The organism is Streptomyces sp. NPDC006208 (genome assembly GCF_040613775.1).
Taxonomy (GTDB): domain Bacteria; phylum Actinomycetota; class Actinomycetes; order Streptomycetales; family Streptomycetaceae; genus Streptomyces.
In genome coordinates, this window is record NZ_JBEXSW010000010.1 from 1 (window position 1) to 200,934 (window position 200,934).

Annotated in this window: 175 protein-coding genes, 1 tRNA gene and 4 pseudogenes; 92 read left to right on the forward strand and 88 right to left on the reverse strand. The window is 70.5% G+C overall.

The features are described from left to right. Positions 1–118 precede the first annotated feature (118 nt). Together ABZ208_RS09980 and ABZ208_RS09985 are read right to left on the reverse strand one after the other, a co-directional pair. On the reverse strand, positions 119–1,165 hold the full coding sequence (locus tag ABZ208_RS09980; protein ID WP_356909024.1) for a helix-turn-helix transcriptional regulator: 1,047 nt from the start codon (positions 1,163–1,165) through the stop codon (positions 119–121). A gap of 1 nt (position 1,166) precedes the next feature. Beyond that, positions 1,167–2,036: a DUF4097 family beta strand repeat-containing protein gene (locus ABZ208_RS09985; RefSeq protein ID WP_356909025.1), complete on the reverse strand. Its 870-nt coding sequence runs from the start codon at positions 2,034–2,036 to the stop codon at positions 1,167–1,169. Positions 2,037–2,215: 179 nt separating this feature from the next. Between ABZ208_RS09985 and ABZ208_RS09990 the strand changes: the two genes are divergently transcribed. Further along, positions 2,216–3,013, forward strand: coding sequence for a hypothetical protein (locus ABZ208_RS09990; protein ID WP_356909026.1), 798 nt, complete (start codon positions 2,216–2,218; stop codon positions 3,011–3,013). Between the two features lie 221 nt (positions 3,014–3,234). Here ABZ208_RS09990 and ABZ208_RS09995 read toward each other — a convergent pair whose 3' ends face one another. The 12 genes from ABZ208_RS09995 to ABZ208_RS10050 form a co-directional block, all read right to left on the reverse strand. After that, complete coding sequence (locus tag ABZ208_RS09995; RefSeq protein WP_003961784.1) at positions 3,235–3,417, reverse strand: DUF6104 family protein; 183 nt, start codon at positions 3,415–3,417, stop codon at positions 3,235–3,237. A 127-nt stretch (positions 3,418–3,544) separates the two neighbouring features. Continuing rightward, positions 3,545–7,354, reverse strand: a complete 3,810-nt coding sequence (locus tag ABZ208_RS10000; RefSeq protein WP_356909027.1) for a multifunctional oxoglutarate decarboxylase/oxoglutarate dehydrogenase thiamine pyrophosphate-binding subunit/dihydrolipoyllysine-residue succinyltransferase subunit — start codon at positions 7,352–7,354, stop codon at positions 3,545–3,547. Positions 7,355–7,662: 308 nt separating this feature from the next. Then, the gene (locus ABZ208_RS10005) at positions 7,663–8,766 is read right to left on the reverse strand and encodes an ATP-binding protein (protein ID WP_328396550.1); all 1,104 of its coding nucleotides are present in this window, start codon (positions 8,764–8,766) and stop codon (positions 7,663–7,665) included. Further along, positions 8,763–9,500, reverse strand: coding sequence for a response regulator transcription factor (locus ABZ208_RS10010; RefSeq protein WP_328396548.1), 738 nt, complete (start codon positions 9,498–9,500; stop codon positions 8,763–8,765). Before ABZ208_RS10010 ends, ABZ208_RS10005 begins: the two co-directional genes overlap by 4 nt. A 113-nt stretch (positions 9,501–9,613) precedes the next feature. Next, positions 9,614–10,312: a spermidine synthase gene (locus ABZ208_RS10015; protein WP_356909028.1), complete on the reverse strand. Its 699-nt coding sequence runs from the start codon at positions 10,310–10,312 to the stop codon at positions 9,614–9,616. Between the two features lie 198 nt (positions 10,313–10,510). After that, on the reverse strand, positions 10,511–11,134 hold the full coding sequence (locus ABZ208_RS10020) for a hypothetical protein (RefSeq protein WP_356909029.1): 624 nt from the start codon (positions 11,132–11,134) through the stop codon (positions 10,511–10,513). Continuing rightward, positions 11,131–12,522, reverse strand: coding sequence for a hypothetical protein (locus tag ABZ208_RS10025; protein ID WP_356909030.1), 1,392 nt, complete (start codon positions 12,520–12,522; stop codon positions 11,131–11,133). The genes ABZ208_RS10020 and ABZ208_RS10025 overlap by 4 nt, the downstream gene beginning before the upstream one ends. Further along, positions 12,519–13,325 (reverse strand): ABC transporter ATP-binding protein, encoded by an 807-nt coding sequence (locus ABZ208_RS10030; protein WP_356909031.1) that lies wholly within the window; start codon positions 13,323–13,325, stop codon positions 12,519–12,521. Before ABZ208_RS10030 ends, ABZ208_RS10025 begins: the two co-directional genes overlap by 4 nt. Further along, complete coding sequence (locus tag ABZ208_RS10035) at positions 13,322–14,494, reverse strand: zf-HC2 domain-containing protein (RefSeq protein ID WP_356909032.1); 1,173 nt, start codon at positions 14,492–14,494, stop codon at positions 13,322–13,324. Before ABZ208_RS10035 ends, ABZ208_RS10030 begins: the two co-directional genes overlap by 4 nt. Continuing rightward, the gene (locus tag ABZ208_RS10040; RefSeq protein WP_356909033.1) at positions 14,491–15,075 is read right to left on the reverse strand and encodes an RNA polymerase sigma factor; all 585 of its coding nucleotides are present in this window, start codon (positions 15,073–15,075) and stop codon (positions 14,491–14,493) included. The genes ABZ208_RS10035 and ABZ208_RS10040 overlap by 4 nt, the downstream gene beginning before the upstream one ends. Positions 15,076–15,143: 68 nt before the next feature. Further along, positions 15,144–15,791 carry a GNAT family N-acetyltransferase gene (locus ABZ208_RS10045; protein ID WP_356909034.1) on the reverse strand — a complete coding sequence of 216 codons (648 nt, stop codon included), beginning with the start codon at positions 15,789–15,791 and terminating at the stop codon, positions 15,144–15,146. 39 nt (positions 15,792–15,830) lie between these two features. Next, complete coding sequence (locus tag ABZ208_RS10050) at positions 15,831–16,187, reverse strand: hypothetical protein (protein ID WP_356909035.1); 357 nt, start codon at positions 16,185–16,187, stop codon at positions 15,831–15,833. Between the two features lie 91 nt (positions 16,188–16,278). On the opposite strand from ABZ208_RS10050, the gene ABZ208_RS10055 reads away from it, so the two are divergent. The 3 genes from ABZ208_RS10055 to ABZ208_RS10065 all read left to right on the forward strand — a co-directional run bounded on the left by ABZ208_RS10055 (position 16,279) and on the right by ABZ208_RS10065 (position 20,218). Further along, positions 16,279–16,662, forward strand: a complete 384-nt coding sequence (locus ABZ208_RS10055) for a VOC family protein (RefSeq protein ID WP_356909036.1) — start codon at positions 16,279–16,281, stop codon at positions 16,660–16,662. 275 nt (positions 16,663–16,937) lie between these two features. Beyond that, positions 16,938–19,343 (forward strand): endopeptidase La, encoded by a 2,406-nt coding sequence (gene lon, locus ABZ208_RS10060; protein ID WP_356909037.1) that lies wholly within the window; start codon positions 16,938–16,940, stop codon positions 19,341–19,343. Positions 19,344–19,420: 77 nt separating this feature from the next. Further along, positions 19,421–20,218, forward strand: coding sequence for a pentapeptide repeat-containing protein (locus tag ABZ208_RS10065; RefSeq protein ID WP_356909038.1), 798 nt, complete (start codon positions 19,421–19,423; stop codon positions 20,216–20,218). Positions 20,219–20,263: 45 nt separating this feature from the next. On the opposite strand, the gene ABZ208_RS10070 is transcribed toward ABZ208_RS10065, so the two are convergent. Then, positions 20,264–21,088: a lysozyme gene (locus ABZ208_RS10070; protein WP_356909039.1), complete on the reverse strand. Its 825-nt coding sequence runs from the start codon at positions 21,086–21,088 to the stop codon at positions 20,264–20,266. Positions 21,089–21,326: 238 nt separating this feature from the next. Between ABZ208_RS10070 and ABZ208_RS10075 the strand changes: the two genes are divergently transcribed. Further along, on the forward strand, positions 21,327–21,809 hold the full coding sequence (locus ABZ208_RS10075) for a MarR family transcriptional regulator (RefSeq protein WP_356909040.1): 483 nt from the start codon (positions 21,327–21,329) through the stop codon (positions 21,807–21,809). A gap of 30 nt (positions 21,810–21,839) precedes the next feature. Here the strand turns inward: ABZ208_RS10075 and ABZ208_RS10080 are convergent, their stop codons facing one another. After that, positions 21,840–22,628 carry a hypothetical protein gene (locus ABZ208_RS10080; protein WP_356909041.1) on the reverse strand — a complete coding sequence of 263 codons (789 nt, stop codon included), beginning with the start codon at positions 22,626–22,628 and terminating at the stop codon, positions 21,840–21,842. A gap of 365 nt (positions 22,629–22,993) precedes the next feature. Between ABZ208_RS10080 and ABZ208_RS10085 the strand changes: the two genes are divergently transcribed. From ABZ208_RS10085 to ABZ208_RS10105, 5 genes are read left to right on the forward strand one after another with little or no spacing between them, the layout of a single operon-like run. Continuing rightward, on the forward strand, positions 22,994–26,050 hold the full coding sequence (locus ABZ208_RS10085; RefSeq protein ID WP_356909042.1) for a nitrate- and nitrite sensing domain-containing protein: 3,057 nt from the start codon (positions 22,994–22,996) through the stop codon (positions 26,048–26,050). Then, positions 26,047–26,529 (forward strand): roadblock/LC7 domain-containing protein, encoded by a 483-nt coding sequence (locus tag ABZ208_RS10090; protein WP_356909043.1) that lies wholly within the window; start codon positions 26,047–26,049, stop codon positions 26,527–26,529. Before ABZ208_RS10085 ends, ABZ208_RS10090 begins: the two co-directional genes overlap by 4 nt. After that, the gene (locus tag ABZ208_RS10095) at positions 26,526–26,936 is read left to right on the forward strand and encodes a DUF742 domain-containing protein (RefSeq protein ID WP_356909044.1); all 411 of its coding nucleotides are present in this window, start codon (positions 26,526–26,528) and stop codon (positions 26,934–26,936) included. Before ABZ208_RS10090 ends, ABZ208_RS10095 begins: the two co-directional genes overlap by 4 nt. Positions 26,937–26,955: 19 nt before the next feature. Further along, on the forward strand, positions 26,956–27,579 hold the full coding sequence (locus ABZ208_RS10100; RefSeq protein ID WP_328405561.1) for an ATP/GTP-binding protein: 624 nt from the start codon (positions 26,956–26,958) through the stop codon (positions 27,577–27,579). Between the two features lie 24 nt (positions 27,580–27,603). Next, entirely contained in the window at positions 27,604–28,848 is a 1,245-nt protein-coding gene (locus ABZ208_RS10105) for a styrene monooxygenase/indole monooxygenase family protein (RefSeq protein ID WP_356909045.1), read from the forward strand. Between the two features lie 37 nt (positions 28,849–28,885). On the opposite strand, the gene ABZ208_RS10110 is transcribed toward ABZ208_RS10105, so the two are convergent. The 5 genes from ABZ208_RS10110 to ABZ208_RS10130 all read right to left on the reverse strand — a co-directional run bounded on the left by ABZ208_RS10110 (position 28,886) and on the right by ABZ208_RS10130 (position 35,262). Then, positions 28,886–30,235: a C40 family peptidase gene (locus ABZ208_RS10110; protein WP_356909046.1), complete on the reverse strand. Its 1,350-nt coding sequence runs from the start codon at positions 30,233–30,235 to the stop codon at positions 28,886–28,888. Between the two features lie 122 nt (positions 30,236–30,357). After that, positions 30,358–33,102 (reverse strand): PQQ-binding-like beta-propeller repeat protein, encoded by a 2,745-nt coding sequence (locus ABZ208_RS10115; protein ID WP_356909047.1) that lies wholly within the window; start codon positions 33,100–33,102, stop codon positions 30,358–30,360. 74 nt (positions 33,103–33,176) lie between these two features. Further along, entirely contained in the window at positions 33,177–33,458 is a 282-nt protein-coding gene (locus ABZ208_RS10120; RefSeq protein WP_356909048.1) for a hypothetical protein, read from the reverse strand. A gap of 33 nt (positions 33,459–33,491) precedes the next feature. Continuing rightward, entirely contained in the window at positions 33,492–34,220 is a 729-nt protein-coding gene (locus tag ABZ208_RS10125; RefSeq protein WP_356909049.1) for a TetR/AcrR family transcriptional regulator, read from the reverse strand. 106 nt (positions 34,221–34,326) lie between these two features. Next, positions 34,327–35,262, reverse strand: a complete 936-nt coding sequence (locus ABZ208_RS10130; RefSeq protein WP_356909050.1) for a diiron oxygenase — start codon at positions 35,260–35,262, stop codon at positions 34,327–34,329. Positions 35,263–35,427: 165 nt separating this feature from the next. Between ABZ208_RS10130 and ABZ208_RS10135 the strand changes: the two genes are divergently transcribed. Both ABZ208_RS10135 and ABZ208_RS10140 read left to right on the forward strand, forming a co-directional pair. After that, positions 35,428–36,540 carry a ferritin-like domain-containing protein gene (locus ABZ208_RS10135; RefSeq protein ID WP_356909051.1) on the forward strand — a complete coding sequence of 371 codons (1,113 nt, stop codon included), beginning with the start codon at positions 35,428–35,430 and terminating at the stop codon, positions 36,538–36,540. Between the two features lie 50 nt (positions 36,541–36,590). Next, positions 36,591–37,499, forward strand: a complete 909-nt coding sequence (locus ABZ208_RS10140) for an ADP-ribosylglycohydrolase family protein (RefSeq protein ID WP_356909052.1) — start codon at positions 36,591–36,593, stop codon at positions 37,497–37,499. Between the two features lie 155 nt (positions 37,500–37,654). On the opposite strand, the gene ABZ208_RS10145 is transcribed toward ABZ208_RS10140, so the two are convergent. The 9 genes from ABZ208_RS10145 to ABZ208_RS10185 all read right to left on the reverse strand — a co-directional run bounded on the left by ABZ208_RS10145 (position 37,655) and on the right by ABZ208_RS10185 (position 47,636). Then, on the reverse strand, positions 37,655–38,101 hold the full coding sequence (locus ABZ208_RS10145; RefSeq protein ID WP_356909053.1) for a DUF3291 domain-containing protein: 447 nt from the start codon (positions 38,099–38,101) through the stop codon (positions 37,655–37,657). Further along, a complete protein-coding gene (locus ABZ208_RS10150; protein ID WP_356909054.1) occupies positions 38,098–39,153 on the reverse strand; it encodes an amidase in 1,056 nt (351 codons plus the stop codon). The genes ABZ208_RS10145 and ABZ208_RS10150 overlap by 4 nt, the downstream gene beginning before the upstream one ends. A gap of 118 nt (positions 39,154–39,271) precedes the next feature. Then, the gene (locus ABZ208_RS10155) at positions 39,272–39,610 is read right to left on the reverse strand and encodes a YciI family protein (protein ID WP_356909055.1); all 339 of its coding nucleotides are present in this window, start codon (positions 39,608–39,610) and stop codon (positions 39,272–39,274) included. A 101-nt stretch (positions 39,611–39,711) separates the two neighbouring features. Next, positions 39,712–41,178, reverse strand: a complete 1,467-nt coding sequence (locus tag ABZ208_RS10160; protein WP_356909056.1) for a penicillin-binding transpeptidase domain-containing protein — start codon at positions 41,176–41,178, stop codon at positions 39,712–39,714. After that, entirely contained in the window at positions 41,175–42,557 is a 1,383-nt protein-coding gene (locus ABZ208_RS10165; protein WP_356909057.1) for an FtsW/RodA/SpoVE family cell cycle protein, read from the reverse strand. The genes ABZ208_RS10160 and ABZ208_RS10165 overlap by 4 nt, the downstream gene beginning before the upstream one ends. A gap of 15 nt (positions 42,558–42,572) precedes the next feature. After that, positions 42,573–43,895, reverse strand: coding sequence for a HAMP domain-containing sensor histidine kinase (locus ABZ208_RS10170; protein WP_356909058.1), 1,323 nt, complete (start codon positions 43,893–43,895; stop codon positions 42,573–42,575). Next, positions 43,892–44,677 (reverse strand): hypothetical protein, encoded by a 786-nt coding sequence (locus ABZ208_RS10175; protein ID WP_356909167.1) that lies wholly within the window; start codon positions 44,675–44,677, stop codon positions 43,892–43,894. The genes ABZ208_RS10170 and ABZ208_RS10175 overlap by 4 nt, the downstream gene beginning before the upstream one ends. A 128-nt stretch (positions 44,678–44,805) precedes the next feature. Further along, entirely contained in the window at positions 44,806–45,099 is a 294-nt protein-coding gene (locus tag ABZ208_RS10180; RefSeq protein ID WP_356909059.1) for a zinc-ribbon domain-containing protein, read from the reverse strand. Continuing rightward, on the reverse strand, positions 45,096–47,636 hold the full coding sequence (locus tag ABZ208_RS10185) for a hypothetical protein (protein WP_356909060.1): 2,541 nt from the start codon (positions 47,634–47,636) through the stop codon (positions 45,096–45,098). The genes ABZ208_RS10180 and ABZ208_RS10185 overlap by 4 nt, the downstream gene beginning before the upstream one ends. A gap of 228 nt (positions 47,637–47,864) precedes the next feature. Here ABZ208_RS10185 and ABZ208_RS10190 point away from each other — a divergent pair. Next, positions 47,865–48,657, forward strand: a pseudogene (locus tag ABZ208_RS10190) (NERD domain-containing protein); the annotation flags it as partial. Between the two features lie 18 nt (positions 48,658–48,675). Here the strand turns inward: ABZ208_RS10190 and ABZ208_RS10195 are convergent. The 3 genes from ABZ208_RS10195 to ligD all read right to left on the reverse strand — a co-directional run bounded on the left by ABZ208_RS10195 (position 48,676) and on the right by ligD (position 51,042). After that, the gene (locus ABZ208_RS10195; protein ID WP_356909061.1) at positions 48,676–49,107 is read right to left on the reverse strand and encodes a DUF4440 domain-containing protein; all 432 of its coding nucleotides are present in this window, start codon (positions 49,105–49,107) and stop codon (positions 48,676–48,678) included. Between the two features lie 76 nt (positions 49,108–49,183). Continuing rightward, positions 49,184–50,170, reverse strand: coding sequence for an ATP-dependent DNA ligase (locus ABZ208_RS10200; protein ID WP_356909062.1), 987 nt, complete (start codon positions 50,168–50,170; stop codon positions 49,184–49,186). Next, complete coding sequence (gene ligD, locus ABZ208_RS10205) at positions 50,167–51,042, reverse strand: non-homologous end-joining DNA ligase (protein WP_356909063.1); 876 nt, start codon at positions 51,040–51,042, stop codon at positions 50,167–50,169. Before ligD ends, ABZ208_RS10200 begins: the two co-directional genes overlap by 4 nt. Before the next feature lie 41 nt (positions 51,043–51,083). Between ligD and ABZ208_RS10210 the strand changes: the two genes are divergently transcribed. Next, positions 51,084–52,127, forward strand: coding sequence for a Ku protein (locus tag ABZ208_RS10210; protein WP_356909064.1), 1,044 nt, complete (start codon positions 51,084–51,086; stop codon positions 52,125–52,127). A 284-nt stretch (positions 52,128–52,411) separates the two neighbouring features. Here ABZ208_RS10210 and ABZ208_RS10215 read toward each other — a convergent pair whose 3' ends face one another. After that, positions 52,412–53,020, reverse strand: a complete 609-nt coding sequence (locus tag ABZ208_RS10215; protein ID WP_356909065.1) for a TetR/AcrR family transcriptional regulator — start codon at positions 53,018–53,020, stop codon at positions 52,412–52,414. Between the two features lie 45 nt (positions 53,021–53,065). Here ABZ208_RS10215 and ABZ208_RS10220 point away from each other — a divergent pair, with 45 nt between their 5' ends. Further along, a complete protein-coding gene (locus tag ABZ208_RS10220) occupies positions 53,066–53,998 on the forward strand; it encodes a DUF2867 domain-containing protein (RefSeq protein WP_356909066.1) in 933 nt (310 codons plus the stop codon). Here ABZ208_RS10220 and ABZ208_RS10225 read toward each other — a convergent pair. Next, positions 53,934–54,506, reverse strand: coding sequence for a histidine phosphatase family protein (locus ABZ208_RS10225; RefSeq protein WP_356909067.1), 573 nt, complete (start codon positions 54,504–54,506; stop codon positions 53,934–53,936). The two genes, ABZ208_RS10220 and ABZ208_RS10225, sit on opposite strands and share 65 nt — an antisense overlap. Positions 54,507–54,817: 311 nt before the next feature. Between ABZ208_RS10225 and ABZ208_RS10230 the strand changes: the two genes are divergently transcribed. Beyond that, positions 54,818–55,045 (forward strand): CbtB-domain containing protein, encoded by a 228-nt coding sequence (locus ABZ208_RS10230; RefSeq protein WP_328396470.1) that lies wholly within the window; start codon positions 54,818–54,820, stop codon positions 55,043–55,045. Between the two features lie 13 nt (positions 55,046–55,058). Continuing rightward, on the forward strand, positions 55,059–55,862 hold the full coding sequence (locus ABZ208_RS10235; RefSeq protein ID WP_356909068.1) for a CbtA family protein: 804 nt from the start codon (positions 55,059–55,061) through the stop codon (positions 55,860–55,862). Between the two features lie 30 nt (positions 55,863–55,892). Here the strand turns inward: ABZ208_RS10235 and ABZ208_RS10240 are convergent, their stop codons facing one another. Next, on the reverse strand, positions 55,893–56,648 hold the full coding sequence (locus ABZ208_RS10240; RefSeq protein WP_356909070.1) for a DUF429 domain-containing protein: 756 nt from the start codon (positions 56,646–56,648) through the stop codon (positions 55,893–55,895). Between the two features lie 105 nt (positions 56,649–56,753). On the opposite strand from ABZ208_RS10240, the gene ABZ208_RS10245 reads away from it, so the two are divergent. Next, positions 56,754–57,173, forward strand: a complete 420-nt coding sequence (locus tag ABZ208_RS10245) for an SDR family oxidoreductase (protein WP_356909071.1) — start codon at positions 56,754–56,756, stop codon at positions 57,171–57,173. A gap of 283 nt (positions 57,174–57,456) precedes the next feature. Here ABZ208_RS10245 and ABZ208_RS10250 read toward each other — a convergent pair whose 3' ends face one another. The 3 genes from ABZ208_RS10250 to ABZ208_RS10260 are packed head-to-tail and all read right to left on the reverse strand — an operon-like array spanning position 57,457 to position 59,302. Then, a complete protein-coding gene (locus ABZ208_RS10250) occupies positions 57,457–58,344 on the reverse strand; it encodes an alpha/beta hydrolase (RefSeq protein ID WP_356909072.1) in 888 nt (295 codons plus the stop codon). After that, positions 58,344–59,138, reverse strand: a complete 795-nt coding sequence (locus ABZ208_RS10255; RefSeq protein ID WP_356909073.1) for a TetR/AcrR family transcriptional regulator — start codon at positions 59,136–59,138, stop codon at positions 58,344–58,346. Before ABZ208_RS10255 ends, ABZ208_RS10250 begins: the two co-directional genes overlap by 1 nt. Further along, the gene (locus ABZ208_RS10260) at positions 59,135–59,302 is read right to left on the reverse strand and encodes a hypothetical protein (RefSeq protein WP_356909074.1); all 168 of its coding nucleotides are present in this window, start codon (positions 59,300–59,302) and stop codon (positions 59,135–59,137) included. The genes ABZ208_RS10255 and ABZ208_RS10260 overlap by 4 nt, the downstream gene beginning before the upstream one ends. A gap of 497 nt (positions 59,303–59,799) precedes the next feature. Between ABZ208_RS10260 and ABZ208_RS10265 the strand changes: the two genes are divergently transcribed. Beyond that, positions 59,800–60,528 (forward strand): hypothetical protein, encoded by a 729-nt coding sequence (locus ABZ208_RS10265; protein ID WP_356909076.1) that lies wholly within the window; start codon positions 59,800–59,802, stop codon positions 60,526–60,528. A 401-nt stretch (positions 60,529–60,929) separates the two neighbouring features. Here the strand turns inward: ABZ208_RS10265 and ABZ208_RS10270 are convergent, their stop codons facing one another. The 3 genes and pseudogenes from ABZ208_RS10270 to ABZ208_RS10280 form a co-directional block, all read right to left on the reverse strand. Next, positions 60,930–61,574 (reverse strand): DNA alkylation repair protein, encoded by a 645-nt coding sequence (locus ABZ208_RS10270; RefSeq protein ID WP_356909168.1) that lies wholly within the window; start codon positions 61,572–61,574, stop codon positions 60,930–60,932. 290 nt (positions 61,575–61,864) lie between these two features. Continuing rightward, a pseudogene (locus ABZ208_RS10275) lies at positions 61,865–62,098 on the reverse strand (NUDIX hydrolase); the annotation flags it as partial. 103 nt (positions 62,099–62,201) lie between these two features. After that, entirely contained in the window at positions 62,202–62,852 is a 651-nt protein-coding gene (locus ABZ208_RS10280) for a hypothetical protein (protein WP_356909077.1), read from the reverse strand. A gap of 597 nt (positions 62,853–63,449) precedes the next feature. Between ABZ208_RS10280 and ABZ208_RS10285 the strand changes: the two genes are divergently transcribed. After that, positions 63,450–67,157, forward strand: a complete 3,708-nt coding sequence (locus tag ABZ208_RS10285; protein WP_356909078.1) for a S8 family serine peptidase — start codon at positions 63,450–63,452, stop codon at positions 67,155–67,157. A 137-nt stretch (positions 67,158–67,294) separates the two neighbouring features. Beyond that, positions 67,295–68,302, forward strand: coding sequence for a helix-turn-helix domain-containing protein (locus tag ABZ208_RS10290; protein WP_356909079.1), 1,008 nt, complete (start codon positions 67,295–67,297; stop codon positions 68,300–68,302). Between the two features lie 239 nt (positions 68,303–68,541). Here the strand turns inward: ABZ208_RS10290 and ABZ208_RS10295 are convergent, their stop codons facing one another. Continuing rightward, the gene (locus ABZ208_RS10295; protein ID WP_010981499.1) at positions 68,542–68,763 is read right to left on the reverse strand and encodes a helix-turn-helix transcriptional regulator; all 222 of its coding nucleotides are present in this window, start codon (positions 68,761–68,763) and stop codon (positions 68,542–68,544) included. Next, entirely contained in the window at positions 68,763–69,248 is a 486-nt protein-coding gene (locus tag ABZ208_RS10300; RefSeq protein WP_356909080.1) for a DUF2975 domain-containing protein, read from the reverse strand. Before ABZ208_RS10300 ends, ABZ208_RS10295 begins: the two co-directional genes overlap by 1 nt. Before the next feature lie 460 nt (positions 69,249–69,708). On the opposite strand from ABZ208_RS10300, the gene ABZ208_RS10305 reads away from it, so the two are divergent. Next, on the forward strand, positions 69,709–70,005 hold the full coding sequence (locus ABZ208_RS10305; protein ID WP_356909082.1) for a GYD domain-containing protein: 297 nt from the start codon (positions 69,709–69,711) through the stop codon (positions 70,003–70,005). A gap of 251 nt (positions 70,006–70,256) precedes the next feature. Here the strand turns inward: ABZ208_RS10305 and ABZ208_RS10310 are convergent. Next, a tRNA-Arg gene (locus tag ABZ208_RS10310) sits at positions 70,257–70,328 on the reverse strand. Between the two features lie 656 nt (positions 70,329–70,984). On the opposite strand from ABZ208_RS10310, the gene ABZ208_RS10315 reads away from it, so the two are divergent. From ABZ208_RS10315 to ABZ208_RS10440, 26 genes are all read left to right on the forward strand, one after another. Beyond that, a complete protein-coding gene (locus ABZ208_RS10315; protein WP_356909083.1) occupies positions 70,985–71,467 on the forward strand; it encodes a response regulator in 483 nt (160 codons plus the stop codon). 55 nt (positions 71,468–71,522) lie between these two features. Next, on the forward strand, positions 71,523–72,503 hold the full coding sequence (nrtL, locus tag ABZ208_RS10320) for an ArgS-related anticodon-binding protein NrtL (protein WP_356909084.1): 981 nt from the start codon (positions 71,523–71,525) through the stop codon (positions 72,501–72,503). A gap of 16 nt (positions 72,504–72,519) precedes the next feature. Then, a complete protein-coding gene (gene lysA / locus ABZ208_RS10325; RefSeq protein WP_356909085.1) occupies positions 72,520–73,911 on the forward strand; it encodes a diaminopimelate decarboxylase in 1,392 nt (463 codons plus the stop codon). A gap of 97 nt (positions 73,912–74,008) precedes the next feature. Next, positions 74,009–75,298, forward strand: a complete 1,290-nt coding sequence (locus ABZ208_RS10330; RefSeq protein ID WP_356909169.1) for a homoserine dehydrogenase — start codon at positions 74,009–74,011, stop codon at positions 75,296–75,298. A 7-nt stretch (positions 75,299–75,305) separates the two neighbouring features. Next, positions 75,306–76,376 carry a threonine synthase gene (thrC, locus tag ABZ208_RS10335; protein WP_356909086.1) on the forward strand — a complete coding sequence of 357 codons (1,071 nt, stop codon included), beginning with the start codon at positions 75,306–75,308 and terminating at the stop codon, positions 76,374–76,376. Between the two features lie 334 nt (positions 76,377–76,710). Beyond that, entirely contained in the window at positions 76,711–77,628 is a 918-nt protein-coding gene (thrB, locus tag ABZ208_RS10340) for a homoserine kinase (protein ID WP_356909087.1), read from the forward strand. Between the two features lie 414 nt (positions 77,629–78,042). After that, positions 78,043–80,085 (forward strand): transcription termination factor Rho, encoded by a 2,043-nt coding sequence (rho, locus tag ABZ208_RS10345; protein WP_356909088.1) that lies wholly within the window; start codon positions 78,043–78,045, stop codon positions 80,083–80,085. A gap of 157 nt (positions 80,086–80,242) precedes the next feature. Next, positions 80,243–81,988: a trypsin-like serine protease gene (locus tag ABZ208_RS10350; RefSeq protein ID WP_356909090.1), complete on the forward strand. Its 1,746-nt coding sequence runs from the start codon at positions 80,243–80,245 to the stop codon at positions 81,986–81,988. Positions 81,989–82,171: 183 nt separating this feature from the next. Further along, positions 82,172–83,308 carry an LCP family protein gene (locus ABZ208_RS10355; RefSeq protein ID WP_356909091.1) on the forward strand — a complete coding sequence of 379 codons (1,137 nt, stop codon included), beginning with the start codon at positions 82,172–82,174 and terminating at the stop codon, positions 83,306–83,308. A gap of 148 nt (positions 83,309–83,456) precedes the next feature. Beyond that, a complete protein-coding gene (gene rpmE, locus ABZ208_RS10360; RefSeq protein WP_328396381.1) occupies positions 83,457–83,681 on the forward strand; it encodes a 50S ribosomal protein L31 in 225 nt (74 codons plus the stop codon). 107 nt (positions 83,682–83,788) lie between these two features. Beyond that, complete coding sequence (prfA, locus tag ABZ208_RS10365) at positions 83,789–84,868, forward strand: peptide chain release factor 1 (protein ID WP_356909092.1); 1,080 nt, start codon at positions 83,789–83,791, stop codon at positions 84,866–84,868. A 38-nt stretch (positions 84,869–84,906) separates the two neighbouring features. Beyond that, positions 84,907–85,752 carry a peptide chain release factor N(5)-glutamine methyltransferase gene (prmC, locus tag ABZ208_RS10370; protein ID WP_356909093.1) on the forward strand — a complete coding sequence of 282 codons (846 nt, stop codon included), beginning with the start codon at positions 84,907–84,909 and terminating at the stop codon, positions 85,750–85,752. A 44-nt stretch (positions 85,753–85,796) separates the two neighbouring features. Further along, positions 85,797–86,444 carry an L-threonylcarbamoyladenylate synthase gene (locus tag ABZ208_RS10375; protein ID WP_328396375.1) on the forward strand — a complete coding sequence of 216 codons (648 nt, stop codon included), beginning with the start codon at positions 85,797–85,799 and terminating at the stop codon, positions 86,442–86,444. A 28-nt stretch (positions 86,445–86,472) separates the two neighbouring features. Continuing rightward, positions 86,473–87,123 carry a protein-tyrosine-phosphatase gene (locus ABZ208_RS10380; protein WP_356909094.1) on the forward strand — a complete coding sequence of 217 codons (651 nt, stop codon included), beginning with the start codon at positions 86,473–86,475 and terminating at the stop codon, positions 87,121–87,123. A gap of 128 nt (positions 87,124–87,251) precedes the next feature. After that, complete coding sequence (gene glyA, locus ABZ208_RS10385) at positions 87,252–88,526, forward strand: serine hydroxymethyltransferase (protein ID WP_356909095.1); 1,275 nt, start codon at positions 87,252–87,254, stop codon at positions 88,524–88,526. A 106-nt stretch (positions 88,527–88,632) separates the two neighbouring features. After that, the gene (locus ABZ208_RS10390) at positions 88,633–89,997 is read left to right on the forward strand and encodes an MraY family glycosyltransferase (RefSeq protein WP_356909096.1); all 1,365 of its coding nucleotides are present in this window, start codon (positions 88,633–88,635) and stop codon (positions 89,995–89,997) included. A gap of 262 nt (positions 89,998–90,259) precedes the next feature. Continuing rightward, complete coding sequence (locus ABZ208_RS10395; RefSeq protein WP_328396367.1) at positions 90,260–90,697, forward strand: hypothetical protein; 438 nt, start codon at positions 90,260–90,262, stop codon at positions 90,695–90,697. A 225-nt stretch (positions 90,698–90,922) separates the two neighbouring features. Beyond that, positions 90,923–91,735: a F0F1 ATP synthase subunit A gene (gene atpB, locus ABZ208_RS10400; RefSeq protein ID WP_328396365.1), complete on the forward strand. Its 813-nt coding sequence runs from the start codon at positions 90,923–90,925 to the stop codon at positions 91,733–91,735. 75 nt (positions 91,736–91,810) lie between these two features. Further along, positions 91,811–92,041 (forward strand): ATP synthase F0 subunit C, encoded by a 231-nt coding sequence (gene atpE, locus ABZ208_RS10405; RefSeq protein ID WP_356631845.1) that lies wholly within the window; start codon positions 91,811–91,813, stop codon positions 92,039–92,041. A gap of 38 nt (positions 92,042–92,079) precedes the next feature. Further along, complete coding sequence (locus ABZ208_RS10410; protein ID WP_328396361.1) at positions 92,080–92,634, forward strand: F0F1 ATP synthase subunit B; 555 nt, start codon at positions 92,080–92,082, stop codon at positions 92,632–92,634. Beyond that, positions 92,631–93,446: a F0F1 ATP synthase subunit delta gene (locus ABZ208_RS10415; protein WP_356909097.1), complete on the forward strand. Its 816-nt coding sequence runs from the start codon at positions 92,631–92,633 to the stop codon at positions 93,444–93,446. Before ABZ208_RS10410 ends, ABZ208_RS10415 begins: the two co-directional genes overlap by 4 nt. A gap of 128 nt (positions 93,447–93,574) precedes the next feature. Then, on the forward strand, positions 93,575–95,173 hold the full coding sequence (gene atpA / locus ABZ208_RS10420; RefSeq protein WP_356909098.1) for a F0F1 ATP synthase subunit alpha: 1,599 nt from the start codon (positions 93,575–93,577) through the stop codon (positions 95,171–95,173). A gap of 20 nt (positions 95,174–95,193) precedes the next feature. After that, positions 95,194–96,111: a F0F1 ATP synthase subunit gamma gene (locus ABZ208_RS10425; protein ID WP_328396355.1), complete on the forward strand. Its 918-nt coding sequence runs from the start codon at positions 95,194–95,196 to the stop codon at positions 96,109–96,111. After that, on the forward strand, positions 96,111–97,553 hold the full coding sequence (atpD, locus tag ABZ208_RS10430) for a F0F1 ATP synthase subunit beta (protein ID WP_328396353.1): 1,443 nt from the start codon (positions 96,111–96,113) through the stop codon (positions 97,551–97,553). The genes ABZ208_RS10425 and atpD overlap by 1 nt, the downstream gene beginning before the upstream one ends. Positions 97,554–97,743: 190 nt before the next feature. After that, positions 97,744–98,127, forward strand: a complete 384-nt coding sequence (locus ABZ208_RS10435) for a F0F1 ATP synthase subunit epsilon (protein WP_356909099.1) — start codon at positions 97,744–97,746, stop codon at positions 98,125–98,127. A gap of 126 nt (positions 98,128–98,253) precedes the next feature. Continuing rightward, positions 98,254–98,700: a DUF2550 domain-containing protein gene (locus tag ABZ208_RS10440; protein ID WP_328396349.1), complete on the forward strand. Its 447-nt coding sequence runs from the start codon at positions 98,254–98,256 to the stop codon at positions 98,698–98,700. Between the two features lie 123 nt (positions 98,701–98,823). Here the strand turns inward: ABZ208_RS10440 and ABZ208_RS10445 are convergent, their stop codons facing one another. The 4 genes from ABZ208_RS10445 to ABZ208_RS10460 all read right to left on the reverse strand — a co-directional run bounded on the left by ABZ208_RS10445 (position 98,824) and on the right by ABZ208_RS10460 (position 103,676). Next, complete coding sequence (locus ABZ208_RS10445; RefSeq protein ID WP_356909100.1) at positions 98,824–99,681, reverse strand: metallophosphoesterase; 858 nt, start codon at positions 99,679–99,681, stop codon at positions 98,824–98,826. Between the two features lie 84 nt (positions 99,682–99,765). Beyond that, positions 99,766–101,532, reverse strand: a complete 1,767-nt coding sequence (locus ABZ208_RS10450; protein WP_356909170.1) for a glycoside hydrolase family 18 chitinase — start codon at positions 101,530–101,532, stop codon at positions 99,766–99,768. Between the two features lie 243 nt (positions 101,533–101,775). Next, the gene (locus tag ABZ208_RS10455; RefSeq protein WP_356909101.1) at positions 101,776–102,474 is read right to left on the reverse strand and encodes a response regulator transcription factor; all 699 of its coding nucleotides are present in this window, start codon (positions 102,472–102,474) and stop codon (positions 101,776–101,778) included. Continuing rightward, positions 102,471–103,676, reverse strand: a complete 1,206-nt coding sequence (locus ABZ208_RS10460; protein WP_356909102.1) for a histidine kinase — start codon at positions 103,674–103,676, stop codon at positions 102,471–102,473. The genes ABZ208_RS10455 and ABZ208_RS10460 overlap by 4 nt, the downstream gene beginning before the upstream one ends. Before the next feature lie 151 nt (positions 103,677–103,827). Between ABZ208_RS10460 and ABZ208_RS10465 the strand changes: the two genes are divergently transcribed. After that, positions 103,828–104,421: a hypothetical protein gene (locus tag ABZ208_RS10465; RefSeq protein WP_328396341.1), complete on the forward strand. Its 594-nt coding sequence runs from the start codon at positions 103,828–103,830 to the stop codon at positions 104,419–104,421. On the opposite strand, the gene ABZ208_RS10470 is transcribed toward ABZ208_RS10465, so the two are convergent. Then, positions 104,418–104,990, reverse strand: coding sequence for a cob(I)yrinic acid a,c-diamide adenosyltransferase (locus ABZ208_RS10470; protein ID WP_356909103.1), 573 nt, complete (start codon positions 104,988–104,990; stop codon positions 104,418–104,420). The genes ABZ208_RS10465 and ABZ208_RS10470 overlap by 4 nt on opposite strands. Before the next feature lie 220 nt (positions 104,991–105,210). On the opposite strand from ABZ208_RS10470, the gene ABZ208_RS10475 reads away from it, so the two are divergent. The 3 genes from ABZ208_RS10475 to ABZ208_RS10485 all read left to right on the forward strand — a co-directional run bounded on the left by ABZ208_RS10475 (position 105,211) and on the right by ABZ208_RS10485 (position 109,193). After that, positions 105,211–106,059 carry a 3-hydroxyacyl-CoA dehydrogenase family protein gene (locus tag ABZ208_RS10475; protein ID WP_328396337.1) on the forward strand — a complete coding sequence of 283 codons (849 nt, stop codon included), beginning with the start codon at positions 105,211–105,213 and terminating at the stop codon, positions 106,057–106,059. Between the two features lie 126 nt (positions 106,060–106,185). Continuing rightward, entirely contained in the window at positions 106,186–106,509 is a 324-nt protein-coding gene (locus ABZ208_RS10480; protein WP_328396335.1) for an STAS domain-containing protein, read from the forward strand. Positions 106,510–106,763: 254 nt separating this feature from the next. Further along, complete coding sequence (locus ABZ208_RS10485; RefSeq protein WP_356909104.1) at positions 106,764–109,193, forward strand: ATP-binding protein; 2,430 nt, start codon at positions 106,764–106,766, stop codon at positions 109,191–109,193. A 307-nt stretch (positions 109,194–109,500) separates the two neighbouring features. On the opposite strand, the gene nucS is transcribed toward ABZ208_RS10485, so the two are convergent. Further along, positions 109,501–110,163 carry an endonuclease NucS gene (gene nucS / locus ABZ208_RS10490; protein ID WP_356909105.1) on the reverse strand — a complete coding sequence of 221 codons (663 nt, stop codon included), beginning with the start codon at positions 110,161–110,163 and terminating at the stop codon, positions 109,501–109,503. Positions 110,164–110,405: 242 nt separating this feature from the next. On the opposite strand from nucS, the gene ABZ208_RS10495 reads away from it, so the two are divergent. Beyond that, positions 110,406–110,798, forward strand: a complete 393-nt coding sequence (locus ABZ208_RS10495; RefSeq protein WP_177147611.1) for an SCO5389 family protein — start codon at positions 110,406–110,408, stop codon at positions 110,796–110,798. Positions 110,799–110,900: 102 nt separating this feature from the next. Here the strand turns inward: ABZ208_RS10495 and ABZ208_RS10500 are convergent, their stop codons facing one another. Continuing rightward, positions 110,901–111,932 carry an LLM class flavin-dependent oxidoreductase gene (locus ABZ208_RS10500; protein ID WP_356909106.1) on the reverse strand — a complete coding sequence of 344 codons (1,032 nt, stop codon included), beginning with the start codon at positions 111,930–111,932 and terminating at the stop codon, positions 110,901–110,903. 211 nt (positions 111,933–112,143) lie between these two features. Between ABZ208_RS10500 and ABZ208_RS10505 the strand changes: the two genes are divergently transcribed. Further along, positions 112,144–112,473 (forward strand): ATP/GTP-binding protein, encoded by a 330-nt coding sequence (locus ABZ208_RS10505; protein WP_356909107.1) that lies wholly within the window; start codon positions 112,144–112,146, stop codon positions 112,471–112,473. A gap of 3 nt (positions 112,474–112,476) precedes the next feature. On the opposite strand, the gene ABZ208_RS10510 is transcribed toward ABZ208_RS10505, so the two are convergent. The 3 genes from ABZ208_RS10510 to ABZ208_RS10520 all read right to left on the reverse strand — a co-directional run bounded on the left by ABZ208_RS10510 (position 112,477) and on the right by ABZ208_RS10520 (position 115,477). Further along, the gene (locus ABZ208_RS10510) at positions 112,477–113,310 is read right to left on the reverse strand and encodes an ABC transporter permease (RefSeq protein ID WP_356909108.1); all 834 of its coding nucleotides are present in this window, start codon (positions 113,308–113,310) and stop codon (positions 112,477–112,479) included. Further along, positions 113,307–114,461: an ABC transporter ATP-binding protein gene (locus tag ABZ208_RS10515; protein WP_356909109.1), complete on the reverse strand. Its 1,155-nt coding sequence runs from the start codon at positions 114,459–114,461 to the stop codon at positions 113,307–113,309. Before ABZ208_RS10515 ends, ABZ208_RS10510 begins: the two co-directional genes overlap by 4 nt. A gap of 149 nt (positions 114,462–114,610) precedes the next feature. After that, on the reverse strand, positions 114,611–115,477 hold the full coding sequence (locus ABZ208_RS10520; RefSeq protein WP_356909110.1) for a hypothetical protein: 867 nt from the start codon (positions 115,475–115,477) through the stop codon (positions 114,611–114,613). Between the two features lie 260 nt (positions 115,478–115,737). On the opposite strand from ABZ208_RS10520, the gene ABZ208_RS10525 reads away from it, so the two are divergent. After that, positions 115,738–116,670 carry a hypothetical protein gene (locus ABZ208_RS10525; RefSeq protein ID WP_356909111.1) on the forward strand — a complete coding sequence of 311 codons (933 nt, stop codon included), beginning with the start codon at positions 115,738–115,740 and terminating at the stop codon, positions 116,668–116,670. On the opposite strand, the gene ABZ208_RS10530 is transcribed toward ABZ208_RS10525, so the two are convergent. From ABZ208_RS10530 to mce, 5 genes are all read right to left on the reverse strand, one after another. Then, positions 116,651–117,430 carry an ABC transporter permease gene (locus tag ABZ208_RS10530; RefSeq protein ID WP_356909112.1) on the reverse strand — a complete coding sequence of 260 codons (780 nt, stop codon included), beginning with the start codon at positions 117,428–117,430 and terminating at the stop codon, positions 116,651–116,653. The genes ABZ208_RS10525 and ABZ208_RS10530 overlap by 20 nt on opposite strands. A gap of 3 nt (positions 117,431–117,433) precedes the next feature. Next, on the reverse strand, positions 117,434–118,390 hold the full coding sequence (locus ABZ208_RS10535; RefSeq protein WP_356909113.1) for an ATP-binding cassette domain-containing protein: 957 nt from the start codon (positions 118,388–118,390) through the stop codon (positions 117,434–117,436). Between the two features lie 144 nt (positions 118,391–118,534). Further along, entirely contained in the window at positions 118,535–119,473 is a 939-nt protein-coding gene (locus tag ABZ208_RS10540; protein WP_328396311.1) for a cellulose-binding protein, read from the reverse strand. A 114-nt stretch (positions 119,474–119,587) separates the two neighbouring features. Beyond that, a complete protein-coding gene (scy, locus tag ABZ208_RS10545) occupies positions 119,588–123,541 on the reverse strand; it encodes a polarized growth protein Scy (protein ID WP_356909114.1) in 3,954 nt (1,317 codons plus the stop codon). A 165-nt stretch (positions 123,542–123,706) separates the two neighbouring features. After that, positions 123,707–124,135, reverse strand: coding sequence for a methylmalonyl-CoA epimerase (gene mce / locus ABZ208_RS10550; protein WP_356909115.1), 429 nt, complete (start codon positions 124,133–124,135; stop codon positions 123,707–123,709). 146 nt (positions 124,136–124,281) lie between these two features. On the opposite strand from mce, the gene ABZ208_RS10555 reads away from it, so the two are divergent. From ABZ208_RS10555 to ABZ208_RS10570, 4 genes are all read left to right on the forward strand, one after another. Then, complete coding sequence (locus ABZ208_RS10555) at positions 124,282–125,484, forward strand: acetyl-CoA C-acetyltransferase (RefSeq protein ID WP_356909116.1); 1,203 nt, start codon at positions 124,282–124,284, stop codon at positions 125,482–125,484. 62 nt (positions 125,485–125,546) lie between these two features. Beyond that, on the forward strand, positions 125,547–126,503 hold the full coding sequence (gene meaB, locus ABZ208_RS10560) for a methylmalonyl Co-A mutase-associated GTPase MeaB (RefSeq protein ID WP_328396303.1): 957 nt from the start codon (positions 125,547–125,549) through the stop codon (positions 126,501–126,503). A 64-nt stretch (positions 126,504–126,567) separates the two neighbouring features. After that, positions 126,568–127,158 carry a TetR/AcrR family transcriptional regulator gene (locus ABZ208_RS10565; RefSeq protein WP_356909117.1) on the forward strand — a complete coding sequence of 197 codons (591 nt, stop codon included), beginning with the start codon at positions 126,568–126,570 and terminating at the stop codon, positions 127,156–127,158. Further along, a complete protein-coding gene (locus ABZ208_RS10570) occupies positions 127,155–128,696 on the forward strand; it encodes an MFS transporter (protein ID WP_356909118.1) in 1,542 nt (513 codons plus the stop codon). The genes ABZ208_RS10565 and ABZ208_RS10570 overlap by 4 nt, the downstream gene beginning before the upstream one ends. Here the strand turns inward: ABZ208_RS10570 and ABZ208_RS10575 are convergent. From ABZ208_RS10575 to ABZ208_RS10590, 4 genes are all read right to left on the reverse strand, one after another. Next, positions 128,614–129,090, reverse strand: coding sequence for a MarR family transcriptional regulator (locus tag ABZ208_RS10575; RefSeq protein WP_356909119.1), 477 nt, complete (start codon positions 129,088–129,090; stop codon positions 128,614–128,616). The two genes, ABZ208_RS10570 and ABZ208_RS10575, sit on opposite strands and share 83 nt — an antisense overlap. A gap of 120 nt (positions 129,091–129,210) precedes the next feature. Further along, positions 129,211–129,993 (reverse strand): AIM24 family protein, encoded by a 783-nt coding sequence (locus tag ABZ208_RS10580; protein ID WP_356909120.1) that lies wholly within the window; start codon positions 129,991–129,993, stop codon positions 129,211–129,213. Beyond that, on the reverse strand, positions 129,990–130,640 hold the full coding sequence (locus tag ABZ208_RS10585; RefSeq protein WP_356909121.1) for an AIM24 family protein: 651 nt from the start codon (positions 130,638–130,640) through the stop codon (positions 129,990–129,992). Before ABZ208_RS10585 ends, ABZ208_RS10580 begins: the two co-directional genes overlap by 4 nt. Beyond that, positions 130,640–131,272, reverse strand: a complete 633-nt coding sequence (locus ABZ208_RS10590) for an AIM24 family protein (RefSeq protein WP_356909171.1) — start codon at positions 131,270–131,272, stop codon at positions 130,640–130,642. The genes ABZ208_RS10585 and ABZ208_RS10590 overlap by 1 nt, the downstream gene beginning before the upstream one ends. Before the next feature lie 178 nt (positions 131,273–131,450). On the opposite strand from ABZ208_RS10590, the gene ABZ208_RS10595 reads away from it, so the two are divergent. Both ABZ208_RS10595 and ABZ208_RS10600 read left to right on the forward strand, forming a co-directional pair. Beyond that, complete coding sequence (locus ABZ208_RS10595) at positions 131,451–131,801, forward strand: DUF3817 domain-containing protein (RefSeq protein WP_356909122.1); 351 nt, start codon at positions 131,451–131,453, stop codon at positions 131,799–131,801. Continuing rightward, positions 131,798–132,091 carry an MTH1187 family thiamine-binding protein gene (locus ABZ208_RS10600; RefSeq protein WP_356909123.1) on the forward strand — a complete coding sequence of 98 codons (294 nt, stop codon included), beginning with the start codon at positions 131,798–131,800 and terminating at the stop codon, positions 132,089–132,091. The genes ABZ208_RS10595 and ABZ208_RS10600 overlap by 4 nt, the downstream gene beginning before the upstream one ends. 344 nt (positions 132,092–132,435) lie before the next feature. Here the strand turns inward: ABZ208_RS10600 and ABZ208_RS10605 are convergent. Next, positions 132,436–133,394, reverse strand: a pseudogene (locus tag ABZ208_RS10605) (DUF5937 family protein). Positions 133,395–133,408: 14 nt separating this feature from the next. Here ABZ208_RS10605 and ABZ208_RS10610 point away from each other — a divergent pair. The 4 genes and pseudogenes from ABZ208_RS10610 to ABZ208_RS10625 form a co-directional block, all read left to right on the forward strand. Continuing rightward, positions 133,409–134,290: pseudogene (locus ABZ208_RS10610) on the forward strand (MFS transporter); the annotation flags it as partial. A 10-nt stretch (positions 134,291–134,300) separates the two neighbouring features. After that, positions 134,301–134,810, forward strand: coding sequence for a MarR family transcriptional regulator (locus ABZ208_RS10615; RefSeq protein ID WP_328396287.1), 510 nt, complete (start codon positions 134,301–134,303; stop codon positions 134,808–134,810). Positions 134,811–134,873: 63 nt separating this feature from the next. Continuing rightward, positions 134,874–135,203 carry a DUF3817 domain-containing protein gene (locus ABZ208_RS10620; protein WP_356909124.1) on the forward strand — a complete coding sequence of 110 codons (330 nt, stop codon included), beginning with the start codon at positions 134,874–134,876 and terminating at the stop codon, positions 135,201–135,203. A 103-nt stretch (positions 135,204–135,306) separates the two neighbouring features. Further along, positions 135,307–137,007 carry a methylmalonyl-CoA mutase family protein gene (locus ABZ208_RS10625; protein WP_328396283.1) on the forward strand — a complete coding sequence of 567 codons (1,701 nt, stop codon included), beginning with the start codon at positions 135,307–135,309 and terminating at the stop codon, positions 137,005–137,007. Between the two features lie 85 nt (positions 137,008–137,092). Here the strand turns inward: ABZ208_RS10625 and ABZ208_RS10630 are convergent, their stop codons facing one another. Then, a complete protein-coding gene (locus ABZ208_RS10630) occupies positions 137,093–137,728 on the reverse strand; it encodes a TetR/AcrR family transcriptional regulator (protein WP_356909125.1) in 636 nt (211 codons plus the stop codon). A 258-nt stretch (positions 137,729–137,986) separates the two neighbouring features. Here ABZ208_RS10630 and ABZ208_RS10635 point away from each other — a divergent pair, with 258 nt between their 5' ends. From ABZ208_RS10635 to ABZ208_RS10655, 5 genes are all read left to right on the forward strand, one after another. Then, on the forward strand, positions 137,987–138,961 hold the full coding sequence (locus ABZ208_RS10635; RefSeq protein WP_356909126.1) for a tetratricopeptide repeat protein: 975 nt from the start codon (positions 137,987–137,989) through the stop codon (positions 138,959–138,961). Positions 138,962–139,588: 627 nt separating this feature from the next. Further along, entirely contained in the window at positions 139,589–140,233 is a 645-nt protein-coding gene (locus ABZ208_RS10640; protein ID WP_356909127.1) for a DUF6230 family protein, read from the forward strand. 103 nt (positions 140,234–140,336) lie between these two features. Beyond that, positions 140,337–140,882: a DUF6114 domain-containing protein gene (locus ABZ208_RS10645; protein WP_356909128.1), complete on the forward strand. Its 546-nt coding sequence runs from the start codon at positions 140,337–140,339 to the stop codon at positions 140,880–140,882. Next, positions 140,872–142,170 (forward strand): hypothetical protein, encoded by a 1,299-nt coding sequence (locus ABZ208_RS10650; RefSeq protein ID WP_356909129.1) that lies wholly within the window; start codon positions 140,872–140,874, stop codon positions 142,168–142,170. The genes ABZ208_RS10645 and ABZ208_RS10650 overlap by 11 nt, the downstream gene beginning before the upstream one ends. A 115-nt stretch (positions 142,171–142,285) precedes the next feature. Then, positions 142,286–142,792 (forward strand): hypothetical protein, encoded by a 507-nt coding sequence (locus ABZ208_RS10655; RefSeq protein WP_356909130.1) that lies wholly within the window; start codon positions 142,286–142,288, stop codon positions 142,790–142,792. A gap of 437 nt (positions 142,793–143,229) precedes the next feature. Here ABZ208_RS10655 and pyk read toward each other — a convergent pair whose 3' ends face one another. From pyk to pta, 3 genes are all read right to left on the reverse strand, one after another. Then, positions 143,230–144,660: a pyruvate kinase gene (gene pyk / locus ABZ208_RS10660; RefSeq protein WP_356909131.1), complete on the reverse strand. Its 1,431-nt coding sequence runs from the start codon at positions 144,658–144,660 to the stop codon at positions 143,230–143,232. 107 nt (positions 144,661–144,767) lie between these two features. Next, positions 144,768–145,994, reverse strand: coding sequence for an acetate kinase (locus ABZ208_RS10665; protein ID WP_356909132.1), 1,227 nt, complete (start codon positions 145,992–145,994; stop codon positions 144,768–144,770). After that, the gene (pta, locus tag ABZ208_RS10670) at positions 145,991–148,072 is read right to left on the reverse strand and encodes a phosphate acetyltransferase (protein ID WP_356909133.1); all 2,082 of its coding nucleotides are present in this window, start codon (positions 148,070–148,072) and stop codon (positions 145,991–145,993) included. Before pta ends, ABZ208_RS10665 begins: the two co-directional genes overlap by 4 nt. Positions 148,073–148,367: 295 nt before the next feature. On the opposite strand from pta, the gene ABZ208_RS10675 reads away from it, so the two are divergent. Together ABZ208_RS10675 and ABZ208_RS10680 are read left to right on the forward strand one after the other, a co-directional pair. Next, positions 148,368–149,393 (forward strand): ATP-dependent 6-phosphofructokinase, encoded by a 1,026-nt coding sequence (locus tag ABZ208_RS10675; protein ID WP_356909134.1) that lies wholly within the window; start codon positions 148,368–148,370, stop codon positions 149,391–149,393. A gap of 223 nt (positions 149,394–149,616) precedes the next feature. Continuing rightward, the gene (locus tag ABZ208_RS10680) at positions 149,617–150,633 is read left to right on the forward strand and encodes a helix-turn-helix domain-containing protein (RefSeq protein WP_356909135.1); all 1,017 of its coding nucleotides are present in this window, start codon (positions 149,617–149,619) and stop codon (positions 150,631–150,633) included. Positions 150,634–150,693: 60 nt separating this feature from the next. Here the strand turns inward: ABZ208_RS10680 and ABZ208_RS10685 are convergent, their stop codons facing one another. Beyond that, positions 150,694–151,305, reverse strand: a complete 612-nt coding sequence (locus tag ABZ208_RS10685; RefSeq protein WP_356909172.1) for a helix-turn-helix domain-containing protein — start codon at positions 151,303–151,305, stop codon at positions 150,694–150,696. Positions 151,306–151,498: 193 nt separating this feature from the next. Between ABZ208_RS10685 and ABZ208_RS10690 the strand changes: the two genes are divergently transcribed. Continuing rightward, positions 151,499–152,674, forward strand: a complete 1,176-nt coding sequence (locus ABZ208_RS10690) for a hypothetical protein (RefSeq protein WP_356909136.1) — start codon at positions 151,499–151,501, stop codon at positions 152,672–152,674. A gap of 110 nt (positions 152,675–152,784) precedes the next feature. On the opposite strand, the gene ABZ208_RS10695 is transcribed toward ABZ208_RS10690, so the two are convergent. Then, positions 152,785–153,078 carry a hypothetical protein gene (locus ABZ208_RS10695; RefSeq protein WP_356909137.1) on the reverse strand — a complete coding sequence of 98 codons (294 nt, stop codon included), beginning with the start codon at positions 153,076–153,078 and terminating at the stop codon, positions 152,785–152,787. 104 nt (positions 153,079–153,182) lie between these two features. Between ABZ208_RS10695 and ABZ208_RS10700 the strand changes: the two genes are divergently transcribed. Continuing rightward, on the forward strand, positions 153,183–153,749 hold the full coding sequence (locus ABZ208_RS10700; protein WP_356909138.1) for a hypothetical protein: 567 nt from the start codon (positions 153,183–153,185) through the stop codon (positions 153,747–153,749). Between the two features lie 24 nt (positions 153,750–153,773). On the opposite strand, the gene ABZ208_RS10705 is transcribed toward ABZ208_RS10700, so the two are convergent. Beyond that, positions 153,774–154,451: a response regulator gene (locus ABZ208_RS10705; protein WP_328396252.1), complete on the reverse strand. Its 678-nt coding sequence runs from the start codon at positions 154,449–154,451 to the stop codon at positions 153,774–153,776. A 43-nt stretch (positions 154,452–154,494) separates the two neighbouring features. Next, entirely contained in the window at positions 154,495–156,390 is a 1,896-nt protein-coding gene (locus ABZ208_RS10710; protein ID WP_356909139.1) for an ATP-binding protein, read from the reverse strand. Positions 156,391–156,494: 104 nt separating this feature from the next. Between ABZ208_RS10710 and ABZ208_RS10715 the strand changes: the two genes are divergently transcribed. Then, positions 156,495–157,883 carry a cation:dicarboxylase symporter family transporter gene (locus ABZ208_RS10715; protein WP_356909173.1) on the forward strand — a complete coding sequence of 463 codons (1,389 nt, stop codon included), beginning with the start codon at positions 156,495–156,497 and terminating at the stop codon, positions 157,881–157,883. A gap of 67 nt (positions 157,884–157,950) precedes the next feature. Here ABZ208_RS10715 and ABZ208_RS10720 read toward each other — a convergent pair whose 3' ends face one another. Then, positions 157,951–158,484: a PaaI family thioesterase gene (locus tag ABZ208_RS10720; protein WP_356909140.1), complete on the reverse strand. Its 534-nt coding sequence runs from the start codon at positions 158,482–158,484 to the stop codon at positions 157,951–157,953. A 213-nt stretch (positions 158,485–158,697) separates the two neighbouring features. Here ABZ208_RS10720 and ABZ208_RS10725 point away from each other — a divergent pair, with 213 nt between their 5' ends. Then, positions 158,698–159,018: a GYD domain-containing protein gene (locus ABZ208_RS10725; protein ID WP_356909141.1), complete on the forward strand. Its 321-nt coding sequence runs from the start codon at positions 158,698–158,700 to the stop codon at positions 159,016–159,018. Between the two features lie 217 nt (positions 159,019–159,235). On the opposite strand, the gene ABZ208_RS10730 is transcribed toward ABZ208_RS10725, so the two are convergent. Both ABZ208_RS10730 and ABZ208_RS10735 read right to left on the reverse strand, forming a co-directional pair. Then, positions 159,236–160,186, reverse strand: coding sequence for a DUF1996 domain-containing protein (locus ABZ208_RS10730; protein WP_356909142.1), 951 nt, complete (start codon positions 160,184–160,186; stop codon positions 159,236–159,238). Between the two features lie 12 nt (positions 160,187–160,198). Then, on the reverse strand, positions 160,199–161,611 hold the full coding sequence (locus ABZ208_RS10735) for a glycoside hydrolase family 16 protein (RefSeq protein ID WP_356909174.1): 1,413 nt from the start codon (positions 161,609–161,611) through the stop codon (positions 160,199–160,201). A 654-nt stretch (positions 161,612–162,265) separates the two neighbouring features. Between ABZ208_RS10735 and ABZ208_RS10740 the strand changes: the two genes are divergently transcribed. Genes ABZ208_RS10740 through ABZ208_RS10755 form a run of 4 tightly spaced genes read left to right on the forward strand, consistent with a single transcriptional unit; the run spans position 162,266 to position 163,589 of the window. After that, positions 162,266–162,658: a MerR family transcriptional regulator gene (locus ABZ208_RS10740; protein WP_356909143.1), complete on the forward strand. Its 393-nt coding sequence runs from the start codon at positions 162,266–162,268 to the stop codon at positions 162,656–162,658. Between the two features lie 3 nt (positions 162,659–162,661). After that, a complete protein-coding gene (trxA, locus tag ABZ208_RS10745) occupies positions 162,662–163,012 on the forward strand; it encodes a thioredoxin (RefSeq protein WP_356909144.1) in 351 nt (116 codons plus the stop codon). A gap of 41 nt (positions 163,013–163,053) precedes the next feature. After that, complete coding sequence (locus ABZ208_RS10750; RefSeq protein WP_356909145.1) at positions 163,054–163,401, forward strand: hypothetical protein; 348 nt, start codon at positions 163,054–163,056, stop codon at positions 163,399–163,401. After that, entirely contained in the window at positions 163,398–163,589 is a 192-nt protein-coding gene (locus ABZ208_RS10755; protein WP_356909146.1) for a hypothetical protein, read from the forward strand. The genes ABZ208_RS10750 and ABZ208_RS10755 overlap by 4 nt, the downstream gene beginning before the upstream one ends. Here the strand turns inward: ABZ208_RS10755 and ABZ208_RS10760 are convergent. Continuing rightward, a complete protein-coding gene (locus tag ABZ208_RS10760) occupies positions 163,553–164,992 on the reverse strand; it encodes a WGR domain-containing protein (protein ID WP_356909147.1) in 1,440 nt (479 codons plus the stop codon). The two genes, ABZ208_RS10755 and ABZ208_RS10760, sit on opposite strands and share 37 nt — an antisense overlap. 323 nt (positions 164,993–165,315) lie before the next feature. On the opposite strand from ABZ208_RS10760, the gene ABZ208_RS10765 reads away from it, so the two are divergent. Next, positions 165,316–167,526: a UvrD-helicase domain-containing protein gene (locus tag ABZ208_RS10765; protein ID WP_356909175.1), complete on the forward strand. Its 2,211-nt coding sequence runs from the start codon at positions 165,316–165,318 to the stop codon at positions 167,524–167,526. A 140-nt stretch (positions 167,527–167,666) separates the two neighbouring features. Here the strand turns inward: ABZ208_RS10765 and glgB are convergent, their stop codons facing one another. The 5 genes from glgB to ABZ208_RS10790 all read right to left on the reverse strand — a co-directional run bounded on the left by glgB (position 167,667) and on the right by ABZ208_RS10790 (position 176,414). Further along, positions 167,667–169,865 carry a 1,4-alpha-glucan branching enzyme gene (gene glgB, locus ABZ208_RS10770; RefSeq protein WP_356909176.1) on the reverse strand — a complete coding sequence of 733 codons (2,199 nt, stop codon included), beginning with the start codon at positions 169,863–169,865 and terminating at the stop codon, positions 167,667–167,669. 595 nt (positions 169,866–170,460) lie between these two features. Further along, positions 170,461–171,840 carry a maltokinase gene (locus ABZ208_RS10775; protein ID WP_356909148.1) on the reverse strand — a complete coding sequence of 460 codons (1,380 nt, stop codon included), beginning with the start codon at positions 171,838–171,840 and terminating at the stop codon, positions 170,461–170,463. A 155-nt stretch (positions 171,841–171,995) separates the two neighbouring features. Further along, positions 171,996–173,720, reverse strand: a complete 1,725-nt coding sequence (gene treS, locus ABZ208_RS10780) for a maltose alpha-D-glucosyltransferase (RefSeq protein ID WP_328396230.1) — start codon at positions 173,718–173,720, stop codon at positions 171,996–171,998. Next, positions 173,717–175,834, reverse strand: coding sequence for an alpha-1,4-glucan--maltose-1-phosphate maltosyltransferase (locus tag ABZ208_RS10785; protein ID WP_356909149.1), 2,118 nt, complete (start codon positions 175,832–175,834; stop codon positions 173,717–173,719). Before ABZ208_RS10785 ends, treS begins: the two co-directional genes overlap by 4 nt. Positions 175,835–176,156: 322 nt before the next feature. Further along, on the reverse strand, positions 176,157–176,414 hold the full coding sequence (locus ABZ208_RS10790; RefSeq protein ID WP_356909150.1) for a hypothetical protein: 258 nt from the start codon (positions 176,412–176,414) through the stop codon (positions 176,157–176,159). Positions 176,415–176,751: 337 nt separating this feature from the next. Here ABZ208_RS10790 and ABZ208_RS10795 point away from each other — a divergent pair, with 337 nt between their 5' ends. The 3 genes from ABZ208_RS10795 (at position 176,752) to ABZ208_RS10805 (ending at position 182,449) form a co-directional block, all read left to right on the forward strand. Further along, on the forward strand, positions 176,752–178,035 hold the full coding sequence (locus ABZ208_RS10795) for a flavin-dependent oxidoreductase (protein WP_356909151.1): 1,284 nt from the start codon (positions 176,752–176,754) through the stop codon (positions 178,033–178,035). A 303-nt stretch (positions 178,036–178,338) separates the two neighbouring features. Beyond that, positions 178,339–181,002, forward strand: coding sequence for a glycosyltransferase family 1 protein (locus ABZ208_RS10800; RefSeq protein WP_356909152.1), 2,664 nt, complete (start codon positions 178,339–178,341; stop codon positions 181,000–181,002). Positions 181,003–181,207: 205 nt separating this feature from the next. After that, positions 181,208–182,449 (forward strand): alginate lyase family protein, encoded by a 1,242-nt coding sequence (locus ABZ208_RS10805; protein ID WP_356909153.1) that lies wholly within the window; start codon positions 181,208–181,210, stop codon positions 182,447–182,449. 49 nt (positions 182,450–182,498) lie between these two features. Here the strand turns inward: ABZ208_RS10805 and ABZ208_RS10810 are convergent, their stop codons facing one another. The 5 genes from ABZ208_RS10810 to glgX all read right to left on the reverse strand — a co-directional run bounded on the left by ABZ208_RS10810 (position 182,499) and on the right by glgX (position 192,135). Continuing rightward, the gene (locus tag ABZ208_RS10810) at positions 182,499–183,233 is read right to left on the reverse strand and encodes a Clp protease N-terminal domain-containing protein (RefSeq protein ID WP_356909154.1); all 735 of its coding nucleotides are present in this window, start codon (positions 183,231–183,233) and stop codon (positions 182,499–182,501) included. Positions 183,234–183,398: 165 nt separating this feature from the next. Beyond that, positions 183,399–185,432 (reverse strand): M4 family metallopeptidase, encoded by a 2,034-nt coding sequence (locus tag ABZ208_RS10815; protein WP_356909155.1) that lies wholly within the window; start codon positions 185,430–185,432, stop codon positions 183,399–183,401. 510 nt (positions 185,433–185,942) lie between these two features. Next, complete coding sequence (locus ABZ208_RS10820; RefSeq protein ID WP_356909177.1) at positions 185,943–187,802, reverse strand: ABC transporter ATP-binding protein; 1,860 nt, start codon at positions 187,800–187,802, stop codon at positions 185,943–185,945. 14 nt (positions 187,803–187,816) lie between these two features. Further along, positions 187,817–189,727 (reverse strand): ABC transporter ATP-binding protein, encoded by a 1,911-nt coding sequence (locus ABZ208_RS10825; RefSeq protein ID WP_356909156.1) that lies wholly within the window; start codon positions 189,725–189,727, stop codon positions 187,817–187,819. Positions 189,728–189,852: 125 nt separating this feature from the next. After that, positions 189,853–192,135, reverse strand: coding sequence for a glycogen debranching protein GlgX (gene glgX, locus ABZ208_RS10830; protein WP_356909157.1), 2,283 nt, complete (start codon positions 192,133–192,135; stop codon positions 189,853–189,855). A gap of 200 nt (positions 192,136–192,335) precedes the next feature. On the opposite strand from glgX, the gene ABZ208_RS10835 reads away from it, so the two are divergent. From ABZ208_RS10835 to ABZ208_RS10855, 5 genes are all read left to right on the forward strand, one after another. Further along, entirely contained in the window at positions 192,336–193,562 is a 1,227-nt protein-coding gene (locus tag ABZ208_RS10835) for an Ig-like domain-containing protein (protein ID WP_356909158.1), read from the forward strand. A 211-nt stretch (positions 193,563–193,773) separates the two neighbouring features. After that, positions 193,774–195,018, forward strand: coding sequence for an Ig-like domain-containing protein (locus ABZ208_RS10840; protein WP_356909159.1), 1,245 nt, complete (start codon positions 193,774–193,776; stop codon positions 195,016–195,018). 75 nt (positions 195,019–195,093) lie between these two features. Then, positions 195,094–195,861: an enoyl-CoA hydratase-related protein gene (locus tag ABZ208_RS10845; protein ID WP_356909160.1), complete on the forward strand. Its 768-nt coding sequence runs from the start codon at positions 195,094–195,096 to the stop codon at positions 195,859–195,861. 267 nt (positions 195,862–196,128) lie between these two features. After that, complete coding sequence (locus ABZ208_RS10850; RefSeq protein WP_356909161.1) at positions 196,129–196,632, forward strand: ATP-binding protein; 504 nt, start codon at positions 196,129–196,131, stop codon at positions 196,630–196,632. Between the two features lie 410 nt (positions 196,633–197,042). Beyond that, positions 197,043–198,239: a hypothetical protein gene (locus tag ABZ208_RS10855; RefSeq protein WP_356909162.1), complete on the forward strand. Its 1,197-nt coding sequence runs from the start codon at positions 197,043–197,045 to the stop codon at positions 198,237–198,239. Between the two features lie 39 nt (positions 198,240–198,278). On the opposite strand, the gene ABZ208_RS10860 is transcribed toward ABZ208_RS10855, so the two are convergent. Then, complete coding sequence (locus tag ABZ208_RS10860) at positions 198,279–198,917, reverse strand: GNAT family N-acetyltransferase (protein ID WP_356909163.1); 639 nt, start codon at positions 198,915–198,917, stop codon at positions 198,279–198,281. A 105-nt stretch (positions 198,918–199,022) separates the two neighbouring features. Between ABZ208_RS10860 and ABZ208_RS10865 the strand changes: the two genes are divergently transcribed. The 3 genes from ABZ208_RS10865 to ABZ208_RS10875 all read left to right on the forward strand — a co-directional run bounded on the left by ABZ208_RS10865 (position 199,023) and on the right by ABZ208_RS10875 (position 200,867). Next, positions 199,023–199,238: an EF-hand domain-containing protein gene (locus tag ABZ208_RS10865; protein WP_356909164.1), complete on the forward strand. Its 216-nt coding sequence runs from the start codon at positions 199,023–199,025 to the stop codon at positions 199,236–199,238. A gap of 442 nt (positions 199,239–199,680) precedes the next feature. Further along, positions 199,681–200,223 carry an SseB family protein gene (locus ABZ208_RS10870; RefSeq protein ID WP_356909165.1) on the forward strand — a complete coding sequence of 181 codons (543 nt, stop codon included), beginning with the start codon at positions 199,681–199,683 and terminating at the stop codon, positions 200,221–200,223. Then, complete coding sequence (locus tag ABZ208_RS10875) at positions 200,220–200,867, forward strand: hypothetical protein (protein WP_356909166.1); 648 nt, start codon at positions 200,220–200,222, stop codon at positions 200,865–200,867. The genes ABZ208_RS10870 and ABZ208_RS10875 overlap by 4 nt, the downstream gene beginning before the upstream one ends. The last annotated feature ends 67 nt before the right edge of the window (positions 200,868–200,934 follow it).

Genomic DNA, 200,934 nt, shown 5'->3' on the forward strand with positions numbered 1-200,934 from the left:
TCTAAACCCCCCGCTCACCCTATTTCCCCCCCCTGCCGCTGTCCTGTGGGGGGGGCGGGGGGGGGGGGGGCTGCGCGCGCGCCGCGGGGACCGGACGGCCGTCCGGTCCCCGCGTCCGCTACTCCTTGGGGCTGCGCAGCAGGGCGACGATGTGGGCCGCCGCGGTCGACAGATGGCGGCGGGCCTCGCCCAGCTGCTGAGGCGTCACCCCGTGGTCACGGGCCGCGTCGCGCACGTCGTCGCGGAAGCGGTCCAGCAGCCGCTCGAGGTCGCGTGCCGGGTTGTCCGACGGCTCTTCCTCGGCCCACTCGGGCTCCGGCGGAGCCTCGGCACCGGCCGGTTCCACGACCACCACCGGCTCCGGCTTCGGGCCGGTCCCCGGCCTGGTGAACCGCCCGAACTCCTTGGAGATCTCGGCCAGCCCCTCCCGGAGCCCCGTCGGCCAGTCGCCCCGTGCGAAGTGGTCCTGCACCTTGTCCTGGACCTGCTTGGCGATGCGCTGCATCTGCTCCTGGGCCTGGTCCTGGGCCTCCTTGGCCTGGCGGCGCGCACGCTGGGCGTCCTCGCGGGCGCGGCGGGACTCGTCCTTGGCGCGCCGTGCCTGCTCTTTCCACTCCTGCTTGGCGCGGCGCAGCTCCTCCTTGGCGGCTCGCCAGGACTCCTTGTCGGTGAAGTCCCCGAAGTCCCCGATCGTGAAGTCCCCGACGCCGAAGTCTCCGAGGCCGGGCTCCCCTTCACTCGCGGAGTGCCCCTTGCCGTTGCCGCTGCCGGGGGCCCGGCGCGTCTGCGACGCCGCCGCGCGCATCTCGCTGCGCAGCTTGCCCGCCGCGCCGCGCACGTCGTCGCGGATCTCCGCGGCCAGTTCGGAGACCGACTCGCGGATCTCCAGCTCCAGGTCGGCCAGTTCGCCGCTGCGCCCGGCCAGTTCGGCGCGGCCCGCGTCGGTGATCGAGTAGACCTTGCGGCCGCCCTCGGTGGCATGGGTGACCAGGCCCTCGGCCTCCAGCTTGGCCAGCCGCGGGTAGACGGTGCCGGCGCTCGGCGCGTACAGGCCCTGGAAGCGCTCCTCCAGGAGACGGATCACCTCGTACCCGTGGCGCGGGGCCTCGTCGAGCAGCTTCAGCAGATAGAGCCGGAGCCGGCCATGGGCGAATACGGGGGGCATGTCAGAGCACCTTCCCGGTCGGGGCGTCGGCGGACACGTCCTCGTGGGGCTCTTCCTCCGCCGGTGGCCTGCGCAGCAGCGCGATGGAACCGGAGACGGTCGTCGCCTTGAGCGTGCCGGTGCCGGCGCCGAGCGTGCCGGTCATCTGCTTGGCTCCCCACTGGCCGCTCACCCGCAGATCGTCGAAGGCGGTGGAGACGGCTCCGCTCGCGGTGTTCGCCTCGACCAGGGCATCGGCCGGGTGCGGCAGCCGGATGGCCACCTCGCCGGAGACCGTGTTCAGCCGGATGTCCGTGGGCTCGCCCGCCGGGTCGATGTCGATGACCATGTCCCCGCTGACGGAGTCGGCGCGTACCGACGAGCCGGATCCGTCGATCACCGTCAGATCGCCGGAGACCGAGTTGTAGCGCAGCTTGCCGGTGACCGACTGGGCCTCCAGATTGCCGGAGACCGTGTCGGCGCGGACCGGACCCGAGATGCGGACGAGTGTGGTGTCCCCGCTGACGCCGCGGACCGTCGTGGCGCCCTTGATCCCGGAGACGACCGCCCCCGCGCCCACCGCGCCGACCTCGACGGCCGCCTGGGCGGGGACGGCGAGCGAGACCACCGCGCTGCGGTGCCAGCCCTTGCGGTCGAGCCACTTGAGGAAGCCCTTCCAGGGCAGGTCCTCGTAGGCGACGGTGAGGGTGGAGCCCTGCCTGGTCACGATCAGTGGGGGGCCCTGGATCTCGGAGACCTCGAGCCGGGCGGAACCTTCGTCGGTGCCCACCACGTTGACCGTTCCATTGACGATGCGCACATTGAGCACGGTGACCGGGTCGTCGAAGGCGAGCTTTGTCGGCTCAGCGACTTCCCACGTCGTCTCTGCCATGGTGCTGACCTCCCAGGCCGGCCGCGACGCAACATATCGCGTCTGTTGGCTAACACGATATATCGCGGTACTCGGATGTCAAGCTCGGCCGGGGGCGTCGACCGGGCGACCAGGGTTCCTCGCGTGGCCATTGGGGGGCATTGAGGGCTACAAGGGGCAAATTGCCCTAGCGTGGGGTCATGAACGCGACACCCGTAGGAGCGCTGCTGCTGTGCCGGGCCGATCCCGTGCTCGTACGCCCGCCGGCCCATCTGCTGCGCGGGCGGATGCTCCTCGCCCCGGCCGGCTCCCACTGGAGCGTGATCGTCCCGGAGGACAAGCCCTGGCTCGACGGAGGCGAACCGGTCGAGGCGGTGCTCGGCGGCTGGGCCCACGCACTCGCGGTGGGGGTGAACTGGCCCGTGCTCGCCCTGTGGTGGGACGGGGAGCGCGCCGGATTCACCCTTGCGTCCGGGTTCCGCCGGCCCGTCGGCTACATCTGGCTCGCCGACGGCACCCCCGTCGGCGAGGACGAAGCCATGCGGACGTTCGCCGCCCGCCTCGGGCTCGACCCCGTTGTGGACGTCCAGGCCCTGGAAGAGCTCACTCTCCCCGACCCGGAGTCGGACGCCCGCGCCCGGCTGGTCGGTCTGACCGCCGTCCTCACCCGCACCGGCCTCACCCTGCCCGTCGGCCTCACCCCCGGCGAACCGGCCGACCGGCTGCGCTCGGTCGCGCACGAGCACGAAGCGGAGACGGTCGAGTGGTCGGGCTGGCGCGATGCGGTACGGGCCGAACTCGACGTGGTCGAGGAAGGCCCGCTCGGCCCGTGGCTGCTGGGCCGCCGGGCCCGCGTACTCGGCGCCGCCCAGCTCGTGGTGGGCGTGCCGCTGACCGCCTGGGGCGTCGCCCGCCGCAGCGGGGGCTGGGCGGCGACGGGCGGGGTGCTGATCGCAGGCGGGCTGGTGAGGCTGGGCTACGAGCGTCTGCGGCGCTGAGCCTGTCGGCTGTTTCCTTCCGCCCTTGCCGGTACCCGGGGCGCAGCCCGGGACCCGTGGCGGGGGTGGAAGGAAGCGGGGATCGGGCTGACGCCCCCTACCCCCGGGCTGTCGGCTGCGCGCCGGGGAGTCCCGGCGTTCCCCTCGGGGCTGCTCGTCGGCATCGCGCCGCGAGGCCTGCCGGGCGTGCGCCGGGCACTGCCTCGCAAGGCCCCGTGCGGCTACTCGTCCTCGTCCTCGTCGTCGAGGCGGGCCAGCCATGTGGCGAGACGCTCGACGGGAACCTCGAAGTCCGGATTGAGGTCGACGAAGGTCCGCAGCTGCTCGGCCAGCCACTCGAAGGTGACCTCCTCCTCGCCGCGCCGCTTCTCCAGCTCCTCGATGCCGCGATCGGTGAAGTACAACGGGGTGCTCCTGCTTCTGGTGATGCGTGCCGGTGGGCTTCCCACCAGCCTAGGCGGCCGAAAGGCCCGGCCCCGCATCGCGTGGATGCGGGCCCGGGCCCCTCGGTGCGTAGGGACAGCCGTCCGGTCAGGCCTCGAAGACCTCGTTGACCAGCTGCTCCTGCTCCTGCTCGTGGCGCTTCTTCGAGCCCACCGCCGGGGACGAGCCGTGCGGACGCGAGATGCGGCGCAGGCGCTCGCCGTGCGGGATGTCCGCACCGACGGCCAGGTCCAGGTGGTCGATCAGGTTGAGCGCGATGAACGGCCAGGCACCCTGGTTCGCCGGCTCCTCCTGGGCCCACAGGTACTTCTCGGCGTTCGGGAACTTGGCGATCTCGGCCTGGAGCTCCGCACCCGGCAGCGGGTACAGGCGCTCGAGGCGGATGATCGCGGTGTCCGTCGTACCGCGCTTCTTACGCTCCGCGTCCAGGTCGTAGTAGAACTTGCCGGACACGAAGACGACCTTCTTGATCGCGGCCGGGTCGGCCACGCCTGCATCCACCGCGGTGTCGCTGATGACCGGGCGGAAGCCGCCGGTGGTGAACTCCTCCGTCTTCGACGCCGCGGCCTTCAGACGCAGCATCGACTTCGGCGTGAAGACGATGAGCGGCTTGTGGTGCGGGTTGTGCACCTGCCAGCGCAGCAGGTGGAAGTAGTTCGACGGCAGGGTCGGCATCGCGACCGTCATGTTGTTCTGCGCGCACAGCTGCAGGAAGCGCTCGGGGCGGGCGGACGAGTGGTCCGGGCCCTGGCCCTCGTAGCCGTGCGGCAGCAGCAGCGTGACGCCGGAGTGCTGGCCCCACTTCTGCTCGGCCGAGGAGATGAACTCGTCGACGACGGTCTGCGCGCCGTTGACGAAGTCACCGAACTGGGCCTCCCACATGACCAGCGCGTCCGGGCGGGCCAGCGAGTAGCCGTACTCGAAGCCCATCGCCGCGTACTCGCTGAGCAGCGAGTCGTAGACGTTGTAGCGGGCCTGGTCGTCCGTCAGGTAGAGCAGCGGGGTGTAGTCCTCGCCGGTCTCCTGGTCCACCAGCACCGCGTGGCGCTGGCCGAACGTGCCGCGACGGGTGTCCTGACCGGACAGCCGGACCGGGGTGCCCTCCATCAGCAGCGCGCCGATGGCGAGGGTCTCGCCCATGCCCCAGTCGATCGTGCCGTCCTCGACCGACGCCGCGCGGCGCTGCAGCTGCGGCATGAGCCGCGGGTGCACGGTGATGTGGTCGGGGATGTTGACCTGGGACTCGGCGATCCGCTTGACGACCTCCTGGGAGATCGCGGTGGTCACGGCCACCGGGAACTCGGCCTGGGAGTCCGGGACATGTGCCGGGGCCGGGAGGCTGGTGGCCTCGCGGACCTCCGCGAACACCTTCTCCAGCTGGCCCTGGAAGTCCTGGAGCGCCTGCTCCGCCTCTTCCAGCGTGATGTCGCCGCGACCGATCAGCGACTCGGTGTACAGCTTGCGCACCGAGCGCTTCTTGTCGATCAGGTTGTACATCTGCGGGTTGGTGAACTGCGGGTTGTCGCCCTCGTTGTGACCGCGGCGGCGGTAGCAGATGAGGTCGATCACGACGTCCTTGTTGAACGCCTGGCGGAACTCGAAGGCGAGCCGCGCGACGCGGACCACGGCCTCCGGGTCGTCGCCGTTCACATGGAAGATCGGCGCCTCGATCATGCGGGCCACATCGGTCGCGTACATGGACGAACGCGACGACTCCGGGGCGGCGGTGAAGCCGACCTGGTTGTTGATGACGATGTGGACCGTGCCGCCGGTGCGGTAGCCGCGCAGCTGCGACATGTTCAGCGTCTCGGCGACGACACCCTGGCCGGCGAAGGCCGCGTCACCGTGCAGGGCGACGGGAAGGACGGTGAAGTCCGTGCCGCCCTTGTTGATGACGTCCTGCTTGGCGCGGGCGACACCCTCGAGGACGGGGTCGACAGCCTCCAGGTGCGAGGGGTTGGCCACCAGCGAGACCTTGATCTGCTCGCCGTCGAGGCCCGTGAACGTGCCCTCGGCGCCCAGGTGGTACTTCACGTCGCCGGAGCCGTGCATCGACTTCGGGTCGAGGTTGCCCTCGAACTCGCGGAAGATCTGGGCGTACGACTTGCCCACGATGTTCGCGAGGACGTTCAGGCGGCCGCGGTGGGCCATGCCGATGACGACCTCGTCCAGGCGCGACTCGGCCGCGGAGTCGATGACCGCGTCGAGCAGCGGGATGACGGACTCGCCGCCCTCGAGCGAGAAGCGCTTCTGGCCGACGTACTTGGTCTGCAGGAAGGTCTCGAAGGCCTCGGCCGCGTTCAGCCGGCGCAGGATGCGCAGCTGCTCCTCGCGCTCCGGCTTGGTGTGCGCGCGCTCCACCCGGTCCTGCAGCCACTTGCGCTGCTTCGGGTCCTGGATGTGCATGAACTCGATGCCGGTGGTGCGGCAGTACGACTCACGCAGCACGCCGAGGATGTCGCGCAGCTTCATCATCGACTTGCCGGCGAAGCCGCCGACGGCGAACTCGCGCTCGAGGTCCCAGAGCGTGAGGCCGTGCTCGGTGATGTCCAGGTCGGGGTGCTTGCGCTGGCGGTACTCCAGCGGGTCGGTGTCGGCCATGACATGGCCGCGGACCCGGTAGGAGTGGATCAGCTCGAAGACGCGCGCGGCCTTGGTGACGTCGTCGTCGTGCGAGGCGTCGATGTCCTTGAGCCAGCGGACCGGCTCGTAGGGGATGCGCAGCGACTCGAAGATCTCGTCGTAGAAGTTCTCCTCGCCGAGGAGGTAGTTCGCGACGATCCGCAGGAACTCGCCGGACGCGGCGCCCTGGATGACCCGGTGGTCGTACGTCGAGGTCAGCGTCATGACCTTGGAGATGCCCAGCTTGTTCAGGGTGTCCTGGGAAGTGCCCTGGAACTCGGCGGGGTAGTCCATCGAGCCGACGCCCATGATGACCGACTGTCCGGGCATCAGACGCGGCACGGAGTGCACGGTGCCGAGGCCGCCGGGGTTGGTCAGCGAGACCGTGACGCCGGTGAAGTCGTCCATCGTCAGCTTGTTGTTGCGAGCGCGGCGGACGATGTCCTCGTAGGCCTGCCAGAACTCGAAGAAGTTCAGCGTCTCGGCCTTCTTGATGCCCGCGACGACCAGCTGGCGATCGCCGTTCGGCTTCACCAGGTCGATGGCCAGACCGAAGTTGACGTGGTCGGGCTTGACCAGGGTCGGCTTGCCGTCCTTCTCCGCGAACGACCAGTTCATCGACGGCATGGCCTTGATGGCCTGCACCATCGCGTACCCGATGAGGTGGGTGAAGGAGATCTTCCCGCCCCGGGCGCGCTTGAGGTGGTTGTTGATGACGATGCGGTTGTCGAAGAGCAGCTTCACCGGGACGGCGCGCACGGACGTGGCCGTGGGCAGCTCCAGGGAGGCGTTCATGTTCTTCGCGACCGCGGCGGCGGGGCCGCGCAGCACCACGAACTCGGGGCCGTCGGGCGCCTGGGTGGCGGGCGCGGCCTTGGCCTTGGCGGCCGGAGCCGCCGGGGCGGCCTTGGGAGCGGCGGCAGCGGGCTTGGGCGCGGCGGGGGGAGTCTGGGCCGGCGCGGGCTGAGCGGGCTGCGCGGGCGCCGGAGCGGCGGCAGCGGGCTGTGCCGGGGCGGCGGCGGTCGGGGCGGGGGTCACCGCAGCCCCCGCGGCTGCGGTACCGGTCGCGGGCTTGTCCGCCGTGCCGGAGGCACCCGGCTTGTAGTCGGCGAAGAAGTCCCACCAGGCACGGTCGACCGAATTCGGGTCCTGGAGGTACTGCTGGTAGATCTCGTCGACGAGCCACTCATTGGGACCGAACGCGGCGGCAGGGTTCTGACCCTGCCCGCCTTGGTCGGTCGAGGTGCTCGAGTTACTGGGGGACTGAGACGACACGGCGAGAACCGCCCTCTTCCGCTTCACAAGGTGATGGACAGCGGAAATAAAGGCTACGCCTCCCTGGCCGGGAGGTGCAGGCCGGGCGGGTCATCGTCGCGCAAGTCACACCGAAAGGCGGGTTTCGGGGCCGTGAATGGCGGGAAACAAGCGTGGTTCCGCTGCCGTCCGGGTACAACAGAAGGCGACTACAGCCCGGTGACCTGCAGCCTTTCCCATGTGCTGGGCATGAACATCCCAGTGCAAGCACGGGCTCCACCGAAGCCGCTGACGTGGGGCGAACAGCTGCTTCCGCTTCAAACCCTACGTCAACCTCGCGCCGACGGGATCCCCGGAAGAGTGACCTGGATGCGGCAGCCACGGGCGGATTCGGCCACCCCGATCCATCCCCCGTGCAGATCCACCGCCCAGCGCGCGATCGCCAGGCCCAGACCCGTGCCGCCGTCACTGCCCGGACCGTGCGGCGAGGCCACCTGACCCCGGTTGAAGCGCTCGAACACCTTGTGGCGCTCCTGCTCCGGGATGCCGGGGCCTTCGTCGAGCACTTCCAGGTCCAGCGACTCCGGAGACGGCCCGCGCCGGGCCCGTACCGTCACCCGGCCGTGCGGCGGCGAGTGCTTGACCGCGTTGTCGATGAGATTCGCCACCACCTGGTGCAGCCGCTCCGCGTCCGCGTGCGCGGTCAGCTCCGGCGGTGACACATCCAGATGCAGATGCACGTCGGTACGGGTGTGCCGCCCCGATCCCGATGTCAGCCCGGGCCGGGACGAGGCCAGATTGGCCTCCTTCAGCACCCCCGACAGATACGGCCACACCTCGAAGCGGCGGGCCCGCAGAGGCAGCACACCGTTGTCGAGCCGTGACAGGTCCAGTAGCGTCTCGACCAGCCGGCCCAGACGCTCGGTCTGTTTGAGCGCGGTGCGCATGGTCTCCGGATCGGCGGCCGAGACCCCGTCGACGACGTTCTCGAGCACGGCGCGCAGCGCGGCGATCGGCGTGCGCAGCTCGTGCGAGACATTGGCGACCAGTTCCTTGCGGTTCTGGTCCACGGCCTCCAGGTCGTCCGCCATGCGGTTGATGGTGGAGGCGAGGTCGCCGAGCTCGTCGCGGCGGTCGGCGCCGCGCACCCGGCGGGTGAAGTCGCCGTGCGATATCCCCTTGGCGACGGTGTTCATCTCGTCCAGCGGCGCGGTCAGGCCGTGGGCGACGAACTGGGTGATCAGCAGGGTCGCGATGATCGTGAAGACCGTGATGAAGCGCAGCTCGGTCTTGCTGTGGAACGCGAGCACCAGCAGGCCGGTGGTGATGAAGACCGAGACGACCACCAGCGTGCTGAGCTTGGTCTTGATCGAGATCGTGATGGAGGCGGTACTGAGCCGCTTCCGCGGTCCGCCTCCTGGCCGCCGTCTCATTGCGCCGGCGTCTCCAGCGCGTAGCCGACACCGTGGACGGTACGGATCCGCTCGGCGCCGATCTTGCGCCGCAGCGCCTTGATGTGGCTGTCGACCGTACGGGTGCCGGAGGCGTCCGCCCAGTCCCACACCTCGGCGAGCAGCTGCTCGCGGGAGAGCACCGCGCGCGGGGTGTTCGCCAGGCAGACCAGCAGATCGAACTCGGTGGGCGTCAGGTGCACGTCCTCGGTGCGTACGCGCACCCGGCGCTGGGCGTGGTCGATCTCCAGCTCGCCCAGCCTGAGGATCCCGCTGCGCGGCGTCACCGCGGCGAGCGCGGCGCGCTCCACCCGGCGCAGCAGCACATGGACGCGGGCGGCGAGCTCACGCATCGAGAACGGCTTGGTCATGTAGTCGTCCGCGCCGACGCCCAGACCGACCAGCATGTCCGTCTCGTCGTCACGGGCGGTGAGCATCAGCACCGGAACGGGGCGCTGGGCCTGGACGCGGCGGCAGACCTCGAGACCGTCGAAGCCGGGCAGCATCACATCGAGAACCATCAGATCGGGTTGCCAGGCCTCGGCCGCGTCGACGGCGGCGGGGCCGTCGAGCGCCGTCTGGACGAGGAAGCCCTCGGCCCGCAGGCGGGCGGCGATGGCATCGACGATCGTGGCGTCGTCCTCGACGACGAGCACCCGGCGCTGCGCTCCGGGGGTGGCCGCGACTCCGTTGTGCGTGGTGTGTGTCTGCTCCATCGCCCCGCCCTGTTCCGCGTTCTCGCGAGCTGCATGTGGATCCGGATCGAGGTCGATCCCGTGGTGATCCCGGTGTGTCGTCCAGCAGCGTAAGGGCACCGGAGGCGTCCCGGCTACGCAGGGCGAACCGCGAGGTGAACCACGTCCGGTACGCCTCGGGCAACCTGGATCTCTTCGGTCCTTACCCCGCTGAATCCGGCATTCCGCAACGCGTCCCCGAATGTGGGGGACGGCTGCGCGGACCAGACGGCGAGGATGCCGCCGGGCTCCAACACGCCCTGACAGGCGGCGAGTCCGGCGGGTGAGTAGAGGTTCTCGTTGTCGTCGGTGACGGTCCACTCGGGCCCGTTGTCGATGTCCAGACACAGGGCGTCGTAGCGGTCGGGGGTGGCTCGCAGATGGGACACGAGATCCGTGTGCAGGATCACGGTGCGAGGGTCGGCGAGCGCCTCGCCGGAGATCGCGGCGAGCGGGCCCGAACGGTGCCAGCCGATGATCGCCTCCTCGCGCTCGACGACGGTGATGCGGCCCCAGCCGTGGGCGGCCGCGGCACGGGCCAGGGAGAACCCGACGCCGAGCCCGCCGATCAGGACGGCGGGTGCGGTGCGGCCGGCGGCGAGCGCGTCGTGCGCCGCGTCGACGAGCAGCCGCTCCGAGCGGCCGTCGGAGGTGTCCATCAGAAAGCACCCGTTGGCGATGATCTCGTGAACCGCCTCCGCTCCCTCGCCGCGCCTCCTCAGTACGACTTCCCCGTAGGGGCCCTCGTGCCTCTCGAGCGTGACGGGCGGGGCGTGGACTGCGGGGAACGGCATGGTGGGAACCTCCGGGCGGCTGGCGGTGACGACACGGATCGTGACCATCCTGTCCGGCGGGCGGCCGACGGGACAAACCGATTCCCGGCACCCGACGTCTGTCGGCCGCCGGGACGTCGGTTTCCGGACATCGTCGGGTCGTGACCGCGTCCGCGGGCCCGGCCGCCCCCTCGCGTCGGCCGGGACCGCGGGCCGTGGTCAGCTCTCGCGGCGTGGCCCCCGCCAGGCGTACAGGGACGCCCCCGCGACGAACAGCGCCAGCGCGGCCGCCCAGGCCCCCGGCTGGGGACCGGGCTGCATCGGCCAGGCCCAGATCTGGGCGCCCCCGCCGTGGACGCGGCCCGCGCCCAGGTAGATCGCACTGATGTAGGCGAAGGCCGGCAGCCAGCTCAGCCGTGCGCCGATCACCACGGCCGCGGCGGCCGTGATGCCCATGGCGCCGAGTGCGTTGCGCGCCATGGCAGGGGCGCCGAACTCGGCCGTGTGCCCGAGCACCGCGAACGCCAGGACCGTCGCGGCGAGCGCCGTGAGGCCGAGCAGCTGGGCCAGCCGCCGGGGCCACCAGGCGCGTACGGCCGTGCGGTCCAGCTCGTCCGTGTACGTGTGCAGGCCGGTGCCGATCACGGCGGCGGACAGCAGCGGGGCCAGCGCCACGACCGGCACCCGGCGCGACGGCTCGAGATAGGCGTCCAGACCGTGCGCGCCCCACACCGCGAGCACCCCGATGGCGGCCAGCGAGGCCACGGCGAGCGGGACGGCGCGTGAACGGGCGAGGAGCAGGGGGCCGCTGAGCGACCGCTGGGGTGTGGAACGGGCGCTCACAGGGCGGGCACCTGCTTCGGGTCGCAGCTGTCGGCAGTGGCGAAATAGCGCGAGAGCCATGCGCGGCGTTCGTCCGTGTCCATGGCCGCGAGCCGGGCGCGGGCTGCCTGGTCGGCCCTGATACCGGCCTGCATCTTGTCGTCGCCGTTCCCCTGGGCCGACCGGAGGTTGTGGCGCTCGATCTCGGCGCGAGCCCGGCTGGGGCTGAGCCACTCGGTCACCGTGGAGTCGACCCGGCTCGCGCGCTCGTCCTCCACGCGCGCGTCGCACGGGTCCTTGCCTGCCAGCGAGTCGGCGGCCTCCGACGCGAACTGCTCGGGATCCGTCAGTCCGCCGCGGACCATGGACTGGCCCATCGGGGTCAGCATGGGCAGCTGGGCCTCGTCCTGCTTCGGTTCCCCGGCCCGGTCCTCGAACCGGACCGGCAGGTTCTCGACGCCTTCGAGACGATCGGTGAGGCCGGACAGAGCAGTTTTGACCTCCGGCAGCATCGCGGGGTACAGGGCATTCACACAGATCTGGGGTCGCACAGAGGTGTCGCACACCTGCTGCTGCGCCAGGGGGTGGTCGCGCCACATGCGGTCACCGGTCTGGGTGATCAGCACCGCCGCGACGGCCGCTGCGGTGAGCGGCACAAGCGCGGTGTACTTGCGGGAGGCCGCGTACGCGAGGACCGCGGCGGCCGCCAGACCGCCCACCCACACGGACTCGGCGAGCGGCTGCCACCACACGGGGACCACATCACCCATGGTGGGCGCGGACGCCGGGCTGAGGTGGCTGAGCCCGCCCGTGGCGTAGGTCGGCACGCCGAGCGCCAGGTATCCGCCTACGGCGAGCGTCGGCGCCGCGGGCCGCCAAGCCACCAGTCGTCCCACAACATGCCCGAGCAGGGTCATGGCCACGAGGAACGCCGCGTCTGCGAGGGCGGGGGAGAGCAGCGGGCGGCTCGCCGAGGCGTAGGCCCAGGTTGCGGCGGATGCGCCGACGGCCACGACCGCGTACGCCGCGGCGATCCATGCCGCCACCGGCAGCGATGCCGTCAGGAACTGGGCGAGCGGGCCGCGCGCGGCCGTCGCGCGCAGCTCGTCCGTGCGGCGGCGGCGTTCCCTGCCTCCGTGCCAGCAGCCCGCGGCCGCTGCCAAGGGGCCACCCAACAGGCTGCTCGTGACATGCAGCATGCCCTGGGTGTCGCCCCAACTTCCCTGCCACTGCGGCGCCTTGCCGGCCATCGTGATCGCCAGGGTCGCGGCGACGGCGAGGCCGGCCCAGGGTGCGAAGCCGCGCCTGAGCTCGCTGCGCAGGGGGTGCGTGGCGGTGCGCGTGCCGTAGGCCGGTCCTGTCGGCGGGGTCCCGTTCCGCGTCTGCGTCTCTGTCTCCAGGATGCTCAACGTGCTGCCCCCGCTCCGGCCGGCACGGACTGCCCGCCGCGGTGGGCCCGCAAGGCCGCGGTGTAGCCGCGTTCGATCGGGCTGCCGTCGCTCCCGTCGCTGTCGCCCGCGGAGTCCTTGCCGAGCGCGGTCAGCTCGGCCGTCGCCCCCCGGTAGGCCACCCGGCCCGACTCGAGCAGGGTCACGTGCGAGCACGCGGCCGCCACGTCCTCGACGAGGTGGGTGGAGACGATCACGGTGGAAGCGCTGCCCAGCTCCCGGAGCAGTGCTCTGAACTCGACCCTCTGCTCCGGATCGAGACCGGCCGTCGGCTCGTCGAGCAGCAGCAACTCCGGTTCGTTGACGATCGCCTGCGCGATGCCGACCCGGCGCACCATGCCGCCCGACAGCGTCCTGACCTTCGCGTCGATACGGTCGCCCAGCCCGACCCGCTCGACCGCCCTCTCCACCGCGGCCGGCACCGTCGAGGCGGGCATCTCCTTCAGCCATGCGACGTACGCGACGAACTCGCGGACCGTGAAGCCGGGGTAGTGGCCGAACTCCTGCGGGAGATAGCCGAGACGACGCCGTATCTCCGTGCGCTCCCGGTGCGCCGACACATCGCGGCCGAGGAGTTCCACCCGGCCGCCGGAGGGCGCGGCGACGGTGGCGAGAACCCGGATCAGGGAGGTCTTGCCCGCGCCGTTCGGGCCGAGCAGACCGTGGACCCCGGTGTCGAAGGAGAGGTCGAGGGCGTCCAGGGCGACGGTCCTGCGGTGCCGGACCGTCAGCCCGGTGACCTGCACGGTGCTGTGGGTGCTCACATCTTCTCCAGGTGGTCGAACGACGAACGGCGCAGCGCGAGCAGCCCCGCGCACAGCAGGGCCGCGGTGGCCCAGCCGCTCTGCACGGCGGTCCCGTCCACATAGACCGCGAGCCGTCCTGCGATGTTCTGTGGAAGCGAGGCCAGTACGGGCGCGGCGACGAACGCCAGCCAGCCGAAGGCCAGGGCGCCGGCGGCGACCTCGCAGCCGACACAGGAACCGAGCGCCAGCGCCGCGAGGGTCAGGGCCAGTCCGGGCAGCAGCCAGGCAGCGGCCCCGGGCCCGTCGGCCGTCGAGGGCAGCAGGGCGCCGGCCGCCGTCAGCAACGGGATGCTGACGGCGAGAACCGCGGCGGCCCGGGTCAGCAGCAGCCGCAGCCCGCCGGAGGGGGTGGATGCGGCGATCTCGTACAGCGGATCGGCGTGCCGCCCGTACGAGAGTCCGACTCCGGCGAGCGGTACGACGGGTGCGATCAGCAGCAGGGCAGGCTGTACGCCCCCGAGCCCCGCCACATACGCCAGCCCGAACGCCGCTGCGACCACCAGCCCGAGTGCGATGAGCCAGGCCCGGTGCAAGGACGGTCCTGCGGCCCAGACGGCCCGCGCGACCCACCCGAGCCGCCGGCCGCGCCCCGCGTCCGCGGGGCCGTGCGGGCTGCCGGCCCCCGCCGTGGGTCCGGCGAGCGGTCCGCCCGGCCGGACGGCCGCGGTGCGGGCCGCGAGTCCTCCCGCCGGGACCGGCTTCGGGGTGACACGGTCCGGGTCGCCGGCCTCACGGCCGGCGTCGCCGACCGCGCGGCCGGGCTTCTCGGCTTGTGCCGCGCCCCCTCCCGCGGAGTCGTGCAGATGCTCGCGCGGGCGGGTGCTCTCCGCCGGGCCGGCCACGCGCGTCCCGGGCCGTGCGGCGCCGAAGGACGACGGACGCAGGCCCCGCAGACGTGCCCGTGCCGACCGGCGCGAAGGCTGTGTCAGTGCCGCCGTGGCCAGGACCGAGGCGCGCACCTCCGCCAGGAGGTGCCCCGCCGCCCCGGTCCGGGCCGCCGTCGACACGCGGGTCGCGCACGGCGTGCAGGACTCCACATGCTTCTCCAGGGACCAGGCGTCCGGTTCGGACGCCGAGCCGGCGGCGTACTGCGCCGCCAGCTGTTCGCTCACATGCCAGTCGCTCACGCCGTGCCTCCCAGGGCATCCGTGCCGGGCGCCAGCTGTGCCAGCGCGGCGCGCAGCTCCCGGCGGGCCCGCAGCGCGCGGGTCTTGACCGTGCCCTCGGGGATGCCGAGCAGCCGTGCCGTCTCGCGGGTCGTCAGGCCGTCGATCACCGTCGCGCGCAGTACCTCGCGCAGCTCCGGCGAGATCCGGTCGAGGGCCGTGCCCACATCCCCGTACTCCAGCCCGGCCAGCACCCGTTCCTCGGCGGAGGGCATCGGCCCGGCCGGTGCGTGGACCACGCGGTCCGCCCTCGCCCCAGCCCGCTGCGCGTCGACCAGGCGGCGTGCGGCGATCACCCAGAGCCAGCCGCCTGCCTCGCCGCCGCGGTGCGTGCCGGCGGAGCGCCATACGGTCACAAAGGTGTCCTGGAGGACTTCCCGTACGGTCTCCGGGTCCGTGCAGCGGCGCGTCAGGCGGATGTGCAGCCAGCCGGCGTGCCGGTCGTAGAGCGCGCCGAGCGCTTCCGTGTCCCCGCGGGCGACGGCCCGCAGCAATGCCGCGTCGTCGTCCCGCTCTCCCCCCGAGGGGCGCATCAGTCTCACGCTTTCCCTATCGCTCGCGACGCGACGAGCGGTTCACGGCACCCTCGGGAAAATTCGGACGAGTTCGCTCACGCCCCCTGCGCGCGATGGAACAGGCTGACGAGCGGCGCTTCGACCCGCCACCCGAGGGACTCGTACAACGCCCGGCCGTCGGGCGTCCCGCCGAGGACGCCCACAGGGGCGCCCCGGTCGACCGCGGCGTTGTGGAGCGTACGCATCACCAGGCTGCCGAGTCCCCTGCGCCGGTGTGCGGCCGCCGTCTCCACCTGGTCGACGACGGCGGTCGGTCCGGTGAGCGCGATCTGGCCGCGGGCCGCGAACGAGCCGTCGGCGGCCACGACCAGCACCCGGGTGACGCCGCCGCGCTCCCAGGTCTTGAGGGTGTAGCCGTCCGGCACAGCGGCCGGTGTACGGCGCAGCTGAGCGGTCATCAGCCAGCCGGGCTCGTCGACCTGCCAGTCGGGGCCGACCCACTCGCAGACGGACGCGGGTTCGGCGAACACCTTCAGCCACACCGTCGGCGCGGCGAACTCGGCGGCGACCTTGCGGACCGTGGACTCGTCGTCGGAGGTCAGGACATGGCGGGTCGCGTGGGGGACCTGTCCGACATCGACGGTGAAACCCCAGGGCTGTGCCACCGGGTCGGCCGCACCGCGCGAGACGACCCAGCCGTCGACCCAGGCACGGATGGTCGCGGCGGTGCTCTCGAAGGACATCCGGAACTCCCCGTAATAGGCTCTTTGATATTGGGCCAATTACATACCGGGGGCGGTGCGGGCGGCGACGGCATGCTTCCGTGATCCGCGCCACATGGGCCGGCCGCGCGGGCCCCGGCGGTCCCGCGCGGCCGGTGGTAGGTGCGACGCGTCGATCCAACGGTCACACGGTTCGTCGGAGCGGCCGCCGCTCAGGTGGGCGTCGTGGACCCGGCCGAGGCTGCCGCCGCCCGGTTCCCGAACCCGCGTCCAGCTGCTTCCGTGGTCGTTCCGGACGTAGCAGTCGTACTCGACGGTCGTACCGGGAGCGATGTGCCCCACGACGGTGCAGGCGCCGTACGGGCCGGTATGTGCGGCCGCGCTGGTGGACCTGGCCTGGGCCGCCGGTGCGGCCATCGTGGCGCACGATCCTCCGGGTGGGAGCGATGGCGCGGGCCGCGAGGCAATTGGGTGGCAGGCGAGAAACCGCTCAGGCAGGCTCATCGTCATGGTCTCGGTGTTGCAGAACGTGGCGATCGACTGTGCGGATGCCTATGAGCTGGCCCGGTTCTGGAGCGGGGTGACTGGCCACCCGTTGCATCCGGAGGACAGGCCGGGGGACAGCGAGACCCAGGTGGTGCTGCCGGCGGGGCCGCTGCTGCACTTCAATCAGGTGCCTGAACCGAAGAGGGTCAAGAACAGGATCCACCTGTGCCTGCGTCCGGAGACCTCGCGTGAGGAGGAGGTCGAACGGCTGCTGGGTCTGGGCGCCACCTTGGTCATCGACCGCCGTAACCCCGACGGCTCGGGATGGGCCGTTCTCACGGACCCCGAAGGCAACGAGTTCTGCGTCCTGCGCAGTGAATCCGACCGGGGCGCGGTGCCGTCCTGATTCCGGGGGATCGGGGGGAGTGGTGACGAACCGCAGAGGACCTGTGTCCGGCCGAGCCTGATCGACTTCCCGGTAACGGCACCTGTCTCACAAGGTCACCTCGGACCTCGCAAGATCCCCCGCACGGTTGATCTGCAACTCGCAAGATCCACCGCCGAAGGGCAGTCGGCGGGTGATCGCTCACGGCGAACATTGACTGGGGAACATCCCGGGGCTCATGTGCATTGAGTCGGTACAGCTCAACTTGACTGCGCTTGACTGCCTAAGGGGAGATCATGGCTTCATCGACGTCCTCACCGCTCACCCTGCCCGTGCTGCCGCTCGACGACGAGGTCGTGCTGCCCGGAATGGTGGTTCCGCTCGACCTGTCCGATGCCGATGTACGGGCCGCGGTGGAGGCCGCCCAGGCCGCGGCCCGCTCCTCGGGCAACAAGCCGAAGGTGCTGCTCGTTCCCCGGATCGACGGCACGTACGCCGCGACCGGTGTGCTCGGCACGGTCGAACAGGTCGGCAGGCTCTCCGACGGCGACCCCGGCGCGCTGATCCGCGGTCGCAGCCGTGTCCGGATCGGGGCCGGTACGAGCGGGCCCGGCGCAGCACTGTGGATCGAGGGCACGGCCGTCGTGGAGGTGGAGCCCGATCCGGTGCCCGGCGCCGTCACCGAACTGATCAAGGAGTACAAGGCGCTCGCCACCGACTGGCTGAAGAAGCGCGGTGCCTGGCAGGTCGTCGACCGCGTCCAGCAGATCGACAGCATTGCCCAGCTCGCCGACAACGCCGGCTACTCGCCGTTCCTGACCACCGCTCAGAAGGTCGAGCTGCTGGAGACGGCCGACCCGGTGGCCCGCCTCAAGCTCGCCGCCGAGCAGCTGCGCGAGCATCTTGCCGAGCAGGACGTGGCCGAGTCCATCGCCAAGGACGTCCAGGAAGGCGTCGACAAGCAGCAGCGCGAGTTCCTGTTGCGCCGTCAGCTGGACGCCGTGCGCAAGGAGCTGCGCGAGCTGAGCGGCCAGGACGGCGAGGACGAGTCCGACGACTACCGCGCCCGGATCGAGGCCGCGGACCTGCCCGAGAAGGTGCGCGAGGCGGCTCTCAAAGAGGTCGAGAAGCTGGAGCGCGCCAGCGACCAGTCGCCCGAGGGCGGATGGATCCGCACCTGGCTCGACACCGTCCTGGAGCTGCCGTGGAACGAGCGCACCGAGGACGCGTACGACATCCGGGGCGCCAAGGCCACCCTGGACGCCGAGCACTTCGGCCTGCAGGACGTGAAGGAACGGATCACCGAGTACCTGGCGGTGCGCAAGCGGCGCGCCGACCGGGGGCTGGGCGTGGTCGGCGGGCGGCGCGGGGGCGCGGTTCTGGCGCTCGTCGGCCCGCCCGGTGTCGGCAAGACCTCGCTGGGCGAGTCGGTCGCGCACGCGATGGGCCGGAAGTTCGTCCGGGTCGCTCTCGGCGGTGTACGCGACGAGGCCGAGATCCGCGGCCACCGGCGCACGTACGTCGGTGCCCTGCCCGGCCGGATCGTCCGCGCCGTGAAGGAGGCCGGGTCGATGAACCCGGTCGTCCTGCTCGACGAGATCGACAAGGTCGGCTCCGACTTCCGCGGCGACCCGGCCGCGGCCCTCCTCGAGGTCCTCGACCCGGCGCAGAACCACACCTTCCGCGACCACTACCTGGAGGTCGAACTCGATCTGAGCGACGTCGTCTTCCTGGCCACCGCGAATGTTCTCGAGGCCATCCCGGAGGCGCTGCTCGACCGGATGGAGCTCGTCCGGCTCGACGGCTACACCGAGGACGAGAAGATCGTCATCGCCCGGGACCACCTGCTGCCGCGTCAGCTGGAGCGGGCGGGCCTGGAGCACGGCGAGGTGACCATCGACGAGTCCGCGCTGCGCAAGCTGGCGGGCGAGTACACCCGGGAGGCGGGCGTACGGAACCTGGAGCGTTCGGTGGCCCGGCTGCTGCGCAAGGTGGCGGCCGAGCACGAACTGGGCGACCGGGACCTGCCGGTCACCGTCGGTGCCGAGGAGCTGCGCGCGCTGATCGGACGGCCGCACCATGTGCCCGAGTCCGCCCAGGACCCGGCCGAGCGCCGCACCGCGGTGCCCGGTGTGGCCACCGGCCTCGCGGTGACCGGCGCGGGCGGCGACGTCCTGTTCGTGGAGGCGTCGCTGGCGGACCCGGAGACCGGCGCGGCGGGCCTGACCCTGACCGGTCAGCTCGGCGACGTCATGAAGGAGTCCGCACAGATCGCGCTGAGCTTCCTGCGCTCGCACGGCGCGGAGCTGGAGCTCCCGGTCGCCGATCTCAAGGACCGGGGCGTGCACATCCACTTCCCGGCGGGTGCCGTCCCCAAGGACGGCCCGAGCGCGGGCATCACGATGACGACGGCGCTCGCCTCGCTGCTGTCGGGCCGGCAGGTGCGCACGGACGTGGCGATGACCGGTGAGGTGTCGCTGACCGGCCGGGTGCTGCCGATCGGAGGCGTCAAGCAGAAGCTGCTGGCCGCGCACCGGGCGGGTATCACCACGGTGGTGATCCCCAAGCGGAACGAGGCGGACCTGGACGACGTCCCGGCCGAGATCCTCGAGAAGCTGGAGGTGCACCCGGTGACGGACGTCCGGCAGGTGCTGGAGCTCGCGCTCTCACCGGCGCAGGTCGAGGTCGCCCAGGCGGCCTGACCCCGCGGGCACGGGCCCGGCGGTGATCCACCGCCGGGCCCGACGGCTGTCCGCCGAAGGTCCCGCACAATGGACGGATGAACCAACTGCAGGGGGACTGCTCGGACTGCTTCGGCCTCTGCTGCGTGGCGCTGCCCTTCGCCGCCTCCGCCGACTTCGCCGTGAACAAGCCCGCCGGGCGGCCCTGCGGCAATCTGCGGACCGACTTCGCCTGCGGCATCCACGACCGGCTGCGCGCCAGCGGCTTCCAGGGCTGCACCGTCTACGACTGCTTCGGCGCCGGACAGCAGGTCTCGCAGGTCACCTTCGGCGGTACGAGCTGGCGCCAGGCGCCGGACAGCGCCGAGCAGATGTTCGCCGTCTTCCCCGTCGTACGGCAGTTGCACGAACTGCTCTGGTATCTGACCGAGGCGCTGCGCCTGCGCGCCGCGCGGGAGGTGCACCCCGAGCTGCGGCGGCAGCGGGAGAGTGTCGAGGAGCTCACCCGGCTCGCCCCCGACGCCCTGCTGAAGCTCGATGTCGCGGCGCACCGCCAGGACGTCAACGTCCTGTTGCTGCGCACCAGCGAACTCGTACGCGCCGCGGTACCCGGGAAGAAGAAGGACCGCAGGGGCGCGGACCTGATGGGCGCCAGGCTGCGGGGCGCCGATCTGCGGGGCGTCAGTCTGCGCGGGACGTATCTGATCGCCGCGGACCTCACGGGCGCCGATCTGCGGCTGGCCGACCTCATCGGGGCAGACCTCAGGGACGCCGATCTGGCCGGGGCGGATCTGACCGGGTGCATCTTCCTCACCCAGCCGCAGGTGAACGCGGCCCGCGGCGACGCGGCCACCCGTCTCCCGGACGGGCTGACCCGCCCCGCGCACTGGTCGTGACGACCGGCGTCGCGGGACGGGCCAGGGGGAAGCTGATGCCGGGGCTCAGCCGATGGCGAGCGCCAGGACGCGGCTGTACGAGCCGTTGAACTTGTCGTGGTCGCCGACGATCGGCCCGGACGAGGTGTACTGCCACATCGTGTGGTAGGCCCAGCCGGCCGGCAGGGTGCCGGGTGTCGCGCTGTACCTGGCGATCCACAGCGGGTTGGTGGTGCCGAAGCCGCCGTAGTTGCCGGTGCACTGCGTCCACCAGCTGGTCGCCGTGTAGATCACCGCCGCCCGGCCCGTACGCACCTTGTAGCGGTTCAGGAAGGCGCGGATCCAGGCGACCATCTGGGACGGGGACTTGCCGTAACAGGCGGGGCCGTACGGGTTCCACTCGATGTCCAGTACGCCCGGCAGGGTCCTGCCGTCCCTTGACCAGCCGCCGCCGTTGTTGACGAAATAGTCCGCCTGGGCGGCGCCGGTGGCGGTGTCGGGGGTCGCGAAGTGGTACGTGCCGCGGATCAGGCCCGTCTTGTACGAGCCGTTGTACTGCTGGGTGAAGTAGGTGTTCTGGTAGTACGTGCCTTCGGTCGCCTTGACGTAGGCCCACCTGACGCCGATGTTCCGTAGCGCCGGCCAGTCGACGTTGCCTTGATGGCTGGAGACGTCGACGCCTGCCGTCTGCGCCACGCGGGTGCCAGGGGGAGCGCCGGCCTGGCCGTCATGGGCGATGACGCCCATGCCCAGATAGGCAGTGCCGCGCTTTGCCTTGGCGGCCGCCGCGGGCGTGGCCGTGGCGGGGAGGGTGAGGAGGAGGGACAGGGCTGCGAGGAGAGTGCCGACTGTCGCGAGACGCGACCGGCCGGTCGTTCCGGATCTGTGCACTGGCCTAGCGTGCCTCCGAAGATCTCGGTGGGCGGGATCTGACGAAGTGTCGACATGTCGTGGCGGATGCCTATGGTGTGGACATGCCATTCAGGAGGGCGGGGCGCGCCGTGCACGGCGGGGAAGGGGGACGGGATGCTGCCGCCGGTCCGAGCCTGCGAAATACTGACCCGGTTGCGGCTGTGCCGGCCGCCGGAAGAAACGCATCGGAACCGGGAAGCGCGCAAGGGGTGCTGACGTGCACGAAGGCGGTACGGGGAGCGACACCGGCCTGACGGACGGGGCTGGTGTGGACCGCGAATTTCTCGCACTGGAACGGGAGTTGGCCGTCTTTCTGCGCCGGGCCAGAGCGTCGTCCGGCGAGATGGCGCGGGAGGTCCACCCCGAACTCGAACCCGCCGCGTACGGGCTGCTGGTCCGGCTCGAAGAGGGCGGACCGCAGCGCGCCACCGAGCTCGCCGCCTACTTCGGCGTCGGCAAGGCGACGATGAGCCGTCAGCTCCACGCCCTCGAGGACCTCGGCCTGGTGGCCCGCGAACCGGACCCGGCGGACGGCCGGGCATCCCTCGTACGGCTCACCGACGAAGGGGTGACCCGGTTCCGCCATGTGCGCGACGCACGCCGCGACCGCTACATGAGCAAGCTCGCCGGCTGGGACCCCCGCGAGGTCGCGGAACTGGCGAGGCTCCTGCACCAGCTGAACGCCCGCGCCGGAACCTGACACGGCGGCCGCGCCACTGCGGCCGGCCCGTCACAGCTCCGCGAACACCGCCGTCGCATCGTCATGGAGCTTCCAGCGGATCACCTCGGTGCGTTCCTGCGCCGAGACCTCCAGTGCGCGCACCCGGCCGATCAGCGCCTCCGCCCCCTCCGTGCGCAGCAGGGCCAGGCAGTCGGACCAGTCGCCCTGCGCGAACATGTCCACCCAGCGCGACGCACCGTCCGTCAGGGCGGCGAGCGAGCGCACGGCGGTGCGTGGCGTACGGCCGGTCACCGCCCGCGCCGCCACCCCCGGGTCCGCGGCCGCTGTGAAGAAGCCGCCCTCGCTGTTGCGCAGCGCATCGGCCGCAGCGTGCGTGCGCAGCGCCTCACGCGGCAGCCGGTCCAGCCGGTCGTCCAGGACCGCCCGTACCGTCCCGTCCGGTGACTCGATGAGCAGCGTCGAGTCGGAGAGCACGAGGTGCTCGACGTCGTCCGCCGGTCCGCCCCAGCGCGCCAGGACCACCGTCGCCTGAGGAGTGCGCACGTGAGAAAGGTCACACGTGGTGCGGTGGGTGTCCGCGGTGCGCCTGATTGCCGTGGCGAGAACGTCCTGAAGTGTCAGGTCGGGGCGCGAACCGGACAGTTCGACCAGAGTGCCGCCGAGCCGGGCGGTGAACCACGCCACCGAATGCACACAACCGTCGTCGCCCTTCGGAGGTGTCACCCCGTCCAGCGTCACCAGCGTTCCGCCCTGGCCGGAGGCGGGCGTGGCCACCGCCGCCCAGTCCTCGTTGGGCCGTTCGGGCCCGCCGGGCGATGTTGCCAGTCCGATACGCATGATCCCAGTCTGCACGAGCCGTCCGCAGACCCCTCACAGTTGGGCATTTACGCCTGTATCAGCAGGTCAGGAGGGTTTGCCGGTCGAAGCGTCCGCCTTCCGTGAGCTGCGGGCGCGCATCCTGTCAAAGGCAGGGCGGAAGGTCCAACCCATCGCTCACGAGGCGCTCTGCGGGCCGTACGGAAAAGTTGTTTGCCAACTACTGAGTGTTGTTCACTCGTTCGGGTGGCGGAGCGGCCGATGCGCGCCTCCCTCCCAAAAGCACTGCAATGGTCGGAAGCCGTGCCAGGGGTGGGCCTCTCGCGTGTGACCGGTCGTCATCTCTGCTTCATGGGTGGACGAGTCGAGCAAGATTGCGAGCACCGGTGCAGAAGAAGCGGCCTCGGGGCAAGGACGGCATTCGCACGGAGACCCCGGGCGGCGTTCGGACAACGGCCCCGGCCACTGTCGTGGACCCCAACCAGGGCCCGGCACAGGCGGCCCGGGCGGGCTCGGACGTACAGACCCCCGGCGGCCGTCCCGTACGCGTACGCAGCCGCCTCGTCGCGGGTGTCGCTGCCGTGAGCCTCGTCGTCGTGGCCGCCGGCACCCCCGGCATCCTCGCCACCTCGGCCGAGCTGACCGAGTCCCAGCGGCTGGTCACCCTCGCAGCGCTCGACCGCCAGGCCGTCACCCTCGCGCACTCCCTCTCCGACGAACGCGACGAGGTCACCGCGTACATCGCGGCCGGCCGTGCGGCGCAGCGGGGCGACAAGAAGGACCAGCGGCGGATCTCCGACAGCCTCAGCGCCCGCGTCGACCGGCAGATCGACGAGATCCGCACCGCCGTTCCCGAGGACCATGCCGAGCTGCGCCACCATCTCGCCGGCATCCCCTCCGTACGCCGCACCGCGCTCACCGGCAAGGGCACCGCGATGGAGGCCCACCGGGCCTACGGCGACGTCATCGCCGCGCTCCACGCGCTCGCCGAAGAGCTCGCCGAGAAGACCCCGCCGCGCGCCGCCGGAGCCACCCGCGCCCCCGCCGACCTCGGCCTCGCCGTCGAGCGGGCGTCCGCAACCCGTGGTCTGCTGCTGGCCGCGCTCTCCGTACCCAAGCCGGAGAGCGTCACGACCATCGACCCGATCACCGGGCTGCCCGTGGAGAGCGAGGGTGAGGACTCCGGGGCCGACGCCCGCACGCGGGGCGCCCTCACTGCCGCCGCCCAGCAGGCACGGGTTCGCGAACTGGCCGCTCTCGCCGACTTCGACCAGGCCGCCGACAAGACCGCCCGCGACAAGCTGGCCGCCACGGTCACCGGTCCCGAGGTCAGGACCGCCGAGGGCTATCTCGCCCGCCTCACCGACCAGCCCGAGCTCTCGGACAGCGAGCGCGACACCGACCCGGAGAAGCTGGTGGCCGCGCTCACCGCGCGCATCGAGCAGATGCGCGGGGCGGAGACCGCGCTCGCCGCGGACCGGGTCGAGCGGTTCGAGCAACTGCGCGACGACGATGTCACCGCGCTCGAACTGCGGATCGCGCTGCTCGGCGGACTGGTGATCGTCGCCATCGGCGTGTCCGCGGCCGTCGCCCGTACGCTCACCCGCCCCCTCGCCGTCCTGCGCATCGGTGCCGCGCGGGTCGCCGCAGCGCCCGAGGCCGAGGATCCGGTCCGCTTCACCGGCCGCAACGACGAGTTCGCGCAGGTCGTCCGCTCCCTCAACACCCTGCACGGCAAGCTCCGCGACCTCGGCGCGCGCGCCGAGCGGCTCGACAGCGACCGTGCCGACCTGGCAGGCGCGCGCGACGCGCTCGCCGCCGACGTCGGGGCCGCACGCGCCGAACTGCAGGAGCACACCGGAGAACTCACCGCCGAGCTGGAGCGGTTGCGCCACACGGTCCACCACACGTTCGTCAATCTCTCGCTGCGCACGCTCGGACTCGTCGAGCGTCAGCTCGGCATCATCGAGAAGCTCGAGGCGCGTGAGCAGGACCCGGAGCGTCTCGCCACGCTCTTCAAGCTGGACCACATGGCCACCGTCATGCGCAGGCACAGCGAGAACCTGCTGGTACTCGCGGGCGCCGAGCACGGTCAGGGGCATGTCGGGCCGGTACCGCTCGTCGACGTGCTGCGCGCCGCGGTCAGCGAGATCGAACGCTACGAGCGGGTGGTCATCCAGTCCCTGCCGCCGCACGCCCAGATCGCCGGGTACGCCGCGGACGATCTGAGCCATCTGGTCGCCGAACTCCTCGAGAACGCCGCGTCGTTCTCTCCGCCGGACGCCCAGGTCGAGCTGTCGGGCTGGCTGCTGGAGAGCGGCGAGGTCATGCTCTCGGTCGAGGACGCGGGCATCGGCATGACGGCCGGACGCATCGCCGAGATCAACGAGCGGCTGCAGAACCCGAAGGCGTACGAGTCCCGGGCGGCCCACGAGGGCGAGGGACTCGGACTGCGGGTCGCCGGGCTGCTGGCCGCGCGCCACGGCGTACGGATCCAGCTGCGCGAGCACAAGCAGGGCGGCATCACGGCGGTCGTCGTCATCGGACAGGCGTTGCTTCCGAGCGGCCCGCCGGCCACCGCGGCGCAGTCGGAGCAGGGGGCAGGAACGGCGCCGGTGCTGAACCTGCCCGGGGCGGTGGCCGAGGCGAACTCCAACGCACTGCCCGGACCCCGGCGACCGGACCCCGCCTCCGCCGACTGCGACGTGGTCGCGGCCGGGGCAGCGGAGCCGGAGCCTGCGGCGACGGACGAGGACGAGGACGCGGAGCCGGGCGCCGACGCCGTCCCGGACCCGGCCCCCGCCGCGGAGGCGGAGCGGGATGTGGACGAGGCGCCGGAAGCGGAGCTTGCTCCGGCCGCCGGGCCGGTGGCTGCGGAGGATCCGTTCGTGGCTGCTGCCGAGCGGGCGATCCGTGCCGCGGAGGCGGAGCGGGATGTGGACGAGGCGCCGGAAGCGGAGCTTGCTCCGGCCGCCGGGCCGGTGGCTGCGGAGGATCCGTTCGTGGCTGCTGCCGAGCGGGCGATCCGTGCCGCGGAGGCGGAGCGGGACACCCCCGAGCGGACGCCCGACGCCGCATCGCACACCGCGGGGATCGACCAGGAGACCTTCTCGATGCGGCTGCCCCAGCAGCGCGAGCAGACTCCTGAGCCCGAGCCGCAGTCCGAAGCACCGGACGCGAGCGCGCCCGTCGGGGACCGTGTCACCGACAAGGGGCTGCCCAAGCGCACGCCCAAGCCCGTCCAGCCCGCCGCCGGGCCCGGCGAACGCACCGGCAGCACCGATGCCCAGGACCTGCGACGCAGACTCGGCGGCTTCCATCAGGGCGCGAAGGACGGCCGCCGCGATGTCGAGGCGGAGCTCGCCCGGAACGGCGCCGAGACCCAGAACCAGCAGGAGTCCGAAGCGGAATCGGGGGACAACGTCGAGGAGGCACGCAGTTGACTGCGATCGGCACGTACGGCCTGAGCACCGAAGCCCGCAATCTTCACTGGTTGCTGGGCAACTTCGTGGAGGAGGTGCCAGGAGTGCGCTCGGTTGCCGTCGTCTCGTCCGACGGCCTGTTGCTGCTCTCGTCGGACCCCGTCCAGAACGCAGCCCCGGTCGCAGCCGAACGCCCGCAGAGCCCCAGAGGCTCCAGCGCGGACCTCGCCACCGTCGTCTCCGGCATCGCGAGCCTGACCCACGGCGCCGCCGGGCTCATGGACGGCGGTGGCGTCAAGCAGACCATGGTCGCAATGGACGACAGCAGCGTGCTGGTGATGACGATCAGCGACGGTTCGCTGCTCGGTGTGCACGCCACCCCGGACTGCGACATGAGCGTCGTGGCCTACCACATGGCCCTGTTCGTCGGCCGTGCCGGACACGTTCTCACCCCCGAACTCCGCAGCGAGCTGCGCACATCGTTGGAGAGCGCCCAGTGACGACCGCCGCCGAACCCTTCCCCAGGCTCCCGGTACGCGGCGCGGGCAATCGGCCCGCCCGGGTCCGTCCGTACTCGCTCACCGGCGGCCGCACCCGTTTCGGCCATGTGCTGCTCGTCGAGACGTTCGTCGCCGCGCTCGAAGCGGCCCCGGAGCGCAAGGAGCTGCCGGCCGGCTCCCTCTCACGCGTCATGCCCGAGCTGCGGGCCATCGTCGAGCTGTGCCGTCGCATGCGTACGGTCGCCGAGATCTCGGCGCTGCTGAAGATGCCTCTCGGCGTGGTCCGGGTGCTGCTCAGCGACCTGGCGGACCAGGGAAAGATCCGTGTCTTCGGGACGGGCCACGGCACCGGCCAGCCCGACCGTGCGCTCCTCGAAAGGGTGCTCGGTGGACTCCGCCGCCTCTGAGACGCTCGCCACCGACACGCTGATCGCGCAGCCGCTGTCCGATGAGGTCCCGCAGCTCGAAGAGAAGCTGCAGGCATGGCAGTTGGACACCAGCAGAGCTCCCACCGCGGCCAAGGTGATCGTCGCGGGCGGCTTCGGTGTCGGGAAGACGACCTTCGTCGGCGCCCTCTCCGAGATCACGCCGCTGCAGACCGAGGCGCTGATGACCCGGGCCGGCGAGGAGACCGACGACCTCACCGCCACCCCCGGCAAGCGCACCACCACGGTGGCGATGGACTTCGGCCGGATCACGCTCGACGACGACCTGGTGCTGTACGTCTTCGGGACCCCCGGCCAGCAGCGCTTCTGGTTCATGTGGGACGACCTGGCGCGCGGCGCCATAGGTGCGATCGTGCTTGCCGACACCCGGCGGCTGGCGGACTGCTTCCCGGCGCTCGACTACTTCGAGAGCTGCGGGCTGCCGTACATCGTCGCCGTCAACCACTTCGAGGGAACGACCGCATACGAGGCCGGGGACGTACGGGAGGCGCTGACCGTGCCGCCGCACGTACCCGTGGTGATCATGGATGCCCGTAGCCGGATCGCGGTGATCGAGGCGCTCCTCGCGCTCCTCGCCCGTGCCCTCGAAGCCACCCCCGAATAGCTGATCGACGAAAGAGCACCAGCCATGCGGAAGATTCTCGTAGTCGGCGCCGGGCAGTCCGGCCTCCAGCTCGCCCTCGGCCTGCAGTCGCAAGGCTACGAGGTCACGCTGATGTCCAACCGTACGGCGGACGAGATCCGGTCCGGCCGAGTCATGTCCACGCAGTGCATGTTCCACACCGCGCTCCAGCACGAGCGCGATCTCGGCATCACCTTCTGGGAGACCCAGGCTCCGAGGATCGAGGGCGTCGGCGTCTCCGTCGCCGCCCCCGACGCGTCGCGCGCCATCGACTGGGTCGGCAAACTGGACGGCTACGCGCAGTCCGTCGACCAGCGCGTGAAGATGGCAGGCTGGATGGAGACCTTCGCCCAGCGCGGCGGTCAGCTCGTCATCCACGGCGCGGCCGTCTCCGACCTGGACTTCTTCTCCCGTACGTACGACCTGGTGCTGGTCTCGGCCGGCAAGGGCGAGCTGGTCTCGATGTTCGGCCGGGACGCGTCCCGCTCCCCGTACTCCGAGCCGCAGCGCGCCCTTGCCGTCTCCTATGTCCACGGGCTCGGCCCGCGTCCCGAGCACCCCGAGTTCGACGCGGTGCGCTGCAATCTGGTGCCCGGCGTCGGTGAACTGTTCGTGATGCCGACCCTCACCACGTCCGGCCGCGCGGACATCCTGTTCTGGGAGGGCATTCCGGGTGGCCCGCTCGACGTCTTCCAGGGTGTCAAGGACCCGGCCGAGCATCTCTCCCTGACGCTTGAGCTCATGGAGAAGTTCACGCCGTGGGAGTACGCACGGGCCACCAGGGTCGAGCTGACCGACGCGGGCGGTACGCTCGCCGGCCGGTACGCCCCCACCGTCCGCAACCCCATCGGCCGGCTCCCCGGCGGGGGTCTGGTCCTCGGCGTCGCCGATGTCGTCGTCGCCAACGACCCGATCACCGGTCAGGGCTCCAACTCGGCGTCCAAGTGCGCGGCCTCGTATCTGGCGTCGATCGTCGAGCGGGGCGAGAAGCCGTTCGACGAGACCTGGATGCAGGCCACGTTCGACCGGTACTGGGACACGGCGCAGCACGCCACCAAGTGGACGAACGCGATGCTCGGCGTCCCGCCCGAGCACGTGCTGCAACTGATCGGTGCGGCCGGTCAGCTGCAGCCGGTCGCCGACCGGTTCGCGAACGGGTTCAACAACCCGGCGGACTTCGAGGACTTCTTCTACGACCCCGACAGGACGGGCGCGTACCTCGCGGAGGTCGCGGACGCTCCGCGCGCCTGAGGGGAAAAGGTGGGGGCGTCCGCCCGCTCGGACGCCTCTACTCCCGCGCTTGCTCGACCGTCTGCCCGTCCGCGTCCCGCTCCTTGCGGGCCCCGGTGTCGAGGCCCTTGTCCGGTCCGGTCGTCGCGCCGTCCGGCAGCCTGGGCGGGGTGTAGGACGCGAGTGCCCGGCCGGCCGGGTCAGGGCGGACCGCACCCAGCAGCGGGTTCGCCGCGATGGGGGAGGCCTTCACACGGCCGCCGGGGCGGGGGGCGTGAATCACCGTGCCGTTGCCCAGATAGACGGCCACGTGGGTGGCCTCGGGGAAGTAGATCACCAGGTCGCCGGGGCGAAGTGACTGCAGCGGCACCTTGGGCAGCTCCGCCCACTGCTCCTGGCTGGTGCGGGGGATCGTGCGTCCGGCTCTGGCCCACGCCTGTGAGGTGAGGCCCGAGCCGTCGTACGTGTCCGGGCCCTCCGCCCCCGAGACATACGGCTTGCCGATCTGCTGTACGGCGTACTTCATTGCCGCACTGCCCTGCGCGGACGGCGTGTGCTCGGCGTCCAGCAGGCCGGTGGCCAGCAGCTTCGCCTGCGCCTCGGCGGTGTCGGACTCCTCCTTGGCGGACAGGGCGGCGATTTCGGCGGCGGAGAGGGAGGCGAGCATCTCCTCGACCGCCTTCAGCCGGGCGGCGGCCGTTCCATAGGCCTGCCTGTGCCGGGCCGCGAGGAGCAGTTCCTTGTCGAGCGCCTTGCGCGCGGCGGTCGCGAGCATGTCCGCACGACGGGCGCCGGCCTGAAGCCGACTCATGGTGGCCAGCCGGCTGTTTGCCGCCCGTTCGATGAGATGGCCCTGGTCGAGGGCGCTCTGCGGGTCACGGGCGAGGAGGAGCTGGAGGTAGGAGGACAGGTCGGAGTGCCCCCGGTACTGCTCTCGGGCGAGTTGCCCTGCGGCGCTGCGGCTGTCGTCGAAGGCGTGCCGCGCGTCGGTGAGTGCGCGGCCGAGGTGCGCCGCTGCGGCGCGCTGCTTCGTGAGGGCCTGCTCGGCGGCGTTGACTGCCTCGCCGGCCTCTTCGGCGCGGCGGTACAGGTCCTGGAGCCGGGTGAGCATGCCCGAGACGGTGGAGAGCGCGGGGGCTCCCTGGGCAGGCCCGGCGGGCGCCGCGGGCTTGGCGGGGTCGGCGGAGCCGGTGGGCTTGGCGGGCTTGGCCGGGTCGGCGGAGCCGGTGGGCTTCACGGCCTTCACGGGGCCGGCGCCTTCGGCCGCTTCCGCCACTTCCGCCGTGACGTCCGGGGGTTGCTCGTCGGCCGGTACGGCGGACGCCGGCCCGGCGGCGATCGCCGTGACCGCGACCACCGCCGCCGTGCACACCGTACGGATCAGCCTGCCGTTCACGATGCCTGACACCTCGTCACCTCCCGTGGTGAGGTGGGCCGTCCACTCTCACGGCCAGAGCATGCGGGCGCACCGCCGCGCGGGCGCGGCGGGTGGTCGGTTCAGCGCAACATGGTCACTCGTCTGAGGGTTCGTCAGTCCACGGGGAGCGAGTAGAACGTCCGGCCCCGCCGTACGACGATCCGGTCCTCGCCGCCGGCCAGCGGCACATAACGGGGCGCGGCCTGCGGGTTCTCGGCGTCCCGCGTACCGGCCTCCTGGAACTTCCACAGCCGCCGGCCGTCGCGCGCCGCGAAGGCGGTGAGCGCCGCGGCATCGCCGGCGAACACGGTGCGGCCGCTGAGGCTCAGCGCGGTCTGCGGGATCTCGCGCCAGGCGGGCGTCTCGGTGGACCGGCTCCACAGTGCCCGTCCCGTCGCGATGTCGACGGCGCGCACCTCCTGGTAGCGGTTGGCGGCGTACAGGGCGGGGCCGCGTACCGTGGCCGTACCGTAGGCGAACACACCCTTCTCGCCCGGCGTTTTCGCGGCGGGCACGCGCCACAGCCTCTTGCCGTTGCCGCTGTCGTACGCATGCAGCTCGCCGCCCGCGGCGCCGAACAGCTTGCCGCCCGTGTCACCGGCGACGGAGGCCGTCGGCCCGACCCCGGTGAGTGCGACGGACTTGAGGGCCTTGCCGGTGGCGCGGTCGAAGCCGAGCAGGACGGACCCGCCCTTGGCCCGCTTGGACTGGGCCGGGGTGAGGGAGCGGCCGTCCTGCCGTACGAGGATGCTGTCGGCGCGTGCGGCGACCAGTTCATAGCGGGGTCGGTGCGGGGCCTTCCCCTCCGGTACGCGGGCGCGCCACAACTGCTTGCGGGCGGCGGCGTCGTAGGCGATGACGTACGCCTCCCGGACGGTGACCTTCTTCTTGCGCTTCTTGACCTTCCGCTCGACGGACCTGGAGACATGACCCGTCAGCCAGACGCTGGTGCCGTCCGCACCGATCACACCCTCGACGGCCAGGCTCTCGCCGGGCTCGGCGAAGGTGCGCTCGGCGACCTTGTGGGCGACCTTCCCGTCCTGCGCGGCGATCCACAGGAGTTCGTCCCCGGCATGGACGAGACAGAGCCGGTCGTCGACCGGCACCGCGCGGGAGCCCGAGGCAGCCTCGGGCACGGCCCAGAGCCGCCGCCCCGTGCGCAGATCCACGCCCGTGGCCTGCTTGCCGTCGGTCAGCAACAGCACCCGGTCGCGCCACACCGTGGCCCCGGCCGGCTCCTCGGGATGCTCGTACCGCCAGGCCGGCTCCGGCGCCAGCCCGGCCATCCGGGTACGCCGGGGCGCGGGCGGCTGCGGGGCGGGCGCGGCCTTGTCGTCCCCGGCGGCGACGGCGTACACGCCACCTCCGCCGACGGCGAGCCCGGTGACCCCGGCTGCCACGGCCACAAGGAGTCCACGCCGGGACGGCGGGAGGACCGTGGGGACCCCACCCGACAGGCTCGGGGGCGCCGGCGGAACCGAGGGCGGGCCCGCGGCGCGCCGCACGACGAGGGTCGCGGAGTCCGTGACGCCTCCGGCGGCGCCCCCGAAGCCGTGGCCGGCAGCAGGCGCGGCCGGGAGCGCGTTCCGGCCTTGCGTCGGCAACGGAGCCCGGTCCGCTCCGGTGGGGTGGGCCTGGCCGGACACAGCCGGCGCGGGTGCGGTGTGTGCCGAAGCCGTGGTGTCGGTGGGCGTGGCGTGGCCGGCGCCGTTGCCGTGCGGGTGGGCGTCCTGGCCCGCTGGGCCGTACGCCGGCGCGTTGCCGCCGACCGGCCCGGCCGGAGGCGCGTCATCTGCGACGAACGGCCCCGCCACCGCGCCGGGGGCGGGCGATGTCCGGCCCTGCGCCGGGACGAGCGAGGCCGTGGGCGCCGTGCTGCTGTTTCCGGGCCCGCCCGAGCCGAGGGGGTCGTGCTGCGTGCCACCGGTTGCGCCCGCACCGCCCGATCGCAGGGCATCCGCCTGTGCCGCCTGGGCGGCCAGCGCGGCCGACAGCGGCTGGGGCAGCCAGCCTCCGCGGGCCAGAGCCGCCGCGCCCTCCAGGGCCAGATCCGCCGCCACCGTGCCCGCCGTCGGGCGGTCCTCGGGCGACTTGGACAGGCAGCGGGCGGTCAGAGGGCGCAACTCGTCAGGAACGGCGCCGAGTTCGGGTTCGCCGTGCGCGATGCCGGCGGCGTCCGCCAGCGGTGCCGTGCCCGTCGCCGCGTAGGCCAGCAGCAGGCCGAGGACGAAGATGTCCGACGCCGGGCCGGGTTCCGCTCCGGTCGCCTGCTCCGGTGTCAGATACCCGAGCTGTACGGACAGTTGTCCGCCTGGACGGGCCTGGGCGACCGCCGCCGCGCCCAGCGCGCCGTACGCGGCGAGCCGCGGCCCGTCCGCCGTCAGCAGCACCGTGTCCGGTGCGAGACCGTGCAGCACCGTGCCTGTCGCGTGCACCCGGGACAGGGTCTCGGCCAGCCCCGCGCCCAGTATGCGTACCGTCCGCTCGGGCAGCGGACCGGCGAGCGCGATCGCCTCGCGCAACGTCAGCGCCGGGACGTATGCGCTCGCGGTCCACAGCTCCTGCCCGTCCGTGGCCGTGGCCATCGCGAGCGGCTCGGGTACCCAGCCTCCGGCCAGACGTTCCGCCGTCCTGGCCTCCGCCGCGAAACGCCGTCGGAAGGCGGGCACGGCGGCCAGCTCCGGGCGTGCGGCCGAGACGACGACAGCCGTATCGCCGGAGCCGGCACGGGAGTCGGAACCTGATCCGGAAGCGGCGCCGGACGCCAGGTAGTGCACGGCGCTCGCCGACTCCCGCAGTCGTGCCAGCGTGGTGTACGCCCCGATCCGGCGCGGATCGTCCTGCTGCAGCGGCTCCATGCGAAGCTCCCCCCTGGTGGCACGGTCGACCGTGATCCTAATTCGGCGCCGGACACCACCGCGAGGCGCGGTCCCTACCCCGGTGGCTGCGACTTCGGTTTCGACCAGGGCCACTTGAGCTCGCGGCGCTCCACGCCCTCCGGCGCGTACGCGTACTTCCAGCCGCGCTGCAGCCCGAGCCGCTTGGTGTAGCCGAAGGGCACGCGCTTGTACGCGTACACGACGGGCGGGGAGCCGTCGTCCTGCGGCACGGGGACCTGGTACCACTTCGGCGGGTGGCCGGTCGGGCCGACCATCACCGGCAGCACCCGCCCGTCCAGCGGTCCGCCTTCGAAGGGGGTGTTCTCGCTCTTCACCGCTCCAGTGTCACAGCCTTCACCGGGCCGGCGTCACAGCAGACCTGTGCTGTCGCCCAGCACGGGCCCCAGCCTCCGGGCGAGCAGGCCCACGGGACCGTCCGTGCTCTCCTGCGCCATCAGGCCCGTGATGATCCCCGCCGTCTCCTCGTCCGTTGCCGCGGTCGCCGCCAGCAGCGCGATCAGATGGTCGATGAGCCAGTCCCGCAACTCGTCGGTGGCCGGCTGCTTGCCCTCGTCGAGCCAGATCAGGGACGCCGCCTCGACGGCCGCGATCCAGGTGCGCACCATCATCCGCAGCCGGGATCCGGGGGCCGCGACGCCGAGGTGGACGAGTATCTGGTCGGCCGCGGCCCTGCGCACCTCGTCGACGATCGTGCTCGTACGGGAGGTCTCGGCGACGCTCCCGCCGCGCAGCAGCGCGCTGAACCCTGCGTCGTGCTCGTCGACGAACGCGAGATAGCGGTCCAGGACGCGCGAGAGCCGTTCGGTGGGCGGCCCGGCCGCCGGCTCTGCGAACCGGCTCTCCAGCTGGTCGGCGGCGGAGCGCAGCGCCGTCTCGTACAGCTGCTGCTTGCCGCCGGGGAAATAGCGGTAGACGAGCGGACGGGACACCCCGGCCGCCTCCGCCACATCGTCGAGGGAGACCTCCTCCGGCGGCCGGTGCGCGAAGAGCGTGAGCGCCGCAGCGAGCAGTTGCGTGCGGCGCTCCTCGACGCTGAGCCGTCGGTACGCGCGGGTCGCGGGAGCGGGACTGGTCATGCTTCGCAGCGTAACCGCGTGGGCCGGGCATCCGTACTTTTCTCCGATGATGCGTCCGGCGACGCGCCCGGAGGCTCGCCCGGTGGTACGTCCGGTGACGCGTCGGTCAGGCAAGGAGCCCGGAGCTCTTCCAGAGCTTGCGGCCGGGCCCCCGCAGCACCCCGATGTCGTCCAGGAAGTCGGTCAGGCGCTTGGCCCCGGACTGCATCACCTCGCGCCGGTGCCCGCTCGCCCTGACCTGGGCGACCGCCTCGCGGCGGTCCAGACCGACGTTGTCGTACACCGTCGGATTGACGAAGCAGACGGAGAAGACACGCGCCGCCTCACCGCAGCTGATCCGGGTGAGCTCCTGCTCCCACCGCGGCGCGGTCACCATCTGGCGGCGCAGCTCCTCGCGGGCGTACCGCACATGGCGCGCCTCCTCCACCACGTGGATACGGGTGACGCCGCGCACCAGTGTCTGCACCCGCTCGTCCGGGAAGGTGAGGCGCTGCATCCAGTCGAGGATCTCCTCGCCGAGCAGTGTCGCCGCGAACGATCCGGGCGTGGTGGATATCGTCTTCAGGACGCGTGCGAGGTTGTGGTAGACGCGCGGCACCTGGTACGCCGGGGCACCGCCCTTCTGGATCATCCGGGCGAACATCATCGAGTGCCGGCACTCGTCGGCGATCTCGGTCAGCGCATAGCGGACATGATTGCTGGTCAGGGGCTTGTCGTAGATGTGGCGTACCAGCAGCTGCATCAGGATGATCTCGAACCAGATGCCGAGCGAGGCGAGCGAGGCGGACTCGTGACGCGACAGCTCCAGGCGCTGCTCCTCGGACATCCTGTGCCACAGGGGCGTGTCGTAGAGGGAGAGCAGCTCCGGCGGCCAGAACCACTTGCCCTCCTCGAGCGGGGAGTCCCAGTCGAGTTCCTTGTCGGGGTCGAAGGAGTGCTTGGCGGAGGATTCGAGCAGGCGTGCGGCGACCTGCTCACGGTCCCGGAGCGGGCCGAGTGCGTCGCGGAGCAGCTGCACGTCGCGTTCGGACACGGTTGTCATGACTGAGGGCACCTCGCGGGTGGGATTACCGGTGTCAGGGTTATGAGACTCCCTGTCAGTAACATCGTCAATCCCTTGTGCGCGACTTGTTGACTATCCGTCTACCAACGTGTGAGCCTGCCAACTGTCCTTGTGTGCAAGGGATACGAGGCGAAGGAGCCGCCTGTGTCGACCCAAGATCGCTACATGCACCCGCCCGAGCGCCCCCTCTGGGAGGTCCCGGCGTCCGGCTCGGCGCGTTTCAGCTGGGAGTACGAAGACGGCCGGGACCGCCTCCTCGCTCTGTACCAGAAGGGCAAGGACAAGCAGTGGGACGGCCAGAAGCGCATCGACTGGGACCTCGAGGTCGATCCGTACGACGCGCTCGGCACGCCGGACGAGGTCCTCACCCTCTACGGCACCCGGTACTGGGCCAAGTTCACCGACAAGGACAAGGGCGACCTGCGCCGGCACTACACGTCCTGGCAGTTCAGCCAGTTCCTGCACGGCGAACAGGGCGCCATGGTGTGCGCGGCGCGGATCGTCGAGTCGGTGCCGGACCTGGACGCCAAGTTCTACTCCGCCACCCAGACCATGGACGAGGCCCGGCACGCCGAGATCTACAGCCGCTTCCTGCACGAGAAGATCGGGATGCTCTACCCGATCAACGACAACCTTCAGGGGCTGCTCGGCGACACCCTGCGCGACTCCCGCTGGGACATGCCGTACCTCGGCATGCAGGTGCTGATCGAGGGGCTCGCGCTGGCCGCTTTCGGCATGATCCGCGACACCACGGACAAGCCGCTGCCCAAGCAGATCCTCGCGTACGTCATGCAGGACGAAGCCCGGCATGTCGCCTTCGGGCGCATGGCCCTGCGCGACTACTACAAGCAGCTCACCGACGCCGAGCGGCGCGAGCGCGAGGAGTTCGTGATCGAGGGCTGCTATCTGATGCGCGACCGGCTGCGCGGGGTGGAGGTGCTGGAGAACTTCGGCATCCCGAAGCGGGAGGCGGCAGAGCTCTCCGAGCAGTCCGAGTACCTGCATCTGTTCCGCAAGCTGCTGTTCAGCCGGATCGTGCCCTGCGTCAAGGACATCGGCCTGTGGGGTGAGCGGCTGCAGAAGGCGTATCTCGACATGGGCGTCTTCGAGATGGGTGACTCGAACCTCGACCTGCTGATGTCCCAGGACGAGGAGATCGCCGAGCAGCTCGACCGGGAACGGTTCGCGGCCGAGGAGCAGGCGCGGGTGGCGGAGGTCGAGGAGGCGATCGCGGAGGGTGCGGGCGCCTCCGGCTGACCGCGCATAAGCGTGTGCGTCGGACGGCGGGGCCCGGAAGGATGGCGGCCATGACCACCACCGACCCCTCCGTACCGTCGCCCGCCGGTCCGGCGGCCGCGCGCCGCAGTCTCGAAGCGCTCGCCCTCGGGGACGCGTTCGGCGAGCGCTGGTTCCCGCTCTTCCGCGACCGTGAGCAGGCGTACGAGGAGATCCGCGCGCGCCGCACCCCGCCCGAGCCGGACTGGCACTGGACGGATGACACGGCCATGGCGCTCGCGATCCAGCGCGTGCTGGACCTGCACGGCGAGATCGACCAGGACCGGCTCGCCGCCTGCTTCGCCCTGACGTACGAGGCCGATCCGGCGCGCGGCTACGGCCACGGCATGCACATGCTGCTGCCCCAGCTCCTGGAGGACCCCGCGAGCTGGCGCACCCTCGCCCCCGGGCTCTTCGACGGAGGCAGTCTCGGCAACGGTGCGGCGATGCGGGTGGCCCCGCTCGGCGCCTGGTTCCACGAGGATCTGGAACTGGTCGTCCGGCAGGCTGAGTTGTCCGCCCGGGTGACCCACGCCCATCCCGAGGGCGTGGCGGGCGCGGTGGCCGTCGCCACGGCGGCGGCACTCTCCGCACGCGGCGAGCTGACCATCTCCGAGGTCGCCTCCCGCACCCCGCCCAGCGCGGTCCGCGAGGGCCTGGCCCGTGCGGCGGAGCTGCCGTTGACGACGGAGCCCTGGAAGGCGTCGGACGTCCTCGGCAACGGCCAGAGGATCCGCGCGGACGACACCGTGCCCTTCGCGGTCTGGACGGCGGCCCGCCACCACGACGATCTGAGGGCCGCGCTCTGGTCCACGGCGGAGGGCTTCGGGGACGTCGACACGACATGCGCGATCACGGGCGGCATCGTGGGCGCGGCGACGGGCACCGAGGGCGTCCCACAGGAATGGCTGACCCGCCGTGAGGCACTTCCGGGCGGCTGAAAGGGGCTGAGAGGGGGGCTGGTCAACCTCGGGCCGTCGGTCCGTCTGCCGATCGAAGTCTTTCGCAAGAGGATGACGACCGGTCTCCCGTTCCCCGTCGACCTCGACCTGACCGTGGTCGACCGGCGGCGTCCCGCCAGTGGCCGAGCACGCCGTCAGGACGGCGGCGGGAACGACTTCCGCAGCGTGAACGCACGCTCTGTCGGCCCGTGTTCACGCACATGCAGCAGGCGTTCCTCGGCCTCGCGCACCGTCGGACGGTGGCCCGATTCCACCCACCACATCGTGGTCATGACCTCCTGCACCCGTTCGAAGAACTCGTAGCGCCGAGCCAGCAGTTCGCGGTGCGTGCCCTGGTACATGAACGCCGTCAGCGCATTCGTGTCGCGCCACACCGACATGTTCACCAGCAGCCAGTCGTCGCCGAAGACCCGGAGATCCGTCGCGTTGCCGGAGTCGTTCTGGAGCCGCCAGACGAAGCCGTCCGCGGCGTCGGCAACGGCGTTCACAGGGTCGAGATTGTCCACGAAATCCTTCAACTCCGGGGAATCCAAGGGATGTTTGAGACGGCCTATGTTCACCTGGGCGAGTTCGTAGGTCATGGCCGCACGATATTCAGCCCACGCTCCGCCGCCACCGCCATTTCGACCAGTGAGACGTCCGCGCCGCGCGCAGCCACCAGTTGCAGTCCGACCGGGCAGCCGTCGCTCGTGAAGCCTGCGGGGATGCTCGCCGCCGGGTGGCCGCTCAGGTTGAACGCCCAGGTCAGCGCAGTGGAGTAGAGATCACCAGGGCCCTCGTGACCGTGCGGCCGGTTGGGGGTCGCCGGGGTCAGCAGCAGGTCCGCCCCGGCGAACAGCCCGTCGAGCCGGCAGTCGTTCTCGGACCGCACCGCCGCGCCCGCCCCGGGCCGCCCCGCCCGCACCCGGGTCCACGCGTCCCTGGGGTCGAGCAGCGCACACCCCGCCCCCACCGTCCGTACGACACCCGCGGACTCCAGCCGCTCCACCGCCGCCCGCGCGACCGCCGCGACCTCCTGGTCCGTCGCCGCGAAGCCCAGATCCGCGGACCACACCGCCCGTAGCGGAAGCACAGGAGCCGCCGGCTCGTAGGCGTCCAGCACCGTGCGCAGATACCCGCGCGCGCCCTCCGCCGTGCGGGTCAGCACCCCCGCTGTGGCCAGGCCCGTCCGGTCAGGGGACGGCAGCAGACCGTGCGTCGTCTTCAGCCCGAAGACCCCGCACCAGGCCGCCGGGATCCGTACCGATCCCGCTCCGTCGCTGCCGGTCGCCAGGCCCACCATGCCCGCGGCGACCGCCGCCGCGGAGCCCGCGGACGAGCCGCCCGGCGTGCGGTCCGCCCGCCAGGGGTTACGGGTGGGCCCGTGCGCGCCGAGCCCCCACGTCTGCCAGTACGTGCCCGGCCCGGGCACAGCCGTCGATCCGACCGGTACCGCGCCCGCCGCGATCAGCCGCCGTGCCGCGTACGAGCGGATGCCCGACGGTCCCTTCACCGCGAACGGCAGCCCGGACAGGGGGAGTCCGGGGTCGGCGTCGCGCTCGCCGGACAGGGCGCGCTCTGCCCAGACCTCCGTGAAGGCGCTCAGCACCGGGTCGAGACGCTCGATCATCTCCAGTGTTTCCGGCACGTTCATGCCGTCAGTGTCCGGGTCCGGGCCGCCCAACCGCGTCGCCCACAGGCCCGCAGCATGCCGTCCCGCAGGTCACAAGCCACTTCCGAACCAGGCCCCAGCCGCGGCGGGTCGTCTTCGATCAGACGGTCGGGTCGGGCATGATCTCCCGGACCTCTTGCGCACAGCGGCACGCGGCAGCGATCTTGGCAGCCCACTCCAGCGCGTCCTCACGTGAGGGCACATCGATGATCGAGAACCCGCCGAGGACCGCCTTGGTCTCCGGATACGGCCCGTCGGTGACGGTCCCGTCGGTGGCCACGACGCTCGCCTGCTGCCTTTCCAGTCCACCACCGAAGACCCACACAGCGGCGTCCCGAGCCTCCCGCACCACCTCGAGCGAGGCCTCGACCACCTCGGGCAACTCCTCCTCGGAAAAGGTCATCGCGCCGTCATCGAACGAGATCAGGTACCGCGTCATACATGACTCCCTTGGCCGTTGGCCTCCTTCGGCCGCCTTTCACCCTACGACGAACGCCTCCCTCCGGAACCGACGCTCCCCCCCGGTTTCCGAAACGGGCCCTAGCTCCTGGAGGTCCGCAGCGCCGCCTCCATGACCGCGCGTGCGATCGGCGCCGCGCTGCCGCCCCCGCTGATGTCCGCACGGTTCACGGAGGTGTCCTCGACGACCACCGCCACCGCGACCGCCGCCTGCGGCGCCCCGTGCGCCTGCGCCCATGAGATGAACCAGGCGTACGGCGTACCGGAGTTGCCCACGCCGTGCTGGGCCGTGCCGGTCTTGCCGCCCACCGTGGCGCCCTTGATCGCGGCGTTGCTGCCGGTGCCCTCCTCGACGACCCGCACCATCAGCCGCTGCAGCTGGTGCGCGGTCGCCGGGTACATCGCCTGCCGGTACGGCCGCCGGCCGTAGTGGGCGATCGTGTCGCCGTCCGACCTCGTCACCCGTTCCACCAGATAGGGGTACTTGAGATGCCCGCCGCCCGCGACCGCCGCGGACACCATCGCCATCTGCAGCGGCGTCGCCGTCGTGTCGAACTGCCCGATCGACGACAGCGCCAGCTGGTCGTCGCTCATGTCCGTGTCGAAGTTCGACGGGGACACCGGCGACGGAATCCTCAGGGTCCGGTCGTTGAAGCCGAACCCGCCGACCGCCTTCAGCATCCCGGCCAGTCCGATCTTCACCCCGAGATGCGCCATCACCGTGTTGCACGACCACTGGATCGCGTACGCGAGCGAGGCGTCGCGGCAACGGTCCGCCTCGTTGGGGAGCCTGGTGCGCGTGCCGGGCAGGATGTACGGATCGGGCGCACCGGTCGGCGTGTCCACATGGTCGACGACTCCCGCGTCCAGTGCCGCGGCGGCTGTCACGATCTTGAACGTCGAGCCCGGCGGATACGTCTGCCGGATCGCCCGGTTGAGCATCGGCTGACTCATGAGCCGGTTCAACCGCTCCCAGGCGCCCGTGACCTCTTCCCCGGTGCCCGACAGCACCCCGGGGTCGTACGACGGGCTGCTCACCAGCGCCAGGATCCGGCCCGTGCCCGGCTCGATCGCCGCGACCGCGCCCCGCCGGCCGCCGAGCCCGTCGTACGCCGCCTTCTGCATGGAGGCCCTGATGGTGGTGACCACATGGCCGGCATGCGGCCGGAAGCGGGTCAGGTCGTGCAGCAGCGGCAGCGGTGCGAGCAGGTCGCTGGTACCGGCGAGGGTGTCGTCCTCGGCATCTTCGACCATGCTGGTGCCGTAGGTCTGTGAGGCGTACCCGGTGACCGGCGCGTACATCGGGCCGTGGACATAGGTGCGCTCGTAGCGCAGTTGCTGCCCGCTGTCCCGAGATCCGGTGACCGGCTTCCCGTCCACCAGGATGTTGCCGCGCGGTTCGGCGTAACGGGCAATGGCGAGGCGCCGGTTGGCGGGGTTGCTGTCGAGGCGGTCGGACTGGATGATCTGCACCCGCGCGGCATTGACCAGCAGGGCGACGAGCAGCAGCAGACAGAACACCGCGGCGTGCCGGATGCAGCGGATCACCGTCCGGCCTCCATGGATTCGGCGACGACACCCGGCTCGACCGGTGCGCGCTCGGGCGTGCGGGCCGAGTCGCTGACCTTGATCAGCAGTGCGACGATGACCCAGTTGGTGACGACGGACGAACCGCCCTGGGCGAGGAACGGCATCGCCATGCCGGTGAGCGGGATCAGGCCCGTCACCCCGCCGGCGATGACGAAGACCTGAATCGCGACGATCGAGGCCAGGCCGACGGCGAGCAGCCGCCCGAACGGGTCACGCAGGGCGAGCCCCGCCCGGTAGCCGCGCTCCACCAGCAGCGCGTACAGCAGGACGATGGCCATCAGACCCACCAGACCCAGTTCTTCACCCGCGGTGGCGAGGATGAAGTCGGATTTGGCGGCGAAGCCGATCAGGACCGAGTGCCCACGACCCAGTCCGGTGCCGAGCATGCCGCCGGAGGCGAACGCGAACAGCGACTGGGCGAGCTGGTTGGGCCCCTGTCCCGCCTCGATGGTCGCGAAGGGGTGCAGCCAGTCCTCGACCCGGCCGTGGACATGGGGCTCGAGGGAGCCGACGGCGAATGCCCCCGCCGCGGCGAGCACCAGTCCGACGGCGATCCAGCCGGTCCGGCCGGTCGCGACGTACAGCATGATGACGAACAGTCCGAAGAAGAGCAGCGACGAGCCGAGGTCCCGCTCCACCACCAGCACGCCCACGCTGACCGCCCAGACCGCCAGCACGGGACCGAGTACGCGGCCGGTGGGCAGCTGGAGCCTGCTGATGATTCTGCGGCCCGTGCAGGCGAGCGCGTTGCTGTTGGCGGCCAGATACGCGGCGAAGAAGACCGCGAGCAGGATCTTCGCGAACTCGCCCGGCTGGAAGGACAGTCCGCCGACGCGGATCCAGATCTTCGCGCCGTTCACGGCCGGGAAGAAGATCGGCATGGTCAGCAGGGCCAGGGCGGCGGTGACCGAGACATACGCGTACCGCTGCAGCACCCGGTGGTCGCTCAGGGCGATCACGGCCGCGGTGAACAGCGCGACCCCGAGCGCCGACCACACCAGCTGGGTCGGCGCGGCCCGGACGCCGGGAGTCTCCAGGTCGAGCCGGTAGATCAGCACCAGGCCGATGCCGTTGAGCAGCACCGCGATGGGCAGCAGCAGCGGGTCGGCGTAGGGGGCGCGGAAGCGTACGGCGAGATGGGCGAGGAGTGCGAGGACCCCCAGGCCGGCACCGTAGGCCACGGCGTCGGGTGGCACGGCCCCGCTGCGTGCGAGACCGACGCCGATGTAGCCGTACACGGAGATGAGGACGGCGCAGACCAGGAGCGAGAGTTCGACGCCCCGGCGCCTGGTGAGGCATGGCTCGGGCGGGGGAGTGTCCGCCGTGGGTGCGGTCATGCCACGCAAAGTAGCTCAATCTGCCTGCGAATCGGACGAATCGCACCCCCGATTGCCGTCTGGCATCTCATCGAATCCCGTGAACAGTACGTACTCCGGCAGCGTGACCCGGGCAACGGCGCCGCCCTCCGGATCGTTCAGGAACCGCAGTTCCGCCCCGATGACCGCCGACTGCCCCACGGCGATGGTCAGTCCGAGACCGTGCCCCTTGCTGCCGCCCTCGGTCCGGAACCGCTGCGGCCCGTGCTCCACCAGATAGTCCGGATAGCCCGCACCATGGTCACGGACCGTCACCACCGGGCCGTCCACGACCAGCTCCACCGGCCGTCGCCCGTGCCGGTGCGCATTGGACACGAGATTGCCGAGCACCCGCTCCAGCCGCCGCCGGTCGGTCTCGACACTGGCGGCGCGCACCACCCGGACCTCGGTGTCCGTCCCGGAGGCCCGCACCACTCGCTCTGCCAGCTCCGGCAGCTCGTGCACCGCCAGATCGACTCTCTCGCTGCCGGCGTCCAGCCGGGAGATCTCCAGCAGATCCTCGGTCAGCGACCGCATCGTCCGCACCCGGTCGCGTACGAGCTCCGCAGGGCGCCCCTCCGGCAGCAGTTCGGCGGCCGCGCTCAGGCCGGTCAGCGGAGTACGCAGCTCATGCGCAACGTCGGCGGTGAACCGCTGCTCGCTCAGCAGCTTGCCCTGAAGGGTCGAGGCCATGGTGTCCAGGGCGGCGGAGACCGTGGCCACCTCGTCCTGCGGGCGTGAGGGGTCCTTGGTACGCGGGTCGTTGACGCGGGCGTCCAGATCGCCGGCGCTGATCCGCCGCGCGACCTGGGCGGTCAGATGCAGACGGCGCGTGACCCGGGTGACCGCGACGACGCCTACCAGCAGCGTCAGGCCGATGGCGAGTGCCGAGGAACCAAGGATCGCCCGGTCGAGATTGCTGATGGTGTTCGCAGCGAGGCTGTAGTCGACGCGTACGGAAATCGCCCGCCCGTCCGCGGGCCCGGCAGCCCACATGGTGGGGCGGCCGTCGAACCGGGTGACCATCGTGCCGCGCCGGCCGGCCGCGGCGAGCTCGCGCAGCGATGCGGGCAGGCCCCGCGGATCGAGGCCCGCGTGCGGGGGCACGGGATCGCCCGCCTCGTAGGCCCGGGTCACCTCGTCGAGCTGCTCCAGCGCCTTCTCCCGTGCCTGCTCCACGGTCTGACGGGTCACCGACACATGCACCAGGGCACCGAGGAGGGCCGCGAGGGCACAGCACATCACGGCGATGAAGACCGCGGCCTTCCAGGTGAGTGTCGCGGTCCAGCGCGGCAGCCGGAGCCACGGGGGTCGCCTCACGGCGTACCGCCCGCCGACCCGCCGCCCGCTCCCGCCCGCGGGACGGGCGCGGCACCGGGGTCGTACACCGCAGCCGGGCCGTGGGCCGCGGGGGAGCCGGAAGGCCCCGGCGGCGCGGTGTCCGGTGCGGGTGTGCGCCGAGTGGCCACCCGCACGATCTCGTCGCGCGTGGGCAGCATGGCCCGCTGCCGCTCGTCCCAGGACCAGGCGGTCCGGTACTCGTACCCGGGGATCCCGGCCGAGACCGACCGCATGATCACATCACGTCCCGCCAGCTCCACGCTGACCAGCTGGTCGGACGTGGCCATGATCCGGGTCAGGCCGCCTCTGTCAGGCATGTAGCAGCGCACCGCCGTCTGCTGCTCCGGCATGCGCAGGCCGACGATCAGCTCGTCCTGGCCGTCGCCGGTCAGATCGCGGTAGTACGGCTGGAGTACCGGGCACGCAGCCGGCTTCTGCCGGCACTGCCCGAGCTGTTCGACGGTCTTCTCGTAGATCTTGACCGGACCGGTGAGCTGGTCCGGGTGAGCGGCGGCGTCCTTCCGGACGACGGTGACGGGATCGAGCGCACGGACGCCGCCGTCCGGCACCGTGATGCCGGGGATGGACTCGGTGTCGCTCTCGCCGTAGTCGAACGGAGGCGCGGTGACCGGCGGCAGTCCGGGCCAGAGCCGCACCGGTCCGATCGCTGTCGGGGTCGCGCCCGCGCTCTTGAGCCCACCCTCGTCGCCGCAGCCGGCCAGTGCGCCGGCCGCGGCCGCCGTCAGCAGCGCCGCGCACATCAGGCGGTGCGTGGTCGAGCTCAAGGTTCTCCTTGCGGCGGGCCATGGCCCGATGGTGCGAGGGTGTTCGTCCCGTCCACCTTATTCGCGCAGGTGTCCCCCGTGCCGTGCGGCGGAAGCTGTCCGGGTCACCGCTGGTACGGCTGCTGATGTCCCGGCTGCTGCACCTGGCTGTACGACTGACCGCCCGCGTTCTGGACCTGGAGCTGCTGCGCCTGCTCCGCGGTGATCTTCTGCTCCGCACCGCAGAAGGTGCACTGAGTCAGGTACTTCGTCGAGATCGGGAACAGCGGCACGAAGAACAGCGTGAACTTGGTGACGCGCTTCCTGAGCGTGTGCGCGGACGGATTGCCGCAGTGGCCGCACACCAGCGTCAGTATCGCGAGCTGGTACAGGTAGCCCTTGGTGCCGAAGATGATCACGCCGTCGGTCCCTCTCTGTTCACCGCCTGCCGGCACAGGTCCAGCAGCGTCTCGTCGGTAAAGATGTCATGGCTGCCCGATCCGGTGTCCATCGCGTTGTGGCGCCGTACGGACAGCAGCTCGCCGACCACCAGCCGCTGTGCTCCGGCCGGCCCCTCCATTGTCAGCTCCGCGAGGCACTTCGCAGTGGCTACCCGGCTGTGCGGCAGCTCCTTCCAGGCCGAGCGCAGCACCGGCCAGGACTGCCCCGGGTCCCCGGTCACCCGCCACAGCGCCACCGCCGCCTCCACCCGGGTCACCGGCTGTTCCGACCGCAGCAGCCTGCGCAGCAGCGGCGCCGCAGAGGCACCCGCCGCGCCCAGCGACCCGGCGACGCCGGCGGCCGAGCGCCTGGCCTCCTCGTCGCCCGAGGCCAGCACCGTGCGCAGTACCGGGAGCACCTCGTCGGCCTCGCCCTGAATGGCCCACAGGGCCGCCGCGGTCCGGGCGGTGAGTGCGGGCGTGAAGACGGGCGAGAACGGCGAGAAATCGGCGTCGACACCCGGAGTGAAGCGCTGCCCCTGTCCCCGACCGGACCCGCTGCCGGGAGGCCGCGCACCTCCGGGACGCCCGAATCCGTGCCCGGCGGAGCCGGGTCTGCTGTCCACGTCGTACGGCTCGTTCCCGGCGCCGTCGCCCCCTGCCGCGAATCCCGCGCCGATGTCCGGGCCGGATCCCGACCCCGTTCCCAAGCCGGATCCCGCCCCGAACCCGGAGCCCGGTTCGCTCCCGAACCCGGCCCCCGCCCCTGCCGCGGGGCCGAATCCCGTCCCCGGACCGAACCCCGGGTCGAACAGGGCCCCGAACCGGGAACCAACCCCCGGCCAGGAACCGGAACCGGCGCCGAACCCGGATCCGGGGCTGACGATCCTGGAGCGGGGCCCCGGCAGATGACCCGCATGGCGCACATACCCCCGCAGTTCGGGCAGCGCCTCCGCCGCGTCCGGCCCGAACGCCGTCAGCGTCCGCAGCGCCGACTCGATGACCCGCTCCCGCCGCACGCTCGGCGCCCCTCGCAGCAGTCGCAGCACAGCTGCCACGACCTCCGGCGCAGCCTTGGGTAACGATGTGGCGGCCCGCAGCGCCGACAGCCCGTGCAGCAGCGGCTGCGCCCGCTCGAACAGCCGGCCGTCGAGCTCCAGACGGGCGAGCCTGTCGCACAGCGCCGGCGCGAGCACCGCGCCGGCCGCTCCCAGGTGGCCGAGCACATCCCCGAGGTCCCGCGGCAGTTCGGCGCGCTCCAGGATCCGCGCCAGGACCGGCACCACGCGTGCGTCCCCGGTCCTGGCCAGCGCGGTGACCGCGCTGCCGAGGGTGGGCGGGCCGCCGGGCCACTCCCGCACCCACGCGCCCGGATCGGCGGCCACCCGCTCCGCCAGTGCGTCGGCGGCGGGCTCCGCCAGACCGAACAGCTCCTCCAGCGCACAGGCGGCCGCACCGGCGAGCCGCGGTTCGGGGTCGGCGAGCTGCTCGCCGATCAGCGTCACCAGCTCATCGAAAGCGCCCCGCCAGGTCCGCAGCAGGGCGCTGCTCATCCGTACGGCATCGAGCCGCTGGCCCCAGTCCGGGCTGCACAACTGGTCGGCCAGCAGGGCGATCCGGTCGTCCACGCGATCCCCGAGACCGCAGTGGAGCGTACGCAGCAGGTCCGCCGCCCAGGGCGCGCCGCGGCCGGCCGGCTCCGCCTCGCGGCTCCCCCGCAGCTGCCCCGTCGGCGTGGGCAGCGCGGTCGGCCCGGCGGCGGTCTCCCCGGGAGCGGGCGGCACCGGGTCCGCCCGCAGCTGGCGCAACAGTGCCGTGACCGCGCTGACGAGATTGACCGGCAGCGCGCCCGGCGCGCACCGCGCCAGCTGGGCGAGCGCGGCGAGCCGCAGCCCGGGGCCGTACGCCGTCGCGGTCAGTCCGGTCAGCCACTGCACGACCTCGGGCGTCAGACACTTGTGCCGCAGCGCGATGCGTCCGGCGGCCTCGACGTACGCGAAGCGCACCTCGGCGTCGGGCTCGACCGTGAGCCGTTCCCGAAGCAGCCGCAGCACCCGCACCGGATCGCTGTGCAGACTGGCGAGCGCGAGCGGCGCGGCGAGGCGGACCCCGCGCTCGTCGGCCCCGGCGACCTCGATGAACACATCCGCGCCCGCGGTCACCGCCGACGCCGCCATCGCGTAGTTCGCGGCGTTCTCGAACTCCTCGTCGTCCGGGTCGAGTTCGTCGTCACCGTCCAGATCGATGCCGCCGATGCTGGTCAGCAGCTCGATGACGGCCCCGCGGTCCTGCACCGCCGGATCGGTGACAAGTTCCAGCAGGAACGGGATGCAGGCGAGTGTGGAGTCGTACACGTCTCCCTGGTGGTGCACCGCCCCGTACATCTGGTCGAGCGCGGCCTCGCGCTCCTCGGGGTCCGCGGACGCGAGCCCGCGCAGCAGCGCCGGCACGTCGTCGGCCGGGCCGTAGGCATGTTCCAATGAGGCCCAGTCGACCTCGTCGATCCCCCCGAACACGCTCGTCCCCCTCCCAACAGCCTTGGTTTCTGGGGAGAGTGTGCACCAACGCCCCGACATCGTGTCCGGTAACGAGGGGTTACAGCCAACGGCGCTCTGCGTCCTTCGGTTCCCGGTCCGTTGCCCCCGGTGCCAGGGGCTGGTCCCATGGTCGAAGGACCGTGTGCAGGGGGTGGCGGCATGCAGGGACTGCGGGTGACTCCCGCGTGAGAGCCGGGCCGGGACCGGCTGTACGTCACCCTCCCGAGCGGCCGCACGCTCGCCTGGTACGACCCGGCGAGCGGTCGCGTCAGTCTGGTCGTCGAGGGGTGCGGGGACGAGGTGCCGGCGGCCCTGGCACCCTTTGTGACCGGCGACGTCACCCTCGGACCGCCGCCTGTGCCGACCGCCGCCCACCTTGCGCGCCTGGCCCTCCATCCGGGCGACGACCTCGCCCCAACCGTCCCGGCGAGGCCCTGCACGCCGAGCCGCGACCCGCTCCCCGGGGCCGGTGTGGGCCGGCCCGGCACCCGCCACCGCGGGCCGGGCGTACGGCGGCTGCGGGCGGATCCGCGACGCGCCCGACTCGCCGCACAGCAACGGCTGGGCGGCGAGCTGGACCGGCTGGAGGCGATCGGCCGGCGCGTGGTGCACGCAGTGCCACGCGCCGGGCGCCGACCACATCGATCACCTGGCGATGGGCCCCGGCGGGGTGTTCGCCGTTCACGCCCTCGCGGCCTCCCGGCAACGGGTCCTGATCGCCGACCCGCAGGTCAGGACCGGTCGTGCTGTGCCGAGCCCGTGTCTGCGCCTGGCCCGCCGCCGGGCCGAACGCGCCGCGCACGCGCTCGCCGTGGCGGTGCTGCCGGTGCTGGCGGTGGTCGGCGCCGAGCGCCTGGAGATCCGGCCCGTACCGCCGCAGGACGTCCGGATCCTGCGGGACGGGGAGGTGCCCGCACTCGCCCGGCTCGGCGGCGTGTCGGGGCCCGCGGACATCGACGGCCTCTACGCGACGGCCCGCGACCGCCGGACCTGGTTGCGGGGCCGAACGCGTCGGCGGTCAGCGGAGGTTGTCGCCCCAGCCGCTCTGCAGCATGGTCTGGAACGCCCACTTCCCGTCCCGCCGGATCAGGATGTCGGCGTACCGCAGGTGCTGGGTGTGTCCGTCCATGGTCATGGTCGAGTCGGTGAACACCACGGCCATGGCGGAGGAGAGGAAGACCGGCGTCCGGGTCGACTCGAAGGTGATGTCGTCGCTGCCGCCGCCCATCACCTGGGTCATGGTCGCCACGAACTGTTCCCGGTCCCACTGGGCCGATGCTCCGTTGCCCGCCGAGTCGTCGCTGACGAGGTTGAGCGGGAAGACGGCCAGATCCGCCATGCGCTCGACGTCACGCTTGGCGCTGTGTGCGTCGTAGGAGGCGAACCACTCCTGGATGCTCGTCAGTTCCTCGGCGGTCGGCGTGTATCCGGTGTCGGGCAGAAACGTCACACTGTCTCCTCGCTCGTCTCATCAAACTTGACTACTTGCCAGTCGTCGTGAAGATACCCCGGACGAGGCAGGCTAATCAAATTTGATTAATTGTCCCGTCGTCATCGATGCCACCGCCGACGTCGTCGTCACCGGAGTCATCGTCATGGTCATCGCCGGCGTCGAGGTCGCCGGTCAGTCGCAGCCTGAGCACCGTGGTGACCGTGTGCCGCGTCGTACCCAGCTCCACCTCGGCCGTCGGCCCGGGCTCCACACACTCGTACGCGACCTCGCCCACCCCGGTCGCGATCGCCGTACCGTGCCGGCCGGTCGCCCGCCCGGCCAGCGCCGCTGCCGCCTGCGCGCGCACGCCCGGCGTCAGCACGCTCGACACCACCGGTGTGTCGTCGTCGGGCAGTACGAGCACCAGCGCGGCAGGCCGCGTCGCCCTGCCCGTGAAGCCGACGACCACGGCATCACGCGTATGGGTGTGCCGCAGCTTCCGCCAGGCGCGTACGCCGCCGCGGTACGTCCCATCCAGCCGTTTGACCACCAGCCCCTCGATGCCCAACGCGGGCAGCGTCTCGAACCAGGTGGCCGCCTCCGCGGCGTCCAGCGTCATGGGCACCGGCTGCAGAGGCGGCCCGAGCGCGGCGGTCAGCGCGACCAGCCGCTCGCGCCGCTTCTCGTACGCGAGCGCCCGCAGATCCTTCTCGGCCTCGGCCAGCAGATCGAAAGCGGCGTACGAGGCGGGCATCCGGCGTGCGAGACCCGGCGCCCGCCCGGGTGTGGCGGACGCCCGCTTCTGCACCGCCGCGAAGTCCGTACGCCCGTCCCGCCACACCACCACCTCCCCGTCGAGCACCGTGCCGTCCGGCAACTGCCGTGCGGCGTCGGCGAGATCGGGGAACGCGGCCGTGATGATCCGGCCCGAGCGCGCCTGCAGCAGCACCTCCCCGCCGATCCGGAAGACCACCACACGGTGGCCGTCGAACTTCGGCTCGTACGCCAGCCCCGCTCCGCGCGGCAGCACGCTCACGGACTCGGCGAGCGCGACCTTCAGCGGCGGCCGGGGCGCGCTCATGGCAGGTGCCCGGCCCGGTCGGGATCGATGAGCGGATCGAGCAGGTCCCCGTAGTCCTGGAGGCGCGGTGCGATGTCGCCCATCAGGAAGGAGAGCTCCCTGCCCGACTCGACCTCCTGCCAGGTCACCGGTGCGGACACGGTCGGCTCGGGGCGGGCGCGCAGGGTGTAGGGGGCAGCGGTCGTCTTCGCTGCGGCGTTCTGGCTGTGGTCGACGAACACCTTCCCGGGCCGCAGCGCCCTGGCCATCCGGTGCAGCACCAGCTTCGGCAGCGCCGCCTCGCCCTCGACCGCCAGGGCCTTCGCGTACTCCGAGACCTTCCGGGAGGGCGTGGGCGCCAGCGGCACGAGCAGATGCAGACCCTTGGAGCCCGAGGTCTTCACATATGCCTCCAGGCCGTCGGCCGCCAGCCGCTCGCGCAGCCACAGCGCCACCTCGCAGCACTGGGCGACGCCTGCGGGCGGGCCGGGGTCGAGGTCGAAGACCATACGGTCGGCGACGGCCGGCGCGTCGGACCGCCACTGCGGCGTATGGAACTCCACCACCAGATTGGCCGCCCAGATCAGGGACGGCAGATCCTGTACGACGACCTGGTGGGCGTTCACATCCTCCGAACGCGGCACCAGGGCCGTGTCCACCCAGTCGGGGGTTCCCGGTGGCGGGTTCTTGGTGAAGAACAGCTGCCCGTCGGGGCCGTCCGGGTACCGCAGGAACGACAGCGGGCGATGGTGCAGATGAGGGAGGATCGCCTCCGCCGCGGTGGCGTAGTAGTGCACGATCTCGCCCTTCGTGGTGCCCGTGGCGGGGTGGATCACCTTCTCCAGATTGGTGAGCGCCAGGCGCCGCCCCTCCACCTCCGTGATCGGCGTCATAGGATGAGAATCCCATGAAAAGCGGATGAAAGGGATGGAACGTGCGATCCATTTGGAACGGCGCGATCTCCTTCGGTCTGGTCAGCATCCCGATCAAGCTCGTCAACGCCACCGAGAGCCGCTCCGTCTCCTTCCGCCAGATCCACTCGGCCGACGGAGGCCGGATCCGCTACCGCAAGGTCTGCGAGCTGGAGGAGAAGGAGGTCGGTGCCGCGGAGATCGGCAAGGCCTACGAGGATGCCGACGGCACCCTGATCCCGATCACGGACGAGGACCTCGCCACACTGCCGCTGCCGACGGCGAAGACGATCGAGATCGTCGCCTTCGTCCCCGCATCGGAGATCGACCCGCTCCAGATCGACACCGCGTACTACCTCTCCGCCAACGGGGTCCCGGCCGCCAAGCCGTACACCCTGCTGCGGGAGGCCCTCAAGCGCAGCCAGAAGGTCGCCATCGCCAAATTCGCCCTCCGGGGGCGCGAGCGGCTCGGCATGCTGCGCGTCGTCGACGATGTGATCGCCATGCACGGCCTGCTGTGGCCGGACGAGATCCGCGAACCGGAGGGCGTGGCGCCGCAGACCGAGGTCACCGTGCGCGAGGCCGAACTCGACCTGGCCGACGCCTTGATGGCCACCCTCGGCGAGGTGGAACTCGACTCGCTGCACGACGACTACCGCGAAGCGGTCGAGGAGATGATCGCCGCGAAGGTCGAGGGCGGCGTCACGGTGCCGGAGGCTCCTCCCGAGGAGGGCCGTGGCAAGGTGATCGACCTGATGGCCGCACTGGAGAGCAGTGTGCGCGCGGCGAAGGAGGCGCGCGGCGAAGAGGGCGACGTCGCGAAGGTCACGCAGCTCAAGGGCCGGTCCGCCCCGAAGGCGCCGGAAGCGAAGAAGTCGACGGCCACGACCGCGAAGAAGACGGCGGCGAAGAAGACGGCGGCGACCAAGTCCACGGCGAAGACGGCGAAGAAGACCGCGGCGAAGAAGACGGCGGGCGCGAAGACCGCGGCCAAGTCGACCGCCAAGTCCACGACCGCCAAGTCCACGGCGAAGAAGGCGACCCCGCGCAAGCGCCGCTCGGCATGACCGGTGCCCGGGCGGGGGTCCGGGCCGCCGTGAAGCCGCCCGCGCGAAGGGCTGGGCGGTGGCGCGAAGCTGCCGCACGAGGGGGTGTGGGGGCACCGGCCCACGATCTCGGGTACCTCCCACGGCCGCCAGGCCGTAGGGGGCGGAGTGGGGGAGGAGCTCCGCGCAGCGGCCCCCGCCCGCAGCGCCGCCCGACAGGCACTGCCCTGCGCCGCCCGCCGCACACGCCCGGGCCCGGAGCGGTCGCCCCGCCCGACTCGCACGCCCCCGGACCGGCCGCCCTCTTACGCGTCGCGGCGCAGCAGCGTGTCCATCATCGACTCCAGGTATGCGTCGCGCTCCGCCCCCGCCGGCAGCGTCTGCGGCACCGCGTGCGTGAGCTGGGTGTGTCCGAGATAGCTCGTGTACGCCAGCAGCCCCCGCTGGCGCGCCGCCTCGGGCGGGAAGCCGAGCTCCTCGAAGAGCTGTGCCACGTACCGGACCCGACGCTCCGTCACCCGCCGTAGTGTGGCAGCGACTTGAGGGTGCGCCGCAGTGGCGAGCAGGGACACCTCGAGCGGATCGTCGGCGGCCGACGCGGTCGCCTCGTGGAAGAGCATGCGCAGCCGCGTCTCGGGGTCCGGCTCGGCCTCCAGCGCCGTGATGATCTCCTCGGTGCAGAGCTCCTCCCAGCGGAGCAATGCGGCCTCGATCAGCGCCTCCCGGTTGGCGAAATGCCAGTAGAAGCTGCCCTTGGTGGTGCCGAGCCGGGCGGCGAGGGGCTCCACGGCGACGGCGGCGAGCCCGCGCTCCGCCATGGCGGCGAGCGCCGCGTCTGCCCAGTCGCCGGCGGTGAGCCGCTTGCGTTCCCGGCTCTTCTGCCGCCCTGGGGCCTTCGGTTGCACCATGCCCATACGCTACCGTACGGTTGAACATACGCCACCGTATGGAGGTGCGGAATGCGCACGGTACGCAATGTCCACGAGCGCGTCGTCGAAGCCCCCGCCGCAGTGGTGGGCGCCCTGCTCGACCACCTCGGCTCGCAGGACGACCCGATCAGCCCGACCCCGGTCTGGCCCCCGATCCGCTTCGACCGCCCTCTCGCCGTCGGTGCGGACGGCGGCCACGGCTTCGTCCGCTACTCGGTCGGGGCCTACGAACCCGGCCGCAGCATCCGCTTCGACTTCACCCCGCCGGGCACCGGCCACCACTCCTTCGGCATCGAGCCGCTCGGTGCCTCACGCTGCCGGGTCCGCCATGTCCTCGAGCAGCAACAGGGCCTGAAGGACAGCCTGTTGTGGTCACTGGTGATCCGGCCCCTGCACGACACGATGGTCGAGGAACTCCTCGACAACGTCGTCCGCGCGGCGACCCCCGACCAGGCGCCGCACCCCACCCGCTGGACCCGTTGGGCGCGCCTCATGCGCCGCGCGGTCTGGGAACGCCCGTCCGCGGCCGGCTTTCCCGAGGGCGCTGTCCTGGCCCGACAAGCCTGCGAAGACCCCGACTTCACCGATTCCTGGCAACTGCCGCTGGACCCCGGGATGCCCCGCGACCCCGCGGCCTGGCGCGCGGTTCTGCCCTTCCCGGTGCGGGCGACCGCCCCGCACGAGATCCTGCTCGGCGAGGACGCGTCCCATCTGGACTTCCGCGCCTCGCTCCTTGTGGACGAGGACGAGGACACGGTCACCCTGACGACGGTGGTCAGGACCCACAACCTGCGCGGCAGGCTGTACTTCGGGGTCGTACGCCTCTTCCACCCCGCGATGGCCCGCATGATGCTCAGCCGTACCCGTCGCCGACTGGCGTACGAGGCCCCGCCCGCTCCTACCCGCCTGGCGCGACGAGCGGCCGCCCGGCCTGAACGTTCCAGCGCCCTGCCCGGCCACTGAGTCCGGTCGCGGTGAGCGGCCGGACGTCCAGCCGCCAGAAGGCGTTGTCGGGCGCGGCCAGGGCGTGGACGAACGCGGCACGTACGACGTCGGGTTCGACCACACAGACGAGGCCACCGCCGTCGCGGTCGGCCGACGCGTCGAGCCAGGCGCCGACCCGGATCCGCAGGTCCCGCAGCGACTCCCCGCCATGGGGTGCGGAACCGGGGTCGGTCAGCCAGGAGGTGACGGCGGCCTGATCGGCGGCCGCGACCTCGTCCAGCTGCAGCCCTCGCCAGCGTCCCATGGCGCAGCCCGCGAGCGCGGGCAGAGCTTCGGCGTCCAGCCCAAGGCCCTTTGCGGTTGCGCGGCAGCGTGCCGAGTCCGACACGTACGCACGCCCGCTCATGCGCTCGGTCCGCTCCAGACTCGCGATCCCGGCGGGATCCAGCGGCAGGCCGTCGTCGAACCGGGCGTCCCGTAGCGCCACGCTCATCGCGGGCGAGATGAGGGTGACTCGTACGGTCATCGGCGTGCTCGCATCCGGGCACCCTACTCAACAGCAAGCAGGGGGCGTACAGGAGGCGCACGGGGGCGGAAGCGAGTGATTCACGCCTCAGCCCCTTGGCCAGATGTAAGCGTCGCGGTACGGTCACCGCGACAATTTCAATCATCACGACGACGGCGAGACGGAAGCCCGGTGAGAGTCCGGCACGGTCGCGCCACTGTAGTGCCGCAGCGGAAGCCCTTGCACGGGCGCGTCCGCGGCGGCGAGTCAGACCCGCGGACCGTCGTCGCGCACCACCGTATGGGACGCGTGTTCCCCAAGGAGGTTCCGCCATGGCCGAGGCTGTCGTCTCAGGCGCCGTTTCCACCCCTGCCGTACCCGAACTGACCTCTCTCCCCGTGCGGGCGGTACTGCCCTGGGCGGTGTTCATCGGCCTCCTCGCCCTCGTCGCCCTGTACTTCGTGGGTGCCGAACAGGGCGCCACCTCCGTCTTCGCCGGCGCCGACGTGCACGAATGGGTGCACGACGGGCGTCACCTGCTCGGCTTCCCCTGCCACTGAGAGGCTTGAGTACGTGTACGCCTCAACTGTCAGAAATCTACTGGTCCGTGGCATGCTCGCGGGCCTGATAGCCGCGCTCTTCGCCTTCGCCGTCGCCTACAGCCTGGGCGAGCCCCAGGTGGACGCCTCGATCGCGGTCGAAGAGGCCGCGGCGGCAGAGGAAGCGGCCCACGCCGGACACGGCGGAGCCGCGGCCGAGGCCGAGGAGGAAGAGGAACTGGTCAGCCGCGCGGTGCAGTCGACCGCAGGCCTCGGCACCGGCGTCCTCGTCTACGGCGTTGCGCTGGGCGGCATCGCGTCGCTGGCGTTCTGCTTCCTGCTCGGCCGCCTGGGCCGCTTCACCCCGCGCGCGACTGCGGCCATCACCGCGGCGGCCGCGTTCACCACGGTCTTCCTGGTGCCGTTCCTGAAGTACCCGGCCACCCCGCCGGCTGTCGGCAACCCGGACACCATCGGCAAGCGCACCACGCTGTTCTTCCTGATGATCCTGCTCAGCGTGCTGCTCGGCATCGCGGCCACCATCGCGGGCCGCCGCCTGGCGCCGCGCCTGGGCAACTGGAACGCAACTCTGGTCGCCGGCGCGGGCTTCATCGCCGCGGTGACGATCGCGTTCGTCTTCCTGCCCTCGAACGAGGACGCGGTGGCGAAGGGCTTCCCGGCGGCAGTGCTGTGGGAGTTCCGCCTGGCATCGCTGGCGGTCCAGGCGGTGCTGTGGACGGTGTTCGGCGTCGCCTTCGGCTTCCTGGCGCAACGTCTGCTCACGCCGCGCGAGACCACGGTCCCCGCGGCCGCGGAGGGTGCACCGACCCCGGCCTGAGACGCTCGACCCCCGCGCCCCTGCCGCGACTTACGCGGTGGGGGCGCGTTCATGTCCCAGCAGCCGCGGCAGGCTGCCGACGACGGGCACATGAATCCAGCCCTCGATGCGCGCCATCTCCAGGTCCGCCCCCACGGGCGGCCGTGTCAACCCCTGGGCCACTGCACGCGCGGTGAGCGCACAGACCAGCGCGTCGAAGGCGTGCTCGCTGCTCTCGTACGCCGCCCGCACCTCGCCGTCGCAGCGGAGCCACGGAGCGGCATGCACCAGCTCCGCCACGGAACGCACCCTGCCCAGCCGCCAGTTCTGCCGGGTCGCTCGCGGATACACCTCGCAGATGTCGCCCGTCCCGGCCCGGTCCACCGCCCGCCCCCGGACGGCGAGTTCGTCCTCGATGTGCGCCCACCGCGCGACCATGGCCCCGATCCGGTCGAAGGGAGCGGACAGTGGCGGCTGTCCCGGCTTGAGGGCGTCCCACACGAGCTGGTCCGTACGCCGGAACCGCAGCGACGACAGGCGGTGCACGGTGCTGTCCAGCCCACGCCCCGGCCATGGCTGATGCGCGGCATGCGCGGCAACGGCCTGCACGAAGCCGACGGGCCACCCGAAGGGTGTGTCCACGGCGGCACGGTCGTCCGCCCCGAGTCCGGCGAGCAGACCGACGATCTCGGCATCCCGGCACCGTGCCCGGGGCGGCTCCACGACGGCATGGGCGGAGCCCCAGGTCACCACCGAGGCGGCCGTGTTGTCGGGACTGGCGGAGAGATCGATGCCGACAGTACGCATGCGGCTCATCGTGGCAGACGCCTGCCGGACTCGTCCCGGACCCGGCTGCCGACCGCCCGCTCGCGCCGGATCCCGGGCCACTGCGCCGACCCGGCGTCCATCCGGTTGTCCGGACCCGGGTCGCCGCCCTCGGCCCGTCCGGCGGGGCGGCCGATCGAGTCGACTCCCTCCCCGGCCGCCTACGGCATCGCGAAGGCCGCCCTCAATGCCCTCACCCTGGTTGTCGCGGCCGCGACCCCGTCATCGGTGAAGGTCGACGCGGTCTGCCCGGGCTGGGTGCGCACCGACATGGGCGGCGAGTGGGCACCCACCACCGTCGAGCGGGGCGCGGACACGATCGGCCGGCCGGCGCTGCTGCCGGAGACGGTCCCACGGGTGGGTTCTTCCGCGATCGCCGCCGCATCCCGTGGTGAGGGAGCGTCCGGGTCCCCGCTGCGGACCGCATGGCACCGGCACGCGACCGGCGACACCGGCACGCGCGTACCGTCCCGCACCGCTGATGCGGACCCCGCAGCCCGCCCCTAGACTGACGAAAAGTCCCGATTGAGGGAGATGTGCCCATGTCGAAGCGAGGCAACAAGCGCCGCGCCCGCAAGAAGAAGCGCGCGAACCACGGCAAGCGCCCCAACGCCTGACCCATGCCGCTGAGCCGGACCCGGTGAAACCCGGGTCCGGCTCAGCGCGGTCAGTGGTTGTACAGGCCCCTCGGTGCAGCCGCAACCTCGAACGTCCTTGCCGCTGTTGCCTTCATGACATGTCAACGCGCCCCGCCGGGCCTGGACGACGCCGGTCCGCCCGCCCATCAGGCTCAGGATCCGGCGAGGAACGCACCGAGGAGGGGACCGACCTCCTCCGGGGCCTCGATCTGGGGGTAGTGGCCGACGGCGGGCGGTCCACCGAGTTCGGCCACGACCGCGTGCGGCATGCGTTCCCGGATACGGGCGAGGACATGAGCACCACTGATCGGATCGGCAGGGCCCCATACGAAGAGGGCCGGGCCCCCGTAGCCCTCCAGGGCCGAGACCCATCGGGCCTGGTGCACGCGCCGCTCATCGATGTAGCGCAGCAACTGCGGGGCCAGCAGCCGCCCTCGGTCGAGGGCGATGCCCTCCCACATCTCGTGCAGCGCGCGGTCCGTGACCGGTCTGCCCAGGATCCGGCGCATCGAGGCGCGGAAGCCGCGTTCGCTGATCGCGTGGGCGAGCAACGGTCCCATCGGTCCGTGGAGCAGCCGCTGGATGCGGATCGGCCTGTGCAGGTCGGCGTACAGGCCCCCGTTGAGCCAGGCCGTCCGGGTGATCCGGCGGGGGGTCCGCGCGAGCAGCTCCTGGGCCACGCTCACCCCGTAGTCGTGGGCGACCAGCGCGGTGTCACCGATGCCCAGCCGGCGCCAGAGGTCCTCCACCAGATCGGCCTGCTCCAGCAGCGAATAGCGGTGCCTGCGCGGCTTGTCGCTGTAACCGAAACCGAGGAGGTCGAACGTGGTGACCCGGAATCCCAGCCTCGCCAGCCCGGGCACGAGCGGCGACCAGTCGTGGGACGAGGTGGGGAATCCGTGCACGAGCGTCACCGGAGCGCCGTCGGCCGGCCCGTCCTGCCGGACGAAAAGCGTATGGGCACCCGCACGTCCGCGAACGGCGACCCGTGTGCCGCCGGCGAACCACTGCCTGCCGGTGGGCAGGGCGGAACCAGGCACTAGCCATCCCCCTTCAGGCGTGCGATGCCGTCCAGGAGACACCGCAGGCCGAATTCGAACTCGTCGTCGCCGTCCGGTCCGCCGAGGAGGGCGGAATGGGCGGTGACCAGCGGAAACCGTCCGGCTGGAAGCGAGGCGAACAGACCGGCCATCGCCGACCGCTGTTCGGCCGTGCGCGCCGCGCCACCGCTGTCCAGGAGCACGGCCCCGACCACGAAGTGCGTGATGGTGAGGTAGATCCGCACCGCCTGCTCGGGCGGCCACCCCCCATCCGTGAGCAACCGCAGGCCGTGCTCGCGGGCGCGCAGGGCGTTCGGGCCGAGGAGCTGACCCCGGGTCATCTGGGGGACCAAGGCGTGGTGCGCACTCAGTACACGCCGGTACTCCCGGGCGCCGGCCTCGGTGCGGGCGCGCCAGTCCGGTCCGGGCCCGGGGAGGCGGACCTCGCCCAGCATGTGATCGACCAGCTCCACGAGCAGTTCGTCGCGGCTGGCCACATGCCGGTACAGGGAGGTGTGCCTGACGTTCATCCGGTCGGCCACCGCACGCATCGTCAGCGCATCGAGGCCGTTGCCGTCGGCGATCGCCAACGCGACGTCCATGATCGCGCCGAGGGTCAGCCCGCCGGGCCGGGGCCGCTGACGGGCCCGGGCTTCGTAGCGCTGCTCCCACCAGGCGGCCGAGCCGATCGCGGGACCCTGGCCACCGTTCACCGCGGGGCCCTCCGGCGTGACCTCAACTCCGGCCGCCACGGCCTCGGGCCCTGTCTGCGCCCACTCCTGCGGGCCGGTCATGCGGACAGATCGAAGTCGGTGCGGACCATGTCGTCCCACAGCGGCTGGAAGGAGAACCCCGTGACCGGCAACCCGGTCTGCTCCCGCGTGCAGCGGGCGGTCTCCGGACTGACCAGCGCGTGGTCTTCCTGCGCTGGGAGGAAGGCATGTGCGGTGTCGGTCACGTCAGGGGTCCTCCTACCGTGGGCGCCTGCACAACGGGCATCTATGCGTCCGGTGGACGCATATTAAGCGTCCACCGGACGCATCACAACCATGCACCCGGATCTGGTTGCAGAGCCCTGGCACCACCGGAGCGCCGGCAGCGGTGCGAAGGGGCCCGCGCCACCCCGATCGGGATTGGATCCGCATCGGCAGCGACAGCCACCGCGTCCTGCTCGCCCTCGCCCTGTCCGCAGCCAGGCCGCTGCACCGGTCCGACTGGCGGCGACAGCACCAGGCCACAGCCGCCGCAGCCACGACCGACGGTCCGCCGACATGTGACCGGCCACTTGCCGGTGGTCGTCGCGTCGCCGGCGGTAGTGGACTTGGGCGCCGGGTGAGGCGGTGATCGCGGAGAAGACCCCGAGTCGGCCGGCGTCGTTGAGGCTGCCAACCGCTGCATCGAGGACCAGGTGAGCGAGTGCGACTGACCCGAGCGCGCGTGGTTAGGCTGCGAGGCATGCGCGCTCACCCGATGTCGCCCCCGTCCGTCTACGGACGCCTCCGCGTCGAGCGGCGCAACCCCGCACCCGCCCGCTGGCTGGAGCAGCGTCCACCCGACAATGACGGATTCGGCACGGTGGCGGGGGTGTGCGCACCCGGCTTCGACGCGTACGCGCGGATCCTCCATCCGGCCCGAATCGGTGAGGAACCGGTGCGGTGGGACCGGGTCGCCGCCGTGTACGGCCGGTCCGTGTCCGCGGGGGCGCGCTGGCACGAGCTGATCGGCGCCCAAGATCCCGTCCGCTACCGCAACGACGACACCCCGGCCGTTCCCGGCGTCTGGGACGAGCACCCGCACGAGGGCCCGACCCCTGCCGACGTGGCCCGCACCCTGATCTCCGTGCTGTCCCGACACACCCGTACCCCTGACCGCTGCTGGTACGGCCTGTGGGACGGCTACGGCCACTACGACTGGGACGAAACCCCGGTCTTCCGCACCCCCGGCCGCGACGAGATCCTGCTCGCCGGACCTCTCGACGATGCCGACTCGCCGGCGCGAGACCCCCACGAGATGTGGCTCGAGATCCCCGACCTGTGGTGGCCTCAGGATCGTGCCTGGTGTGTGGGCGGCGACGTCGACCTGGTGAGCACGTACGTCGGTGGTTCGACGGCCTGCGTCGCGCAGCTCCTCGCGACCCCGGGCCTGGAGGCATACGCAGTCGCCGAGACATCCACCGTCAACTGATCCGGCACAACTGGTGGGTTCGCTGGAGGCGGCCGTCACGCGTCTGCCCGTTTCCCGGCGCTCAAGGGGTGGTGTGTCGGACCACTGTCCGCCACTTGCCCGCCCGTTGGGCATCAGGTTTGCCGCGTGGCGCGGTGTGTATCCCAGGTGGCGGGCCTGCGGTGTGGCCCGCCAGGCGGCAGAGCAGGGCGGCTTGTCGGCGCACAGGTGTCGGCGTGGACGTGCTCAGTAGGCACCGGCGTGCGGCCGCACGGGGCGCGGCAGTGGCTGACGCCAATCGCCCAGCAGATCTAGGAGGAACCGGCGGGCGAGAGTCCGGGCCTCGTCCCAGGCGGGATCCGCAGCCAGGGCGTGGGCACACCGGACGGGAGCAGCGCCACCGAGCGTGAGCGTGAACCTTCCTACTCATCGTGCTGTCGGCGCACCATCTCGGTGATCCAGACGGGCGCGAACGGAGACGTGCAGCCCGGGGAAGTCGGGTAGTCCTTGAGCACCTCCAGGCGCTCACCGATGTCGATTGCCCGGGTTCGGTACTCGGCGTGCTCGATCCCGATCTGAGCCAGGCAGTGGTTCATTGCCCACTGCAGGCGATCCGGGGCGTCTTTCATCTCCGCCTCGATGACATCGAGCAGTCCTGCGAGGTCGAGGCCCTCGGGCTTCTTCGCCACGCGTTCGGTGGTCAGAGCCCAGCCGGCACTCGCGACCACTGGATCCGGATCGGCGGACCAGGCCAGGCGCAGCTCTTCGGAGTGCGGGTTCTTCTTCACCACGTAGTTCACGAGCCAGTCGTGCACCTTGGGTGTGCGCGCCTTGCGCAACATGACGTCCAACTCGTCACGCTCGAACGCCTTGGGGCGGCAGATCAGGATCGCCAGCAGTCTCGCCGCGGTGTCCTTTGTCTCCCAAAGCCGGCATGCGAGTTCCTGCTGCGTCTTCAGCCGCTTCGCGAGCGCGCGCAGCTTGCTGAGGTTCACACCGTGATCGTCACCGTGTTTCTCGTTCACCTCGCGAATCTTCGGGTCCTCAAGCTCGGCCAGCTCGGCCATCACCTCGGCCACCGTCGTCTCGGCCACCTCGGCCTCCTGTCCATCACGGGCGAGATTCAGCCTACGACGGACGTCGGCCTCCCGTCGTAACCGCCGGTTCGGCGGCAGCCACCGACACGAAATCCCGCGTCTTCACAAATGTGCAGTAGTTCGGCACTGACCTCGCCCTTGCTCCGAGCAGCCGTCCAACTCCTGGCTCACCCGGTCAGGAGATTGATCGGCTCAGCCGCGCACCACCGGTTCGTCCGGGAGATTCGGGAATAGTTCGTCCGCCTTTTCTGCACGACTTCTTAGGCGGTCCTCAGGAGACGCTTGCCGTCGTGACTGCGACCATGCGGGCCGCTACCGTCCAACGCATTGAGCAGGCGAACCGCGCAGACCTCGGCCATGCGATCGGCGACCTCTTCGGGGGTGAGCCAGTCAACTGCCGTCGATTCGAATGAGCTTCGCTCAAACCCGCCGGCGGGCTTGCACCCGAACACCAGGACAACGAGCCCACGCGCGGTGTTCTTGTAGACCCCGGTGCGCATGCATCATGCGATGGCTGAACGCCGGGATGCCCATCGCGGAAGCCACCTGGCCGGCGACCACAGCCGCACCAACCCGTAGATCAATTACGGGTCAACCCTAGGACTGCCGGGCGGTCTCGGAGCGGGTGCGTTCGTATTCGGTCGGATCCAGGATCTGCCAGACTGCCTGGCCGATCGCGAGGACGCCGCGGGCCGGCAGGGCCACGTCACCGATCCGCGGATTGTCCTGCAGGCGGACGGGGAGTCCGAGGTCGACGCCGTCGAGCGTGGCTCGTGAGTCATCGATGAAGTACATCTGCTGCGGCATGAGGGTTCCGGTGTGACCGCTCGGCATCACGCCGGACATCTGAAGGTGCCCCATTCCCAGTTCGCGGGCCACTCGCTCCCGAGCCCGTACCAAAGATGCCGCTCGCCACGTGGCGAGCGGCAGCGCCACGCTGATGCTGTTGAGGAAGCCGAGGAGGCGGGTCGAGGAGGCGGTGAGAGTCCAGTCCAGTGAAGGAGCATCCATCGTCACCTGCAGGGAGGACGGGCCCGTCCAGGTGAGCCCGATACGGGCGTATCCCGTGCGGTCGCAGGCCGCGCCGTAGTACCGGGGGCATGCTGTGTCCAGTCGTGCTCCGTGGACGAGGATCGACCAGCTGCCGCTCGGATCACGATGCCACAGCGTGCGGTAAGGCCCGAAGCTGTTCTCAGGAAAGACTCGGAGCGCGAGCACGTGACCGGAGTCGAAGGGCAGCGCAAACACGCCCCAACCCTTGACGTACTCGTGATGGGGCCAGGGTGCCCGACCCCGCACAGTGGGGATGTCCGACAACCTGGATGACAAGTCGAGCATCGTCATCACCCCGGGGCGTTGACGAAGAATTTCGATGCCTCGGTTCAAGCGTAGGACGGATGGGAGACAGGAACCCGTCGAGGCCTGCCCATGTGGTCTTCGGCACGGGGAACAAGAGGCAGCCCCGGCTCGGCCGCGCATCTTCGGTCGGTGTCCCGCTGCTCGTCGAGGGAGCACAGGGCCGTGGCGCCGCGCTACCACAAGCGCGGCTACGTCTTCCTTGGCACCGCGACAGCGACAACCCTCGTCATTTGGCTCCGGACGTGATCGGCCGGACAAGTCCCGGTGAGTCAAGGCCGTCACCGGGCGGCGAGCGTTCGACAAGGGCTTCGCGCTGCAACCGCCGGCTGCATGCCCATGTCTGAAAGGTGCAACCTCGCCTGGATGCACGCGGTTTGCGGCCGGCAAGTCCTTGCCATGGCGTGGACTTGCCGTCATCCGGTCTTCACGTCGGCGTGAACTGGCCGATAGACCCATGGCATGTCCTCCTCCTCTCAGTCTTCCGCCTTGCGGCGCAGGCGCCGGCGGCTGATCTCGGCCGTCACCGCGGTGCCGCTGCTGGCGTCGGGGCTCGCAGTTCTGCAAGCGCCCGCACAAGCCGTTCCGAGCAAGCCCGCCGTTCCCGCCAAGCCCTCGGCGACCCACAAGGTCACCCTGGTCACCGGCGACGTCGTCACGGTCACCACGACGGCCGACGGCAAGCAGATCGCCGACGTCGACCGGCCGGACAGCGCCGTCGGCGGGGTGAAACTCCAGGAGATCAAGGGCGACCTGTTCGTCATTCCGGACGAGGCGGCGCCGCTGCTGGGCACGGACAAACTGGACCGGCGGCTGTTCAACGTCACCGACCTGATCGAGATGGGCTACGACGACGCGAAGTCGGCTGCGATGCCGCTGATCGCGACGTACGCCCAGCCGAAGTCCCGCGCGGCCGTCGAGCCGACGGCCCCCCGGGGCAGCAAGCTGACCCGCAAGCTCAAGGGCATCCGCGGTGCCTCGCTCAGCACCGAGAAGCGGCAGGCCCGCACCTTCTGGACCACCGTCGCGCCGCGGGGCAGCGCGACGTTGGGCGCGGGTGTGGCGAAGCTGTGGCTCGACGGTCGCGTGAAGGCCAACCTGAAGGAGAGCGTGCCGCTGATCGGCGCGTCCGAGGCCTGGGCGGCCGGCTACACCGGAAAGGGCGTCAAGGTCGCGGTGCTCGACACCGGCATCGACGTCAACCACCCCGACTTCGCCGGCCTGATCGACGGCACGGCCAGCTTCGTGCCGGGCGAGTCCGTCACCGACGTCAACGGGCACGGCACGCATGTGTCCGGCACGATCGTCGGTTCGGGCGCCGCCTCCAAAGGCGACAACAAGGGTGTCGCCCCCGGTGCCGACCTGTTCGTCGGCAAGGTGCTCGGCGGCACGGAGGGCTACGGCCAGGACTCCTGGGTCATGGCCGGCATGCAGTGGGCCGCCGAGTCCGGTGCGGACGTCGTCAACATGAGCCTCGGCGACTCCTACCCGACGGACGGCAGCGACCCGATGTCGCAGACGGTCGACGCGCTGTCCGCGCAGTACGGCACGCTGTTCGTCATAGCCGCCGGCAACGCCGGCCCGGAGAGCATCTCCGCCCCGGGCGCGGCCTCCTCGGCGCTGACCGTGGCAGCCACGGACAAGGAGGACCGGCTCGCGTCCTTCTCCAGCACCGGCCCGCTGGCCTGGTCCGGCGGCATGAAGCCGGACATCGCGGCGCCCGGCGTGGACATCACCGCAGCCCGCTCGCAGGAGATGACGGACGGTGGTGAGGGCCTTTACCGCACCATCAGCGGCACCTCGATGGCCACCCCGCACGTGGCCGGCGCGGCGGCGATCCTGGCCCAGCAGCACCCGGACTGGACCGGCGCGCAGCTCAAGGAACACCTGACGAGCACCGCGAAGGGCCTGGACGGCGGGTACTCGCCGTACGAGGTCGGCACCGGCCGTCTCGACGTGGCCGCCGCCGTGCGCACCACGGTCCGCGGCACCGGATCGCTCTTCTTCGGCAACTACACATGGCCGCACAAGCCGAGCGACGTCGCCGTCACGAAGGATCTGACCTTCACCAACACCGGTTCCGCCGACGCCACGTTGAACCTGGCACTGACCAACGACGGCGGTCCCTTCACACTCGGAGCCACCAAGGTGACCGTCCCGGCGGGCGGCACCGCCGCCGTACCGGTGACCGGTGACCCGCAAGCCGCCTCGGCAGGCCGGCACGTCGGCTACGTGACAGCGACCGACGCGGCCACCGGGAAGCCGGTGACCCGCACGGCGGTGGCGCTGCTCAAGGAGGAGGAGCGCTACGACCTGAACATCAAGCTGGTCGGCCGGGACGGCAAGCCCGCCGCCGGCTGGGTCTCAATCAACCTGGCCGGCGACGTCTGGCCGTGGTCGGTCTACGTCGACGGCTCGACCACCATGCGCATGGCACCCGGCCTGTACACCGTCGCGGGGTACCTCGACGTGGCCGGCGAGAAGGCGGACCGCTCGGGTCTGGCCGTGCTGGTCGACCCGGAGACCGTGCTCAAGGACGGCTCCGCGGACGTGGTGCTGGACGCGAGCAAGGCACACCTGCTGCAGACCGAGGCGCCGCAGCGCAGCGAGGACCGCCAGCGCAAGGTCGACTTCAACGTTCACTACAAGGGCCTCGACCCGTACATGGACTACCGCAGCGCGTACGTGCTGCCGCCGACGTACGACGACGTCTACGTCGCGCCGACGGAGCCGATGAAGCAGGGCGAGTTCATGCTGACCACCCGCTGGCGCAAGGGTGAGCCGCAGCTCAGCCTGAGCGCGTTGGGCGGTCGCCTCCGCTTCGACGCACTGGTGCAGGCGGGCAGCGCTCTGGGCACCGCCACGGACACGCTGGGCGCCGTCTACGCGGGCAACGGATCGGCGGCCGCGTACGAGAAGGTCAGGGCAAAGGGCAAGGTCGCCGTCGTCGAGCGCAGCGACGAGGTCTCGCCGCAGGAGCGCACGGAGGCCGCGGTCGCGGCCGGTGCCAAGGCGCTGATCGTGGTCAACGACGGTGTCGGTGCAGTGATGGAGTACGTCGGTGAGTCGGCCGTCCCGGTCGCCACCGTCCACCGCGACTCGGGCAGGACCCTTGTCGCGATGGCCAAGGCCGGCATCTTCAAACTGACCGTGAAGCAGACCGAGTACACGCCGTTCGTCTACGACCTGACCCGGGACTACCCCGGCCAGGTGCCGGACCGGGCCCTGGTCTACAAGCCGGCCAAGGGCGACCTCGCCCGGGTCGACGCCCGCTACTACTCGGCCGCGGGCGGCCGGTTGGCGGAGGGCTACCGATCCGACTTCACCCTCAGCCCGTCGTTCAACTTCCCCGAGCGCGAGTGGCACCCGGGCACCCGCACCGAGTGGGTGACCCCGGGCCAGGTCTGGAGGGAGTTCCACGCGCAGGGCATCGACGGGAACCTGCCGTGGGTGATGGTGTCGGGCGACAACACCTATGCCAAGGGCAGCACCACGCGTCTGGACTGGTTCGCTCCGGCGACCCGGCCGGGCCAGAGCGAGTCCTTCGGCGTGTACAACTCCCGCTGGCAGAACTACATGACCTGGAACGTGCAGGCGTGGGCCTCCGCCAGCGACACCATGCGCCTGGGCGGCTTCCTGCCGTGGGGTGAGACGCCGTCCCACCTGCAGATCTTCCAGGGCGACACGCTGATCCACGACAACCCGGTCGGCGGAGACATGCAGTGGGTGGAGGTGCCGGCGGGCAACCTGCCCTACCGCGCCGTCCTCGACGCGGAGCGGCCCGGTGACGTCTTCCGGCTGTCGACGCGCACCCACACCGAGTGGACGTTCATGTCCGACACCGTCGACTCGGACTTCTTCGAGCGGTTCTCGGTGCTGAACCTGGACTACAAGCTGGAGTCGGACCTGCACGGCGACGTCAAGGCCAACGCGACCCAGAAGATCGCGCTCAAGCCGGTGTCGATGGACCTCGGCAACGTGCCGGGCAGCGTCACCAAGGTGACGCTGGATGTCTCGTACGACGACGGCGCCACCTGGCAGAAGGTGACCCTGACCAAGGGCGCCGACGGCTACTGGACGGGTGCGTTCAGGACGGCCAAGAAGCCCGGCGGCTACATCTCGGTCCGCGCGAGCGCGGAGACGGACAGCGGCTTCAGCGTCAAGAACGAGATCATCCGGGCGTACGGCCTGCGATGAACCGCACTCCAGGGCCCCGGGGAGGCGACTCCTCGGGGCCCTCCCCTTCGCACCCGCTCCCAGCAGGCACTATTCAAGGTCTGCCGCCGTGGCGCATACTCTCCCCGCTGCGGCAAGCGGAAGGGAGTCGGTCGCCGATGCTGGATGTTCTGGGCCTCGAACCCGATGACGAGCGCGTGTACCGGGCGCTGCTCGGACGGCCGAACTCCACCGCGATGCTGCTGTCGGATCTGCTCGTCGTATCGCAGGCCCACGTCGACAAGGCCTTGTCCCGCCTGGTCGGGTGGGGACTGGCGATCAGGTCGGCGGACGAGCAGTTCACCGCCGCGCCGCCGGCCATGGCGCTCGGTGCTCTCATCAGCCAGCGCCGGGACGGGCTGCGCATGGCCGAGCAGGCACTGGTGACCTTCGCCGAGGAGCACCGGGCGGCGATGACCGGGAGCAGCATCAGCGATCTGATCGAGGTCGTCACGGGCGTCGACGCCATTCGCCATCGCTTCCTACAGGTGCAGCAAGCAGCACGCACGCAGGTCCGCACCTTCATCACCGCACCGTTCGTCGCCGTGCCGCCCGACGAGAACACGGCCGAACCCATGGCCATCGGCCGCGGCGTGCACTTCCGAGCGGTACTGGACCGGGCCGTGCTGGCAGAGCCGGGCATCATCACCGATGCGATCGATTCACTGCGCAACGGCGTGCAGCTGCGTGTCGCCGACCAGCTGCCGATGAAACTCGTGCTGGCCGACGCCGAACTCGGCCTCGTCCCGCTCGCGACCACGCCGGCCGGAGAACCCGGCGCAGTGCTGCTGCACCGCAGCGGCCTGCTGGACGCGCTGGACGCGCTGTTCGAGACGGTATGGCGCGCCGCCCACCCGCTGGAGTTGTCGGGCACCGGCGGAGAAGCCGAACCCACCGTCCAGCTCGGGGAGGAGGGCCCGACCGACCTCGACCGGAGGATCCTCGCGCTCCTGCTGGCCGGCCTGACCGACCAGACGGCCGCGACACAGCTGGGCCTGTCACCGCGCACGCTGCACCGACGCCTGCGCCACCTCATGGACATGGCCGGAGTTCGGACCCGGATGCAGCTCGGCGGTCACGCCGTCCGACACGGCTGGGTGGAGCCACCGGTGCCGGGGGAGACGTAACGGGCTCGTCATAGCGCGTGGCCACCGCCCGGTGCTGCTTCAGCCGGTTGATCGCCTTTCGGCAGTGTTGCGTTTCTGGTACCGGTCTCGGGCCGTGGCGCCGCATGCTCCCTCTCCATGAGCCAGCACTGCCCGGTCGCGGGGATCAACCTCGACCATGCTGGGCGGTGGCCATCAGTCTGGCTTGCTGCAGGCTGACGCGGGGCGAAGACAGGAGCGCAGGCCCGGCCGGGGGCACGTCATCCGCCGGCGGCGTCCTCGGCCTCCCAGCGCAGAAGGTCGCCCGGCTGGCACTTGAGCACCTCGCAGAGCGCGGCGAGCGTCGCGAAGCGTACCGCCTTGGCGCGGCCGTTCTTGAGTACCGCCAGGTTGGCGGGCGTGATCCCTACGCGGTCCGCGAGCTCGCCCACGGACATCTTCCGCCTGGCCAGCATCACGTCGATGTCGACGGCGATCGGCATCAGATCACCTCGTCCAACTCGGCCTGCAACTGCGCCGCTTCGACGTCGCGCGCGACGGCCTGGGCGAGCAGCATCCGCAGCACGATCACGATGAGCGCGACCCCCAGGATGGCCACGCCGACCCCGCCCATGATGACGGTGACGCCCGGGTCCTCCCGCTGACCCGGCGCGTTGAGGACCGTGACCGCGAACCACACGAGGGCAGCCGCCACGATCGCGCCGATCATCCCGTCCACGTACCGGAAGGCGGCTTGGGAGAACACGGTTCCGCGTCGCACCATCGTCACCAGCCGCCATACGCAGACCAGGGCGACCTGCGCCGACACCATGCCCAGGATCGTGATCACGCGCAGCGGGGTCAGCGGGAGCGACCCGTCTTCGGGGTCGGTGGCCAACGCCCACACCATCAATGCCTGTACGAACACGGTGCCGGCGAGCACCACCGCGAGCACGGCGCGCAACGCACGCACTGTCAGCTTTCCCACGGCCCATCCTTCCATCGAGTTGCGATGGGAATCTATCGAATTTCGATAGGTGAAGCAAGGGCTGGGAAGGAGGGTGAGGTGGCGGGTTCGCACCGTGGCGGGACGCCGCCGCCCCTCCCGTGCCATGGCGGTTTCGCGAACCGTCTTGATCTTGTCGAAGTTGGCCTCGCTTGAGCACAAATCGGACGCCACCCGACTACGCCGAAGCCCTGGGGGTGCATGTCGGGCAAGGCCATGAAGCCAGGCCGACCGGCCGAGGACCACCGGGGGTACTGCTGACTGCCGTTGCCGTCCGCGTTCGCTGCCGTGTCGCCTTCATTTGTGTCGACGGGCTGCCCACCGCTCGAGGCAGCATGTGATGGCTCCCCGTCACTCCTTTGGATGCGCTTCTCATGCGCATTACGCGCATGATGCCCACGATTGACCACGACTTGTTGTGTCTACTTACAGGGGTAAGGACATGCCCACGTTTGTTGCGCTGCTGAACTGGACCGACCAGGGGGTCCGCGGCTACAAGGACACCCCGCAACGCGCCGAGGCCTTCACCGCAGCGGCACAGAAGCTCGGGGTGAAGGTCCTGAACCTCTACTGGACCGTCGGTCCGTACGACATCGTGGCTGTCGTAGAGGCACCCGACGACGAGACTGCCACCGCAGTGCTCCTGCAGACCGGCGCGTTGGGCAACGTCCGTAGTACGACCCTGCGAGCCTTCGGCCGGGAGGAGATGGACCGCATCATCGCCAAGGCCACTGGCTGAGGGACTTCCACGTCGAGGACCTGCTGGTTCGAACGACACGCTCAAGGCGCTACGGATCGAGGCCCCTGGACCTGTCCGGGGCCTTCGCCATTCCTGGGTGCGACCTGGGCTTACGCCCCAAGATCCTGTCCACGAATAGTCCGCAGCCCCCGACATACGCCCGCTCCGAGCGGCATACGGCTGCACATACGCCAAGACCCCGTCCTCAGCTAAAGCGCTGATGGCGGGGTCTTTGGGCACCTCATGAAGGGTGCCCCCGGCAGGATTCGAACCTGCGCACACGGCTCCGGAGGCCGTTGCTCTATCCCCTGAGCTACGGGGGCGTACGCCCCGCTGTTGCGCGGCGACGGATAGAACCCTACCAGCTCCCAGAGGGTCGTCGTGAACAGGTATTTCCAGCTTCACGGCGGGTGCCGCACGGGTCATCTCCCTGCCTTGTGCGCTGTGATTCCGGTCCAGTCGGAGTCCGAGAACACGAGCCGCAGGTACACCCGGCCGCCCGGGGTAAGTCTCAAGGAGCACCGGCGATACTGCGTCGGCGTACCTGCGCGCTCACTGGCCGCCACGGGCCGCCCTCCGGAGGCGGTCCCTGGCTCTAGCCCGGCTGTAGGCCCCCGCTTTCGCCACTCCGGCCCCGCCCCGAGCGCAACCCCCAGCGCAGCGCGACCCGCACGCCCCCGACCCGCCCCGACGCCCCCGGGACGACACGCCCCCGACCCGGAGCGCCCGCCCCCGGGTGGCACACACCCCCGGCGTGACCTCACCCGGCCCGGAGCGCCCGCCCCCGGGTGGCACACACCCCCGACCCGACCCCACCCGGCCCGGCGCGCCACCGGGGGAGCGCCCCCCCGACGCCCCGGGGCGGCACGCCCCGACCCGACCCTGCGCTCCCGCCCCCGGTGGCGCGCCACCCGGCGTGCCGGCCGGAGTCGGTGGCGCGCCCCCCGCCCCGCCTCCCCGTCCCCCACCCGGGTCGGAAGTGGGCAAAACCCGGACGCAGCCCCGTTCGCCGACCTACTCTCGAGTTGTGTCCGGCGTGTCTCGCCGAGTTCTCGTTGTTGATGACAATCGAGTGATTCGGCAGCTGATCAGGGTCAACCTCGAGCTGGAGGGCTTCGAGGTCGTGACCGCGGCCGATGGTGCCGAATGCCTGGACGTCGTGCATCAGGTCCGGCCCGATGTCGTCACCCTTGATGTCGTCATGCCCCGGCTCGACGGGCTGCGCACCGCCGCCCGACTCCGCGCCGATCCCCGCACCCGTCATCTGCCCGTCGCCATCATCAGCGCCTGTACCCAGTACGAGGTGGACAACGGGATCGCCGCCGGCGTCGACGCCTTTCTCGCCAAGCCCTTCGAGCCGGCCGAGCTCGTACGGCTCGTACGCCGGTTGATGCACCGGGAGGGGCCGCCGTCCGTCGACGGCAGGCACGGAGCCGGGCGGGCGGGGAGCACTCGGGGTTGACCGCATCGCGAAACCGGTTCGCGAAGGGCCCCCCTCCCTCCCCTACGCTTGTCCCGTGACACCGGCTGAGCTCTCCCTTACCGTCCACCACGCCGTGCGGCGTGCCGTGGAGGAAGGTGTGCTCCAGGCGCCCGTGCCCGAATCCGGCAGCATCAAGCTGGAGCGGCCCCGGCCGGGTGGACACGGGGACTACGCGACCGGGATCGCGCTGCGGCTTGCCAAGGCCGCCGCTCAGGAGCCGCGGCGGGTGGCCGAGATGCTGCGGGACCGGATCGCCCAGGCGTCCGGTATCGAGCGGGTCGACATCACCGGCCCCGGGTTCCTCAACATCACCCTCGGCGGCGGCACCCAGCAGATGCTCGTCCGCACGGTGCGCGAGCGCGGCAGGACGTACGGATCCGGGGCCTCGCTCGCCGGGACCTCCGTGCGGTTCCGGATCTCGGGCGACCGGCGCGCCGCTCTGTGGACCTCGGCCGTCTCACATCTGCTCAGCACCCAAGGTGCCCGCACCGACGTCATCGCCGGAGGCGAGACGGTCCTCAAGGTCGTGCCCGCGCCCGATGAGGATTTCTACGAACGACTCGGGCCCGACGCCGCCCGCTGGGCCGTCCTCTCGGCCGCCGCGCACGACCGGCCCAGGACCGGCGACGAGTGGCTCGTCCAGCACGAACGCAACCCCCTCTTCCGGGTGCGGTACGCCTACTCCCGGACCAGGGCGCTGGCTCGCGCCGCCGCACGGCTCGGTATGGCCGCCGCCCCCGAGGAGCACGTCGACGCCCCGGCCCTCACGGCCGCCGTCCGTGACTACCCGGTCGCCACCGCCGACGCCGCCCGTCTGCGCGCCCCGGACCGTATCGCCCGCCATCTGGACGTCACCGCCGATGCCTTTCTCGCGTTCCAGCACACGGTGCTGCCCGTCGGCGACGAGAAACCCTCGGCCGCCCACCGTTCCCGGCTCGCCCTTGCCGAAGCCGCCGGGACGGTGCTCGCCGGTGGCCTGTTCCTCCTCGGCATCAGCGCACCCGAATACCTGTGAGATGTGAGAGAGACAGATGAGCCGATCCGCACACCCCGCCGGGCCCCGTCACGCCGATGTTCTTCCCGAGGGCCACTACACCGCCCCGCCCACCGACCTGAACGCGCTCGACGAGAAGGTGTGGGCCCGCACGGTCAGCCGCAACGACGACGGGGTCGTCAGCGTCGGAGGGATCGAAGTCACCCGGCTCGCCGAGGAGTTCGGCACGCCCGCCTACTTCCTCGACGAGGCCGACTTCCGGGCCCGCTGCCGCGCCTGGGCCGACGCGTTCGGCAAGGACGCGGACGTGTTCTACGCCGGCAAGGCGTTCCTCAGCAGGGCCGTCGTGCGGTGGCTCACGGAGGAAGGACTCAATCTCGACGTGTGTTCCGGGGGAGAGCTGACGACCGCGCTCGACGCCGGCATGCCCGCCGAACGCATCGCCTTCCACGGCAACAACAAGTCCGAGCAGGAGATCGAGAGGGCCGTGCGCGTCGGCGTCGGGCGGATCGTCCTCGACTCCTTCCAGGAGATCGTCCGCGTCGCCCACATCGCCCAGAGCCTCGGGAAGCGGCAGCGGGTGCAGATCCGCGTCACCGTCGGCGTCGAGGCGCACACCCACGAGTTCATCGCCACCGCGCACGAGGACCAGAAGTTCGGCATCGCGCTGGCCGGTGGGCAGGCGGCGGAAGCCGTCCGCCGGGCCCTCAGGCTCGACGGTCTCGAACTCATCGGAATTCATTCGCACATCGGGTCGCAGATCTTCGACATGGCCGGCTTCGAGGTCTCCGCGCGGCGCGTCGTCCAGCTTCTCGCCGCGGTACGCGACGAGCACGGTGTCGAACTGCCCGAGATCGACCTCGGCGGCGGCCTCGGTATCGCCTACACCTCCGAGGACGACCCCCGCGAGCCGCACGACATCGCCAAGGCGCTCGGCGAGATCGTCACCCGTGAGTGTGAGGCCGCCGGGCTGAGGACGCCGCGGATCTCGGTCGAGCCGGGGCGCGCGATCGTCGGTCCCACCGCGTTCACGCTGTACGAGGTCGGCACCGTCAAGCCCCTCGAAGGGCTGCGGACGTACGTCAGTGTCGACGGCGGCATGTCGGACAACATCCGCACCGCTCTGTACGACGCCGAGTACAGCGTCGCTCTCGTCTCGCGTACCTCCGATGCGGCCCCCATGCTCAGCCGTGTCGTCGGCAAGCACTGTGAGAGCGGCGACATCGTGGTGAAGGACGCGTTCCTGCCTGCCGACCTCGCGCCCGGCGATCTGATCGCCGTGCCGGCCACCGGCGCGTACTGCCGCTCCATGGCCAGCAACTACAACCACGCACTTCGCCCGCCCGTTGTCGCCGTCAGGGACGGTGAGGCGCGGGTGATCGTCCGGCGCGAGACGGAGGAAGATCTTCTGCGTCTCGATGTCGGCTGATGAAATAGATATCTCGGAATCTGGACGGGGGATAGAAACTTCCGTCCGGTGCGTGAGACTGGTCCAACCGTAGAAGTAAAGGAAACGAGGTCGGATGATGCGTACGCGTCCGCTGAAGGTGGCGCTGCTGGGCTGTGGAGTGGTCGGCTCAGAGGTGGCGCGCATCATGACGACGCACGCCGACGACCTCGCCGCACGCATCGGCGCCCCGGTGGAGCTCGCCGGGGTCGCCGTGCGCCGCCCCTCCAAGGTGCGGGCCGGTATCGATGCCTCGCTGATCACCACCGATGCGACCGCACTCGTCAAACGCGGCGACATCGACGTCGTCATCGAGGTCATCGGCGGCATCGAGCCCGCCCGGACCCTCATCACCACCGCGTTCGAGCACGGCGCGTCCGTCGTCTCCGCCAACAAGGCGCTGCTCGCCGAGGACGGCGCGACCCTCTACGCCGCTGCCGAGCAGCACGGCCGGGACCTGTACTTCGAGGCGGCCGTCGCGGGGGCGATCCCGCTGATCCGCCCCCTGCGCGAGTCGCTGGCCGGCGACAAGGTCAACCGCGTGCTCGGCATCGTCAACGGCACGACCAACTTCATCCTCGACAAGATGGACAGCTCGGGCGCCGGATACTCCGAGGCGCTCGACGAGGCCACCGCCCTCGGTTACGCCGAGGCCGACCCGACCGCCGACGTCGAGGGCTTCGACGCCGCGGCCAAGGCCGCCATCCTCGCCGGGATCGCCTTCCACACCCGCGTACGCCTCGACGACGTCTACCGCGAGGGCCTGACCGAGGTCACCGCCGCCGACATCGTCTCCGCGAGGCGCATGGGCTGCACCGTCAAACTCCTCGCGATCTGTGAGCGCGCCGCCGACGGGCGGTCCGTCACCGCCCGCGTCCACCCGGCGATGATCCCGCTCAGCCACCCGCTGGCCTCCGTGCGCGAGGCGTACAACGCCGTCTTCGTCGAGGCGGACGCCGCCGGCCAGCTGATGTTCTACGGTCCCGGCGCCGGCGGCGCCCCGACCGCATCCGCGGTGCTCGGCGACCTCGTCGCCGTCTGCCGCAACAGGCTCGCCGAGGCAACGGGGCCCGGCGAGTCCGCGTACACGCAGCTGCCCGTGAGCCCCATGGGTGACGTGGTGACGCGGTACCACATCAGCCTCGACGTGGCCGACAAGCCGGGCGTCCTCGCCCAGGTGGCGACGGTCTTCGCCGAGCACGGCGTATCCATCGATACGGTGCGCCAGCAGGGCAAGGACGGCGAGGCCTCCCTCGTCGTCGTCACCCACCGCGCGCCCGACGCGGCCCTCTCCGGGACCGTCGAGGCGCTGCGCAAGCTCGACACCGTGCGTGGTGTCGCCAGCATCATGCGTGTTGAAGGGGAGTAAGGGACCCATGACCACCAACGGCACCCACCAGTGGCGCGGCATCATCGAGGAATACCGGGACCGTCTTCCGGTCACGGACACGACGCCGGTCGTCACGCTGCGCGAGGGTGGCACGCCGCTCGTCCCGGCGCAGGTCCTCTCCGAGCTCACCGGATGCGAGGTCCATCTCAAGGTCGAGGGAGCCAACCCCACCGGGTCCTTCAAGGACCGCGGTATGACCATGGCCATCACCAAGGCGAAGGAAGAGGGAGCGCAGGCCGTCATCTGCGCCTCCACCGGCAACACCTCCGCGTCGGCCGCCGCCTATGCCGTACGGGCCGGAATGGTCTGCGCGGTGCTGGTGCCGCAGGGCAAGATCGCGCTCGGCAAGATGGGCCAGGCCCTCGTGTACGGCTCGAAGATCCTTCAGGTCGACGGAAACTTCGACGACTGCCTGAACCTGGCCCGCGGCCTGTCGGAGAACTACCCGGTGGCGCTGGTCAATTCGGTCAATCCGTTCCGCATCGAGGGTCAGAAGACGGCGTCGTTCGAGATTGTCGACGCGCTCGGCGACGCCCCCGACATCCATGTGCTGCCCGTCGGCAACGCCGGCAACATCACGGCGTACTGGAAGGGCTACAAGGAGTACTCCGCGGACAAGATGTCCACGCACACCCCGCGGATGTGGGGCTTCCAGGCCTCCGGTTCGGCGCCGATCGTGCGCGGCGAGGTGGTCAAGGACCCGTCCACCATCGCCACCGCGATCCGGATCGGGAATCCGGCCTCCTGGCAGCACGCGCTCGCCGCGCGCGACGAGTCGGGCGGGTTCATCGACGAGGTGACGGACCGTGAGATCCTGCGCGCCTACCGGCTGTTGGCCTCGAAGGAGGGCGTCTTCGTCGAGCCGGCGTCGGCCGCCTCGGTCGCCGGTCTGCTCAAGGCGGCCGAGCAGGGCAAGGTCGACAGGGGCCAGCGGATCGTCTGCACGGTCACCGGAAACGGTCTGAAGGATCCCGACTGGGCGGTCGCCGGAGCACCGCAGCCGGTCACCGTTCCGGTCGACGCCGCGGCTGCCGCGGAGCGCCTCGGCCTGGCGTGACCGCCGTCGTGCCGGGCGGCCACAACAGCCCGTCCGGCACGGCCGATTGCCGCCGGGAGGCGCCGACTGCCTACCGGAAAGTATGGCAAGCGGGGCAAGGGCCTGCATAGAGGCACAGGAGGCCGCGCGACACGCATCGTGCGCCTCCTGTGCGCCCTATGTCGCAGGTGAACCTTCCTTCGATAGGCTGTACCGAACCCCCCGCCGCATATGCCGCGGTGCTGTTGCCCGTGAGGCCCGTGGGTGTTCGTACCTCTCGAACAAAACTCGCAGATCCCGTAGTTCCGCATCTGCGGTCCGATACGAATCCAGAATCAAGGAGTGTCCTCGAGCGATGGCCGGTCCAGCGTTCCGCGCCGCCGCCGTCCGGGTGCGCGTCCCCGCCACCAGCGCCAATCTCGGTCCGGGCTTCGATGCCTTCGGACTGTCGCTCGGCCTGTACGACGACGTCGTCGTCCGGGTCGCGGACTCCGGTCTGCACATCGACATCGCGGGTGAGGGCGCGTCGACGCTGCCCCGCGACGAGAGTCACCTCCTCGTACGCTCCCTGCGTACGGCCTTCGACCTGCTCGGTGGGCAGCCGCGCGGCCTCGAGGTCGTGTGTGCCAACCGCATCCCGCACGGGCGGGGACTCGGCTCGTCGTCCGCGGCCATCTGCGCCGGTATCGTCGCCGCCCGCGCGGTGACGATAGGGGGCGATGCCAAGCTCGACGACGCGGCGCTGCTGGAGCTCGCCACCGAGATCGAGGGGCACCCCGACAATGTGGCCGCCTGCCTGCTCGGCGGCTTCACGCTCGCCTGGACGGACGCGGGCGCGGCGCGTGCCATCAGGATGGATCCCACAGATTCCGTCGTTCCGGTGGTTTTCGTCCCCGGCAAGCCGGTGCTGACCGAGACCGCCCGCGGGCTGCTGCCGCGCACCGTCCCGCACGTGGACGCAGCGGCAAACGCCGGCCGGGCCGCGCTGCTCGTCGAGGCGCTGACCAGGCGTCCTGAGCTGCTGCTGCCGGCCACCGAGGACCGGCTCCACCAGGAGTACCGGGCTCCGGCGATGCCGCAGAGCATCGACCTTGTGAACCGTCTGCGCGCCGACGGCGTCCCTGCAGTCATCTCCGGTGCGGGCCCCACGGTTCTCGCACTGGCCGAGGAGGGTGTGGCCGACAAGGTCGCCCGTCTGGCGGGCGAGGAATGGGCGGCCAATCGGCTCACTTTCGATGCGGCGGGCGCCAGCGTTCTGCCGCTGGCACCGTAGACACCCGCGGCGGTACACGCAGTGACACAAGATTGCCGGTGAGGGAGAGGGGGAATGTTTGTTGGAGCCGGTAGTGTTAACCTCAAGTCTGCAACCGACGTCGTTGAGGCGCGGTGCATCGCGGTCCCCGTCGGGGCCACCATCCTTCCGGGAGCCTCCCAAACTGCCTGAGCAGCCTGCCTGAGCAGTTTCGAGCACGCTCCGGAACCGGCACGACACCCCTCGCTTTTCCCAGGAGTGGGCCGAGCAGGGGGATCTCGGGCCGGGCCTTGCACGTATGCACGTATATCTCTCCGCCGTTGATTGTCGGCGGGACCACCGCTCCGGCACGGTCCGCACAGCAGGACCGCGGTCGGACAGCACAACCGGTCGCCGAGCCAGAAGGCCGACGTCCGCTCCAGGGAAGGACCCTTCGTGAGCGACACCACCGATCTGATGGGCGTGACTGCCGACAGCAGTGTCGACACCACCGCGCCCGCCGCAGGTGCTGCCTCGGGCACCACCTCACGGCGCCGCCGCTCCGGCACCGGCCTCGAGGGCATGGTCCTGGCCGAGCTGCAGCAGGTCGCGTCCGGCCTCGGCATCAGGGGCACAGCGCGGATGCGCAAGAGCCAGCTGATCGAGGTCATCAAGGAGGCGCAGGCCGGAGCCGGAGCCTCCACCCCGGCGAAGAGCGCCGAGGCAGGCACCGGCGAGGCCGCGACCAAGCCGAAGCGGCGTACCACCTCCAAGACCCGGACGGGTGACGAGTCGGCAGCGGCCGAGACGGCCGCGAAGGCCGACAAGGCCGTCGCCCAGCAGCAGATCGACATTCCCGGTCCGTCGGCAGGCGACGACCAGCCGGCCGCGGAGCGCCGCCGTCGCCGTGCCACCGCGCAGGCGGGCAGCCCCGAGACCCGTACCGAGACCCGCGGCGACACCGCCGTCGAGGTCCGGACGGAGGCGCAGCCCGAGGCCAAGGCCGAGGCCGCCGTCGCAGTGTCGGCCCAGGACAGCGCCGACGGCCGCCAGGGCCGTCAGGAGCGCGGTCAGCGCGGCGAGCGCAGTGACCGCGGAGCGGAGCGTGGAGGCGAGCGCGGCGACCGCCGTGAGCGTCAGCGCGACCGTGACCGCGACCGCCGCGGCAAGGGCGACGACCAGCAGGGCGGCCAGCGCCAGCAGCGCCAGGGCGGCCAGCAGGGCCCGCAGGGCGCCGGACCGCAGGACGACTTCGACGACGAGGCCGGTGGCCGGCGCGGACGCCGCGGCCGCTACCGCGACCGCCGGGGCCGTCGTGGCCGCGAGGACTTCGCGAGCGAGCCGCAGGTCTCCGAGGACGACGTCCTGATCCCCGTCGCGGGCATCCTGGACATCCTGGACAACTACGCGTTCATCCGGACCTCCGGCTACCTGCCCGGCCCGAACGACGTGTACGTGTCCCTCGCCCAGGTCCGCAAGAACGGTCTGCGCAAGGGTGACCACGTCACCGGTGCGGTCCGCCAGCCCAAGGAAGGCGAGCGCCGCGAGAAGTTCAACGCGCTGGTCCGCCTCGACTCGGCGAACGGGATGGCGGCCGAATCCGGCCGCGGGCGCCCGGAGTTCAACAAGCTGACCCCGCTCTACCCGCAGGACCGGCTCCGCCTGGAGACCGACCCGGGTGTGCTGACCACCCGCATCATCGACCTCGTGTCGCCGATCGGTAAGGGCCAGCGCGGCCTGATCGTGGCCCCGCCGAAGACCGGCAAGACCATGATCATGCAGGCGGTCGCCAACGCGATCACCCACAACAACCCCGAGTGCCACCTGATGGTCGTCCTGGTCGACGAGCGTCCGGAAGAGGTCACCGACATGCAGCGGTCGGTCAAGGGCGAGGTCATCTCCTCGACCTTCGACCGTCCGGCCGAGGACCACACCACCGTCGCCGAGCTGGCCATCGAGCGCGCCAAGCGTCTCGTCGAGCTGGGTCACGACGTGGTCGTCCTGCTGGACTCGATCACCCGCCTGGGCCGTGCGTACAACCTTGCGGCGCCGGCCTCCGGCCGCATCCTGTCCGGTGGTGTCGACTCGACCGCGCTGTACCCGCCGAAGCGCTTCTTCGGTGCCGCGCGCAACATCGAGGACGGCGGATCTTTGACCATCCTCGCGACGGCTTTGGTGGACACAGGTTCACGCATGGACGAGGTGATCTTCGAGGAGTTCAAGGGCACCGGCAACATGGAGCTCAAGCTCGACCGCAAGCTCGCCGACAAGCGCATCTTCCCGGCGGTGGACGTGGACGCGTCCGGTACCCGTAAGGAAGAGATCCTGCTCGGCAGCGACGAGCTCGCCGTCGTCTGGAAGCTGCGCCGCGTGCTGCACGCGCTCGACCAGCAGCAGGCGATCGAGCTGCTGCTCGACAAGATGAAGCAGACGAAGTCGAACGGCGAGTTCCTGCTGCAGATCCAGAAGACGACCCCGTCCTCGGGCAACAACGACTGACCCGACCGCCGGTCGTACGTCGTTCGAAGGGCCGCCCCCGTATCCGGTACGCCGGATCACGGGGGCGGCCCCATGTCGTGTCAGCGCCCCCCGATACGATCGCGCCCTCTTCGATCGTATTTTCTGATGCACAGAAACTTTCCCTGGGGGGACCTGAGTGCGCATTTCCCGTTCCGGAGGCCGTCACAGACGCCGTCTCAGCCGGATCATCCCCGCAGCGGCCGCCGCCCTGGCGCTGCTGACCGGCGGAACGCTGGCGGCGACGTCGTACGCCGGTGAGGCCGACGGCAACACGACCCCGTCCATGAAGGCGCCGGAGGGCGTCAAGGTCGTCGAGCCGGACACGGCCGACACCGAGCCGCAGGCGCAGACGCGCATCATCGGCGGCACCAGCACCTCCGGCGGCTGGATGGTGCAGCTGCTCTTCGACGTGTACGGCGACGGCAACTACTACTTCACCTGCGGCGGCACGCTGGTCGCGCCCAACAAGGTGCTGACCGCCGCCCACTGCCTGTACGACGAGAACGGCGTACGGCAGGACTGGGGCAAGCGCGGTGCGGTCCTGGCAGGCACGAGCAAGCTCCTCGGCGGGCCCGACAACGCCGAGGGCCAGTTCGTCGACGTCCAGCGCAGCTGGGTGCGCGCCGGCTACGGCAGCGACGGCAACGCCAACGACATCGCGCTGCTCACCCTCTCCAAGCCGGTGAGCCACCCCACCCTGGAGATGGCCAAGCCCACCGACACCGCGCTCTACGCCCAGGGCACCAAGGGCACGGTGTACGGCTGGGGGCTCACCGGCTCCGACGAGAACGCCGACCTGTCCTCGACGCTGCTCAAGGCGACGCTCCCCATCCAGTCGGACATCGACTGCACCGAGAACTTCAACGAGAGCCTGCCGAACGAGCCCAGCCTCTTCCAGCCCGGGAAGATGATCTGCACCGGTCCGCTCGGCACCGGCGACGACGCCACCGGCACGACCACCTGCCCCGGCGACTCCGGCGGCCCGCTGATCGTCAACAACAAGGTCGTCGGCGTCGTCTCCTGGGGCATAGGCACTCAGGCCCAGGCGTGCAACGTCGAGGGCACCTTCGAGGTGTTCACCAAGGTCTCGGCGTACTCGCCGGCTGTCCGCCCCCGCGTCGACGACACCGACGTGACCCGTGACGGCCAGGCCGACCTGTTCGTCCGCTCGACCGACGGCAAGGGCTACTACAAGAAGTCCACCGGCAAGGGCTTCGAGGCCCGTACGTCGCTGACCGGCTCCTGGAGCGCGTACAACGTGGTGCTCCAGGCCGACCTGAACCGTGACGGGTACCAGGACTACGTCATCCGGCGGAAGTCCGACGGTGACGTCTACTGGCGGCACCGCTCGGCCTCCAGTTCCACCTACACCGACACGAAGATCGCCGACGGCTGGGGCACCCGTAAGTTCATCGCCGTCCCCGGCGATGCCACCGGCGACCGGCTGCCCGACCTGATCTCCGTGGACTCGGCCGGCAAGCTCTGGGTCTACCCCGGCAAGGGCAACGGCACCTTCGGTGCCCGCGTCGGCGGCGTCAGCGGATACGGCAGCTTCAACTCCCTGCGCGGCAAGGGCGACTTCAACGGTGACGGCCGCACGGACCTGATCGCGCGCGGCACCGACGGCTCGGTCTACCTGCTCAAGGGCACCGGCAACGGCTCCGCCCCCTACGAGGCGAAGCTCAAGGTCCGTGACTGGGCGGGCTACAACGCCTTCGCGGCCCCCGGCGACGTGACCAACGACGGAAAGGCCGACTTCGTGGCCCGTACGCCGGGCGGCACGCTGTACCTCTACCCGGGCACCGGGAAGGCCTCCGGCGAGATCTTCGCCACACGCGTGTCGATCGGCGGCGGCTACCAGCAGTACAACCTCTTCGGCTGACGCCGCAGGTGAGAGCGGGTTCGCCCGCACTCGGCCGACGTGCCATCAGGGCCCACCGCCATCGGCGGTGGGCCCTGCGCGTCGTGCAACGCTGCTTGCTCGTCCAGCGTCTGACACATGACGGCTCCGCGCCCGGAGTGCCACCGGCGGGGGACAGCGGGAGCATCGAGAACAGAGGGGACCATGACCGAGCAGAGAAGCGGCGGCGGCCGAATACGTGGCGGTCGCGGCACACGCCGTAAGCAGCCCACGCCCGCCCGACGGGCGGCGACCGTCGCCGCCTGGTCGGCTGCAGGCCTGCTGCTGGTCGGCGGCTCCGGCCTCGGCTACGTCTACGTCAAGCTCAACGGCAATCTCCAGGGCGTCGACATCAACCAGCGCCTGGGCACCGACCGCCCCAAGAACATCGACAACGGTTCGATGGACATCCTCGTCCTCGGCTCCGACTCCCGCTCCGGCGCGAACTCCGGGTACGGCACCGACGACGGCGTCGCCCGCTCCGACACCGCGATGGTCGTGCACGTCTACCAGGGGCACAAGAAGGCGAGCGTGGTCTCGATACCGCGCGACACCCTCATCGAGCGGCCCGGGTGCACCGACGACAACGGCAAGGCGGTCGAGGGCGGCCGGCGCGTCATGTTCAACACCGCATACGAGGTCGGCGGGCCGGCCTGCGCGGTGAAAACCGTCGAGAAGATGTCCGGCATCCGCATGGACCACTACATCGAGGTCGACTTCACCGGCTTCAAGAAGCTCATCGACGAGCTCGGCGGTGTCGAGATCACCACCACGCAGTCCATCGAGGACTCCAAGAGCCACCTGACCCTCGAGCCCGGCACGCACCGGCTCGACGGCGAGCAGTCGCTCGGACTCGTGCGCACCCGCAAGAGCGTCGGCGACGGCAGCGATCTGGGCCGTATCCAGCTGCAGCAGGCGTTCATGAAGGCGTTCATCGAGCAGGTCAAGGACGTCGGCGTCCTCTCCGACCCGAAGAAGATGGTCGACCTCGCCGACGCCGCCACCAAGGCGATCACCCCGGACTCGGAGCTCGACTCGGTGGGCGAGCTCATGGGCTTCGCCGAGGGGCTCGGCCGCCTCGGCGCCGACGACGTGCACATGGTCACGATGCCGGTCCGCTACGACCCCGTGGACCCCAACCGCGTCGTTCCCCTGAAGGGGGACGCACGCAAGGTGTGGAGCGCGCTCAAGCAGGACCGTCCCATCCCCGCGGCCGCGCTCGAGAAGTCGGCGGGGGACAAGGGCGAGGCCGCCGACGTCGTACGCGGCGAGCAGCCGACCGAGGCCGTGAAGCGCCCGTAGTACCCGGGACGCGGCCCAGGAATACTTCGGCGTCCACCCCCGTTTTGGGAGATACGGCCGGTCCTGGCAGACTGGTACGTCGGCCCCGGTTCACGCACCCGCAATCCGCGCGTGCGACCCGGCGCCCTCCCGAAACTAGGAGACACCCTTGAAGCGCGACATCCACCCCAAGTACGTCGAGACCCAGGTCAGCTGCACCTGTGGCGCGTCGTTCACCACCCGTAGCACCATCGAGGCCGGTTCCGTCCGCGCCGAGGTCTGCTCCGAGTGCCACCCGTTCTACACGGGCAAGCAGAAGATCCTCGACACCGGTGGCCGTGTGGCCCGCTTCGAGGCCCGCTTCGGCAAGGCTGCCGGCTCCGCCAAGAAGTAGCGAGCCATTGCGCCGGTCCTCGGCCACCCCTGTTCCGGGGTGGCCGGGGCCGGCGCTTTGTCCGTTCTGAGCAGCCCCCTTTCGTGTACAAAAACCAGGAGCCCCCGATGTTCGAGGCGGTCGAGGAACTGATCGGCGAGCACGCCGATCTCGAGAAGAAGCTCGCCGACCCTTCGGTCCACGCGGACCAGGCGAACGCACGCAAGCTGGGCAAGCGCTACGCCGAGCTGACGCCGATCGTCGGCACGTACCGCTCCTGGAAGCAGTCCGGTGACGACATCGTGACGGCGCGTGAACTGGCCCAGGACGACCCGGAGTTCGCAGCCGAGGTCAAGGAGCTGGAGAAGCAGCGCGAGGAGCTCACCGAGAAGCTGCGCCTGCTGCTGGTGCCGCGCGACCCCAGCGACGACAAGGACGTCATCCTCGAGGTGAAGGCGGGCGCGGGCGGCGACGAGTCCGCCCTGTTCGCCGGCGACCTGCTGCGCATGTATCTGCGCTACGCCGAGCGCGTCGGCTGGAAGACCGAGATCATCGACGCCACCGAGTCCGAGCTGGGCGGCTACAAGGACGTCCAGGTCGCGGTGAAGACCAAGGGCGGCCAGGGCGCCACCGAGCCCGGCCAGGGGGTCTGGGCCCGGCTGAAGTACGAGGGCGGGGTGCACCGCGTCCAGCGCGTGCCGGCCACCGAGTCCCAGGGCCGTATCCACACTTCCGCGGCCGGTGTCCTCGTGACCCCCGAGGCCGAGGAGATCGACGTCGAGATCCACGCCAACGATCTGCGGATCGACGTGTACCGCTCGTCGGGCCCCGGCGGCCAGTCCGTCAACACGACCGACTCCGCGGTGCGCATCACCCACCTGCCGACCGGCATCGTCGCCTCCTGCCAGAACGAGAAGAGCCAGCTCCAGAACAAGGAGCAGGCCATGCGTATCCTGCGCTCCAGGCTCCTTGCCGCGGCGCAGGAGGAGGCCGAGAAGGAGGCCGCGGACGCCCGCCGCAGCCAGGTCCGTACGGTCGACCGCTCGGAGAAGATCCGTACGTACAACTTCCCGGAGAACCGGATCTCGGACCACCGGGTCGGATTCAAGGCGTACAACTTGGACCAGGTGCTCGACGGCGAACTGGACGCGGTCATCCAGGCCTGCGTCGACGCCGACTCCGCCGCCAAGCTGGCAGCCGCCCAGTAACACCCCCTGAACAACCCTGCAGTGCTCGGAGGACTCGCGTGAACCTTCTGCTTGCCGAGGTGGCCCAGGCCACCCAGCGGCTGGCCGACGCCGGCGTGCCCTCACCACGCTTCGACGCCGAGGAGCTCGCCGCGTATGTGCACGGCGTCAAGCGCGGGGAGCTCCACAACGTCAAGGACGCGGACTTCGACGCCCGCTACTGGGAGGCCGTCGCCCGCCGCGAGGCCCGCGAGCCGCTCCAGCACATCACCGGACGGGCCTTCTTCCGCTATCTGGAGCTGCAGGTCGGCCCGGGCGTCTTCGTGCCCCGCCCAGAGACCGAGTCGGTCGTCGGCTGGGCGATAGACGCCGTACGGGCCATGGACGTCGTCGAGCCGCTCATCGTCGATCTGTGCACGGGCTCCGGGGCGATCGCGCTGGCCATGGCACAGGAGGTGCCGCGCTCGCGGGTGCACGCCGTGGAGCTGAGCGAGGACGCTCTGCTGTGGACCCGCAAGAACGCCGAGGGCTCCAGGGTCACCGTCCACCAGGGCGATGCGCTGCGCGCGCTGCCCGAGCTCGACGGCCAGGTCGACCTTGTCATCTCCAACCCCCCTTACATTCCGCTCACCGAGTGGGAGTATGTCGCCCCCGAGGCGCGTGACCACGACCCGCAGATGGCCCTCTTCTCCGGCGAGGACGGACTCGACACCATCCGCGGTCTGGAGCGCACCGCGCACCGGCTGCTGCGGCCCGGCGGGCTCGTCGTCATCGAGCACGCGGACACGCAGGGCGGACAGGTGCCGTGGATCTTCAACGAGGAGTCCGGGTGGGCGGACGCGGCCGACCACGCCGACCTCAACAAGCGGCCACGGTTCGCGACCGCACGCAAGGCCATGCCGTGACAGACGGCATCGACGTCCAGTACATGCACGAGGAGGCCCGTTAAATGGCACGGCGATACGACTGCAACGACGTGAGCGACCGTACGACCGGCCTGCGCGAAGCGGCGTCGGCGGTCCGCCGCGGCGAGCTGGTCGTGCTGCCCACCGACACCGTTTACGGGATCGGTGCGGACGCCTTCACGTCCGAGGCCGTCGCGGATCTTCTGGCGGCCAAGGGGCGCGGCCGCTCCATGCCCACCCCCGTCCTGATCGGCTCCCCGAACACCCTGCACGGCCTGGTCACCGACTTCTCCGAGCAGGCATGGGAGCTCGTCGACGCGTTCTGGCCGGGTGCGCTGACGCTGGTCGCCAAGCACCAGCCGTCGCTCCAGTGGGACCTCGGCGACACCCGTGGCACGGTCGCCATCCGTATGCCGCTGCACCCGGTCGCGATCGAACTGCTCACCGAGGTCGGCCCGATGGCCGTCTCCAGTGCCAACCTCACGGGACACCCCTCGCCCGAGGACTGCGACGCCGCCCAGGAGATGCTCGGCGACTCCGTCTCCGTCTACCTGGACGGCGGCCCGACCCCGGGCATCGTGCCGTCCTCCATCGTCGACGTCACGGGCAAGGTCCCGGTGCTGCTGCGCGAGGGTGCACTCTCGGCGGACGAGCTGCGCAAGGTGGTACCGGACCTCGAGGTGGCTCCGTGAGCGAAGCGAGCATCCGAGGACAAGCACAGTGACCGCCCCTGAGGGGCGTGGCATAGCGGAATCCAGCAGTGCGGCATCGACCTTCCGCATCCTCCACGTCAGCACCGGCAACGTCTGCCGCTCGCCGATCACCGAGCGGCTGACCCGCCATGCCCTGAGCGTGCGCCTCGGCGATCACCTCGCGGGCGGTCTGATCGTGGAGAGTGCCGGCACCTGGGGTCACGAAGGCGCTCCGATGGAGGCCAACGCCGAGATCGTCCTCGCCGACTTCGGCGCGGACGCGAGCGGGTTCGTGGGCCGCGAACTGCTCGACGAACATGTCATCCGAGCGGACCTGGTCCTCACCGCGACCCGGGACCACCGCGCCCAGGTCATCTCCATGGGCCACTCCGCGGGCCTGCGGACCTTCACACTCAAGGAGTTCACGCGCCTCGTGCGCGCGATAGACCCCGCCACGCTTCCCGACGCGCAGGAGGAGGGCGTGGTGGAACGCGCACGCGCCCTGGTGCGCGCGGCGGCGGCTCTGCGCGGGTGGCTGCTGGCGCCCAGCCCGGACGCGGACGAGGTGTACGACCCGTACGGGGCGCCGATCACGTTCTTCCGGTCGATCGGCGACGAGATCCACCAGGCTCTGGAGCCGGTGGTGACGGCACTGACGGGCGTCCCGACCCGGTCCTGAGCAGGGCGCGCCGTGCGGCCCGCCCGGGTGCGGAACACGGCCGCACGGGCGGAGCCGTACACCGCGCGCGGCAACGGCCCGGGTCCTACATTGGAGGTGCCGCAGCTCCCCCGAGGACCGGAGCCGTCATGTCCGTGACCCATCACGTGCCTGCTGCCGTTCATCCCACCTACGAGGGCCCGTCCTTCGACACGCTGCGCCGCCAGGACCCGCAGATCGCGGACATCCTGTTGGGCGAGGCACATCGTCAGAGCTCGACGCTCCAGCTCATCGCCGCCGAGAACTTCACCTCGCCCGCGGTCCTCGCCGCGCTCGGCTCGCCGCTCGCCAACAAGTACGCCGAGGGCTACCCCGGCGCCCGCCACCACGGCGGCTGCGAACTCGTCGACGCCGCCGAGCGGATCGCCGTCGAGCGCGCCACCGCCCTGTTCGGCGCCGAACACGCCAACGTGCAGCCCCACTCCGGGTCCTCCGCCGTGCTCGCGGCGTACGCCGCGCTGCTGAAGCCGGGGGACAAGGTGCTCGCGATGGGCCTTGCGTACGGCGGCCACCTCACCCATGGCTCGCCGGCGAACTTCTCGGGCCGGTGGTTCGACTTCATCGCCTACGGGGTCGACGCGGAGACCGGGCTCATCGACTACCACCAGGTCCGCACCCTCGCCCGGCACCACCGTCCCAAGGCGATCGTCTGCGGCTCGATCTCGTATCCCCGCCATCCCGACTACGCCGCCTTCCGCGAGATCGCGGACGAGGTCGGTGCCTATCTGATCGCCGACGCCGCGCACCCGATGGGACTGATCGCCGGCGGCGCGGCCCCCAGCCCCGTGCCGCACGCCGACGTGGTGTGCGCAACGACACACAAAGTCCTGCGCGGACCTCGCGGCGGAATGATCCTGTGCGGGTCGGAGCTGGCCGAGCGCATCGACCGGGCGGTCTTCCCGTTCACCCAGGGAGGCGCCCAGATGCACTCGATCGCCGCCAAGGCGGTCGCCTTCGGCGAGGCGGCGACACCGGCGTACACGGCATACGCCCATCAGGTGGTGGCCAACGCCCGGGTACTCGCCGAGGGGCTCGAGGCGGAGGGTTTCACGGTGCTGACCGGCGGCACCGACACCCATCTGATCGGCGCCGATCCCGCAGCTCTCGGCGTGGACGGCAGGACGGCCCGCGGCCGCCTCGCCGCCGCGGGCATGGTGCTGGACACCTGCGCCCTGCCGTACGGGGACGGCCGCGGCATCCGGCTGGGCACCGCCGCGGTCACCACCCAGGGCATGGGACAGCGGGAGATGGCGCGGATCGCCGTGCTGTTCACGGCCGCGCTGCGCAGCGAAGGGGAACAGGCCCGGGAACTGCCGGCTCAGGTGCGTGAGCTGGTGGGGAGATTTCCTCCGTTTGCGGGTTAGACGGGCGGCTGTGCAACCATCACAGCTCCCCGGATGTCCTCAAGCATGTGGCCACCACAGCTAGGGTGTGGGGCTGAGATGGCCAGCGATTCCTGTGGGGCAGCCCGTGCGTGATTACCTGCTGACGCTCTGTGTCACGGCCGCGGTGACGTATCTGCTGACCGGTCCGGTGCGCAAGTTCGCCATCGCGACCGGCGCGATGCCGGAGATCCGTGCCCGTGACGTGCATCGTGAACCGACGCCGCGACTGGGCGGCATCGCGATGTTCTTCGGGCTGTGCGCAGGTCTGCTCGTCGCCGACCACCTGTCCAACCTGAACAGCGTGTTCGAACTGTCCAACGAGCCACGCGCCCTGCTGTCCGGCGCCGCGCTGATCTGGATCATCGGCGTCCTGGACGACAAGTTCGAGATCGATGCGCTGATCAAACTCGGCGGCCAGATGATCGCCGCGGGTGTGATGGTGATGCAGGGTCTGACGATCCTGTGGATTCCGGTCCCCGGTGTCGGCACCGTCTCGCTGACCAGCTGGCAGGGCACGCTGCTGACCGTCGCCCTGGTCGTCATCACCATCAACGCGGTGAACTTCGTCGACGGTCTCGACGGCCTGGCCGCCGGCATGGTGTGCATCGCCGCCGCGGCGTTCTTCCTGTACTCGTACCGGATCTGGTTCGGGTACATGCTCGAGGCGGCCGCCCCCGCCACCCTGTTCACCGCGATCCTGATGGGCATGTGCCTGGGCTTCCTGCCCCACAACATGCACCCCGCCCGGATCTTCATGGGCGACTCCGGCTCGATGCTGATCGGTCTGGTGCTGGCGGCGGCGGCGATCTCGGTCACCGGCCAGGTCGACATGGACGCCCTCAAGCTCTTCGAGGGCGGTACGCGTGAGGCCACGCATGCGGCGCTGCCGGTCTTCATCCCGCTGCTGCTGCCGCTGACGATCATCGCGATCCCGATCGCCGACCTGGTGCTCGCGATCGTCCGCCGCACCTGGAAGGGCCAGTCGCCCTTCGCGGCGGACCGCGGGCATCTGCACCACCGGCTGCTGGAGATCGGCCACTCGCACAGCCGCGCGGTGCTGATCATGTACTTCTGGTCGGCTCTGATCGCGTTCGGCGTCGTGGCGTACTCGGTGCACTCGGCGTCGATGTGGATCGTGCTGCTCATCGTCGCGCTGAGCGCGGTCGGCCTGGTGCTGTTGCTGCTGCCGCGCTTCACGCCGAGGGCCCCGAGGTGGGCGGAGGCGTTCGTCCCGCCGCGCTACCGGCGCAGCCGGGTACGCCGGCAGCCGCAGGCCGCCGTGTCGGCGGCCGGGCCGGTGGAGACAGGGTTCCCGGAGATCGAGGACGAGCTGGGGGAGCGCACCCCGGTCGCGGCGGGCGTTCAAGGCGTCCACGGCGCCAACGGTGCGACGGCGATCGGCCCCCGCTCACGCTTCCCGGACCGGCGCAAGGCCGGCACCCGGGGTTGACCGGCGCCGCATATGTCGCCTATTACCAGACATAGCGAACATCTTTCGTGCACACACGCGCGCAGTCGCTCTCATGTGTGAGAGTTGGCACACCGTCGGGTAAAGACCTCATCAAATAGTTTGTGATACCGTTCACGAGAACCCAGGACAGAGCCGAAGGACCGTAGTGCGACGGTCCGTTGGCCCCGAGGTACATCTCGGACCGGGATCACGCTCGTCCATGACGACACCACTGCCCCCACCAGCAAGCGGAGCTGCCGCCATGCCGTCCAATGACGCACGCACTCTTCTCCTCGCCGCCGTACCCACCGCAGCCGCCGGCGTGATCGCCGCCGTGATCAGCGGGGTGGTCGCCGGTGGAAAGGGAGCGCTCGGTGCGGTGGTCGGCACCCTGGTGGTCATCCTCTTCATGGGGATCGGGATGGTCGTGCTCCAGCGGACGGCGAAGTCGTTCCCGCACCTCTTCCAGGCGATGGGCCTGATGCTGTACACGGCCCAGCTGCTGTTGCTCCTCGTCTTCATGGCCGTCTTCAAGGACACCACCCTGTTCGACGCCAAGACCTTCGCCTTCACGCTCCTCGCGGCGACCATTGTCTGGGTCGGCGCACAGGCACGTGCTTACATGAAGGCGAAGATCCTCTACGTCGATCCCGAAGCCGCGAAGGGCCGGGCGCCCGAGAAGACGGGCTCGGCGACGTGAGAGGTAGGGCCGGGATAAGTGGCAGTTCGTTCTCCTGCTATCGTCCGGTGCCAACTGCGGCACTGCGGGCGCGGGCATCTGAGCTGACGCCTGTTCCAACGCGAGGCTCAACGCCTGACAGCCGCTCCCACATCCGAAACACCAGTCCAGTGCCGAACCGCGGCTGCGCGCCGCGCCGACACAACGAGGTTGCCGTACCTATGCGCCACGCTGAAGGAGCCCGCGGTGAGTGCTGACCCCCAGATGCTCGCCTTTGACGCAAGCTGCCAGATCTTCAGGGACTGTGGCTTCCCGGCACCAGGTCTGCATTCCTTCCTGTTCAAGCCCATCTTCACCGTCGGCAGCTTTGAGTTCAACAAGGCAATGCTGCTTGCGCTGCTCGCCTCGGTGGTTGTCGTCGGGTTCTTCTGGGCCGCGTTCAGCAAGCCGAAGCTGGTCCCCGGCAAGATGCAGATGGTCGGTGAGGCGGGTTACGACTTCGTCCGCCGCGGGATCGTCTACGAGATCATCGGCAAGAAGGACGGCGAGAAGTACGTCCCGCTGATGGTCTCCCTGTTCTTCTTCATCTGGATCATGAACATGTGGGCCGTGATCCCGCTGGCCCAGTTCCCGGTGACCTCGATCATCGCCTACCCGGCCGCCATGGCCCTGCTGGTGTACGTGATCTGGGTCGGCCTGACGTTCAAGACGCACGGCTTCGTCGGCGCCTGGAAGAACATCACCGGCTACGACAAGTCGCTCGGCTGGATCCTGCCGCTGATCGTCGTGCTGGAGTTCTTCTCCAACCTGATCATCCGGCCGTTCACGCACGCGGTCCGACTCTTTGCGAACATGTTCGCGGGTCACATGCTGCTGGTGATGTTCACGCTCGCCAGCTGGTACCTGCTGAACGGCATCGGCATCATCTACGCCGGCACGTCGTTCGTGATGGTCATCGTGATGACCGCCTTCGAGCTCTTCATCCAGGCTGTTCAGGCATATGTCTTCGTGCTCCTGGCCTGCAGCTACCTCCAGGGCGCGCTCGCCAAGAGCCACTGAGCGACCCGACCCCCTGCCCAACAGACGTCCGGTGGCCAACCCCCACCGGTCCGTGAAAGAGAAGGAAGAACTGGCATGTCCCAGACCCTTGCCGCCGTCACCGGCAACCTCGGCTCCATCGGTTACGGCCTTGCCGCGATCGGCCCCGGCGTCGGCGTCGGCATCATCTTCGGTAACGGCACCCAGGCCCTCGCCCGTCAGCCCGAGGCGGCCGGTCTGATCCGTACCAACCAGATCATGGGTTTCGCCTTCTGTGAGGCGCTCGCCCTCATCGGCATCGTCATGGGCTTCGTCTTCCGCGCCTGATCCGAAGACAGCCCAACCTCTTTACGGAAGGCACTGATGTGAACCCTCTGGTTCAGCTCGCGGCTGCGGAGGAGCAGAACCCGCTCATTCCGCACCCGGATGAGCTCGTCATCGGCCTGATCTCCTTCGCGATCGTCTTCTTCTTCCTCGCGAAGAAGCTTCTTCCGAACATCAACAAGGTTCTGGAAGAGCGTCGCGAGGCCATCGAAGGCGGCATCGAGAAGGCCGATGCGGCCAAGATCGAAGCCGAGAGCGTACTCGAGCAGTACAAGGCTCAGCTCGCCGAGGCCCGTCACGAGGCCGCGCGGCTGCGCCAGGAGGCCACCGAGCAGGGCACCGCGATCATCCAGGAGATGAAGGCGGAAGGCCAGCGGCAGCGCGAGGAGATCATCGCGGCCGGCCACGCCCAGATCGAGGCCGACCGCAAGGCCGCGGCCGCGGCGCTGCGTCAGGACGTGGGCAAGCTCGCCACCGAACTGGCCGGCAAGCTGGTCGGTGAGTCCCTCGAGGATCACGCCCGCCAGAGCCGCACCATCGACCGCTTCCTCGAGGCCCTCGAGGACGGCGCTTCGAAGGCTGAGGCCACCCGATGAACGGTGCGAGCCGCGAGGCGCTGGCCGCCGCACGCGAGTCCCTCGACGCGCTGACCGACAACACGTCGGTCGACGCGAAGAAGCTCGCGGACGAGCTGGCCGCCGTGACCGCACTGCTCCACCGCGAGGTGTCGCTGCGTCGGGTCCTGACCGACCCGGCGCAGGCCGGCGAGGCCAAGGCCCAGCTGGCCGGGCGCCTGTTCGGCGGGCAGGTGGGCGGCGAGACCGCCGACCTGATCACCGGCATGGTGCGGTCCCGCTGGTCGCAGTCGCGTGACCTGGTCGACGCGCTCGAGGAGCTGGCGAACATCGCCGACCTCACCGCCGCGCAGCGGACCGGTGTCCTCGACGACGTCGAGGACGAGCTGTTCCGGTTCGGCCGGATCCTCGGCTCCAGCACCGAGCTGCGGTCCGCGCTGACCGACCGGTCGGCGCCGGCGTCCGCCAAGAGTGAGCTGCTGCGCAGCCTGCTCGGCGGGAAGGCCGATCCGGTCACCGAGCGTCTGGTTGTCCGTCTTGTGACCCAGCCCCGGGGACGTAGCCTGGAGGCGGGACTCGAGTCCCTGTCCACGCTCGCCGCGGCGCGCCGGGACCGGACGGTGGCCGTCGTCACCACGGCGGTACCGCTGACCGATGCGCAGAAGCAGCGCCTCGGCGCCGGTCTGGCGCGGATGTACGGCCGCGAGATGCACCTCAACCTCGAGGTGGACCCGTCGGTCCTCGGCGGGATCCAGGTGCGGGTCGGCGACGAGGTCATCAACGGCACGATCGCGGACCGGATCGCCGAGGCGAAGCGGCGCATCGCCGGCTGACGGCACCAATTCAACAAGCATGGCAAGCGGCCCGGTTGGGCCGTGCAGAGATTGCAGAAGATTCCTGGGGGTCGGCCCCCAGACCCCCAAAGAAACTTCGGGCCCAACAAGGAGAGCAGGGAACCCAGATGGCGGAGCTCACGATCCGGCCGGAGGAGATCCGGGACGCGCTGGAGAACTTTGTCCAGTCGTACCAGCCGGACGCGGCCTCGCGCGAGGAGGTCGGTACGGTCAGCCTTGCCGGCGACGGCATCGCGAAGGTCGAGGGTCTTCCCTCGGCCATGGCAAACGAGCTGCTGAAGTTCGAGGACGGCACCCTCGGCCTCGCCCTCAACCTCGAGGAGCGCGAGATCGGTGCCATCATCCTCGGCGAGTTCAGCGGCGTCGAGGAGGGTCAGCCGGTCACCCGTACCGGCGAGGTCCTGTCCGTAGCCGTCGGCGAGGGCTACCTCGGCCGTGTTGTCGACCCGCTCGGCAACCCGATCGACGGCCTCGGCGAGATCGAGACCGACGGCCGCCGCGCGCTTGAGCTGCAGGCGCCCGGCGTCATGGTGCGTAAGTCGGTGCACGAGCCGATGGAGACGGGCTACAAGGCCGTCGACGCGATGACCCCGATCGGCCGTGGTCAGCGTCAGCTGATCATCGGTGACCGTCAGACCGGCAAGACCGCCCTGGCCGTCGACACGATCATCAACCAGCGCGACAACTGGCGCTCGGGCGACGTGAACAAGCAGGTCCGCTGCATCTACGTCGCCATCGGCCAGAAGGGCTCCACCATCGCGTCCGTGCGCGGCGCGCTGGAGGAGGCCGGTGCCCTGGAGTACACGACCATCGTCGCCGCCCCGGCGTCCGACCCGGCCGGCTTCAAGTACCTTGCGCCGTACACCGGTTCGGCCATCGGTCAGCACTGGATGTACCAGGGCAAGCACGTCCTGATCATCTTCGACGACCTGTCGAAGCAGGCCGACGCCTACCGCGCCGTGTCGCTGCTGCTGCGCCGCCCGCCGGGCCGTGAGGCCTACCCGGGTGACGTCTTCTACCTGCACTCCCGTCTGCTGGAGCGCTGCGCGAAGCTCTCCGACGAGATGGGCGCCGGTTCGATGACGGGTCTGCCGATCGTCGAGACCAAGGCGAACGACGTGTCGGCGTTCATCCCGACCAACGTCATCTCCATCACCGACGGCCAGTGCTTCCTGGAGTCCGACCTGTTCAACGCCGGCCAGCGTCCGGCCCTGAACGTCGGTATCTCGGTCTCCCGTGTCGGTGGCTCCGCCCAGCACAAGGCCATGAAGCAGGTTTCCGGCCGCCTCCGTGTGGACCTCGCACAGTTCCGTGAGCTCGAGGCGTTCGCCGCCTTCGGTTCCGACCTGGACGCCGCCTCGAAGGCCTCGCTGGAGCGCGGTAAGCGCATGGTAGAGCTGCTGAAGCAGGCGCAGTACCAGCCGATGTCGACCGAGGACCAGGTCGTCTCCGTCTGGGCCGGCACCACCGGCAAGATGGACGACGTCCCGGTTCAGGACATCCGCCGCTTCGAGCGCGAGCTGCTGGAGTACCTGCACCGCGAGGAGGGCGGCCTGATGACGTCGATCCGCGAGGGCGGAAAGATGTCGGACGACACCCTGACCAAGGTCGCGGACTCCATTGCGACGTTCAAGAAGCAGTTCGAGACGCACGACGGCAAGCTGCTCGGCGAGGACGCTCCGGCGACCGTCAACGTCTCGAAGTGACGACGGAAGGGACCTGACTCATGGGAGCGCAGCTCCGGGTCTACAAGCGTCGCATCCGGTCCGTCACCGCGACGAAGAAGATCACCAAGGCGATGGAGATGATCGCCGCCTCGCGCATCGTCAAGGCACAGCGCAAGGTGGCGGCCTCCACGCCGTACGCGACCGAGCTCACCCGCGCGGTCACGGCGGTGGCGACCGGATCGAACACCAAGCACCCCCTGACCACGGAGGCGGAGGCCCCGACCCGTGCCGCGGTTCTGCTCATCACGAGCGACCGCGGTCTGGCCGGCGGCTACTCCTCCAATGCCATCAAGGCGGCCGACCGGCTCACCGAGCGGCTTCGCGGCGAGGGCAAGGAGGTCGACACGTACATCGTCGGCCGCAAGGGTGTCGCCTACTACGGCTTCCGTGAGCGCAAGGTCACGGACTCGTGGACCGGGTTCACGGACAGCCCGGAGTACGCGGACGCCAAGAAGGTCGCCGGCCCGCTCATCGAGGCTGTCCAGAAGGACACCGCGGAGGGCGGCGTCGACGAGCTGCACATCGTCTTCACGGAGTTCGTGTCGATGATGACGCAGAACCCCGTCGACAACCGGATGCTGCCGCTCAGCCTTGAGAAGGCGGCGGAGGAGAGCGGTACGAAGGGCGAGATCCTTCCGCTGTTCGACTTCGAGCCGTCGGCGGAGGACGTCCTCGACGCCCTGCTTCCGCGCTACGTCGAGAGCCGTGTCTACAACGCACTGCTGCAGGCCGCCGCTTCCGAGCACGCGGCCCGCCGCCGGGCGATGAAGTCGGCGACCGACAACGCGGGCGAGCTGATCAACACGCTCTCCCGACTTGCCAACGCGGCCCGCCAGGCCGAAATCACCCAGGAAATCAGCGAGATCGTCGGTGGCTCCAGTGCCCTGGCCGACGCGACCGCGGGGAGTGACAAGTAATGACGACCACTGTTGAGACGGCCGCCGCCACGGGCCGCGTCGCCCGGGTCATCGGCCCGGTCGTCGACGTGGAGTTCCCCGTCGACGCGATGCCGGAGATCTACAACGCGCTGCACGTCGAGGTCGCTGACCCGGCCCAGGACGGCGCCAAGAAGACGCTGACGCTCGAGGTTGCCCAGCACCTCGGTGACGGCATCGTCCGCACCATCTCGATGCAGCCCACCGACGGTCTGGTCCGCCAGGCCCCGGTGACCGACACGGGCGCGGGCATCAGCGTCCCGGTCGGCGACTTCACCAAGGGCAAGGTGTTCAACACCCTCGGTGAGGTGCTGAACCACCCCGAGGAGAACGCCAACGTCGGCGAGCGCTGGCCGATCCACCGCAAGGCCCCGGCCTTCGACCAGCTCGAGTCCAAGACCGAGATGTTCGAGACCGGCCTGAAGGTCGTCGACCTTCTCACCCCGTACGTCAAGGGTGGAAAGATCGGTCTGTTCGGTGGTGCCGGTGTCGGCAAGACCGTTCTGATCCAGGAAATGATCATGCGTGTCGCCAACCTCCACGAGGGCGTTTCCGTCTTCGCGGGTGTCGGTGAGCGTACGCGTGAGGGCAACGACCTCATCGGCGAGATGGAGGAGTCCGGCGTTCTGGAGAAGACCGCGCTGGTCTTCGGCCAGATGGACGAGCCCCCGGGCACCCGTCTGCGCGTCGCCCTGGCCGGTCTGACCATGGCGGAGTACTTCCGCGATGTGCAGAAGCAGGACGTGCTCTTCTTCATCGACAACATCTTCCGGTTCACCCAGGCCGGTTCCGAGGTGTCCACCCTGCTCGGCCGTATGCCGTCCGCGGTGGGTTACCAGCCGAACCTGGCGGACGAGATGGGTCTGCTGCAGGAGCGCATCACGTCGACCCGTGGTCACTCGATCACCTCGATGCAGGCGATCTACGTCCCCGCGGACGACCTGACCGACCCGGCGCCGGCCACCACCTTCGCCCACCTCGACGCGACGACGGTTCTCTCCCGTCCGATCTCCGAGAAGGGCATCTACCCCGCGGTGGACCCGCTGGACTCGACGTCCCGCATCCTGGACCCGCGTTACATCGCGCAGGACCACTACGACGCCGCCATGCGCGTCAAGGGCATCCTGCAGAAGTACAAGGACCTCCAGGACATCATCGCGATCCTCGGTATCGACGAGCTGGGCGAGGAGGACAAGCTGGTTGTCCACCGTGCCCGTCGTGTCGAGCGCTTCCTGTCCCAGAACACCCACGCGGCGAAGCAGTTCACCGGCGTGGACGGTTCGGACGTGCCGCTGGACGAGTCGATCTCCGCGTTCAACGCGATCTGCGACGGTGAGTACGACCACTTCCCCGAGCAGGCGTTCTTCATGTGCGGTGGCATCGAGGACCTCAAGGCCAACGCCAAGGAGCTCGGCGTCTCCTGAGTCCCCTGACTCGCTGAAGGGGGCGGGTGCCCCCCGCCCCCTTCAGTACGCCCCCTCCCCCTGCCTCCGGCGGGGGAGGCCCAGGTCGAAAGGCCTGGGGCGGCCCGGACGCTTCGGTATTTCCGGGCCCTACTAGACTTATGACCCAACACCCGGCACAACCGCCGGGTGGTGACCCGAGGAGCCACCCTTGGCTGCTGAGCTGCACGTCGAGCTGGTCGCCGCCGACCGGCAGGTCTGGTCCGGCGAGGCCACCCTGGTCGTCGCGCGCACCACGTCCGGCGACATCGGCGTCATGCCCGGTCACCAGCCGCTGCTCGGTGTGCTGGAGTCGGGCCCGGTGACCATCCGTACGACCTCCGAGGACGGGGCGAGGACTGTCGTCGCCGCGGTGCACGGCGGTTTCATCTCGTTCGCGGACAACAAGCTGTCGCTGCTCGCGGAGATCGCCGAGCTGGCGGACGAGATCGATGTCCAGCGCGCCGAGCGTGCGCTGGAGCGTGCCAAGTCGGACGCGGACGGTGCCGCCGAGCGTCGTGCCGATGTCCGGCTGCGCGCGGTGGCGGTGCACTAGTCACCCCGCCGGCAGTTTTGTCCTCAGCCGCGGCCGGGTCGGATCCATTCCAGACCCTGCCGCGGCTGAGGCGATGCAGGCTCATGTGAATTTCGGCTACGGGACGATGCGAGGAGGTCGGTGGAGATGGTCCTCGCTCTGCTTGTGAGCTGCCTGGTCGTCGCACTGGTAGTGATCGGGTTGTTCGTCTTCGGGCTCCGCAGACGGCTGATCCAGCGCTCGGGCGGCACCTTCGACTGCAGCCTGCGCTGGAACGTGCCGGAGAAGACCGATCTCTCCGGCAAAGGCTGGGTCTACGGAGTCGCCCGCTACAGCGGCGACCGGATCGAGTGGTTCCGGGTCTTCTCGTACGCTCCCCGCCCGCGCCGGGGCCTCGAGCGCTCGGCGATCGAGGTGCTCGCACGCCGCAGTCCCGAGGGCGAGGAGGAGCTGGCGCTGCTCTCCGACGCGATCGTGCTCGGGTGTCTGCACCGCGGCACCCGCCTGGAGCTGGCGATGAGCGAGGACGCGCTGACCGGCTTCCTCGCCTGGCTGGAGGCGGCACCTCCCGGCCAACGAGTCAATGTCGCCTGAATAGGCAGCCTCGTTGGATGGGGGTCCCCCGGACGGAGTCTGGGGGAGAGTCGATGTCGCCTGAATAGGCAGCCTCTCCCCCTGGACGGAGTCCGGGGGAGGGCCAATGCTGCCTGGACGGCATCAGGCCTGGTCGGGCGCGGGCAGGATGACCCGGGGCGCGCGCACGGACGCCGGCCGGTCCTTCCACTCCCGCGGATAGCCCACCGACACCTCCTCGAACCGCACCCCGTCGGCCCACATCGTCCGCGGGATGTGCAGATGCCCGTAGACGACGGTGACCGCACGGAATCTGCGATGCCAGTCGGCGGTGCCGACGGTGCCGCACCACTGTGCGAACTCCGGGTAGCGCAATACCTCGGTGGGGTGTCGCGTCAGCGGGAAGTGGTTGACCAGGACGGTCGGCAGCGCCGGATCGCACTGCGCCAGCCGCGCCTCGGTGATCTCCAGCCTGGCCCGGCACCAGGCGTCCTGGCTGGGATACGGGTCCGGGTGCAGCAGGAACTCGTCGCTGCACACCACGCCCGCGCGGTACGCGGCCGCCAGAGACTCCTCCTTCGTGGAGGTGCCGGGCGCGTGGAAGCTGTAGTCGTACAGCACGAAGAGAGGGGCGATCACGACCGGGCCGCCCTCGCCGTGCCACACCGGATACGGATCCTCCGGGGTGATGACGCCGAGACGGCGGCAGATCGCCACCAGGTGCTCGTACCGCTCCTGGCCGCGTAACTGGACCGGATCGGCGCGGGGCGTCCACAGTTCGTGGTTGCCGGGTGTCCACACCACCGTGTCGTACCGCTCGGCGAGCAGGGCCAGCGTCCGTTCGATGTCGGCGACGAGTTCTCCGACGTCGCCGGCGACGAGAAGCCAGTCCGCGGGCGACTCGGGTTGCAGGCCTTCCACGATCGCGCGATTGTCCCGATAGGCCGTATGAAGGTCGCTGATCGCGAGCAGCCGGCCCGTTCCCCCGTGTGATCCAGCCATGATCCGGACGCTACCACTGGAAGTGAAGGGCCGTCAGCAGACTGGCTGCTGACGGCCCTTGGCGCTACGAGGTGCCGGGTGCGGCTATCCCAGCCCGCTGTTGATCGCGCTGACCAGCTCTCCGTTCGCCGTGTCGCCGCTGAACTCCCAGAAGAACGCGCCTCCCAGGCCCTGGCCGTTCGCCCAGCTCATCTTGGAGCCGACGGTGGCCGGGGTGTCGTAGCTCCACCAGTTGCTGCCGCACTTGGCGTACGCGGTGCCGGCGATCGTCCCGGTGGCCGGGCAGGTGTTCTTGAGGACCTTGTAGTCCTCGATGCCCTGCTCGTAGGTACCGGCGGCCGGGCCGGTCGCGGTACCGCCGGGTGCCGCCTGCGTCACGCCGGTCCAGCCGCGCCCGTAGAAGCCGATGCCCAGCAGAAGCTTCGACGAGGGCACGCCCTTCGCCTTGAACTTGGCGATCGCCTCGGCGGAGTTGAAGCCTGCCTGCGGGATGCCCGGGTACGAGGTGAGCGGGGAGTGCGGAGCCGTCGGGCCCTGCGCCGCCCAGGCGCCGAAGAAGTCGTACGTCATCACGTTGTACCAGTTGACGTATTGCGCGGCGCCCCCGTAGTCGGCGGCGTCGATCTTGCCGCCGGACGACGCGTCGGCCGTGACGGCCGCCGTGACGAGGTTGTTCGTACCGAACTTGGCGCGCATGGCCTGCATCATGTTCTTGAACGCGGCGGGGCCGCTGGTGTCGCAGGACAGACCGCAGGCGTTCGGGTACTCCCAGTCCAGGTCGATGCCGTCGAAGACATCGGCCCAGCGGGGGTCCTCGACCAGGTCGTAGCAGGACTGCGCGAAGGCGGTCGGGTTGGCGGCCGCCTGGCCGAAGCCGCCGGACCAGGTCCAGCCGCCGAACGACCAGAGGACCTTGATGTGCGGGTACTTGGCCTTCAGCTTGCGCAGCTGGTTGAAGTTGCCGCGCAGCGGCTGGTCCCAGGTGTCGGCGACGCCGTCGACGGACTGGTCGGCGGTGTACGCCTTGTCGTAGTCGGCGTAGGCGTCACCGATGGTGCAGCGGCCGCCGGAGACATTGCCGAACGCGTAGTTGATGTGCGTGATCTTCGACGCGGAGCCGGAGGTCACCAGGTTCTTCACGTGGTAGTTGCGCCCGTAGACACCCCACTCGGTGAAGTAGCCCAGCTTGACCTTGCCACCGGGGCCGGGGCCCGGGTCGGTGCCGCCGCCGGTGGTCCGCACGGCGCGCGCGCCGCTGACGGGTCCGGTCTGGTCGGCGGTGTCACGCGCCCGCACGGTGTACGAGTAGTCGGTGCCGGCGGTCAGCCCGGTGTTGGTGTACGTGAGCCCGGTGACGGTCGCGACCGTGGTGCCGTCGCGCAGGACGTCGTAGTTCTTGATGCCCTTGTCGTCGGTGGCCGCGGTCCAGCTCAGCGTCACCGCGGTGTTGGTGATGTTGCTCGCGGACGGGGTGCCGGGGGCGGAGGGCGGGTTGTCCCCGGGGACGCTGCCGCCGTCGCAGGAGCCGCCGTTGATCTTGCAGTTGCCCGGCGAGCCGGGGCCTGCGCCGTTGAAGCCGAACGAGACGGAGGCGCCGGGGGCCAGCGTGCCGTTCCAGCTCTTGTTCTTGGCCGTCCAGTGGGTGCCGGCGCTGGTGACGTCGGCGTCCCAGGCGGAGGTGACGGACGTACCGGAGGGGAAGTCCCACTCCACGGTCCAGGAGGCGATCGAGGTGGTGCCGGTGTTCTTCACCGTCCACTTGCCCTCGAATCCGGTGCCCCAGTCCTGGACCTTGGTGTAGGTGGCTGTCGCGGACGTGGCCGCCTGGGCCGGCGTGGCGAGGCCGACCATGGCGGCCAGGGGGAGCAGCAGGGCGGTGAGTCCCGCCGTCGCTCTGGATCTGAATCTGCGTCTGGTGCGGGGGGTACTCGTGCTCAAGGGTGCTCCTCGAGATACGTACGGACAGTAAGGGGGTTGGTCCGTGCAGGCACTCGGCGGGGCTCACCGCAGTGTGCCGTGCCGCGAGAGTAGGAAGGTCTGGACCAATCGTCAATAGGTCCAGACCAAAGTCGAACGCGGATCCGGGCCTGTTCCTCAGACCCCCAACTCCTGGGCCAGCACGGCTGCTTGGACCCGGCTGCGCAGCTCCAGCTTCCCCAGCAGACGGCTGACATGCGTCTTCACCGTGGTCTCCGCCATCGACAGCCGGCCGGCGATCTCGGCGTTCGACAGCCCCGCGCCGAGACACGAGAGCACCTCGCGCTCCCGTCGCGTCAGCACATCGAGAACGGCCGGGTCCGGCGCGTCCGCCGGCCGTACCGGTGCGGCCGAGGCGAACTCCGCGATCAGCCTGCGCGTCACGGCGGGCGCGATCAGCCCTTCGCCGCGCGCCACCGTGCGCACCGCATCGAGCAGATCCTTCGCTTCGGTGTTCTTCAGCAGAAAGCCGGAGGCCCCGGCCCGCAGCGCCCCGAAGACGTACTCGTCGAGATCGAACGTCGTCAGTACGAGCACGTCCGCCAGCCGCTCGGCCGTCACCTGCCGGGTCGCCGAGACCCCGTCCAGCTTCGGCATCTGCACATCCATCAGCACCAGATCGGGGCGCAGCTCACGGGCCAGCCGTACCGCCTCCTCGCCGTCCGCGGCTTCGCCGACCACCTCGATGTCCGCAGCGCTGCGCAGGATCAGGACCAGACCCGCGCGCACGGCGCTCTGGTCCTCGGCCACCAGCACGCTGATGGTGTGCGGGCCGTCCCTGCCGGGCTCGTGCGGCGGGACTGCGGGGGACGTCATGCCGAGGGCTCCTTGTCGTTCAGCGGGGGCAGCTCCGCCCGTACACACCAGACTTTCTGCGGCCCCCCGGGCGGACCGGCGGCCGGACCGGCCTCGAACGTCCCGTCCAGAAGGGCCACCCGCTCGTGCATACCGACCAGACCGGCTCCGGAGCCGGGGGCGCGCGGTCCCTGCCGTTGCCCGAACGGACTGGTCACCGTCACGACCAGCGGCTCACCCGTCGCACCGGACACGCTGATCTGCACCTCACCCGCTGCCGCATGCTTGATCGCATTGGTCAGCGACTCCTGGACGATCCGGTACGCCGCGAGCTCGACCGGAGCGGGCAGCCGCTCTCCTCTGTCCCTGCGGTCGTCGAGTGCGAAGGTCAGCCCGCTCGACCCGCCGTTGCTCCTCGCCTGCTCCACCAGCGCCTCGAGACCGTCCAGCGTGGGAGCCGCGGCCGGCTCGGCGTCGCCGCTGCTGTCCCGCAGCAGCCCGATCAGCCGGCGCATCTCCGCCAGCCCCTCGACGCTGTTCTCCCGGATCACCCCCAGCGCCTGCCGGGTGGTCGCCGCATCGTCGAGCGACAGCGCGGCCGTGGAGTGGATCGCGATGGCCGACAGATGGTTGGCCACCATGTCGTGCAGCTCACGGGCCATCCGGGCACGCTCGGCCACCACCGCCTGGGCCCGGTCCATCTCCGCGAGCAGCGCTGTCTGCTCGGCACGCAGCCGGGCCGAGTCCGCGGCGTCGCGGTGATTGCGCACGATCACACCGGTGACCGCAGGGAAGAACGACACCAGCGCCGTCACCACGCCGATGAGCAGCGCCACCGGATCCCGGAGCCAGGCCAGGAAGCCGATGGTCACCCCGATGCTGATCAGGCCGGTCGTCACCGGGACACGGCGGGCGGTGGCGGGGGTTCCGTACAGCACGGCCGCATACACGAGGTCCGCGAACATGACGACCGTCGCGATGTTGCCCGGGGTGAACTGGTCCGCGACGACCGCGACCGTACCGATGTTCAGCACGGTACGGGGCATGATCCTGCGCACCAGCTCCAGTGCGGCCATCACCGTCAGCGGCACCAGCGCCGTCCACGCGGGCAACAGGGCGGGGGCGCCCCGGCTGTGCAGCCCGAGGGACCACAGCAGCAGGCCGATGAGCAGACCGGCGACCGCGAGGAAGGCATCGTCGCGGTGCGGGCGGGGGAAGGTCACCCCTCCATCAAACACGGACCGGGCCCCGGCCTGCCTCATCGCACGGACGGATGCCCCACTACATCGAAGGATGCAGTGCCACTTCGTCACTGGCGACGACGATTCGTGCCTCCGGCGCCGGGAGTCTGGACGGGAAGGAAGGGAGACTGCCGTGATCGTCACGCTGATCGTTGTCTGCGAGGTCGGATTCTGGGTGCTGCTGGCCCTCGGGCTCGCGTTGCGGTACCTGGCGAAGATGCGCAGGCTGGGCGCGGCCGTGCTGCTGATGGAGCCGCTGCTCGAGGTCGTGCTGCTGGTGGTCACCGCGATCGACCTCAAGAACGGCGCCGAACCCAGCTGGAAGCACGGTCTGGCCGCGCTCTACATCGGCTTCACCGTCGGCCACGGCCACCGCACGATCAAGTGGCTGGACGGTCACGCCGCCCACCGCTTCGGCGGTGCCCCGCGCCCGGTGGGACCGCCGAAGTACGGCATGGCCAGGGCGCGCCACGAGGGCAGGATCTGGCTCGGCACACTGATCGCGGGGGCCGTCGCCACGGTGCTGCTGCAACTGGCCGTCTGGTACGTGGGTGACGCGAGCCGCACCGGTTCACTGCGGGACTGGATGTACGCCTCGTGGCGCGCGGTCGGCATTCACGGTCTGATCGCGCTCAGCTATGCGCTCTGGCCCAGGAAGGCCCCGGCGCAGGGCACGGACACGGACCGCGCCGGGGAGCGCGAGCCGGTCCGGGTGGACCGTTCCTAGCGGTCCCCGCCCGGTACCCACAGGACGTCGCCGATCTCCTTGTTCGCCGTCCTCGCCAGAATGAACAGCAGGTCGGAGAGCCGGTTGAGATACGTCGCCGTCAGCGCGTTCATCGTCTCGCCGTGCACCTCCAGCGCCGCCCACGTCGAACGCTCCGCCCGCCGGACCACCGTGCAGGCCTGGTGGAGCAGCGCCGCGCCCGCAGTGCCACCCGGAAGGATGAAGGAGCGCAGCTTCTCCAGCTCCTCCAGGAAGCGGTCGCAGTCGGCCTCCAGCTTGTCGATGTACGACTGCTCCACCCGCAGCGGCGGGTACTTGGGGTCCGCGACCACCGGCGTCGACAGATCCGCGCCGACGTCGAACAGGTCGTTCTGCACCCGGACGAGGACCTTCACGACATCCTCGCCCAGATTGCCCAGTGCGATGGCCGTGCCGAGGACGGCATTGGCCTCGTTGGCGTCGGCGTACGCGGAGATCCGCAGATCGGTCTTGGCGGTGCGGCTCATGTCGCCGAGGGCGGTGGTGCCCTTGTCGCCGGTACGTGTGTAGATGCGCGTCAGATTGACCATGAGGCCAGCCTAGTTACGCACGGCGCGGGGGGCAGGGACGTGTGCCCACCGTCACCCCGGGCGCCGCCGCACGCCGCTCGGAGCCACCGGGCGCACCCTCGTCAGTGTGATGTCCGCAATACGAGACGTGACGCGCATCTCTTCCCCACCCGACAGCCCCTCACGGGCGCTAACCTCCGGCAGAGAGCCCACATGTAAACAGTTGTTAAGGAGTGCCGCAGTGGCCAGGAAGCTCGCCGTCATCGGGGCCGGACTCATGGGGTCCGGTATCGCGCAGGTCTCCGCCCAGGCGGGCTGGGACGTCGTTCTGCGGGATGTCACCGACGCGGCCCTGACCCGCGGCCTGGACGGCATCAAGGCTTCCTACGACCGGTTCGTGGCCAAGGGCAGGCTCGAAGAGGCCGACGCGGACGCGGCGTTGGCGCGTATCACCACCTCGACCGACCTGGACGCCGTCGCCGACGCGGACATCGTCGTCGAGGCCGTCTTCGAGAAGCTCGAGGTCAAGCACGAGATCTTCCGGGCTCTCGACAAGATCGTCCGGGACGACGCCGTGCTCGCCTCCAACACCTCCGCCATCCCGATCACCAAGATCGCGGCGGTGACGGAGCGTCCGGAGCGCGTCGTCGGCACCCATTTCTTCTCGCCGGTGCCGATGATGCAGCTGTGCGAGCTGGTGCGCGGCTACAAGACCAGCGACGAAACCCTCGCCACCGCACGTGAGTTCGCCGAGTCGGTCGGCAAGACCTGCATCGTCGTGAACCGCGACATCGCCGGTTTTGTCACCACCCGCCTCATCTCGGCGCTCGTCGTCGAGGCCGCGAAGCTGTACGAATCGGGCGTGGCCACCGCCGAGGACATCGACATCGCCTGCAAGCTGGGCTTCGGCCACGCCATGGGGCCCCTCGCCACCGCCGACCTGACCGGTGTGGACATCCTGGTGAACGCCACCAGCAACATCTACACCGAGTCCCAGGACGAGAAGTTCGCCCCGCCGGAGCTGATGCGCCGGATGGTGGATGCGGGTGACATCGGCCGCAAGAGCGGGCAGGGCTTCTACAAGCACTGATCCACCATCACCCTCCGGGGTGATTTCGGTATCGGTTCGCTTACAAGCAGCAACCGCCTCGGCCTTGCGGCAGTCAGTGGTTGCAAAGAAAGACGTGACGTCACAGAGCACTCTCGGGGAGCGCATATGCACATCAGGGGCGACCACACCGAGCTGGTCGTCGGGGGCCGCCTCGACGTCCGCAGCGCGGCGGACGCCCGTACGGTGCTGCACTCGGCCGTCGACGACGGAGTCGGCGACCTGGTGCTCGACCTGACACACCTCGACTCGTGGGACGCCACCGGGCTCGGGGTCATCATGGGCGCGCACCGGCGGGCCGGCCGGTGCGGCCGCCGACTGGTGCTGCGCGGCGTACCGCCGCAGATGCAGCGCCTGCTGGTGGCCACCCGGCTGCATCGCATCCTCGCCATCGAAGGCGGTATCGCGGCCGAATCGCTCCCCCGGGTCTGACCGCTACGAGCAGGGAATCCTCACGAGACGGTCACGTCCGGGGCGGGGGAGACCCCGGCGGTTTCGCGATGCCGTGCGAACGTCTAGGGTTCGATCGCCTGCCCTTTCGACGGACCCGTGAGGCAGGCACCGGACCCGAAGCGACAGCGGGCGTGCAGACAGGCCGGGAGGGCATTCGCACGCGGCTCCGGCACCAGGATTTCCCGGTCCTGGCGGAGCGAGGCTAGAGCTAACCGCATCTGGGGGCTTTGACCATGGACAACGACAGCTTCGGCGACGGCGCGGGACCGGCTCGTCCGCCGCGTGATGCCATCACGCCGGACCGCGCACCGTCCTTGCCGGCACCCGTCCGTACGGTCCGGCTCGTCGCGGGCGACTTGCTGCTCACCGTCAACCCGGTCGACGGCAGCGAGGTCGAACCATGCCCGCCGGGGGAGCAGCCCGGTCCGCCCGCCCGGCGCACCGCCGCCGAGCGCGCCGAGTTCCAGCGTGCCGCGCAGCCGCCCGTACCGCCGGGACCCGCCTCGCCGCGGCTCCCGCTGCTGGAGCGGGACGAGGAGCGCGAGCGGCTCGTACGCCTGCTGGGCCGCGGCCGCTCCGTGCGGCTGACCGGTCCCGCCGGCTCCGGCCGCAGCGCCCTGCTCGACGCCGTCGCCGAGCGCTGCGGGGGCCTCGCGCCCGACGGCGTCGTACGGCTCAGCGGCTTCCACCGCACCCCCGCCGAACTGCTCCAGGAGCTGTTCGCCACCGTGTACGCCGCGCCCCGGCACCGGCCGGACCCCGAGGCGTTCGCCGGGTACGTCCGTGACATCGGCGCGATCGTCCTCCTCGACGATCTCGAGTTCGGCGAGGCCGCGCTCGGCGAGCTGCTGGACGCCGCTCCCGAGTGTGCCTTCCTCGTCGCGGCGACCCCCGACGTCCCCTCGCCCGCCTCTGACTCGCACCTCGAAGAGGTCATGCTCAGCGGTCTGGGCCGGGCCGCAGCCCTGGAGCTGCTGGAGCGCACGGTCGACCGACCGCTCAGCGAGGACGAGCAGAACTGGGCCGGTGACCTCTGGTTCGAGTCCGAAGGACTGCCGCTGCGCTTCGTGCAGGCCGGTGCGCTGCTCCGGCAGTGCGACAGCCTGCGTGCCGACCCGGAGGCGTTCGAGGAGTTCGCGCCCTTCGCCGCGGCCCAGGGCAAGGACGTTCCGCTGCCGTCGCTGGGGGAGGGCGCCGCGCCCTCCTCGCTGCTCGCCTCCCGGCTCAGCGAATCCGCCCGCCAGACGTTGCGATTCGCCGTCGCCCTCGGCGGTGAGGTCCCGCACCAGGCGCATCTGCCGGCGCTGGTGGGCGACACCCACGCCGACGCCGCACTCGGCGAACTGATGAGCTGCGGACTGCTCACTCCGGTCGGCTCCCGCTACCGGCTGGCCGCGGGGGTCCTCGCTCAGCTCACCGAGAAGGGCTACGCGGAGGACGCGGCCGCCACCGCCCACACCGCGGCCCAGCACTATGCCTGGTGGGCGGGGCATCCCTCGGTGACTCCGGAGCGTGCTGTCGCCGAGGCGGACGCGATCATGGCCGCTCTCGGCACGCTGGTGCCGGGCCGCGAGCCCGGACACCCCAGCACGGCCGTCCTGCTCGCACGCAGCGCCGCGCCCGCGTTCGCCGCGGGGCAGCACTGGGGAGCATGGGAGCGTGCGCTGCGGGCCGGCTCCGAAGCCGCCCGAATATCCGGTGAGGTCGCCGAAGAGGCCTACTTCCACCACGAGTTGGGCGTTCTGGCGGTGTGCACCGGAAGTCTGGACCGGGCCAGGGCCGAACTGGAGGCATCCATCGGCATGCGCGGCGCGCTGGCCGACAAGAACGGCACGGTCGCTGGACGGCGGGCGCTGGCCCTTGTCGCGGACCGTGCGGAGGGCACGTCGCCGGCCGGCGGCACCCCGGGCGACGAGCCGCCGGCCGCCGAACGGCCGGCGGAGCCCGTCTCTCCGCCGCGCGGTGTCCCGGCCGTCCGCGCCCTCGCCGCCCTGGAGTCGGTTGCCAGGACATCGCCGTTGCGGGCTCTGCCCGCGAACGAGCCGCAGACGGTCGTGACCCGGCGCGAGACGCCCTCGGACGACGACCGGCCCACGGGCCGCCGTGCCGTGCTCTTCGGCGCCCGGCGCAATATGGTCGCGGCGGGCGCGGGCGCGCTGCTTGCCGCCGTTCTGGGCACGGTGGTCACCCTCGGCACGGTCTCCGACAAGGAGGAGACACCGAGCGACGACATCGGGACCGGCCAGTCCGTGAACGAGGGCGACAGCGCGGACGGCTGGGACACTTCGGATCCGGCAGACGGTGCGCCGGCCGACGAGGACGAGGACAAGGACGACAAGGACAAGAGCGCCAAGCCCTCGGACTCGGGCTCGCCGAGCCCGAGTTCGTCGACGAGCGACCCGTCGACGCCGGGGGAGGGGCCGTCGTCGAGTGCGTCGACGCCGGGCACCGGGCCGTCGACCTCGAAGCCGCCCACGAAGCCGACGAAGTCGCCGACTCCGACGAGGACCCCGACACGGACGCCGACTCCTACCCCCACCCCGACTCCGACCCCCACGCCGACTCCGAGCTCGACGCCGTCCTCGCCCGGCGGCAGCGAATCGGTGACGAGCAGCGCCTCCGCGACCCCGGGTGCTGCCGGCTACTCCCCGCCGGTGATCTGACGACGCAGCCAGGGGCCGGGGCGCCGGTGCGCCTTCGTCCGTTCCGACCGTGCGGGCCGATCCGGCGGTCTGCGTCGGGTGTGGTCCCGTCGGCCGGCCTCTTGCGGGGCGCGGGGCGGCACTGCGGCCCGCCTGCTCGCCCCATGGCGGTCCTCCGGCGCCCGCCGTCGGGCGATGCGCCCCTGCATCGTGGGGACCCCGGCGCGGCCGACGCGACCCGGGAGCAACGCGTGCCTCACACGACACCGCGGCCCCGGAGCCGCTGCGCGCGCCCGGGGCCGGTCAATGTTCACTCAGCTGACGAATCTCAGAAGAGCCGCAGCTTGTCGTCCTCGATGCCCCGCAGCGCTTCGTAGTCGAGCACCACACAGCCGATGCCGCGGTCCGTCGCCAGTACCCGTGCCTGGGGCTTGATCTCCTGCGCCGCGAACACGCCCTTCACCGGCGCCAGATGCGGGTCGCGGTTCAGCAGCTCCAGATAGCGGGTGAGCTGCTCCACGCCGTCGATCTCGCCGCGCCGCTTGATCTCCACCGCGACCGTCGAGCCGTCGGCGTCCCGGCAGAGGATGTCCACAGGGCCGATGGCGGTGGGGTATTCGCGCCGGATCAGGCTGTATCCCTCGCCGAGTGTCTCGATCCGGTCGGCGAGAAGCTCCTGGAGGTGCGCTTCCACGCCGTCTTTGATCAGGCCGGGGTCGACACCGAGTTCGTGCGACGAGTCATGGAGGATTTCCTCCATCGTAATGATCAGTTTCTCGCCCGCTTTGTTCACCACGGTCCACACGCTGCCGTCGCCCTCCTTCAGCGTGCACGGCGGTGACATCCAGTTCAGTGGTTTGTACGCTCGGTCGTCGGCATGGATCGAGACGCTCCCGTCGGCCTTGACCAGGATCAACCTGGGGGCAGAGGGCAGATGGGCGGTGAGCCGGCCCGCGTAGTCCACGGAGCAGCGGGCGATGACGAGGCGCATGGTCGGCAACGCTACTCGACGCACGGTGTTGCGCGCGATTCGCCCTGGAAGCACCCTTCGTTATTTGGCCGGTTGTGTTCCCAATCTCCTGGTGCGGTCCGGACAGCGCACTTACCGTGGAAGCGGGAGGTCGCGGCGCATGCACTCTGCGTTGTCGTGTGTCGTTGGTATGTCGGCGCACGTCCGTTTCCTCCTTCCCTGCCCGTAAGGCCCCGTTCGGCGGGGCCGCGAGAGGAGAACCCATGTCGCTCGACGTCTCACCGGCGCTGTTGGAACAGGCCGAGCGAGGCGAGGTCGACGAAGCCGCTTTCGTCGACTGCGTCCGGACCTCCCTGCCCTACGCATGGGAGATGATCAGTTCTCTGGTGGCTCAGCTGAAGGTGGACGGCGGGGACTTCGCCGACAACCAGACGCCTCCGCCGGACGAGCAGGCACGTGGTCAGCTGCTGCGCGCGCTCGCGAGTGACGCGATTCGCGGTGCGCTGCAACGGCACTTCGGGGTGCGTCTGGCATTCCAGAACTGCCACCGCGTCGCGGTGTTCCCGCTGGACTCTTCGGTCGACGAGCGGCTCGCCCGCTTCACCTCCGTACGGGGTCAGCTGCTCAATCAGTCGCCCGAACTGCGCGACTGCTGAAGTCTTTTGCTGCCGCTCCCCATCGCGGGAGGTGCAACTGATGTCGGAGCGGCAGCACCTCCCGGACGACCCGGACCCGGACCTGTGGGTCGCACTGTGTCCTCAGCCGAGCAGGGGCAGTACCTCCGTGCCCAGCCGCCGTACGTTCTCCTCGGTGGCGGCGAGATCGCCCGAGCCCTCGGCGAGCAGTGCGAAACGAGTGATCCCGGTGCGCTCGGCGGTCGCCGCGAGCCGGTCCGCCGCACGCCGGGGCGGGCCCACGGGATGCAGCGTGCACAGCAGTTCGGTGTACGCCACCGGGTCGCGCATCGCGCGGTGCCGGCCGTCGACGGTGACATGGGCGTCCAGGCCCTGCCTGAGCCAGCCGGGCATCGTCTTCACCAGGGTTTCGGTGGCCTCGCGGCTGTGGTCGCCGATCTGCACCAGTCCGGCCGACACATGGCCGGCCGAAGCGACCGTCTCGGGCGCGTGGCCGGCTGCCAGCGCGTGCGTGCGCCACAGAGCGACCATGTCCGCCTTCTCCTCGTCGCCGCAGTGCATCCCGAGCAGCATCGCCAGCCCGCGCTCCGCGGCGAGACGCACGCTCTTCGGCGACGTGCATGCGACGATGACCTCGGGTCCGCCGGGCGGGCCGTCGATGAGCTCGTCGGGCCGTGGCACGACCGGCACCGGGCGGAAGCTGAACCGCTCACCCTGCGCACCGACTTGGGGCTCGCGCAGCCAGCGCAGCAGCAGATCGAGGGATTCGGGGAAGCCCCTCTCGTACGCGGCGAGGCCGGCGCCGAACACCTCCAGGTCGACCCAGGGCCCACCGCGGCCCACCCCGAGCGAGAACCGTCCGTCCGAGGTGAGATGCAGCAGCGCGGCCTGCTCGCCGAGCGCCACCGGATGGGCGCTCGGCAGGACGCTCACGGCCGTGCCGACCCGGATCCGCCGCGTACGCCCGAGCAGCAGGGCCGCAAGGGTCACCGCCGACGGGCACACCCCGTACGGAACGAAATGGTGCTCGGCCAGCCACACGGAATCCAGCCCGGACTCCTCCGCGACCTCGGCGGAGCGCACCGCGCGGTGCAGCGCCTCCCCCTGCCCCTGGCCCGGAAACTGGGCCGCCAGTACGAAAGTTCCAACGCGCATCGCCATCTGCCTCCTTGCGGCCGACGCGTCACTCCCCCACTGGCAACAACGCCTGACACGTGCCATGGGCACGGGTAGGCGCAAAGTTGTTGCGATTGTCCGGTAACTGCGCCTGATTTGAGCCACGGTCTCATGCTGCGGGGGCAGGTACCCGTGACTTCGGCCCTTACGCTGGAAGGGAACTGTCCGGACTTGCCCCGTGAGGTGTCACGTGTCTCCGCGCCGCAACCGCCCCCGTGGCGGCGAGAAGCCGACCGATCGCTCAGGCGAGCCGGGAGAGCGGTACGGAGGCTTCGGCAGAGCCGAGTCCTGGCAGGGCGAGGAGTGGTCGGTGCGCCATGTCGCGGGCGCCGCCGCCGACGGCAAGCGGTACCGATGCCCGGGCTGCGACCAGGAGATCCCCTCGGGAGTGCCGCACGTCGTGGCCTGGCCCGAGCATTCCGGCGTCGACGACCGCAGGCACTGGCACAAGGCGTGCTGGAACGCGAAGGACCGCCGCACCACGAGGGTGCAGCGGTCCCGTAACGCGCCGAGGTACTGAGGGTCAGACGTCGCGGCTGTTGATCGTCGCGAATGCTCCGGCCATCGCGACCGCGGTCACGCCCAGGATGATCCACACCGGCTCCCAGCCGACGGGACCGGAACCGGAGCCGTCGGCGGCCTGTCCGTAGACGCCGATGAGCTGGCTCGGGATCGCGTATCGCAGCAGGAAGTCCTGCACGTCCGAGAGCGACTCCGAGAACATGAACATGGCTGCCACGAGCGGCAGCAGCATCACGCCGATCATGATCGTGATGGCGCCCGCCGAGTGCCGGATCATCGCACCGACAGCGAGGGACAGCAGTCCGAGCGTCGCGACGTAGAGCCCCACACCCACGGTGGACTGCAGCCACTGCCCCCCGGTCGGCTCGTCCGCGTCCACCATCGACGTCTGGACGGCGGCGACGAGCGCGGCGATCACGGTCGTGAGGGTGAAGACCAGCAGGAAGAACACGAGCGACTTGGCGATCAGCACCCGGCTCCGGCTGGGGCAGGCGGTCAGGGTCGTACGGATCATGCCGGTGCCGTACTCGGACGCGATGGTGAGCACGCCGAGCGTCATCACACAGATCGAACCGAGCAGTACTCCGAAGAAGCCGAGGCCGAGCGCCGACTCGCCCTCCACCCGTACATCCTGCGACGAGACGATCGCCGCGACACCGAGACCGATGCCGAGCATCAGCACGATCATCACGCCGAGGGTCCACATCGTGGAGCGCACCGAGCGGATCTTGGTCCACTCGGAGGCCAGGGCGTCGCCGAGGTGGGCGCTGCGCACCGGGATGGGGGAGGCGTACGAGGCGACGGGTGCGCCCTGCTGCTGGTAGGGGGTGGTCATCGGGCGTCCTCGGGCTTGTTCAGGTCGGCGGGGGCGGCAGCGGCCGACGGAGCGACGGGCGGGGCGGCGGGGGCCACAGGGGCACCGGTGACCGGCGCGCCGGGCGCGTACGGGTTCTGGCCCGGCGCAGGCGGCGGCGGGGCGTAGAAGCCGTGCTGCGGCACCTCGGGGATCTGCTGCTGCGGCGGCAGGTACCCCATCGGCGGCTGCTGCATCAGCCCCGACTTCTGGTCCGCGGTCGAGCGGTAGTCGACGGCGCCCTGCGTCATGCGCATGTACGCCTCCTCCAGCGAGGCCTGGTGCGGCGACAGCTCCCACAGCCGCACATCCGCCGAGTGCGCGAGATCGCTGATCCGCGGCAGGGTCAGCCCGGTCACCCTCAGCGCGCCGTCCTGTTCGGGCAGCACCTGCCCGCCGGCCTCGGTCAGCGCGGCCGAGAGCTTCTCGCGCTGCTGCGGCTCGGTGTGCGGCGTACGCACCCGAGCGAAGTCCGCGGAGTTGTGCGAGATGAAGTCCTTGACGCTCATGTCCGCCATCAGCTGCCCGCGGCCGATCACGATCAAGTGGTCGGCGGTGAGCGCCATCTCGCTCATCAGATGCGAGGAGACGAAGACGGTACGGCCCTCTGAGGCCAGCTGCTTCATCAGATTGCGCACCCAGAGGATGCCCTCGGGGTCGAGGCCGTTGACCGGCTCGTCGAACAGCAGCACCTGCGGGTCACCCAGGAGCGCGGCGGCGATGCCGAGCCGCTGCCCCATACCGAGCGAGAAGCCCTTGGAGCGCCGCTTGGCCACGTCCTGCAGACCGACGACCCCGAGCACCTCGTCGACGCGGCGCGCCGGGATGCCCGACAGCTGTGCCAGCGACAGCAGATGGCTGCGCGCACTGCGTCCGCCGTGCACCGCCTTGGCGTCCAGCAGCGCACCGACCTGGCGCGGCGCGTTCGGCAGCTGCCGGAAGGGCAGGCCGCCGATGGTCACCCGCCCCTCGGTCGGCCGGTCGAGGCCGAGGATCATGCGCATGGTGGTGGACTTGCCGGCGCCGTTGGGCCCGAGGAAGCCGGTGACGGCCCCCGGCCGCACCTGGAAGGAAAGGTTGTACACGGCCGTCTTGGCGCCGTAGCGCTTGGTCAGGCCGACTGCCTCGATCATTCTGCAGCCCCATCGGCTTTCGGGTCGTCGGGGCAGCGGCAGTGCTGCCGATCGCCCCCGTAAGAGTTAGGAGGATATCCGGGGTTTGACGGTTCCCCGCAAGGTATAACGCTCCGGCCACAGCGTCGGGCCGGTCGAGGGCCCCGGCGCTACATGCGCAGCGAGCCGCCCAGCGGCGGCAGATCGTCGTACCGGCGCGGCTCGGCCGCCCTGTCCGCGTACGCCGCAAGGCCGGTCCGCCGCAGCACCCATCCCTCCTCGCCGAAGATCTGCGTCCCCCGCTCCCGCACCGCCCCCTCCGCCCGCGCCCTTTCCACCCACGCCGCCGGATCCGGCCCCAGCAGTGTGCGCAGCCGGGCGGAGCCGGCGAGCAGGGCTGCGAGGAGCTCCCTCTGGGTGCCGCCGCCGGAGCGCGGGGTGCCGTCCGGCCCGCGCAGGACGCCGTGCGCGCTGACGTATACATGGGCGCCGCTCAGCCGCTCGCCGGACGGCATCGTCATCGCGAACGCCGTGCCGGGCAGCAGCGCTCGCCGGTAGTGGAACTCCGTGCCGTCCAAGGCCGCGAGCTGGACCGGGTCCAGCCATGAGACGACCAGGACCGCTTGTGCCCCGGGGTCCGCGTACGGTGTCCCCGCCACATAGCCGGCCGTGCTGATGTGACCCGAGCAGCCGACGCCGACGCCGCGCACCCGAACCGGGACCATCGGCACGACGGCCGGGACGCCGCGGCGGGTGAGTTTGTGGCCGACCTGCGCGGGCGATGCGTTGGAGCCGACCGCCAGCACCGGGTGGCGGCGCCCGGCGGAGGCCCGGCCGAGGCGGGCGAGCACCTCGTCCAGCGGCTGCCGCCGCTCTTTCACGTACCACTCGCCGAGCCGCCGCGGCCGTACGTCCAGCCGCAGCAGCTCGTCGCCGGTCAGCAGGGAGGGCTCGGTCACCGGCAGGCCCGGATAGGCCAGCGGGTCTTCCGCCGGAACGGCGTCCAGCCCCAGGGCCTCGAGACTGCGGTCCGTCATCGGCGGTGCCCTTCGGGGATCACGCGCGTGCGGGGGCAGCGACACCTCAGGTCCACCCGTGGCGGGCAAACGGGACCCACCCGGGCAATGCGGTTGACGGGGGCGCGGACCGGGGAGAGATCTCCGAAAGTGAACTCGCGGTGGGGAGGCGGGAGTTGCACTGGATTCCCGGATTGCCGGTGAGGCGCAGGCCGCATCCCCGGTGTCGGAAGTCGGTTCGCTGGTGGGTGGCGGGGCGTTCGGTCCCCGCACTGATCCTCATGACGCTGAGCGCGCTCGCGGCCCTCGCCTCGGCCATCGCCGTGGCGTGGACGCTGAGCGAGGACTCCGACCGGGGCATCGCGGAGCGGCTGCGGGACGGGGAGGAGCTGGCCGGTCTGGCGCTGGGGGCGCTGCGGGCCTGCATCGGCACGGACAGTCTCAGCCCCGAGCCGGACAGCGTGGCCCATGCACTGCTGGCCACCGTCGCCTCGATCACCGGTGCACTGGTGCCCGCGGTACTGCTCGGCATCGTGCTGATCAAGATGTTCGCCCTGCGCCCGTTCGTCTGGCGCAGGAGGGCCTCCGTCGCCCCCGCGTACACCGTGCACCAGTTCCGCGAGTACGCCGCCCGGCACCGGGACAGCACGAACGCGGTGATCGGTGTGCGTTTCTACAACCACATCGACAATCTCGCCTTGGCGGATCTTCGGGTGACGGCCCAGATGCGCTATCTGGAGAGGTCGCAGGAGGGCCTCCTGGTCATCTACAAGATGAAGCTGAGGGTCCTCGACGAGAAGGGGGAGGAGTCCACCGAGCGCTACTGGCCGTCGGTGGAGCGCGGTGCGCCGTTCACCGTGTGGATCCCGGTCGACGCGCCCGTGCCCCGGCTGCCGTTCACCCGCATCCAGGGCAAGGACCTCAGCGGCTCGCAGGGTGTCAGGCTGCTGGTCCGGCTGACCGCGCGCACGGTCGGCATGGGCACCGAGATCGTCGACGAGCGCTGGTTCGACCTGGACGGGGACGACTTCGAGACCGGCCGCTTCGTGCCGCTGCAGCCCGATCTCGGCCAGGACGTGTGGACCTGGCGTGGCTGGGCCGAGTTCGACGGACTGCTGCCGGGCGAGGGAGGCCCCCCGCCCGACGGCGGCGCCCGGCCCCCGGCCGGGGACACCCCGCCCGGCCGGGCACCCGCTACGCGTCGCGCTCCTTGAGCACCACAGCGCCGCCGATCAGCGCCGCAACCACCCACAGCAGCATGATCCCGAGGCCGCCCCAGGGGCCGTACGGAGCCGCCTCCGTGTTCATCGCGTCCGGGACGACCTGCATGATCTTCGATCCGGCCTGGTCCGGGAAGTAGCGGGCCACGTCCTTCGCGCCCGGAACCGCCGAGAGGATCTGCGAGACCAGGAAGAAGAACGGCATCAGGATGCCGAGCGACAGCATCGAGCTGCGCAGCATCGCCGCAACGCCCATCGAGAAGACCGCGATCAGCCCCATGTAGAGGCCTCCGCCGACCACGGCGCGCAGTACGTTCTCCGCGCCGATGGTCGTGCGGTGTTCGCCGAGCAGGGCCTGGCCGAGGAAGAAGGTCAGAAAGCTTGTGACCATGCCGACCACCAGTGCCAGCAGCCCGGCCACCGCGATCTTGCTGAACAGGAACGTGGCCCGCTGGGGCACGGCGGCGAGCGACGTACGGATCATGCCGGAGCTGTACTCCGTGCCGACCACCAGGACGCCGAAGACGACCATTGCCAGCTGCCCGAGGATCATCCCGGAGAAGCTCAGGAACGTCGGGTCGAAGGTGGCCCGCTCGACCTCCGACAGATCGTCGAACGTCGAGGCCAGCAGTGCGCAGAGCGCGGCGCTCATCGCGACCGTCACGACCAGCGCGCTGATCAGCGTCCAGACGGTCGAGGAGACCGTCCGGATCTTGGTCCACTCCGACCGGAACACGGCAGGTACGGATGCCATGGGTCAGACCCCCTTGAATTCGCCGTCGCGCGGGGCCCACTGCGGTGCGGTGCCCGTGGAATGCGCGTGGTACTCCACCGCGCCTGCCGTCATCTGCATGAACGCCTCTTCCAGCGAGGCGCGTTGGGCGCTGAGCTCGTGCAGCACGATGCGGTGCTTCGCGGCAAGCTCGCCGAGCTGCTCGGTCGTGGCGCCGTCGATCTCGAGCGTGCCGTTGCCCGACTCCACCGCGGTCAGGCCGGCCGCGTGCAGCACATCGCGCAGCCGCTCCTGCTGCGGAGAGCGCAGCCGTACATAACTGCGTGAGTTCTGGTGAATGAAATCGGCCATGGACATGTCCGCCATCAGCCGGCCCTGCCCGATGACGATCAAGTGATCGGCGGTGAGTGCCATTTCGCTCATCAGATGGGACGAGACGAAGATCGTCCGGCCTTCGCCCGCGAGGGTCTTCATCAGATTGCGGATCCAGTGAATTCCTTCGGGATCCAGTCCGTTGACCGGTTCGTCGAACATCAGGATCTCGGGGTCACCGAGCAGGGCGGAGGCGATTCCCAGCCGCTGCCCCATGCCGAGTGAGAATCCCTTGGTCTTTTTCCCTGCCACGGCACTCAGGCCGACCACGTCGAGGACTTCCGCGACCCGGCTCGCGGGGATGCGGTTGGCCTGGGCGAGGCAGAGCAGATTGTTGTACGCACTGCGGCCGCCGTGCATGGCCTTGGCGTCCAGCAGCGCGCCGATGTACTTGAACGGCTCCTCGAGGTCCCGGTAGTGCTTGCCGTCGATCCGGACCTTCCCGCTGGTGGGGTTGTCCAGATCGAGCATCATCCGCATCGTCGTCGACTTGCCCGCGCCGTTCGGTCCGAGGAAGCCGGTCACCACACCCGGCCGGACCGTGAAGGAGAGATGGTCGACAGCCACCTTGCTGCCGAAGTGTTTGGTGAGACCCTCGAGCTCGATCATGTGTTCACGCTACGGGCGGGGTACGGCATTCGCCACCGGGTTCGCCCAACGGGTCAGGACACTTTCGGTGGCCTGCCGCCGACGCGCGAGTGCCCGGCGCCACAAGGGCACCGGGCACTCGGTGAACCGTGACCCGAGGGGGCGTCAGCGGGTCTGCTGCGCCGGGACGCCGCGGGAGATCGGCTCGTCGTCGGCGGGGGAACCGGCCGCGGCGACCGCCGCACCGGTCAGCGTCGCCAGCATCTCGCGGACGTTGGTCAGCTGAGCGTTGATGGAGTCGCGGCGGTTGGTGAGCGCCGCCAGCTCGCGCTCCGATTCGCTGCGGATGCGGTCCGCCTTGGCGTTCGCGTCGGCCACGATGTCCTCGGCCTGGCGCTGTGCGGTCTCCACCGTCTGACGGGCCCGGCGCTCGGCGTCCGTACGCAGCTTCTCGGCCTCCAGGCGCAGCTGCTCGGCGCGGTGCTCGATCTCCGCCAGGCGCTTCTCGGCCTTCGCCTGACGCGAAGCCAGGTCGCGCTCGGACTGCTCGCGGCGCTTGGCCAGGTTGGTCTCGAAGTCCGCGGCGGCCTGGGCGGCCTTGGCGCGGGTCTCCTCGAAGAGCGCGTCCGCCTCCTCACGCTTGGACTGCGCGTCCTTCTGCGCCTCGGAACGCAGCGTCTGGGCGTCGCCCTTGGCCTTCTCGACGATCCGGACGCCCTCGTCCTCGGCCTTGGCCTTGCGCTCGGTGGCGAACGACTCGGCGTCGTTGCGCACCTGCTGGGCGGCGGACTCGGCGAGCTCGCGGTGCTGCTCGGCCGCGCGACGGGCCTCCTCGCGCAGGTCCTTCGCCTCCTCCTCGGCGAGGCGGAGGATCTTCTCGACACGCGCGCCGAGACCGGCGTACGACGGCTCCGCGTCGCTGACCTGGGCCTGGGCGTTCTGCGTCTCGAGGTGGAGCTCCTCGATGCGCTTTTCCAGAGACGTGATTCGGGACAGTGCACTATCACGGTCGGCGACGAGCTTGGTAATGCGGTCATCCACCTGACCGCGGTCGTAACCACGCCGCACGAGCTCGAAGCCGAAGGGGGAGGAAGTGTCGCTCATGGGGTTCCTGTCGAATGAGACCGGTGAGGTGTTAGGGGGAATCCTAGGGGCCGAAGCGGCGTGTCATCGAGCGGATGCCCGTTTGATATGGAGAATGTCCAGTCTTTTGAGTGGCTAGCTGTCCGATGACTTGCCACTCGAACGTGTAACACCCGCCGACGCGCCCGCCTTGACGCCACCGTCCTTGCCCGCACCGGGAGTCTCGAAGGACTCCAAGGCCTCCAGCACGTCCTGGACCCGGGAAATCTCGGCCTGGATGTCCTCGCGACGGCGCACCAGCACATCGAGTTCCCGCTTGCCCTCGGCGACCGTGCGTTCGGCCTCGCTGTCGGCCTCCGCCTTGACCCGCTCCGCCTCGCGGACCAGTTCGGCCTTCTTCTGCGCGGCCTCCTTCAGCAGGGCCTCCGCCTTGCGCACGGCGGCGATCCTGACCTTGCCTGCCTCCGAATTGGCCTCGGACAGCAGCTCCTTGGCCTTCGCCTCCGCCTCGGTCTTCTGCTCGTCGGCGGCCTTGACCAGCTGGTCGGCCCGCTCGCCGGCCGATCTCATCTGCTCGGCCGTCTCGCGGCGGGCCCGCTCGTGCAGCTCCTCGACCTCGTTCTCCACCCGGGCCCGCAGCTCCTCGCCGCGCTCCCGGATGGCCGTGGAGTCCCGGCGGGCACCGACCAGCAGCTCGTCGGCGTCCGTCCGTGCCTTCTCCACCAGGGTGTTGCCCTCGACGGTCGCCTCGGCGACCAGCCGCTCGGCCTCCTTGCGGGCCGCGCCCACCATGGCGTCCGCCTGCTCCTCGGCCTCGGTGGCCGCACGCAGCGCCTCCTCCTGGGCCTTGGAGATCAGCTGGTCGACCTGCTTGGCGGCGTCCGCGCGGCGCTTGGCCGCGGTCTCGCGGGCCTCGTCCACCGTGCGGTCGGCCGCGGCGCGGGCCTCGGTGCGGATCCGGTCGGCAGCGGCCTCCGCGTCCGCCTTGACCTTCTGGGCCTCCGCCCTGATGCGCTCGGCGGCCTGCTGGGCCGAGCCCACCGCGTCGGCGGCCTCGGCGCGCAGCCGCTCCGCCTCACCGCTCGCCTCGGTGATCAGCTGGTCGGCCTGCGCCGCCGCATCGGCGCGGCGCTTGTCGGCGGCCTGCCTGGCCTCGTCGAGCACCTGCTCGCGGTCGGTTCGCACCGCGGTCCGCAGCTGCTCGATCTCGGCCTCGCCGTCCACCTTGATCTGCTCGGCCTCGATGAGCAGCCGGGTGGCCTCCGCGTCGGCCGATGCGCGCAGTTCGGCCGCCTCGGTCCGCAGCCGCTCCGACTCGCTCGTCGCCTCGCCGATCAGCAGATCCACCTGCGCGGCCGCCTCGGAACGGATCCGGTTGGCGTCCTCGCGGGCCTCGGCCCTGGTGCGCGACGCGTCCTGGTCGGCGGAGGCCAGCGCGTCCGAGGCCTCCGTCCGCACCCGCTGCGCGTACTCCGCGGTGTCGGCGCGCAGCCGGTCCGACTCGGTGATCGCGTCGCTCATGGTCCGCTCGGCCAGAGCCTGCGCGGCCTCGGACTCCTCCTGGGCCCTGGCGCGCAGCCGGGCCGCGTCCTCGGAGGCCCGCTCCCGCTCCGCGTACGCATCGGCGCGGACCCGGTCCGCCTCTTCCTGCGCCTCGGTCCTGGTGCGCTCCGCCGCATGCTCGGCCGCACTGCGCAGCCCGGCGATCTCTTCCTCGGCCTGCTCCTGAAGACCGTTGACGGAGTCCCGCACCTGCTGTGCGGTCTGCTCGGCGGCCGAGACCATCTCGGCGGCACGCCGGTCGGCCTCCTCGACCAGCCGGTGCGCCTCCGTCTGCGCCTCCTCGACGCGCCTGCGGGCGGACGCGAGCAGCTCCTCGCTCTGCTCGCGGGCCAGCTCCCGCTCCTGGTTGGCCTCCGTACGCGCCGAGTCGAGAATCTCCTCCGCCTCCCGGCGGCGGCGGTTCGCCTCCTCCTGGGCGGCGGCGAGCGCCTCGGCGGCCTCCGCGCCCACGCGCTCCGCGGCGGCAGCGGCCTCGGCCCGCACCCGGTCGGCCGTGTCCTGGGCCTCGTTCTTGAGCCGCTCGGCCTCGGTCGCCGCATCGGTGCGCAGCCGGACCGCGACCGCCTCACCCTCGGCGCGGGAGGCCGAGGCGTCGGCGGCAGCCTCGTCGCGCAGCCGCTCCGCCTCCTGCTCGGCCTGTGCCTGCAGCGTACGCAGCCGCTCGGCGGCCTCGGCGCGCACCCGCTCGGTCTCCTCGGCCGCCTCGCGGCGGATCCGCTCGGCCTCGCCGCGCGCCTCGGAAAGACGCTCCTCGGCGGTCGCCAGACGGGTCTCGGCCTCGGTGTGCAGCCGGGTCAGGTCATCGGCGGCCTCGCTCTGCCGGGCCGCTACGGCGCGCTCGGTCTCCTGGCGCAGCTCGGCCGCGGCGCTCTCGGCGGCCGCCCGTACGCCGTCGGCCAGTTCCTCGGCCTCGCCGCGCAGCCGGTCGGCCTCCGCGCGGGTGCGCTCCAGGGTCTCCTCGGCCTGCTTGCGCAGGGTGGTGGCGCGTTCGATCGCCTCCGTACGCACCCGCTCGCTGTCGCCGCTCGCGGCGGCGCGCAGCTCGTCGGCGTCGGTGCGGGCCTTGGTCAGCAGCTCCTCGGCGGTACTGGCCGCCTCCTCGATCTGCTGGACGGCCTCGCGGCGCGCCTCGCCACGGATGCGCTCGCCCTCGGCGACCGCCTCGGCACGCAGCTGCTCGGCCTCGCCGCGCAGCCGGCGTGCCTCCTCCTGCAGCTCGACGGTCTTGGCGCGGTACTCCTTGGTGTCGTCCTTGGCCGCGCCCTTGAGCTGGTCGGCCTGCTCGGCGGCCTCGCCGCGCAGCCGGTCCGCCTCGGCCTCGGCCTCGCGGCGGATCCGCTCGGCCTCCTCGCTCGCCTTGCGGGTGGTGTCCTTGGCGTCCTCGGAGGCCTTGTTGAGCACCTCCTCGGCGGTGCGGGCGGCCTTGGCGAGGTGGGCGGCGGAGTCCTCGGCGGCGGCGGTACGGGCCTTGTCGGCCGCGCCCGCGACCAGCTTCTCCGCCTCGGCGCGGGCATCGGCGAGCGCCTGCTCGGCCTCGGCCTTCAGCGCCTCGGACTCCTTGGTGGCCTCGCTGACCAGCCGGGCGATCTCCGCCTTGGCCGTACGGGTGCGCTGCTCGTTGACCGACTCGGAGGAGGCCAGCTGCTTGGAGGCGGCCTCCTTGGCCTCGGTGACCAGCTTCTCGGCCTCGGCGCGCGCCTCGCGCAGCTTCTCCTCGGCCTGCTGGGCCCGCTGCTCGGCGGCGCGGCTGAGCTCGGCCGCCTGCTGGCGTGCCTGATCGGACTCGGCGCTGGTGGAGGAGCGCAGCTGCTCGGCGTGGCTGGTGGCCTCCTGGGCCTGGTTGGACGCGGCGGTCAGCAGCCGCTCGGCGTCCTTGCGGGCACGCAGAAGGATCGCTTCCGCTTCGGTGCGGGCGCTCTCCGCCTCCGAGCCCACCCGCCTGCGGGCCTCCTCGGCGATCCGGGCGGCCTCGGCACGGGCCGCGGCGAGCGCCTGCTCGGCCTCGGCGCGGGTCTCGTCGATCAGCCGCTGGGCCTGGGACTCGCTGCGGGCGCGCAGCTGCTCGGCCCAGGCGACGTTCTCGTTGACGTGCGACTCGACGGTCTGACGGCGCTCGGCCAGCTCCTGGTCGAGGCGCTGGCGACGCTGGTTGGCCTCGGTGTGCAGCTCTGCCTGCAGCCGCGCCTGGTGCTCGGCGTGCTCCTGGAGGATGCGCTGCGTCTGGGCACGGGCCTCGCGCAGCTCGCGCTCGGCGTCCATGCGCAGCTGGTCGGCCTGGATCTGGGCGTTCCGCAGCAGCTGCTCGGCCTGATAGCCGATGTCTGCGTTGTCGTAGGCAGGACGGGAGGCGAGATTACGGCGCGCCTCATGGAGCTTTGCACGCAAAACCTCGACCTGGTAGCCCAGGTCTTCGGCGTGCTGGACGGCCTTCTCCCGCTCGGTCTTCAGCCGGTCCATCTCGGCCTCGAACCGCGAGAGGTGGTCGTCCTCAGCTCGGTGGCTCTCCTGGCGTTCGTAGCCCCGCACTGCGCGGTCCCATCCGTCCCCTGGTCGCAACTGTCTCCGTACGAGACCGTTCGCCGGCGAACGGCCCCCCGGGGAATGGTGACAGATCAATGACGAGGACGCGGCACGGCCCCGACCCGGCCCCGGCCCGGAATCGCCCACTCTACCGGGCCGGGAATCCTCAGGTCAGTGCTCCGTTGCAGACGTGACGAGTTCGGTGAGTACGCCGTGGCAGTCCTTGGGGTGGAGGAAGGTGATACGCGAACCCATGGAGCCGATACGCGGTTCGTCGTACAGAACCCGCACGCCCTTGTCCCGGATGGACTGCGCGTCGCCGTCCACGTCCGCGGTGCCGAAGGCGATGTGGTGGACGCCCTCACCGTTCTTGGCCAGCCACTTTCCCACCGCGGAGTCCTCGCGGGTGGGCTCCAGGAGCTGGAGGTAGGAGGCGCCGCCGTCGGACGTCTCATTGATCTTGAGCATGGCTTCCCGCACGCCCTGCTCGTCATTGACCTCGGAGTGGAACACCTCGAAGCCGTACGTGGCCCGGTAGAACTCGACAGTCTTGTCGAGGTCGAAGCAGGCGATCCCGATGTGGTCGATTCGCGTCAGCATTTCTCCAGTGCAGCGCCATTGCGGGTGGTTACGCAACGTGCGCGCGATCACACCGGCAGCCCGGTGACCCGAGCCGGTACCGCTCAGTACATTTGAGGTAAACCCTCGTTCACTCCTCAGCTGCGGCTGGTAAGGGGATCGTGCACATGTCTGGAACGACCGGTAACACCTCCGTGATCGTCGCGGGCGCTCGTACGCCCATGGGCCGTCTGCTCGGCTCGCTCAAGTCCTTCTCCGGTGCCGATCTCGGCGGCTTCGCCATCAAGGCGGCGCTGGACCGGGCGGGCATCGGCGGCGATCAGGTGCAGTACGTGATCATGGGGCAGGTGCTGCAGGCAGGCGCGGGGCAGATCCCGGCCCGCCAGGCCGCGGTCAAGGGCGGCATCCCGATGAACGTCCCCGCCCTCACGATCAACAAGGTCTGTCTGTCCGGACTGGACGCCATCGCCCTGGCCGACCAGCTGATCCGCGCCGGTGAGTTCGACATCGTCGTGGCCGGCGGCCAGGAGTCGATGACCAACGCCCCGCACCTGCTGCCCAAGTCGCGCGAGGGCTACAAGTACGGCGCCGTCGAGATGCTCGACGCCATGGCGTACGACGGTCTCACCGACGCCTTCGAGAACGTCGCCATGGGCGAGTCCACCGAGAAGCACAACACCCGGCTCGGAATCGCCCGTCCGGAGCAGGACGAGATCGCGGCGCTCTCGCACCAGCGCGCCGCGGCCGCGCAGAAGAACGGTCTGTTCGAGGCCGAGATCACGCCCGTCGAGATCCCGCAGCGCAAGGGCGAGCCGGTGATCTTCAGCAAGGACGAGGGCATCCGTGGTGAGACCACGGTGGACTCGCTCGGCAAGCTGCGCCCCGCCTTCGCCAAGGACGGCACGATCACCGCCGGTACCTCCTCGCAGATCTCCGACGGCGCCGCGGCGGTCGTGGTGATGAGCAAGGCCAAGGCCGAGGAGCTGGGCCTGGAGTGGATCGCCGAGATCGGTGCCCACGGCAACGTGGCCGGCCCCGACAACTCGCTCCAGTCGCAGCCGTCCAACGCCATCAAGCACGCGGTGGGCAAGGAGGGTATCGCCGTCGAGGACCTCGACCTCATCGAGATCAACGAGGCCTTCGCGGCCGTTGCCGTGCAGTCAATGAAGGACCTCGGCGTGACCCCGGAAAAGGTGAACGTCAACGGCGGCGCCATCGCGCTGGGCCACCCGATCGGCATGTCCGGTGCCCGTGTCGTGCTGCACTTGGCGCTGGAGCTCAAGCGCCGCGGCGGCGGTGTCGGTGCGGCGGCGCTGTGCGGCGGCGGTGGCCAGGGCGACGCGCTGATCCTTCGCGTCCCGGGCAAGTAACCCGGCGCGCTTTCTCGCCCCAACCCGAAGTACGCGTCCCTAACTCAAGGAACGGAGCAGTGATGGCGGACGTCCCCGAGCTGGTCGCCCAGGCACGCGAGGGCAGGCCCCGGGCCGTGGCCCGGCTGATCTCGCTGGTCGAGGGGGCGTCGCCGCAGCTGCGCGAGGTGATGGCGGCGCTCGCGCCGCTGACCGGAGGGGCGTACGTCGTCGGTCTGACCGGTTCGCCGGGTGTCGGCAAGTCGACGTCCACGTCGGCGCTGGTGTCGGCGTACCGGCGGGCAGGCAAGCGGGTGGGAGTGCTGGCCGTCGACCCGTCCTCGCCCTTCTCGGGCGGGGCGCTGCTCGGCGACCGGGTCCGGATGTCGGACCACGCCTCCGACCCCGGCGTCTACATCCGCTCGATGGCCACCCGCGGCCATCTGGGTGGCCTGGCCTGGGCCGCACCGCAGGCGATCCGTGTCCTGGACGCGGCCGGCTGCGAGGTGATCCTGGTGGAGACGGTGGGCGTGGGCCAGTCGGAGGTGGAGATCGCCTCCCAGGCCGACACCTCCGTGGTGCTGCTGGCGCCGGGCATGGGCGACGGTATCCAGGCGGCCAAGGCGGGCATCCTCGAGATCGGCGACGTGTACGTCGTCAACAAGGCGGACCGGGACGGTGCGGATGCCACCGCCCGCGAGCTCAACCACATGCTGGGCCTGGGCGAGTCCCGCGGCCCCGGCGACTGGCGTCCGCCGATCGTGAAGACGGTCGCGGCGCGGAACGAGGGGATCGACGAGGTCGTCGAGGCGCTGGAGAAGCACCGCGCGTGGATGGAGGAGCACGGCGTTCTGACGGAGCGCCGGGCCCGCCGCGCGGCCCATGAGGTGGAGACCATCGCGGTCACCGCACTGCGCGAACGCATCGGCGATCTGCACGGCGACCGCCACCTGGACGCTCTGGCACAGCGGATCGTGGCGGGCGAACTGGACCCGTACACGGCGGCGGACGAACTGGTGGCGGGCCTGACCACGTCCTGACGCCGTCCGCTACCCGGATCCTTGCTCAATAGACACTGTCTACCCACCCTGGTAGACAGTGTCTATGAGTGAACAGGACTCGGGTCTGCGTGCCCGTTTGATCGACGCCGGTGTCGACCTGCTGAGGCGGGAGGGTGTCCAGGCGCTGTCCCTGCGGGAGATCGCCCGCCAGGCGGGCGTCTCGCACGGCGCCCCGCGCCGTTACTTCCCGACCCACCTGGAACTGCTGTCCGCCATCGCGCGTGAGGGCTTCGCCGATCTGGCCGGCCAGATCGCCGCGGCGATCGGCGACAGCCAGGCAGGCCCCCGCGCCCAGCTCATGTCGCTGGGACGCGTCTATCTCGGCTTCGCGCTGGCCGACCGCGGCATGTTCGAGCTGATGTTCCGTCATGACCTGCTGGAGAGCGGCCGTCTCGGCCTGCGGGAGACCAGCCTCCCGCTCTTCGATGTGCTGGTGGATCTCGTGGCCAGGGCACGGCCGCCACACTCCGACGCGCCGCCCCGGCTCGTCGCGGGCGCGCTGTGGGCGAATCTGCACGGCATCGCGCAGCTGTGGGCATGGGGAAGTCTCCCCCTCGCTGTGGGCGGGGACGACGTCGAGCCGCTGCTCCGTGCCGCGCTGGACGCGCACCTCGGACCGGAGGCGGCCCGATGAGCTCACGGCGCCATCGGCGCCTCACCCTCGCGGGCAGCATCACCGGGGCGGCGATCGTGGCCCTGGACGGCACCGTGCTGGTCGTCGCTCAGCCCACCCTTCAGCGGGATCTGGACGCCTCGTTCGTACAGGTCCAGTGGACCAGTACCGGATATCTCATCGCCGTGGCGAGCCTGCTCGTCTTCGCCGGCCGCCTCGGCGACCGGTACGGGCATCAGCGGGTCTTCGCCGCGGGGATGGTGGGGTTCGCGGCTGCTTCGGCGGGTATCGGCCTGGCGCCCGGTATCGGCTGGGTGATCGGCCTGCGCGTTGTCCAGGGGATCTTCGGAGCGCTGCTTCAACCGGCCACGCTCGGGATGCTGCGCGCGGTGTATCCCCCCGACCGGCTCGGCACGCCGATCGCCCTGCGTACCAGTGCCATCGGACTGGCGGCGGCCGCCGGACCGGTCGTCGGCGGTGCGCTGGTCGCCCACCTGGGCTGGCGGGCCGTCTTCCTCGTCAATGTCGTACCGGCGCTCGTGATGGGCCTGCTCGCGCTCGCCGTCCGGGTGCCGCAGCCCCGGAACGTGGGTGCCGTCCGGCTGGACCTGCGCGGTGCCGGCCTTCTCGCCCTGGCTCTGGTGTGCCTTGTGCACACGCTCGTCGAGACACCCCGGACCGGCTGGACGGGGGCGACGGCGCTGGGATGCGGGCTGTTCGCCGCCGCGGGCGCCGCGTTCGTCCGTCATGAGCGGCGTACCGCGAGTCCGCTGGTGCCCTCCACCCTTCTGCGTTCCGCAGCCGTGCCCTCGGCGCTCGCCGTCCTGCTGGCGGCGTCGGCATCACTGTTCGGCACTTTGTTCGTCGGGACCTATTTCCTTCAGGACGTCCTTGCGCTGGACCCGCTCGAGACCGGTCTGAGAGTGCTGCCCCTGGCCCTGATGATGGTGCTGAGTGCGCCCGCCTCGGCGGTGCTGCTGCGCCGGCAGGGGCCCCGCCGGACGGCCGTGGCGGCGATGGCGCTGCTCGCCCTCGGCATCCTTGCGGTGTCCCGGCTCGACCAGGCGTCGACGCCGATCGCGATCGGCGGCAGCTTCCTCCTTCTGGGCGCCGGCTTCGGCCCGGTGATGGTCGCCGCGACGGCCGTCGTCGTGCGCCAGGCGTCGGTGGGCGACGCAGGGGTGGCCGGAGGACTCCAGCAGACCGCCATGAACATCGGCCCGACGCTGGGCGTCGCCGCTGCCACGATGCTCGTTTCTGTCTCCGCACCGCGCGCCGTCGACGGCCGGTCGCGCGGCGGGCCGCACTGGAGCGGCGAGTCCTTCGCCTCCGCGATGGGCTCCGCCCTGGTGGCACTCTCGGCCGTGGCCCTGATCGGTGCGCTGCTCGCCATCGGGCTGCCCGGTCGCACCGGCGCCGCCGGCGGCCGTGCGTCCGTCCTGCCGGACACGGCACGGCGCAGGACGGCCGGTGGGGTCAGAGCTTGCCGCGCCGGCCACGCAGATGCTCGGCGACCGGAGTCAGCGAGGCCCGCAGGTCCTCCAGCGCCTCCGGCGTGAGCAGGTCGATGAAGTGCTTGCGCACGGACGCCACATGGTGCGGTGCGACCTTCTGCATGGTCGCGATCCCGTCGTCGGTCAGCACGGCGTACAGACCGCGGCGGTCCGACTCGCAGTGCTCCCGGCGCACCAGGCCGGCGTTCTCCATGCGGGTGATCTGGTGGGAGAGGCGGCTCTTGGACTGCAGCGTGGCCGCGGCGAGGTCGCTCATCCGCATCCGCCGGTCCGCCGACTCGGAGAGGTTGACCAGGATCTCGTAGTCGTTGTTGGTCAGTCCGAACGGCTGGAGGTCCTTCTCGAGCTGGTGCATCAGCAACCGGCTGACGTCCAGATGGGTGCGCCAGGTGCACTGCTCGTCATCGGTCAGCCAGCGAGTGGCCGTCTCGGTCTCCATATATGGATACTACCCTAAGAAGTTGAAAAGCGGACGAAATCTGGGGGTGTGACGTACGGCACCCGGCCCCGTACGCAACAAGGGTGCAGACGTTCGACGTCACACTCCGCAGACTACCGTTCACAGGCCGAAGCGACGCTGGAGGTCCCCCAGCTGGCCGGGAAGGCGCGGTGCGGAGCCGTGTTGACCGCCGCCCGCGGGGCCGCCGTGGCCGCCCGGAACTCCTGGCTCCGACGGCACGGTGCCCGTCGCGTGCTCGGCCATCAGCACCTCGGTCGACTGCAGCAGCACCGTGCCCGCGCCGACGAACTCGAACTGGTGCTCCTCACCCGACGCCCCGCCGATTCCGGTCAGCGCGCGCATCCCGCCCATCACCCCGGACATATAGCCGTGGTCGTAGTGGTGGCAGGGTGACGGACAGTCCGCCCACCCCACGAGGGCCTGCGGATCCACCCTGATCGGCGGCTCCATGAAGACCACCGGGCCGTTCGAGGCGGCGACGAACTTGCCCGTCCCGATCAGCGTCACGAACCCCGGCACGATCGACTGCTTCAGTGCCAGCGTCGGCTGGAACGCGAGCAGATTGCCGGACCGGATCGTGAGATTGCCGTTGTCGAGGTCGAAGGAGTTGACGTCGAAGGCCCGGTCGGCGAGCAGCATCTTGCCGCTGCCCTCCGCCACCACCCAGTCGCTCGCGTGCAGCGGCGAATGGAAGGACGTACGCATCAGCCGGTCGAGCCGGCCGTGGCCGATTCCGTTGAAGTCGATGCGCCCGTAATAGGCGATCATCTTGCCCTTCTGCAGGAACCACTGGCTCGACTTGAGCTCCACGCAGAAGGTGTACGGATTGACGTTGTCGTCGCTCGGCAGCGTCGTCGGGTCGAAAATCACCGGCGTGCTCACAGCTTCTCCTCCGACGCCTGGACGTACACCGCACCGCTGCCGCTGAGCTCGAGCTGGAACGCCTCGCCCGAGCCGCGGCCCACCATGTCGCGCCAACCCAGCGCCGTGGAGAGCTTGTTGCGTACGTCGCCGTGGTGCGCGACATACGCCTGCGGGTCCACATGGACCGGCCGCCCCGGGGTGATCGGCAGCTCGATCACTCCGCCGTGCGCCATCACCGCGACCGCGCCGTGGCCCTTGAGGGTCGTGGTGAACAGGCCCTGGCCGGTCACCTGCCCGCGCACCATGCCCATGACCCCGCCCTGCGAGCCCATGAACATCGTGCCCTGTTGCAGTGTCCCGTCGAAGGCGAGCAGCCGGTCCGCCTCGACACAGAGGGTGTCGCCGGTGAGGTTGATGACCTGGATGTGATGGCCGCCGTGGCCGAACATCACGGTCCCGCTGCCCTCGACCGTCATCAGAGGCGTCGCCTCGTTCGCCACGCGGCGCCCGATCATCGACATCAGCCCGCCCTGACCGCCACTCATGTTCGGCGTGAACGAGACCTCGCCCTTGTACGCGAGCATGGCGCCGCGCTGGGAGTACATCTTCTGGCCCGGGACCACGGTGGCCTCGACCATCTTGGAATTGACCTCGCGGAACGGCATCAGACGTCCCCTCCGACGGTGTTCCGCTCGCTCGGCTGGACGTAGACGAGCCCGTCGCCCTCGAAGCGGATCTGGAACGCCTCGCCGCCGCCCTCACCGAGGAACGTGCGGAAGGTCACACCCGACTGGAAGTCCTGCCGCAGATTGCCCTGGTGCGCGATGTACGCGCCGGGGTCGACCGACAGCGGGTACTGCGGTGTCACCCGCAGCACCACGGCCTGACCGTCCGACATGATCGCCGCCTGGCCGGTGCCCTCCACGGTGGTGGTGAACAGCCCGTTGCCCGTCGCGCCGCCACGCAGTCCGGTGAACGTCGTGCCGGTGCGCAGTCCCGCGTCGGTGCACAGCAGGTTGCTCGACTCGACGTAGAGCTTGTCGCCGTGCAGGTTCACGAGGTTGATCTCGGACGCGCGGTCGGCGAAGAAGCAGGTGCCCTGCCCCTTCACCTCCATCATGGTCATCTGCTCGCCGGTGAGCCGGCGGGTGACCATCCCGCGGATGCCCTCACCGCCACCGGACATCTTCTTGAAGGTCATCTGGCCGTCGTAGGCGACCATCGAACCGTTCTTCGCTTTGACGGCGTCGCCGGTCATGTCGACGGCGAGCACTTTGCTGCCTTGGAGTCGGAACATTGCCACGGGAGGACGTTAACCGGTGATTCCGGCCCCGAACAGGGGACTCGGGGATGATCCGGACCCTGACGAGGGACAGCACGGGCAGATGCCACAATGGTGACCCCCCCTTGTGCATTCATTCACAAGATCACTGCCCAACCGTGTCGTGTCCGACCCCGACGTCAAAGGTGCCTTCGTGGACATCAAGACCGCCACCGCCATCCACCGGCTGCGCCTCATCTCCGTCCCGGAGGCGCTCTCCTTCCCCGCTCTGCTGATCTTCGGCTCGCTGCTGAGCCGCATTTCGGACATCGACTTCCTGATGATGCCCCTCGGGATCCTGCACGGCGTGCTCTTCGTGATCTACGCGGTGCTGCTGCTCGACGTGTGGGCGAAGACCAAGTGGCCCCTCGGGCGGGTCGGCCTCTTCTTCCTTCTCGCGCTCCTGCCGTTCGGCGGCCTGTACGGCGACAAGCTGCTGAAGCGCTACGAGCAGGACGCCGTCATCGCCACCCGCGCCCGCCGCGAGACCAAGGTGGACGCGTGATCGTCGCGTTCTCCGTCACCCCGCTGGGCGTCGGCGAGGAGGTCGGCGAGTACGTCGCCGACGCCGTGCGGGTTGTCCGCGAGTCCGGGCTGCCGAACCGTACGGACGCGATGTTCACCTCGGTCGAAGGTGACTGGGACGAGGTGATGGACGTCGTCAAGCGCGCTGTCGCCGCCGTCGAGGAACGTGTGCCGCGTGTCTCCCTCGTCCTCAAGGCCGACATCCGCCCAGGAGTGACGGACGCGCTGACCTCCAAGGTCGAGACCGTGGAGCGCCATCTGGCGGGCTGACCCCGCGAGTTGTGCCGAGAGCCCCTGGCCCGAAAGAGCCGGGGGCTCTTCCGTGCCTGCTGTTCGAGCGAGCGCTCACAACCGTCCGATCTCGGCCGGGTCCTCTCCGCCTCCCCGCTCGGCGAATTCACCGACCCGACCGTTCTTGCGCGGGCGTCGCCGCGGTCCTTCACCGGCCTGGAGCTGTACGACGGCGTCGATCCGGGCGGCGCCGAGCGCGCCGTTGACGCATCGGACCAGCTCACGGTCCTGGCCGCGGCAGTGGACGAGCCCGGTCCGGTGGCCCAGCTGATGGTCCGACCGCCTCCGCCGTGCGAGTGCACGCCGCTGAGCGCTGTGACGGGTCAGGCGTCGTCCGGGTCCGAACCCGCGAGCGCCATGCCCAGCGGCGTGCGCTCGTACAGCACCTGATGGCCGTAGCGGCGCGAGGTCAGCAGACCCGCGTCCCGCAGCACCGCCAGATGCGCGGACACGGTGGAAGGAGCGAGCAAGAGCTGCTGCGCGAGTACGGTCGTCCCGGCAGGCTCGTCCAGCGCGCACAGCACATCCGCGCGGACCCGGCCCAGCAGCCGTGCCACCGCGTCGGGAGTGCGGTCCGCCCCCGCGTCCACAGCCCGCCGATGCCGCGCGCCGGATAGATGACGGCCGGCTGCCAGGGCGGCTCATAACCGCTGACCACATCCGGCCAGCTGAAGACGCTCGGCATCAGGACGAGCCCCTGCCCGCCGAGCACCCGGACATGGTCGCCGCGCATGCCGACGATCGTGAGCGTGGCGTCCTGCCAGGCAAGCCGTGGACTCAGCTCCCCGACCAGCCGTTCGAACCCACCCTCGGCGAGCCGGCGCGAGTGATAGGCAACATCCGCCTCGAGCAGCGCGCGCAGCCGCGGCCAGTCCGGCTCGACGAGCGCATGCCACGCCTGCTCGAGCAGGTCGGCCAGCCGCTGCACCGTACGCGCGGGGTCCTTGAGCAGTGCGCGCCCGACGGAACTGTCCGGCCCGCCGGGCGCGTCGGCGAGCGCGGCCGCGATGTCGTCGCGCGCGGTCGTGACGGGAGTGCCCCGGACGAGTGCGATCTCCTCCTCGAAGGTTGACGCGGATCTCTGGGGCGGCGGACAGAAGAAGTCGGGGTTGTGCCCGCCCTCCGGCATCAGCGCCCACAGCGGCCGTAGATCGATCCCGTCGGCCGCGCCCCGGATCCGTCGCAGCCAGGGCAGGTGATACCCGTGGCGTTCGGGTCGGGCGAGGGTACGGACGGCCGCCTGGGTCTCCCAGAGCGGGGACACGGCGAACCGGCACCGCAGGAGGTCCTGCTCACATCCTCGGCGAGGGGGAGCTCTTTGTACTGGGTCGGTCCCTGCTGCGGATCGTGTCGCAGAGCGCACTGCTCGCAGGGTTCGGTGTCGGCGGAGTCCTGCTTGCCGCAGTGTCCCCGCGCCGGGCGATCGCCGTCACCGCGGTGACGTTTGCGTGCTCGGCCCTGCTGCTGCGCTTCGGCACCCAGGACCGTCCGGCCCGCAGCGGCAGGGGAGGTGCCGTGCTGAAGGAGTCGCTCGCCGGGGCTCGGCTGCTGCTCGGCGACCGCCGGATCCGCGGGCTCATGCTCCTGTTCTGGCTGCCCACGATGTTCGTCGTGGCGCCGGAGGCTCTGGCCGTCCCGTATGCCGACGCCCTCGGCATCGGTCCGGCCGCGCTCGGGCTGCTGATGTGCGCCATGCCCGTCGGGCACATAGTCGCCGAGCTGTACGTGGGCTCCGCGCTGAGCCCGCGCACCCGGTCCCGGATCGTGCTGCCGGTGGCTGCCCTCGGACTGCTGCCGCTGATGGGATACGCCCTGCTGCCGGGGGTGGTGTGGACGCTCGCGCTGCTGGTGCTCAGCGGTGCGGGTGCGGCGTATGTGACAGGCCTCGATCAGTGGTTCGTGGACGCCGTCCCCGAGGATCTGCGCGGGCGGGCGATGACGCTGATGACGGCCGGGCTGATGACGGTCCAGGGGGTGGGCATGGCGCTCGCGGGCCTTGCGGCGGAGTTCCTGCCGGTCCACCAGGTCGTCGCCGGGGCGGGAGCCGTCGGAACCCTGTGCACGATCGCTGTGATCAGGCACATCGCGCGGTACCGGCGTCCGCCGTGCGCGTTGGGCCGAAAGACTGAAGGGACCGAAGCGCGAGACAGGGCTGACCAGCATGTGACCAGTGGGTAAGGTCGGTGCCGTGCCGAAGCCGCTCAGTCTTCCCTTCGACCCCATCGCCCGAGCCGATGAGCTCTGGCAGCAGCGATGGGGGCCGGTGCCCTCGATGGCAGCGATCACCTCGATCATGCGCGCCCACCAGATCCTGCTCGCCGAGGTCGACGCCGTGGTCAAGCCGTACGGGCTGACCTTCGCGCGGTACGAGGCGCTGGTGCTGCTCACCTTCTCCAAGGCCGGCGAGCTGCCGATGTCCAAGATCGGCGAGCGTCTGATGGTGCACCCGACCTCGGTCACCAACACCGTCGACCGGCTGGTGAGGTCCGGTCTGGTCGACAAGCGCCCGAACCCGAACGACGGCCGCGGCACCCTGGCCTCCATCACGGACAAGGGCCGCGAGGTCGTCGAGGCGGCCACCCGCGACCTGATGGCCATGGACTTCGGACTCGGCGCGTACGACGCGGAGGAGTGCGCGGAGATCTTCGCCCTGCTGCGCCCGCTGCGGATCGCGGCGGACGACTTCGACGCGAAATAGACCGTGCCGGCCGGGCGCGACCCGGGCGAAGATCGCCCCTTGCGCCCGGTTACGCTCTGGGCCATGAAAGCGAATGTGCTGACCCGCTACCGGGCGATGGCCTACGTCACCGCCGTGTGGCTGCTTGTCTTCACCGCGGCGATCGTCGCGAAGTACGCGTTCCATGTCGGCGACACCATGCTGATCTCGCAGATCCACGGTGTGCTCTTCATCATCTACGTGATCTTCGCCTTCGATCTGGGCTCCAAGGCGAAGTGGCCGTTCGGCAAGCTGCTGTGGGTGCTGGCCGCGGGCTGCATTCCGTTCGCCTCCTTCTTCGTCGAGCCGAAGATCACCCGGGAGACCCGCCGGCACATCACCGATGCCGCGAGCCCGGTCAAGGCCGAGGCGTAACACCTCCGAACGGCCGCGGGCACGGCCCGCGGCCACTGCGTTCATCTGCTGCTACGCAGCGTTGCCATCGACATTTACTAGGACGTCCTAGTAAATTGAAGGTATGGACGCTGACGCCATCGAGGAAGGCCGCCGACGCTGGCAGGCCCGTTACGACAAGGCCCGCAAGCGGGACGCGGACTTCACCACGCTCTCCGGCGATGCCGTCGAGCCGGTCTACGGGCCGCGGCCCGGGGACACCTACGAGGGCTTCGAGCGCATCGGGTGGCCCGGTGAGTACCCCTACACCCGCGGTCTGCACGCGACCGGGTACCGGGGCCGCACCTGGACCATCCGCCAGTTCGCCGGCTTCGGCAACGCCGAGCAGACGAACGAGCGCTACAAGATGATCCTGGCCGCCGGCGGCGGCGGGCTCTCCGTCGCCTTCGACATGCCGACCCTGATGGGCCGCGACTCGGACGACCCGCGTTCCCTGGGCGAGGTCGGCCACTGCGGTGTGGCCATCGACTCCGCCGCGGACATGGAGGTCCTGTTCAAGGACATCCCGCTCGGCGATGTCACGACGTCGATGACGATCTCCGGGCCCGCCGTGCCGGTCTTCTGCATGTATCTGGTCGCCGCCGAGCGCCAGGGAGTCGACCCGGCCGTGCTGAACGGCACGCTGCAGACCGACATCTTCAAGGAGTACATCGCGCAGAAGGAGTGGCTCTTCCAGCCCGAGCCGCATCTGCGTCTGATCGGCGACCTGATGGAGCACTGCGCGCAGGGCATCCCCGCGTACAAGCCCCTGTCGGTCTCCGGCTACCACATCCGCGAGGCGGGCGCGACGGCCGCGCAGGAGCTCGCGTACACCCTCGCCGACGGCTTCGGCTATGTGGAGCTGGGCCTGTCCCGCGGTCTGGACGTCGACACGTTCGCGCCCGGCCTGTCCTTCTTCTTCGACGCGCACCTCGACTTCTTCGAGGAGATCGCCAAGTTCCGTGCCGCGCGCCGGATCTGGGCGCGGTGGATGAAGGAGGTGTACGGCGCGAAGACCGACAAGGCCCAGTGGCTGCGCTTCCACACCCAGACCGCCGGTGTCTCGCTCACCGCCCAGCAGCCGTACAACAACGTGGTGCGTACGGCCGTCGAGGCCCTGTCCGCGGTCCTCGGCGGCACCAACTCCCTGCACACCAACGCCCTCGACGAGACCCTCGCCCTCCCCAGCGAGCAGGCCGCCGAGATCGCCCTGCGCACCCAGCAGGTGCTGATGGAGGAGACCGGCGTCGCCAACGTCGCCGACCCGCTCGGCGGTTCCTGGTACGTGGAGCAGCTCACGGACCGGATCGAGGCCGACGCCGAGAAGATCTTCGACCGGATCAAGGACCGCGGGCGTCTGGCGCACCCCGACGGGCAGCACCCGATCGGCCCGATGACCTCGGGCATCCTGCGCGGGATCGAGGACGGCTGGTTCACCGGTGAGATCGCCGAGTCGGCCTTCCGCTACCAGCAGTCGCTGGAGAAGGGCGACAAGCGCGTCGTGGGCGTGAATGTCCACCATGGCTCGGTCACCGGAGACCTGGAGATCCTGCGAGTCAGCCACGAGGTCGAGCGCGAGCAGGTGCGCGTGCTGGCCGACCGCAAGGCCGGCCGGGACGACGCGCTCGTGAAGTCCTCGCTGGAGGCGATGCTCGCCGCGGCGCGCGACGGATCGAACATGATCACGCCGATGATGGACGCGGTGCGGGCCGAGGCCACACTGGGCGAGATCTGCGACGCGCTGCGCGACGAGTGGGGCACCTACACGGAGCCCCCCGGCTTCTGACCCCCGGCTTGTGAACTGACGGCTTCCGAACCCCCGGCATCCGTGCCGGGGGTTCGGCGGCTGCGGCCGGAGCAGGGGGAGCGGATCAGCCCGAGAGGGCCTTTATCCCGGACAGCAGCAGCAGGGTGAAGCGGCGAGCCCACTCCGGGTCCACCGGCTCCCCGCTCACCAGCGCCCGGTGGACCACGGCGCCCGCCACCACATCGAAGATCAGGTCCGCGTTGAGATCTGCCATCGCGGGGTCGTCCTCGTACGGCAGTTCACCACGGGCCTGGGCGCGTTCGCGGCCCTCGACCACCAGTCGCTTCTGCCGCTCGACGATGGCCTCGCGGATACGGGCGCGCAGCGCCTCGTCGCATGTCGCCTCGGCGACCACACCCATCAGAGCCGTCTTCGTCTCCGGCTGCGCGAGCAGCGTGGCGAACTGGAGCACGACGGCCTCCACGTCCGCGGCCAGACTGCCGAGGTCGGGCAGTTCGAGTTCGTCGAAGAGAACGGCGACGGCATCGACGACGAGTTCGTTCTTGTTCGTCCAGCGGCGGTAGAGGGTGGTCTTGGCCACCCCGGCGCGCGTGGCCACATCGCCCATCGTCAGCTTCGACCAGCCCAGCTCGACGAGCGAGGCGCGCGTGGCCTCGAGGATCGCGGCATCGGCCTCGGCGCTGCGAGGCCGTCCCGTACGTCCTGTACGCGCTGATTTGGGGTGAGTGCTGCTGGACATGCCCGTGACCATACCGGCCGGTAAGGAAAACATCGCGGGCCTGTCCGTGTGAGGCAGTTCACCGAGCGAAACTCACACGCGAACGGGCGCATCCAGTTACGCTACGACCTGTAGCGAAAGCCTGGACAGATTCCTGACGGGCTCGAAGCGACAACCACAGGCGTAAGGGTGGGGACCCTGCGCCACATTCTGGGGAACGGAAGCCGGATCGACCGTCCGGCTTTTCACTTGGGCGCGCGGAGGGGGGAGGATGTACTCATGCAGCCTAGGAACATGTCCATGAGCGGCGTCGTCGACCTTGCCGCGGTGAAGGCGGCCGGTGAGGCCAAGGCGAAGGCGGAGCAGGCCCGGGCCGAGGCGGCCCGTCAGGGCGGCGGCGGTGCAGTGTCCCCCGCCACCCTTGTGATCGACACCGACGAGGCGGGCTTCGAGCGCGATGTCCTGCAGCGGTCCACCGAGGTCCCGGTCGTCATCGACTTCTGGGCCGAGTGGTGCGAGCCGTGCAAGCAGCTGACTCCGCTGCTGGAGCGCCTCGTCAAGGAGTACAACGGCCGCTTCCTTCTCGCCAAGATCGACGTCGACGCCAACCAGTTGCTGATGCAGCAGTTCGGGATCCAGGGCATCCCGGCGGTCTTCGCGGTGGTCGCCGGCCAGGCGCTGCCGCTCTTCCAGGGCGCGGCGCCCGAGGCGCAGGTCCGCGCCACGCTGGACCAGCTGATCCAGGTGGCCGAGGAGCGCTTCGGTCTGACCGGCCTGGTCGTGGACGCCGAGGCGCCGGAGGCCGACGAGGCCGCTCCGGCCGCCGTGCCGGCCGGTCCGTACGACGCCCTGCTGGAGGCGGCCGTGCAGGCGCTGGACGCGGGTGACTTCGGCGGTGCGGTCCAGGCGTACAAGAACGTGCTGGCCGACGACCCGGGCAACACCGAGGCGAAGCTGGGCCTCGCGCAGGCCGATCTGCTGGGCCGCGTAAGCGACATGGACCCGCAGCAGGTCCGCAAGGACGCGGCCGACGATCCGGCCGATGTGGCCGCGCAGATCGCCGCGGCCGATCTGGACCTGGTCGGCGGCCATGTGGAGGACGCGTTCGGCCGGCTGGTCGAGACCGTGCGGCGCACGTCCGGCGAGGACCGTGACAAGGCCCGGCTGCGGCTGCTCGAGCTCTTCGAGGTCGTCGGTGCGGATGATCCGCGGGTGACTTCGGCGCGTTCGGCGCTGGCCCGGGTGCTGTTCTGACGTACCTGTCATGAGAGCGCCGTTCCGGCGTTCCCGCGGCGGTGGTGCCTGCTCGGCACCACCGCCGTTTTGGCGACACAGTGACAAAACGCGACTCCGCTTTACCAAAACTTGGTAATCCGAGCGGTTGTTACTCCGAGTACATCAATCCGCTTGTTCTGTCCGTTTATTGGCGGCAATTTCCGACTCTGTCTCAGGGGGTCGTGGCACCCAGCGTGCTCGGGTGGCGCCAGTCGGTCGTGTCGTGGTTATCAGGCCGTTACTAGCGAGTAACGAACCCCCTTGTGCCCCGGCCGGGAATGGACCACGATCGGCCACGCTCGGTCCATTACCGCACCAGCCCGGCCCCCAGCCGTGCCGCGGGTCCTTGGGTCCCCACCGAGTCGGCCGGCGGCAGTGGCGCCGGTCGCGGACAGGGGGGTTCCTGCCGAACAGCAGGGCCTGTCCGACCGGTTGCGCGACAGCGCGACCAGTGGTTGTCGCTCGGGGGTGATCGCCAGTGTTTCGGACGCACCAAGCGCCTGAAAGTACGGGCGCTCTCCTTCCCGAGGACGTAGCACTTCTCCCATCCCAGGTCGGGCCCCGCAGGTCCGGACCGGAGATGTACGTCCGAGAAGGAGGAAAGTCATGGAGTCAATGGCTCGTGGTGGAACCAGATGGAAGCGGTTCGCCCTCGTCATGGTGCCTAGTGTTGCCGCCACGGCAGCGATAGGCGTCGGCCTGGCACAGGGTGCGCTCGCCGCGTCCTTCAGTATTTCTGGCCAGGAATTCAAGGTTGAGGCCGACAAGCTCGAAGGCACCAAGTTCGTTCAGTACGGCAGTATCGCCACGGGCAAGACGCTCGAGGGCAAGGACTTCGCGGCTCCGGTCGCCGTCTCCGGGTTCAAGACTGCCAAGATCACGAACATGTGTCAGTCGGTCGTGACGCCCAACGTGCCGTTCATCGGCAACGTGAGCCTCGAGCTGACCGCCGGCCAGGACCCGAAGAACCCGGTTCTCGCCGAGGACATCTACCTGGATGTCTCGGACCTCGAGGCCGACGCCGAGTTCGGTCAGATCGACATCGGCGTTGCCGCGGGCTCGCTGGCCAAGAAGGACGGTGACCCGGGCATCCAGCCGGGCACCAAGGCCAACCCGTACGGCTTCGGCCAGCGTGCCGACACGGCGGTTCTGACCGGTGTGAAGCAGAAGGCGTGGGCGACCACGGCCGGAACCTTCAAGCTCTCCGGTCTGAAGATGAAGCTGCACAAGGGCGTCAAGGAGTGCTTCTAGAAGCTGATGCTTCTGGACGGGCGGGGACTCCGCGAGCCCCCGCCCGCTCCGCCACCTCTCCACCCTCGTTTGAGCACGACCGCTTTCCAGGGAGCTGTTTTCCATGAGCGCCGAGTCCACTGGTTCCCGCGGATTCACCTACTGGCGACTGCGTTTCCGTGCGTGGCGTCGCAGCCGGCCGTTCTGGGCGGGTCTGTTCACCATGTTCGGCGGCGTACCGATCGCTTACCTGCCGTACGCCGACGTCCGGCTCGGCAATCTCACGATCGCCATGGCCACCACCGCCGGTGCCGGCTCGCTCATCATCGGTGTTCTGCTGGTCACGCTGGGCATGACGATGTGGTTCCACACGGTCGTCCGTGTATTCGCCGGTGTCGCTGCGATCGTGCTTGCGCTGGTTTCCCTTCCGGTGTCCAACATCGGGGGATTCCTTGTGGGCTTCCTGTTCGCCTTGTTGGGTGGCGCTCTCTCGATCTCCTGGATGCCCGGCCCGCCTCCGAGCAAGGCCGCCAAGCACGGTGTGAACACTGCACAGGTCGGCGATGACGCCGACCCGTACATGGAGGAGCCCCGTCCTGACGAGGGATCCGACCCGAACGTGACCGAAACGACTGCCCACGCCGATGGCGGGAGGAACAGTGCGGGGTGACGAAACACAACAGAGCGCCGCTGACGGCGGTGCTCCTCGGGCGAGAAGCGGGCCCCGTCACGCAGCCCCCAGGAAGTCTCTGCTGACCAAGCTTCAGATGCCCGCGGGCAAGGCGATAGCCCTGGCCGCGATGCCCACCGCCGTCTTCGTCGGTATGGGTCTCACGCCGAAGCTTGCTCTCGCCGACGACAAGGAGATCCCGTTCGCGCCGGGACCGTGCGTGACCCGATCCGACGAGCCTGCCGAGTCCGAGTCGCCGTCGCCGTCCGAGTCGGCCGAGCCCTCAGCGTCCCCCTCCGCGACCGCGAACCCGGACCCTGCGCCGAGCGACACGGCCGCCGGCGAGGAGGAGGCCCCGAAGCCCGCCGAGACGCCGTCCGCCGAGTCGGTCGACAAGGCAGCAGAAGAGGCCAAGGCGCCCGCGCCGACCCCGACGCCGAGCGAGACCAGGAACCCGCTGGACCCGCTGGGTGTGGGTGACGCACTCAAGGACCTGTTCGACGGTCCCGACCCGGAGCCGACGGCAACGGCCACGCCTGCCCCGAGCGAGACCAAGCCGGCGGACGAGCCGTCCAAGCCTGCCGAAGAGCCGGCTGAAGAGCCTGCCGAGAAGCCGGCGGACAAGCCGGCCGAGAAGCCCGCCGACACGGCGGGCGACACGGTCGACAAGACCGAGGAAGCGATCAGGGACGCCGCCGACAAGGCCGGCGCCACGGTCGAGGAGCTGGACGAGGACGCCAAGGGTCTCGACGCCAAGCAGGACGAGGACATCCCGGACGGCGCGAAGCCCCGCTTCCCGTGCCCGACCGCGGACCCGGAGGCCCTGGCCGACGCCCAGCTCGAGCCGGGCCGGCCGCTGCTCCCGGACGACCCGTGGATCCTGGAGAGTTCGAAGCTCACCCTGACGGGCCTGGACTACAAGGGCATCGTCGAGGTGAAGACCGGCAGCGGCAAGATCAAGAAGGTGCTGAAGTTCACCGCCGAGGGCGTGGACATCAAGGACCTGCACCAGCTGGTGGTCGGCCCCAACGGCACGACCGCACACGTCAAGGCTCGTCAGGGCTCCACCTCGACGATCCGGGGCGGCACGGTGACGATGTACACGGAGGAGCTGAAGGGCAACCTCTTCGGCATCATCCCGATCACCTTCAGCCCGAAGTCGCCGCCGCCGCTGAACGTTCCGTTCGCGATGTTCACCGACGTGAAGGTCACCCAGGCCGGCCAGTTCGGCGGGAACCTGACGGTCCCCGGCCTGAACAACTACTTCACCGGCGGCAACGCCGGCTGATACCTCCGGGAGCCGCACAAGGCTGTGGGCCGCACCCCTTCGGGGGTGCGGCCCACAGTCGTTCCCGCTCGTCGGGCCGACGCGTCCGACCACCTTCTCTGAGATCATTTCAGGCATGGACATCAAGGATGTGCTGGCGGACTACGCGAAGGCCGGCGGGGTGGGCATCCCCAGGCCGGGAGCCGCGCTGGACGACATCGCCGGCGTACTCGGCCCGCCCGTCGATGCCGACCACTTCCCGAACCCGGAGAAGTCCTGGCCCCGGACCTTCGCCTACGGGGACGTGCGCCTGGAGGTCTGCCGCTGCCGCAGGATCAAGCAGGTCGCGCTCAGCACCTGGACCGACACCGTGGACGTGCCGACCGGGCAGCCGGGAGAGACGCGGACCATCGCGGCGACAACCACGTTCGCGGACCTGAAAGAGGTACTCGCGTCGGCCGGGACCGACTGGGAGCTGTGGGAGCTCCCCACGGTGAGAAGTCAGTTCACCGTCATCGTCGGCGAGTACCCGCGGGACGTCCACTTCACCTTCCACGTCCCGGACCCCGACGCACCCGACCGCGCCACGCTGCACAGCGCGATCTCGAAGGACCTCGAACACACCTGCCCCGCGGACGCGTAGAACGGACGAGGGCCGGTTCCGCGACGGCGCGGACCGGCCCCTCCGGCAACCACCGAGGGTCAGCCGCGGCCGGCCACGTCCGACTCCTTCCGCCTGACCGCCGAGCGGGACGGCGTCACGGAGCACTGCACGTTCCACCGCTCAGCGGAGGGACTGCTGTCCGGTGTCCACTGGGATGAGCCCATCGAACTGCTCCGGGACTTCGAACCGTTGAGGGCACTGAACAAGGCCGCGTTCCGTATCGCGCAGGGGGAGGACGTTCCTCTCCCGCTGACACTGGGCTGACCCACGGGGGTGTCCGGCGGACACTCGTTCGCCGGGCACCACCATGCACCGTGGTCGTGAGGACCAATCGGGAGCGTTCCGCGGTGACGGTCGAGAGGGCGGCCCCGGCATCCCTGCCGAGAGCCGCCCTCGTCACGTGCGCGCAGGCCGTGTCAGCTGTGCGACTCCCCGCCGAGGTGGTGCACCCGCACCATGTTCGTCGTGCCGGGGACGCCAGGGGGCGACCCCGCCGTGATGACCATGATGTCGCCCTCGTGGTACCGCTGGAGCTTCAGCAGCGCCGCGTCGACGTGGTCCACCATCGCGTCCGTCGTCTCCACGAACGGCGCGAGGAAGGATTCCACTCCCCAGCTGAGGGTCAGCTGGTTGCGGGTGGACTCGTCGGTCGTGAAGGCCAGGATCGGCTGCTTGGCGCGGTAACGGGACAGCCGCCGGGCCGTGTCGCCGGACTGGGTGAAGGCCACCAGGGCCTTGCCGTCCAGGAAGTCGGCGATCTCGCAGGCCGCGCGAGCGACCGAGCCGCCCTGCGTGCGCGGCTTCTTGCCCGGGACCAGGGGCTGCAGGCCCTTGGCGAGCAGTTCCTCCTCCGCCGCGGTGACGATCTTCGACATCGTCTTGACCGTCTCGATCGGGTACGCGCCGACCGACGACTCCGCGGACAGCATGACCGCGTCCGCACCGTCCAGGATCGCGTTGGCGACATCGGACGCCTCGGCACGCGTCGGGCGGGAGTTGGTGATCATCGACTCCATCATCTGGGTCGCCACGATCACCGGCTTGGCGTTGCGGCGGCACAGTTCGATGAGGCGCTTCTGCACCATCGGGACCCGCTCCAGCGGGTACTCGACGGCCAGGTCGCCGCGCGCCACCATCACCGCGTCGAACGCCGCCACGACGTCGGCCATGTTCTCGACGGCCTGCGGCTTCTCGACCTTGGCGATGACCGGGACCCGGCGGCCCTCCTCGTCCATCACCTTGTGGACGTCCTTGACGTCGTCGGCGTCGCGGACGAAGGAGAGGGCGACCATGTCGCAGCCCATCCGCAGCGAGAACCGCAGGTCCTCGACGTCCTTCTCGGACAGGGCGGGGACGTTGACCGCCGTGCCGGGCAGGTTGATGCCCTTGTGGTCGGAGATGACACCGCCCTCGATCACGATGGTCTTGACCTGCTGGCCGTCGACCTCGGTGACCCGCAGTTCGACGTTGCCGTCGTTGATCAGGATCTGGTCGCCCTTGGAGACATCGCCGGGCAGTCCCTTGTACGTGGTGCCGCAGATGGACTTGTCCCCGGGGACGTCCTCGGTGGTGATGGTGAACTCGTCACCCCGCACCAGCTCGACGGGGCCCTCGGCGAAGGTTTCCAGACGGATCTTGGGACCCTGGAGATCCACCAGCACGCCCACGGCGTGGCCGGTTTCCCCGGACGCCTGGCGGACGCGGTGGTACCGCTCCTCGTGCTCAGCGTGGGTCCCGTGGCTCATGTTGAAACGGGCCACGTTCATGCCGGCCTCGATGAGCGCTTTCAGCTGCTCGTAGGAGTCGACGGCGGGGCCCAGTGTGCAAACGATTTTGGAACGGCGCATAAGGCGGATCCTATCGGTTTGTTTCGTCGCGGAATATTCCGTCTGGTGGAATGTACAAATGGGCGGCCGGCCGCTCAGGCGTTCAGTAATTCATTTCAGATCACATTTCAGGCTTTCACCAGCTCAAAGGTCTGTCGGGCGATCTCCAGTTCCTCGTCCGTGGGGACCACGGCCACTGCCACCCGTGCGTAATCCGCCGAGATCAGCCGCGGTTCGTCCGACCGCAGGGCGTTCCGCTCGGTGTCCAGCACCAGTCCCAGCTCCTCCAGGCCGGCGATGGCGGCCTGGCGCACCGGTGCCGCGTTCTCGCCGACCCCGGCCGTGAACACGACCGCGTCCACCCGGCCGAGCACCGCGTAGTAGGCGCCGATGTACTTCTTCAGCCGGTGGATGTAGATGTCGAAGGCCAGCCGCGCCCGCTCGTCGCCCTCGTCGATCCGGCGGCGGATCTCCCGCATGTCGTTGTCACCGCACAGACCGACCAGACCGCTCTTCTTGTTCAGCAGGACGTCGATCTCGTCCGCCGACATTCCGGCCACCCGCTTGAGGTGGAAGGTGACCGCCGGATCGATGTCACCGGACCGTGTGCCCATCACCAGCCCCTCCAAGGGGGTGAGACCCATCGAGGTGTCCAGGCACCGGCCGGCCGCGACCGCCGACGCCGACGCGCCGTTGCCGAGGTGCAGCACGATGACGTTCACCTCGGACGGGTCCTTGCCGAGCAGGGCGGCCGTGCGGCGCGAGACATACGCGTGCGAGGTGCCGTGGAAGCCGTAGCGGCGGATGCGGTGGGCGTCGGCCGTCGCCACATCGATGGCGTAGCGCGCGGCGTGCTCCGGCATCGTGGTGTGGAAGGCGGTGTCGAACACCGCGACCTGCGGCAGGTCCGGGCGCAGTGCCTGGGCCGTACGGATACCGGTGATGTTGGCCGGGTTGTGCAGCGGTGCCACCGGGACCAGCCGCTCGATCTCCGCCAGCACCTCGTCCGTGATCACCGTGGGCGCGGAGAACCGCAGACCGCCGTGCACCACCCGGTGGCCGATCGCCGCGAGCTCGGGCGAGTCGAGGCCGAGCCCGTCGTGCGCCAGCTCCTCGGCGACCGCCTTCAAAGCCGCGTTGTGATCGGCGATCGGCCCGGTGCGCTCGCGCTTCTCGGCGCCGCCGCCGGCCAGCGGAGTGTGCACCAGACGGGACGTCTCCTCACCGATCCGCTCGACGAGACCGATCGCGAGCCGGGAGTTGTCGCGCATGTCCAGCAGTTGGTACTTCACCGACGACGAGCCGGAATTGAGGACCAGGACGCGGGTGGGGGAGGCGGATGCGGAGGCGGTCATGCGGGCAGCTCCTCACCCTGGGACTGGATCGCGGTGATCGCGACCGTGTTCACGATGTCGCTGACGAGCGCGCCGCGCGACAGGTCGTTGACCGGCTTGCGCAGACCCTGCAGCACCGGGCCGACCGCGACGGCGCGCGCCGAACGCTGTACGGCCTTGTACGTGTTGTTGCCGGTGTTCAGGTCCGGGAAGATCAGCACCGTCGCCTGCCCGGCCACCTCGGACTCCGGCAGCTTGGTGGCCGCCACCGACGGATCGACGGCGGCGTCGTACTGGATCGGGCCCTCGACCCTCAGGTCCGGGCGGGCCGTGCGCACCAGCTTCGTCGCCTCGCGCACCTTGTCCACATCGGCGCCGGAGCCCGAGCTGCCGGTGGAGTACGACAGCATCGCGATGCGCGGCTCCACGCCGAAGCGGGCCGCGGTCGCCGCCGACTGGATCGCGATGTCGGCCAGCTGCTCGGCGTCCGGGTCCGGGTTGACCGCGCAGTCGCCGTACACCAGCACCCGGTCCGCCAGGCACATGAAGAAGACCGAGGAGACGATCGCTGCCTCCGGTTTCGTCTTGATGATCTCGAAGGACGGGCGGATCGTCGCGGCCGTGGAGTGCACGGCCCCGGACACCATGCCGTCGGCCAGGCCCTCCTCCACCATCAGCGTGCCGAAGTAGTTCACGTCGGCGACCACGTCGTACGCCAGCTCCTCCGTCACGCCCCGGTGCGCGCGCAGCGCCGCGTACCGCTCGGCGAAGCCCTGGCGCAGCTCGGAGGTCTGCGGGTCGATCAGCTGGGCCCCGCTCAGATCGATGCCGAGGTCGGCGGCCTTCTTGCGGATCACCTCGGTGTCGCCGAGCAGCGTCAGATCGCAGACGTCGCGGCGCACCAGCACATCGGCGGCGCGCAGTACCCGCTCCTCGGTGCCCTCGGGCAGCACCACCCGGCGGCGGTCGGCCCGGGCCTGCTCCAGGAGGTCGTGCTCGAACATCATCGGCGTGACCCGGCCGCTGCGCGCCACCGCCAGGCGGGCCAGCAGATCGGCGCTGTCCACATGGCGCTCGAACAGACCGAGCGCGGTCTCCGCCTTGCGGGGCGTGGCCGCGTTCAACTTGCCCTCGAGGCCGAAGAGTTCGGTGGCGGTGGGAAAACTGGTGCCGGACACGAGGACCACCGGCGTGCCGGGGGCGAGACGTGCGGCGAGGGTGAGGATCTCCTCGCTCGGCCGCTCGTTCAGCGTCAGCAGCACACCCGCGATGGGCGGAGTGCCCGCGGAGTGGGCGGCGAGCGCGCCCACGACCAGGTCGGCGCGGTCGCCCGGGGTGACCACCATGCAGCCGGGGGTCAGGGCGGTCAGGAAGTTCGGCAGCATCGCACCGCCGAAGACGAAGTCGAGGGCGTCGCGGGCCAGACCCGAGTCGTCGCCGAGCAGCACGGTGCCGTCCAGCGCGTGGGCGATCTGGGCGACGGTGGGGGCGGCGAGCGCCGGGTCGTCCGGCAGGACGTAGCAGGGCACGGGGAGGCGGGCCGCCAGCCGCTCGGCTATCTCCTCGCGTTCCTCGGGCGCGACCCGGTTCGCGACCATGGCGAGAACATTGCAGCCCAGGGCCTCGTACGCGCGGCAGGCGTTGCGGGTCTCGGCGCGTACGGACTCGGCGGGCTGGTCCTTGCCGCCGACGACCGCGATCACGGACGCGCCGAACTCGTTGGCGAGCCGGGCGTTGAGCGCGAGCTCGTCGGGGAGCTGGGTGTCCAGGTAGTCGGTGCCGAGCACCAGGACCACCTCGTACTCCCTGGCCACCCGGAGAAACCGCTCGACGAGCCGGGAGACCAGTTCGTCGGTACCCTTCTCCGCCTGCAGAGCCGCGGCCTCCTGGTAGTCCATGCCGTACACGGACGCCGGGTCCTGCGAGAGGCGGTAGCGGGCGCGCAACAGATCGAACAGGCGGTCGGGGCCGTCGTGGACCAGGGGACGGAAGACGCCGACCCGGTCCACCTGGCGGGTCAGGAGCTCCATGACCCCCAGCTCGACCACCTGCCGGCCGTCCTTGCGGTCGATCCCGGTCACATACACGCTGCGCGCCACGCGTGCTCTCCCGTCCACTGCGTCGTCGGTGATTGAGTGTGCACTTCTGCCTCTGCGGCTGCCCGAATCCGAGCGTGCGAAATGGCCGCCCGGGGCGGCACTTCCCTCTTGACAATACCCCTGCGGGTGGCTAGAGCGCCTGTCGGGCAAAGGGGGTTGCGGGGCATGGCCGAAGGGCCCGCGAGCAGGGCCGGGGACCGTACGGCGCAGCGGCCGGGAGCGCGGCGTCCGGGCCGTCCATGGGACAATTGGATCCGGCTCACATGCACCATCGAGGAGCAGGAGACACGGCACGATGCGCATCGGAGTTCTCACCGCAGGCGGCGACTGCCCCGGGCTGAACGCAGTGATCCGGTCGGTTGTGCACCGGGCCCTGACCGGGCACGGCGACGAAGTCATCGGTTTCGAGGACGGGTTCAAGGGTCTGCTCGACGGTCACTACCGGCCACTCGATCTCAACGCGGTCAGCGGCATTCTCGCCCGCGGCGGCACGATCCTCGGCTCCGCCCGGCTGGAGCGCGGGCGTCTGCGCGAAGCCGCCGAGACAGCAGCGGAGTTGGCGAAGCAGTACGGCATCGACGCGCTCATCCCCATCGGCGGCGAGGGGACGCTCACCGCGTCCCGGATCCTGGCCGATGCCGGAATGCCCGTCGTCGGTGTTCCCAAGACCATCGACAACGACATCTCCTCCACCGACCGCACCTTCGGCTTCGACACCGCCGTCACGGTCGCCACCGAGGCCATCGACCGGCTGAAGACCACCGCCGAATCCCATCAGCGGGTGATGGTCGTCGAGGTCATGGGCCGCCACGCGGGCTGGATCGCACTGGAGTCCGGTATGGCGGGCGGCGCGCACGGCATCTGCCTGCCCGAGCGGCCCTTCCAGGTCGAGGACCTGGTCAAGATGGTCGAGGAGCGCTTCGCCCGCGGCAAGAAGTTCGCCGTCATCTGCGTCGCCGAGGGCGCCCACCCTGCCGAGGGCTCGATGGAGTACGCCAAGGGCGAGATCGACCAGTTCGGCCATGAGCGCTTCGAGGGCATCGGCAACACGCTGGCCGCGGAACTGGAGAGGCGCCTGGGCAAGGAGGCCAAGCCGGTGATTCTCGGACATGTCCAGCGAGGCGGCACACCGACCGCGTACGACCGGGTGCTCGCCACGCGCTTCGGCTGGCACGCGGTGGAGGCCGCGCACCGGGGCGAGTTCGGCAGGATGACCGCGCTCCGCGGGACAGAGGTGCAGATGGTGCCGCTGGCCGAGGCGGTGACCCAGCTCAAGACCGTGCCCGAGAACCGGGTGTTCGAGGCCGAGTCCGTCTTCTGACCCGGCCCGCCGCTCCTCTGCGTACCGAACGGCCTTGATCGCCCCCCGTCGACGATCAAGGCCGTCCGCCTTCCCCCGTGCCCCTTGAGCGGCTCCCCTCTCCTGCCGCGCTCGGGGATGGCGCAGATCACTCTTGAGTTCATCCGCGCCGCTCGCAAGGCTGTTCACTGTCCGGGACGTGTCCCACCTTGTCCCAGCAGGTGAGTCGCGAGAAGGAGAGTGGATGGCCGTCGCCGGGAGCGGTGCTCCGGATCCGGAACAGGCGTCCGGCTCCGCCGAGTTCGTCGCCGCGTTACAGGCCCTGAAGGACTGGTCGGGCCTGACCTACCGGGAGTTGACGTCCCGGGCGGAAGCGGTCGGCGACGTACTGCCGCGCTCCACCATGGCCAACATGCTCAGCCGCAGCACCGTGCCGCGCGAGGAACTGGTCGCGGCGTACGTGCGAGCCTGCGGGTGCGGTCCCGCAGATGTGGACACCTGGCTGCATGTACGCAAGGAGCTCGCGCGGGGCGAGCGCCAGGCCGGGGAGATGTCGCAGCCGGACGCCCTGTCGCGGGACCCGGAGGAGGCCGAGGGGGCCGACGCGCCCGAGCCGCCGCTCGATCCGTCCGGACCTCCGGTGCCGCGCAGGCGTTCCCGTGCCGCCCTGACGGCGGCAGCGGTCGTCGCGACGGGCGTGGCCGCGCTCGCGCTGACCCTCGCCTTCCGCGACTCCGACTCGGCGGGCGAGAAGCCGGCGGGGGAGAAGGAGGAGGCCGCCTTCACCCCGCTGAGCTCTCCGTCGCCCGGGCCGATCCGGATCAAGGCCGTGCACTCCGGTCTGTGTCTCGCCGAGCGCGGTGGCCAGAACGGGCAGCTGTACCAGCTGCCGTGCTCGCCGGACTCCATCCCGAGCTTCTCGCTGAAGCGGGTCGACGCCGGCTGGCGGCTCGTGACCTTCCACCCGAAGTTCGGCGAGGGCTGCACCGGCGTCATGGACAAGTCGACGGAGGTCGGAGCCCCGGTCGAGGACCAGGAATGCGGCAAACGCGGCCCGGCCGAGGCCTTCCGCCTGGAGCCGGTCGGCCAGCCTGTCCGCGGCTTCCGGTTGCGTCCCCTGCACACCGAGCTGTGCGCCGGGGTGCTGGGCGGAGCCACCCGGAAGGGCGCCGAGATACGCCAGTTGACCTGTACCGAGGAGACGAAGGGCCAGCTCTTCGCGCTCGAGCGCGGAAGGTCCGGACCGGAGCCGACGTCCTGAACCGGACCAGCTGCCGCCGCACGTCGACGGGGCGGGGCCTATGACTGTCCGGACAGCGCCCTACCCGCGGGCCAGTTCCCAGAAGTGGTCGGTGATCCGGTCCAGGAACCTTCGGCCCGCCTCCCCGGTGTCCTGCGATGCCGTGCCCCAGCTCAGCGTCGCCACCATCAGGGACTGGTAGTCGGTGTGCAACTGCTCCAGCACGTCCTCCAGTTCGCGGCGCTCCAGCGGCAGCATCCTGGCCACCGGCCGGACGTACGCCTGCCAGCGTGCGGTCACCGCGTCCCGCAGCAGCTGCGCAAGCTCCCGGTCGCGGCCGGTCGCCGCCAGCAGGTCGCGCAGTGTCAGCCCGAGCACGGCGCCGAGCGCCGCGGTCTGCCGCTCGTTGCCGCGCCAGCGGCCCGTCTCCTCCATCCGCAGGTACGCCGTCACCTCGACGCCGAGCCGGCGTGCCAGGTCGTCGGGTGTCATACCGCGGGCGATACGGTGCTCCCGCAGCGTCCGGGCCGCGGCGAGCAGCTCCCCGGGCGCGCACCACAGCACCCCTGCGAGCGCGGTCAGTTCATGGGCGTCGGGGGAGGCGATCCCGCGCTCCCACGCCACGACCGTGTCCGGAGTGACATGGAGTCCGTACTGGGCGCCCAGCCCGTACGCGACATGGCCGGGTGCCATCCCGAGGGCCTCGCGGAGCCGGCGCGCGGCGGGGGCGTTGAACGGCGGGGACGGGGTCTGCACGCGGACAAGGTACGGGTGGCGGTGGCCCGGCGACTACGGTGCGTACACCCAAAGCAACAACTCGTAGGAACGTCCGAGTTGATCACCCTTTGCTAACGTCGGGGCGTACCGCCGGCCGCTGGGGGAATGTGTGCGGACGTTACTGTCAAGTACGGGGCCGCGCAAGACCGCTGTGCTCGTCCTGGCTCTGGCCCTGCTGGCCGCGGCGGGACTCCTGGTCCGCGCACAGCTGCTGCGGGACGGACAACTCGACGACAACCGGGACCGGTTGAGGTCCGCCTGCCAGGGACTTCTGCCGCACGAGGAGCTGGCGCGCCGGCTGCCCGACGACCAGGACGTCGTACCCGACGAGTACGGCACCGTCCTCGACCCGGGGCAGGAGAGCCGGGCGCTGCTGGACTGCAGGCTGCCGTGGGGTGCCGGTCGTGAGGTCCGACTGCGGGCCGAGGCGCTGCTCGCCCGGCAGCTGGCCCTGCCGGGCGACAGTGACGGCCCGTTCCTGTACCGACTGTCCACCGGGGCCGAGGGATTCGTCCACCGGTTCGAGAGGCGTGGCCGCGCCGAAGCCATCGCATCGGTGCTGGTCCACTGCCCGAAGGGGGTGCGGGCGCGCGGAGGACGGAGCACGGGTGTCCGGGTGGCCGTACAGCTGCCGGCCGATGACCGCGCCGCCGACCGGCTGCTGGCCGCCCGGACCGCGCTCTCCTTCGCCGACTGGGTCACCGGACGGCTCGGCTGCGGGGCCGCAGCCCTTCGCACAACGACCCGCGCCCCGGCCGGTTCTCCGCCGTCCGGCCACGCTATGTGCGCCTGGCTGGACCCGGAACGGGCGGATCGGGCCGCGGGCCGCTGGACCCACTCCGGCAGCCGCCGCTTCACCACCTGGCAGAACAGTTGCACCGGCCGCCGCGAGAAGGGGGCTCCCGCACCACGACGACTGGAACTCGAGGGCGTCGAGACCCACAGCGCCGCCGGGGCACTGGGGCGTGAGCTGTACGAGACCGAGTTCTTCACCGGGCCCGAGGCGGACCCCGACGGAGTCAGAACCTTCCACTACGCCGGGGACGGGGGCACGTTCCACCTCTATGCCACCTCCGTCTGCGACGGCGGCCCCGTTCATCACCGGGTCTCCGTGAAGCCCCACATCACCTACGACGACCAGGGCATGGCACGGCTGACCGCGGCGGACTGGTCCCGGATCACCGCGGACACCCGCGCGGTGTTCGACCGCTGCATGAACGCCGATGACGGCTGGCCCCGGCGGTCCCACTGCCGCAGGACCACGGTGCAGGAGGAGCTTTCGTGACCGCCCCGCCGACCGCCCGTACCCGCACACTCGCGGCCACGGCAGGCGCGCTCCTGCTGCTGACAGCCGGCTGGCTGTTCCTGAACGGCGATCTCGACCGCTGGACCGGATCACGTGCACTCGCGGGAGCCTGCGACGGCGTACTCGCGCAGGACGAGACACGGAAGGTCCTCGGAGACGGGGCTCTTGCCGAGGACGCCGTCCGCCGTCACAGCGAGGACGGCAGCACCGGCGGCGAACGCTCGCTGCTGGTCCGCTGTGTCATCGAGCGTGTCACCGGACAGCCGGCCGTGGAGGGCGAGGTCGAGGTGACCGTCCACGGCGTGCCCACGCCGGAGGCCGGTCGGGTCCAGGACGCCCTGTACCGGGGCACGCACTCCGTCCGGCCCGTACCGCTCGGTCACGGCTGGAACGGCTTCTACGCCTCGGACGGCGAGAGGGCACCGCCGCCGTCCTGCTCGACTGTCCCGGCGTCCCCGGCGACCTGCTGGTCACCGTGCTCGCGGACGTGGACGGATACAACGCGGACAACCCCGCGCACCGCACCCGTGTGGCGCGGCTGGCCACCGCCACCGCCGGGCGGGCCGCCGACCGCTGGGACTGCGGCGCGCCCCGGGGCACGGCGCCGCGCACGGTTCCGCTGCCGACCGGTGACGACGAGTCCGTGGACCCCGGCCGGGCGAAGGGGACCTGCGCCGGGGTACCCGGCCGCGGCGGGACGTCCCGGGTCTGGGAGAGTCCCCGGGGTGACTCCCCGCGCGAACAGTGCGCGCTGGGCGGAGTGTGGGAGCCGTCCAGTGTGCTGGACGCCTACTACGGTCCGTACGCCGAGGACATGCGCCGCCGGCTGGAGGGCGAGCAGCCCGTCCAAGCCGTGCTGTACGCAGCGAGCGCGCTGTGCCCGGACACGGACGAGCCCGCGCTCTATGTGCTCCACTCCACGCACTCCACGCTGTCCGCCGCCGACGCGCGCGCCACGCTCACGGCGTTCGCCCGGCGCTCCGCCACGGCGCACGGATGCGACGCACCCACGCAACCCGAGCGCCCGGACCCGCCGGAGCCCGGCCGGGGCTGAAGTGGACGGTGCCCGTGAGGTGGTTCAGCGGGTGGTGCGGATCCAGCGGTACTGAAGCTCAGGGCGCCCGATCTGGCCGTACTGGGGGCTGCGCGCGGCTCGCCCGTCGGTGACCAGATGCTCCAGATAGCGGCGCGCGGTGATCCGTGAGATCCCGACCGCCGCGGCGGCCTCGGTGGCCGTCAGCCCCTCGGCGCTGTCCCGCAGCGTGCGGGTCACCGCCTCGAGGGTGGGGCCGCTGAGTCCCTTGGGCAGCGTGGCGGCCCGGGGTGCGCGCAGGGCGGCGAGGGCACGGTCGACCTCGTCCTGCCCGCTGGCTTCACCGGCCGCGGCGCGGAACTCGGCGTACCGGGTGAGACGGTCGCGCAGGGTCGCGAAGGTGAAGGGCTTCAGCACGTACTGGACCACGCCGAGCGACACGCCCTCCCGGACGACGGCGAGATCGCGGGCGGAGGTGACGGCGATGACGTCCGCCGAGTGGCCGGCGGCGCGCAGGGACCGGACGAGCTGCAGCCCGTGCCCGTCGGGCAGATACAGATCGAGGAGGAGGAGATCGATCGGGGTCCGCTCCAGCGCGCGTACGGCCTGCCCGCGCGAATGCGCGACCCCGGCGACGGCGAACCCGGGGACGCGGCCGACATAGAGCGCATGCGCATCGGCGGCTACGGGGTCGTCCTCGACGACAAGGACCCGGATCGTCATGCCCAAGCCTCCGCAGGTCCTGCCCCGGAGCTCCGCGCCCGTCTCATGCGCGTACCTCCTCGGTCCGCAGCGGCAGCCGTACGGTGAATTCCGCGCCGCCGTCCGCCCCTTGCGCCACGGTGACGGTACCCCCTCCCCGCTGCACGGCCTGCTGCACCAGCGCGAGCCCGATCCCACGGCCGGGCCCGTGCGTGGACCACCCGCGCCGGAAGACGTCCTGTGCGCGCTCCGGATCGACCCCGGGGCCGGTGTCGGTGACGCGCAGCAGCAGCTCGCCGCTGTCGACACGAGCCGTCACCGTCACCCGCGCCCGACCGGGCCCGGCCCCGGTGCCGGCGACGCCGGCGAGCGGGTCGGCCGTACCGACCGTGGTACGGACGGGCCGGCCCGCGCCGCCGTCCGGCTCCGCCGGGGCTGCGCCCGGCCGTGCTGCCTCGTCGCGTACCGGCTCCGCCGGGCCTGCCGGGGCTGCGGCGGTACGGGGTGGCTCCGGCGAGCCCGTCCCGCCGGTGGTCACGCCGGCTTCGGCGGTCGCAGGTTCCAGAGCGGTCACCGATTCCGGAGTGGGCGAGCCGTCTCCCGGTCGCGTCGGTGCCGGGATCGCCGCGGCCCGCGCCGTCGGCTCCGACGCCGCGTCGACCGCGTTGTCGATGAGGTTGCCCAGGATCGTCACCAGGTCACGGGCCGGGAGCGTCCGCGGCAGGACGCCGTCGTCGATGCGGCTGTCCTGCGTGAGGACCAGCTCCACACCGCGCTCGTTCGCCTGCGCCGCCTTGCCCAGCAGCAGCGCCGCCAGCACCGGCTCGCCGACCGCTGCCACGACGCGGTCGGTCAGGGCCTGGGCCAGTTCCAGCTCCGCGGTCGCGAACTCGACCGCCTCGTCGGAGCGGCCGAGTTCGATCAGCGACACCACCGTGTGCAGGCGGTTGGCGGCCTCGTGGGCCTGGGAGCGCAGCGCCTGGGTGAAGCCCCGTTCCGAGTCCAGCTCGCCGGACAGTGCCAGCAGCTCGGTGTGATCGCGCAGGGTCACCACCGTGCCCCGCTGCTCCCCGCCGACGACCGGCTGTGTGTTCACCACCACGACCCGGTCCGCGGTCAGATGGACCTCGTCGACGCGGGGCTCGGACGCCAGCAGCGCGCCCGTGAGCGGGGCAGGCAGGCCCAGTTCGGCGACCGGGCGCCCCACCGCGTCCTCGCCCAGACCCAGCAGCTCGCGCGCCCCGTCGTTGGCGAGGGCGATCCGCCGCCGGCCGTCCAGCATCACCAGACCCTCGCGCACCGCGTGCAGTGCGGCCTGGTGGTAGTCGTGCATCCGGCTCAACTCGGCCGCGTTCATGCCGTGCATGTGCCGCCGCAGCCGCGCATTGATCACATACGTGCCGATGCCGCCGAGCGCCAGTGCCGTTCCCGCGACCCCCAGCAGCGCCGTGACCTGCTTGGCCACCTGCTCGCTGATCTCCTGGATCGTGATTCCGGCGCTGACGATCGCGACGAGCCGGTTGCCGTCGTACACCGGCGCGACCGTGCGGACCGAGGGGCCGAGCGTCCCCAGGTGCTTCTCGCTGTAGATCTCGCCCCGGAGCGCCGGGGCGATATGGCCGAGATACGTCCGCCCGATCTGACCCGGCTCCGGATGGGTCCAGCGCCTCCCGTGCGTATCCATGATCACGACGAAGTCGACCCCGGCGTCCTTGCGCAGCGACTCCGCATACGGCTGCAGCACGCTCGACGGGTCCGCCGAGCGCACCGCCTCGATGACCGAGGGCGAGTGCGCGGCGGCCGCCGCCGTCGCGGTGGACTGCAGCCGTGCGGCCTCCTCCGCCTGCGAGCGGTCGGTGACGTACGCGAACAGCGCGCAGCCCGCGACGATCGCGGCGACCAGCACGACCTGCATCGCGAACAGCTGGCCCGCGAGGCTGCGGGGACGGGGAATGCGCATGCGGCAAGTCTGCCTGGCCGGATTTGCGTGAACGAAACGAACGTAAGGGTGACCGGGGTCACAGGGTGGTGGATATTCACGGCATCCATCGGGACATGGACGCAATGAACATCGAGGAGGACCCCGTGGCCACAGGAGCCGTCAGGCGGGACCGGACCCACTATCTCTACATCGCCGTGATCATCGCGGTCGCGCTCGGCATCACCGTCGGCCTGGCCGCTCCCGAGTTCGCCGTCGAGCTCAAGCCGATCGGCACCGGCTTTGTGAACCTGATCAAGATGATGATCTCGCCGATCATCTTCTGCACGATCGTGCTGGGCATCGGCTCGGTACGCAAGGCCGCGAAGGTGGGCGCGGTCGGCGGCATAGCGCTCGGCTACTTCCTGGCGATGTCGATGGTCGCTCTGGGCATCGGCCTGGTCGTCGGCAACATTCTCGACCCCGGTACGGGTCTGGCGCTGACCGACGCGGTCAAGGAGGCGGGCCAGGGGCAGGTCGAGGCCGAGGCCAAGGACACGACCGAATTCCTGCTCGGCATCATCCCGACCACGATCGTCTCCGCCTTCACCGGCGGAGAGGTCCTGCAGACCCTCCTCGTCGCCCTGCTCGCGGGCTTCGCGCTGCAGGCGATGGGCGCGGCCGGCCGGCCGGTGCTCCGCGGCGTGGAGCACATCCAGCGGCTCGTCTTCCGCATCCTCGCCATGGTGATGTGGGCCGCGCCGATCGGCGCCTTCGGCGCGATCGCCGCGGTGACCGGTTCGGCCGGTCTCGACGCCCTCAAGAGTCTCGCCGTGCTGATGCTCGGCTTCTACGTGACGTGTTTCCTGTTCGTCTTCATCGTGCTCGGAGCGCTGCTGCGGGTCGTGGCGGGCCTCAACATCTTCACGCTGTTCAAGTATCTGGGCCGTGAGTTCCTGCTGATCCTGTCCACCTCCTCCTCCGAGTCCGCCCTTCCGCGGCTCATCGCGAAGATGGAGCACCTGGGCGTGAGCAAGCCGGTCGTCGGCATCACCGTCCCGACCGGATACTCCTTCAACCTCGACGGCACCATGATCTACATGACCATGGCCTCGCTCTTCATCGCCGATGCCATGGGCAACCCGATGTCGATCGGGGAGCAGATCGCGCTGCTCCTGTTCCTCTTCGTCGCATCGAAGGGCGCTGCGGGCGTCACGGGTGCGGGCCTGGCGACGCTGGCGGGCGGGCTGCAGTCGCACCGGCCGGAGCTGGTCGACGGCGTCGGCCTGATCGTCGGTATCGACCGATTCATGAGCGAGGCGCGGGCCCTGACGAACTTCGCGGGCAACGCGGTCGCGACGGTGCTGGTCGGCACCTGGACGAAGGAGATCGACAAGCAGCAGGTGACGGACGTGCTCGCCGGACGTGTCCCGTTCGACGAGACGACGCTCCTGGACGACCATGCACCGGCGCCCGCAGACGTCCCCGGCCAGCGGGACGAGGCGGAGGACGAGAGGGCGCCCGTGAAGGTCTGACCTCCTGCGCGGCAAGCAGCGGGCCCCGGCACCCTCCGGCCGGGGCCCGCCTTCGTGCCCGCCCTGGTCAGGCCGAGGGGAAGGAGAACACCGAGCATGTCGTCGTCCCGTGGGCGTACAGCTTCCCGTCCTCGATCCCGACGACCCGTGCCTCCGCCGTCGCGGTGGTCCGGCCGACATGCACGGCTGTGCCGGTGACCCGCAGTGGCCGGGTGTCGGCGAAGACCGGACGGATCAGGTTCACATTGAGCTGGGTCGTGGTGTACGTGGAACCCGCCGGCAGCCTGCTCATCACCGCCGAGCCGAGCGCCGCATCCATCACCGAAGCGAGATAGCCGCCGTGGACACTGCCCATCGGGTTGTACAGGTACTCGCCGTGTTCCGTCTCGAAGACCGCCAGGCCGTCCCCGACCTCCGTGAAACGGAACCCGAGGGTGCTCATGATCGGGGCGGCGGGGAAACGCCCGTCGATCCCCGCCTGGAGGATCTCACGCCCCGTCATCTTCAGGATGTCGGCGCTGGGGCGCACGGGTGCGCCCCAGGTGTGCATACGGGACCGGGTCGGGGCGAGCGTCTGCTCGTCGCTGGTGTCTGTGCTCATGCGGCGAATCTAGGACCGGCGCCCGGCGTGGGGGAGTGGCGTATCCGACCCGCTTGATAGCGATCCCGACGCCGACGAGCAGGCGGGGCCTGCGCGGCGCACGACCGGGCCCCGGCCCCCGTGCGGCGGCTCCCGGATGGCCGGAACGCCACCTGTGCCCAAAGGTGAAACCGTCTGCCGCACCCGCGGCGCATCGGGAAACGGGAGAGGCACATGCCGAAATACCTGGTCCAGGCCAGTTACACGGCCGAGGGAACCAAGGGCCTGCTCGCCGAGGGCGGCTCGGGCCGCAAGGAGGCCGTGGAGCAGGAGGTCAGGTCCTGCGGAGGCACGCTCGAGTGGATGTACTTCGCGTTCGGCGACGACGATCTGTACTGCGTGATCGACATGCCGGACGACGTGTCCATGGTGGCGACGTCCATGACCGTCCGTGCCACCGGAGCCGTACGGTCCAGGGCGGTCCCGCTGCTCAGCGTCGCGGACATCGACGCGGCGTCCAAGAAGTCGGTGGAGTTCCGGCCCCCCGGCGCCTGACCACACCAGGCGCCCCCGCGCGCAGCGCGCCGGACCCCACCCCCGTGGGTCCGGCGCACACGCAGCCATGAACCCGATCAGCCTCAACCGCACCTGCGCGCAGCAGGATCGGTGGATCGGCCCATCGGGTTCTGGAGCGGTGAAGCGTACCTGACGAGGGTGCGACGCGGTCGCCGTGCCCGGCGGGCCGGGGGTCCGGCCCGCCGGGCACCCGAGGTCACTGCTGGATCGGACGGCCGTCCGTCCCGCAGATGTAACCGGCGACGACGCAGTCGCGTACCCGGCGCTCGAGCTCCGCCTGGTTCCAGGCGTTGAAGAAATCGCCGTGGAAGGTGTAGCCGGGGGCGTTCGTGACGTTGGCTCCGTTCCTCGTGCCCGCGAGGGTCAGGCCCCCGCCGTTGACGGGCCAGGTGATCAGCAGCTCCAGCCGCGGTACGACGACCGGATGGCTCGCAGGGCAGCTCTGGCCCACGGCGTACGCCATATGGTCACGGTGGTTGGCGCTGTCCAGGTTCCTGCCGTCCCAGCAGGTCGGGAAGTCCAGGTAGTTCTCCAGCTTCGTGCCCGGCGGGCAGGTGATGAAGTCCCGGCTGGACTCGGGCCTGCCCACGCACGACCAGCGGGCGGCCGGGTTCTGGTCCGGCGAGGTGGCCAGGGCGTTGCCGACCACGTACCGCAGCCCGCGCGGGTGGGCCACGGCCCGGGTGTGGTCGGTGATGCCCTGGTAGTACACGGTGACCCGCTCGGGGGCCACGGGCGCTCCGTTCTGATAGAGGGTGGGCGTCCAGTACGAGGAAAGATCCACCTGGGGAGTGCAGTTGGTGGTGCCGGCCGCCAGTGAGTCCAGGGTGGACGACGCATCGGCGGTCCGGTTGCCGTAGAACTCATGGATGTGCGAGCGGCCGGCCTGCCCCGGGAAGACGATGGGGTCATCGCCTCTGCGATGGCTGGAGAAGCACTCCGCGCGGAACTCGCTGCCGCGCACCGGGGCTGCCGCCTGCGCGGCGATCGCGGCCGCCTGGGTTCTGGAGAAGGTGTACGCATGGGCCTGGTGGCCCTGCCGGTCGTGGTGCTGTCCGGTGCCGTCGCGGCCGGTCGCCCAGCCGGCCGTGGCCAGCACCAGGACCGCGGCCGTACCGGCGAGCACTCTGCGGAGCAGTGGATTCACGGTCTCCTCCCGTCAGCCGAACGGGATGCGGACGACGGACTGGTTGCCGATGCCGAGTGTGCTCGTGCCGTTGCCGATCGCGCTCCACACCTCGACCCGCACCCTGCCGTTGGTCAGGTTGCCGTGGCTTCCGGAGGCCGACTGCAGGCCTCTTGTCCGGGTGTAGTGCTCGTATCCGGCGACCGGATCGGTGGCGAAGTAGTGGTAGGTCTCCGTTCGGTCCCAGGTGCCGTCCCCCGTACGGTCGTAACTCACCCTCACCTGCTGCCCGTTGGCCACCGTGGATCCGGCGTCGACGAACAGGTCGAACTGCGTGGCACCCCCGTTGTAGGTACGGGTGATGGGACCCGAGGTGAAGACCTGCGGGTTGTGCGGGGTGCCGTCGTGGTTGGCGCCGCCCGCCGAGGCGAGCGTGGCCGTGGCCGCGGACGCCGTCGCATCGCCCGCGCCGCCGCCCGAACGCAGATACAGCTGGGAGGAGCCGGACGGCGGCGGGTCGGTCGGTCCTGGCGGCGGAGTGGTACCGCCACCGCCGCCTCTCGTCCAGACGGCCACGTAGTCGACGAGCATCGAGTGGCCCGGCACGGTCGCCGAGGTCGGGGTCCTGCCCGCGAGAGCGTCCGGGAACGCGCCGCCGATCGCGACATTGAGGAGGATGAAGTAGCCGGCGTGCTCGGTCATGCCGGCCCAGGTGCCGGCGTCGAAGCGGCTCTGGCTGACGCTGTGGAACAGCTGTCCGTCCACGTACCAGCGCAGCTCGTTCGGTGAGACGGAACGGTCCCACTCGAAGCGGTACGTGTGGAAGGCCGACTGGCAACTGGCTCCGGGACAGGCCCGGCTGTTCGCGATCCCGCTGGTCTCGTTGCAGGGACCGCCGGGGTTGACCCCGCAGTGCAGCACGCCCCACACGGAGTTGATGCCGTTGACGTTCTCCATGATGTCGAACTCGCCGATGGACGGCCAGTTCCAGTAGTTGCCGCGGTACGGGGAACCCAGCGCCCAGAAGGCGGGCCAGTAGCCGAGCGCGGCCTGCCCGGTCACATTGGGCATCTGGATCCGGCCCTCGATGCGCAGCGTTCCGCCGGCCGGCGCCTTGAAGTCGGCGCGGCGGGTCTCGATACGGGACGAGGTCCAGTTGCCCGCGCCGTCCCTCAGCGGGGTGATACGCAGATTGCCGCTGCCGTCGAGGCTGAGGTTGTCGGGGCTCGCGGTGTAGTTCTGGATCTCACCCGTGCCCCAGTTGCCGGGGCCGCCGGGGTAGGCGTGGCCGGTGTCGATCTGCCAGTTGGCGGACGAGGGCAGGGAGCGGTTCGGGCCGGTGAAGTCGTCGCTCCACTGCAGGTTCCAGCCGGGTGTCGGCGGTACGTCGCCGCGCGCGGGTCCGGCCCCGGTGACGGCGATGAAACCGGCCAGTGCGACGGCCATCGCGATCACGACGGCGAACAGGGGGCGGGTGCGCGGGGGAGTGTGTCTGATGCGGCTCGTGCTCAAGGAACACCTCCGGAAAGGTGGTGCCGAGGGGGGAAGTGCGGGGCAGGGTGAGAGCGCTCTCAGAACGTTTTGTAGATGGAGGCGAGGGCGTCGTCAATGGCCTCACTGCGTCAACTTCCTGAATGCGGTATGCAGTTGGTGCGGCCGCGGTCCACTGATCGCCGGGACGGGTCGGCAGCGGTGTCCGCGCGGCGGCCGCCGAACGAGGTGGTCGGCCCTGGCTGCCGAGCACCCGGAGCACGCCACGGCTGCCTCGCGCCATCGCAGATCTCGGATCGCTGCTCGGGCCGGGCGACACGACGGTCCCGGCCGGCGTGCGCACCGAGCCCGGCGCTCCCGCGGACGGTCACGACGCATCTCGCCCACCACGTGGAGCGGTCGGTCCCGAGGCTGCTGGATCCTCAAGGTCACGGTGACCGGCACGGTCCACCCCGAAGAGGTGCCGGAGCAGATGTCGGTGCCCGGCCGTACGGCGACGCCGGTCGTGCTGACTCTCCGCTGGAGCGGAAGCCGCTGCTGCCCCGCACCGGCTGAGCCCGCGGACGGTCCGTTGCGTTGACGTCGGCGTCAAGGAATACCGTCGGGTGCATGCGAATCGGTGAGCTGGCACGGCGGGCGGGCACCACGACCCGCACGCTGCGCTACTACGAGTCACGCGGGCTGTTGCCCGCGCTGCGCGCGGGCAACGGCTACCGCACGTACGGCGAGGACGATCTGCGTCTGGTTCAGCAGATCCGGACCCTGCAGGACTTCGGGTTCGACCTGGAGGAGACCAGGCCCTTCGTGGAGTGCCTGCGCGCGGGCCATCCGGCCGGTGACGCCTGCCCCGCCTCGCTCGCCGTGTACCGCGCGAAGCTCGCCGAGCTGGACGTGCTCATCGAACAGCTCCAGTCGGTGCGCGCCCAGGTCGGAGCGCAACTCCTGCGGGCCGAGGCGCAGCTGCCCGGCGGCCCGGACCCTCAATGTGAATTCGGAGACTGACGAATGACTCGGACAGCAGGTGTCGCCACGGTGACGGACGCGGACTTCGATGCCGTGGTGCTGGGCGCGGACCGCCCGGTGCTCGTGAAGTTCACGGCCGACTGGTGCGGCCCGTGCCGCCAGCTCGCTCCGGTGCTGAGCGCGATGGCCGCGGAGGAGGCGGACCGCCTGAAGGTGGTCCAGCTCGACGTCGACACCAACCCGGAGATCACGGCGCGGTACGCGGTGCTGTCGACGCCGACGCTGATGCTGTTCCGCGGCGGCGAACCGGTGACGTCGATGGTGGGCGCCCGCGCCAAGCGCCGCCTGGTGCAGGAGCTGGACGACGCGCTCCAGGACCGGCCTGCGCGGTGAGGCGGAACCCCGCGCATTGTCGGCATGGACGCGAATGTCACGTGCGGGCTGCTGTTGACGGGGACGAGGCCCGGTCCGTCGCCGCCGACGCGCTTGCCGTCTGCCGGGCATCGCTCTGCCCGGAGCGCGAACTCACGCTGATGCTCGGCGCGGAAGTCGCCATGCCGGACCATCGCACCGGCGCGCTCTCCCAGGCAGTCGCCGCCCAGCGGCAGGTGGTGCGGTCGGCCCGACGGCTGTGGGGCGCAGAACATCCGCTGACCCGGCAGGCGGCCGGCAGCCTGGCCGTGATGCTGTCGCGGGCGACCGGGGGGACGCCGTGCAGCTGCAGTGCGAGATCTGGCGACGGCTGCTGGAGCGCCGGGGACGACAGGACCCGGCGGTTGTGAACCACTCCCTTCAGCTACTCGGCCGGCTCCTTGCGGCCGAGCAGCGGGACGAGGCGCGGACGGTCGCGGTCGAGGCCCTGCACCGGCTGGTCGAGGACGCCCCGGCCCAGGAACAGGAGCCCCGACCCGCCCGCCGCGCCGCCGGCCGGTCTCAGACCAGGCGGCGGATCTCCCCGCGCACCCGGTAGAACCCGGCCTGCGCGGGGTGCAGCGCGTCGACGACGTATCGGGCGCCCACTTCGCGTATGCCACGGGGGAACTGGACGTTCCACGACGGTTCGAAACCGTCGGACACCACATGCACGCGCATCCGGCCGCCGGTCTGGACGCACTCCACCACCACTCCACCGGCGGGCGGCGCCGATATGGTCGCCACCGCAGTCGGCGACGCCGCGGGACTGTAGGTCGGCAGCGCCGCCGCCGACTTGACGTCCCGGGCCACGGGCACCGTGCCCTGCTGCGCGGCCGCGACGGCGGTCTCACTCGCGTCCACGCACACCAGGGATCCGTCCGTCGTGACCATGTAGAGCTTCTCGTCCCGGTACTGCATGGACAGTGCCGAGCCGCCGCCCGTGCCGAGCTTCCACAGACGGGTGCCGTCCGCCGCGAAGCAGTACACGGAGGACGACGAGTCGCCGGCGAAGACATGGCGCCCGTCAGGCGAGGTGGCGCAGGAGTACACCGCGGTGTCACACCGGTAGGTCGCCTCGACGGCCCCCGTCCTCTTGGAGATGCGGTGCACGTCGTGGCGCACCGTGCCCGCGTACACGGAGTCGGCCTCCTGCCAGCCGAACAGCACACCTCCCCCGGTCGGCGCGTGCCACAACTGCCGGCCGCCGTCGGGCGCGTACGCCGTGACGCCCTTGCTGTGGCCGTGGTACACCCGCTGCTCGTCCGCCCGCACCATCCAGGCCTGGTTGCCGCTCGACCTGCGTGCCCACTGGTGCTCGTCCTCGTGGTCGATGACCGTCAGACCGCCGTCCGCGTCGGAGACGTTCAGCACGCCCTCGCGGATGTCGAGCCAGAAGATGTCGACGTCCGCCGCGATGTCATAGGCCGCGAACGGAAGCTTGGAGGACAGGTCGTACACCTTGCCGTCGTCGCAGCCGGCGTAGATCCAGAAGTCGTCCGCCACCAGGCACTTGACGCCGTCCGGCAGTGAGTAGCGGGCCAGCACCTCCCCGCCGTGACTGAGCGTGTAGACATCCCCTGCCTGGTTGCCCACCCAGCAGCGGTCCTCGTCGATATGGATACCGAAGGCGGCCGAGCCGGTGCGGAACCGCCACAGCACCGGGGCCGTGGAGCGCGCGGTGGACGGCGCGGAGGTCACCTGACGGCGCGTCACCGGGCGTGCCGCCCGCTGCCCCTGGACGGCGGGCGCATACCCCTTGCGCACCTTCTCGCCTATCTTCCTGGCCGCTGCGGCCTTCGCCTTCTCGGCCGTGGGGAAGGACGAGGTCTGCAACTGACCGTCCGCGCCGATCCGGCCGTAGCGCACCGAGACGACCGTCCCCTCCACGGTCACCTCGTAGAACTTGTGCGCTCCGCCGCCGTCCTGCGACAGCTCCAGATACGTCGTGGTGCGTGCCATTGCAGACCCCTCCCCAGGTCGGAACAGGCGGCCGTTTCCCGCCCGTTCCACTGCGGAGAACGCTACGGGCTGCCACTGACATCCGGCCCCGCCGCCGTCAGGAGGGCGCCGGTGTCCAGGCCCCCAGGGCGGTGGACAAAAGCCTCGCCCCATCGCCCCACGCACACAAGATCCCGGAACCAGAAATACCCCGGACCGAATTTGACGGCCGGGGTATTTCTCTGCGTATATTGGATATTTCCGTGCCCCTGTGCAATAGGGCACACGGCGAAGTTCAATAAAGGCACCCTAGCGCGTCAGGAGCTGAATTGTCAACCGAGGAAATGCGGCGGGAACAACAATTCGTCTCTCTCGCCCATGAGCGGCTCGACCAGCTCAGGGGGGAGGCCGAAGCTGCCGTGCGCGCCACGATGGCGCAGGTCAGCACCGGTTTGCAGGCCCGCGTCGAACGCGATATCGAGGTGGCCGAGCACTCCGCGTCACTCGGCGCGCTCGATGCCGCGGACGCCGGGCTGTGTTTCGGGCGTATCGACCAGCGTGACGGCGTGACCTATCACATCGGGCGTACCGGAATCCGTCGTGACGACGCCGACCGCACACCCCTGCTCATCGACTGGCGGGCACCCGTCGCACGCCCGTTTTATCTCGCGACCGGGTTCGAGCCCATGGGTCTGCGCCGCAGACGCCACATCACCACCGAAGGGCGCACCGTCACGGCGCTGCACGACGAGATCATGGATCTCGCCGACACCACCCGCACCGGCTACGAGTCGCACGATGCCGACGAGGTGCTGCTCGCCGCGCTCAACAGTGCGCGCACCGGGCGGATGGCCGACATCGTGTCGACCATCCAGGCCGAGCAGGACCACATCATCCGAGCTCCCCAGCGCGGCGTGCTCGTCGTCGAGGGCGGACCGGGGACCGGGAAGACCGCGGTCGCGCTGCACCGGGCGGCCTATCTGCTCTACGCGCACCGGGAGCAGCTCGCCAAGCGGGCGGTGCTGATCGTCGGGCCCAACCCGGCATTCCTGGGGTACATCGGCGAGGTACTGCCCTCCCTCGGCGAGACCGGCGTGCTCCTGGCGACCGTCGGTGAGCTGTTCCCCGGCGTGCACGCGACCGGCAGCGACACGCCCGCGGCCGCCGCCGTCAAGGGCCGGGCCGAGATGGCCCACGTCCTGGCCGAGGCCGTACGCGACCGGCAGCAGGTGCCCGAGAAGGGCGCCCCACTTGTCATCGGGCACGACGACGGTGAGCTCGTCATCGACTGGGACATGGCCGTCGAGGCGCGGCACAAGGCGCGGGAGACCCAGCTGCCGCACAATCTCGCCCGCCCGCACTTCGTGTTCCGGATCATCGACGAGCTCACCACCCAGCTCGCCGACCGCATCGGCGCCGATCCGTACGGCGGCCCCAACTTCCTCGGCCCCGACGACATCGCCCTGCTCGGCAAGGGCATCGCCGCCAGCGCCGAGGTGCATTCCGCCATCGCCACACTGTGGCCCCCGCTCACCCCGCAGGAGTTCCTCGCGGACTATCTGGCCGGGCCCACCCATCTCGGCGCGGACGAAGCGGAGTTGATCCGGCGCGCCGGCGGGCCGTGGACGCCGGCCGATGTGGCACTCCTCGACGAGGCCGCCGAACTCCTCGGCGAGGACGACTCCGCGGCCCGCGCCGCCGCCGAGGCCGAGCGGGCGCGACAGATCGCCTACGCCCAGGGCGTGCTGGACGTCTCGTACGCCTCCCGCACCTACGAGTTCGAGGACAAGCACGACGAGGAGTCCGAGGTTCTCGCCGCGCACGACATCATCGATGCCGAACGGTTCGCCGAACGTCACGAGGAGGCCGACCACCGCACCGCGGCCGAGCGCGCCGCCGCCGACCGCACCTGGGCCTTCGGGCACATCATCGTCGACGAGGCGCAGGAGCTGTCCGCAATGGCGTGGCGGCTGCTGATGCGCCGCTGCCCCACCCGCTCGATGACCCTGGTCGGCGATCCGGCCCAGACCGGGGACATCGCGGGCCTCGGCTCCTGGAAGCGGATTCTCGAGCCGTACGTCGGAGACCGCTGGCAGCACACCCGGCTCGGGGTCAACTACCGTACGCCCGCAGAGATCATGGACCTGGCCGCCCGCATGCGCCGCAAGTCCTGCCCCGACTTCCGTCCGCCGCGCTCGGTGCGCTCGACGGGTGTGGTGCCGTGGACCGAGCGGGCCAGGAAAGAGGATCTGGGGCGTACGGTCCTGGCCGCGGTCGCCCGGGAGACGCCCGAAGAGGGCAGGCTCGCGGTCATCGCCCCACGCGAACTCCACGGCGAACTGGCGTCACTCGGCGGCGGCCCGGTCGATCTGACCCGGACCGTCGTCCTGCTCGATCCGAGGCAGGCCAAGGGCCTCGAGTTCGACTCGGTCATCGTCGTCGAGCCGGCGCTCTTCGGCGAGAGCGACCTGTATGTGGCGCTGACCCGCGCCACGCAGCATCTCGGACTGGTGCACGTGGAGGACCTGCCCGAGGCGCTCACCCAGAAGGGCTGATCAGCCGAGGCGCCCGAGCGCGGGGTGCCGTGGGGGGCGGTGCGGTGCGGGGCGTGCTGCGGGAGGGGACGGAAACGAGGGCCGGTCATGGCGCGGAATGCGCCCGCCGGCCCTCGCCCGTCAACGGGTCTTCCGCGCTGTCACGCCGGCCGCAGCCAGATCGTCGCCAGCGGCGGCAGCGTCAACTGGACCGAGGAGGTGCGGCCGTGCCAGGGCACCTGCTCAGGCTTCAGCGGGTCCGGGTTGAGCACGTCGCTGCCGCCGTAGCGCGCCTCGTCCGTGTTCAGCACCTCCGTCCAGGCGCCTGCCGGTTCCGGGACGCCGAGGCGGAACTCGTGACGGACCACCGGCGAGAAGTTGCTCACCGCGAGCAGCGGGCTGCCCGACCTGTCGAAACGCAGGAAGGCGAAGACGTTGTCCTCGGCGGCATGGCCGTCCACCCAGTCGAAACCCTCCGGCTCGGTGTCCCGCTGCCACAGTGCCGGCGTGTCCCCGTACACCCGGTTCAGCTCCCGGACCAGATCGCGTACGCCGCGGTGGTCGGCCTCCGCCGCGTACGACGGGTCGAGCAGCCACCAGTCGGGCCCATGGCCCTCGGACCACTCCGCCCCCTGCGCGAACTCCTGTCCCATGAAGAGCAGTTGCTTGCCCGGGTGGGCCCACATGAAGCCGAGATACGCCCGGTGGTTGGCTCGCTGCTGCCACCAGTCTCCCGGCATCTTGCTGACGAGCGAGCGCTTGCCGTGGACCACCTCGTCGTGCGAGATGGGCAGCACGTAGTTCTCGCTGTACGCGTACACCATCGAGAACGTCATCTCGTTGTGGTGGTACTTGCGGTGCACCGGCTCCTTCGAGACGTACTGCAGGGAGTCGTGCATCCAGCCCATGTTCCATTTCAGGCCGAAGCCGAGGCCCCCGAAGCCGCCCGGCCCCACATGGTGCGTCGCCCGGGTCACCCCGTCCCAGGCCGTGGACTCCTCGGCGATCGTCACGACGCCGGGGCAGCGGCGGTAGACCGTGGCGTTCATCTCCTGCAGGAACCCCACGGCGTCCAGGTTCTCCCGGCCACCGTGCTCGTTCGGGCTCCACTCGCCGTCCTCGCGGGAGTAGTCGAGGTAGAGCATCGAGGCGACGGCGTCCACGCGCAGGCCGTCGATGTGGAACTCCTCGCACCAGTAGGCCGCGTTCGCCACCAGGAAGTTGCGCACCTCCTTGCGGCCGTAGTCGAACTCGAGGGTGCCCCAGTCGGGGTGCGCCGCGCGCGCCGGGTCCGTGTGCTCGTACAGCGGGCGCCCGTCGAACTCCGCCAGCGCCCAGTCGTCCCTCGGGAAGTGCGCGGGCACCCAGTCCACCAGCACGCCGATGCCCGCCCGGTGCAGGCAGTCCACGAGGTGCCGGAAGTCGTCGGGCGTGCCCATCCGGGCGGTCGGGGCGTAGAAGCCGGTGACCTGATAGCCCCAGGAACCGCCGAAGGGATGCTCGGCCGGCGGCATGAACTCCACATGGGTGAAGCCGAGCTCCTTCACATACGCGGGCAGCTGGTTGGCCAGCTGGCGGTACGTCAGTCCCGGACGCCAGGACGCCAGATGCACCTCGTACACCGAGAACGGGGACTCGTGGACCGGCCGGTCGGCCCGGTGCGCCATCCACTGTTCGTCCCGCCACACATGGTGCGACTCGGTGACGATCGAGGCGTTGGCGGGCGGCACTTCGGTACGCCGGGCCATGGGGTCGGCCCGTAGCGTGTGCGAGCCGTCCGGGCGGGTGATGTCGAACTTGTAGAGGGCCCCCTCGCCGACGCCCGGCAGGAACACTTCCCACACACCCGTCGCCCCGAGCGAGCGCATCGGACAACCCGTGCTGTCCCAGTAGTTGAAGTCTCCGGCGACCCGTACGCCCTGGGCATTGGGCGCCCAGACGGTGAACCGCGTCCCGGTGACGCCCTGGTGGGTCATCGGATGCGCGCCCAGTGCCTTCCACAGCTCCTCGTGCCGTCCTTCGCCGATCAGATGGAGATCGAGCTCGCCGAGCGCGGGCAGGAAGCGGTACGGGTCGTGGACCTCGAAGCCGCTCTCGTTGTCGTCGTAGGTGACCAGCAGCCGGTACTCCGGGGTGGTGCGCATCGGCAGCACCCCGGCGAAGAGACCGTCGCCCTCCGAGTGCAGCTCGGTCCGCAGCCCCTTCCCGAGCACCGTCACCGTCCGCGCGAACGGGCGCAGTACGCGAATCTGGACACCGCCCCGCACCGAGTGCGCCCCGAGCAGCGCGTGCGGATCGTGATGGGCGCCGGACAGCAGCCGCTGCCGGTCCCAGTCGGTGAGCGGCTTCGCCGCCCGCACACCGCGGCCGCCGCTCGCCGCACGCGGACGGGGTGCGGCCGTCCGCCCGGTCTGCGCCGTCCCTCCTGCGTCCCCGGACCCGGCGGCCTCGGACCCGGAGTCACCGGACCGGGTGGCTCCGGCTCCGCGGCCGCCGGAGCCGGTGGTGCCGGACCGGGCTCCCCCTGCGCCGGAGCCGCCGGAGCCGGTGGTGACGGACGCGGCGCCGTGTGGCCGGGCGGCGCTCGCCATGTCAGCCGCGGTCCCTGCGGAGGCGCTTTCCGGGCCCGCTCCCGCAGCGCCGGTCTTTGCCCCGCTCGGACGCACAGGGTCCCCGCCCGCCCCGGCGGCGGGCGCGCGGGTGGAGCGCGGCGTGCCGGCGGCCGGCTCCGCGGTGTTCGCCCCGGCCGAGGCCGGCTCCGCAGGGCTCGTCCCCGCGGCGGCGTTCCCCTCCGGCTGCGGCCGGCCGGTTGTGTTCCCGGAGCGCTTCGCCTCGGCGGCGGCCGGGGGCTCGGGCGTCTGCTGCGGCAGATCGGGGTCGGAAGGGCTGGGGGGCGGGGGGCGGCGGGTCACGGGTTCGGCCTCCTCGGGCGACGGCGGGGTGGGGGCGGTGACATCAGGGGGCCGCGGCGAGGCGGCAGATCGCGGCCATCGGGACGGGCAGCCAGTCGGGCCGGTGCCGGGCCTCGTAGACGACCTCGTACACGGCCTTGTCCGTCTCGTACGCACGCAGCAGTTCGGGCTCCTCGCGCGGATCGGTCCCGCAGGCCGCGGCGTAGCCCTCGCAGTACGCGTCACGGCACACCTCGGCCCACGTCGGGTTCCAGGGGCGGTGGGTGCGTGCCGCGTAGTCGAACGAGCGGAGCATGCCGGCGACATCACGGACGGCGGGCTGTGGCCGGCGGCGCTCGGTGAGCGGCCGCGCGGGCTCGCCCTCGAAGTCGATGACCGACCAGGCACCGTCGGTCGAACAGTGCAGAGCCTGCCCGAGATGCAGATCGCCGTGCACCCGCTGTGCAATCCAGGCGCGCCCGTGCCGCCCGAGCACGGCGACCGCGTCGAAGGCCGCCCGCAGCCGGGGCACGTGCGGCACCAGGGCCGGGACCGCCTTGGCCGCCGCGTCGAGTCGCTGTGTCATCGCGGCTGCCAACTGCTCGGTCTGCGCACCGCGCAGTCTCACGGTCGGCAGCGCGTGCGCGAGCGCGGTGTGCACCTCGGCGGTGACGCGCCCCAGCGCATGAGCCTCCTTGTCGAAGGCACGCCCGCCGGCCAGCGCTTCCAGGGCGAGCATCCAGGCGTCGCGAGAGTCGCGCAGGTACGGCTGGAGCACACCGAGGGTGAAAGGCTCCGGCGCGTGCGACTCGTACCAGGCGACGGGAACGGGAGCCCGTTCGCACCCGGCGCGCGCCAGGGCGAGCGGCAGTTCCAGATCGGGGTTCGGGCCGGGATGGATACGGCGGAAGAGCTTGAGGATGAACGTATCGCCGTAGACCAGCGACGAGTTGGACTGCTCGGCGTCCAGCGGGCGGGGCAGCAGACCCCGTGGAATCGCGGGCGCGCGGTCGAACCGGTCGAAGCGCAGCGGGCCGAGAGTGCCCGGTGCGCGCAGCCGCTCAAGGAGCACGGCGGAGAGCCGGGGATCGTGCAGCCCCTCGTACACGGTCCGTCCGGCGAGGGGACCCTCCGCCACATGCCCGATCAGGGAGGGGGCGAGCACCGGCGGCAGCGTTTGGCGTACGCCGATGAGCAGTTGGTAGCAGTCGGCTGCCGCGTGGGTTGTGGCGAGGTCCGGCTGCCGGACCCGCACGAGCAGATGCAGCAGTCCCGGGCCGGGGCCCTGGAGCGGCAGCAGTTCGGTCGCCGAGACGAGCGAGAAGCCGGCGACGTGAGACCCCTTGCCGGCGAACCAGCGCTGTCTGGGCAGCCATTGGTGCAGCAGAGGGGCGAGTGAGGGGAGCAGTGCGACGGAAGTCCGGGTGGATGCAGCCTCCGACATGGCATCGCGTCCTTTCCCCGGGTACACCACGAATGCGCAAAGTGTCCCGGATTACAGCTGTGGCTGTCCGGCGGCGCGCGGGGATGAGGGGGAGAGTGCCCGTTGCGGGGCGGGGGAAACCGCCCCGCATCGGAGTAAAGCCCCTCGAGGACGCGTCAAGCGGGAATGGAGTCCTTTCGCAGCCGGAACCAGTAGAAACCGTGACCGGCGAGAGTCAGCAGGTAGGGCCACTGGCCGATGGCCGGGAAGCGCACACCACCGATCAGTTCCACGGGATGACGGCCGTTGAAGGCGCGCAGATCGAGCTCGGTGGGCTGGGCGAAACGCGAGAAGTTGTGTACGCAGAGCACGAGATCGTCCCCGCCCTCCTCCTTCGAGGGTGCCTCGCGAAGGAAGGCGAGCACCGCCGGGTTGGAGGACGCCAGTTCGGTGTACGAGCCGAGACCGAAGGCGGGATTCTGCTTGCGGATCTCGATCATCCGCCGGGTCCAGTGCAGCAGCGACGACGGTGAGGCCATGGACGCCTCCACGTTGGTGACCTGGTAGCCGTAGACCGGGTCCATGATGGTCGGCAGATACAGCCGGCCCGGATCGCACGACGAGAAGCCCGCGTTGCGGTCCGGTGTCCACTGCATCGGCGTGCGTACCGCGTCACGGTCGCCCAGCCAGATGTTGTCGCCCATCCCGATCTCGTCCCCGTAGTAGAGGATCGGGGAGCCGGGAAGCGACAGCAGCAGCGCCGTGAACAGTTCGATCTGGTTCCGGTCGTTGTCGAGCAGCGGGGCGAGGCGGCGCCGGATGCCGATGTTGGCCCGCATCCGCGGGTCCTTGGCGTACTCCGCGTACATGTAGTCGCGCTCTTCGTCCGTCACCATCTCGAGCGTGAGCTCGTCGTGGTTGCGCAGGAAGATGCCCCACTGGCAGCTCTTCGGGATGGCCGGGGTCTTGGCCAGGATTTCCGAGACCGGGTAGCGGGACTCGCGCCGCACCGCCATGAAGATCCGCGGCATCACCGGGAAATGGAAGGCCATATGGCATTCGTCGCCGCCGGCCGCGTAGTCGCCGAAGTAGTCGACGACGTCTTCCGGCCACTGATTGGCCTCGGCGAGCAGCACCGTGTCCGGGTACTGCGCGTCGATCTCCTTGCGCACCCTCTTCAGGAACGAGTGCGTGGCCGGGAGGTTCTCGCAGTTGGTGCCCTCCTGCTGGTACAGGTAGGGCACGGCGTCCAGCCGGAAACCGTCGATGCCGAGGTCCAGCCAGAACCGCAGTGCCGAGATGATCTCTTCCTGCACTGCGGGGTTCTCGTAGTTGAGGTCCGGCTGGTGGGAGAAGAACCGGTGCCAGTAGTACTGCTTGCGCACCGGGTCGAAGGTCCAGTTGGACGTCTCGGTGTCGACGAAGATGATCCGCGCGTCCTGGTACTGCTTGTCGTGGTCCGCCCAGACGTAGTAGTCGCCGTACGGACCCTCCGGATCGCTTCGGGACTGCTGGAACCACGGGTGCTGGTCGCTGGTGTGGTTCATGACGAAGTCGATGATGACGCGCATCCCGCGCTGGTGCGCGGCGTCCACGAACTCCACGAAGTCGGCGAGATCGCCGAACTCGGGCAGCACCGAGGTGTAGTCGGCGACATCGTAACCACCGTCCCGCAGAGGGGACTTGAAGAACGGCGGCAGCCAGAGGCAGTCCACCCCCAGCCACTGGAGATAGTCCAGCTTGGCGGTGATGCCCTTCAGGTCGCCGACGCCGTCGCCGTTGCTGTCCTGGAAGGAGCGGACGAGGACCTCGTAGAAGACGGCCCGCTTGAACCAGTCCGGGTCGCGGTCCCGGGCCGGCGTGTCCTCGAAGGTGTCGTGGACGGGCTCATTGACGATCATGATGTGGGTGACCCTCCGGTCTGCGGGGACGGTCGCAGGACGAAGATGTGCGCGGGCGCACGGCCCGGCTCGAGGCGCACATAGTTGGTCCTGCCCCAGTTGTAGGTCTCGCCGGTGAGCTCGTCGCGCACCGGGGCGCTCTCGTGCCAGTCGAGCCCGAGTCGCGGCATGTCCAACGAGACCGTGGCCTCCTGGGTGTGGTGGGGGTCGAGGTTGGCGACCACGATGACGGTGTCCTGACCGGACCGCTTGGAGTACGCGATCACCCCGTCGTTGTCGGTCTGGTGGAAGTGGAGGTCGCGCAGCTGCTGGAGCGCCGGGTGGCGGCGCCTGATCCGGTTGAGTTTCGTGATCAGCGGGCTGATGGTGGAACCGGCTCGCTCGGCCGACTCCCAGTCGCGCGGCTTCAGTTGGTACTTCTCCGAGTCGAGGTACTCCTCGCTGCCCTCGCGCAGAGGTTCGTTCTCGCACAGCTCGTACCCGGCGTACATGCCCCACGAGGGCGACATGGTCGCGGCGAGCACCGCCCGCACCTCGAACGCGGGCCGCCCGCCCTCCTGGAGATAGGCGTGCAGGATGTCGGGGGTGTTCACGAAGAAGTTGGGCCGCATGTACGCCGCGGCGTCGCCGGACAGCTCGGTGAGGTACTCGGTCAGCTCGTCCTTGGTGTTGCGCCAGGTGAAGTACGTGTAGGACTGCTGGAAGCCGATCGTGGCCAGGGTGTGCATCATCGCCGGCCGGGTGAACGCCTCGGCGAGGAAGACGACATCGGGGTCGGTGCCGTTGATGTCGGCGATCACCTGCTCCCAGAAGACGACCGGCTTGGTGTGCGGGTTGTCGACCCGGAAGATCCTCACTCCGCGGTCCATCCAGAAGCGCAGCACCCGCAGCGTCTCGGCCACCAGCCCCGGCATGTCCCGGTCGAAGGCGATCGGATAGATGTCCTGGTACTTCTTCGGCGGGTTCTCGGCGTACGCGACGGAGCCGTCGGCCCGGTGGTGGAACCACTCCGGGTGCTCCTTCACCCAGGGATGGTCGGGGGAGCACTGCAGGGCGAAGTCAAGGGCGACCTCCATGCGCAGTGAGCGGGCGGCGGTGACGAAGTGGTCGAAGTCGGTGAGCGTGCCGAGGTCGGGGTGGAGCGCGTCGTGCCCGCCGTCCGCGGAGCCGATGGCCCAGGGCACGCCCACGTCGTGCGCGTGCGCCGACAGGGAGTTGTTCCGCCCCTTGCGGTGAGTGGTGCCGATGGGGTGGACGGGAGGCAGATAGACGACGTCGAACCCCATCGCGGCGATGGCCGGGAGCCGTTCGGCCGCGGTGCGCAGGGTGCCCGGGACGGGCTCCCTGCCCTTCTCGACCACGGCGCCCTCGGAGCGCGGGAACAGCTCGTACCAGGAGCCGAACAGCGCCCGCTGCCTTTCGACCTGGAGGGGCAACTTCGGTGAGGCGCTGACCAGTTCGCGCAGCGGGTGGCGGTCGAGCGCGGCGGTCGCGTCCGGGGCGAACGCGCCGGCCAGCCGCGCGGCGGCCGACCGTGAGGTGTCGCGCAGCGCGTCGGCCGCCGCGAGGACGGCCTCCCGGCCGTCCTTCTTGGGCACGCCGGCGGCGGCGCGCTCGTACAGCTCGGCGCCCTCCTGGAGGACCAGAGCGGTGTCGATGCCGGCCGGGATCTTGATACGGGCGTGGTGGCGCCAGGTGGCCACCGGATCGCTCCAGGCCTCCACGGCGTAGGCCCAGCGGCCCTCGGTCTGGGGGGTGATGTCGGCACCCCACCGGTCGGTGCCCGGGGAGAGTTCCCGCATGGGGGTGAAGGGCCCCGGGCGGCCCTTCGGGTCGTACAGCACGACGTTGGCGGCGACCGAGTCGTGGCCCTCGCGGAACACGGTGGCGGTGACCTGGAAGGTCTCACCCGCCACTGCCTTCGCGGGCCTTCTGCCGCAATTGACGAGGGGGCGTACATCCAGGACGGGGATGCGACCGATGAGCGAGTTCACGACATCACCTGGGGGCTGTGCGGGCCGGTCGGTTTGCGAGGGTTGTGCGCTGTTGTGTGGTGTGAGTGTTCTTTCTAACTGCTCGGTCGATGACTTCGGTGACTGGCGGGCTGCGGGCATGTCCGCTCCTGTCCGCGTTCACTCGGGTGGGCGGAAAGAATGGTGAGTGGGTGCGCCGGCTGGGTACCGGATGAGCCTTCCCCCGCCCGTCGGGTGGGCAATCCGGTGATGTGTTAACTACTAGGACGTAGGGGACTGCACAAGACGCACAAAGAGGCCGGTTCTGTCGACACGACGGAACCGGCCTCGCTGCAGAACCGTGCGCCGTGCGCGCCGGAGCGTGCACGGCCCTGTGCGCCCTTACCCGGGGCGGCCCGGCGCCCGGCGAAGGCCGCTCATGAGGGCCTCAGGACATGGCTCATAACCGCGCTCCTGACGGTCCTCACGTCTGCTGCTGCGACTCCTCCGACCACATGTGCCACGGCTGACACGCCACCCACTCGTCCGCCCGGTCCGCCTTCACCGCCGCCCGAGCGTCGAGGAGACCGGCATCGCCGGCCACGACCACCTCGGCCCGGCCACAGCTCAAGTACCGCTGGGGCCAGCCGATCTGACGCTGTGGCAGTGCCGCAGCGACGAGCGATACGACGCCTTCCTCGACGACTGCGTCCGTTACAGCCTCCCGTCCTGGCGCGCCCACTACGCTGCCACAGGGGCGGCATGTCCGCCGTCCCCAAGCTGTCCGCAGCCGTCAGCTGGGAGGACGCCGACCGTGTCCCCGCAGATCGCCGCCGCCGTTGCCCTCTCCCGCGTGCTGCGCATCCTCAAGACCTTCCGTGCCCGTCACCTCACCATCGCGCTCAAGGCCTGCAGCGAGGAGTTACGGCTGTACGACACCGGCAGCGGCGGTGCGCCGGTCGAACTGCTGCGGGCGGTGCTCCACCTGACCCGGGACAACGAGACGCCGGTACGCCGGTCCCCTGAACGGCCGCCTGCCCCGGCCCCCCGACCGCGCGAGCAAGGAGGAGTTCCGTCCCATGACCCACATCCTGATCGCCGGCGGTGGCATCGCCGGTCTCACCGCGGCACTGGCCCTGCACACGGCGGGCTTCGAGCGGGTCACGGTCGTCGAGACCACCCGCGAGATCCAGCCGGTCGGCGCGGGGCTGAACATCATGCCCAACGCGGTCCGCGAGCTCGACGCCCTCGGGGTGCTCGACCGGCTGGAGGCGCACGCCCTGCGCACCCGCGAGCTGCGCTACTACCACCGCAGCGGCGGACTGATCTCCCGCGAGCCACGGGGGCTCGGCGCCGGCTACCACTGGCCCCAGCTCTCCATCCACCGCGGCGAGCTCCAGCTGGCCCTGGCCGATGCCGTACGGGCGAGGCTCGGCACGTCCGCGCTGGTCAGCGGCGTGCGGGTGACCGGTGTCGAAGCGCTCCCTGACGGCCGCCCCAGGGTCCAGCTGGAGCACCGCGACGGCGTCGTGCGCGGCAGCGCCTCACTGGAACCCGACGTCCTCATCGGCGCCGACGGCATCCGCTCCACGGTCCGCGCGTCACTCAACCCCGGCGAGGGCGAGCCGCCGTGGAACGGTCTGCTCATCTGGCGCGGAGTCTCCCGCATGCCCGCGAGCCGTGCGGCCGGCTTCATGTTCATCGCGGGCGACGACCGGCAGAAGGCCGTGGTCTATCCCCTCACCGAACCGTTGGATGGGCAGGTACTGGTCAACTGGGCGCTCGTGAGGCCCGCCGAGCCGGGCGACGACCCCACGCGCGGCGACTGGAACCGGCCCGTCCCGGTCACCACCTTCCTCCGCCACTACGAGGGCTGGGAGTTCGGCGGGGTGAGCGTCCCGGAGGTGCTGCTCGCCGCCGACGCGGCGTTCGAGTACCCGATGGTGGACCGGGACCCGCTGCCGCGCTGGTCCTGCGGCCGTACGACGCTGATCGGCGACGCCGCCCATGCCATGTATCCGGTCGGCTCCAACGGCGCCACTCAGTCGATCATCGACGGCCGCGCCCTCGCCCATGCGATGGCCCGGCACGTCGACCCCGCCGAGGCCCTCACCGTCTACGAGACCGAGCGCAGAGGGCCCATGACCGAGCTTCAGGGCAGCAACCGGCAGCTGGGGCCGGAGGTGGTCATCAGCCTCGCCCATCAGCGCGCACCCGGCGGATTCACGGACATCCACGACGTGATCCCGCCAGCCGAGCTCGCCGAGATCGCGGCCCGGTACGCGGCCGCGGGTGCCTTCGACAAGAAGACCGTGAACGAGGGGTCCCCGTACGGCCCCCCGGCACGGCGCAAACCTCTGTGAGCCTTGCCGGGCCGGTGGTGACCGGGCCCCGGCCAGGGCTTAAGCCGTTCGGGGGTTTCCGGCAGTGGTGGGTCAGCCCCCCGGACAAGTCTCCAGCCCCGTCGGAACCACCACCGGGACGGACCACCAACGTCCCCTGCCCTGGTGAGCCACGACCGGGCAAGACCCGGAGTGCGCCCCCGGAGGATTCGCGCGCCGTGGTTGTGGGGGGCGTGGTGGCACTACCGTCGTCGGGGACGGAAAAGGGACGCACACCGTCGTGCGTCCGCTCGGATGCGTACCTCCCCTGCAAAGGTGTGACCTGTGAAGGCCATTCGTCGATTCACCGTCCGCCCCGTCCTCCCCGAACCGCTCCGGCCGCTCAGCGACCTCGCCCGCAATCTGCGCTGGTCCTGGCACACCGAGACCCGTGAGCTCTTCCAGACCGTCGATCCCGAGGGGTGGCAGTCCTGCGGGGGCGACCCCGTGCGCCTCCTCGGTACCGTGTCCGCCGCGCGGCTGACCGAGCTGGCCGCAGACCGCCGCTTTCTGCGCAGACTGGCCACCGTGGCCGACGACCTGGACGACTATCTGCACGGCCGCAGGTGGTACCAGGCCAACAGCGGAGGTGGCCGGACCGCCGCCGACGCACCCCGGTTCCCCGCGGCCGTCGCCTACTTCTCACCCGAGTTCGGCGTCACCGCGGCCCTGCCGCAGTACTCCGGAGGCCTCGGCATCCTCGCCGGCGACCATCTCAAGGCAGCCAGCGACCTCGGCGTACCGCTGATCGGCGTCGGGCTGCTGTACCGGCACGGGTACTTCCGCCAGTCCCTGTCCCGTGACGGCTGGCAGCAGGAGCACTATCCCGTCCTCGATCCCAACGAACTCCCGGTCAGCCTGCTCAGGGAGGACGACGGCACACCCGCCCGGGTGTCCCTCGCCCTGCCCGGCGGGCGCTCCCTGCACGCCCACATCTGGGTAGCGCGGGTCGGGCGCGTACCACTGCTGATGCTCGACTCCGACGTGGAGGAGAACGGCCCCGGCGAGCGCGATGTCACCGACCGGCTGTACGGCGGCGGCAGCGAGCACCGCCTGCTGCAGGAGATGCTGCTCGGAATCGGAGGAGTGCGGGCCGTGCGGGCCTACTGCCGGCTCACCGACCACCCCGAACCGGAGGTGTTCCACACCAACGAGGGACACGCCGGCTTCCTCGGCCTGGAACGCATCCGCGAACTGGGTGCCTACGGACTGGACTTCGACGCTGCCCTGGAGGCCGTACGGGCCGGGACCGTGTTCACCACGCACACCCCCGTGCCCGCCGGCATCGACCGGTTCGACCGTGAACTGGTCGCCCGCCACTTCGGCGAGCGCGCGGAACTGCCCGGCGTCCCCGTCGAGAAGGTGCTCCAGCTGGGCATGGAGACCTACCCCGGCGGCGAACCCAACCTCTTCAACATGGCGGTCATGGGCCTGCGGCTCGCCCAGCGCGCCAACGGCGTGTCCAAACTGCACGGCGCCGTCAGCCGCAGCATGTTCGCGGGCCTCTGGCCGGGCTTCGACTCCGCCGAAGTGCCCATCACCTCCGTGACCAACGGGGTGCACGCCCCCACCTGGGTCGCCCCCGAGGTGCTCGCACTGGGTGCCAGACAGATCGGCACGAGCCGTGCCGAGGACGCGCTGTCCGTAGGCGGCTCCGATCGCTGGGACGCCGTCGCCGACATCCCCGACAGCGAGATCTGGGAGCTGCGCAGGTCCCTGCGCGAACAGCTGGTGACGGAGGTACGGGCCCGGCTGCGCGCCTCCTGGCGCCAGCGCGGTGCGGGCACCGCCGAACTGGGATGGATCGACGGGGTGCTGGACCCGGACGTGCTCACGATCGGGTTCGCGCGCCGGGTGCCCTCGTACAAACGGCTCACGCTGATGCTGCGCGACCGCGACCGGCTGATGGAGCTGCTGCTGCACCCGACCCGGCCGGTGCAGATCGTGGTCGCGGGCAAGGCCCATCCAGCCGACGACAGCGGCAAGAAGCTGGTTCGGGAGCTGGTGCGCTTCGCCGACGACCCGCGGGTGCGCCACCGGATCGTCTTCCTGCCCGACTACGGCATGGGGATGGCGCAGAAGCTCTACCCGGGCTGTGACGTGTGGCTGAACAATCCGCTGCGCCCGCTGGAGGCGTGCGGCACCAGCGGGATGAAGGCCGCGCTGAACGGCGGGCTCAATCTGTCGGTGCTGGACGGCTGGTGGGACGAGTGGTTCGAGCCGGACTTCGGCTGGGCGATCCCCACGGCCGACGGCTCGGCCACCGACGAGGACCGCCGCGACGAGCTGGAGGCGGCCGCCCTCTACTCGCTGATCGAGAATCAGGTGGCCCCGCGCTTCTACGACAGCGGCAGCAGCGGACTGCCGGGGCGCTGGATCGAGATGGTCCGTCGCACCTTGACCTCGCTCGGCCCCAAGGTGCTCGCCGGCCGTATGGTCCGCGAGTACGTGGAGCGGCTGTATGCACCGGCCGCTCAGGCGCACCGGGCGCTGGACGCGGCCACCGCGCAGGAGCTGGCGGCGTGGAAGGCGCGGGTGCGCGACTGCTGGCCCCAGGTGGCCGTCGACCATGTGGAGGCACTGGACCAGGCGGCGCCCGCCGCCTTGGCGGCCACGGCCGAACTGGGCTCCACGCTCGCCCTGCGGGTGCGGGTCGCCCTCGGCGCGCTGCAGCCGGAGGACGTGGAGGTGCAGGCGGTGGCCGGCCGGGTCGACTCCGACGACGCGATCCGCGACGCCAGGACCTTCCCGCTGAAGCCGGCCGGCGGCCCCGACCTGGAGGGCCGCTGGATGTTCGAGGGGCCGCTGGAGCTCGAGCGCACCGGGCCGTTCGGCTACACCGTACGGATCCTGCCCTCGCACAGGCTGATTCCGGCGGGTGCGGATCTCGGCCTGGTGGCCCTGCCGACGGAGGCGGCGGGTGAGGACGCCGGTGTGCTGATGCGCTGACCCCGGGCTCGGGCGCGGTCCTCCCGTCACGGACGGGAGGACCGCGCCCTGCCGCGTGGGCTTCCTTCCTGCCGCGGACATTCATTCTTGACGTGCTCATGAGATGCCTTTAGGTTCCTGACGCATCACGGTGTTCATCATTCAGCTCAATGTTCATGTAGATGAACCAAGTTGAAGTGATACCCCGACCGGAAGGCAACCCCCCATGCGTACCGGAACGACTTCGCACGCCCTGCGGCGGCGAAAAGTCCTCGTCCTGACCCTCGCCACCGCACTCGCCGGCGTCCTCGGTGCGGCGCTCATGACCCCGGCGTCCGCCGTCAAGGAGAGCCCGGCCACCGTGAGGGCCGCGGCGGCGCCCGCGGCCTTCACCCATCCCGGAGTGCTGGTCGGCCGGCCCCAGCTCGACTTCGTGAAGGCCAAGGTGCAGGCCGGTGCCCAGCCGTGGAAGAGCGCGTTCGACCAGATGATGGCGAGCACGTACGCCTCGTTGTCCCGCTTTCCCAAGCCCCGTGCGATCGTCGAGTGCGGCTCGTACTCGAACCCTAACAACGGCTGTACGGACGAGCGCGAGGACGCGATCGCCGCCTACACCACGGCGCTGGCCTGGTATCTCACCGGGGACGGCCGGTACGCCAGGAAGTCCGTCGAGCTGATGGACGCATGGTCCGCCGTCATCAGGGACCACACCAACAGCAACGCCCCGCTGCAGACCGGCTGGGCGGGATCGTCCTGGCCCCGGGCCGCGGAGATCATCAAGCACACCTACCCCGCGGGCTGGCCGAACTCCGGCCGCTTCGGCACGATGCTGCGCACCGTGTACCTGCCGAAAGTGGCGAACGGCTCGCACTCCAACGGCAACTGGGAACTGAGCATGACCGAGGCCGCGATCGGCATCGCGGTCTTCCTGGAGGACCGGGCCGCCTACGAGAAGGCCGTCGCCACGTTCCGCGGACGTGTGCCCGCGTACATCTATCTGACCACCGACGGATCCCTGCCGAAGACCGCGCCGGGCTCGGGCCTGGACACCCGGGACGAGACAGTCCGCTACTGGCAGGGCCAGACGACGTTCATGAACGGGCTCAGCCAGGAGACCTGCCGTGACCTCACCCACACCGGGTACGGGCTCTCGGCCGTGTCGCACATCGCGGAGACCAGCCGCATCCAGGGCCAGGACCTCTACCCCGAGGTCGCCGACCGGCTGCGGCACGCGCTCGGACTCCACGCCAGGTACCAGCTGGGCGAGCCGGTCCCGGGCAATCTGTGCGGCGGCCGCCTCAAGGACAGGATCGGCCCGGTCACCGAGGTCGGCTTCAATGCGCTCGGCAACCGCATGGGCCACACGATGACCAACACCCGGCGGCTGACCGAGCAGCAGCGCCCGGCCGGGTCCAACAACCTGTTCGTCGCCTGGGAGACCCTCACGCACGCCGGCAACCCCAACTAGCGTGCTGGCGGGCCCTGCCCGGTATAAAGCCGGACAGGGCCCGCATGGCTCACTTCAGTTGTTGCCGCAGCTCGGCGATCGCTTCACCGACGTAGCCCTCCGTGGTCGACTTGTCGATCCCGAGACCGGAGAGCGGACCGCTGCCGTCCTCCACCTCCAGCAGGGCGAGCAGGATGTGCTCGGTGCCGACGTAGTTGTGCCCGAGCCGCAGCGCCTCGCGGAAGGTGAGCTCCAGGGCCTTGCGCGCTCGCGCGTCGTAAGGGATCACCTCGGGGAGTTCGTCGGCCGCGGCGGGCAGCGTGGCCGTGACCGCCTCGCGGACGCGCTCCAGGCCGACGCCCTGCGCCATGATCGCCTTCGCGGCCAGGCCCTCGGACTCCGCGAGCAGCCCGAGCGCAAGATGCTCGGGTCCCACGAGCCCGCTGCCCGCTGCGCGGGCCTCGTTGCTCGCGGCCGCCACGACGTTGCGGGCACGCGGGGTGAAGCGCCCGAAGCCCTGGCTCGGATCGAGATCGACCGGCTGGCCGGACTCCTTGGTGACGAACCGTTTCTGGGCGGCCTGCTTGGTGACCCCCATGCTCTTGCCGATGTCGGTCCATGAGGCGCCGGAGCGCCGGGCCTGGTCGACGAAGTGACCGATGAGATGGTCGGCGATGTCACCGAGGTGGTCGGCGGCGATGACGGCGTCGGAGAGCTGGTCGAGCGCACCGGAGTGCGCTTTCTTGATGGCCTCGATCAGATCGTCGAGACGCACGGGATGAGTCAGACGGACTGGATCTGTCATGCGACAACCTTAGGTTGACGACCCTTGGATCGTCAACCTTTGGTTGACGCACCTCTGTCGTGCCGAGATGTGACGTGTCCTGAAATTGGCAGGGCGCTGCCCGGGAGCCGTACGGCGTCCCGGGCAGCGCCCCTGTTCGTGGTGAGCCTGATCTGATCGACAGGCTCAGAAGGTGAGCTTGACGCTGTTGATGTAGCCGGTGTCGTAGCGGGCCACGTCCTGGACGCGCAGCTTCCAGGCGCCGTTGGCGACCTCGCTGGAGGCATTGACGGTGTACGTCTCGACCACGTTGTCCGCCGAGTCCGAACCGCTGGAGTTCTTCAGGCGGTACGCGGTCCCGTCCGGGGCGAGCAGGTCGATGACCAGGTCACCGCGCCAGGTGTGGACGATGTCCACGCCGACCTTGAGGGCGGCGGGGGCGTTGCCCGTGCGGCCGGTGACGTTGACCGTGGAGGTCCCGGTGCCCAGGTCGGGGATGGAGACATCGGCCGTGTTCTCGAAGACCGTGCCCGGGTCGGGGTCCGGCCCACCGGGGCGGGAGCCGACGTTGATGCCTGCCCAGGCGTCGGTGACCGCCTTGACCTCGGGGCTGGTCGCCCCGTACAGCTCCGTGGCGACCGCGATGGTGCCGGTGCGGGCGCCCGCGTAGTTCGTGGTGGAGTTGAACTTGGTGGTGAGGGCCTTGAACCAGATCAGCGATGCCTTGTCGCGGCCGATTCCGGTGACCGGCAGACCGTCGGAGGTCGGCGAGTCGTAGTTCACGCCGTTGATGGTCTTGGCGCCGCTGCCCTCGGAGAGCAGGTAGTACCAGTGGTTCGCGGGTCCCGAGGAGTAGTGGACGTCGATGTTGCCGATGCCCGAGTACCAGGCGTCCTTGGACGCCCCGTCCTTGCTCGGCTTGTCCATGTAGCGCAGCGGTGTGCCGTCGCCGTTGATGTCGATCTTCTCGCCGACCAGGTAGTCGCCGACGTCCGAGGTGTTGTTGCCGTAGAACTCCACGGCCGCGGCGAAGATGTCGCTCGTCGCCTCGTTGAGGCCGCCGGACTCGCCGCTGTAGACGAGCTTCGCGGTGACGGAGGTGAGGCCGTGCGTCATCTCGTGCGCGGCCACATCGATGGACGTGAGCGGTTTGGCGTTGCCGGAGCCGTCGCCGTAGGTCATGCAGAAGCAGCTGTCGGACCAGAAGGCGTTGACGTAGTTGTTGCCGTAGTGGACCCGGGAGTAGGCGCCGACGCCGTCACCGCGGATGCCGCTGCGGCCGTGCACGTTCTTGTAGTAGTCCCAGGTGAGGCCGGCGCCGTAGGCGGCGTCCGCGCCGGCGGTCTCCAGGTTGGAGGCCTGCCCGTTGCCCCAGACGTCGTCCGGTCCGGAGAACAGGGTGCCGGTGCCCGACGTACCGCGGTTGAGGTTGTACGTCTTGTGGTTGCCGCGGCCGCCGTCGGTCAGGTTGTACGTCGACCCGGACTGCGTGGACCCGACGTTGACCTGGCCGCTGTACTGCGTGTTGCCGGTGCCCGTCTCGACGGCCTGCCACTCGAAGAGCTTCGCGCCGGTGGAGGCGTCGGTGACGACGTGCAGTTCGTTCGGCGTGCCGTCGTGCTGCAGGCCGCCGACCACGGTCTCGTAGGCGAGCGTCGGCTTGCCCTCGGCCAGCCAGACCACCTTGCGCGGTGCGCGGTCGGCCTTCGCCTTCGCGGACCCTTCGGCCTTGGCCGCGCCCAGCGCCTGCTTCTCGGCGACGGACGGTGCGACGTCGGCGCTGGTGTCCACGTTCTTGAGCGTGGCCCGGGACGCCTTGGAGACCGACTCGGTCACTCCCGCCTTCGACTCGGAGACCACGAGGTCGCCGCCGAGGACCGGCAGTCCGGCGTAGGTGCGCTCGTAGCGGGTGTGCGTGGTGCCGTCGCGGTCCTGGGTGACATCGCGGACGAGCAGCTTCTCCTGGGCGGTCAGGCCCAGTTCCTTCGCGGTGGCGGCCGTGGTGGCGGACGCCTCGCGTATCAGCTCCGCACGCTGTGCGGGCGTCAGACTCTTCGGCAGGGCGCCCGGGTCGGCCTTCCCCGCCTTCGCCGCAGCTGGAACGGCGGATGCGGTGGTCTGGGCCGCGGACGTGCCGGTCTGGAAGCCGACGGCGAGGAGGGCGGCAGTGGCGACAAGAGCTCCGGTCGCGGTGGCGCGACGGCGATGCGTGGGTCTCACGCGAACTCCTTCTGCGAGGGGGGTACCGGCGAGCTGGGTAGGCAGGCCGGGCAGAGCATGCCGAGCATGTGGAGCACGTCGAGCATGTGGAGCTTTGTGGAGCGTGGATCGGGGGAAGAGTCGCACCAGTGACGCCCGTCTGTCAGGAGCGCGACAAGAAGTTGGCTGGAAATAGTTCGTTGAACGTGCAGTCATGTTCGTTGAGCGGACGTTTCGCTGATCGCCGTGGCGCGGGGGGCGCGCATTCACCGAAGACCGTGTGCGGCGCCGGAAGCGAGGCCGATGCGGAACCTGGCATGTACGAACGCAGTGTTGAGCACGTGTTGCCGCCGGTCGGGGAGATCGGGCGGAGGTGTGGCTCGTTCCGCACCCGTACGGGCGGGCGCGGCGAGGCCGACCCGGACCGCGCGGGTACGGGTCGGTGCGGGCGGCGCCGCCGACCGCGCGCTCGTGCCGCTGCCCGGCGCCGCCGCGCGGACGGCGCCGTCCCGGCCCCGTCCGCCGGTCTGTTCAGCCGACGAGGCTGTCCCGCCACGCCCGGTGCAGGCCTGCGAACCGACCGTCGCCGCCGGTCAGTTCGGCCGGTGTCCCGTCCTCCACGATCCTGCCGCTCTCCATCACCAGCACCCGGTCCGCGATCTCGACCGTCGACAGACGGTGGGCGATCACCACGGCCGTACGTCCCCGCAGCACCGTGTCCATGGCCCGCTGCACCGCGCGCTCTCCCGGGATGTCCAGGGAACTGGTCGCCTCGTCGAGGATGAGCACCGCGGGATCGGCGAGCAGTGCGCGGGCGAAGGCCACCAACTGGCGCTGGCCCGCGGAGATACGCCCGCCGCGCTTGCGTACGTCCGTGTCGTAGCCGTCCGGCAGGGCGCTGATGAAATCGTGTGCCCCGATGGCCTTCGCGGCGTGCTCGATCTCCTCGCGCGACGCGTCCGGACGGCCGACCGCGATGTTCTCCGCGACGGACCCGGAGAACAGGAACGCCTCCTGCGTCACCATCACCACTCCGCGCCGCAGTTCGGGTGGGGCCAGATCGCGCAGATCGACCCCGTCGAGCAGGACGCGTCCGTCGGAGGGGTCGTAGAACCGGGCCAGCAGCTTGGCCAGGGTCGATTTGCCCGCACCGGTCGAGCCGACCACCGCTACGGTCTGCCCCGCCGGAACAGTCAGATCGAACTGCGGCAGCACCTCACCGCCCCTGCGGTACGCGAACCGGACGCCGTCGAAGACCACCTTGCGGCCCGGCCGGTCCGTGTCCCGCGCGGGCAGCCGGCGGGGCTCGACCGCCTCGGGGACCGAGGGGACCTGGGCCAGCAGGCCCGCGATCTTCTCCAGGGAGGCGGCCGCCGACTGGTAGGAGTTCAGGAACATGCCGAGCCGGTCGATGGGGTCGTACAGCCGCCGCAGATACAGCACCGCCGCCGCCAGCACACCCAGCGCCAGCGTCCCGCCCGCCACCCGGTACGCACCCCACAGCACGATCCCGGCGACCGCGGTGTTCGCGACCAGCCGGGAGCCGACGACGAAGCGCGCCATCTCCAGCAGTGCATCGCCGTTGCTGCGCTCATGCCGGTGGTTCAGCACCCGGAACTCGCCGTCATTGGCCGGCTCGCGGCGGAACGCCCGCACCGGCCGGATTCCGTTCATCGTCTCGGCGAACTTCACGATCACGGCAGCGATCGCGGTGGAGCGCTGCATGAAGACGGACTGGACACGCCGCTGGTAGAGCCGGACCAGCAGATACAGCGGGACGAAGGACAGCACCGCAACGGTGCCGAGTCCGAGGTCGAGCCAGAGCAGCATCGCCGAGATGAAGACGAAGGACAGAATGACGCCGATGAGCTCCTGGAGTCCCTCGCTCAACAGCTCCCGCAGCGACTCGACGTCGGCCGTGGACCGGGAGATCAGCCGGCCCGAGGTGTACCGCTCGTGGAAGTCCACGCTCAGCGCCTGCGCATGGCGGAAGATCCGGCCGCGCAGATCCAGCAGGACGTCCTGATTGACCCGGGCGGACACGCGGATGAAGCCGTACTGGAACGCGCCCGCGCCCAGCGAGCAGAGCGCGTACCCCGCGCCGACGGCGGCCAGCGGACCGTAGTCGTGCGAGCGGAACGCCGGGACGCCGCGGTCGATCGCATACGCCACCAGCATCGGTCCGGCCTGCACCGCGGCCTGCTGGAGCAGCAGGAGCAGCGCGGCGACGGCGACCCGGGCGCGCCGTGGCACGAGAAGGGAACGCAGCAGCATCCCGGTCGCCCCCGCGGGCGCGGGGAGGGCATCCTGGTCGAAGGGGTCGTCCCCGCCCTGGTCCGGCCGTCCGGCGCCGGTGGACCTGGCGTCGTCGGCGTCCTCGATGCCGTCCATCGCGGTCGTCGAGGTCATCGTGCGCCACTCCCTTCCGAGCCGGACATCAACCAGGCGTACTCCGCGTTCGTACGCAGCAGTTCATGGTGGGTGCCCACCGCGGCGATCCGTCCCTCGGACAGCAGCGCCACCCGGTCGGCGAGCATCACGGTCGACGGCCGGTGCGCCACCACCAGCGCGGTCGTGTTGTCGAGCACCCTGCGCAGCGCCGCCTCCACCAGGGCCTCCGTGTGGACGTCGAGGGCGGACAGCGGGTCGTCGAGGACCAGGAATCGTGGCCGGCCGACCACCGCGCGGGCCAGCGCGAGGCGCTGGCGCTGTCCACCGGAGAGGCTGAGGCCCTGTTCGCCGACCTGGGTGGCGACGCCCTGAGGGAGACGGTCCACGAAGCCGGCCTGGGCGATGTCGAGGGCGTGGCGCAGGGCCTCCGCCCTGTCGCCACTGTCCGGGACCTGCGCGCCGTCCGGGACCTCCGCCGCGTCCGGGCCGTCCGGTGGGCGGGAGCCGTGTGCCGGATGCGAGCCGCCCACGCCCATCAGGACGTTTTCACCGACGCTCGTCGAGAACAGCGTCGGCTCCTCGAACGCCACCGATACCAGTTCGCGCAGCCGCTGCCGCGGCATCGCGGTGATGTCCTCGCCGTCGAGCGTGATCCGTCCGGCCGTCGCCTCGTACAGCCGTGGCACCAGCGCGGTGAGCGTGGTCTTCCCGCTGCCGGTGGCGCCGACCAGGGCCATCGTCTCCCCTGGCCGGATCCGGAGGTCGATCCCGGCGAGAACCGGCGCGGTGTCCGCGGGCGCGTCCGGGTAGCGGAACTCGACGCCCTCGAACCGCAGTCCGCCCACGTCGGCGTCCGGTCGGTTCCGGGCGCTCAGGTCCGCATCCCGCCGGTCCGCATCCCGCTCGTCCGCCTCCCGCCGGTACGTCTCACGCTCCTCCTCGGCGTCCAGCACCTCGAAGTACCGCTCCGTCGCCGTCGCCGCCTCCTGGCTCATCGCCAGCAGAAAGCCGATCGACTCCACCGGCCAGCGAAGCGCCAGCGCCGTCGACAAGAACGCCACCAGCGTGCCCGCCGACAGGTCTGCGTCCGCGACCTGGATCGTGCCCAGCACCAGCGCGGCGCCGATCGCCAGCTCCGGAATCGTGGTGATCAGCGCCCAGATGCCGCCCAGCAGCCGGGCCTTGCCCAGCTCCGTGCCGCGCAGCCGCTCGGCGAGCATCCGGAAGGCATCGGCCTGACTGCGGTGCCGGCCGAAGCCCTTGACGATACGGATGCCGAGCACGCTCTCCTCGACGACCGTCGTCAGGTCGCCGACCTGGTCCTGCGCCTGCCGGGCCACGATCCAGTACCGGGCCTCGAACAGTGAGCACACGACGACCAGGGGCACGACGGGCGCCAGCAGCACCAGCCCCAGCGTCCAGTCCTGCGCGAGCAGCAGCACGAACCCCATCAGGATCGTGGCCGCGTTGACGAGCAGAAAGGTCAGCGGGAAGGCGAGGAACATCCGGATCAGCATCAGATCGGTGGTGCCGCGCGACAGCAACTGACCTGAGGCCCAGCGGTCGTGGAAGGACACCGGCAGCCGCTGCAGATGACGGAACAGATCGGCCCGCATGGCCGCCTCCACGCCGGCGAGCGGCCGGGCCACCAGCCACCGGCGGAAGCCGAACAGGACGGCCTCGGCAGCACCCAGCAGAAGCAGGACCAGCGCCCCGAGCCAGACTCCGCCCGGGTCACTGTCAGCGACGGGACCGTCGACGATCCACTTGAGCACGAGCGGGATCACGACGCTCAGACAGGACGCCACAACGGCGACGAAAGCGGCGCTGAACAGGCGCGTCCGGACGGGCCGTACATACGGCCACAGCCGTAGCAGTGTGCGCACGGCGGACCGGTCCTTGGTGACAACGTGTGTGGTGGGCATCAGGTGCGAGCCTACGGTTTGCCACTGACAGCGCTCATGTGGTTTTCCGTGGCGCCGCCCGCCCGGACGCGTCGTCGTGAAGTGGGCCGGTGGGGCACCGACCGGCCCCGCCCGGGCCCCGCACGCTACGCCCGGACCTTCAGCAGCAGCACCGACCGCGCCGGCACCGTCACCACCGCGCCGCCCTCGTGCACCGTTGCGGGGGCTGTGTCCTGGTCCTCCAGCGAGGTGTCGACCACCAGCTCGTACGAGGTGGCCCAGGGCGGGCCCGGCAGACGGAAGTCCACCGGGCGGTGCGCCGCGTGCAGGATCGTCAGAAAGCTGTCGTCCGTCACCTGGGCGCCCCGCGCGTCCCGTCCCGGGATGTCCCGTCCTGAGAGGTACAGCGCGAGGGTGGCTGAGGGCGCGTACCAGTCCGCCTCGTTCATCTCCGTGCCGTGCGGGGTGAACCAGGCCAGGTCCCGCAGGCCGTCCGCCGCCTGCGGGCGGCCGGAGAAGAAGGCCCGGCGGCGCAGCACCGGATGGGTGTGGCGCAGTGCGAGCAGCCTCCTTGTCAGCGCCAGCAGCCCGGCCGGTCCCGGTTGCCCGGGCAGCGACCAGTCCAGCCAGCTGACCTCGTTGTCCTGGCAGTAGGCGTTGTTGCTGCCGCCCTGCGTACGCCCCATCTCGTCACCCGCGACCAGCATCGGCACCCCGGTCGACAGCAGCAGCGTGGTCAGCAGGTTCCGGATCTGCCGGCGGCGCAGCGCATTGACGCGTGGGTCGTCCGTCTCACCTTCCGCTCCGCAGTTCCAGGACCGGTTGTCGTTCGTCCCGTCCCGGTTGCCCTCGCCGTTGGCCTCGTTGTGCTTCTGCTCGTAGCTGACCAGGTCGCGCAGGGTGAAGCCGTCGTGGGCGGTGACGAAGTTGATGGAGGCGTAGGGGCGCCGGCCGCCCCAGGCGTACAGGTCGCTGGAGCCCGACAGCCGGTAGCCGAGGTCGCGTACGTCGGGCAGCGCGCCGCGCCAGAAGTCCCGTACCGCGTCCCGGTAGCGGTCGTTCCACTCCGTCCACAGCGGCGGGAACGCGCCCACCTGGTAGCCGCCGTTGCCCACGTCCCACGGCTCGGCGATCAGCTTCACCCTGCGCAGCACCGGGTCCTGGGCGATCACCGCGAGGAACGGGGAGAGCATGTCGACGTCGTGCATGGAGCGCGCCAGGGCCGCCGCCAGGTCGAAGCGGAAGCCGTCCACCCCCATCTCGGTCACCCAGTAGCGCAGTGAATCGGTGATCAGCCGCAGCACATGGGGCTGGACCACGTGCAGGGTGTTGCCGCACCCCGTGTAGTCCGTGTACCGCCGGGCGTCGGACTGCAGGCGGTAGTAGCCGCGATTGTCGATACCGCGCAACGACAGCATCGGACCCAGCTCGCCGGCCTCCGCCGTGTGGTTGTAGACCACGTCCAGGATGACCTCGATGCCCGCGTCGTGCAGCGAGCGCACCATCCGCTTGAACTCGCCCACCTGCTGCCCGCGCGTCCCGCCCGAGGCGTATCCGGCGTGCGGCGCGAAGTAGCCGATGGAGTTGTAGCCCCAGTAGTTGCGCAGCCCGCGGCGCAGCAGATGGTCCTCGTGCGCGAACTGGTGGACGGGCAGCAGTTCGACGGCCGTCACCCCGAGGCGCACCAGGTGCTCGATCGCCGCCGGGTGCGCGAGCCCGGCGTAGGTGCCCCTGAGGTTCGGCGGGATTCCCGGATGGAGCTTGGTGAAACCGCGGACGTGCAGCTCGTAGATGACCGAGTCCGCCCAGGGCGTCTTGGGCCTGCGGTCGTCCATCCACTCGTCGTCGGCGCCCTCGTCATGGACCACGACCCCTTTGGGCACGTACGGCGCCGAGTCACGCTCGTCGCGCACCGTGTCGGCGACATGCTGCTGCGGCCAGTCCCGCACATGCCCGTACACCTGCGCAGGCAGCGTGAAGTCGCCGTCCACCGCCCGTGCGTACGGGTCGAGCAGCAGCTTCGCGGGATTCCAGCGCGCTCCCGTCCACGGGTCCCAGCGGCCGTGCACCCGGTAGCCGTACCGCTGCCCCGGTCTCACGCCCGGTACGAAGCCGTGCCAGATCTCGTGGGTGAGCTCGGTCAGCGGCAGCCGTGTCTCGGTCGCGGCGGCGCCCGCCCCGTCGAACAGGCACAGCTCGACCGCCTCCGCGCCGCCCGCCCACAGCGCGAAGTTGGTGCCCGAGACCCCGTCCGGCCCGGCCCGGTAGCGTGCACCGAGCGGTGTCGGCGCCCCCGGCCACACCGGCGGCCTGCCGCCACCGCCCGAGGTGCCGGCGTGGCCGTTGACGCCGGCCACCGCCGCAGGCAGGCCGGGCAGCATGCCCCGCACCCCCTCCTGCGCTGTCTCCTGCTCGGCTGCGCTCGACACCTGCCGGCCTCCCGCGGCTCGCCTCGCGTGCACCCGGCCCGCGGCGTCCCGGCCGCGAGCACCCCACGCGTGGTCCTCCCACCAGTTCTGCCCGCACCACCCTGCTCCCAACATGGCCCGGCACTCACGTTTCTCCTCCCGTTCGCCCTCGCGTTTCCCCCCGACGTTTCCCCTGGAGGGGCGTGGTCGTTGAGCGGTACGTGACATATGTACTGAAGCGGGCGGGGCGCGCCGTCGCGCTCGCCCTGGCAGGGGCAGGGCTGATCGCGGGAATTGTCGGATGCACCGGCGACAAACCCGAGGTCGCCGACAAACCGAGGGCACCCGAGAACACGATCCGCATCACGCCCGAGGACGGCTCGAAGGGGGTCAGCCGGGAGGGGGCGATCAAGGTGAGCGTGTCGAGCGGCCGGCTGGAACGGGTCGAGGTGACCCAGGTGGAGGACGCCGATCCCGTCGAAGTCCACGGACGCATCTCCGCGGACCGCCTGCGCTGGACTCCCGCCGACGGCGTCCGGCTGCGGCTCGCGGCCAAGTACAGCATCGACGTGGTGGCGGTCGACGGCAGCGGCCGTCGTGCGGCCCGCCACACCACGTTCACGACCCAGGTCCCCGAACGCCGGTTCATCGGCTACTTCAAGCCCGAGAACCGTTCGACCGTCGGCACCGGAATGATCGTTTCGTTCGACTTCAACCGGGAGATCGAGAACCGCGCGGCCGTCGAACGCGCAATCCGCGTCACCTCGGATCCTCCTGTCGAGGTCGCCGGCCACTGGTTCGGCACGGCGCGGCTCGACTTCCGGCCGCGCACCTACTGGAAGCCGGGCACACGGGTCACGGTCGATCTGCGGCTGCGCGACGTCGAGGCGGCGCCGGACGTGTACGGCATCCAGGACAAGACCATCGCCTTCACGGTCGGCCGCTCGCAGGAGTCCCTGGTGGACGCGGCGGCCCACACCATGCAGGTGCGGCGTGACGGTGAGCTGCTGGCGACCGTGCCGATCACGGCGGGCGCGCCCAAGACGACCACGTACAACGGGAAGATGGTGGTCACCGAGATGTTCGAGGTGACCCGGATGAACGGTGCGACGGTCGGCTTCAAGAAGCGCAACGGCAAGGGCGAGTACGACATCAAGGACGTTCCCCACGCGATCCGGCTGACCAGATCCGGCACCTTCCTGCACGGCAACTACTGGGCCGACCCGGACGTCTTCGGCGCGGCCAACGTCAGCCACGGATGTGTCGGACTGCGGGACGAGAAGGGCGGCAGCAGCGACGCTCCGGCGGGCTGGTTCTTCGACCGGACGCTGATCGGCGACGTGGTGGAGGTCGTCAACTCCCGCGACAAGCAGGTCGCCCCCGACAACGGTCTCGGCGGCTGGAACATGGACTGGGCGAGTTGGAAGGCGGGCTCGGCGATCGAGTGATCATGTGATCGGAGTGCCCCGGCGCCGGCGCCGGCGCCGGGAACCGCCGACCTGCGGGGTGCTGCCCCCACAAGCCATTTGGGACGGAACGGTGACAAGGCCGTGGTCGAACATCACCCTCCCGTGTGATTACCTGTCGCCGAGCGTGCGTATGGGGCGCGCGGGGGTGCGGCCTTGGTGATCCCAGGCTGCTTGAGGGGAGATCACGACTGTGAACGGGCAGCCGATATCGGGGGCATCGGCCAGGGCCGGACGCGGACGCGGGGGCGCCGCACTGTCCGCACTGGTGCTGGGGGCGATGCTGGTACTCACGGCCTGCGGCGGCGGGGGCGGCGGCTCGGACAAGGGCAGCAGCGACGGGGGCACGAAGGGCGGCGAGGTCGCGAATTCGGCGTCCCAGGCCGTGGTGACCATCGCGCCCAAGGACGGCGCCGATGCCGTCGCGACCAGCGGTGTGCTCAAGGTGACCGCCACCAAGGGCAAGCTGACGACGGTCACCGTGCAGGACGACAAGGGCACGAAGATCGAGGGCAAGATCGCCGGCGACGGGGCGAGCTGGGAGCCGCTCCAGCACCTGGCAGGCTCCACCAAGTACAAGGTGCACGCCGTCGCCAAGGACGAGGAAGGCCGTGAGTCGGCCAAGGACACCACGTTCACCACGCTCGTGCCGCAGAACACCTTCATCGGGCACTACACGCCCGAGGACGGCTCGACGGTCGGTGTCGGCATGCCCGTCTCGATCAACTTCACCCGGGGGATCACCAACCCCGAGGCCGTCGAGAACGCCATCAAGGTCACCGCGGAGCCGTCCGTCCCGATCGAGGGCCACTGGTTCGGCAACGACCGTCTCGACTTCCGTCCGGAGAAGTACTGGGCCGCGGGCACCAAGGTGACCGTGAAGCTCAACCTGGACGGCGTCGAGGGGCGCCCCGGGGTGTACGGCAAGCAGGCCAAGTCCATCTCGTTCACCATCGGCCGCAGTCAGGTCTCCACCGTGGACGCGAGCGCGCACACCATGAAGGTCGTGCGGGACGGCAAGGAGATCAAGAACATCCCGATCACCGCGGGCGCGCCGTCGACCACCACGTACAACGGCCAGATGGTCATCAGCGAGAAGTACAAGGTGACCCGGATGAACGGCGCCACCGTCGGCTTCGGCGGTGAGTACGACATCAAGGACGTGCCGAACGCGATGCGGCTGTCCACCTCGGGCACCTTCATGCACGGCAACTACTGGGCCTCGTCGGGGACCTTCGGTTCGGCCAACGTCAGCCACGGCTGCGTGGGCCTGCGGGACGTCCGCGGCGGCGGCGACAGCGGCACCCCGGCCGCCTGGATGTTCAACAACTCGATCATCGGCGACGTGGTGATCGTGAAGAACTCCAAGGACAAGCAGATCGCTCCGGAGAACGGCCTGAACGGCTGGAACATGCCCTGGTCGGAGTGGACCAAGTAGGACGTCCCGAGGGGGCCCGGTGCTGTGAGCCACAGCACCGGGCCCCCTCGCGTTAACGGGGGCTAACCTGCCCCCATGACTGTTTCCCTCGAAGTCTCCGACGGCGTCGGCACCATCCGCCTGGACCGCCCGCCGATGAACGCCCTGGACATCGCCACGCAGGACCGGCTGCGCGAGCTCGCCGAGGAGGCGACCCGGCGCGACGACGTGCGGGCCGTGATTCTGTACGGCGGCGAGAAGGTGTTCGCGGCGGGCGCGGACATCAAGGAGATGCAGGCGATGGACCACACGGCGATGGTCGTGCGTTCCCGTGGTCTGCAGGAGTCCTTCACCGCCGTCGCCCGCATCCCCAAGCCCGTCGTCGCCGCCGTCACCGGCTACGCGCTCGGCGGCGGCTGCGAGCTCGCGCTGTGCGCCGACTACCGGATCGCCGCGGACAACGCCAAGCTCGGCCAGCCGGAGATCCTGCTCGGCCTGATCCCCGGCGCCGGCGGCACCCAGCGCCTGTCCCGGCTGATCGGTCCCTCCCGCGCCAAGGACCTGATTTTCACCGGCCGCATGGTGAAGGCGGACGAGGCGCTCACGCTCGGGCTGGTCGACCGCGTCGTACCGGCCGCCGAGGTGTACGAGCAGGCCCACGCCTGGGCCGCGGCCCTCGCCAAGGGCCCGGCGATGGCGCTGCGGGCCGCCAAGGAGTGCGTGGACGCGGGTCTGGAGACGGACATCGAGACGGGACTGGCCGTCGAACGGAACTGGTTCGCGGGGCTGTTCGCGACCGAGGACCGCGAGCGCGGTATGCGCAGCTTCGTCGAGGAGGGGCCGGGCAAGGCCAAGTTCCTCTGATCGGACATGAGTTGGCGCGCCGCAGAACCGGCGGCGCGTCAACTCGCCTGCTCGGCCCGTCAAACCTTAAGGCGGGATTAAGGCAGAACGGCTCACTGTGCCGGGTGATCATTCGAGTGCAAGGCGTCAGTGCAGCTCAAGCCGGGTATGAATGGCCGTATGGGGCCAGAGTCATATGCCATTCGGTACCTCCGGGACGCCTCGCTCCGGGGGCCCTATTCCCCGGGAACGGCCACGCAGAAGCCGCGGTCCGGCCATGATGGAGGCATGGCGGGCCTCGAGGGTGTGGGACAACCACGGCAGCGCGCGCATGCGGCCGCCGCATGGCGGGCACCGGCAGCCGATGACGAACAGGCGCTCAAGGCACTGGAGTTGTTCGGCAATCCGGCGGAAGCGGAAGTGCGGCTGCCGTCCCTGCCCGAATCCGCCGCCACCGCACGCCGGCTGACGCAGTGTGTGGTGCAGCGCCAGTGGGCGCTGCCCGCCCAGACCTGCGAGCATGCCGTCCTGCTCGTCTCCGAGCTCGTCGGCAACGCGGTCCGCCATACGGGTGCGCGGGTGTTCGGGCTGCGCATACAGCGCCGCCGCGGCTGGGTGCGGGTCGAGGTGCGCGATCCCTCGCGCGGCCTGCCCTGTCTGATGCCGGTCCAGGAGATGGACACCAGTGGCCGCGGTCTGTTTCTCGTCGACAAGCTCTCCGACCGGTGGGGCGTGGATCTCCTGCCGCGAGGCAAGACCACCTGGTTCGAGATGCGAATCGGCGATCACTGACCCGCGGGATCACCGCGAAGCGTCACCGTCCACCGGGATGCACAGAAGCCCCCTCGCGCCTTGCGGTGCGGTGGGGCTCCTGTGTGGTGCGCCGTGGATTGGGGGGGTGTATCCACGGCCGCTCAGGACGACCTGGCCCGGGTCGATGGGGGTCGTGTCTTCGACTATGACAGACAGGGGGACTGTCGCCAAGCCCCCATACTCGGACATATGACATCAAGGCTGTATTCATTGGAAGTGAATCTTAGGTGAGATCGGCCACCTGCCTGTAAATCAATGAATAACTATCGGTTCCGACGGTTGTTTCATTGATCATTTCATGCGGAGTGCTTCCATTGGGGGCGACCCGGCGGCGCATCGATTTCGTCAATCGTTATCTTTCGGGCATCTCGCCCCTACTGTGCTTACCCGTGACCCCGACGACGACATCTCTCACCGCACGGACCGCGGCGCTGCTCGGCGGCGTCCTGCTCTCCCTTCTCGCGGGCTGCGGCTCCGGCGGCGCGGGCGATGACACCACCGAGGCGCGCGGCACCCGTACCGCCGCGGCGCCGGCCAGGACGAAGCAGGCCGTGGCCGGACTGGAGGGCATGCCGCCCGTCCTCGACCCCCGGGACGTCTACGCGGCGAACCGGCCGGGCATGCTCTCGCCGACGGTCAAGGGATACCCGTCGCGGGTGTACGTCCCCAACACCAACTCCAACACCGTGACGGTCATCGACCCCGAGACGTACCGGGTGATCGCGACCATCCCGGTCGGGGTCCAGCCGCAGCACGTGGTTCCGTCCTGGGACCTGAAGACGCTGTGGGTCAACAACAACCGCGGACACACGCTCACTCCGATCGACCCGGCGACCGGAGTGGCGGGCAAGCCTGTCGAGGTGCACGACCCGTACAACCTGTACTTCACGCCCAACGGCAAGTACGCGATCGTCATGGCGTCGCTGGACCGTGAGCTCGTCTTCCGCGATCCGCACACCATGGAGCGGAAGAAGGCGATCCCGGTCCCGTGTTACGGCGTCAACCACGCGGACTTCTCGCCCGACGGCAGGTACTTCGTCGTCTCCTGCGAGTTCTCCGCCCAACTGCTCAAGGTCGACACCGAGAAGATGGAGGTCATCGGACGGCAGAAGCTGCCCCTCAAAGGCGCGATGCCGCAGGACGTGAAGCTCTCCCCGGACGGAAGGACCTTCTACATCGCCGACATGATGGCGCACGGCGTGTGGGTGCTCGACGGGGAGAGGTTCACCGAGCCCGCGCTGATGCCCACCGGCAAAGGCGCCCACGGCCTCTACGTCAACCGCGACTCCAGCGAGATGTTCATCTCCAACCGCGGCGAGGGCTCCATCTCCGTCTTCGACTTCGAGCAGAACCGGCTGACCAAGAAGTGGTGGCTCCCGGACGGCGGCAGCCCGGACATGGGCGGGGTCTCGTCGGACGGCAAGGTGCTGTGGCTGTCCGGGCGATACCACTCCGAGGTGTACGCCGTCGACACACGGACCGGCGAGCAGCTGGCCCGTATCCCCGTCGGCAGCGGTCCGCACGGTCTTGCCGTCTATCCGCAGCCGGGCCGCTACTCGCTGGGCCACACGGGAGTCTTCCGCTAGGGGAGTCCGATGCCGTCTTCGAGCAGGCTGCCGGCCCGCTCAGCCGGCCGTGAGGATCGCCTCCGATGCCACGGGCCGGAACCCCGCCGTCTGGAACAGCCGTACGCTGCGGGCATTGCCCGGCGACTGCTGCGACCACAGCACCGAGTCCGGCACCAACTGGCGGGCCGCGCGGGCCAGCGCAAGGCCGAGACCCCGGCCACGTGCCTCCTCGTCGACCTCGAGCGCGACCTCCCAGCGCCCCGCGAGCCCCCGGCCGAGAATCAGTACCCCGCCGTCGGCGGCCCAGACCCGCACGTCGTCGCGGTACTTCAGGGCCCGGGCGACCCGAGGGTGCTCCGGGTCCTCGATCTCACGCAGCTCGATGCCGGGCCTGCCGGGCAGCGCACCGGCGACCGTCACCAGGTCGATCGTGTTCATCGAGCGCCCGGTACGGGCCATCAGGGCACACAGGAAGCCCGGGTTCATCGCGGCGGCCAGCCGGTCGGAGTCGGTGGCGGCCAGCCGGTCCTGTACCCACTGCGGATCCTCGTCGGTGAAGACCACCGAGTGGGCGGTGAACGCCACCACCCCGGCGTCACGGGCCGCCGGCTGGCGGACCACGGTGACCGCGCCGTCGCCCGGCGGGAACTCCCCCCGGGCCGCGGCGGTCAGGATCCGTCCCAGTTCCTCGCTCATCCCATGCCCTCCCTCGTCCCCGGTGCGGGACTCCCCTCCATGATCTGCGAGCGACGGCCGATAATCTGACCCCCGTCAGTAATGCACCAAGAAGGGGCGGAAGCAGTGGCGGACATCGAAGAGGCGCGCAAGGCGTTCGAGCGCTACGACCTGAACGGCGACGGCCTGATCACGGCGGCCGAGTACAAGAGCGTGATGGCGCAGCTGGGCGACTTCAACGTCACCGAGACCGTCGCCGAAGCGGTGATCAGGACCAAGGACGCCAACGGCGACGGTCAGCTGACGTTCGACGAGTTCTGGGTCTCGCTCAACCAGGCCTGACGAGCCAGGACGGCCCCCGTCCCCGGGATGCCGGGGACGGGGGCCGTCACATGCGCCGGGCCGGTCAGCACTCGATGATGTTCACGGCGAGACCGCCGCGCGCCGTCTCCTTGTACTTCACCGATCGGAAGCGGCATCTGATCACGCTTCTGACCTCGGATTTCTTACGATTCCCGGCTCAGAGTCGCCGCATCAGGGACTTTCCAGGGATTTCGTCCTGAACAGGGACTGCCACGAGTGTTCCTTCTCCTTGGCGGGCAGCCTGTGACGCGGCGTCATGCGACGCGACCGCTCAAGCGGGATGATCTGGTGTGCTCCGGCCCGGCACCTCGGGCAGCCGCTCCAGCAGCCCCGGCCTGTTGCAGACCCGCGAATCAGACGTCACACAAAGGCCGAAGTCCTGCGTTGCTCACGGGAATGATCGCGTGACAGCATTGCTTGAGTGACTGAGAACGGGGCCGACATACCGAAGCCTCAACGCGTTTCGCGGCTGGCCGAGTTGGTGGCTGCGTCGGTTCCGGCGACGCAGCCGGAGCCACCCTCGGAGTCGGAACCGGAGACAGTTCCGGTGGCGTCGCAGGCTCCGGAACAGACCGCGTCAGATGCGGAACCGGCCGACGATCAACTGGCCGTGGCAAGGCGTGAGTTTGCTGCGTTGCTGGGTGAATTCCGGCGTACTGCTGTGCTGGTGCCGTTCGATGCGTACGGGAGTCTGTGGACCGCGGATCAGGGCGGGGTGCGGTGGATCTGTGCGTTCTCGGACGAGGAGGCTTTGGCCGACTTCGCGCGGGCGCGCGGGGAGGCGGAGCGGGAGTGGGCGTACCGGACGGTTCTGGGTGCGCGGCTTTTGGACGTGATGGTGCCGATGCTGCCGGGGCCTGCGGGGGTTGCGCTGGATGCGGGCAGTGACGGGGGCATGTTGTTTCCGCCGGTTGCGGGCATCGTGCCCGATGCGGTGGCGGTTGATCTCGGGGGGACAGTGTGAGCGGGAAAGATCCTGATCTGCAGGCGCCGCCGGTGGCTTTGCTGGCCATCGCGATGGGCATCGATCTGGCGCATGCCGAGCTGAAGGAGCTCGGCATGATCGGTGAGGCGACCACCGGGCGGGGGTTCTCGGATCTTGCTCTGTCCGGCATGGAGTTGGGGCATGCCGGTCTGACGGATGAGTTCACGACGTTCTGCGAGCGCTGGGAGTGGGGCGTGCGGGCCCTGACCATCAAGGGAAACGTCTTCGCGCAGGGCGTGGGCCTGTCGGCGGGTTCGTATGCCGAGCAGGAGCAGTACGTCAAGGACTCGATCAAGATCGGCGTCAACTCGGTCAACGGCAACCCGCATCTGACCGAGGACCAGGTCAAGGAGATGCGCTGGGACCAGATCAAGAACCAGACCATCTTCGACAACCCCGACTGGAGCGCCGAGTCGTTCTCCGAGGCGCACGAGGAGGTGAAGCAGACCTGGAAGAACACCGGGTACGACGTGATGGACGCGCAGATGGACTCGATGGAGCGCTCGGGTCTGATCGATCCGAAGCTGCGTGACCAGATGGATGTGGAGCTCCGCGAAATGTTCGACCCGGACGAGGCGACCGTCGCGCAGGCCGAGGAGCCGCGGTGGGGGGAGAGCCGCTGATGGGGGATTTCGGAATCATCGGTGACCTCGCAGGCAAGGCGACCGACAAGATCGTCGACGGCGTCGA

Bases quoted from the DNA above. Each gene is read 5' to 3' on its own strand.
- ABZ208_RS10470 (WP_356909103.1), bottom strand. From the start codon at position 104,990: ATGGTCAATCTGACGCGCATCTACACACGTACCGGCGACAAGGGCACC.
- ABZ208_RS10080 (WP_356909041.1), bottom strand. From the start codon at position 22,628: ATGCGTATCGGACTGGCAACATCGCCCGGCGGGCCCGAACGGCCCAAC.
- ABZ208_RS10330 (WP_356909169.1), top strand. From the start codon at position 74,009: ATGCGTACGCGTCCGCTGAAGGTGGCGCTGCTGGGCTGTGGAGTGGTC.
- ABZ208_RS10010 (WP_328396548.1), bottom strand. From the start codon at position 9,500: ATGGAGCAGACACACACCACGCACAACGGAGTCGCGGCCACCCCCGGA.
- ABZ208_RS10230 (WP_328396470.1), top strand. From the start codon at position 54,818: ATGGCCGAGGCTGTCGTCTCAGGCGCCGTTTCCACCCCTGCCGTACCC.
- ABZ208_RS10675 (WP_356909134.1), top strand. From the start codon at position 148,368: ATGCGCATCGGAGTTCTCACCGCAGGCGGCGACTGCCCCGGGCTGAAC.
- ABZ208_RS10725 (WP_356909141.1), top strand. From the start codon at position 158,698: ATGCCGAAATACCTGGTCCAGGCCAGTTACACGGCCGAGGGAACCAAG.
- ABZ208_RS10105 (WP_356909045.1), top strand. From the start codon at position 27,604: ATGCGGAAGATTCTCGTAGTCGGCGCCGGGCAGTCCGGCCTCCAGCTC.
- ABZ208_RS10785 (WP_356909149.1), bottom strand. From the start codon at position 175,834: ATGCCCGCAGCCCGCCAGTCACCGAAGTCATCGACCGAGCAGTTAGAA.
- thrB (WP_356909087.1), top strand. From the start codon at position 76,711: ATGGCCGGTCCAGCGTTCCGCGCCGCCGCCGTCCGGGTGCGCGTCCCC.
- ABZ208_RS10640 (WP_356909127.1), top strand. From the start codon at position 139,589: ATGGAGTCAATGGCTCGTGGTGGAACCAGATGGAAGCGGTTCGCCCTC.
- ABZ208_RS10175 (WP_356909167.1), bottom strand. From the start codon at position 44,677: ATGTGCGCGGCGCTGCTGACGGCGGCCGCGGCCGGCGCACTGGCCGGC.
- ABZ208_RS10480 (WP_328396335.1), top strand. From the start codon at position 106,186: ATGCACATCAGGGGCGACCACACCGAGCTGGTCGTCGGGGGCCGCCTC.
- ABZ208_RS10395 (WP_328396367.1), top strand. From the start codon at position 90,260: ATGCCGTCCAATGACGCACGCACTCTTCTCCTCGCCGCCGTACCCACC.
- ABZ208_RS10860 (WP_356909163.1), bottom strand. From the start codon at position 198,917: ATGAGCGAGGAACTGGGACGGATCCTGACCGCCGCGGCCCGGGGGGAG.
- atpA (WP_356909098.1), top strand. From the start codon at position 93,575: ATGGCGGAGCTCACGATCCGGCCGGAGGAGATCCGGGACGCGCTGGAG.
- pyk (WP_356909131.1), bottom strand. From the start codon at position 144,660: ATGCGCCGTTCCAAAATCGTTTGCACACTGGGCCCCGCCGTCGACTCC.
- ABZ208_RS10215 (WP_356909065.1), bottom strand. From the start codon at position 53,020: ATGGGCATGGTGCAACCGAAGGCCCCAGGGCGGCAGAAGAGCCGGGAA.
- ABZ208_RS10740 (WP_356909143.1), top strand. From the start codon at position 162,266: ATGCGAATCGGTGAGCTGGCACGGCGGGCGGGCACCACGACCCGCACG.
- ABZ208_RS10065 (WP_356909038.1), top strand. From the start codon at position 19,421: ATGAACCAACTGCAGGGGGACTGCTCGGACTGCTTCGGCCTCTGCTGC.
- ABZ208_RS09990 (WP_356909026.1), top strand. From the start codon at position 2,216: ATGAACGCGACACCCGTAGGAGCGCTGCTGCTGTGCCGGGCCGATCCC.
- ABZ208_RS10680 (WP_356909135.1), top strand. From the start codon at position 149,617: ATGGCCGTCGCCGGGAGCGGTGCTCCGGATCCGGAACAGGCGTCCGGC.
- ABZ208_RS10625 (WP_328396283.1), top strand. From the start codon at position 135,307: ATGGACGCTGACGCCATCGAGGAAGGCCGCCGACGCTGGCAGGCCCGT.
- lysA (WP_356909085.1), top strand. From the start codon at position 72,520: ATGAGCCGATCCGCACACCCCGCCGGGCCCCGTCACGCCGATGTTCTT.
- ABZ208_RS10240 (WP_356909070.1), bottom strand. From the start codon at position 56,648: ATGCGTACTGTCGGCATCGATCTCTCCGCCAGTCCCGACAACACGGCC.
- ABZ208_RS10530 (WP_356909112.1), bottom strand. From the start codon at position 117,430: ATGGCATCCGTACCTGCCGTGTTCCGGTCGGAGTGGACCAAGATCCGG.
- ABZ208_RS10115 (WP_356909047.1), bottom strand. From the start codon at position 33,102: ATGGAGCCGCTGCAGCAGGACGATCCGCGCCGGATCGGGGCGTACACC.
- ABZ208_RS10810 (WP_356909154.1), bottom strand. From the start codon at position 183,233: ATGACAGATCCAGTCCGTCTGACTCATCCCGTGCGTCTCGACGATCTG.
- ABZ208_RS10150 (WP_356909054.1), bottom strand. From the start codon at position 39,153: ATGAACGTGCCGGAAACACTGGAGATGATCGAGCGTCTCGACCCGGTG.
- ABZ208_RS10565 (WP_356909117.1), top strand. From the start codon at position 126,568: ATGAGTGAACAGGACTCGGGTCTGCGTGCCCGTTTGATCGACGCCGGT.
- ABZ208_RS10125 (WP_356909049.1), bottom strand. From the start codon at position 34,220: ATGACCAGTCCCGCTCCCGCGACCCGCGCGTACCGACGGCTCAGCGTC.
- ABZ208_RS10440 (WP_328396349.1), top strand. From the start codon at position 98,254: ATGGTCCTCGCTCTGCTTGTGAGCTGCCTGGTCGTCGCACTGGTAGTG.
- ligD (WP_356909063.1), bottom strand. From the start codon at position 51,042: ATGACGCCGATCACGGAGGTGGAGGGGCGGCGCCTGGCGCTCACCAAT.
- ABZ208_RS10525 (WP_356909111.1), top strand. From the start codon at position 115,738: ATGACGCTGAGCGCGCTCGCGGCCCTCGCCTCGGCCATCGCCGTGGCG.
- ABZ208_RS10520 (WP_356909110.1), bottom strand. From the start codon at position 115,477: ATGACGGACCGCAGTCTCGAGGCCCTGGGGCTGGACGCCGTTCCGGCG.
- ABZ208_RS10015 (WP_356909028.1), bottom strand. From the start codon at position 10,312: ATGCCGTTCCCCGCAGTCCACGCCCCGCCCGTCACGCTCGAGAGGCAC.
- ABZ208_RS10820 (WP_356909177.1), bottom strand. From the start codon at position 187,802: ATGGACGGCATCGAGGACGCCGACGACGCCAGGTCCACCGGCGCCGGA.
- ABZ208_RS10045 (WP_356909034.1), bottom strand. From the start codon at position 15,791: ATGTCCTTCGAGAGCACCGCCGCGACCATCCGTGCCTGGGTCGACGGC.
- nucS (WP_356909105.1), bottom strand. From the start codon at position 110,163: ATGCGCCTCGTCATCGCCCGCTGCTCCGTGGACTACGCGGGCCGGCTC.
- ABZ208_RS10445 (WP_356909100.1), bottom strand. From the start codon at position 99,681: ATGGCTGGATCACACGGGGGAACGGGCCGGCTGCTCGCGATCAGCGAC.
- ABZ208_RS10050 (WP_356909035.1), bottom strand. From the start codon at position 16,187: ATGGCCGCACCGGCGGCCCAGGCCAGGTCCACCAGCGCGGCCGCACAT.
- ABZ208_RS10720 (WP_356909140.1), bottom strand. From the start codon at position 158,484: ATGAGCACAGACACCAGCGACGAGCAGACGCTCGCCCCGACCCGGTCC.
- ABZ208_RS10850 (WP_356909161.1), top strand. From the start codon at position 196,129: ATGGCGGGCCTCGAGGGTGTGGGACAACCACGGCAGCGCGCGCATGCG.
- ABZ208_RS10450 (WP_356909170.1), bottom strand. From the start codon at position 101,532: ATGGTCGGCCTCGCCACGCCGGCCCAGGCGGCCACGTCCGCGACAGCC.
- ABZ208_RS10585 (WP_356909121.1), bottom strand. From the start codon at position 130,640: ATGCCGTTCCGCGAGGTCAATTCCAAGATGGTCGAGGCCACCGTGGTC.
- prfA (WP_356909092.1), top strand. From the start codon at position 83,789: ATGTTCGAGGCGGTCGAGGAACTGATCGGCGAGCACGCCGATCTCGAG.
- ABZ208_RS10485 (WP_356909104.1), top strand. From the start codon at position 106,764: ATGGACAACGACAGCTTCGGCGACGGCGCGGGACCGGCTCGTCCGCCG.
- ABZ208_RS10575 (WP_356909119.1), bottom strand. From the start codon at position 129,090: ATGGAGACCGAGACGGCCACTCGCTGGCTGACCGATGACGAGCAGTGC.
- ABZ208_RS10710 (WP_356909139.1), bottom strand. From the start codon at position 156,390: ATGCGCATTCCCCGTCCCCGCAGCCTCGCGGGCCAGCTGTTCGCGATG.
- ABZ208_RS10705 (WP_328396252.1), bottom strand. From the start codon at position 154,451: ATGACGATCCGGGTCCTTGTCGTCGAGGACGACCCCGTAGCCGCCGAT.
- ABZ208_RS10665 (WP_356909132.1), bottom strand. From the start codon at position 145,994: ATGACCGCCTCCGCATCCGCCTCCCCCACCCGCGTCCTGGTCCTCAAT.
- trxA (WP_356909144.1), top strand. From the start codon at position 162,662: ATGACTCGGACAGCAGGTGTCGCCACGGTGACGGACGCGGACTTCGAT.
- ABZ208_RS10305 (WP_356909082.1), top strand. From the start codon at position 69,709: ATGCCCACGTTTGTTGCGCTGCTGAACTGGACCGACCAGGGGGTCCGC.
- ABZ208_RS09980 (WP_356909024.1), bottom strand. From the start codon at position 1,165: ATGCCCCCCGTATTCGCCCATGGCCGGCTCCGGCTCTATCTGCTGAAG.
- mce (WP_356909115.1), bottom strand. From the start codon at position 124,135: ATGCTGACGCGAATCGACCACATCGGGATCGCCTGCTTCGACCTCGAC.
- ABZ208_RS10005 (WP_328396550.1), bottom strand. From the start codon at position 8,766: ATGAGACGGCGGCCAGGAGGCGGACCGCGGAAGCGGCTCAGTACCGCC.
- ABZ208_RS10775 (WP_356909148.1), bottom strand. From the start codon at position 171,840: ATGTCGGAGGCTGCATCCACCCGGACTTCCGTCGCACTGCTCCCCTCA.
- ABZ208_RS10630 (WP_356909125.1), bottom strand. From the start codon at position 137,728: ATGTCCAGCAGCACTCACCCCAAATCAGCGCGTACAGGACGTACGGGA.
- ABZ208_RS10500 (WP_356909106.1), bottom strand. From the start codon at position 111,932: ATGCGCGTTGGAACTTTCGTACTGGCGGCCCAGTTTCCGGGCCAGGGG.
- ABZ208_RS10290 (WP_356909079.1), top strand. From the start codon at position 67,295: ATGCTGGATGTTCTGGGCCTCGAACCCGATGACGAGCGCGTGTACCGG.
- ABZ208_RS10270 (WP_356909168.1), bottom strand. From the start codon at position 61,574: ATGGCCGAGCTGGCCGAGCTTGAGGACCCGAAGATTCGCGAGGTGAAC.
- ABZ208_RS10145 (WP_356909053.1), bottom strand. From the start codon at position 38,101: ATGACCTACGAACTCGCCCAGGTGAACATAGGCCGTCTCAAACATCCC.
- ABZ208_RS10220 (WP_356909066.1), top strand. From the start codon at position 53,066: ATGCGCACGGTACGCAATGTCCACGAGCGCGTCGTCGAAGCCCCCGCC.
- ABZ208_RS10140 (WP_356909052.1), top strand. From the start codon at position 36,591: ATGACCACCACCGACCCCTCCGTACCGTCGCCCGCCGGTCCGGCGGCC.
- ABZ208_RS10655 (WP_356909130.1), top strand. From the start codon at position 142,286: ATGGACATCAAGGATGTGCTGGCGGACTACGCGAAGGCCGGCGGGGTG.
- ABZ208_RS10495 (WP_177147611.1), top strand. From the start codon at position 110,406: ATGTCGCTCGACGTCTCACCGGCGCTGTTGGAACAGGCCGAGCGAGGC.
- thrC (WP_356909086.1), top strand. From the start codon at position 75,306: ATGACCACCAACGGCACCCACCAGTGGCGCGGCATCATCGAGGAATAC.
- ABZ208_RS10535 (WP_356909113.1), bottom strand. From the start codon at position 118,390: ATGATCGAGCTCGAGGGTCTCACCAAACACTTCGGCAGCAAGGTGGCT.
- meaB (WP_328396303.1), top strand. From the start codon at position 125,547: ATGGCGGACGTCCCCGAGCTGGTCGCCCAGGCACGCGAGGGCAGGCCC.
- ABZ208_RS10055 (WP_356909036.1), top strand. From the start codon at position 16,279: ATGGTCTCGGTGTTGCAGAACGTGGCGATCGACTGTGCGGATGCCTAT.
- ABZ208_RS10540 (WP_328396311.1), bottom strand. From the start codon at position 119,473: ATGAGCGACACTTCCTCCCCCTTCGGCTTCGAGCTCGTGCGGCGTGGT.
- ABZ208_RS10510 (WP_356909108.1), bottom strand. From the start codon at position 113,310: ATGACCACCCCCTACCAGCAGCAGGGCGCACCCGTCGCCTCGTACGCC.
- ABZ208_RS10225 (WP_356909067.1), bottom strand. From the start codon at position 54,506: ATGACCGTACGAGTCACCCTCATCTCGCCCGCGATGAGCGTGGCGCTA.
- lon (WP_356909037.1), top strand. From the start codon at position 16,938: ATGGCTTCATCGACGTCCTCACCGCTCACCCTGCCCGTGCTGCCGCTC.
- ABZ208_RS10735 (WP_356909174.1), bottom strand. From the start codon at position 161,611: ATGGCCGTCGCACTGGCCGGTTTCATCGCCGTCACCGGGGCCGGACCC.
- glyA (WP_356909095.1), top strand. From the start codon at position 87,252: ATGTCCGTGACCCATCACGTGCCTGCTGCCGTTCATCCCACCTACGAG.
- ABZ208_RS10570 (WP_356909118.1), top strand. From the start codon at position 127,155: ATGAGCTCACGGCGCCATCGGCGCCTCACCCTCGCGGGCAGCATCACC.
- ABZ208_RS10155 (WP_356909055.1), bottom strand. From the start codon at position 39,610: ATGACGCGGTACCTGATCTCGTTCGATGACGGCGCGATGACCTTTTCC.
- ABZ208_RS10200 (WP_356909062.1), bottom strand. From the start codon at position 50,170: ATGAGCGCGCCCCGGCCGCCGCTGAAGGTCGCGCTCGCCGAGTCCGTG.
- ABZ208_RS10795 (WP_356909151.1), top strand. From the start codon at position 176,752: ATGACCCACATCCTGATCGCCGGCGGTGGCATCGCCGGTCTCACCGCG.
- ABZ208_RS10265 (WP_356909076.1), top strand. From the start codon at position 59,800: ATGCGCGCTCACCCGATGTCGCCCCCGTCCGTCTACGGACGCCTCCGC.
- ABZ208_RS10635 (WP_356909126.1), top strand. From the start codon at position 137,987: ATGCAGCCTAGGAACATGTCCATGAGCGGCGTCGTCGACCTTGCCGCG.
- ABZ208_RS10805 (WP_356909153.1), top strand. From the start codon at position 181,208: ATGCGTACCGGAACGACTTCGCACGCCCTGCGGCGGCGAAAAGTCCTC.
- ABZ208_RS09985 (WP_356909025.1), bottom strand. From the start codon at position 2,036: ATGGCAGAGACGACGTGGGAAGTCGCTGAGCCGACAAAGCTCGCCTTC.
- ABZ208_RS10645 (WP_356909128.1), top strand. From the start codon at position 140,337: ATGAGCGCCGAGTCCACTGGTTCCCGCGGATTCACCTACTGGCGACTG.
- ABZ208_RS10165 (WP_356909057.1), bottom strand. From the start codon at position 42,557: ATGACCGCACCCACGGCGGACACTCCCCCGCCCGAGCCATGCCTCACC.
- ABZ208_RS10685 (WP_356909172.1), bottom strand. From the start codon at position 151,305: ATGGCACCCGGCCATGTCGCGTACGGGCTGGGCGCCCAGTACGGACTC.
- ABZ208_RS10415 (WP_356909097.1), top strand. From the start codon at position 92,631: ATGAACGGTGCGAGCCGCGAGGCGCTGGCCGCCGCACGCGAGTCCCTC.
- ABZ208_RS10455 (WP_356909101.1), bottom strand. From the start codon at position 102,474: ATGACGTCCCCCGCAGTCCCGCCGCACGAGCCCGGCAGGGACGGCCCG.
- ABZ208_RS10825 (WP_356909156.1), bottom strand. From the start codon at position 189,727: ATGCCCACCACACACGTTGTCACCAAGGACCGGTCCGCCGTGCGCACA.
- ABZ208_RS10355 (WP_356909091.1), top strand. From the start codon at position 82,172: ATGACCGAGCAGAGAAGCGGCGGCGGCCGAATACGTGGCGGTCGCGGC.
- atpE (WP_356631845.1), top strand. From the start codon at position 91,811: ATGTCCCAGACCCTTGCCGCCGTCACCGGCAACCTCGGCTCCATCGGT.
- ABZ208_RS10425 (WP_328396355.1), top strand. From the start codon at position 95,194: ATGGGAGCGCAGCTCCGGGTCTACAAGCGTCGCATCCGGTCCGTCACC.
- ABZ208_RS10130 (WP_356909050.1), bottom strand. From the start codon at position 35,262: ATGACAACCGTGTCCGAACGCGACGTGCAGCTGCTCCGCGACGCACTC.
- ABZ208_RS10375 (WP_328396375.1), top strand. From the start codon at position 85,797: ATGGCACGGCGATACGACTGCAACGACGTGAGCGACCGTACGACCGGC.
- ABZ208_RS10555 (WP_356909116.1), top strand. From the start codon at position 124,282: ATGTCTGGAACGACCGGTAACACCTCCGTGATCGTCGCGGGCGCTCGT.
- ABZ208_RS10765 (WP_356909175.1), top strand. From the start codon at position 165,316: ATGCGGCGGGAACAACAATTCGTCTCTCTCGCCCATGAGCGGCTCGAC.
- ABZ208_RS10590 (WP_356909171.1), bottom strand. From the start codon at position 131,272: ATGTTCCGACTCCAAGGCAGCAAAGTGCTCGCCGTCGACATGACCGGC.
- ABZ208_RS10295 (WP_010981499.1), bottom strand. From the start codon at position 68,763: ATGCCGATCGCCGTCGACATCGACGTGATGCTGGCCAGGCGGAAGATG.
- ABZ208_RS10515 (WP_356909109.1), bottom strand. From the start codon at position 114,461: ATGATCGAGGCAGTCGGCCTGACCAAGCGCTACGGCGCCAAGACGGCC.
- ABZ208_RS10760 (WP_356909147.1), bottom strand. From the start codon at position 164,992: ATGGCACGCACCACGACGTATCTGGAGCTGTCGCAGGACGGCGGCGGA.
- ABZ208_RS10845 (WP_356909160.1), top strand. From the start codon at position 195,094: ATGACTGTTTCCCTCGAAGTCTCCGACGGCGTCGGCACCATCCGCCTG.
- ABZ208_RS10715 (WP_356909173.1), top strand. From the start codon at position 156,495: ATGAACATCGAGGAGGACCCCGTGGCCACAGGAGCCGTCAGGCGGGAC.
- ABZ208_RS10255 (WP_356909073.1), bottom strand. From the start codon at position 59,138: ATGACCGGCCCGCAGGAGTGGGCGCAGACAGGGCCCGAGGCCGTGGCG.
- ABZ208_RS10620 (WP_356909124.1), top strand. From the start codon at position 134,874: ATGAAAGCGAATGTGCTGACCCGCTACCGGGCGATGGCCTACGTCACC.
- atpD (WP_328396353.1), top strand. From the start codon at position 96,111: ATGACGACCACTGTTGAGACGGCCGCCGCCACGGGCCGCGTCGCCCGG.
- treS (WP_328396230.1), bottom strand. From the start codon at position 173,720: ATGATCGTCAATGAGCCCGTCCACGACACCTTCGAGGACACGCCGGCC.